Source organism: Lacticaseibacillus sp. YLM2-1 (assembly GCF_056583465.1).
Window position 1 is genome coordinate 288358 of sequence record NZ_CM152617.1, and the last position, 230686, is coordinate 519043.

General features: G+C 45.8%; 203 protein-coding genes, 5 pseudogenes and 1 riboswitch (1 of these 209 cut by a window edge). Of the genes and pseudogenes, 145 read left to right on the top strand and 63 right to left on the bottom strand.

The features are described 5' to 3' along the window. On the bottom strand, positions 1–164 hold the 5' end (the start) of the coding sequence (locus tag AC07KQ_RS01415) for a beta/alpha barrel domain-containing protein (protein WP_003563095.1). The gene continues 520 nt to the left of window position 1, outside the view; only the first 164 of its 684 coding nucleotides appear in the window; the start codon lies at positions 162–164; its stop codon lies beyond the left edge, outside the window. 350 nt (positions 165–514) lie between these two features. Here AC07KQ_RS01415 and deoC point away from each other — a divergent pair, with 350 nt between their 5' ends. From deoC to msp1, 4 genes are all read left to right on the top strand, one after another. Continuing rightward, positions 515–1180: a deoxyribose-phosphate aldolase gene (gene deoC / locus AC07KQ_RS01420; RefSeq protein ID WP_003563099.1), complete on the top strand. Its 666-nt coding sequence runs from the start codon at positions 515–517 to the stop codon at positions 1178–1180. A 1-nt stretch (position 1181) separates the two neighbouring features. Next, entirely contained in the window at positions 1182–2372 is a 1191-nt protein-coding gene (locus AC07KQ_RS01425) for a phosphopentomutase (protein WP_003563101.1), read from the top strand. Positions 2373–2400: 28 nt separating this feature from the next. Continuing rightward, entirely contained in the window at positions 2401–3117 is a 717-nt protein-coding gene (deoD, locus tag AC07KQ_RS01430) for a purine-nucleoside phosphorylase (protein WP_003563103.1), read from the top strand. 182 nt (positions 3118–3299) lie between these two features. Beyond that, positions 3300–4781 carry a cell wall hydrolase P75 gene (gene msp1, locus AC07KQ_RS01435; protein WP_274990990.1) on the top strand — a complete coding sequence of 494 codons (1482 nt, stop codon included), beginning with the start codon at positions 3300–3302 and terminating at the stop codon, positions 4779–4781. Positions 4782–5555: 774 nt separating this feature from the next. Here the strand turns inward: msp1 and AC07KQ_RS01440 are convergent. After that, entirely contained in the window at positions 5556–5720 is a 165-nt protein-coding gene (locus AC07KQ_RS01440) for a hypothetical protein (protein WP_003577430.1), read from the bottom strand. A gap of 202 nt (positions 5721–5922) precedes the next feature. Beyond that, the gene (locus tag AC07KQ_RS01445) at positions 5923–6111 is read right to left on the bottom strand and encodes a hypothetical protein (protein ID WP_003563110.1); all 189 of its coding nucleotides are present in this window, start codon (positions 6109–6111) and stop codon (positions 5923–5925) included. 527 nt (positions 6112–6638) lie between these two features. Here AC07KQ_RS01445 and AC07KQ_RS01450 point away from each other — a divergent pair. Further along, positions 6639–6821 (top strand): hypothetical protein, encoded by a 183-nt coding sequence (locus AC07KQ_RS01450; RefSeq protein WP_003568849.1) that lies wholly within the window; start codon positions 6639–6641, stop codon positions 6819–6821. Between the two features lie 191 nt (positions 6822–7012). Here AC07KQ_RS01450 and AC07KQ_RS01455 read toward each other — a convergent pair whose 3' ends face one another. The 4 genes from AC07KQ_RS01455 to AC07KQ_RS01470 all read right to left on the bottom strand — a co-directional run bounded on the left by AC07KQ_RS01455 (position 7013) and on the right by AC07KQ_RS01470 (position 12445). Then, a complete protein-coding gene (locus AC07KQ_RS01455; RefSeq protein ID WP_003563113.1) occupies positions 7013–8377 on the bottom strand; it encodes an FAD-dependent oxidoreductase in 1365 nt (454 codons plus the stop codon). 180 nt (positions 8378–8557) lie between these two features. After that, a complete protein-coding gene (locus AC07KQ_RS01460) occupies positions 8558–9406 on the bottom strand; it encodes a sce7725 family protein (RefSeq protein ID WP_003563115.1) in 849 nt (282 codons plus the stop codon). Beyond that, positions 9403–10083, bottom strand: a complete 681-nt coding sequence (locus tag AC07KQ_RS01465) for a hypothetical protein (RefSeq protein ID WP_003563117.1) — start codon at positions 10081–10083, stop codon at positions 9403–9405. The genes AC07KQ_RS01460 and AC07KQ_RS01465 overlap by 4 nt, the downstream gene beginning before the upstream one ends. After that, positions 10061–12445 (bottom strand): helicase C-terminal domain-containing protein, encoded by a 2385-nt coding sequence (locus tag AC07KQ_RS01470; RefSeq protein ID WP_480156578.1) that lies wholly within the window; start codon positions 12443–12445, stop codon positions 10061–10063. The genes AC07KQ_RS01465 and AC07KQ_RS01470 overlap by 23 nt, the downstream gene beginning before the upstream one ends. A 304-nt stretch (positions 12446–12749) precedes the next feature. Between AC07KQ_RS01470 and AC07KQ_RS01475 the strand changes: the two genes are divergently transcribed. The 12 genes from AC07KQ_RS01475 (at position 12750) to AC07KQ_RS01530 (ending at position 26312) form a co-directional block, all read left to right on the top strand. Continuing rightward, positions 12750–14039 carry an ABC transporter substrate-binding protein gene (locus tag AC07KQ_RS01475; RefSeq protein WP_003563119.1) on the top strand — a complete coding sequence of 430 codons (1290 nt, stop codon included), beginning with the start codon at positions 12750–12752 and terminating at the stop codon, positions 14037–14039. Positions 14040–14163: 124 nt separating this feature from the next. Continuing rightward, the gene (locus tag AC07KQ_RS01480; protein WP_003563121.1) at positions 14164–14859 is read left to right on the top strand and encodes a hypothetical protein; all 696 of its coding nucleotides are present in this window, start codon (positions 14164–14166) and stop codon (positions 14857–14859) included. 260 nt (positions 14860–15119) lie between these two features. After that, complete coding sequence (locus AC07KQ_RS01485; RefSeq protein ID WP_013245373.1) at positions 15120–16829, top strand: family 20 glycosylhydrolase; 1710 nt, start codon at positions 15120–15122, stop codon at positions 16827–16829. Between the two features lie 380 nt (positions 16830–17209). Then, a complete protein-coding gene (gene manA / locus AC07KQ_RS01490) occupies positions 17210–18229 on the top strand; it encodes a mannose-6-phosphate isomerase, class I (RefSeq protein WP_003563126.1) in 1020 nt (339 codons plus the stop codon). 361 nt (positions 18230–18590) lie between these two features. Then, positions 18591–19307: a GntR family transcriptional regulator gene (locus tag AC07KQ_RS01495; RefSeq protein ID WP_012490884.1), complete on the top strand. Its 717-nt coding sequence runs from the start codon at positions 18591–18593 to the stop codon at positions 19305–19307. Positions 19308–19375: 68 nt separating this feature from the next. Further along, positions 19376–20557: an SIS domain-containing protein gene (locus AC07KQ_RS01500; RefSeq protein WP_003563130.1), complete on the top strand. Its 1182-nt coding sequence runs from the start codon at positions 19376–19378 to the stop codon at positions 20555–20557. 58 nt (positions 20558–20615) lie between these two features. Further along, positions 20616–21776 carry an N-acetylglucosamine-6-phosphate deacetylase gene (nagA, locus tag AC07KQ_RS01505; RefSeq protein ID WP_013245376.1) on the top strand — a complete coding sequence of 387 codons (1161 nt, stop codon included), beginning with the start codon at positions 20616–20618 and terminating at the stop codon, positions 21774–21776. A gap of 99 nt (positions 21777–21875) precedes the next feature. Further along, positions 21876–23672, top strand: coding sequence for a glycoside hydrolase family 35 protein (locus tag AC07KQ_RS01510; protein WP_013245377.1), 1797 nt, complete (start codon positions 21876–21878; stop codon positions 23670–23672). 2 nt (positions 23673–23674) lie between these two features. Then, positions 23675–24157: a PTS sugar transporter subunit IIB gene (locus tag AC07KQ_RS01515; protein WP_003563136.1), complete on the top strand. Its 483-nt coding sequence runs from the start codon at positions 23675–23677 to the stop codon at positions 24155–24157. 12 nt (positions 24158–24169) lie between these two features. Beyond that, positions 24170–25087 carry a PTS mannose/fructose/sorbose/N-acetylgalactosamine transporter subunit IIC gene (locus AC07KQ_RS01520; RefSeq protein ID WP_003573365.1) on the top strand — a complete coding sequence of 306 codons (918 nt, stop codon included), beginning with the start codon at positions 24170–24172 and terminating at the stop codon, positions 25085–25087. Continuing rightward, on the top strand, positions 25074–25895 hold the full coding sequence (locus tag AC07KQ_RS01525; protein ID WP_003563140.1) for a PTS system mannose/fructose/sorbose family transporter subunit IID: 822 nt from the start codon (positions 25074–25076) through the stop codon (positions 25893–25895). The genes AC07KQ_RS01520 and AC07KQ_RS01525 overlap by 14 nt, the downstream gene beginning before the upstream one ends. A gap of 36 nt (positions 25896–25931) precedes the next feature. Beyond that, a complete protein-coding gene (locus AC07KQ_RS01530) occupies positions 25932–26312 on the top strand; it encodes a PTS sugar transporter subunit IIA (RefSeq protein WP_016386751.1) in 381 nt (126 codons plus the stop codon). Positions 26313–26415: 103 nt separating this feature from the next. Here AC07KQ_RS01530 and AC07KQ_RS01535 read toward each other — a convergent pair whose 3' ends face one another. The 3 genes from AC07KQ_RS01535 to AC07KQ_RS01545 all read right to left on the bottom strand — a co-directional run bounded on the left by AC07KQ_RS01535 (position 26416) and on the right by AC07KQ_RS01545 (position 29635). Further along, entirely contained in the window at positions 26416–27354 is a 939-nt protein-coding gene (locus tag AC07KQ_RS01535; protein WP_274990991.1) for a hexose kinase, read from the bottom strand. 75 nt (positions 27355–27429) lie between these two features. Further along, on the bottom strand, positions 27430–28233 hold the full coding sequence (locus AC07KQ_RS01540; protein WP_003563146.1) for an SDR family oxidoreductase: 804 nt from the start codon (positions 28231–28233) through the stop codon (positions 27430–27432). A 52-nt stretch (positions 28234–28285) separates the two neighbouring features. Next, the gene (locus tag AC07KQ_RS01545; protein ID WP_013245380.1) at positions 28286–29635 is read right to left on the bottom strand and encodes a PTS galactitol transporter subunit IIC; all 1350 of its coding nucleotides are present in this window, start codon (positions 29633–29635) and stop codon (positions 28286–28288) included. A 368-nt stretch (positions 29636–30003) separates the two neighbouring features. Here AC07KQ_RS01545 and AC07KQ_RS01550 point away from each other — a divergent pair, with 368 nt between their 5' ends. From AC07KQ_RS01550 to AC07KQ_RS01565, 4 genes are all read left to right on the top strand, one after another. Further along, complete coding sequence (locus AC07KQ_RS01550) at positions 30004–30498, top strand: PTS sugar transporter subunit IIA (protein ID WP_003563151.1); 495 nt, start codon at positions 30004–30006, stop codon at positions 30496–30498. Next, the gene (locus AC07KQ_RS01555; RefSeq protein WP_003563153.1) at positions 30495–30794 is read left to right on the top strand and encodes a PTS sugar transporter subunit IIB; all 300 of its coding nucleotides are present in this window, start codon (positions 30495–30497) and stop codon (positions 30792–30794) included. Before AC07KQ_RS01550 ends, AC07KQ_RS01555 begins: the two co-directional genes overlap by 4 nt. A gap of 192 nt (positions 30795–30986) precedes the next feature. After that, positions 30987–31844: a hypothetical protein gene (locus AC07KQ_RS01560; protein ID WP_003563155.1), complete on the top strand. Its 858-nt coding sequence runs from the start codon at positions 30987–30989 to the stop codon at positions 31842–31844. Positions 31845–32084: 240 nt separating this feature from the next. Then, positions 32085–33326, top strand: a complete 1242-nt coding sequence (locus AC07KQ_RS01565) for a DUF2325 domain-containing protein (protein WP_013245381.1) — start codon at positions 32085–32087, stop codon at positions 33324–33326. A gap of 119 nt (positions 33327–33445) precedes the next feature. On the opposite strand, the gene AC07KQ_RS01570 is transcribed toward AC07KQ_RS01565, so the two are convergent. From AC07KQ_RS01570 to pepT, 8 genes are all read right to left on the bottom strand, one after another. Beyond that, the gene (locus tag AC07KQ_RS01570; RefSeq protein ID WP_003563159.1) at positions 33446–34648 is read right to left on the bottom strand and encodes a MalY/PatB family protein; all 1203 of its coding nucleotides are present in this window, start codon (positions 34646–34648) and stop codon (positions 33446–33448) included. Further along, positions 34635–35714 (bottom strand): M24 family metallopeptidase, encoded by a 1080-nt coding sequence (locus AC07KQ_RS01575; protein WP_003568867.1) that lies wholly within the window; start codon positions 35712–35714, stop codon positions 34635–34637. Before AC07KQ_RS01575 ends, AC07KQ_RS01570 begins: the two co-directional genes overlap by 14 nt. A 168-nt stretch (positions 35715–35882) precedes the next feature. After that, on the bottom strand, positions 35883–37208 hold the full coding sequence (locus AC07KQ_RS01580; protein WP_003563162.1) for a PTS sugar transporter subunit IIC: 1326 nt from the start codon (positions 37206–37208) through the stop codon (positions 35883–35885). Between the two features lie 36 nt (positions 37209–37244). Further along, positions 37245–37583: a PTS sugar transporter subunit IIB gene (locus AC07KQ_RS01585; protein WP_003563165.1), complete on the bottom strand. Its 339-nt coding sequence runs from the start codon at positions 37581–37583 to the stop codon at positions 37245–37247. Between the two features lie 48 nt (positions 37584–37631). Next, positions 37632–37964 (bottom strand): PTS lactose/cellobiose transporter subunit IIA, encoded by a 333-nt coding sequence (locus tag AC07KQ_RS01590; RefSeq protein WP_003563167.1) that lies wholly within the window; start codon positions 37962–37964, stop codon positions 37632–37634. A 152-nt stretch (positions 37965–38116) separates the two neighbouring features. After that, a complete protein-coding gene (locus AC07KQ_RS01595) occupies positions 38117–39157 on the bottom strand; it encodes a M20/M25/M40 family metallo-hydrolase (RefSeq protein ID WP_013245383.1) in 1041 nt (346 codons plus the stop codon). Beyond that, positions 39142–40935, bottom strand: a complete 1794-nt coding sequence (locus tag AC07KQ_RS01600) for a BglG family transcription antiterminator (RefSeq protein ID WP_003563171.1) — start codon at positions 40933–40935, stop codon at positions 39142–39144. The genes AC07KQ_RS01595 and AC07KQ_RS01600 overlap by 16 nt, the downstream gene beginning before the upstream one ends. Before the next feature lie 428 nt (positions 40936–41363). Then, on the bottom strand, positions 41364–42611 hold the full coding sequence (gene pepT / locus AC07KQ_RS01605; protein WP_003563173.1) for a peptidase T: 1248 nt from the start codon (positions 42609–42611) through the stop codon (positions 41364–41366). A 115-nt stretch (positions 42612–42726) separates the two neighbouring features. Between pepT and AC07KQ_RS01610 the strand changes: the two genes are divergently transcribed. Next, on the top strand, positions 42727–44367 hold the full coding sequence (locus AC07KQ_RS01610; RefSeq protein WP_003563175.1) for a peptide ABC transporter substrate-binding protein: 1641 nt from the start codon (positions 42727–42729) through the stop codon (positions 44365–44367). A gap of 240 nt (positions 44368–44607) precedes the next feature. Here the strand turns inward: AC07KQ_RS01610 and AC07KQ_RS01615 are convergent, their stop codons facing one another. After that, a complete protein-coding gene (locus AC07KQ_RS01615; RefSeq protein WP_003563177.1) occupies positions 44608–45249 on the bottom strand; it encodes a GNAT family N-acetyltransferase in 642 nt (213 codons plus the stop codon). Between the two features lie 269 nt (positions 45250–45518). Between AC07KQ_RS01615 and AC07KQ_RS01620 the strand changes: the two genes are divergently transcribed. From AC07KQ_RS01620 to AC07KQ_RS01665, 10 genes are all read left to right on the top strand, one after another. After that, the gene (locus tag AC07KQ_RS01620; RefSeq protein WP_003577532.1) at positions 45519–45767 is read left to right on the top strand and encodes a hypothetical protein; all 249 of its coding nucleotides are present in this window, start codon (positions 45519–45521) and stop codon (positions 45765–45767) included. Positions 45768–46469: 702 nt separating this feature from the next. Then, a riboswitch (TPP riboswitch) is annotated at positions 46470–46559 on the top strand. 156 nt (positions 46560–46715) lie between these two features. Next, positions 46716–47282 carry an ECF transporter S component gene (locus AC07KQ_RS01625; RefSeq protein ID WP_003563181.1) on the top strand — a complete coding sequence of 189 codons (567 nt, stop codon included), beginning with the start codon at positions 46716–46718 and terminating at the stop codon, positions 47280–47282. 6 nt (positions 47283–47288) lie between these two features. Then, positions 47289–48632 carry an ABC transporter ATP-binding protein gene (locus AC07KQ_RS01630; protein ID WP_003563183.1) on the top strand — a complete coding sequence of 448 codons (1344 nt, stop codon included), beginning with the start codon at positions 47289–47291 and terminating at the stop codon, positions 48630–48632. Positions 48633–48636: 4 nt separating this feature from the next. Further along, on the top strand, positions 48637–49284 hold the full coding sequence (locus AC07KQ_RS01635) for an energy-coupling factor transporter transmembrane component T (RefSeq protein ID WP_013245388.1): 648 nt from the start codon (positions 48637–48639) through the stop codon (positions 49282–49284). Positions 49285–49371: 87 nt separating this feature from the next. Continuing rightward, positions 49372–50064 (top strand): thiaminase II, encoded by a 693-nt coding sequence (gene tenA, locus AC07KQ_RS01640; RefSeq protein WP_003563187.1) that lies wholly within the window; start codon positions 49372–49374, stop codon positions 50062–50064. After that, complete coding sequence (gene thiW, locus AC07KQ_RS01645; RefSeq protein ID WP_003563188.1) at positions 50045–50545, top strand: energy coupling factor transporter S component ThiW; 501 nt, start codon at positions 50045–50047, stop codon at positions 50543–50545. Before tenA ends, thiW begins: the two co-directional genes overlap by 20 nt. 12 nt (positions 50546–50557) lie before the next feature. Next, positions 50558–51400, top strand: a complete 843-nt coding sequence (gene thiM, locus AC07KQ_RS01650) for a hydroxyethylthiazole kinase (RefSeq protein ID WP_003563190.1) — start codon at positions 50558–50560, stop codon at positions 51398–51400. Continuing rightward, the gene (gene thiE, locus AC07KQ_RS01655) at positions 51397–52038 is read left to right on the top strand and encodes a thiamine phosphate synthase (protein WP_003568887.1); all 642 of its coding nucleotides are present in this window, start codon (positions 51397–51399) and stop codon (positions 52036–52038) included. The genes thiM and thiE overlap by 4 nt, the downstream gene beginning before the upstream one ends. Beyond that, positions 52028–52855, top strand: a complete 828-nt coding sequence (gene thiD / locus AC07KQ_RS01660) for a bifunctional hydroxymethylpyrimidine kinase/phosphomethylpyrimidine kinase (RefSeq protein WP_274990993.1) — start codon at positions 52028–52030, stop codon at positions 52853–52855. Before thiE ends, thiD begins: the two co-directional genes overlap by 11 nt. 384 nt (positions 52856–53239) lie before the next feature. Then, positions 53240–54688, top strand: a complete 1449-nt coding sequence (locus AC07KQ_RS01665) for an APC family permease (protein WP_480156579.1) — start codon at positions 53240–53242, stop codon at positions 54686–54688. A gap of 198 nt (positions 54689–54886) precedes the next feature. On the opposite strand, the gene AC07KQ_RS01670 is transcribed toward AC07KQ_RS01665, so the two are convergent. Further along, the gene (locus tag AC07KQ_RS01670; protein ID WP_003574021.1) at positions 54887–55807 is read right to left on the bottom strand and encodes an IS30 family transposase; all 921 of its coding nucleotides are present in this window, start codon (positions 55805–55807) and stop codon (positions 54887–54889) included. A 243-nt stretch (positions 55808–56050) separates the two neighbouring features. Here AC07KQ_RS01670 and AC07KQ_RS01675 point away from each other — a divergent pair, with 243 nt between their 5' ends. From AC07KQ_RS01675 to rbsK, 8 genes are all read left to right on the top strand, one after another. Then, positions 56051–56296: a hypothetical protein gene (locus tag AC07KQ_RS01675; RefSeq protein ID WP_003563198.1), complete on the top strand. Its 246-nt coding sequence runs from the start codon at positions 56051–56053 to the stop codon at positions 56294–56296. A 253-nt stretch (positions 56297–56549) separates the two neighbouring features. Next, positions 56550–56738 carry a hypothetical protein gene (locus AC07KQ_RS01680; RefSeq protein WP_003659718.1) on the top strand — a complete coding sequence of 63 codons (189 nt, stop codon included), beginning with the start codon at positions 56550–56552 and terminating at the stop codon, positions 56736–56738. Between the two features lie 1048 nt (positions 56739–57786). Beyond that, positions 57787–58794, top strand: coding sequence for a ribose utilization transcriptional repressor RbsR (rbsR, locus tag AC07KQ_RS01685; RefSeq protein ID WP_003568895.1), 1008 nt, complete (start codon positions 57787–57789; stop codon positions 58792–58794). Positions 58795–58854: 60 nt separating this feature from the next. Further along, positions 58855–59247, top strand: coding sequence for a D-ribose pyranase (gene rbsD / locus AC07KQ_RS01690; protein ID WP_013245391.1), 393 nt, complete (start codon positions 58855–58857; stop codon positions 59245–59247). Positions 59248–59418: 171 nt separating this feature from the next. Next, the gene (locus AC07KQ_RS01695) at positions 59419–60921 is read left to right on the top strand and encodes a sugar ABC transporter ATP-binding protein (protein WP_003563207.1); all 1503 of its coding nucleotides are present in this window, start codon (positions 59419–59421) and stop codon (positions 60919–60921) included. Beyond that, positions 60905–61885 (top strand): ABC transporter permease subunit, encoded by a 981-nt coding sequence (locus AC07KQ_RS01700; protein ID WP_003573417.1) that lies wholly within the window; start codon positions 60905–60907, stop codon positions 61883–61885. Before AC07KQ_RS01695 ends, AC07KQ_RS01700 begins: the two co-directional genes overlap by 17 nt. 56 nt (positions 61886–61941) lie before the next feature. After that, positions 61942–62901, top strand: a complete 960-nt coding sequence (locus AC07KQ_RS01705; protein WP_480156580.1) for a D-ribose ABC transporter substrate-binding protein — start codon at positions 61942–61944, stop codon at positions 62899–62901. Between the two features lie 139 nt (positions 62902–63040). Next, a complete protein-coding gene (gene rbsK, locus AC07KQ_RS01710) occupies positions 63041–63970 on the top strand; it encodes a ribokinase (RefSeq protein ID WP_003563212.1) in 930 nt (309 codons plus the stop codon). A gap of 132 nt (positions 63971–64102) precedes the next feature. On the opposite strand, the pseudogene AC07KQ_RS01715 reads toward rbsK, so the two are convergent. The 3 genes and pseudogenes from AC07KQ_RS01715 to AC07KQ_RS01725 all read right to left on the bottom strand — a co-directional run bounded on the left by AC07KQ_RS01715 (position 64103) and on the right by AC07KQ_RS01725 (position 67267). Next, positions 64103–64360: pseudogene (locus tag AC07KQ_RS01715) on the bottom strand (type II toxin-antitoxin system Phd/YefM family antitoxin). Between the two features lie 27 nt (positions 64361–64387). Further along, on the bottom strand, positions 64388–66379 hold the full coding sequence (pbp4, locus tag AC07KQ_RS01720) for a penicillin-binding protein PBP4(5) (RefSeq protein WP_003563215.1): 1992 nt from the start codon (positions 66377–66379) through the stop codon (positions 64388–64390). Positions 66380–66658: 279 nt separating this feature from the next. Continuing rightward, complete coding sequence (locus tag AC07KQ_RS01725; RefSeq protein ID WP_003563217.1) at positions 66659–67267, bottom strand: TetR/AcrR family transcriptional regulator; 609 nt, start codon at positions 67265–67267, stop codon at positions 66659–66661. A gap of 101 nt (positions 67268–67368) precedes the next feature. Between AC07KQ_RS01725 and AC07KQ_RS01730 the strand changes: the two are divergent. The 24 genes and pseudogenes from AC07KQ_RS01730 to AC07KQ_RS01845 all read left to right on the top strand — a co-directional run. After that, a pseudogene (locus AC07KQ_RS01730) lies at positions 67369–67905 on the top strand (ABC transporter permease); the annotation flags it as partial. A 111-nt stretch (positions 67906–68016) separates the two neighbouring features. Beyond that, on the top strand, positions 68017–68937 hold the full coding sequence (locus AC07KQ_RS01735; RefSeq protein ID WP_003574021.1) for an IS30 family transposase: 921 nt from the start codon (positions 68017–68019) through the stop codon (positions 68935–68937). Between the two features lie 85 nt (positions 68938–69022). Continuing rightward, the gene (locus AC07KQ_RS01740) at positions 69023–69952 is read left to right on the top strand and encodes a glycine betaine ABC transporter substrate-binding protein (protein WP_480156581.1); all 930 of its coding nucleotides are present in this window, start codon (positions 69023–69025) and stop codon (positions 69950–69952) included. Positions 69953–69955: 3 nt separating this feature from the next. Continuing rightward, entirely contained in the window at positions 69956–70921 is a 966-nt protein-coding gene (locus AC07KQ_RS01745; RefSeq protein WP_003563220.1) for an ATP-binding cassette domain-containing protein, read from the top strand. A gap of 72 nt (positions 70922–70993) precedes the next feature. Further along, positions 70994–71938: a zinc-binding dehydrogenase gene (locus AC07KQ_RS01750; protein WP_003563222.1), complete on the top strand. Its 945-nt coding sequence runs from the start codon at positions 70994–70996 to the stop codon at positions 71936–71938. Between the two features lie 202 nt (positions 71939–72140). After that, the gene (locus AC07KQ_RS01755) at positions 72141–73523 is read left to right on the top strand and encodes an MFS transporter (protein WP_003659730.1); all 1383 of its coding nucleotides are present in this window, start codon (positions 72141–72143) and stop codon (positions 73521–73523) included. Next, entirely contained in the window at positions 73504–73938 is a 435-nt protein-coding gene (locus AC07KQ_RS01760; protein WP_003563228.1) for a MarR family winged helix-turn-helix transcriptional regulator, read from the top strand. The genes AC07KQ_RS01755 and AC07KQ_RS01760 overlap by 20 nt, the downstream gene beginning before the upstream one ends. Beyond that, a complete protein-coding gene (locus AC07KQ_RS01765) occupies positions 73935–74498 on the top strand; it encodes a hypothetical protein (protein WP_003563229.1) in 564 nt (187 codons plus the stop codon). The genes AC07KQ_RS01760 and AC07KQ_RS01765 overlap by 4 nt, the downstream gene beginning before the upstream one ends. A gap of 12 nt (positions 74499–74510) precedes the next feature. Beyond that, a complete protein-coding gene (locus tag AC07KQ_RS01770; protein WP_003563232.1) occupies positions 74511–74726 on the top strand; it encodes a hypothetical protein in 216 nt (71 codons plus the stop codon). Positions 74727–75539: 813 nt separating this feature from the next. Next, positions 75540–76229: a rhomboid family intramembrane serine protease gene (locus tag AC07KQ_RS01775; protein WP_003661518.1), complete on the top strand. Its 690-nt coding sequence runs from the start codon at positions 75540–75542 to the stop codon at positions 76227–76229. A 63-nt stretch (positions 76230–76292) separates the two neighbouring features. Beyond that, positions 76293–76979 (top strand): rhomboid family intramembrane serine protease, encoded by a 687-nt coding sequence (locus AC07KQ_RS01780; protein ID WP_059219855.1) that lies wholly within the window; start codon positions 76293–76295, stop codon positions 76977–76979. Between the two features lie 512 nt (positions 76980–77491). Further along, on the top strand, positions 77492–79018 hold the full coding sequence (locus tag AC07KQ_RS01785) for a flavocytochrome c (RefSeq protein WP_003597330.1): 1527 nt from the start codon (positions 77492–77494) through the stop codon (positions 79016–79018). A 270-nt stretch (positions 79019–79288) separates the two neighbouring features. Then, entirely contained in the window at positions 79289–81385 is a 2097-nt protein-coding gene (locus tag AC07KQ_RS01790; protein WP_274990996.1) for a BglG family transcription antiterminator, read from the top strand. Next, on the top strand, positions 81386–81697 hold the full coding sequence (locus AC07KQ_RS01795; RefSeq protein WP_013245397.1) for a PTS sugar transporter subunit IIB: 312 nt from the start codon (positions 81386–81388) through the stop codon (positions 81695–81697). Between the two features lie 141 nt (positions 81698–81838). Then, complete coding sequence (locus AC07KQ_RS01800) at positions 81839–83125, top strand: PTS sugar transporter subunit IIC (RefSeq protein WP_003563247.1); 1287 nt, start codon at positions 81839–81841, stop codon at positions 83123–83125. Positions 83126–83141: 16 nt separating this feature from the next. Further along, positions 83142–83564: a hypothetical protein gene (locus AC07KQ_RS01805; RefSeq protein ID WP_013245398.1), complete on the top strand. Its 423-nt coding sequence runs from the start codon at positions 83142–83144 to the stop codon at positions 83562–83564. Between the two features lie 21 nt (positions 83565–83585). After that, a complete protein-coding gene (locus AC07KQ_RS01810; RefSeq protein ID WP_003563251.1) occupies positions 83586–84446 on the top strand; it encodes a class II fructose-bisphosphate aldolase in 861 nt (286 codons plus the stop codon). Between the two features lie 113 nt (positions 84447–84559). Further along, the gene (locus tag AC07KQ_RS01815) at positions 84560–85201 is read left to right on the top strand and encodes a P-loop nucleotide/nucleoside kinase family protein (RefSeq protein WP_013245399.1); all 642 of its coding nucleotides are present in this window, start codon (positions 84560–84562) and stop codon (positions 85199–85201) included. A 287-nt stretch (positions 85202–85488) separates the two neighbouring features. Next, a complete protein-coding gene (locus AC07KQ_RS01820; protein WP_003563255.1) occupies positions 85489–86319 on the top strand; it encodes a TrmB family transcriptional regulator in 831 nt (276 codons plus the stop codon). Further along, entirely contained in the window at positions 86312–87181 is an 870-nt protein-coding gene (locus tag AC07KQ_RS01825; protein WP_003563257.1) for a sulfite exporter TauE/SafE family protein, read from the top strand. Before AC07KQ_RS01820 ends, AC07KQ_RS01825 begins: the two co-directional genes overlap by 8 nt. A 39-nt stretch (positions 87182–87220) precedes the next feature. Continuing rightward, entirely contained in the window at positions 87221–88216 is a 996-nt protein-coding gene (locus tag AC07KQ_RS01830) for an ornithine cyclodeaminase family protein (protein WP_012490922.1), read from the top strand. A gap of 554 nt (positions 88217–88770) precedes the next feature. Then, on the top strand, positions 88771–89550 hold the full coding sequence (locus AC07KQ_RS01835; protein WP_013245401.1) for an alpha/beta fold hydrolase: 780 nt from the start codon (positions 88771–88773) through the stop codon (positions 89548–89550). A 270-nt stretch (positions 89551–89820) separates the two neighbouring features. Beyond that, entirely contained in the window at positions 89821–90075 is a 255-nt protein-coding gene (locus AC07KQ_RS01840) for a hypothetical protein (protein WP_014951581.1), read from the top strand. A 717-nt stretch (positions 90076–90792) separates the two neighbouring features. Beyond that, a complete protein-coding gene (locus AC07KQ_RS01845) occupies positions 90793–93843 on the top strand; it encodes a bacterial Ig-like domain-containing protein (protein WP_274990997.1) in 3051 nt (1016 codons plus the stop codon). Positions 93844–94721: 878 nt separating this feature from the next. On the opposite strand, the gene AC07KQ_RS01850 is transcribed toward AC07KQ_RS01845, so the two are convergent. After that, entirely contained in the window at positions 94722–94859 is a 138-nt protein-coding gene (locus AC07KQ_RS01850) for a hypothetical protein (protein ID WP_016386738.1), read from the bottom strand. Positions 94860–95171: 312 nt separating this feature from the next. Between AC07KQ_RS01850 and AC07KQ_RS01855 the strand changes: the two genes are divergently transcribed. Next, positions 95172–95243: a hypothetical protein gene (locus tag AC07KQ_RS01855; RefSeq protein ID WP_225437630.1), complete on the top strand. Its 72-nt coding sequence runs from the start codon at positions 95172–95174 to the stop codon at positions 95241–95243. 221 nt (positions 95244–95464) lie between these two features. Here the strand turns inward: AC07KQ_RS01855 and AC07KQ_RS01860 are convergent, their stop codons facing one another. Then, positions 95465–95863 (bottom strand): pyridoxamine 5'-phosphate oxidase family protein, encoded by a 399-nt coding sequence (locus AC07KQ_RS01860; protein WP_003563273.1) that lies wholly within the window; start codon positions 95861–95863, stop codon positions 95465–95467. Positions 95864–96101: 238 nt separating this feature from the next. On the opposite strand from AC07KQ_RS01860, the gene AC07KQ_RS01865 reads away from it, so the two are divergent. The 11 genes from AC07KQ_RS01865 (at position 96102) to AC07KQ_RS01915 (ending at position 106314) form a co-directional block, all read left to right on the top strand. Next, positions 96102–97264, top strand: a protein-coding gene (locus AC07KQ_RS01865; RefSeq protein ID WP_121496551.1) for an IS3-like element ISL1 family transposase whose coding sequence is annotated in 2 segments (ribosomal slippage) — positions 96102–96342 and positions 96342–97264 — 1164 coding nt in all. Because the reading frame shifts where the segments join, the coding sequence is not laid out codon by codon here. A 29-nt stretch (positions 97265–97293) separates the two neighbouring features. Further along, positions 97294–98085, top strand: a complete 792-nt coding sequence (locus AC07KQ_RS01870) for an osmoprotectant ABC transporter substrate-binding protein (RefSeq protein ID WP_274991000.1) — start codon at positions 97294–97296, stop codon at positions 98083–98085. Then, the gene (locus tag AC07KQ_RS01875; RefSeq protein WP_016370161.1) at positions 98082–98711 is read left to right on the top strand and encodes an ABC transporter permease; all 630 of its coding nucleotides are present in this window, start codon (positions 98082–98084) and stop codon (positions 98709–98711) included. Before AC07KQ_RS01870 ends, AC07KQ_RS01875 begins: the two co-directional genes overlap by 4 nt. 173 nt (positions 98712–98884) lie before the next feature. Next, positions 98885–99799: a GntR family transcriptional regulator YhfZ gene (gene yhfZ / locus AC07KQ_RS01880; protein WP_003597365.1), complete on the top strand. Its 915-nt coding sequence runs from the start codon at positions 98885–98887 to the stop codon at positions 99797–99799. Positions 99800–99835: 36 nt separating this feature from the next. Next, entirely contained in the window at positions 99836–100186 is a 351-nt protein-coding gene (locus AC07KQ_RS01885) for a PRD domain-containing protein (RefSeq protein ID WP_020751416.1), read from the top strand. Position 100187: 1 nt separating this feature from the next. Then, positions 100188–100550, top strand: a complete 363-nt coding sequence (locus tag AC07KQ_RS01890) for a DUF2620 domain-containing protein (protein WP_003573501.1) — start codon at positions 100188–100190, stop codon at positions 100548–100550. Positions 100551–100610: 60 nt separating this feature from the next. Continuing rightward, a complete protein-coding gene (locus AC07KQ_RS01895; RefSeq protein ID WP_003573503.1) occupies positions 100611–101906 on the top strand; it encodes a YhfT family protein in 1296 nt (431 codons plus the stop codon). A 30-nt stretch (positions 101907–101936) separates the two neighbouring features. Further along, entirely contained in the window at positions 101937–102821 is an 885-nt protein-coding gene (locus tag AC07KQ_RS01900) for a phosphotriesterase family protein (protein ID WP_020751417.1), read from the top strand. After that, on the top strand, positions 102814–103911 hold the full coding sequence (locus AC07KQ_RS01905) for a PLP-dependent transferase (protein ID WP_020751418.1): 1098 nt from the start codon (positions 102814–102816) through the stop codon (positions 103909–103911). Before AC07KQ_RS01900 ends, AC07KQ_RS01905 begins: the two co-directional genes overlap by 8 nt. After that, positions 103911–105083, top strand: coding sequence for a YhfX family PLP-dependent enzyme (locus AC07KQ_RS01910; RefSeq protein ID WP_020751419.1), 1173 nt, complete (start codon positions 103911–103913; stop codon positions 105081–105083). Before AC07KQ_RS01905 ends, AC07KQ_RS01910 begins: the two co-directional genes overlap by 1 nt. Before the next feature lies 1 nt (position 105084). Then, positions 105085–106314: a phosphopentomutase gene (locus AC07KQ_RS01915; RefSeq protein WP_020751420.1), complete on the top strand. Its 1230-nt coding sequence runs from the start codon at positions 105085–105087 to the stop codon at positions 106312–106314. A gap of 134 nt (positions 106315–106448) precedes the next feature. Here AC07KQ_RS01915 and AC07KQ_RS01920 read toward each other — a convergent pair whose 3' ends face one another. Next, entirely contained in the window at positions 106449–107210 is a 762-nt protein-coding gene (locus AC07KQ_RS01920; protein WP_016370166.1) for a MurR/RpiR family transcriptional regulator, read from the bottom strand. Between the two features lie 113 nt (positions 107211–107323). Here AC07KQ_RS01920 and AC07KQ_RS01925 point away from each other — a divergent pair, with 113 nt between their 5' ends. From AC07KQ_RS01925 to AC07KQ_RS01980, 12 genes are all read left to right on the top strand, one after another. Further along, positions 107324–109009 carry a sugar phosphorylase gene (locus AC07KQ_RS01925; protein WP_020751422.1) on the top strand — a complete coding sequence of 562 codons (1686 nt, stop codon included), beginning with the start codon at positions 107324–107326 and terminating at the stop codon, positions 109007–109009. Beyond that, complete coding sequence (locus tag AC07KQ_RS01930) at positions 109006–110151, top strand: glycerate kinase family protein (protein WP_013245406.1); 1146 nt, start codon at positions 109006–109008, stop codon at positions 110149–110151. Before AC07KQ_RS01925 ends, AC07KQ_RS01930 begins: the two co-directional genes overlap by 4 nt. A 5-nt stretch (positions 110152–110156) precedes the next feature. Beyond that, positions 110157–110639, top strand: a complete 483-nt coding sequence (locus tag AC07KQ_RS01935) for a PTS sugar transporter subunit IIA (RefSeq protein ID WP_480156582.1) — start codon at positions 110157–110159, stop codon at positions 110637–110639. Between the two features lie 52 nt (positions 110640–110691). Beyond that, a protein-coding gene (locus AC07KQ_RS01940; protein WP_121496551.1) for an IS3-like element ISL1 family transposase occupies positions 110692–111854 on the top strand; the annotation gives its coding sequence in 2 pieces (ribosomal slippage) (positions 110692–110932 and positions 110932–111854; 1164 coding nt in all). Positions 111855–111938: 84 nt separating this feature from the next. Continuing rightward, positions 111939–113405 carry a PTS fructose transporter subunit IIC gene (locus AC07KQ_RS01945; protein ID WP_480156638.1) on the top strand — a complete coding sequence of 489 codons (1467 nt, stop codon included), beginning with the start codon at positions 111939–111941 and terminating at the stop codon, positions 113403–113405. 15 nt (positions 113406–113420) lie between these two features. Continuing rightward, positions 113421–116078 carry a glycoside hydrolase family 38 N-terminal domain-containing protein gene (locus tag AC07KQ_RS01950; RefSeq protein ID WP_020751424.1) on the top strand — a complete coding sequence of 886 codons (2658 nt, stop codon included), beginning with the start codon at positions 113421–113423 and terminating at the stop codon, positions 116076–116078. Between the two features lie 23 nt (positions 116079–116101). Then, the gene (locus tag AC07KQ_RS01955) at positions 116102–117829 is read left to right on the top strand and encodes a class I mannose-6-phosphate isomerase (protein WP_013245409.1); all 1728 of its coding nucleotides are present in this window, start codon (positions 116102–116104) and stop codon (positions 117827–117829) included. Positions 117830–118271: 442 nt separating this feature from the next. Beyond that, positions 118272–119114, top strand: coding sequence for an SAM hydrolase/SAM-dependent halogenase family protein (locus AC07KQ_RS01960; protein ID WP_003583524.1), 843 nt, complete (start codon positions 118272–118274; stop codon positions 119112–119114). Between the two features lie 91 nt (positions 119115–119205). Then, entirely contained in the window at positions 119206–119766 is a 561-nt protein-coding gene (locus AC07KQ_RS01965; RefSeq protein ID WP_003563290.1) for an ECF-type riboflavin transporter substrate-binding protein, read from the top strand. Between the two features lies 1 nt (position 119767). Then, the gene (locus tag AC07KQ_RS01970) at positions 119768–121468 is read left to right on the top strand and encodes an ABC transporter ATP-binding protein (protein ID WP_003583525.1); all 1701 of its coding nucleotides are present in this window, start codon (positions 119768–119770) and stop codon (positions 121466–121468) included. After that, positions 121465–122292 (top strand): energy-coupling factor transporter transmembrane component T family protein, encoded by an 828-nt coding sequence (locus AC07KQ_RS01975; RefSeq protein WP_003563292.1) that lies wholly within the window; start codon positions 121465–121467, stop codon positions 122290–122292. Before AC07KQ_RS01970 ends, AC07KQ_RS01975 begins: the two co-directional genes overlap by 4 nt. 176 nt (positions 122293–122468) lie before the next feature. Further along, on the top strand, positions 122469–122684 hold the full coding sequence (locus tag AC07KQ_RS01980) for a helix-turn-helix domain-containing protein (protein WP_012490974.1): 216 nt from the start codon (positions 122469–122471) through the stop codon (positions 122682–122684). A gap of 84 nt (positions 122685–122768) precedes the next feature. On the opposite strand, the gene AC07KQ_RS01985 is transcribed toward AC07KQ_RS01980, so the two are convergent. Next, positions 122769–125303, bottom strand: a complete 2535-nt coding sequence (locus tag AC07KQ_RS01985) for a PRD domain-containing protein (protein WP_480156583.1) — start codon at positions 125301–125303, stop codon at positions 122769–122771. Positions 125304–125586: 283 nt separating this feature from the next. Between AC07KQ_RS01985 and AC07KQ_RS01990 the strand changes: the two genes are divergently transcribed. From AC07KQ_RS01990 to AC07KQ_RS02015, 6 genes are all read left to right on the top strand, one after another. Then, the gene (locus tag AC07KQ_RS01990; RefSeq protein ID WP_003573527.1) at positions 125587–126024 is read left to right on the top strand and encodes a fructose/mannose phosphotransferase system IIA component; all 438 of its coding nucleotides are present in this window, start codon (positions 125587–125589) and stop codon (positions 126022–126024) included. Positions 126025–126036: 12 nt separating this feature from the next. Further along, positions 126037–126531 (top strand): PTS sugar transporter subunit IIB, encoded by a 495-nt coding sequence (locus AC07KQ_RS01995; protein ID WP_013245411.1) that lies wholly within the window; start codon positions 126037–126039, stop codon positions 126529–126531. Positions 126532–126926: 395 nt separating this feature from the next. Continuing rightward, positions 126927–127790, top strand: a complete 864-nt coding sequence (locus AC07KQ_RS02000) for a PTS mannose/fructose/sorbose/N-acetylgalactosamine transporter subunit IIC (RefSeq protein ID WP_003563326.1) — start codon at positions 126927–126929, stop codon at positions 127788–127790. 2 nt (positions 127791–127792) lie between these two features. Further along, positions 127793–128638: a PTS system mannose/fructose/sorbose family transporter subunit IID gene (locus tag AC07KQ_RS02005; RefSeq protein WP_003563328.1), complete on the top strand. Its 846-nt coding sequence runs from the start codon at positions 127793–127795 to the stop codon at positions 128636–128638. A gap of 33 nt (positions 128639–128671) precedes the next feature. Then, positions 128672–129004, top strand: a complete 333-nt coding sequence (locus AC07KQ_RS02010; RefSeq protein WP_003563330.1) for a PTS sugar transporter — start codon at positions 128672–128674, stop codon at positions 129002–129004. Between the two features lie 205 nt (positions 129005–129209). Beyond that, positions 129210–133100, top strand: a complete 3891-nt coding sequence (locus AC07KQ_RS02015; protein WP_480156584.1) for a bacterial Ig-like domain-containing protein — start codon at positions 129210–129212, stop codon at positions 133098–133100. A gap of 1127 nt (positions 133101–134227) precedes the next feature. Here AC07KQ_RS02015 and AC07KQ_RS02020 read toward each other — a convergent pair. Continuing rightward, complete coding sequence (locus tag AC07KQ_RS02020; RefSeq protein WP_003563336.1) at positions 134228–134890, bottom strand: HAD family hydrolase; 663 nt, start codon at positions 134888–134890, stop codon at positions 134228–134230. A gap of 37 nt (positions 134891–134927) precedes the next feature. Then, positions 134928–135689, bottom strand: coding sequence for a DeoR/GlpR family DNA-binding transcription regulator (locus tag AC07KQ_RS02025; protein WP_003563338.1), 762 nt, complete (start codon positions 135687–135689; stop codon positions 134928–134930). 173 nt (positions 135690–135862) lie between these two features. Here AC07KQ_RS02025 and hxlA point away from each other — a divergent pair, with 173 nt between their 5' ends. The 4 genes from hxlA to AC07KQ_RS02045 are packed head-to-tail and all read left to right on the top strand — an operon-like array spanning position 135863 to position 140324. Further along, on the top strand, positions 135863–136510 hold the full coding sequence (hxlA, locus tag AC07KQ_RS02030) for a 3-hexulose-6-phosphate synthase (RefSeq protein ID WP_003563340.1): 648 nt from the start codon (positions 135863–135865) through the stop codon (positions 136508–136510). Between the two features lie 15 nt (positions 136511–136525). Next, positions 136526–137089, top strand: a complete 564-nt coding sequence (gene hxlB, locus AC07KQ_RS02035; RefSeq protein ID WP_003563342.1) for a 6-phospho-3-hexuloisomerase — start codon at positions 136526–136528, stop codon at positions 137087–137089. A 57-nt stretch (positions 137090–137146) separates the two neighbouring features. After that, on the top strand, positions 137147–139111 hold the full coding sequence (locus AC07KQ_RS02040) for a PTS mannitol transporter subunit IICBA (RefSeq protein ID WP_003563344.1): 1965 nt from the start codon (positions 137147–137149) through the stop codon (positions 139109–139111). Between the two features lie 28 nt (positions 139112–139139). Next, positions 139140–140324 (top strand): mannitol-1-phosphate 5-dehydrogenase, encoded by a 1185-nt coding sequence (locus tag AC07KQ_RS02045; protein WP_003563346.1) that lies wholly within the window; start codon positions 139140–139142, stop codon positions 140322–140324. 235 nt (positions 140325–140559) lie between these two features. On the opposite strand, the gene AC07KQ_RS02050 is transcribed toward AC07KQ_RS02045, so the two are convergent. From AC07KQ_RS02050 to AC07KQ_RS02075, 6 genes are all read right to left on the bottom strand, one after another. After that, on the bottom strand, positions 140560–141609 hold the full coding sequence (locus AC07KQ_RS02050) for an NAD/NADP octopine/nopaline dehydrogenase family protein (RefSeq protein WP_003563349.1): 1050 nt from the start codon (positions 141607–141609) through the stop codon (positions 140560–140562). Continuing rightward, positions 141606–142355, bottom strand: a complete 750-nt coding sequence (locus AC07KQ_RS02055; protein WP_003563351.1) for an amino acid ABC transporter ATP-binding protein — start codon at positions 142353–142355, stop codon at positions 141606–141608. The genes AC07KQ_RS02050 and AC07KQ_RS02055 overlap by 4 nt, the downstream gene beginning before the upstream one ends. 9 nt (positions 142356–142364) lie before the next feature. Beyond that, positions 142365–143243, bottom strand: a complete 879-nt coding sequence (locus AC07KQ_RS02060) for a transporter substrate-binding domain-containing protein (RefSeq protein ID WP_003563353.1) — start codon at positions 143241–143243, stop codon at positions 142365–142367. 14 nt (positions 143244–143257) lie between these two features. After that, a complete protein-coding gene (locus tag AC07KQ_RS02065) occupies positions 143258–143926 on the bottom strand; it encodes an amino acid ABC transporter permease (protein WP_003563355.1) in 669 nt (222 codons plus the stop codon). Further along, positions 143923–144609, bottom strand: a complete 687-nt coding sequence (locus tag AC07KQ_RS02070; RefSeq protein WP_003563357.1) for an amino acid ABC transporter permease — start codon at positions 144607–144609, stop codon at positions 143923–143925. The genes AC07KQ_RS02065 and AC07KQ_RS02070 overlap by 4 nt, the downstream gene beginning before the upstream one ends. A gap of 426 nt (positions 144610–145035) precedes the next feature. Continuing rightward, positions 145036–146304 carry an MFS transporter gene (locus tag AC07KQ_RS02075; protein WP_003563359.1) on the bottom strand — a complete coding sequence of 423 codons (1269 nt, stop codon included), beginning with the start codon at positions 146302–146304 and terminating at the stop codon, positions 145036–145038. Positions 146305–146705: 401 nt separating this feature from the next. On the opposite strand from AC07KQ_RS02075, the gene AC07KQ_RS02080 reads away from it, so the two are divergent. The 8 genes from AC07KQ_RS02080 to AC07KQ_RS02115 all read left to right on the top strand — a co-directional run bounded on the left by AC07KQ_RS02080 (position 146706) and on the right by AC07KQ_RS02115 (position 152866). After that, positions 146706–147236: a sigma-70 RNA polymerase sigma factor region 4 domain-containing protein gene (locus tag AC07KQ_RS02080; RefSeq protein WP_003563361.1), complete on the top strand. Its 531-nt coding sequence runs from the start codon at positions 146706–146708 to the stop codon at positions 147234–147236. A gap of 167 nt (positions 147237–147403) precedes the next feature. After that, the gene (locus tag AC07KQ_RS02085; protein ID WP_003563363.1) at positions 147404–147556 is read left to right on the top strand and encodes a YvrJ family protein; all 153 of its coding nucleotides are present in this window, start codon (positions 147404–147406) and stop codon (positions 147554–147556) included. 9 nt (positions 147557–147565) lie between these two features. Beyond that, on the top strand, positions 147566–148330 hold the full coding sequence (locus AC07KQ_RS02090) for a GH25 family lysozyme (RefSeq protein ID WP_003563366.1): 765 nt from the start codon (positions 147566–147568) through the stop codon (positions 148328–148330). A 538-nt stretch (positions 148331–148868) separates the two neighbouring features. Beyond that, positions 148869–149612, top strand: a complete 744-nt coding sequence (locus tag AC07KQ_RS02095; RefSeq protein ID WP_480156585.1) for an SDR family oxidoreductase — start codon at positions 148869–148871, stop codon at positions 149610–149612. 113 nt (positions 149613–149725) lie between these two features. Further along, positions 149726–150352, top strand: a complete 627-nt coding sequence (locus tag AC07KQ_RS02100) for a flavodoxin (RefSeq protein ID WP_003583257.1) — start codon at positions 149726–149728, stop codon at positions 150350–150352. 250 nt (positions 150353–150602) lie between these two features. Next, positions 150603–151106, top strand: a complete 504-nt coding sequence (locus tag AC07KQ_RS02105; protein ID WP_003563372.1) for a TetR/AcrR family transcriptional regulator — start codon at positions 150603–150605, stop codon at positions 151104–151106. Between the two features lie 4 nt (positions 151107–151110). After that, positions 151111–152172, top strand: coding sequence for an ABC transporter permease (locus tag AC07KQ_RS02110; RefSeq protein WP_003563374.1), 1062 nt, complete (start codon positions 151111–151113; stop codon positions 152170–152172). 4 nt (positions 152173–152176) lie between these two features. Then, complete coding sequence (locus AC07KQ_RS02115; RefSeq protein WP_003563376.1) at positions 152177–152866, top strand: ABC transporter ATP-binding protein; 690 nt, start codon at positions 152177–152179, stop codon at positions 152864–152866. 160 nt (positions 152867–153026) lie between these two features. Here AC07KQ_RS02115 and AC07KQ_RS02120 read toward each other — a convergent pair whose 3' ends face one another. From AC07KQ_RS02120 to AC07KQ_RS02130, 3 genes are all read right to left on the bottom strand, one after another. Then, complete coding sequence (locus AC07KQ_RS02120; RefSeq protein ID WP_003563378.1) at positions 153027–154397, bottom strand: FAD-dependent oxidoreductase; 1371 nt, start codon at positions 154395–154397, stop codon at positions 153027–153029. Positions 154398–154760: 363 nt separating this feature from the next. Beyond that, complete coding sequence (locus AC07KQ_RS02125; RefSeq protein WP_003659795.1) at positions 154761–155579, bottom strand: Cof-type HAD-IIB family hydrolase; 819 nt, start codon at positions 155577–155579, stop codon at positions 154761–154763. Between the two features lie 315 nt (positions 155580–155894). Beyond that, complete coding sequence (locus AC07KQ_RS02130) at positions 155895–156164, bottom strand: type II toxin-antitoxin system RelE/ParE family toxin (RefSeq protein WP_003563382.1); 270 nt, start codon at positions 156162–156164, stop codon at positions 155895–155897. Positions 156165–156404: 240 nt separating this feature from the next. On the opposite strand from AC07KQ_RS02130, the gene AC07KQ_RS02135 reads away from it, so the two are divergent. The 7 genes from AC07KQ_RS02135 to AC07KQ_RS02165 all read left to right on the top strand — a co-directional run bounded on the left by AC07KQ_RS02135 (position 156405) and on the right by AC07KQ_RS02165 (position 164108). After that, on the top strand, positions 156405–157412 hold the full coding sequence (locus AC07KQ_RS02135; RefSeq protein ID WP_003563383.1) for a LacI family DNA-binding transcriptional regulator: 1008 nt from the start codon (positions 156405–156407) through the stop codon (positions 157410–157412). 51 nt (positions 157413–157463) lie between these two features. Beyond that, the gene (locus AC07KQ_RS02140) at positions 157464–157955 is read left to right on the top strand and encodes a PTS sugar transporter subunit IIB (RefSeq protein ID WP_003563385.1); all 492 of its coding nucleotides are present in this window, start codon (positions 157464–157466) and stop codon (positions 157953–157955) included. Positions 157956–157997: 42 nt separating this feature from the next. After that, positions 157998–158807 carry a PTS mannose/fructose/sorbose/N-acetylgalactosamine transporter subunit IIC gene (locus tag AC07KQ_RS02145; RefSeq protein ID WP_003563386.1) on the top strand — a complete coding sequence of 270 codons (810 nt, stop codon included), beginning with the start codon at positions 157998–158000 and terminating at the stop codon, positions 158805–158807. After that, positions 158800–159651: a PTS system mannose/fructose/sorbose family transporter subunit IID gene (locus AC07KQ_RS02150; RefSeq protein WP_003568992.1), complete on the top strand. Its 852-nt coding sequence runs from the start codon at positions 158800–158802 to the stop codon at positions 159649–159651. The genes AC07KQ_RS02145 and AC07KQ_RS02150 overlap by 8 nt, the downstream gene beginning before the upstream one ends. A gap of 29 nt (positions 159652–159680) precedes the next feature. Further along, complete coding sequence (locus tag AC07KQ_RS02155) at positions 159681–161924, top strand: glycoside hydrolase family 31 protein (protein ID WP_003563390.1); 2244 nt, start codon at positions 159681–159683, stop codon at positions 161922–161924. An 89-nt stretch (positions 161925–162013) separates the two neighbouring features. Beyond that, a complete protein-coding gene (locus AC07KQ_RS02160; RefSeq protein ID WP_003563393.1) occupies positions 162014–162430 on the top strand; it encodes a PTS sugar transporter subunit IIA in 417 nt (138 codons plus the stop codon). Continuing rightward, positions 162423–164108, top strand: a complete 1686-nt coding sequence (locus AC07KQ_RS02165) for a glycoside hydrolase family 13 protein (RefSeq protein ID WP_013245419.1) — start codon at positions 162423–162425, stop codon at positions 164106–164108. The genes AC07KQ_RS02160 and AC07KQ_RS02165 overlap by 8 nt, the downstream gene beginning before the upstream one ends. Before the next feature lie 182 nt (positions 164109–164290). On the opposite strand, the gene AC07KQ_RS02170 is transcribed toward AC07KQ_RS02165, so the two are convergent. Both AC07KQ_RS02170 and AC07KQ_RS02175 read right to left on the bottom strand, forming a co-directional pair. Beyond that, positions 164291–166102, bottom strand: coding sequence for an ABC transporter ATP-binding protein (locus AC07KQ_RS02170; RefSeq protein ID WP_003563396.1), 1812 nt, complete (start codon positions 166100–166102; stop codon positions 164291–164293). After that, positions 166095–167804 carry an ABC transporter ATP-binding protein gene (locus tag AC07KQ_RS02175; protein WP_003563398.1) on the bottom strand — a complete coding sequence of 570 codons (1710 nt, stop codon included), beginning with the start codon at positions 167802–167804 and terminating at the stop codon, positions 166095–166097. The genes AC07KQ_RS02170 and AC07KQ_RS02175 overlap by 8 nt, the downstream gene beginning before the upstream one ends. A gap of 547 nt (positions 167805–168351) precedes the next feature. Between AC07KQ_RS02175 and AC07KQ_RS02180 the strand changes: the two genes are divergently transcribed. Continuing rightward, a complete protein-coding gene (locus AC07KQ_RS02180) occupies positions 168352–168444 on the top strand; it encodes a putative holin-like toxin (protein WP_011674107.1) in 93 nt (30 codons plus the stop codon). A gap of 326 nt (positions 168445–168770) precedes the next feature. Here the strand turns inward: AC07KQ_RS02180 and AC07KQ_RS02185 are convergent, their stop codons facing one another. Beyond that, on the bottom strand, positions 168771–171503 hold the full coding sequence (locus AC07KQ_RS02185; RefSeq protein WP_003563401.1) for a YhgE/Pip domain-containing protein: 2733 nt from the start codon (positions 171501–171503) through the stop codon (positions 168771–168773). 262 nt (positions 171504–171765) lie between these two features. Here AC07KQ_RS02185 and AC07KQ_RS02190 point away from each other — a divergent pair, with 262 nt between their 5' ends. The 3 genes from AC07KQ_RS02190 (at position 171766) to AC07KQ_RS02200 (ending at position 174100) form a co-directional block, all read left to right on the top strand. Then, positions 171766–171954, top strand: a complete 189-nt coding sequence (locus AC07KQ_RS02190; protein WP_003659803.1) for a hypothetical protein — start codon at positions 171766–171768, stop codon at positions 171952–171954. Positions 171955–172060: 106 nt separating this feature from the next. Continuing rightward, on the top strand, positions 172061–172927 hold the full coding sequence (locus AC07KQ_RS02195; RefSeq protein WP_013245421.1) for a MetQ/NlpA family ABC transporter substrate-binding protein: 867 nt from the start codon (positions 172061–172063) through the stop codon (positions 172925–172927). Positions 172928–173083: 156 nt separating this feature from the next. Continuing rightward, a complete protein-coding gene (locus AC07KQ_RS02200) occupies positions 173084–174100 on the top strand; it encodes a linear amide C-N hydrolase (RefSeq protein WP_003583296.1) in 1017 nt (338 codons plus the stop codon). A gap of 119 nt (positions 174101–174219) precedes the next feature. Here the strand turns inward: AC07KQ_RS02200 and AC07KQ_RS02205 are convergent, their stop codons facing one another. From AC07KQ_RS02205 to AC07KQ_RS02245, 9 genes are all read right to left on the bottom strand, one after another. Further along, positions 174220–175200, bottom strand: coding sequence for a hypothetical protein (locus AC07KQ_RS02205; protein ID WP_016386554.1), 981 nt, complete (start codon positions 175198–175200; stop codon positions 174220–174222). 146 nt (positions 175201–175346) lie between these two features. Then, positions 175347–177041, bottom strand: a complete 1695-nt coding sequence (locus tag AC07KQ_RS02210) for an oleate hydratase (protein WP_274991038.1) — start codon at positions 177039–177041, stop codon at positions 175347–175349. An 11-nt stretch (positions 177042–177052) separates the two neighbouring features. After that, positions 177053–177181 (bottom strand): hypothetical protein, encoded by a 129-nt coding sequence (locus AC07KQ_RS02215; RefSeq protein WP_003563412.1) that lies wholly within the window; start codon positions 177179–177181, stop codon positions 177053–177055. Positions 177182–177276: 95 nt separating this feature from the next. Then, positions 177277–177840, bottom strand: coding sequence for a TetR/AcrR family transcriptional regulator C-terminal domain-containing protein (locus tag AC07KQ_RS02220; RefSeq protein ID WP_013245423.1), 564 nt, complete (start codon positions 177838–177840; stop codon positions 177277–177279). 84 nt (positions 177841–177924) lie between these two features. Next, the gene (gene dhaM / locus AC07KQ_RS02225) at positions 177925–178293 is read right to left on the bottom strand and encodes a dihydroxyacetone kinase phosphoryl donor subunit DhaM (protein ID WP_003563416.1); all 369 of its coding nucleotides are present in this window, start codon (positions 178291–178293) and stop codon (positions 177925–177927) included. A 49-nt stretch (positions 178294–178342) separates the two neighbouring features. Next, positions 178343–178924, bottom strand: coding sequence for a dihydroxyacetone kinase subunit DhaL (gene dhaL, locus AC07KQ_RS02230; RefSeq protein ID WP_003583307.1), 582 nt, complete (start codon positions 178922–178924; stop codon positions 178343–178345). Then, positions 178911–179930, bottom strand: a complete 1020-nt coding sequence (dhaK, locus tag AC07KQ_RS02235) for a dihydroxyacetone kinase subunit DhaK (RefSeq protein ID WP_003563420.1) — start codon at positions 179928–179930, stop codon at positions 178911–178913. The genes dhaL and dhaK overlap by 14 nt, the downstream gene beginning before the upstream one ends. Positions 179931–180320: 390 nt before the next feature. Then, positions 180321–180749, bottom strand: a complete 429-nt coding sequence (locus AC07KQ_RS02240) for an OsmC family protein (RefSeq protein ID WP_003573613.1) — start codon at positions 180747–180749, stop codon at positions 180321–180323. A 185-nt stretch (positions 180750–180934) separates the two neighbouring features. After that, positions 180935–181114, bottom strand: a complete 180-nt coding sequence (locus AC07KQ_RS02245; protein WP_013245424.1) for a hypothetical protein — start codon at positions 181112–181114, stop codon at positions 180935–180937. A 207-nt stretch (positions 181115–181321) separates the two neighbouring features. Here AC07KQ_RS02245 and AC07KQ_RS02250 point away from each other — a divergent pair, with 207 nt between their 5' ends. Beyond that, positions 181322–182194 (top strand): Rgg family transcriptional regulator, encoded by an 873-nt coding sequence (locus tag AC07KQ_RS02250; protein ID WP_013245425.1) that lies wholly within the window; start codon positions 181322–181324, stop codon positions 182192–182194. A 336-nt stretch (positions 182195–182530) separates the two neighbouring features. Here AC07KQ_RS02250 and AC07KQ_RS02255 read toward each other — a convergent pair whose 3' ends face one another. Further along, complete coding sequence (locus tag AC07KQ_RS02255; protein ID WP_480156586.1) at positions 182531–183943, bottom strand: exonuclease domain-containing protein; 1413 nt, start codon at positions 183941–183943, stop codon at positions 182531–182533. Positions 183944–184175: 232 nt separating this feature from the next. Between AC07KQ_RS02255 and AC07KQ_RS02260 the strand changes: the two genes are divergently transcribed. The 4 genes and pseudogenes from AC07KQ_RS02260 to AC07KQ_RS02275 all read left to right on the top strand — a co-directional run bounded on the left by AC07KQ_RS02260 (position 184176) and on the right by AC07KQ_RS02275 (position 187068). Further along, the gene (locus AC07KQ_RS02260; protein ID WP_003583313.1) at positions 184176–184469 is read left to right on the top strand and encodes an ArsR/SmtB family transcription factor; all 294 of its coding nucleotides are present in this window, start codon (positions 184176–184178) and stop codon (positions 184467–184469) included. 78 nt (positions 184470–184547) lie between these two features. Beyond that, complete coding sequence (locus AC07KQ_RS02265) at positions 184548–185711, top strand: MFS transporter (protein ID WP_013245426.1); 1164 nt, start codon at positions 184548–184550, stop codon at positions 185709–185711. Positions 185712–185893: 182 nt separating this feature from the next. Beyond that, positions 185894–186505: a hypothetical protein gene (locus AC07KQ_RS02270; protein ID WP_016368684.1), complete on the top strand. Its 612-nt coding sequence runs from the start codon at positions 185894–185896 to the stop codon at positions 186503–186505. Continuing rightward, positions 186495–187068: pseudogene (locus AC07KQ_RS02275) on the top strand (DNA-3-methyladenine glycosylase I). Before AC07KQ_RS02270 ends, AC07KQ_RS02275 begins: the two are co-directional and overlap by 11 nt. 71 nt (positions 187069–187139) lie before the next feature. Here AC07KQ_RS02275 and fba read toward each other — a convergent pair. Continuing rightward, positions 187140–188021 carry a class II fructose-1,6-bisphosphate aldolase gene (gene fba / locus AC07KQ_RS02280; protein ID WP_003563442.1) on the bottom strand — a complete coding sequence of 294 codons (882 nt, stop codon included), beginning with the start codon at positions 188019–188021 and terminating at the stop codon, positions 187140–187142. A gap of 586 nt (positions 188022–188607) precedes the next feature. Here fba and AC07KQ_RS02285 point away from each other — a divergent pair. The 4 genes and pseudogenes from AC07KQ_RS02285 to AC07KQ_RS02300 all read left to right on the top strand — a co-directional run. Next, positions 188608–189969, top strand: a pseudogene (locus AC07KQ_RS02285) (thiamine pyrophosphate-binding protein); the annotation flags it as partial. 57 nt (positions 189970–190026) lie between these two features. Next, positions 190027–190302 (top strand): transposase, encoded by a 276-nt coding sequence (locus AC07KQ_RS02290; protein ID WP_003566536.1) that lies wholly within the window; start codon positions 190027–190029, stop codon positions 190300–190302. Continuing rightward, entirely contained in the window at positions 190299–191162 is an 864-nt protein-coding gene (locus AC07KQ_RS02295) for an IS3 family transposase (protein WP_003663214.1), read from the top strand. The genes AC07KQ_RS02290 and AC07KQ_RS02295 overlap by 4 nt, the downstream gene beginning before the upstream one ends. 185 nt (positions 191163–191347) lie before the next feature. Further along, positions 191348–191731 (top strand): annotated as a pseudogene (locus AC07KQ_RS02300) (thiamine pyrophosphate-dependent enzyme); the annotation flags it as partial. An 84-nt stretch (positions 191732–191815) separates the two neighbouring features. On the opposite strand, the gene AC07KQ_RS02305 reads toward AC07KQ_RS02300, so the two are convergent. Together AC07KQ_RS02305 and AC07KQ_RS02310 are read right to left on the bottom strand one after the other, a co-directional pair. After that, entirely contained in the window at positions 191816–192829 is a 1014-nt protein-coding gene (locus tag AC07KQ_RS02305) for a serine hydrolase domain-containing protein (RefSeq protein ID WP_013245429.1), read from the bottom strand. A 78-nt stretch (positions 192830–192907) separates the two neighbouring features. After that, positions 192908–193975: a mandelate racemase/muconate lactonizing enzyme family protein gene (locus AC07KQ_RS02310; RefSeq protein WP_003569022.1), complete on the bottom strand. Its 1068-nt coding sequence runs from the start codon at positions 193973–193975 to the stop codon at positions 192908–192910. Positions 193976–194188: 213 nt separating this feature from the next. Here AC07KQ_RS02310 and AC07KQ_RS02315 point away from each other — a divergent pair, with 213 nt between their 5' ends. From AC07KQ_RS02315 to AC07KQ_RS02335, 5 genes are all read left to right on the top strand, one after another. Beyond that, positions 194189–194938, top strand: coding sequence for a class I SAM-dependent methyltransferase (locus AC07KQ_RS02315; protein WP_013245430.1), 750 nt, complete (start codon positions 194189–194191; stop codon positions 194936–194938). A 29-nt stretch (positions 194939–194967) separates the two neighbouring features. Further along, complete coding sequence (locus tag AC07KQ_RS02320; protein WP_013245431.1) at positions 194968–195720, top strand: gamma-glutamyl-gamma-aminobutyrate hydrolase family protein; 753 nt, start codon at positions 194968–194970, stop codon at positions 195718–195720. A gap of 327 nt (positions 195721–196047) precedes the next feature. After that, the gene (locus tag AC07KQ_RS02325) at positions 196048–197391 is read left to right on the top strand and encodes a glutamine synthetase family protein (RefSeq protein ID WP_013245432.1); all 1344 of its coding nucleotides are present in this window, start codon (positions 196048–196050) and stop codon (positions 197389–197391) included. 129 nt (positions 197392–197520) lie between these two features. After that, complete coding sequence (locus AC07KQ_RS02330; RefSeq protein ID WP_013245433.1) at positions 197521–198648, top strand: amidohydrolase family protein; 1128 nt, start codon at positions 197521–197523, stop codon at positions 198646–198648. Positions 198649–198894: 246 nt separating this feature from the next. Then, a complete protein-coding gene (locus AC07KQ_RS02335; RefSeq protein ID WP_003589893.1) occupies positions 198895–200250 on the top strand; it encodes an APC family permease in 1356 nt (451 codons plus the stop codon). Between the two features lie 64 nt (positions 200251–200314). Here the strand turns inward: AC07KQ_RS02335 and AC07KQ_RS02340 are convergent, their stop codons facing one another. Then, a complete protein-coding gene (locus AC07KQ_RS02340) occupies positions 200315–200743 on the bottom strand; it encodes a MerR family transcriptional regulator (RefSeq protein WP_003563458.1) in 429 nt (142 codons plus the stop codon). Positions 200744–200914: 171 nt separating this feature from the next. Here AC07KQ_RS02340 and AC07KQ_RS02345 point away from each other — a divergent pair, with 171 nt between their 5' ends. Continuing rightward, complete coding sequence (locus AC07KQ_RS02345) at positions 200915–201781, top strand: aldo/keto reductase (protein WP_013245435.1); 867 nt, start codon at positions 200915–200917, stop codon at positions 201779–201781. Between the two features lie 121 nt (positions 201782–201902). On the opposite strand, the gene AC07KQ_RS02350 is transcribed toward AC07KQ_RS02345, so the two are convergent. Continuing rightward, positions 201903–202925 carry a zinc-binding alcohol dehydrogenase family protein gene (locus AC07KQ_RS02350; RefSeq protein WP_274991143.1) on the bottom strand — a complete coding sequence of 341 codons (1023 nt, stop codon included), beginning with the start codon at positions 202923–202925 and terminating at the stop codon, positions 201903–201905. Positions 202926–203070: 145 nt separating this feature from the next. Here AC07KQ_RS02350 and AC07KQ_RS02355 point away from each other — a divergent pair, with 145 nt between their 5' ends. Then, complete coding sequence (locus AC07KQ_RS02355; RefSeq protein WP_003563463.1) at positions 203071–203415, top strand: winged helix-turn-helix transcriptional regulator; 345 nt, start codon at positions 203071–203073, stop codon at positions 203413–203415. A gap of 63 nt (positions 203416–203478) precedes the next feature. On the opposite strand, the gene AC07KQ_RS02360 is transcribed toward AC07KQ_RS02355, so the two are convergent. The 5 genes from AC07KQ_RS02360 to AC07KQ_RS02380 are packed head-to-tail and all read right to left on the bottom strand — an operon-like array spanning position 203479 to position 207505. After that, positions 203479–204081 (bottom strand): DUF6198 family protein, encoded by a 603-nt coding sequence (locus AC07KQ_RS02360; protein ID WP_003563465.1) that lies wholly within the window; start codon positions 204079–204081, stop codon positions 203479–203481. Continuing rightward, positions 204081–205511, bottom strand: a complete 1431-nt coding sequence (locus AC07KQ_RS02365; RefSeq protein ID WP_013245436.1) for a glycoside hydrolase family 1 protein — start codon at positions 205509–205511, stop codon at positions 204081–204083. Before AC07KQ_RS02365 ends, AC07KQ_RS02360 begins: the two co-directional genes overlap by 1 nt. Before the next feature lie 18 nt (positions 205512–205529). Further along, entirely contained in the window at positions 205530–205895 is a 366-nt protein-coding gene (locus AC07KQ_RS02370; protein WP_013245437.1) for a PTS sugar transporter subunit IIA, read from the bottom strand. 36 nt (positions 205896–205931) lie between these two features. Continuing rightward, positions 205932–207170, bottom strand: a complete 1239-nt coding sequence (locus tag AC07KQ_RS02375; RefSeq protein ID WP_013245438.1) for a PTS sugar transporter subunit IIC — start codon at positions 207168–207170, stop codon at positions 205932–205934. Positions 207171–207193: 23 nt separating this feature from the next. Next, positions 207194–207505, bottom strand: coding sequence for a PTS sugar transporter subunit IIB (locus tag AC07KQ_RS02380; protein WP_013245439.1), 312 nt, complete (start codon positions 207503–207505; stop codon positions 207194–207196). Positions 207506–207679: 174 nt separating this feature from the next. On the opposite strand from AC07KQ_RS02380, the gene AC07KQ_RS02385 reads away from it, so the two are divergent. Beyond that, the gene (locus AC07KQ_RS02385) at positions 207680–209590 is read left to right on the top strand and encodes a BglG family transcription antiterminator (protein ID WP_013245440.1); all 1911 of its coding nucleotides are present in this window, start codon (positions 207680–207682) and stop codon (positions 209588–209590) included. Positions 209591–209715: 125 nt separating this feature from the next. Here the strand turns inward: AC07KQ_RS02385 and AC07KQ_RS02390 are convergent, their stop codons facing one another. Continuing rightward, entirely contained in the window at positions 209716–210300 is a 585-nt protein-coding gene (locus tag AC07KQ_RS02390; RefSeq protein ID WP_003573651.1) for a recombinase family protein, read from the bottom strand. 258 nt (positions 210301–210558) lie between these two features. Here AC07KQ_RS02390 and AC07KQ_RS02395 point away from each other — a divergent pair, with 258 nt between their 5' ends. The 11 genes from AC07KQ_RS02395 (at position 210559) to AC07KQ_RS02445 (ending at position 223492) form a co-directional block, all read left to right on the top strand. After that, a complete protein-coding gene (locus tag AC07KQ_RS02395) occupies positions 210559–213288 on the top strand; it encodes a SpaA isopeptide-forming pilin-related protein (RefSeq protein WP_013245441.1) in 2730 nt (909 codons plus the stop codon). After that, complete coding sequence (locus tag AC07KQ_RS02400; protein WP_013245442.1) at positions 213281–213997, top strand: pilin N-terminal domain-containing protein; 717 nt, start codon at positions 213281–213283, stop codon at positions 213995–213997. The genes AC07KQ_RS02395 and AC07KQ_RS02400 overlap by 8 nt, the downstream gene beginning before the upstream one ends. 10 nt (positions 213998–214007) lie before the next feature. Further along, the gene (locus AC07KQ_RS02405) at positions 214008–215012 is read left to right on the top strand and encodes a SpaA isopeptide-forming pilin-related protein (RefSeq protein WP_003573655.1); all 1005 of its coding nucleotides are present in this window, start codon (positions 214008–214010) and stop codon (positions 215010–215012) included. Between the two features lie 73 nt (positions 215013–215085). After that, the gene (locus tag AC07KQ_RS02410; RefSeq protein ID WP_013245443.1) at positions 215086–216162 is read left to right on the top strand and encodes a class C sortase; all 1077 of its coding nucleotides are present in this window, start codon (positions 215086–215088) and stop codon (positions 216160–216162) included. A gap of 190 nt (positions 216163–216352) precedes the next feature. Continuing rightward, on the top strand, positions 216353–217087 hold the full coding sequence (locus tag AC07KQ_RS02415) for an ABC transporter ATP-binding protein (RefSeq protein ID WP_480156587.1): 735 nt from the start codon (positions 216353–216355) through the stop codon (positions 217085–217087). After that, complete coding sequence (locus AC07KQ_RS02420; protein WP_013245445.1) at positions 217080–218696, top strand: hypothetical protein; 1617 nt, start codon at positions 217080–217082, stop codon at positions 218694–218696. The genes AC07KQ_RS02415 and AC07KQ_RS02420 overlap by 8 nt, the downstream gene beginning before the upstream one ends. A gap of 296 nt (positions 218697–218992) precedes the next feature. Continuing rightward, positions 218993–219691: a response regulator transcription factor gene (locus tag AC07KQ_RS02425; RefSeq protein WP_013245446.1), complete on the top strand. Its 699-nt coding sequence runs from the start codon at positions 218993–218995 to the stop codon at positions 219689–219691. Further along, positions 219679–220794 carry a HAMP domain-containing sensor histidine kinase gene (locus tag AC07KQ_RS02430; RefSeq protein ID WP_013245447.1) on the top strand — a complete coding sequence of 372 codons (1116 nt, stop codon included), beginning with the start codon at positions 219679–219681 and terminating at the stop codon, positions 220792–220794. Before AC07KQ_RS02425 ends, AC07KQ_RS02430 begins: the two co-directional genes overlap by 13 nt. Positions 220795–220897: 103 nt before the next feature. Further along, entirely contained in the window at positions 220898–221779 is an 882-nt protein-coding gene (locus AC07KQ_RS02435) for an ABC transporter ATP-binding protein (protein WP_013245448.1), read from the top strand. Then, on the top strand, positions 221776–222924 hold the full coding sequence (locus tag AC07KQ_RS02440) for an ABC transporter permease (protein ID WP_020751432.1): 1149 nt from the start codon (positions 221776–221778) through the stop codon (positions 222922–222924). The genes AC07KQ_RS02435 and AC07KQ_RS02440 overlap by 4 nt, the downstream gene beginning before the upstream one ends. A gap of 28 nt (positions 222925–222952) precedes the next feature. Further along, positions 222953–223492 (top strand): hypothetical protein, encoded by a 540-nt coding sequence (locus AC07KQ_RS02445; RefSeq protein ID WP_041168891.1) that lies wholly within the window; start codon positions 222953–222955, stop codon positions 223490–223492. Positions 223493–223687: 195 nt separating this feature from the next. Here the strand turns inward: AC07KQ_RS02445 and AC07KQ_RS02450 are convergent, their stop codons facing one another. After that, on the bottom strand, positions 223688–230209 hold the full coding sequence (locus AC07KQ_RS02450) for a S8 family serine peptidase (protein WP_020751434.1): 6522 nt from the start codon (positions 230207–230209) through the stop codon (positions 223688–223690). Positions 230210–230686: the final 477 nt, after the last annotated feature.

Sequence of the window (230686 nt, forward strand, 5' to 3'; positions counted from 1 at the left end):
GCATCAGCATCGCAATTCGCGATCACAGCGACGTCCATGGTATAGATGATACTGCGAATTTTTTTACCAAAAAGCGTAATGCCACTGGCCGCTTTAATCGCTGAAGGTGCTTGAACAATATCAGTGCGGAGCTTAGAAGTTAAATTCGGGGGCATGTTCGTCATGGAAGTACCTCACTTTCAAGAAACAACTTGATTAACTTTATTATAATGGATGAGATTAGGTGAAGGCGAGAAGGACACCTTTATGACTGTTTCGCCATAGGCCGGGTGTCCCGAAGCCTTCGAGTTTGCTTTAATCAACTGCCTTGCCAAAACGCATTTGCAAGCCACAACTTGGCTTAACGGTACGCGTACTCATGATCTATTCAACCCTTTCTATGCACGATTAACCATACCATGGTATTCTTAAGGCAATCTGATGAATGCGTCATTTGGTAACCGCATTCATCTTCTGCAGATAAGATAAGCTTTTTGGCTGCGATCAGAAGGCTATTTATGACGGAGGCGTAAAAATGGCAAAACCATTGGCAAAGTACATCGATCATACTTTATTGAAACCGGATGCAACACAGGATCAGATTGATGAAGTATTGGCACAAGCAAAACAGTACGGTTTTGCATCAGTTTGTATTAATCCCTATTGGGTTGTTCGGGCGGCGGCTAGTTTGCGCGACACGGATGTGAACGTCTGCACGGTTATTGGCTTTCCTCTCGGGGCAAACACCACCCAGACGAAGGTTTTCGAGACTGGACAGGCAATTGACGAAGGTGCTCAGGAAATCGATATGGTCCTGAATATTGGCGAATTGAAGGCAGGGCATGACGATCATGTTCGTGCTGACATTCAGGCAGTTGCTGATATGACCCATGCTAAAGGTGGTTTGCTAAAAGTGATCATCGAAGCGGTTTTGCTCACGGATGATGAAAAAGTCACGGCTTGCAAGTTAGCAGCTGCGGCGGGCGCTGATTATGTGAAAACATCTACTGGATTTGCAGCAGGCGGCGCGACGGTGCACGATGTCGCTTTGATGCGCAAAACAGTTGGCGATAAACTAGGGGTTAAGGCAGCGGGCGGCATTCACACTTATGCTGAAGCTAAGGCATTGATTGATGCTGGCGCTGATCGTCTTGGTGCCAGTGCAGGGATTCAAATTTTGAAGGAAGCAGGCGAAGCATAAGATGGCATTTGATCGCATTATCACGATTGTGTTGGATTCAATCGGTATTGGTGAAGCACCTGACGCCACTAAGTATGATGACACCGGCGCTGACACACTTGGTCATATTGGTACCTATTTTGATGGTAAACTGGCTTTGCCAAATTTGCAGGCCATTGGATTGGGTAATATTGCTCGACCAACACCAATTGCTGGCGTGACGGCGTTGGGTAGTCCCAGTGGCTATTTTGGCAAAATGGCCGAAATTTCTGCAGGTAAAGATAGTATGGATGGTCATTGGGAAATGATGGGTTTGCCTGTGACGGAACCTTTAGGCTATTTTCCCAAAGGTTTTCCGGCTGAGTTGATTAAACAAATTGAAGAGTTTTCCGGCCGTAAAGTTGTTTTGAACAAACCTTATTCTGGCACAGACGCGATCAAGGACTATGGTGAGCAACAGCTGAAAACTGGCGATCTGATCGTGTATACCTCAGGTGATTCGGTGCTTCAAATTGCGGCGCAAACGGATGTCATTCCACTTGAAGAACTTTATCGCATTTGCCGTTACGTTCGCAGCATCACAATTGACGCACCATATCGCATTGGTCGGGTGATTGCACGGCCATATGTCGGGACAGACCCCACTACGTTCACGCGGACCAGTGACCGTCATGATTACACACTTAAGCCGGATAAGCCGACAGATCTTGATCGCCTTCAAGGTGCTGGCATTGCGACTTATGGCATTGGGAAAATTAACGATATTTTCTCTGGCCAAGGGCTAGATGACGGTGTTCATACCACTAGTAATGTTGATGGCATGGAAAAAACAATTGAAGCAGTCAAATCGGACCGCCGCGGATTTATTTTCACCAATTTAGTGGATTTTGATGCGATGTATGGCCATCGCCGTAACGCGCAAGGCGACGGGGATGCTTTGATGACTTTCGATCGACAATTGGGCGACTTAATGACAGTGCTACGGCATCAGGATCTATTGATGATCACGGCGGACCACGGAAATGACCCAACTTTCCGCGGAACAGACCACACCCGCGAGTATGTTCCGTTGCTAGCCTACAGCAAGCAATTGCCGGGTAATGGCGATTTAGGTATTCGTTCGCCATTTTCAGATCTTGGTGCCACGATTTTAGATAATTTTGGTGTCACAGGTAATCAAGTTGGCCAGTCGTTCTTAAAGCTACTTAAATAAACCCACATTTTGAAGGAGAATCATTGTCATGAGCACACATATTGATGCCCCAAAAGGAGCCATTGCCGACGTCGTCTTATTGCCAGGTGATCCATTGCGAGCACAGTACATCGCGGAAAACTTTCTGGACAATGCCCAACGTTACAACACGGTGCGGAATGCATTTGGATTCACCGGCACGTTTGAAGGCCGGCGCGTGTCGGTTCAAGCGACCGGGATGGGCATTCCTTCGATCTCAATTTATGTTAATGAATTGATTCAAGACTATGGGGTTAAAACGCTCATTCGCGTTGGCACAGCTGGCGGCATGGGCGAAAATGTCAAAGTTCGCGATGTTGTGCTGGCCCAAGGATCTTCGACTGATAGCAGCATTATCTTGAATACGTTTGGCGCGGGGCTTTATTTTGCCCCACTAGCCGACTTCAACCTTCTTCGTGAGGCGGCAAACTTGGCAGATACTAGTGCAATTCGCTATCATGTTGGTAACGTGCTTGGCGAGGATCGCTTTTATAACGATGAGATGGATCGTCAAAAACTCATTGATTATGAAGTGCTGGCGACTGAGATGGAAACGCCGGCACTTTATCTACTTGCGGCTAAGTACCATGTGCACGCGTTATCGATCCTCACGGTTTCAAATCACTTGGTTACAGGTGAAGAAACCTCAGCCCAAGAGCGACAGACCAGCTTTAATGACATGATCGGTCTGGCACTCGGTGTTGCCAAAACAGTTCCTGATCGTTAGATAACGCATGAAATCTAGTTATACCAGGGCTTTGGCGCTTTGAATTTTACAGTTGAAATATTTTTTTAATGTGCGTACCAGTAGGAAACGTGTTATTCTGTATATGGTTTCTTAAGAAATGGTAAACGCAAGTAAAACGCAATTTTTGAAAAAATTCAGTTTTGGATTGGAGGAGTACATACATGGTAGATGCAAAGAAAGTATTGTCAGTTACGGCAGGATTCGTTGGTGCTGCCGGTTTGGCAACTTTAGCTACCGGCGCTAATACTGTTTCCGCTTCAACGGGGACAGTCAATTACAAATCGGGTGCGACCACCGTATGGAATAGTCCATCATGGCATCAAGTAAAACGCTATGTGACTTTTGGTGACAAAGTACAAGTTCTAGGTCAAAAAGTTGACCGAAACGGTGCTACTTGGTATAAAGTCGGCGACAATCAGTGGATCCCTGGCATTTATTTGAATTTTGACGGCAAGACTGTCACCGTTCAAGCACCAGAACAAACTGCCAGTCAGGCACCGGTTAGCCAAGCGCCAGCTAGCCAAGCACCTGCAAGTCAGGCACCTGCGAGTCAAGCAGCCGCACAGCCTGATACCCAGACAGCAACCATTCAGTTATATGTTAAAAACATTGGTTCTGCAGTCACCGTTTGGGCAACACCAGCGTACAGTCAGGCAACTGGCCAGTATCTGGAAGGCAACCAGACGTTGACGGCGGTTGCCCAGTTGCAAGCCAATGGCGAAACATGGTATCGGTTAGCAAATGGCGGTTACGTGCCAGAACGTTTTGCTAGCACAACACCTGCACCAGCACCGCAGTCATCTGCTGCAACGAGTGTTGCGGCACCGACTGCGCCTGTATCTGATGCAACGGCTTCGAACGCAGCTGCTTCGGATGCTGCTGCCTCCAGTGCCGCAGCGTCCAGTGCTGCAGCTTCATTGGCTGTCGCTTCAGAAGCTGCTGCTTCGGTTGCAAATGCCTCTAGCGCTGCTGCATCGTCTGCTGCTGTAGCGAGTGCTGCCGCAGAATCCAGTACGGCTGCAGAATCCAGTGCTGCTGCAGAATCCAGTGCTGCTGCATCTAAGGCTGCTGCTGATTCTAGCGCTGCAGCTGTGCAGACTACGACGCCTGAGTCCAGTGCTGCGCCTGCAACGACACAGGTTGATGCAACTCAGGAACAGCAACAGCAGGCAGAACCAAGCATTACGGTCAATGCCGAGGAAACGACAAATAACGCGACGCCGACTCCTGCACCAACGCCGACGCCTGCACCAACCCCAGCCCCTGTTACGCCGTCACGTCAGGCAAAAATTCAGGCGGTTATCTCAATTGCTGAACAGCAAATTGGGAAACCTTATGTATGGGGTGGCAAGGGTCCTAACAGCTTTGACTGCTCAGGCTTGATGTATTATGCCTTTTTGAACAGCGCCGGTGTTAACATCGGTGGTTGGACAGTGCCACAAGAATCTTCTGGTCAGCAAGTCTCACTGAGTGCACTTCAGCCTGGTGATTTGCTCTTCTGGGGCGGACATGGTAGCTCTTACCACGTAGCGCTCTACATTGGTGGCGGTACAATGATTCAGGCACCACAACCAGGTGAAAATGTGAAGTATACGGCATTAGCTTACTTCATGCCTGATTTTGCTGTTCGTCCTTCACTATAAGGATAACTAATGGCTAAAATTAAATTGGAACATTCTCGCGAGAGGGTGTTCCTTTTTTTGCTTTTTTTCATTCTGGGGCAAAAAATATCCTGCATTCACGGGATATCCAGTACGATTCAACGATTGATAGCTATCCTAATTATCATAGTCCGGACTTTTGATCAGTTCAGATGGAGCAGTCTTTGTAGGGGATTTAAAGATGTATTTTGCAATGGATGGCGAAATGTTCTTGGCTAAGGTCTGTCCCCAATTTTGTGAGATCTCCAGTAACGCAACATCATGTGGTTGAGTCGAGATCAATGACAGAAAATGTCCGGTTCACTAGCGATTTTGTCCAAGCTGTTGGTATGTAAAGCTATAAATTGTTGCCGAGCTTTTTCGGCACTTCCTTAGATTGATCTGCTGTTTGAATATTTGGTCCCTAGATAGACTTGCAGGGTTGGTAGCTATCCTATAGACAATATACGATGGGCGGCCGCTTTTTTGTTGCTTTAAATTTTAACGTTGATAATTGCTGCTTTTTCGTCGCTAGCAGTGTCAAAAAAGCCAAATAACGACGAAAAAAGCGGATTTTGCTACGTTTATTTTTAAACGGTATTGAACGACATCTCTCTAAGCAAGTGAGATACCTTTAGATGCGTCAGCTTTTTTGGAGTGGGGGGATAACTGAGGACAAATAGAAAGCTGAAAAGCACAAACAGTGCACTCAATAAGTGTGCACTGCGTTTTGGTCTGGTGAGCATCATGCAAGCTCTTGTAGCTTTAGCTCAATGATTACTTAACCCATTTTGCGATTGACTGACCTACTTGGTACCCAGCATCAAAGATACCGGTGAAGATACCTTTCATGATGACCTCGACTGACAAATCGCCGCCAACAACCGACACTTGTTCTGTGTAGGTAAGTTCAGGAAATTGATTCAAAGCTTTTTGATTCATTGTGGCTTCCTCCATTTATCGTGTCTATTTCAAATGACTAGCTATAGAGCTACCTTTTTGATAACCCACATGAAATTAAGTTTGCAAGACCCCCGTGCCAAACTGCCAAAGCATCAAGATCAAAAGACGGGCAATAGTGGCCAAAGGGAGCTTCTTTGCGAGAACGCGAAGTACGAATTGCTTTGGCACGTTCACCACTTATTTATACAGTTGCAGGTTTCTTTTCTTGCGTCATGCCATCCGTAAAGCCAGAGAAGACACCGGACAGAAATACAGTGAGGCTTCCAATGATGACGCCGGTAGCGACAACACCGATGCCGCCTTGACTTTCTGCTAATTCTGAATCATCGATGCACGAAAAGTTTTTAAGCACTAAGTTATTTTCCAACATAAGTTTCAGCTCCTAGTATTTTTTGAATGTTTCGGCTTACTACAACCACGGCGATTGTCCATAATGCCCAGCAGTGCGGAAACCATTGCTGAGGTAGCATCGGCAATTGCCATGTAGTGTCACCCCTTCGTTTGGGATAGTACAAGAACACATATGAAAAAGTGTGCTTAGTATGTCACGGTTGAAGGGGTCAAAAATGATTTCTCTTTCCTCTCCTTCCCGCTAATTGCCGTAGATCTGAGACAAAACTATCTAGGTGCTAGCGACCCTGTACATAATATACAAGTATTAGGCGATTTATAGGCAGCAGAGAAATTAACGTTGCGTTATTCGGGCTTTTCGTGGCTTATTTAGCCATAAGTTTCAAAATGCGACGAAAAAAGACGATTTTGCAACGTTTATTTTTTGCTGTTGATTAATATGTTTGAAAATAGACATTAACGGTAGGATTAAAAATTACTCAAGATTAAAAACAACTTTAGCCACATTCAGTGATTAAAATCGAAAAAATCACCAGTTTCTGAATCGTGATCGCGGCTCAGATAGCACTTGTTGGCCGGCAGTTTCAAGGCTATTTTGTTTGGCTGCTTCAAGCTCAATTTTCGTGGGCAAATAGTTTCATGCGCTTGATCAGACGCGAAAGTGACTGGGTAACCCGTGCATTGGAAAAGTCAGGGAAAAATTTTCAGACGTCAAGCAAAAACGAATGACCTCCTCTTCTTATACAGGGGAAATCATTCGCTTTTTGGTTTTTATCGGGTAATGACTGGGATTTATGAGTGGGCCACGGCAAAGAACTTTTTTGCCCGTGCGCTTTTTCCCGGGTTATTCGGAACCTAACAAATCATAAATTCCAAGAAGAAATTGTTGCTCTTAGATAATCGTTTGCAATTCAGCTGAATTAAGCCACCGGTGTTTTTTCCATTTCCTGAGCTTTGGCAACGGCTGCCATGGCGACGGCGTTGACCCAGTTGATTGGCTGGTCAAAGTTTGGCTGGAAGAGCATGTCGACCATGGCCAATGTTTCGATCGTCATGTGTGTTTGAATCGCTAAGGAGATGACATTGGCACTTTGGCTGATGTCATGCTTGGAAAAGAAGGCCCCGCCTTTGACTTCGTGCGTTTTAGGATCCCAAGTCAAGCTGCAAAGAACCGGCGTGGTGGTCAGCATAAAATCAGGTCGGTAATCCTGCTCAATGGTCACGCTGGCAACCTCAATGCCACGGGCTTTGGCTCCTTCAGTGGTCATGCCAGAGGCAGCAATGGCGTGTTCGAAAAGTTCAACCGCTGAGCTTGATTGGGTACCGAGATACTTTTCGGTTGGTTTTTCAATATTTTTGCCGACTAAAATACCTTGACGGACGGCATTGGTTGCTAACGGAATGTAGTCATTTTTGCCAGTCGGGTTGTAATGCACGGTAGCAGTGTCGCCGGCTGCAAAAATAGCAGGATCGCTAGTTTGCATATAGGCGTCGGTGATCACGGCACCATTTGGCAAGGTCTCCAAATGGTCTTTCAGCAGTTCCGTGTTTGGTCGGAAACCGGTACACAAAACAGCGATATCTGCTGTATAGCTGCCTTTGTCAGTTGTAACGGTCATCTCACCATCAGTGCCTTGGGTGAAACCGGTGACCATCTCACCCAGTGCTAAATTGACGCCATGATCCGTATAAAGTTTTTCTACTCGATCTGTAATGTTAGCGTCAAAGTTTTTCGCCAACACACGTGGTAAGCCATCGATCAAAGTAACTTGTTTGTCAGTTAGTGCATACTGTTCGGCAAGCTCGGCGCCAATATAGCCGGCACCGATCACGATCGCACTTTTAATGGTCGGAGCAAGCGCCTTTAAAGCCTTGGCATCATGCCAATTTTTGCAAAGATGAACATCCGTGTCGTGAATGCCCGGAATGTTTGGGACGATCGGCGTCGAACCAGTTGTGTAAACCAATTTGTCATATGTATCAGTGGTCACGTTGCCGGTTTTGAGATCCTTGACTTCAACAGTTTTTTCAGCAGGATCAATCGCCAAAACATCATGTTCCATTTGCATGTTGGCGCCAAGTGCAGCGAGTGCTTCAGGACTTGAATAGAACATTTTATCAGGATCACTGACATGATCACCAACCCACAAAGCGATGCCACATGATAGAAATGATAGATTGCTATTTCGTTCATAGACAGTCACGTCGTAATCGGGATGCTCTGTCAAAATTTGCTGTGTTGCGAATGTACCGGCATGAGTCGCACCAATAACAAGAACTTTCATTAGGTAAACACTCCTTCATATATTGATAAGGTTTTCACAAAAAGTGTAACATAATTAGTTGTTCGTGACTAGATTGCCCACGTTTAAAATTGTGAAATATTTATTAAGAAACGCTTTCAACAATATGAAAAATCCTTCAACAAAAAATCGATTACCAATTGATAGGCAATCGATTTTTCGTTAATGTCGCGGCGCGGGTTGCAACCAGCGCCCGATGAGTTCGAGATGATGCATGAGCTGATATTTACGAACAATGCCAAGGCCGGGAAAATGATGGCGGGTGGCCGCGGTCATGAACGCACTGGTTCCAGTTGTTTGCGCATCTGGGTGAAATGGCAGCCATGCCGTTAGTTGATCCAAGACTTCGAAAAACTTGGCTTGCGGATTGGCAAAGTCGTCGTTATTAACCGAAACGAAGTGATGCAACCGCAATGTGCCATCGGCCGCTGGATAAACCAGATGAATGGCGACAGCTCGTTGCGGATAACCATGCTCGAAATAGTCACTGGTGGCAAGGGGATAGTCCGCAAAGCCGATACCAGGCAGTGAAGTCGGAGCGTACTGATAAAACTCATCTTGCAAGATACCATAGTCATCCGTGTGTGGATAAACGGTGAAATGGTCATTTAAATAAATGGCGTGAGGCAAAGCCAGTCGGCGAACCCGCGCCTCATCAGGGACCAAGGCTAGCTGGTGCCGTGGCAGAACTTTTGCTTGCGCTGCTGTCGTTGCGATCACCAGTGCGGCTGGTCGGGCATCAAAAATTCGGGCGGGCTGCACAACGTCACTTAAAACAACAACATGGCGCGGCGCTGCCAGTAACTGATACGTGCCGACTTGCGGATTTTGAATTACATAGCCCGGATGTGCTGCTTGAACCAGAGCGCTAGTTACCTTCGTGACGCCGGGGATATCTTTGACCGGTTCAATGACAGGGATGACGGTTTTTGGTAATTGGTGATCGGCAACCAGCTGTGTCACCGCAGCCAGATCATATAATTTACCCCGGATAATCGGAAAATACTTCATCTGTTGGCGTCCATTTTGATAGTGGCTAGTTCAGCATTCAACGCGTCAATCTCTTCTTGTAAGGCATTGATCGTGGTATTGTCGAGCTCCGAAACAAACTGATCATAAAGATTCTTGTCAGGGTGATAAATATCGTAATCGGTTGAGCGTTTTTTCAGTTCAGTAAATAGATCGGCTGCTGAGAATTGGCCAAGGCCCTTGGCAACTTGTTTGGCCTTGACTACTTCGCGATTGAGGCTGGCGATGAAATGGTCGGTCAAAGTGGCTTCAGGGACTTGCAGTTCTTGACGGCGAGCTGGTTTGGCGATCGTCAAAGTACCGGGTGTTACCACAGGAACAGCGCTGGCGGCGATTGCGGCTTTAGAGAAGGGATGGTAGGTAAAAACACCGATCCCATGTGGAATTTCACTAGCCACCGCCGTGTACAGTCGTTGTGGCAAGACAAAGTAGTTGTAATGACCGATAAAGCTGAGTTTGGCGCTACTATGGAAGTCGGCTTTGGTGACTTTGAGCTCAAAACAACGCCAAATGGTCGCGTCTTGCTGTTTTTGGCGAACCAGGGTATCGACAATTCCGCGATCGTCTGGCATCGTCACTTCTTCAACCACGGTGGCCCCTTGTTCTTGCCAGTAGGCATAAAGCGTTTTTTCTAAATCAAGCGTGAGCTGTGTTTTCATGATGGGCCTCCCAGAAATGCGTCAAGAGTTGAGCTAATTGCGTTGGGTTGTAGCTGACTTGGGCGTGGGTCCAGTGATCTGGAAAAAGGCGGGCATAACGTGGAGTAATAAACCGTTCGTCAATCAGCAGAATGACCCCGATGTCCTTGGTACCGCGGATGACGCGGCCACCTGCTTGTAACACGTTATTGAAACCCGGCAGCTGATAGGCATATGCGAATCCTTGACCATTCGCCCGATCAAAATAGGCCCGCAGTTGATCGGTTTCAGCATTGATACCCGGCAACCCTACGGAGATAATTGCAACGCCAATCAGTCGATTTCCCTTGAGATCAATGCCTTCAGCAAAGATACCGCCAAGCACGGCAAACCCGATAATCGGTTCACTGCCAGTTTGAAAATGATCTAGAAATGTTTGCCGATCCGCTTCAGTCATGGCATTTTCTTGAGCGCAAACCTTTAGATCGGGATTCGCCGCAGTGAAGGCTTCATAGGCCGTTTTCAAGTAGGCATAGGATGGAAAAAAGAAGAGATAATTGCCGCTTTTGGTGCGAACTAATGTTGTCAGGCTCGCAATCAACTGCGGCAAATCCTGCGTGCGTCGTCGATAAGTCGTATTGACACTAGCGTCAACAATAACTGCTTGTTTGGCGGGATCAAATGGGGAGGGCAGCGTATAGGCGAGACTGTTGTCGATCCCGCCAAGCAACTTTTGAAAATATGCCATCGGTGATAAGGTCGCCGAAAATAAGACGGCACCACGCCCTTTTTTCAAGGCTTCGTCCACAAATTGCGATGGATCGAGACACAGTTCTTTAACCATAATCTGGCCGTTTTCTTTAGTGACTTCGGTTTTGAATGTCGCTTCATAGAAGTCGCCAATTCGCAGATATTGATTGGCTAGAAAAAATACCGGCAAAATGAGATCGACAGCAGGTTGCAACGCGGGGGTTGGCGGTTCGCTGAGCCAATCGTGAACGACTTCAGTGAAGCGAAAAAGAACTGCGGTGAGGTCATCAAGCGGATCATCTTGAAAGATGGTCGGTTGTGAGGTCAACAAGGTTGAAGTCGTTGCATCAAGGGTATTCAAAATACGTGTCATGGCGCGGCGAACTTTTGTCAAAGGGGCACCTTTATAAGGGGTTAGCGCTTTTTTTAACTGGACGAAATCTTGATCTGTGATGGCAGCGGTGTACATGTCCCGCGCGCGACTGACTAAGTTGTGCGCTTCATCGATCAGGAAGAAATTGCTGTCATCTTTTTCACTAAAAAAGCGTTGCAAAAAAACCAGCGGATCAAAGAGATAATTGTAATCACAGATGATGACGTCGCAAAATAGGCTGGCATCCAGTGAAAATTCAAATGGATCGAGCCTATGTTTGCGAGCATAAGTCTCGATGACGGGACGTGTCAGTTGATCCTCGTGTTCCAGTAGATCGTGTAAGGCTGGTTTTAGGCGATCATAGTAACCTAACATGTAAGGATTCTTGCTGGGGTCATCAGGTTCGTCAGCAAATGTGATGGTGTCTTTAGCCGTTAAAGTGATACTTTTGGCGGTTAAACCTGCTTGCGCCATCAAGGCCATCGCCTGTTCAGCCACGCGTCGAGTGCTTTGCTTGGCAGTTAGGTAAAAGGCTCGTTGGATCAAGCCCGTGCCCATCGCTTTTAAGGTTGGGAAAAGTGCAGAGATGGTTTTACCAGTGCCGGTGGGAGCTTGCACAAACAAACGTGCTTGGCTATAGATCGCCTTATAAACAGCGGCGGCTAGCTCATGTTGACCAGCTCGGAATTGCGGAAATGGAAAATCAAGCTGGTCGATGGAGGTGTTGCGTCGTTTGATGATATCACTACGTAGTTTGAGCCAGTCGCGAAATTCTTCAAGTAAATCAGTGAAATCATCAGCCAACTCGGCGGCACTTTTGACTTCACTGAAACGGCTGACTGTGTCGGTGCTGGTCTGGACATAAACCAGCGTGATTGTTGCTTGATCCAAATGCCGTTGTTCACAAAGTAGATGGCCATAAATACGTGCTTGCGCCCAATAGCGGTCTTTTGTATTTTGTGTGGCCTCTTCCCATGGGCGCGCACTGGTTTTGATTTCCTCAACTGTGAGGCCGGTGTCATCTGTCCAGACACCATCCGCTCGGCCTTCGAGCTGATAGTCTTCATCGTTCACGGTGACGGCGGTTTTGAGGTAAACCTCCCTTTCGTAATCGGACTCACGGTGAGCAGCTTGAAGTTTACGATGAATTTGGCTACCAATGATGGCGGTGTTATTTGAATTGCTGGTGATTGGATTGAGGTCGCCGGTGCGAACGGTTAACTCAACGAACTCACGAATACCAATGCGATTGTTTGCCATCACTGCGCCCCCTTGCTTGTCATGGTTAGTTATCAGTATAGAACATACATTCTCTATGGGGAAGACTGGTGAGCCAGGGTCATGCGCCGTCACGCTCTAGCTCCGCGTCGCAAGCCTCATCCGGCCGGAGATTGCGGAGTTTGGCACGGCAATTTTAGCGTAACTTTTGAAAAGTAAAAATACCGGGTGTTTCTTTGCTTTTATAAATATAAGAGGCATAATAAGGGTGTCAAGACATGACAAATACGGCGGCTTGCAAACACTGTCGATCGGTAAGCCGCGACACTGAATGAGGGACATAGAAATGAAAAAGACTAGTTTTTGGCGGCTATTAGGCTTAATGGGTGCTGTTTTGTTGATACTGACAGCCTGTGGCAAGCAGGGGACGGCTACGAAATCGTCTTCAAGTGCGCCAGTGAAAATCACCTACTGGCATCGGATGACGGGGACTTATGATAAATCGTTGAACAAGCTCATCACCAAGTTCAACCAGAGCCAAAAGAAGTATAAAGTTGTCGCAACTTCGCAGGGTTCATACAACGCGTTGCAACAGAAAATTATGGCAGCCGGCAAATCAAAAACGTTGCCGACCATGGCGCAGTCACCGTATACGAACATTGGCGACTACGTGAAGAACAAGTTGTTATTGCCTTTTGATCCAGAAATGTTAAATGGCGCGGATAAGTTGAGCAATACTGATTTAAAAGATATTTATCCAAGCTTTTTGTCTGCAGGTAAATATGAGGGCAAGTACTACGGATTGCCATTCTCAGTCTCGACTTCGGTGTTGTTTTATAACAAGAAGTTGATGTCCCAGTACAATATCAGCATACCGAAAACATGGGCTGATTTTGCAGCCGATCAGGAGAAACTCAAGGGAACTGATGTCAACGCGATTGAGCTAGATCAAAGTTATGATGTTGCGCTTGAGGGGATGGCATATGGTGCTGGCAGTCAACTAATTACACCGAAACTGAAGGCTAATTTGAATGCACCGAAGACATTGGCAGCTGTGAATCAAATTCTGGATCTGCGCAAGAGCGGTGCGTTGAAAACTGCTGGCGAAGATCAATACTTCAGTGTGCCATTTGCAAATGGAAAAGCGGTCTTTGGGATTGGTTCTTCGGCAACCGTGCCGGTTCTTATCCAACAGGCCCCAAAGGATCTTGACTGGGGTACTGCTGTGATTCCGACATACGAAGGCAAACGCAGCAATCCACTGAACGGAAATTACAATGTTTTGTTTAAAGGGGCCTCTAAAGCGCAACAAGCAGGCGCTTGGGCGTTCCAGAAATTCTTGCTGAAGTCTGAAAATGCATCACAGTGGGCGATGGATTCTGGCTATGTGCCGGTGACAAAAACGGCATCTAACAGCACGACATTTAAGAATTATCTACAAAAGAACGACAAGTATAAAGCCGCGGTCTCTGCAGTTTCACAGAGTTTTGCCTCAACTGTCTTTACCGGTTACACCGATTATCGTAACGATTTGATGAGCACTGTCGACAGCACGCTGACCAAGAATCTCAGCGGCGAAACAGCGTTTAACAATTTGCAAAAGCAGACTGAAACTATTTTAAAAGAAAATAAATAACTTTATTTAAAAAAAGACCATCAAGGCGAGCGTTGCTTGCCTTGATGGTCTTTTTTAGTTTGCGTCTGCTTGCTGTGGTGGGCTATGATGGTCTGAGCAGTTCTAAGCTTTTAAGGAGACTGATATGGAAATCAATGTACACAAGTTTCAGGAAGCCATTTTAGATGGCAGCTTCGAGCATACCGAGAATCATCTGACCGCTGCAGCGTTCAAAAAGGACGGCATCGAGGCGGGCTTGACGAAGGTGTTTGCAGACGTCCGCAAGGCCATCGACAAGCAGCAACTGATTCAGGCCGACCTCGTCATCGATTTTCCTGAGCCGACCACCATCACAGTTGAAACTGGCATCATCAATCTGCCGTTTGCGAATGTCAATAAAGTCACGAACTTTCTTGAGGCAGACGAGATTGTGCCGGTTCGGGTCTATTTAGTGGTGGCATCACCATTTGTGAATGTGTCGGGTTTGAGGATCGATGAAATTGCAACGGCAGCGGATTATCTCACAGGCTTTGAGACGCTCAATAAGCAAATGACCGCTTCCGTTCATGAGAAACTTGACCATATTCAAGAAGAAATGGCGAAGCCCAAAGAAACCGCAAAACCGGTGCCAGCTAATAAGCAAAAAACACCAGCCAAAAAGACCACGCGCCGGACGGCAACGAAGCGAACAACGACGCGCAAAACAACCAAGAAAACAACGACAGCGGCGAAAACATCAGCGACCAAGCCAGCGGCAGCTAAGAAGCCAGCAGCCAAGATAACGAAGCGGACGACCAAAAAAGCGGCGCCCAAAACCACTCGGCGAACAACTAAGAAATAAGCTGCTAGTCGCATGCTGAAAAGAGTCATTCCATTTGGGATGGCTCTTTTTACATACCAACAAGACCATCTAGATCCTTTAAAGCGAGGGGGTAACCATTTAAAAGCAAACATACGATGAATAATATTAACGAAATATGAGAATAACGTGTGAGATATGAAAATCATTTTGAATTGAAAGCGATTCCAGCATATTCTGAACTTGTTGGTGGAATAGGCCAATCTTGTTGCAGAAACCATCCACAAAAGGAGGTTGAAGTTTTGAAGAAGCACGGGTTTCGATTTTGGTTATTGGCAATTGTTGGACTGCTGGGTATGGTGTTGAGTCTGAGTCAGCCGCCCAAGCAGGTAGCTGCTGCTGATAACACCTTGAAAAGCGTTTTTTCGATTGATGCGGGACGAAAGTATTTTTCCGGGGATCAGTTGAAAACGATCATTGATCGGGCACATACAGATGGTTACACCGATGTGCAGGTTTTATTGGGCAACGATGCATTGCGATTGCTACTTGATGACATGAGCTTGACGATCAATGGCAAAACATATGGCAGTGATGTCGTGAAACAGGCCATACAGGCGGGTAACAAAGCGTACTACGATGATCCAAACGGGAATGCGTTGACGCAAACCGACATGGATGCGGTCTTGAAATATGCAGCGGCACGGGATATCAATATCATTCCGGTTATCAATAGTCCCGGCCATATGGATGCCATTTTGACGGCGATGGCGCAACTAGGCATTAAGAATCCTACCTTTAATGGGTCTAAACGGACTGTCGATCTTAACAATGACACTGCTATTGCCTTTACAAAAGCGCTATTGCAGAAGTATGTGATGTATTTCAAGGGGCATGCTACGATCTTCAACTTTGGCAGTGACGAGTATGCAAATGATGTCGATACTGGCGGCTGGGCCAAGTTGCAACAAAGTGGCACCTACAAAAAGTTTGTGGCATACGTCAACGACTTAGCGGCGATGGCCAAAAATGCCGGCCTGAAGCCGATGGTTTTCAATGACGGGATTTATTATGACAATAACACCAGTTTCGGGACTTTTGACAAGGATTTGATCGTCTCTTATTGGACAGCTGGCTGGGGCGGGTATGATGTCGCAAAGCCAGAATTTTTGACTGATAAGGGTTTGAAAATCATGAATACTAATGACGGTTGGTATTGGGTTTTAGGTCGCGTGGACGGCGATCTCTATAGTTACAAAACGGCGCTAGCTAGTTTAGCAAGTAAAAAATTCACTGATGTACCAGGCGCTTCGAGTGCCGTGTCGATTATTGGCAGTGTGCAGGCAGTTTGGGCGGATGATCCGAGTGCACAGTTAGACATGTCGGCGCTGTTGAAGTTGATGGATCAATTTTCGACAGCCTATGCACCTTACTTAGTTCGCCCAGCCGATTACAGTAAAGTTGATGCCGCCATCGCTGCCGTGCCGCGGCAACTTAATCAGTACACCGAAGCATCAGTTGCTAAACTTGATGCAGCGTTAAATGCTGTTGTCCGCGGTAAAAAGGCAACCGATCAGGCATTGGTTGACGGCTATGCCCAGACCATTACTGTCGCTATCAAGGCACTGCAACTGCGGCCAGCCGATTACACAAAGGTTGATGCCGCCATTGCAGCTGCAAAGAAACTTGACCGGTCACACTATCAAGATCTTAGTGGCGTTGATGCGGCGCTTGCTGCTGTTAATCGTAATCTCAACATCACCCAGCAAGCCCAAGCTGATACCATGGCTGCCAAGATCACAGCTGCCATCGCTGCGTTGGTTCTGAAGCCGGGGCCGCAACCCGATCCAAGGCAACAGCAAGTTCCAACAAAAACCATTGTGAATCCAGACCGGTACTTACCAAAAACGGCAGAAGCTTCCGGGTGGGGATTGATGCTAGCCGGGCTTGCCACGATTTTGGGTGTCATTAGCATTGTTTTCTTTTGGCGGCAACATCGCATGGCCGTCTAATTCCTGACAATAACCGAAAATACGGCCCGCTACGCATCTTTTGCGCAACGGGCCGTTATGGTGTTGTGCGCCAACACCATTTCATAGTGTCACGCAAGGATTTGATGAAATTGTGATGTCATTGAGATGATTGTGGTTGTTTTGACAACTACCTCGTCAGCATTTACCCGCAAAATAATCGGCTAGTAAGGTTCCGTCTTGTTATTTAGTTTAATTGAGCCGCAAGTTTACAAAATAAAGGTCAGCGGTCTAGATAGGTACTGTATAATGAACTTGAAAACGACGAAAAAGCAGCGCAAAGGCAAATTGGTTAGAAAACGGCGTATTAGCGGACATGAATGAGATGATGGGGTGTTCATCATGGGGTTCAGAGGTTTAACATGCGGATTTCTGATCTGAAGCGCTTGTTTAAAAAAGGAGTGGGCATTTTGACAGAACCATTATTTTTAAAACCATACTTCAATCCTAAGATATGGGGCGGCCGCAAACTCGAAACTGAGTACGGCTTTAACATTCCAGACGGTAAAATCGGTGAGGCTTGGATCATCTCAGGTCATCCGCATGGTCCGGCGACCATTGAAAACGGTCCATTGAAGGGTAAAACCCTTCGCGAGGCGTGGCATGAAGATCCCGCTTATTTTGGTCCACAACATAGTCAGGAGTTCCCATTGCTCGTGAAGATTCTCGATGCTGAAGCTAGTTTAAGTGTTCAGGTTCACCCTGACGATGCTTATGCTGCGGCCCACGAAGCAAAAGGCGAACTCGGTAAGACTGAATGCTGGTACATCCTGAAGGCAGATCCAGGGGCTTATTTGATCTATGGGCATCACGCCAAAACGCATGAACAGCTCAAAGAAATGATCGAAGCCGGCGATTGGGAGCACTTGTTGCGGAAATATCCAGTCAAGACTGGCGACTTTGTGTATGTTCCAAGCGGCACGATACATGCTTTAAACAAAGGCATCGTGGCATTGGAAACCCAACAAAGTTCCGATACGACTTATCGGCTTTACGACTACGATCGGAAAGATGATCAAGGTCACAAGCGTGAGTTGCATATTAAGCAAAGCCTTGATGTGACGACCGTTCCTTTCCATGACCCGAAGCTTGATATCACCAAAGAACAAGTGACAGGCGGGCAAATCACCACGTTTGTTAAACCGCCGCTGTCACCGCATTTTGCCGTTTATCACCTTGATGTTGATGGCACCATGACGTTCACCCAACAAGCACCTTATACCAATGTAACAGTACTTGACGGTGACGGGACCTTTTCTGCAGACGGGAAGAATTACCCGATCAAAACAGGCGATAGTTTCTTGATTCCCAACCAGATCAAGACTTGGGCATTCACGGGCAAATTGGCAATCGTCACTTCTACTCCAGGGGTAGACGCATAAAGTTGCGGATCATCAGGTGCCCAACATATTCATAAAGACAAAAGTTATCCCTCGGCAGGTTTTTAGACCATCGAGGGATTTTTTTGTTACTGGTGTGATTAAATGGCTGTTAAACAAAAAATTAGAACGTAATGAGAACGCTTTCTTATCGAAATAATTATTTTCTTGATTTGGTCTAATTATGGAAATGTCTGTTATCGCTTAATTCATGATTTCAATTTCTTTTTTTAACGAAAATTGGTACATGTTGTCATTTTGAGAACCTGTAAGTCGTTAAAAATAAAAATAAGTCGCATGTATTGACTTCACGAACTGGGAACGCATACACTACAAGTGGTTGGTACCACGTGGAGGTGAGATGATGGAAAAGGTTCCGTTGACGAAACAGCTGGTAGATCAGCTGGAAACGTTCATTAAGGAAAAACTTCAGCCCAACGATAAGCTGCCGTCCGAGCGGGATCTCAGCGAGTTGTATCAGGTCAGTCGCAACACAGTTCGTGCTGCCTTGAACGAATTGTTCTTGCGCGGTTTCATTTATCGAAGCACTGGTAAAGGTACATTTGTTGCAGAACGATTTGATGAGCGAACCGATGTCAGTGGGTCCTACAGTTTCACTAAACAGATGTTGGCAATGAACCGTAAACCAGTGACTAGGATCCAACGTTTAGAAAAAATTGCGGCACCCGCCAAAATTGCCAAGCGCATGCGCATCGAACCAGGCACGCCCGTTTACGTCCTTGATCGATTACGAATCGCTGACACGTTACCGATGATGATTGAGCGCAGTTACTTACCTGCTAACACTGTGCCAGGTCTTAATCAGGAAGCACTATCAAAAACGCCATTATACGATTGGCTGGAAGGCCATTATGGCATTCACATTGTTTCAGTCGATGAAGCGTTTTTTGCTGGATTAGTCACGCCGGAAGATGCTGAACAACTTCGAGTTGCACCAGCGTCAGCCTGTTTGAACATTCGGCGAACAACTTTTGCCGATACCGGCGAGATTGTTGAATACACCTTGAGTGTGGCTCGCGCGGATCAATTTGTTTATCACGTACATCACGTTAATCACTAGATAATAAAGCATAAGCCAGTCCGGCTTAGGGGCTGGCAAGCAGGTTTCCAATAGGAGGATGAAGAATATTGTTCGAAAAAACAACTGAAGAACTAACCAAGTTAGGTGCACAAATTACAACTGCTGAAATCAAACAGCAGCCAGAACTATGGCAAGAAGCATTTGATAACTATACCAACGCCAAGGAAAAGATCACGGCCTTTTTGGATCAGGTGACGGCCGCAGCTAATGGCAAAACCGTTCGCGTTATTTTCACAGGTGCCGGTAGTTCACAATATGTTGGTGACACGGTGACGCCATACCTACGCGCGCATGGTGATCGCAGCAAGTTCGAATTTGAATCAATTGGGTCAACTGATATTGTGTCCGCACCTTACGATTTTCTGGAAGCAGACACGCCGACCATTCTGGTTTCCTTTGCTCGTAGCGGCAACTCACCGGAAAGTTTGAAAACTGTTGAACTGGCTGAACAAGTTGTTCACAACCTCCATCAAATCAGCATTACCTGCGCACCGGAAGGCCAATTGGCCAAGAAGTCTGAAACGGAAGACAAGACTTTGTTGCTGTTACAGCCAGCTGGTTCAAATGATAAAGGCTTTGCCATGACAGGAAGTTTCTCTTGCATGACCTTGAGTGCCTTGCTGGTATTTGATACCGCCAGTGACACGGATAAGAGCAAGTGGGTGAAAGCCATTGCGGCAATGGGACAAGAAGTTGTGGCGCGTGAAGCGGAAGTTCAAAAAGTGCTTGACCTTGATTTTGATCGTATCGTCTATCTTGGCTCTGGCAGTCTTGGCGGCTTGACCCGCGAAACTCGCCTGAAGGTGCTTGAACTAACAGCCGGCAAGTATGCCACCATGTTTGACACTTCCATGGGCTTCCGTCATGGTCCAAAGAGTTTCCTAGATGACAAGACTTTGTTGTTCGACCTCGTTAGCAACAATGCCTACACCCGTCAATATGATATCGATGTCCTTGAGGAAGTTAAGGGTGACGGTATTGCTAAATCCGTGATGGCAGTGGGCACCAAGCAAGATCAGAACTTCTCAGGCGATGCCTTCTATTTTGAAAATGGCCTTAAAGATCTTCCAGAAGCTTATCAGGCTCTCCCAGATGTCATGTTCGCCCAGACTGTAGCATTGCTTGCTTCGATCAAAGTTGGCAACTTGCCTGACACACCATCACCAACCGGCACCGTTAACCGAGTTGTTAAAGGCGTGACCTTGCACGATTACGCTGGTAAAGAATAGAGCGTGAACTGGCACCAAGCAGCATCAACGAGCAAGTTTAGAGGAGGCAAAAGAGTTCATGAGTTACTACATTCACGCTGCAAAGTTTTTTCTCAAAAATGTGACTGAAATTGGTGGTTATCTAGAAGTCACCGATGATGGCAAGTTTGGCGAGTATCTGCCGGAAACAGCTAAGCCAGATGGCGATATTGTTGAACAATCCGGCAAATTGATTGCTCCAGGTTTAGTCGATACCCATATTCACGGGTTGTTAGGGCATGACGTAATGGACAACGATTGGGATGGCATTGAGACAATGAGCAAAAACTTGCTCAAAGCTGGTGTCACCAGTTGGCTGCCAACCACATTGACCGGTTCATTTGATCAACTCAATGAGGTTTGCAAAACGATTGCCGCACATGCTGGCGATGAAAGCGGTGCGAAGATTCAAGGCATTTATTTTGAAGGCCCATACTTTACGACCAAGCATAAAGGGGCACAGAATCCGAAGTACTTCAAAAATCCAAGTGAGCAAGAATACGATGCTTGGCAGACGTCCGCTGATGGCTTGTTGAAGAAAATTGCGATTGCCCCAGAACGTGAGGGTGCTGCTGACTTCACTCGGTATGCCACCGCAGACGGCACGGTGGTGGCTTTGGGCCATAGTGATGCCACCTTTGAACAGGCGAAAGCTTGCATCGAAGCCGGTGCAACCGTCTTTACACACACTTTCAATGGTATGAGTCCTTTGAGCCATCGCAAACCTGGTATGGTCGGAGCAGCGATGTATCTGCAAGGCGTTGATGATGAGCTTATCTGTGATGGTCATCACGTCCGTCCTGAAGTGGCCACCACCTTGATTCGACTGAAAGGCGCTGAACATATCGCATTGATTACCGATTGCATGCGCGCGGGGATGATGCCTGATGGCGATTACGTCCTTGGCGAATTCCCAGTTTATGTCAAAGACGGGATGGCGCGGATGAAAGATGGCGACAGTCTGGCGGGTTCAGTTCTTGAATTGAAAGATGCGCTGACCAATCTCCTTGCTTGGAACGCCGCAACACCAGAAGCAATTATTCGAATGGCTTCTCAAACACCGGCTGCTTCTTGCAATATCGACGATCAATGCGGCAGTATTTTACCTGGCCGATCCGCTGATTATCTAGTTTTGGACGCTGATCTCAAGCTCGAAGCCACCTATCTTGATGGGAAATTAGGCTATCAAGCTGAGGCATGAAAGCTTTCCTGACACAAAACCTTGTGAAATAAGGTGTCAGTGTGTGACACTTAAATATGGCAGCATAAGCTGTTATGAATGAAAGGAGGCCAGCGCTACATGACGACCTTTTCGATCGATCATGAGTTTATGTTGGACGGTCAGCCGTTCAAGATTCTGTCTGGCGCGATTCATTACTTCCGAGTCCATCCCAGTGATTGGTATCACAGCCTTTATAACTTGAAGGCACTGGGATTTAACACGGTAGAAACCTATGTCCCTTGGAATCTGCACGAGTACAACGAAGGTGACTTTGATTTCAGCGGGATTCTCGACATTGAACGCTTTCTAAACACCGCAAAGGATCTTGGCTTATACGCCATCGTTCGACCATCCCCTTACATCTGCGCAGAATGGGAGTTCGGCGGGTTTCCAGCATGGCTGTTAACGAAAAAGATGCGCTTGCGAACCGACGATTCTGCCTATCTGCAAGCGATTGACCGTTACTACACAGCTTTAATGCCTCATCTTGTGGGTCATCAAGTCACGCATGGTGGCAATGTCATCATGATGCAAGTGGAAAATGAGTACGGTTCATATGGCGAAGACAAGGACTATCTTGCCGCCGTGGCCGAACTTATGAAAAAGCATGGCGTTGATGTCCCCCTTTTTACCTCGGATGGTCCCTGGCCAGCAACCTTGAACGCTGGCAGCATGGCCGACGCTGGTATTTTGACTACCGGCAATTTTGGCTCACGTGCCGACATGAATTTCGATCGGTTGGCGGCCTTCAATCAAGCTCATGGGCATGATTGGCCGTTGATGTGTATGGAATTTTGGGACGGCTGGTTCAACCGCTGGGGCGAACCGATCATTCGCCGCGACCCAGAAGAAACTGCCGAGGACTTGCGAGCGGTGATCCAACGCGGCAGTGTCAATCTCTACATGTTCCACGGGGGAACTAATTTTGGTTTTATGAACGGTACCTCAGCTCGCAAAGATCATGATCTGCCGCAAGTGACTTCCTACGATTACGATGCACCATTGAATGAGCAAGGCAATCCAACGCCAAAGTACTTTGCCATTCAGAAAATGATCCACGAAGTCTTGCCATCGCAGGCCCAGACAACACCACTGGTCAAGCCAGCGATGACGCAGGCGGACAATCCGTTGACGGCGAAAGTGTCATTATTCTCAGTACTTGATCAGCTAGCTCAGCCAGTAGCCGCACCTTATCCGCAGACACAGGAGTTTCTTGGCCAATACACCGGTTATACGTTGTATCGGACAAACCCGCTGATCAGTGGTACCGATAAAGGCACGCCGGCTAAGTTGCGCGTGATTGATGCCCGTGATCGGGTTCAAGCCTTCTTTGATGGCAAGTCGCTAGCAACACAGTATCAAGAGGCCATCGGCGATGACATCCTGCTCCCAGAAGTTGAAGGCCGCCATCAACTAGATCTGTTGGTCGAAAACATGAGCCGCGTCAACTATGGCTCAAAAATCGAAGCGATTACCCAGTTTAAGGGGATTCGCACCGGTGTCATGGTAGACCTCCATTTCATTAAGGACTACCTGCAATACCCACTTGACTTGAACAAGGCGCCGCAACTTGATTTCACCGGCGATTGGCAAGCAGGGACACCCGCTTTTTATCAATATGGGTTTGATGTGGTGAAACCACAGGATACGTATCTTGATTGTCGTGGATTCGGTAAAGGAGTGATGCTGGTCAATGGTGTTAACATCGGCAGATTCTGGGAGAAGGGGCCAACGTTGTCACTATATGTGCCAGCCGGGTTGCTTCACACCGGGCACAATGAGGTCATTGTTTTTGAAACCGAAGGCCAATATGCCGAGGCGATAAACTTGGTTGACCACCCAATATTTAAGGAACTGAACACAGAGGAGGAATAAAAATGGCTATTATTGCAGCACGTATTGATGGTCGCTTGGTCCATGGCCAAGTTGCCAATCTCTGGACTACTAAGCTCGGCGCAACGCGGATTATGGTCGTGGACGAGGCCGCATCAAAGAGTGATATCGACAAGAGCGGATTACGGATGGCAACCCCAGATGGTATTCGCCTGTCTGTTCTCGATGTTGCCACAGCAGCAAACCACATTTTGAATCACAAATATGATTCACAAAAGGTTTTCATTGTGGCAAAGCGGCCGGAGACATTCCTCGCATTGGTGAATGCAGGTGTTCCGATCACCGACTTGAACGTTGGTAATATGTCTCAAACTGATGAAACCCGTTCAATCACGAAGTCCATCAACGTGGTGGACGCTGACGTTGACACATTTAAAGAACTTGATGCAAAAGGGGTTCATCTCACAGCGCAAATGGTTCCAGGCGACACAGCAGCGGACTTCATGTCCCTGCTCAAAAAAGGATAGGGGGAGTCAAACATGATTGCATGGTGGCAAATAGCACTTTTAACATTATATGCAGGCTATCAAATTCTTGATGAACTGCAAATTTATTCAGCCATGAGTTCACCAGTTTTCGCCGGCTTAATTTCCGGCTTGGTTATGGGCGATATGAAAGCCGGTCTGTTGATCGGTGCATCCACACAGTTGATGGTTCTTGGGGTCGGCACATTCGGTGGTGCATCTAAAATTGATGCCAACTCTGGTACCATTCTCGCAACGGCATTCTCCGTTAGCGCCGGCATGAAGCCAGAAGCAGCGGTTGCTGCGATTGCGGTTCCTGTTGCAAGTATCATGATTCAAACTGATATTCTTGCTCGATTCTCGAACACTTTCTTTGCTCATCGGATTGACAAGATGGTTGATCAAAATAACTACAAAGGTATCGAACGTTACTTCCTTGCTGGCGCGCTTCCGTGGGCACTGTCACGGATGATTCCAGTTGGCTTGGCTTTAGCATTTGGCGGCGGCTTCGTTACCGACCTTGCCCATGTTTTGAATACCAGTTGGAAATGGTTAGGCGATGGCTTGGCAACAGCTGGTGCCGTCTTGCCTGCTGTCGGGTTTGCCATTCTGTTGCATTACCTGCCACTTAAGAAACACTTCCCATACCTCATTATGGGCTTTGTTTTCACCGTGCTGTTCACGACACTGTTTGGCAGCGTTCAGACCTTGGGTACCGCAGTTGCTGGGGTAGCTAAAGGGTTCACTGCTTCCTTCAACGGTTTGTCCATGCTTGCTATGGCATTGATTGCGTTTGCCTTTGCTGCAATCAGCTATCAACAAACAACAAAGCTGCACGATATCGCAGTTGGCAATGGTAATACAGATGCAGCGTCAGGCACAGCTGCAAACAAGACTAATGAACAGGGGGAAATCACCGATGATGAACTCTAATAAACCTACGTACAAATTGACCGATAAAGATTTCCGGCAGATTAACCGGCGCAGCCTGTTCGGCTTCCAGTTGGGTTGGAACTACGAACGGATGCAAGGTTCGGGTTATCTTTACACCATTTTGCCGCAATTGCGCAAAATCTACGGTGATGGCACACCAGAGCTCAAGAAAGTCATGAAAACCCACACCCAGTTCTTCAACACGTCAAACTTCTTCAATACCATCATCACTGGGATTGATTTGGCTGTCGAAGAAAAAGAAGGGATTGCTGGCGAAGAAACTGTTGCCGGGATTAAAACCGGTTTGATGGGGTCCTTCGCTGCTATCGGTGATTCAATCTTTGCTGCCTTGATTCCAGCTATTTTCGGGGCGATTGCTGCACAAATGGCAACGCAAGGCAACCCAGTTGGGGTCTTCATCTGGATCGCTGCTCAAATTGCCGTCATGGTATTTCGTTGGAAGCAATTGCGAATTGCTTATAACGAAGGGGTTTCGTTGGTCACAACAATGGCGCATCGATTGGCTGCTTTGACTGACGCTGCTACCTTGATGGGTGTCTTCATGGTTGGTGCCTTGGTCGCAACCATGATCAATGTTAAGATTGGTTTTGCGCCGAAGATCGGCAGTGTACCATTGGATTTCCAGAAATACTTTGACTTGATCATTCCAAAACTGCTTCCAGCCTTGATTGTTGGCGCGGTTTACTGGTTGCTTGGTCGTAAGCATATGACCTCAACCCGGGCGATTTTCATCGTATTGATCGTTTCGGTGCTGCTGTCGGCACTCGGTGTCATTGCTAAGGGTTAATTTGGTATCAGAAACGTTTTAAAGGAGTCTTTCGATATGAGTAAATTAGTTTTGATTAGTCACGGGCAACTGTGTGAGGAGCTTAAGAAGAGCGCTGAAATGATCATGGGTCCCCAAGACGATATTACCACCGTTGCACTGTTGCCAAATGAAGGTCCGGAAGATTTTCAGGCCAAGTTTAAAGCTGCTGTAGAGGGGCAAGACGATGTTGTCGTCCTTGCCGACCTTAAAGGCGGCACGCCGAATAACGTCGCAGCCCGTGTCTTGGCTGAAGGCGGCAAGTTCGACCTGTATTCTGGCATGAACCTGCCGATGGTCATCAGTTTCCTGAATGCCCAGATGTTGGACATGAAGCCAGATCTGATCGGCGATGGTAAGGCTGGCATTGCTTATATCAATGACATTGTGAAGCATTAATCAGCCAAAAGGTTCTTGGAAAGCTCGTGTCGAGTTGTGACACGGGCTTTTTCTGTACGCCAATTGCTTGACTGAAAGTGTGATAATTTGCTGTTCTATTAAGTTAGTAAGGGTCAATTGTCACTAAATCAAAATACTTCTGAAATTGACTTTGGTCGACAAAACCAGTCTGAGCTTGCATCGTGTTTAGCATGCCAGTTGTCATGGCTGTCTTCAAGATTGTTTCATCTGAGTTTTGATCGTGGATACCCATCGCGAGTCCTGCTAAAGTTGCATCGCCTGATCCGACTGGATTGACGACATTGATCTTAGGAATGCCAGCGTGGTAGAACTTGCTATTGTGCTTGACGAAGGCACCATCTGCACCAAGTGAGACGACAATCCACGAAACACCGTTGAAGATTGGTTCTTGCAGATTTTGCTTGAGAGCTGCGTAATCTTTCTTATTAATCTGACGCTTAAGCAAATCACTTAATTCTTCGTCATTTGGTTTAATCAGAAGTGGTTTCAAGGGTGCACCAAGCGCGTTTTTTAGTGTTGCTCCGGACGTGTCTAATAATACTTGGACACTTTGTTTTTCAGCGTGAGCAATCATTGAGGTGTAATAGGTCGGTGGCAATCCTTGCGGCATAGAGCCTGAAATTGTCACCAGATCTGCATAGGCCAACAAAGTATCAAAATGGGTTAAAAAACGATTTGCGTCATCTTGTGAAAGCATTGGTCCAGCTTCGAGAATTTCAGTTTGATTGCCACTGTCATGCAAAATAGCAATAGAACTGCGAGTTTCGGCATCAATCGTCATAAAATCGTGTTTGATACCTTCTATATCGAGTTGGTGCTGTAGCCATTGTCCAAAATAACCGCCAATAAAACCAGTTGCGGTAATATCGTGATTGAGTTGATGAATAACTCGAGAAACATTTAGTCCTTTACCACCGGCAGTTTTTCGCACATCTGTAGTTCGATTAATAGTATCAATGGCTAGATGCTCAAGTGGGTAGGATACATCGATGGAAGGATTCAAAGTAACCGTTAAAATCATACGCTTGCCTCCATAGCACAAAAGTCGACTCAATTTGGAATCGACTTTTGTTTTGATTGGATGATTAGTCGGTGATCAGCCGCGTGACTTCCCGCCAGAAACATTGACCGTTTGGCCTGTCATGTAGCTTGAGCGATCGGACAAGAAGTAGGTAACTAGATCGGCCACTTCAGAAAGTTTGCCACTACGTCCTAATGGAATAGTTGATGTTTTGGCATATCCTGCGCGTAATTGTTCAACCGTTTGGTGGCGAGAGTATGCTAATCCTTCTTCATAAGAGAGTGTTCGTAATCCGGTTGCTTCAAGGACCCCAGGAGCCACACCAATCATGCGGACATTGTATTGGCCAAGTTCCTTAGCCCAAGCACGCGTAAAGCCATTAATAGCACCTTTAGTGCCTGAATAGATACCAGCACCTTGTGATCCTTCCAGTCCAGATTCAGAAGACATGTTGACGATAACGCCTTTATGCTGTTTCACCAGCTCTTTGACAATAATTGAGGAGCAAAGCCAAACACTTTTGACATTAATCGTAAACATTTTATCGAAATTAGCCTCATCAATGACATATTGGCCGTCCGGTTCATTGGGATCAGTTAAGATACGGGGAATATTGATGCCAGCATTATTAACCAAGCCGTCGATCGCACCAAACTTTTCTTTAGCGGCCGCGACCATATGCTCGACCTGATCTCGCTTGGTCACATCGGTTTCAACAAAGAGCAGGTTGTCATCTTTGAATTTACCTTCCTTAAGGTCTGCATTGACGACTTTTGCGTGATTATTAATGAGATCCTTAACAATAGCGTCGCCAATACCTGATGAGCCACCTGTTACAACGAAAACCCGATCATCAATATTCAACCAATCTTTAGCCATAATATAATTCCTCCTAAAATATAAATTGACTATTTACTCAGCAATTTAGTTTTTACTTTGTCTTGGTATCGGTGACATACAGACGCTGACGCTTATACGCGATGTATGTGTAAGCAAATGCACTGATAAACAGGATGCCGATGACCAAGAATCCGAGACTAACCTGGCCAGTAAAACCTTTTGTCAGCAGATAGGTGATTGGCGAACCTGCTTGGTCCAGCGATGAAACCTCTTTACCTTTGGCCAATAAATTCGTTGCATGACCTAAGGCAATTTCGAGTGGGTACATCTGATTTGAAATCCAAATCGTGATAAACATGATAACTGAACCCGAAATCAAAGTTCTAAAAATATTGCCTTTATGAACGCCGGTTGCAATCGCAATAAAGAAGCCAATTGTTGCCAAATCGCCAAAAGGTAATACTTTGTTTCCTGGCACAAGAATTGCGATCAACAGCGTGATGGGAACGAATAGTAAACCAGCGGCTATGACGTCTGAGTTGCCTAGTAGCAAAGCAGGGTCCATCCCAATGGTGAAGTTGCCACCTTTGAAATGTTTGTCCATAATCACTTTTGCGCCTTTTGATATTGGAATGAGACCTTCCATGATGAACTTGACAACGACTGGCATGAGAACCATAACAGCCGCCATTTGAATGCCTAATTGTAATGATTTGCCAACTGGGAACTTCGCAAGTAGTCCAATGATGACCCCGAGAATGGCACCAATAATGGAAGGTTGGCCTAAGACGCCGAACTTTTCCTCGACGGTTTTGGAGGTGATGGTAATTTTGTTCAATCCTGGAATGTGTTCGATTAAATCATCGATTGGTTTAGCAAAAATCCCCATATAGGCTGATGTACCATGTGGAATAGAGATGCCTTCCAAACCGAAAAAGTTATCCGTGACAGGCCTAAAGATATCGCCTAACTTGTACGCAATGGCGGCATGAATACAGATAGCGACGATGCCCCAAGTGAAACTACCAGTTGCGATTTGAACAATAGCGCCTGTGAAAGCCATATGCCAAATATTCCAAATATCGACGTTGACAACTTTTGTTAATCGGGTGAGTAGCATGACAACGTTTACTGCAATGGCAATTGGAATCGCAATGAGTCCCATTGCAGAAGCCCAAGCCATTGGGGAAGTACCTGGCCAGCCAATATCAACAACACTCAATCCTAAGTTGAAATTCTTTGCCATCGCTTCAGCAGCCTTACCCAAATTATCTGTCAAAAGCGAAATGACTAAGCTAATGCCGACAAACCCAATCCCAATTGAAATGCCGGCGCGCAGTGACTTGCCAACACCTTGCCGTAAACAGATGCCCAATATGAAAATAATAATGGGAATCATGACGCTTGGTCCCAAATCAACAATGTACTGTATGACTTGCATTTTCTTACCTCCTGAAAGAAGTTAAAACAAAACAGACAATGATGCTTCAAACAGCAATCTATGGCTTGAAGCTGATACGGGGTAGGAACTAACATGTTTGGAGAAGATGCAAGGACAATGAATTAATTGAAAGCGATTCAGATGATTTATGAAAGCCCTTACACGAATGATGATAAACACTTTTTTAGAAAATGCAAGTCTATATTTAAAAAATAGTTCCGGTATAGACCCATAAAACAAGCTTTTCTCGGAACATTAGGCTATTTAGCTGACGAATATATTTGATAATCAAGAAAGCGCTTGCACAAATTGAAATTAACGACTATGATGTCCTTTGAAAGCGATTTGGAACATGGAGCGTGATCTAAATGGCACTATTAGACAGAAATTTGATTCATCGGAATGTTACTTTTTCAGATTCGGATAACGCCTTGAAAATGATGGCAGAAGCTATGGTTGCTCAGCATTTTGTGAAGCCATCTTTTGTTGAGGCGGTTATTAATCGAGAACACCAATTTCCAACAGGACTTCCCACCGGTGGCATTACAGTGGCGATACCTCATGCAGATTGGACAAATGTTCATAAAGGCACCATCTCGGTCGCAACGCTTAAAAACCCGGTTGCGTTTAAGAATATGGGCGATCCAGATGAAACGCTCAATGTACGGTTAATCTTTATGCTTGCGGTCGATGAACCACATGCTGAGGTGAAGCTGTTGCAGGATCTAATGGGGATTGTGCAGAATCAAGCGACACTTCAAGGGCTACTGGATGCGAAAGATGATGACAGTTTATACAACCGATTAGAAAGCATGTTTCGCGATGTGACGGTTGGTACAGGGAAAAAGGAGTCTTCAAAATGAAAAAAATTATTGTCGCGTGTGGATCCGGTATTGCAACATCAACAGTTGCACGTAATGCACTTGAAGAAAAGCTGAAAGAAAAAGGCATTGATGCCACACAGGTATCAATGGATCAAACTTCGATTCCCCAGCTTCGATCTAAGGCTGATCAATTTGACTTGGCCATTACTACAGGCAAATTCACTGAAGATATTGGCGTGCCGATTCTGAATGGTCTGCCTTTCTTAACCGGCATTGGCGAAGATGCGCTGGTTGAAAAAGTTATTGATGTCCTTGATTTAAAGCCGAAAGCTTAATCATGTTGAATTGCCACACAAACATGGTATGATCGGATAGAAATGTTTGATTGTACTTTTTAATAAATCAGGTTAGTCGTTTAGTTTATGATGTGGTAGCGTCAAAAACTAAAAAGAGGGATAGCCCTCTTTTTTTTTATGATTGAAAATGTGAAACTGTGATCGTTTACTTAGAGTGGGAGGTGTTTATGTTTGAAATATTTTGGTGTGACGCTTGCATCCACTGAAGCTACGCATATCACCCGTGACAACTTTTACGAGCCCCTCGATTTAACGATTAGAAAGCGGCTGCTATTTAATTATGCTTTAAAAAATCGGCGCTGGATCAAAGTCAACGGCTTTTTGAGACGCCCCGGGGAGTGGCTAAACGAGAAGGAAGCTTTTGAGGTGACAAGCTTAACGTCACGCATGCCACTGGAACAACTTCAGCGACGGTATCCAGATTATTATCCAGTGATCAATAAATCTCGCTGGTTAAGTCATCGTGATGAGGCGCAGCGGCTTTTTGATGCGTTTATTCCGAAAGTGAAGCGACGCAAACGCGCACGCTATGATGATGAAATCGCAGAATTTTGTCATGATAACGGTTTTGTTCAAATCGAGTCACTCCGAACGCACGCAGCCAGAGGGGCTGGCGCTTATGTGATGGTCCTAGACGATTATCTGTCGGTTTATTTTAGTGTTGTCCCTAATGTTGCGAGCTCAATTATCGCTCACTGGGATGCATTGTTGGATTTAGATGCCATTCAATCACTAGATACGTTGCCTATCGATGCCTTCAAGGCACTGGATACCACACGGATCTTCGTAAAAACAACTGAGAAACGCAACCTTGAAAAACTCAGAAGCAAATTAGAGGATCTTGTGCCATATCGATATGCCCTCAATCAATCATCACCGGACATACCGGGAATGGGCGGTACTCAAGATACTAACTTAGCGCTATTTCCTAAGGGTGTTGAAGTACACGATGCCATGGGCGGGTATGAGTTGTTCGAGTATGACTTAGCCCGCGAACTGAATGTTCGACCGCGAACAGATGATCATTAGTTATTTGTCACGCAAAAACAAACCCCACTAGCTAATATTGTTGGTTTAACCACCAAAAATTAGCTGGTGGGGTTTTGTCATGTCGAAACACTTAGCTGGCCGTCATTGTCATCTCGGACCACCGAAAGTGAGTAGAAGCTAGACAATTTGAACGCATGTATCCAAGCTTAAATTCTTTTGAATTGATATCAATAACAGTACAATAAAGAAAATCAATCCTAAGTTGAAGGTGGGACCTATATGGGCGACAAGTCTGCAATAATTGAACTTATAAAAAATCAAATTACTGCTAAAACAACACAACTAACGACTGATAATATTCAAAAAATAACTAATGATATTCAAAGCTTACTTAAAATTCTCAATGACTTAGCAACAATTGAATTTGTTGCTACATCCTCAGTAACACAGGAAGATGAGACGGCAGCGTTCACAACTGGTCAAGATAGGACACAGGCTGAAGAAAGACCAATAGCGGTTGCTGAGGTCAAAGACGATGTTGAGCCAGTTACAAGTGAGCAGGTGCCAGCCGCCTCCACCGAGGCAACCTCTGAGAAAGAAGTGTCATTCTTTTCTGAACATTGGTTGGATCAGCGTCACGCATACATTGGCCGGTTTCACCTTGATTTAAATGGTGGGCATGTCGGTCCGATTAAGGTATCAGAGAGTAAGCTACATAAAATGGCAAATGCGCCGACAAATGGAGATTGGGTTAAGGCCGAGGAGATTAAGGACGACGAGCTGCTGCGCTACAAAATTACCACGCTGAAACGCGATCCCTTGCCGACCGAAATTGTTCGGCTGCAATTTTTACCGGCTGTCTATCGACAAGATGTCAAACGCTGGTATATTGAGTTTCAATCGCCTGAGCACGAAACTACCCAGCAATTGTTGCTCGGTGACTACGATGTGCTCTCATTCAAGCTGAAGCCAGGCGATTATATTGACTATGCTTACCGGCGGGGGCAAGAAATTGATGGCAAAATCGTTTGGAAGTACACGGCATCTGCTGTAGTCGCTACCCGAATGAAACGCCAATTTGCCAAATCGGCACTAGAAGCGTCGGCAGAAACAAAGCCTAGTCAGCCAGCGCCAGCCAAGAAGAAGGTCAGCGTGGCACCTGTGCGGCAACTACGCCAGGTTTTCGCCGATAAGTCACTGTTACTCGTTTGCATTGAAAACTCCGCCATGCCGCGCAAGGTGAAACGGCATGTTGAAGACCGTGGCGGCAAGCTCATTCTCTCGCCGCGATCAGATTCGAACGCCATGTTGAAGAAAAAGGTTCAAAAGGCCGACATGGTCATTGTGACCACCGATTTTGTTGATCATGGACAGATGTATGCTGCTAAAGACGAGGCTAAGCGAATTGGCAAACCGATTTGGATGGCAAAGAATACCAATGAGCGAAACATGTTGCAATGGTATAAACGTCATTTTGGCACGCAAACGGCGGATCAAGAGATTGAGCAGGCGGCTGAATAAGGGGTGCTGTATAACGGGACAAGAAAATGCCCATTTTCAGGTTGTGACGTGTGATCGTCGCCTGAAAACGGGCATTTTTCTTAGAAGAGTGTGGCTGTTGGTGATTTGGCCTTGCGGGACTATTTTGGAACAGGTGCTTCTTGCTGATGCCAAGTGGCGTAAATCGCGAGTATTCGATCTAAGGCCTCTTTGAGTAATGGCCGTGGCATGCCAATATTCAGCCGGACGAAACCTTCACCATCGGCCACAAAATAGCTGCCGACAACACAGGAAAGGTCGCAAGCGGTGAAGAAACGCTTCAACTCGGCTTCATCAGCAAACAGTCGTCGGACATCGATCCAAGCCAGAAAACCAGATTCAGCTGGCATCACCTGCATCTCCGGGATCTCAGCAAGCCGATCGCGTAGATAAACAAAATTATCAGCTACATAGGCGACCATTTCATCTAGCCAAGCGTCACACTTGGTATAGGCTGCGATCAGGGCAGGTATGGCGAAACTGTTCGGTGAAGTGATTGAATTGGCGGCGAATTGTTGCGCTAACCGACCGCGAATCCCAGCGTCAGGAATGACGACATAGGACGTTTTTAACCCGCCTAAGTTGAAGGCCTTATTAGGCGACAAGCACAAAATACTGTGATCGCGAATCGCTGGGCAAGCCTGCCAGATGCTAGTAAAGTGGACGCCGGGATAAACAATATCGCGGTGAATTTCATCGCTCACCAGCAAGACGTGGTGCTGAAGGCAAAGATCACCGACCTGTTCGAGTTCCTCAGCCGTCCAAACACGACCAGATGGATTTTGCGGACTGCAGAGGATGAATACTTTCACATCTGGCCGTGCCATTTTGTCGGCCAGATCTTCAAAGTCAAACACATAGCGGTCATTTTCTAGTTTTAACGGGCTGGTGATGAGCTGTCGCTGGTTGTGCTCAACGGCTTCGGCGAACGGATCATAGGCCGGTGTGTTAATCAGTACACTTTCGCCAACTGCCGTAAAGGCTTGAACAATATAATGCAAGGTTGGCACCGTGCCGTAACTCAATTTCAACCAATCTGCTTCAAGTTCAAGCCCAAAACGGCGCGCGTTCCAAGCAATAACGGTTTCGTTAAACGCATCTGGGATATAGGTGTAACTATAGTCAGAAACTGCGGCGCGGGCCATAACGGCATCGTGAATCGGTGGTGCAACAGGAAAGTCCAGATCAGCCAGATCCATTGGAATCGCGTTAGGCGTTAGGCCGAACTTCTTTGCCAACACACTATCGGCCCATTTGCGCGCGTTACCGGCTTTACGGTCAAAAAGGGTGTCAAACTGACTCATATTCTTGGTCCTCCAGTAACATCAAGTCTTTGCTTGTCTGATTCAGCACCTGTGCACCAGTATCCGTGATTAGAACATCGTCTTCGATACGGACACCGCCGATGCCGGGCAAGTAGGCGCCGGGTTCAATGGTGACTACCATCCCCGGTTGCAAAACCGTTTGACTCTGAGGGTTCAGAATCGGTTGATCGCCGCCTAGTCCGAGACCATGGCCCAATCCGTGGGTGAAACAATCGCCATAACCGGCAGCGGTTAACACGCCACGCGCAATCGCGTCAATCTCTCGCGCTTGCACACCGGGTTTTAAGGCATCAATAGCAGTGAGTTGAGCAGTAAGGACGGCATCATGAACGGCTGAGAGCTCGGGCTGCGGTTCGCCGATTGTGAGCGTGCGTGTCATGTCTGATTGATAATCGTTAAGGACAACGCCAAAATCAATCGTGATCAATTCACCGCTTTTCAGTTGCCGGTCAGTCGCCCGACCATGTGGCAAAGCGCCACGTGGGCCGCTAGCGACAATTGGATCGAAGGCCATGGCAGATGCGCCCGCCTGTAAAGCATAGAAGTGCAGCCATGCATTCAGTTCATATTCGCTGACCCCGGCCCGAATATGCGGTAGCAAATGGGCAAAGACCTGATCTGTGACCATACAGGCAGCCGTGATCGCTTGAATTTCCACGGCATCTTTGACCGCTCGACTTTCAGCCAGCAGGCTATCAGCTAAACTCAACGTCCAATTCTGTGCGGTCAGAGTCTGAAACTCAGGAATGGAGAACCCGGTACTGACAAGTGCGACCCGCCGACATAATTGAGCGCTTAAAAAGCTAACGAGTTCCGGTAAGTATTCGCCTTGCGGTACTTCAATATTGGTAAACCCACTGGTGTCAGCCGCTTCATTGTGATATCGGCCATCGTGAAATTGTAGCGCTTGGGTGGGGGTAACCACCACATACACGCCACTGCCAGGCAAGGCACCAACGTAGCGTTTGCTTTGACGATCGTGCAGCAGTAAGGCGTCAATTGCCTGCATCGTGAGTGCTTGTTGGATTTTTTTCAAATGTGTCATTTTGGCCTCCTATGGGTGCGTTAACTTCTAAGCGCGCTAGATCACGATCTCAAACGCGTTCACTGTCGCAGAAACCTGCACATGAGGACATCAAGCACAATGGGCAAAGTGCGCCCATCGCACTTGAGGCCACTTATGTTACGGTTTCTAAGCGCGCCAGTTCACGCTCTAGAAGTCTAAATCCAGTCCAGCGAGGGTGTCTTCGTCTTCTTTTGAGAAGATGGACTTTTTCGCGGCTTTTTTGGCTTCGAGTTTTAGTTCTGCGCGTTCCATGACCTTGAAAAATGGCCAGTAAAGGGCGACAGCCAGCACGAGTTGGAGGGCGTTGGCGAAGATGGTGCGGTAGTCGCCGTTGGTTAGAAACCCTTCAAGGAAAACGCCGACATATGGTGGATTGAAAATCGGTTTGGCGATCCAGCCCCAGTGCATGAAGAACATCGGTAGCGTGCCAATGATGGCACCACCGAATACATGGGGGATGAACATGATCGGATTGAGAATGATCGGTGCGCCAAACAGGATAGGTTCGTTGATGCCAAATAAGACCGGGAACAACGAAATTTTGCCGATTTTCCGATAGCGTTTGCTCTTCGAGAGCATGCAGGCAACGACGCAGCCGATGGAAATGCCGCAACCGGTGAAACCGAAGAAACTAGAAACAGCACCAGCTGTGTAAAAATGCGGAATGGCTTCGCCGGCGTTCATCGCAGCGATGTTTTCAGCGATAAACGTGACCATAATCGGGCTGGTGATCGGGGAGAAGACCGATGAGTGGATGCCAAAGAAAAACACGGTACAAATCGCAAAGTTGAGCAGTAAGACCGCCCATGGATTGTCCATGCTACCGACCAGCGGCGCCAAGAAGCGGGTTAGAATACTTGGTGGCAGCTCGCCAGCAAAATTCAGGAAGGCAAATCGGCCAGCGATAAATGCGCCACCGGTGATTAAGGTGACTGGAATCAGTTCGAATGAACGGGAGACAAAATCTGGTACCCCGTCAGGCATTTTCAATGTTAGGTGATGGGTTTTGCACCAGTGATAGAGCTCGACTGTCAGCAAGGCCACGATCATGCCGGTGAAAAGTCCTCGAGCACCTAGATTGGTGACGTCTAACTGACCGGTTTTAGTGAACGTTGCGACCATCATCAGGAAAGCAAAACCGGACAAGGTGACACAGCCTGGAATGTAGAGTTTGTAGTGATTGCCTAAGTTGTACGCGATGGATAAACAGGCATACAGACCAATCATGCCGATGGATAACTTCACTGGCAGATCGAACAAGTCAGCATTGCTAGTGATGAAAAGCGAGACAGCATTTTTAGGACCGAGCATGTTAGGCAACGCCGGAATAATCGTGAAAATACTGCCGAGGATGGTGAACGGTGTCATGGCGACCATCCCCGCCTTGATCGCGCTTAGATGACGCTGATTGTCGACCTTGTGTGCGATCGGCATGAAGAAGCGGTTCATGAAAGACTCGAATTGACTGAACATCGTGTAATCCCCTCTCAAAGTCCTACCGATGAAACGTTAGCCAGCGTGCCTTTTTTGATACTTCGCATGGGTCAGCAGTGCTAGTTTCATAACCGTGGCGCCATCCATTTGGCCATACACATCCTTATCAATGACAGCAAATGGAATGTGCCGTGGATCACAGATTTCCCCAATGTAGCCAGTTTTATGACCAATCTGTGGTCCTACCAACACGATGTCATAGTTATCGATTTCTTCTTCAAGACCGTCCACGGGAATCGCGTCGAATTTAAAATCATCTTCGTTTAATTTGTGGCTATCTTTGACCACCTTGGCCATATTTTGCATCAACATATTGGTAGAAAAGCCACCGGCACAGCACAAAAGAATTCGCATCATTATTTTCCTCCTTAGGTTTAGGTACGGCCATTGACCGATACCCTGTCACACATTGGTTTTCGTTGTTTGGGCTTCAAAAATGGTAATCAAAGTTTCAATCAAATCGCGTGCGAGTTGGCTGGTCATGTAGTGATCCTGCGCATGTACCATCAGAAGACTCACCGGTTCCGGCGTCTGATTAGGATCAAACTCGCGGCAAATCATTGCCGTCTGGGCGTTATGAGCGGCAACATCAATCGCCTTAGCCTCAGCCAATAAGCTGCGGGCTTTGGCAAAATCCTGTGTTTGCACCGCCTGCAAGGCCGCAAATGCCTTGGTTTTACTCTCACCGGCATTAGCAATCAACTGCATAATTTCTAATTCTTGGGTCGTTGCCATTGGGGTTAATCTCCTTTAGAGCGCGAGCCAGCCCGTTTAGAAACCGGAGTATAAGCGGGCACAACCGTAATGGTCGGTTTTTGACCATTGCGGTTGTGGTCCTTATACGCAGGTTTCTGGGCTGGAGAGCGCGTTTTATCGGTACCAGACAATCAAAATGAACGAGCTTTCTCCGCTGTTGCCACGGTCAGTCGTCGACACATTGCGGCATATAAAGCGACCATTTGATCCACATCCTGTGCCTGCGCTAACGATTGGGCACAGTGACCATAGCGGCATGGCAGAATTGTGACGACAGTCGGAATGCCAACACCGACTTTATGGGCTTCACCACCGTCAGTACCGCCACCGTTAAACATATCCAGCTGCAGCGGCAGGGAGGCGGTTGCGGCAGTTTCTTTCACAAATTGTTGCAACGTGCGATTAGGTGCCAAGGTGCGGTCAAAGTGCGTCAGGATCGGGCCGCTGCCGACTTGGCGTTGGTTCACTTCGCCGCGTTCACGCGGATTTTGAAAGGTGGCGACATCGACAATAAAAGCGAGGTCAGGTTGAATCAGTTGAGTTGCGGTTTTTGCCCCCCGAATCCCGACCTCCTCATTGCTGGTCGCGGCAAAACGTAAAGTGAACGGTAACTCATCTTCAGCCAATTCCTGCAGCAGGCGTGCGCCGACATAACAGCCCAGCCGGTCATCAAGCGCCTTACCGCCAAAAACGCCATCTGCAGCATACTCAGTGAAGTCAGTCGAAAAAGTGACCATGTCGCCAATGGTGATCCCAAGGGCTTCGACTTCTGCTGCGCTATTGGCACCAACGTCACATAGAATCTGATCAAATGCGGCCAAACTCTCATCCCGAATGACCATGCCCGGCAGTTTTTTGCCAGAAACCGTGGTCACGCGGACGCTTTGCCAATGACTTGCCAGTGGCTTAACGCCGCCAACCACCATCAACCGCAACAGACCTTCAGGCGTTATCGTGCGCACCATATAGCCGACTTCATCCATATGACCGTAAATCATGACCGAAAACGCTGGTTTAACCGTTCGTTTCGTGAAAATCAGTGAGCCGAGGCCATCAGTCTGAACTTTTAGGTCGACAGGCTTTAGATAATCGCGCAAAATGGTGCGAACCTCGCCTTCGTTGGACGCGATTGCATCTGCGTTACTTAGCGCAGCCATCAGTTGTAAATCCATGTTTGCTCTGCTCCTTCCAGTGCCGTGCGTAAAATGTTAATGAATCGGGTGAAATCAGTTTGGTGGACGAGTTGCTCGATGACATCTGGCTGTTGCATTAAGGCTGCTAATTGCGTTGTTAGTGTGCGATGCAACGGTAGCTGATCGCGTTTTAATGCGATTAACCAGACTAACTTAACCGGTCGAGAACTGCCGCCAGCACCATTTGGCAAGACCACCACCGCAACGGCGTTCTTTTCAGCGTTGAATGACAGGGGATGCGGAATCGCAATGCCGTTGTCATAGATGGTTGCTAAAAAGTTTTCCCGCTGCATCACTGATTCGGCATAATCTGACTGACCACAATAAGAAGTCATGGTGGCGGTCAGTGCGAGCAATAACGCGTGATAATCTGCCACCTGACTTGTCTGGAAAAATAACGCCGGTGTTAGTAAATCGACCAACGTGTCAGTATTATTGCTGCGTGCCGCCATTGATAGTTCGTGACGCAGGTTGGCAAAATCCAGATCAGATGCCAATTCATCAATCCGAACGACTGGACAGTCAAACGTCTCGGTTAACTCAGTCACCGTGAACAGTAAATCTGGTTCAAGCTCATGAATTGCAGTGAGTTCATTAAGACCGAATGTCTGGATCACAGCCTCAGGGAAAATGCGGCGCAATCGTAAACACAATAACGTCGCAATCCCGCCGCCAGTGCCACAAAGAACTGCGATCTTATACAGCCGCCGACTCCAAGCCTCGTGTGCCTGTTCGAGCGGGACTAACAGATGAGTAGTCAAATAACCAATCTCGGTTTTTGGTACCGCTATTTGATATTCGCGAGTCAGCCACTGGGCAAATTGGACCGCCCAGTTGAACGCAATCGGGTAGTCACGGGCCAATGGTTCCAGACTTAACCCTGCCAAACTTTGATGTTTCTGCAATCGTCCGATCAGTGCCAACACATGAAAATACATGAGCGACAAAAATTCGGGATGGGTGGCGAAATCAGTTTTGTGCCGCATATCTAAAGCGGTGAAATAAGCTTGCAGTTTTGTTTTCAACAGGTCGTGGTCCAGCCGTGTGGTGAGTTGTTTGTGTTTCGCAGCGAAACTGACGGTCAAAAATTGCCATGCTTCTTCACTAAGCCGACTATCGGCTAATAAGCCAGCAAAAGCCGCTGTCGTTGGCGCAGGCACGGTTGCCTGGCCTTTGACCGCCAGTGACCAACCAACCTCGCCAGCAAACTGCGCCGTGATTGCTGGATCCAACCCCAAGGGCATTAAACGCTGACACAAAGTCTGATGATGCGGCGGCAAACCCCGTTGTTGTAAGGCATGAATGCGACTTTGCCATTCGCCTTGAAGTCGGATACCGTAATGTGCCTTACGTTCTAATTGCAGTGGTGTGCCAATCAGCAACTTTTCCAGCTCGCGTAAATCGCGTTGCAACTGTTTTGAACTGATCAGCTCGTGCTCGGCTAACTGCGCCACCGTTAGATACTCGGTCGTGGTCAGCAAGACATGCATTAAGGCAGGCAATCGTTTCGCCGGCATGGCCGGTTGTGCTTGATCTTGCAAACTAGCTTGATAAGCAGCAAACTGCGCACTATCGGTGATGGTCAACTGATAACCCACATTGCGGGTAACCGTAATGATAAAACCGGTGTTGTCTTCATTTAATTGCCGCAAATCACTTTGCAGTGTTCGCCGCGAGACCCCCAACGTCGCTGCTAAAGCAGCTGCGGACATCGGCCCGTTGGTTTGTAAAGCGTTGATAATGGTTTGTTCACGCAATGACTCGCCCTCCAATCAGTAAGCGCTTCCATCAACATCGTCATTATGCCGGACAATACAACCAACAAAAAGTCCCACTTTTGCACCTGTTGTTGGCAAAAATGTCACCATTGCAAGTTTGTCCAGATGAAAGCTAAGAAACCCTGAGCATGATGTTTTATCTCGTTATCCGTCAGGTAGTTTAACAACAAAACAGATTACTGACGAGGTGAAAGCGACTATAATACGATGAGAATCATTACCCGCATAATAAATAGAATAATATTAACAGCGTTGTTTCGTTAATTTTCATCTCCAAAGAGTGTTGTCAAAATATTCTGCAGCAACCATTGGCGATGTTTTTATGCAAACAAAAAATCGTTTCTCAGATGATTTCTGAAAAACGATTTAGTGCGTAAATGATTGATCGTCATTGTATCAACTGTATGTTAGCCAACCGTTCCAGCTGCATTCAGTTCGGCCATATGAACCAAGGTCTCAGCAATTTTGCCCATCGCTTCAGTCGAAACTACTTCATAAGGGCCGTGAAAGTTGATACCGCCATTGAACAGGTTAGGCGTTGGAATGCCTTGATAAGTAATTTTTGAACCATCAGTGCCGCCACGGAATGGAATTGTCTTAGGTGTCATGCCAGCCGCTTGAATGCCAGCTTCAGCTAAGCGCAGCGGATAGGGATCTTTGTTGATGATGTCGGCCATGTTGTAATACTGGTCATGCATCTCAACTTTAAACCGCGGATGGTCAAATGGGGCGTTCAACTCATCAATGGTTTTCATAAAGTAGGCTTTGCGCGCATCAAACTTTTGGCGATCAAAATCCCGGATAATATAAACCAACTGAGCATCGCTGATTTCGCCATGGAATTTCAGTAACAGGAAGTAACCTTCATGGCCGTCACTGAATTCAGGTCGATCAAACAGTGGCAATGCTGCATCCAATTGCCGACCAAGTGTATTGGCGTTAATCATCAAATCCTTCGCCTCGCCGGGATGAACCGAAGTACCTTCGATGGTCACCGTTGCCTGCGCAGCGTTAAAGGTTTCATATTCAATTTGGCCAGGATCGCCATTGTCCAAAGTGTAGGCAAAATCAGTCGCAAATCCCTTGGCATCAAATTTATCCGCACCAGTCCCGATTTCTTCATCAGGGCCGAAGCCGAATTTGATCAAGCCATGCTTCACTTCCGGATGAGCCAACAGATAACGGGCGGTGGCTACCGCGCCAGCAATCCCGGCTTTATCATCTACCCCCAACAATGTGGTGCCATCACCGGTAATTAAAGTTTGGCCAAAATACCGTTTCAATGCTGGAAACTGCTCAACAGTCAGGCTCAGGCCGTTATCAAAATGAATCGGTTTGCCATCGTAATTAGGATGCACTTGCGGTTGCACATTTTCCGCATTGTAATCCGCGGTATCCAAATGCGCGATGATCCCAAAACTTTTTGTCGGCTTGTCAGTGTTGGCCGGCAGTGTGGCCGTCACAAAACCGTTAGCCGGATTAAGACCGACATCTTGGAGTCCCAAGTCCTTCAGTTGTGCGACTAAAAGCTTAGCCAATTCAGTCTGCCCTGGCGTTGATGGTGTGGTGTCACGCCCTGGATAGGAGCGTGTATTGACCTTAGCGTACCGAATAAAGTCAGCTTGTAACTGTGGCAAATCAATGTGTATTGTCAATGAAATCCCTGCCTTTCAATGAGAAAAATATTAATATTGCATTGCAATAAGTTTGGATCTGGCTTAGTATTTTGTCAATAGTTGATTGTTACCGCGATTTTTGGAGGGAATACATATGTTTAAGTTAAAAAAATGGACACTGATGTTGCCACTCGCTGCATTGGCGTTGGTAGCTGCTGGCTGTTCGTCAAACAGCAGTAGTAGTACAAGTCAATCGAAGAAGGCTCAGACGCTAAATTGGTCAGAAATTTCTTCCATTGTGACCAATGATCCATCTATGTCGACAGATACCGTGTCTTTTCAAATGATGACGAATACGCAGGAAGGGATTTATCGGCTAACAGACAAAGGACAAAAGACTCAATTGGCTTTGGCCAAAAAGGTGACCACTAGTAAGGACGGCATGACTTACAATGTGACCTTGCGTAATGCAAAATGGAGTAATGGCGATCCGATCACGGCACAGGATTTCGTTTATAGTTGGCAACGCACAGTGGATCCTAAAACGAAGGCAACAGATGCCTTTTACTTCGCGCCAGTTAAGAATGCCAGTGCTATTATTAAAGGCACTAAACCTGCAAGTGATTTAGGGATTAAGGCGACAGATAGCAAACATCTGACGATCACATTGGAGAATCCAACGGCTTACTTCAAGAAAATGTTAGCTTTCCCATTATATTATCCGCAAAACCAAAAAACTGTTGAAAAATATGGCAAATCATACGGGACAACATCATCTGCGCAGGTTTATAGCGGTCCATTTAAATTAACAAAATGGAACGGCGCCAGTGATAGCTGGACATTGGTTAAGAATCCAGAATATTGGGACAAAAAGAATGTTAAGTTGAGCAAAGTCAACGAGACTGTGATCAAGGATGTTCAAACAGGTATGAACCTTTATCAGACCAACAAACTTGATTCAATTGTTCTCACTGGTGAGCAGGCCGCGGCACATCTTAATGATAAGGATGCGATTAAGCGTCTGTCATCCAATATGACACGAGTTGACTTGAATCAAAAACAGGTACCGGCTTTTAAAAATCTCAAAATTCGGCAAGCCTTTTCAATGGTCGTTGATCGCAATGCGGTCACTAAGAACGTCTTAAAGGACGGTTCCAAACCAGCGTTGGGCTTCGTGCCAATTGGGTTACAGACCAACCAAAAAACAGGTGCTGATTTTGCCCAGACAACGCAGGTCAAGAGTGCTGTTGCTTATAACAAGGCAAAGGCCAAGAAGCTATTTGCAGAAGGTATGAAAGAATCTGGTCAGAGTGAGCTTAACCTGACGCTGTTGGCAGACGATGCTGACGTTTCTAAGCAAGTTGCTGAATACTTACAAGGGGCGTTCGAAAGTTTGCCGCATGTCAAAGTTACGATTAAGAGCATTCCTAAGGCGCAACGGCTACAAGCCATGATGTCTGGTAATTACGATATGGTTGTGACTGGTTGGCAATCAATCTTCGCCGATGCCTACAACTTCCTTGATGTTTGGATCAGCAATTCTGGCTACAACACTTCTGGTTATAAAAATACCAAACTTGATCAATTACTTAGCGAAACTGAGACTAAGTACGGCAATGAACCGCAGAAACGTTGGACAATGCTGCAAGATGCTGAAAAGATCTTGATGAACGATCAAGGCACGTTGCCACTGTATCAGGCGAATAACCTGCAACTACTGCGGCCAACGGTCAAGGGCGTATCGTTTAATCCAAACGGCACCCCGTATGACTTCAAGACGGCGTATATCAAGTAGTCACGAACAACATGCTTAATCAAAATAGCGCATCATGCTTATCTGGATATAGCCCAGACAGCATGACGCGCTATTTTTTGAAAACGAGCTCGCGCGGTTAGAAACCGGCGCGTAAAGCGGCCTTGGGAGTGTTAGCCGCGTTTTGGTTAATGCGACCAAGGTTCTGACACGCAGGTTTCTGGGTTGGGAAGCGCGGCGATGCATGTTTACTTCAGAAGCCATTCATGGGATGGCATCACATCACGACTTCAACACAGAGTGGCTCAAAATATAGAAGGCTTCTTGACTAGCTTGATAACCCTTTGCCTTGGCTGGGAAGGTGGTGTCAAAACGAGTCGCGTCTTCTTTGTCATAGCTCATGGCTGGACTCTCGTGATAAGTCCACTTTCTGCCATCCAGTGCATTTGGCTTGAGAACCTTCACGATCATGGCAGTAGGCTGCGTGTTATCTGCCGCCCAGACATTGAACTTCTGGCAACTCTTAAACCCGCGCTCGACATAGTTGTCCGGGTCACCCAAAATCACGATGGTGTCGTAACCAAGTTCAGCAGCTCGCTTCATGGACACTTCCATCAATTGCTTACCGAAACCCTGCCGCTGAAAGGCTGGATCAATGGCGACCGGACCAAACGTCAGAATCGTTTTCTCATTACCATTTTCATCAACTAACTTGGCCTTCGTGTACATAATATTGCCAATCACTTGTGCATTGCGTTCAAGCACAAGATCCAGTTCAGGAACGAAATCGGCATGATTTCGAATGATATGCGCTAAATAATGTTCATCAGCGCCGGGGACATAAAGATTCCAGAAAGCATTGCGATGAATAGTTTCAACTTGGCGATAATCTGACGGTTGTTCGGGGCGGATTGTGGTTTTCATGGGGATGGCCTCCTTAAAAGGGCATGATGATTAATAATAGCTTTGATCATTACTTCTAGAAAATAATAGATAAAAATATGTGGAACAAAAAGAGTGATATATGCGCCATTTTACCTAGAGATGAAGTGCTTGTAAATTTCGAACAAGCTTTTTTAAAAAGCAGTATAGCTGTCACGAAGGCATCACGGAATCGGTTATTCTGATAGACTGATTGCAACACAGAAAAGGATAATGAGCGGTGGTATCGGATCAGAGAGGTGGTGGTGCGTATGGGGAAACCTATCAGCCACACGTTGAAGAAAAAGGTACACAAGCTTGTCTGTGGTCGCTGCATTAACGACGATCACGGCCTGTGTGGTTTCGTGCGTGATACTGGTGGCTGCCTTAACAAGGCTAGTCAAAGCCAGTACCAGACTGCTACTAGCAGTGGCCGAATTCCGCAGGGCGCTCGGGCAACTCCGAGAAAAATAGGCAAACTAAAAGCCGCGCATCCTTCAGGGGAATCTCGCGGCTTTTAGTTGCTTGTTCCAACAGCCATCGTTCATTAGATGGTTCTGTGAGGGCATTTCTGCCCGGCCGTCGCGGTTGCACGCGGCGGCTTTTTCTCTGACCTCAGTATAGCATGACTTGTGAGCTTTTTTCTAGTGGATAAATCATTTTAAGCACGGCGAACACCAATACGTTGATATCAAATTCAGTATCAGGCTTCTGCGCCAGTGAGCGCATTTTAGCAGTGGCCGAATGCCAACAGGCGCTCGACAAAGTTCGAGAAAAATAGGCAAACTAAAAGCCGCAGTCCTTCAGCTGGGATTTCACGGCTTTCAGTTGCCTATTCTAGTAGCCATCGTTCATTGGATGGATCTGTGAGGGCATTTCTGCCCAGCCGTCGTGCGGGACGCGGCGGCTTTTAGGCACCGTGGATCAATGAACGATAGTACCAGATCAGAGAAAGGTGGTGTATGGAAGATGCCATTCACCACACATCGACGAGAAAGGTGTATCTGCCTGCGAAATGACTATAGCATACCTAGAAAGCGTTTTACAAGCAATTGAATTAATTGCATGCGTTATTAATTAACTGAGAGAAATAAACCTTTAAATTGTAAAATCTGATGATTTCAGATCATTTAGATCAATCAGCTTCGAACAAAACTGAGGAAGTTGGCGCTTGCCTGCTAGCGGTTCCAAATAAAACATGATATACTCCCTTTACAATCGAATAGAAACATTTGGGGTGCTGTAAAGCTGAGATGATACCCATGGAACCTGATGCAGTTAGGACTGCCGCAGGGAAATGTCGAAGAAGTGAATCGTTCTGTAACGATGCTTGTTTGTGTTTTCATGGGCCCCACCAAATTTTGGTGATGGGTCCTTTTTTGAACATGAATAGGTGTTGGCGTGATTGGTAATGATTCGCGTTTTTAGCCCCCGTCTGTCTTTATTTGAGGAAAACGGGGGTTATTTTGATGGATAAATGGTCTTTGCGCGATGTGGTTTTGCTGGCGTTTTTAGCCTTCCTCTTCGGCGGTGTTTTCATGGGTGCCGATGCGATTTATGCCGTTGTAGCAGCTGCTTTGACACCGCTGGGTTATGCACCGTTTGCCAATGAATTGTTGTTTGGCATGTGGGTGATGGCGGCGCCGATGACGACGATGCTGTTGCGAAAAAAAGGCAGTTCAATTTTAGGCGAATGTTTCGCTGCTTTAGCGGAGATGCTTTACGGGTCGTACTTTGGCCCAGCAGTCTTGCTTTCTGGATTTGTTCAAGGTTTGGGCAGCGAGGCCGGCTTTATGGTGACACGTTATCGGCGTTATGACGCCGTGAGTCTTTTGTACGCAGCGATTGGGACCACGGTGTTCAGTTTTACCTACGAGTATTTCAAACTTGGATACGGCGCTTACAGTCTTGGCATGATTTTGGCGCTTGTGGTGGTTCGCTTGTTGTCAGTGATCTTTTTCGGCGTTGTGCTGGTCCAACTCGTTCTGAAACTTTATGAACAGGCGGCTGGTGCCAAGCACTTGGCTAGCAGGTAGCGGCAAATGAGTATTGTGTTAAAAGCGATACGGTTTCATCGCGAGACGGATTTGTTTACGGACTTGAATTTTGAATTTCCAACAGGAGCACTAACCGTTTTAACCGGTGATAGCGGCAGCGGGAAGTCGACTTTGCTCAGTTTGATCGCGGGATTTGCAGCGATGCCATACGAAGGCACTATTTTGCTGGATGGTCATGATGATCGGAACGCCGCGATGCAAGTCAAAGCACAGCATGTTGGCATGATGTTTCAAAACCCTGACCAGCAGTTTACGATGCGAACCTTGAGCGGTGAGTTGTCTTTTGCCTTGGAAAATCTGAATTTGCCGGTTGCTGAAATTCAGCGGCGCTTTGCCCAGGCGGTTGCTCTTGGGGAGACTCAGGCATTGCTGAATCGTGACTTGAGTACCTTATCAGGCGGTGAAAAGCAGCGCGCGGCGTTAACGGTTTTGCTGGCGATGGATGCACCGATTTTGCTACTGGACGAGCCGTTTGCCAGCATTGATCCGGCAAGTCGCCATGTGCTAATTGGAAAATTAGGGACGTTACGTGATCATGGCAAAACAATTGTGATCGCAGAGCATGACCTGACAAATTATGCCGATGTGGCAGATCAACTGGTTGCCTTGAAAAATGGCGAGCTAAGTCGGCTACCACTCGCAACGCTGACCACGCTACCGACGCATTTTAACCTCACGCAACCACGGCAGGCGACCAATAAAATCTTCTATCTGGAAAACGTTGTCTGCCAGCAAAATCACCATATCTTGCTTCAAGCACCGAGTTGGGATTTTAACGATGGCATCACCACCTTGACTGGGGCCAATGGGAGTGGCAAGTCCACCTTATTGCGATCAATGGTGCAGCTGCATCCCTATCAAGGCCGTATGTTCCTTGGTCAACAACGCTTGCGTCGCCGGAAACGACTTTATCAAACTATGACGCTAGCCGTGCAAGACGCGGCAAAACAATTCGTGACGTTGACGCTGGCTGATGAGCTAGCGTTTGGGCCGGCGTTACCGGCTGCGGTGCGGGAAAAACAACAAGCCGCATTAGCTTATCTTGGACTAGCAGAAAAGCAGACCACTAGTCTTTACCAGTTGAGTGAAGGCCAGAAAAAGATGGTTCAGTTGATGACGATGCTGAGCTTAGATTTGTCATTTTTACTACTAGATGAACCATTTAGCGGTTTGGATGATCGCGCCTGTCAGTACTTTGCCGCATGGATTAAGGCTAAGTCGGCCACGCAAGCGTTTTTGATCGTGACGCACCGATTGGTACCGTTAGCCGGCATCAGCCAGCAACAGGTTTTGCTAGCCAATCAGCGGTTGCAGGTTGTGCAGGGGTAACGTGATGGCACAGAAGAAGACAGATGCACTTAACTTGAGCCTCTTGATTCTAGCCTTAACGCTAGAGATTTCGTTTAGTCACGCGGTGAAGCTAAATGTCGCGTTGATCGTGTTAACACTGGGTTTTCTTGGGTGGCGGCGAGCCTTTAGAAGCTTGATCGTGTTACTGCTGCTGCCGTTGATCCCAGCGGCGAGCAGTTATTGGGCCATCACGCTTCATGCAACAGACACATCTTATGCGCTGTTACTGTTTGTCCGAACATACGCGTTTACGGCTTTGGGCTTGGTGTTTCTCACTGGCGTTGATTTGGAAGCCTTATTGTTGTGGCTTGAGCAGCATAAACTATCGCCGAATTTTGTCTATGGATTATTAGTGGTCATCCATGCCCTGCCGCAAATCATGCGGGAAGTGGCTGATCTTCGGGAAGCGAGTCTGCTGCGCGGTCAGAAACTGCGTCCTTGGTCGCCGCTGATTTACGTCAAGGTCATCTTCGTTGCGATGGCTTGGCAGGATCAGTATGTGACCGTCATGTATGCGCATGGCTATACGGAAGGTGGTTCGCGAACGATTCAACGGCAACTGACCAGTTCCCGCCGCGGTTTGTTGATGGCAGGCGCAGTGTTCGTGATGGTGAATCTTATTGGCCATTAACGTCATAAAAAACTTGATTCTAGTAAAAATACGGTTTTTAGGCTTTGAATATGGTCAAGATAGACAGAATTAAAGGAGCAAACGATGATGAAATTTTCTGAAAAAGCTCGGCAGCAAGTTGTTCCGTACTGGGAAGGCAGCTTCACTCACCCATTTATTACGGAGCTACAAGCTGGCAACCTTGATCCGGCGATTTTCCGCTTTTATCTGATTCAGGATGCTTATTATCTGCAACATTTTACACATTTATATACGCTGATTGCCGCACAGACGCAGGAGCCGGAATTGAAAGCTTATGCGCTGCAGTCGGCTGAAGGTTTGGCCCAAGGTGAAATTACGATACGCCACGTTTTTTTCGCCGAATTGAACATCTCAACAACTGAGCTGGCGGCCACCACGATTGCGCCGACCACGTATCACTATGTTTCCCATATGTACCGACAATTGGTTGAAGGCACGCCGCATGTGGCGATTGCGGGGATGCTGCCATGTCCATGGTTGTATCAGGAGGTGGCACAGCAGTTGCAGCAACGAAAATCACCCGTGCCGATTTATCAGCGCTGGATTGACACTTATAGCGGTGCGGACAACGCGGACGATCAGCGAGCGGCGATTGCGTTGATTGATCGGTTGTACGACCAAAGCATGCCGACTGAGCAGCAACAAATGCTGGCTGCGTTTCGGATCAGCAGTCAAATGGAATACAGCTTTTGGGAGATGGCGTATCACTTAGAAGCGTGGCCGAAAGGAGCAAAGGTTGATGACACAAAGCAGCGTTAAGAAACTGGCGATATTAGCGATGATGATTGCCTTAGATGTGGTGCTTTCACCCTTATTTCGCGTTGAAGGGATGGCACCTATGTCCAGCGTGGTCAATGTCGTGGCAGCTGCCATGATGGGACCGCTATATGCCACCATCATGGCCTTTGGTTGTGCTCTGATTCGCATGGCATTATTGGGGATTCCACCGCTGGCATTGACCGGTGCAATATTCGGGGCGCTCTTAGCTGGCCTCGGCTATCGTTTTGGCAAACACAATTGGTGGGCCGCCGCTGGGGAGATTCTTGGCACTGGTTTGATCGGATCCATGCTGTCTTATCCCGTGATGGTTTGGTTCACCGGCAGCGCGCAATCGCTCTACTGGTTCGTTTACACCCCACGTTTTTTTGGTGGATCGATCTCAGGGTCGTTAATCGGCTTGTTTGTCCTATATGAACTTGATCACATTGGCATCACCAAGCGTATTCAAAAAATTTTCTAGGAGGCTTTTTCCATGTCAAAAGCAATCACTGACGTTTTTTACACCGCGTTCAAAACCGCCCTGCCATTAACATCATCCCCACTGGTGCAATGCATTACCAACGAAATCACCGTCGAATCCATGGCTAATGCATTGCTTTACATTGATGCGAAGCCGGTCATGGCTGATGATCAGCGCGAGTTCCCGGAATTCTTTGCTCAAAGTGATGCGTTGCTGTTGAATCTTGGACACATTTCCGAAGTGCGCCAGCAGAATCTATTAGCCGCTGGCAAGTTTGCGCAGGCCACCAACCAGCCAACGGTGATTGATTTGGTCGGCGTTTCTGCCACCCAGTTGCGCTATGATTTAGGCCATCAATTGTTAGTCAATCATCCGAACGTGGTCAAAGGTAACATTTCTGAAATGCGCCGATTCGCTGATCTAAAAAGCACAGGCCGCGGCGTTGATGGAAGCCAGTTAGATCAAAGTGCGACCGCCTTGGGAGAACTAGCCGCGAGCTTGCAGCAGCTGACCCAAGCGTTTCCCACCACTACCTTCTTGGCAACCGGCAAGATTGATCTCGTTGTGAGTGCTAAGGGAACTTGGTATTTGAAAAATGGGGTGCCGCAGCTGGATCGTTTCACCGGGACTGGTGACATTGTCGGTGCCTTGATTGCCGCGCTGTTGGGGACAGGTTTGGCCAACGACGCAGCAGTCGTCGTGGCTGTGAGTTACTTCAACTGCTGTGGCGAAGTAGCAGCTGCGCAGAATCGAACCGGCGGACTGGCGGCATTTCGCGAAGGTACCTTGAATCAACTTTCCTTACTGGCTGCCACCGCTGACTGGCTTCAAATGGTGAAAGGGGAAGCGTTATGAACGCAACAGATCTAAAACTGTACTTAGTCACCCATCGTTACGATGACAACGAAGCAACTTTTTTGGCTAAAATCGCGGCTGCTTGTGAAAATGGCGTCACGATGGTGCAATTACGCGAAAAGATGCTGAGCACTCGAGCCTATTTTGAATTGGCACAACGGGTTAAGCTCATCACTGACCGTTATCAGATCCCGCTGATTATTGATGATCGCGTCGACATTTGTTTAGCTGTAGATGCAGCTGGTGTGCATATCGGCGATGATGAGCTGCCTGTTGCGATGACCCGCCAGTTGATCGGTCCTGACAAGGTATTGGGCGTTTCCACAAAAACCGTCGAGACGGCGGTTGCAGCGGTTGCTGCTGGCGCTGATTACTTGGGGGTTGGCGCCATTTTCCCGACGCAGACGAAGGCAAACGCAGCGGTGACCCCGATTGCGACATTAAAGGCGATCACTGCACAAGTTGCCGTGCCGGTCGTGGCTATTGGCGGCGTCAAAGAAGCCAACTTGGCGACGTTTAAAGATACCGGGATCGCCGGGGTTGCGATTGTGAGCGAAATCATGCAGGCACCTGATATCGCTCACAAAGTGCAGGCTTTGCGCACAAAATTAAAGGCGGTGTTACCAAATGACCGTTAATCGCACACCGCAAGTCGTCACCATCGCTGGTTCCGATTCCGGTGGCGGGGCAGGGTTGCAAGCGGACTTGAAAACTTTTCAGGCCCGACACGTCTTTGGGATGAGTATTGTGGTAGCACTGACGGCGCAGAATACGTATGGGGTCCAGGCCAGTCTGCCGATTCCGGCGGGCTTCATTGACGCCCAGTTTCAATCGTTAGCTGCCGATTTTGACATTCGCGCAGCCAAAACGGGGATGTTAGCGGATCGTGAGCATGTCGAAGCCGTTGTCTGCAATTTGCAACAGGTTGATTTTGGCCCGCTGATTGTCGATCCAGTGATGGTAGCCAAGGGTGGCGCGACGTTGCTTGCCTCGGAAGCTGTCGTCACCATCAAAGAACAGATGCTCCCGTTGGCGGATGTGGTGACGCCGAATCTACCCGAAGCAGAAATTCTCGTGGGTAAAAAAATTGTGACCAATGCGGATATGGTTCGGGCGGCGCGTACGATTCAAACACTTGGCGTCAAGCATGTCATTATTAAAGGGGGCCATCGTCAGAATCACAAGGCCGAGGATCTGATTCTATTGGCCGACGGGACGTGTTATTGGCTCAGTGCACCACGAATTGCCACTGCGAACACGCATGGAACCGGTGATACTTTCTCAGCATGTATCGCTGCAGAGTTAGCAAAAGGGCAGCCATTGAAAGCAGCTATCATGACAGCCAAAGCCTTTCTGCAAGGCGCCATCAGCCAAGGCATTTCAGTTGGCCATGGTCATGGCCCGACAAATCACTGGGCAAAGTTGAGTGAAAAAGTGAGTTTGCGTCAAGGTTAAGAAGGGGTGCCGAAGATAGAAATGTCTTCGGCGTTTTTTGAAAAAGTCGATTTTTTCAATCACGTTGTTGTGAAACGTTGCCAATCCCTGCAAAATAGCCACGCAAAGCCTGATCACTACTGATAGTTGTGTTGTGAAACACTATTTTTCTAGACCAGTTTCCGCTATACTGACATCAAGGAGGGCGCGATGCCTTTGATGGCGGATGAACGTGACGCTTCAATGGATGGTACCAATTCATGACCTGCCAAGTTGGCGGCCATTTTGGGGAACACGCCTAATTACTAGCCAGTCATCAAGAGGCTATCAAACCAGCCTGCATCCCGATATGTGACCAGTACCGAGCTACAGGCGCTCTTAGTTTGTATTTGGAGGCTTTGAATTGTGCAAGAAGAAGAACTGACGCCCCGGCGGTATATGAGCTGGCCAGTCTTAAGCTTACTTGTTTTTATTACGGTCATTGGCTTTGAAAATATTTTTTATCCTTTTCAGAACCAAGGGCTTTCCGTTGTTGTTAACTGGGTCATCCTGTTAGTGATTTATATCGTGCCGTACGCCTTGATTTCGGCACAATTAGGGACGACTTTTACCCGGGTTGATGAAGGCGGTGGCTTGGCGACTTGGATGCGCCGCACGCTAGGGGACACTTGGGGGTACTGGACAAGCTGGATTTATTGGGCTCAGACACTGCCATATTTAGTCGATGTTTCCAACGCTGTCATCGTGGCGCTTTCCTGGATGATTCTGGGTGATAACAGTTTGGGTAAACGAATGTCGAATCTGACCTTTGGCCTGCTGACTTTTGCTATTATTCTTTTATTTATTGTGTTAGAGAACCTGTTCTCCCGATCACTTGAAGTCATGTCGCTAATTGGCGGTGCGGCGATGTTTTTGATGGCGGTTTTATTCGTTGACTTGACGGCGGCCGGTTTGGCCAAAGGCATGCATTCGGCAACAACCTTTAGTTGGGCCGCGTTCAAGCCACATTTTTCGCTGCATTACTTTGCCACGACCGGACTCTTGATTTTTGCGACATCAGGGGCGGAACTTGGCGCCACTTATGTTGCTCAGTTGCGCAACCCGAAAAAAGAGTTTCCTAAAGCCATGTGGGCTCTGGCGCTCATGACCGGTTTTTTGGTGATTTTTGGATCGCTGGCATTAGGCGTTTGGTTCAATGCCAACCATCTGCCAGATGATCTCAAAATGAATGGCGCTTATTATGCCTTTTCCATGCTTGGTCAGGCGTGGGGATGGGGCAAAGTGCTGATGTATCTGTTTGCCATCACGCAATTACTCTTCATGCTCGCCCAGCTAGCGGTGTTGATTGATGCTTCCAGCCGGGTATTGTCAGCCGACACTGCCATGCGGTTCATGCCTAAATGGTTGTTGCAGAAAAACAAGCAAGGTCGGCCAATCCATAGTTATATTTTTACCGCCTCACTTTGCCTGTTCTTGCTGTTGCTGTCAGGGACGCTGCCGAATATTAATGCCATCTTCAACTGGTTACTGAATTTGAATGGTATTGTATCGCCATACAAAACGGCGCTTGTCTTTGTGGCTTTCTTGGCGCTGCGGGCGCAAGCAGACAAGTTCACTTCCGGCTATACCTTCATCAAAAGTAAGGCCGGTGCTTATCTAGTTGGCGGTTGGTGCTTTGTCTTCACGTTCATCTGTGCGACGCTTGGTTTCTTACCACAGGAAGTTGTTTTCGGAACCAATGGCTGGACCCATCAACTGGTGATGAATATCATCTCTGTGATGGTACTTTTTGGTTTTGGCTTCATCATGCCGCTGTTAGCAAGGCGTGATGTTAAAAAAGAACGGCTCATGTAAGCCAATCTAAATGATGAGGCGTCACCACGATGTTGCGGGTGATGTTTCATCATTTTTGAATACGCATTCAAAATTTAACGACATTTTTGTAGTCAAAGGACAATAATGATGGTAATTTCGACGATTATCGGTCTATTGACGACGTTTAAAAAAGGAAGTGCCATCACTTTGATTTGTACCTAGATTGCAATAATAAAGTTACCACCTAGAAAGAGGCTTGCTCACTGCTTGAACTGGGGTTTGCCAACGGAGACATTTTCTAGGTTTGTTATTGATAAGCGCTGTGGCTTGTTGAATATCGGTCTCTGAAACCTGATCAAACTGTGTTCCCTTCGGGAAATAGTAGCGAAGTTCTCGATTGAACCGTTCATTTGTGCCCCGTTCATTCGGGTGATAGGCGTGGCAAAAGTAAACCGGTATCCGATAGCGCTTTGTAAGCGCCTGATCGCAGGAAAACTCTTTACCGTGATCAACCGTCACTGATCGAACCGGACCCGGAAAGTCCACCATCAGTCTTGCAAATCCCTTGAGAACAGCATTTTGTGATAAGTTTTCAAGCTTAGTTGTCGCCATTAAACGTGTCACCCGATCGACAATGGTCAAAACAGCAGCCTTTGACCCGCGACCACCGCGAACTGTATCCATCTCTAAATGTCCTTTTTCGGTTCGCCGATTAGCTGACTCACTGCGAATCTCAATTGAGGTGCCTACTGCTTGGTTATAGCGCGACCGAAGGTCTTGTCTTCTTTTATGACGTTTACCGTGATCAAAGAGTTGGCTTGGCTGAAAATCGACTTGTCTTTGATAAATCCAGTGGTAAATCGTGTGTGGCGCACAGTGAACGGCATAACCGACCATTTCAGGGGACCAACCTAGGTTTAGCTTCTCAGTTACCATCCGCTTCAACTTAGGCGTTAAAATCGAGTGCCGACCACAACGATGCCGACAAGTATCGGCATGATCCTGAGCTATAATGGCGCAGTAATCACCTTCAGGGCAACGGTGAAGCTCATGCCTAATAGAAATACGAGAGCGGCCTAAGGTCGCGGCGATGTATTGAATCGTGTGGTGTTGCATCAGTTCTATCTGAGATCGTTCAATTAAGGTTATAATGGCCATGGGACCTGTCCTTCTCTCTAGATGGTATGTTATGCAAACACCATTTTAGCAAGAACGGACAGGTCTTTTTTCACATTTTCTGGGTGGTAACTTTAATTATGCAATCTAGGTGTATTGTACATTCTTCTTGAACAGACTAGCACGCAATCTAAATGTCAAAGGGAGAATAATCCATGAACAAAGTGAATTGGCTTATGATAAATTTGCATATTGAAGGCATGAAGCAAGAACAGGGTCAGAATGATGTCTAATGAGTTGAGAAGTGATTGGAAAGATTTTGCAGCGACAGCAATAGCGTTTTTGGTATCAGGGGCGTTTATGGTTTTCCTAATCATGCCAATTCCCGGTTTTCAAGAGGATTTAGTGTTGTCGGGCATTTTGGCTGCTATCATCTACATCATTGTCCTCATAGTCACATTGCTAGCGTTGAAAAAAGATGAAATGAAGCGTTTTATCAGCTTCTTCAAAAGGCAGAAATCGGATATGTAATTAAGAAAAGTGACTCATTAAATTGATATTACATTATGGAGAATTAAAGATGACTTTTCTGTTAATACACATTAAAAATTGTGGTGATTTTAACGTTAATCGGCCAATTGGCAACGTTTAAAAGAAAGTTAACCATTTGTTTGTTTTTGACGGTATATTTTTTCTGGGAGGGCTAGCACCCAAATTTAACAAGAACTTTGTGTAAAAGTGCAATTAATATTTATCTTACAAATAAGCTTAGGAGGATAAAAATATGTCACGTGAAAAAGTGTTAGTTCTAAATGATGCTGCGCTGTCAAGCATCACTGGAGGCTCTGGATACTATGATTACGAAGCTGCTGGAAAACAGGCATACAAGATTGGACAATATATAGGGACTGCCGTGAGTATATTTTGGCCACTTCCATCCGCAGCAAAAATCTGGAAACGCTTGAAACCGTAACGGTCAATTAAAGGAATGGTGTTTGTATGTTAAAAAGTTTTAGACAACTTTCGCCGCACTGCTTAGCAGAGGTTTCTGGCGGCAGAAAAATTGTAGGGTACACCTATCAGTCTGGGTTAGGTCAAGTGCCAATTTATGATACCGACAGGGCTATAAGCCAAGTTTTATGGCCAAAATTGATCGAGGGAATTCTTAGTAAAATTTTGCCTTAAAAAATTGATAGCACTTTTAGCAGACTGAACGCATTTGTACGCTCAGGTTGCACATACGGAAGGTGATATTCGAATGTTGTTTTACTATATGTCTTGGTTGATTTTTTTGATTGGATTATTTCTATTTAAAAATAAGCCATTCGTGCAAAAGTTTTCAGATATGGTGTTCTCCGAAAGTCCACATGGTTTTGGCATTCGGATAGTGTTGTTACTGGGCAGTCTTTTAATTGCATTGCTGTCATCGCATCCAGATTTAGTAGAAACTATGATCATGACATTTGTGATTTTTATTCTGATATTACTCGATAGCTGCAATACTTTTGTAAGAAGCAGGTAATGTTGCTGCGTATTTGAATCAATATCGTATGCGATCAATTTGGGGTTCATTAAGTGAGTATCTACCCTTCAACTAATGGTATGGGGCACAAGAAATCTGAACGTTAAAAAAAGTCATTAGTAGCAAGTACCTTCTACGTCAAAAGGAAGGTGCTTGCTATTTTCTTTATAAAAAAGTTCCACGAGTTTATACACTGTTTCACGAGTAAAACACCGTGAATTTGTGGAGGTGTTGTACAACAGAAAGACAAAAACAAAATACAGATATGTCTTTCAGCCATCAGGTTATTGTTTTTTGCCAGCAATTAATAAACACACTTTTTAGTATTTGATGAGGCAGTCTTTATACAGGATATGCCCTCTTTATGCTCATATTAGCCTATTTTGTTTCATGAGAAATGAATCTTGGTAGTTGACAGCGCTTCCAAAATCAGGTTAAGCTGATCTTACAAGATTAAGTAAAACGTTTTACCTAGCAAATGATTTAGGTCGTGGACAGCATGAAAAAGAAGATTTCGATTACTGATGTGGCAAAGGAAACTGGTTTGTCAGTCACAACCGTTTCACAAATTTTAAATGGTAAAGGGGAACGGTTTAGCGAAAAATCGCGAAAACGGGTGCTTGCTGCCAAGAAGGCGTTGGGTTATGAACCGGATTTCTTTGCCCGTGGGCTGGTTGGTAAGCGTGGCAACTCAATTGGTGTTGTGATACCCGATATCATGAATCCCTTCTTCGCGAGTTTTGTGGTCAGTGTCGAAAAGGCAGCCATTCCACAGGGACTCTTTCCACAAATCTTTTCAATTAATGGTTTCCATGAGAATGTTGATTATTTTATTCGTCAGTTTTTAGGCGGTACTCAGCGTGGTTTGATTTTGGCGGCGCCAGAAGCGTCACAGGAGATCGTTCAAAAAGTGGAAGATCAGCTCCATCTGCCAATGGTCTTTATGGATCAGGCTACCACGCTGACATCTGGCGACAGCATTCGTATTGATGATTTTCATGCAGGTTTTCTTGTCGCTGATCATCTCATTAAACGTGGTCACCGCCGGATTGCGCTAGTATTGCCAGAGCCGCTGACCTTTAATCTGCGGGATCGTCTCGCTGGTTATCAACATGCGTTCGATTCACATAATGTTGCACTTGATCCGCAGTTAATCTTCCGCGCAACATTTGATCCGGAAGGCGGGCGCCAGGCTGTCGACCAGATAGTCAAAACTGATGCTACTGCTATTATTGCGATCAATGATGATGTCGCAAGCGGTGTTTACCGCGGGTTGTATGAGCATCATAAACGGATTCCAGAGGACTACGCGGTTGTTGGCTTCGATGATGTGTCACAGGCGCGATTCATGACCCCCGGGTTAACCACGATTGCGCAACCAATTGACGAACTTGGCCAACGCGCGATCGACATGTTGCTGGCCCAGATGGCTGGTGACCATCAAGATCGCAACGTGATTGAACTGCCAGTGAAGTTGATTGAGCGCGGATCGACAAAACGGATTTAAAGCATAACGTGCATCTTAAAAAAATAGGGTGCAGATGCCGAATAAGAGGAGGCGTTTTGATTGAAAAAAGGAACGGTTATTAACACACAACTGTCACAAGTCATTGCCGATATGGGGCACTTTGATCTACTGGGAATCGGGGACGCTGGGATGCCGGTGCCTGAGGATACTTGGAAAATTGATCTAGCTGTCTCGAAAAATCTGCCGAGTTTTATCGATGTTCTGAAGAATGTTTTATCAGAATTACAAGTCCAAAAGGTTTATCTGGCAGAAGAAATCAAAACTGAAAATCCGGAACAACTCAAGCAAATACAGCAACTCATCGATGTGCCGATCGCTTTTATGCCACATGATCAAATGAAACAAGACCTCAGCAAAACCAAAGCCTTCGTCCGCACTGGCGAAATGACACCTTATTCGAATATTTTATTGGAAAGCGGCGTTGTTTTTTAGAGCGTGAGCCAGACCGTTTAGAGAGCGTGAACTGGCGCGATTAGAAACCGGAGCATAAGTAGCCTCAAGCCTAAATGGCTTTTAGGCTTGAGGCTACTTATGAGCAGATTTCTGCGCAAGGCGAACGCGTTTAGAAAAAGCAAGCACCAGCATGTACTTGGGGGAATCACAATGAAGATCGAAATGAAGAAGATCACCAAGAGTTTTGGCGCCAATCGGGTCCTTGAAGGCGTTGATTTCACCGTTGAGTCAGGTGAAGTTCATGCGTTGATGGGCGAAAATGGGGCCGGAAAATCGACCTTGATGAATATTCTGACTGGTTTGTATCAAGCAAACAGTGGCGAGATTCTGGTGGATGGTCAGCCAACCACGTATTCAGGGCCGATGGAAGCCGAACAGCATGGCATCAGTTTTATTCATCAGGAAATGAATAATTTTCTAGAGATGTCCGTGGTCGACAACATGTTTTTGAATAAGGAACTGCGCACCAAGTTTGGCTTAATGGACAATAAGGCAATGCGCGAACAGGCGGCACATTATCTTAGTCTGCTCGGCGCCAAACTTGATGTTGAACAACCAATCGGCAACTTGAGTGTTGGCCGTCAGCAAATGGTTGAAATCGCCAAGTCACTCATGACCGATGCCAAAATTATCATCATGGATGAACCGACTGCAGCCTTGACCGAAACGGAAATTGACCAGCTTTTCGGGGTGGTGCGGCGGCTCAAGGAAAAAGGTGTGGGCTTTATCTATATCTCACACCGGATGGAAGAAATTTTTGAAATTGCTGACAAAGTTACCGTGATGCGTGATGGTCTGTCAATCACCGAATACGCCACCAAAGATGTCACCATGAAACAACTAGTCAAGGACATGGTTGGTCGCGAGATTGACGATTTTTATCCGGATCGTACGCCTGATCACGGGCCAGTGGCGATGGAAGTCAAAGGCTTGACCGAAAATGGCGTGTTCAAGGATGTCAGCTTTACGGTGCATCAAGGTGAAATTCTTGGTTTTTCAGGATTGATGGGCGCGGGTCGAACGGAGATCATGCGGGCAATTTTCGGCATTGATAAATACCAGTCTGGTGAAATTTTATTAGATGGCAAGCCGGTCAAAATTCGCGATCCGCAAGATGCTATTCGCCATAACATCGGCTTTTTAACCGAAAATCGGAAAGATGAAGGGCTTATTCTAGAAGATTCGTTGCATGACAATATCGTTTTGCCTTCAATTGATGGCTTCGTCAAACATGGCTTAGTGGATGATAAGGCAACAGATGAATTTGTTCGGATGTTAATGAAAAGGCTTACAGTCAAGGCGATGGGACCGGATGTCTCCGCAGGCAGTCTTAGCGGCGGCAATCAGCAAAAAGTCGTTTTGGCTAAATGGATCGGTTCTGGCTCAAAAGTGTTGATTCTCGATGAACCGACCCGCGGTGTGGACGTCGGGGCAAAGCGCGAAATTTATGACTTGATGAATGAACTAACCGATCGGCACGTGGCGATTATCATGATCTCCAGCGACTTGCCGGAAGTATTGGGCATGAGTGATCGCATTGCGGTTGTGTATGAAGGCAAAATCACTGGCATTTTAGATGGAAAAACCGCGACGCAAGAGTCGATCATGACACTGGCAACAGGGGGAGTGGAAGAGCATGCAGGAGCAATCTAAAGCAAAAACAAGTAGCAAAATTGATGTGAAGAAAATTTTTAGTCGGTTAGGACCGTTATTGGCACTGGTGGTACTGGTCATTCTTGTGACGATCATGAGTCCCACCTTTGTATCGCCGGCTAACCTTTTAAACCTGTTACGGCAAGTCTCGATTAACGCAGTGATTGCTTTCGGGATGACCTTCGTGATTTTGACCGGCGGCATTGACTTGTCTGTCGGTTCAATCTTGGCTTTATCAGGGGCAGTCACAGCGTCCATGCTTGCCAGCGGTTTTGCGGCCCCGCTTGCGTTACTGGCAGGCCTCGTTCTCGGCGCCATTTTCGGCTTGCTGAATGGTATCTTGATTGCTTATGGGAAAGCCGCGCCATTTATTGCGACCTTGGCGACCATGACCATTTTCCGTGGGGCCACGTATGTGTTCACCAACGGGAATCCCATCACTGGCGCGAAAATGAACAGCAGTTTCTTATTCCAGTTCATGGGCCGCGGGTATCTGTTTGGCATCCCATTTCCGATTATCATCATGCTCGTGGCTTACGGTGTGCTGTTTGTTCTGCTACACAAGACCTCTTTTGGTCGGAAAACCTATGCCTTGGGTGGCAATGAAACGGCTGCCCGGATCGCTGGGGTACGCACCAAAATGGTCACCATGCTGATTTACACGATTTCTGGGCTAATGGCTGCTATTGCCGGTATCATCCTGACATCACGGTTAAGCTCCGCGCAACCAGATGCCGGGACATCCTACGAAATGGATGCCATCGCCGCTGTCGTCCTTGGCGGCACATCGCTGGCTGGAGGCAAAGGCCGCATTTTCGGCACGCTGATTGGTGCGTTGATCATCGGCACACTGAACAACGGGATGAACTTACTGGGCATTTCTAGTTTCTACCAGCAGATTGTCAAAGGGATCGTGATCTTGATTGCGGTTCTGCTCGATCGCCGGTCTTCTAATAATGGGTAACAAAACGTGAGCGCGTGCTCGCGGCAAAAGACAAAACTCTAGGGGGAGAAATTGACATGAAACAATCACTCAAACGCTTTTTAATGGTCGCTGTTGTTGCGACGGCAGCTTTATTCACCTTAACCGCATGCGGCGGCACAGGCCTCAGCTCCAAATCGGACAGCAACACAAAAGTGACCAAGAAAGCGCCCAAAGATCTGAAAGTTGGCGTCTCACTTTCAACACTGTCCAATCCATTCTTCGTTTCTGTTCGTAATGGGATCCAAGATTTAGCCAAAAAGAACAAAACCAATGTTCAAGTTTCCGATGCTCAAAATGATACCGCTAAGCAAAACAGTAACATTGAAGATTTAATTCAAAAGAAGGTTGATGTGCTGATCATCAACCCAGTTGACTCAAGTGCCATTACACCAGCCGTTAAAGATGCCAATGATGCCGGCATCCCGGTGATCACCGTTGATCGGTCGAGTGACGGCGGTAAAGTTTTGACCTTAGTCGCTTCTAACTCCACAAAAGGTGGTCAAATGGCGGCTAAGTATATGATCGAAAAACTTGGTAAAGACGCTAAAATTGCTGAATTGCAAGGCATTCCAGGTGCATCCGCAACCCGTGAACGTGGTAAAGGGTTCGATGGCGCCGCTAAAGGCAAACTCGATATCGTGTCCAAGCAAACAGCCAGCTTCGACCGCGCTAAAGGGCTGACCGTTACCGAAAATATTTTGCAAGGTAATGGTGACATTGTCGGTATCTTTTCGCAAAATGATGAAATGGCATTAGGGGCGGTTCAAGCAGTCAAAGCCGCTGGTAAAAAGATCACCATTGTCGGGTTCGATGGCGAAGCGGACGGGATTAAAGCCGTTAAGGCCGGCGACATGGCTGCAACGATTGCCCAGAAGCCAGAAGAAATGGGCCGATTGGCTTTACAAGCAGCCTATGATCATTTCGACGGTAAAACGGTGAAGAAGAACGTTGAATCACCATTGTCACTTGTGACAACCGAGGATGCGAACAAGTAAGCTTCATGCTACGCTTAAAATTAACCGGCACTTTGGTAGTTAAGTTAGAAAAGGGGGCCGACTTATCGGCCCTTTTTAATTAGAGCGTGAGCAGGCCGTTTTCTGGACGAGCGAGCGCGTTTCAATTGGAGGAAATTTTATGCCTAATCATGTTGTTGTCATCGGCAGTATCAATGTGGATAGCATCTTGCACATTCAACGGTTGCCACAACCGGGAGAAACGATCAAAATGGACACCTTTTCGCAAGCGGCTGGCGGTAAAGGGGCGAATCAAGCAGTTGCGGCTGCGCGTTCGGGGGCCAAAACCAGTTTTATTGGCCGAGTTGGTGACGATGCCAACGCTGCCTTCATGCGCGGTGAACTTGTCAAGAACCAAATCGACACCCAATATGTGGCGACAACGGTTGGCACGCAAACCGGTCAGGCTTACATTTTGCTGCAAGCCTCTGGCCAAAATTCCATTATCATCCAGCATGGCGCTAATTTTGAGGTGACACCAGCAGATGTGCAACGAGCAGCCGACTTGATTCAGTCTGCCGACTTTGTGGTCGCGGAATTTGAAACGCCGGTGGATGCGACGGCAGAGGCCTTCAAAATTGCCAAAGCTGCTGGGAAGATGACCATCTTAAACCCAGCGCCGGCACAGAAGGATTTGCCAGCAGCTTTGCTGAAAAATGTGGATCTCATCGCACCGAACGAAACCGAAAGCGAGCTGATCACCGGCATTCCGGTGGTAGATGAAGACAGCATGCGGGCTTCGGCAGCTTATTATCATGAATTAGGCATTCGCGGGGTGATCATCACTTTAGGATCAAAAGGCTCCTTCATCTCGCTGGATGGCGAAGCAACCATCGTGCCAGCCTTTAAAGTCAAGGCTGTCGACACCACCGCGGCCGGCGACACTTTCATTGGCGCCTTGGCCAGCGTTTTACAGACAGATCTCAAAAACATCGTCACGGCTGCGACATACGCAAGCATGGCGAGCTCCTTCACAGTCCAAAAACTCGGCGCCTTCCCGTCCATTCCGATGGGGGATGAGGTGCGGGCGGCGTTAGCGAAAATCAAGTGAGGTTATAACGAGTAAATCACTGGATCAAAACCTACCTTAATCAAAACAAGAAAGCTGGCAGTCGTGCTTACCTCACACGATTGCCAGCTTTCTTGTTTTAGTTGAACTGAGAATTGATCTACCGCGCCCTGATTATACGTTTGGTAGATCGTGGCGCTTGGCTTTACCAGCCGTAATTTGCCCGTCCCCACGGCGAATTCGGGCCATCAGTTCTGGGTTATTAAGCAGATACATCGTTTCTTCGTTAGCGTCAAAATCGCGTTTGCTCATCACCACAACATTGTCGTCTGGATTCTTGAAAGTGACGACTAATGGGATGGCATCTTCATTGACTTATTTCAGGTGGTCTTTAAGATGCTGCTTGAAATGATGGTAGCTCATTGCATCCATGGGGATCATCCTTACTGTTATTCAAACCTAATAAAGACTAGCAACATAAGGCTTCATCGCTGTCACCACATCGTCGCTGCCGGTACCTTCAATCAAAGCTACCGTGAGATAGGTGTTCTTATCAGCATCCATGGCGACTAAAAAGCCATTTTCTTTGCCGTCAGTGTCTTGCTTTTGCTTGAGTTCGGCCGTGCCGGTTTTGGCAGCGATGGTGTGGCCGTCAATTGCGAGATTGTGGGCGGTTCCGGCTTGATCAGAAACCACGTGGGTTAGCGCCGTTTTAACCGTATTAGCTGCGTTGGCCTGCAAGACACTGCTGGTTCGTTTGCCTTTCGTGCCTTGAATGAGGGTCGGTTGCTGCATGGTGCCGCCATTGGCAATCGTGCTGTACATCGCGGCTTGTTCAATTGGCGACAAGAGGAGCTGCCCTTGACCATAGGCGGTATCGGCCAAAAGGGTTTCGGAAGCGAGCTTACCAGAGTTTGAAATCTGGGCTCTTTTCATGGTCAGCGGTAAGTCGGCCTGGGTTTTGAAAAGCGGTGCGAGGCCTTTGAGGTAAGCGGAGGCGCCCATTTTCAGTGCTACTTGGGCGAACCAGATGTTATCGGAATTGACCAAAGCCTGCGTCATGTTTTCAGAGGCGGCATCGACTGTGCGTGTTACCTTGTAGTCACCCCAGGAGCTGTCTTTTTGCCACTTGAGACCGGAGATGGACTTGGTGGTGTCCGGGGTGATCGTCTTATTCTGGAGGGCAATCGCTGCCGTCAGCATCTTAAATGTTGAACCGGGAGCATAGCGTTGCGCGAAACGGCTGAGGAATGGTAACGAGGTGTTGTTGGCATACTTATCATAGTCCGTCTGGCTGATCCCGTTGACAAAGGCGTTTGGATCATAACTTGGCGAGCTTGCTAAAGTCAGTAGTTCGCCATTGGTCGGATTCATCGTCACAACACTACCAGCCTTGCCAGCAAGTTGGGTGTAGGCCGTCTTTTGCTGGTTGGCATCAATGGTTAGCTTCAGGCTTTTGCCATTAACGGCCTTTTTAGTTAAAAGCGGGTGAATGTTGTCGCCGTTTTGAATTGAAATCTGACCACCGTCTGTGCCGCGCAGTTGTTTGTCGTAAATTTGTTCCAACCCAGTTTTGCCAATTTTGCTATTAGCTGTTAGCGTCGGATCTTTGCGAATGTCATCAGCCGTCGCGGTACCGACGTAGCCAATGAGCTGGGCCGCGGCTTCGCCAAGGGGATAGGTGCGCGAGCCGATCGTCTGATAGGCCGCGCCCGTCATGACTGGTGAATCAGTGACGATTTTGACAGGCACGAAGGTATCATCTGTGACCCAAGATTGCTTTAACAAGGTCTCAAGACTAGTAACCTTGACGTCCCACGCGGCAGCAATTTTCTCTAAGTTGGCTGTGCGATCAGAATCGGTTCCGAGCTTACCGGGAACCAGCCCAGCTTGGGTCACATCGCCATTTTTCGCCAGCAACTGGTTATTGCGGTCATAAATCTGGCCACGGGTGGCCGCAATCAGGTCAATCTGCACCGTGTCTTTGCCATTCATGGACGGGAAAAGCAGACGTGGTGACCACTGCACCCGCCAGTCATTGCCGACTTTAACAATTGGCGCTTCGTAGTGTTGCGCACTCAGCTTGCCGATTTTGGTGTTCATGTTAGCTGTAAAAGTCAGATCGTAGGTTTTGTTGTCATACTTCTTGGTTTTCAAATTAGTAATCTTGATATCACTGGCACCAACGCGATCAAAAACCGCCTGATTGCGCGCCGCCAAAGTTTTGGCCGTATAATGCCAACCAGGTCCAGTCAAGTGGCTGGTATCAACTTGTTTAACTGCTTTGTCATATTGGCGCTTAGCAAACGCCTGCGTATAAGTTTGCGCAGTGGCCTGAACCGCGTCAGCTTCGGATTTGCCTTGATACCACTGATAAAGGCCAAATCCACCAGCAATGATCACAATCGCCGCGGCCACACCGCCAATAATGGTGAGGGTCGATTTCTTCATGATAGTTTCCCCATTTCCTGATTTTACTCCGTGTATATGGTCATTCTACTCGTTCGAGTATTGTGAAGAAATGGTGGTGAGTTAAATTGGTTGAAAGGCTAGTACCCAAAACCATAGAGATGACAGCTATTATCCTTATGATCTGGTTAAAATCAAATGACAGCGACGTTCATGGCCACAGTAGGTTTTTGCACAAATGTAAAAGAGACGGTTATTGATGCCGGAAAAATTGCATAAATGTTTTGACCGATCTATAATGAACCTGTTCAGTGAACACGTTCACCGTAAGCTGATTAGGGCATTTATAATGTTCAGCAAATAAGCCTGACCTTCTTGGACGATGTCAAACTGGCCTCTGCTATATGCCCATGTCGCCATCATGCCTCTAACAGAGGTATAGAGTTGGCGAAATGAAGCTTGAGGATCTTGATTGATGAGAATATTGGCATCATTTGCTTGTACCATCAGATTTCTTAGGGTGTCCAGCATTTCCCAGTCACGCAAGTTATTACTAGGATTCAACGTTTCTTCAAAGAAGGCGGTGAACACAATGGTGACAAATTCCCAACCTTGTTCAGCTGACAAATGCAGTTGCAAGGTACTGAAATAAACAATCTTGTCACGTATCGATGCTTTGGGATGGTTCTTGAGGTATTCGCTGTAATGGACCTTGATATAGTCGGCCAATTCGTCGTAATAGTTTTCGCGAATGATGTCTTGTTTTGAGGCGTAATGTACGTAAAAGGTTCCCGAAGAAACATGGGCCTCTTGAGTGATTTGCCGAATAGAGGTTTCAGCATAGCCGTACCGCTTAATTAATTTGATCGCGGCTTGATATATTTTTTGCTTTGTCTGTTGTTTTTGAATATCTCGACTTGTTTGTTTCATGGTTGACCGCCCTTTTTAGTCATTGTCATTCTTGATTAACGTATTCACTGAACGTGATCAGTTTAACACCTTGGGTTGATCAAGTCTTGGAGGTAGCATTCATGGATGCATTGATTCAAACACTCTTCTCGAAACGGCAAGAACTACTAATCGCCATTTGGCAACATATTCAAATTTCCTTGATTTCGTTGCTGTTTGCCTTGATCATCGCGTTACCATTGGCACTTGCTGTTGTACATCACCAACGAACTGCCGGTATTTTTACGCAGATAGCGGGGATTTTTCAGACAATTCCATCGTTGGCAGTTTTAGGCCTGCTGATTCCTTTTGTCGGCATTGGTACGATTCCTGCCATTACTGCCTTAGTCATTTATGCTATCTTACCAATTTTTAGTAGTACCTTGGCGGGGATTGGTAGCATTGATGACGCTTTGGAGGAGGCGGCTGATGCGTTTGGCATGAACAGGAGGGAAAAGATTTTCAGAGTTGAACTCCCCTTGGCTATGCCAACTATTGTGACTGGTATTAGGCAGGCGATCGTCATGATAATCGGAACTGGTACGCTGGCTGCCTTAATCGGCGCAGGCGGCCTTGGCGATTTTATTCTATTAGGCATTGATCGGAATAATAATGCTATGACCTAGATTGCATAATTAAAGTTACCACCCAGAAAATGTGAAAAAAGACCTGTCCGTTCTTGCTAAAATGGTGTTTGCATAACATACCATCTAGAGAGAAGGACAGGTCCCATGGCCATTATAACCTTAATTGAACGATCTCAGATAGAACTGATGCAACACCACACGATTCAATACATCGCCGCGACCTTAGGCCGCTCTCGTATTTCTATTAGGCATGAGCTTCACCGTTGCCCTGAAGGTGATTACTGCGCCATTATAGCTCAGGATCATGCCGATACTTGTCGGCATCGTTGTGGTCGGCACTCGATTTTAACGCCTAAGTTGAAGCGGATGGTAACTGAGAAGCTAAACCTAGGTTGGTCCCCTGAAATGGTCGGTTATGCCGTTCACTGTGCGCCACACACGATTTACCACTGGATTTATCAAAGACAAGTCGATTTTCAGCCAAGCCAACTCTTTGATCACGGTAAACGTCATAAAAGAAGACAAGACCTTCGGTCGCGCTATAACCAAGCAGTAGGCACCTCAATTGAGATTCGCAGTGAGTCAGCTAATCGGCGAACCGAAAAAGGACATTTAGAGATGGATACAGTTCGCGGTGGTCGCGGGTCAAAGGCTGCTGTTTTGACCATTGTCGATCGGGTGACACGTTTAATGGCGACAACTAAGCTTGAAAACTTATCACAAAATGCTGTTCTCAAGGGATTTGCAAGACTGATGGTGGACTTTCCGGGTCCGGTTCGATCAGTGACGGTTGATCACGGTAAAGAGTTTTCCTGCGATCAGGCGCTTACAAAGCGCTATCGGATACCGGTTTACTTTTGCCACGCCTATCACCCGAATGAACGGGGCACAAATGAACGGTTCAATCGAGAACTTCGCTACTATTTCCCGAAGGGAACACAGTTTGATCAGGTTTCAGAGACCGATATTCAACAAGCCACAGCGCTTATCAATAACAAACCTAGAAAATGTCTCCGTTGGCAAACCCCAGTTCAAGCAGTGAGCAAGCCTCTTTCTAGGTGGTAACTTTATTATTGCAATCTAGGTGACATTAATTGGCGCCATTGCATCGGCGTTACTCGCTATCATTTTTAGTGGTGGTATTTACTGGTTGCAAAAACACCGATTGCGTTACGTTTTGGCAACACTTGGGGTGATCATCTGTCTGCCAGTTGTTGGGATGATTTATCAGAATGTCCATCCAGTATCGCGAACCGTCACCATTGCCGGGAAAATGGGCTCTGAACCAGATATTTTGATTAATATGTACAAGGATCTTATTGAGCAGGCGGCTCCGCAAACGAAAGTGGTTTTGAAGCCTAATTTTGGACAAACATCCTTTCTCTTCAATGCATTAAAAACGCAGAAAGTCGATATCTATCCTGAATTTACTGGGACCGTTCTTGAAAGTCTGGTTAAGCCATCAAAACAACAAAGACAACTTGGTGTGCCGGGAGCCAGATTATACAAATATGCGGCACAAGACCTCAAACACCAGTTCCAAATGACTTATTTGGCGCCGATGGCCTATAACAATACCTATGCAGTTGTGATCAAGCGATCGTATGCCCAAGCACATGGCATAACAACCATCTCGGATTTGCAGCGAGTACAATCCGAATTATTGGGAGGCTTTGACCTTGAGTTTTTGGATCGCACTGATGGCTATAAAGGACTTCAGGCGACTTATGGCTTAAACTTCAAGACGCAATCAATAGATCCGGGTTTACGCTATGAGGCACTTAAGAATGGCAAAATCAATTTAACAGACGGTTACTCAACAGATTCTCAAATTCGCCAGTTTGATCTGATCGCACTAACAGACAATCGCCATCAATTCCCTGTTTATCAAGGGGCACCGCTGATGAACACAAGTTTTGCTGCTAAAAATCCCGAAATCGTTCAAGCACTCAACAAACTTGCTAACAAGATTAGCGAAACAGACATGCAGGAAATGAATTATGAAGTGAATGTGAAACAACAATCGGCTGCTACGGTAGCGAAGCATTATTTAGTCACGCATCAATTGCTTAGGGGATGACTTATGATGACTGCGACGCTCATCAAATTTGAACAGATTGGGAAAAATTATGCGCAGCAAGCGGCAGTGACTGATTTTTCGCTTAACGTGAAGAGAGGCGAGATCTTCGTGCTTGTTGGCGCATCTGGTAGTGGTAAAACGACTATCATTCGCATGATTAATGGCTTAGTGAAGCCGACAACAGGAAGCATCTATTTTGATGGAAGGAAAATTGAAACTTACAACTTACGAACATTGAGATTTCAAATTGGCTACGTCTTGCAGCAGATTGCGCTTTTCCCAAACATGTCAGTCGCGCAAAATGTGGCATTGATTCCCAGCATGAAAAGAACGGACAAGTCAAAGATTAATAGGCTGGTTGATCAACTTTTGACGGATGTCAATCTAGAGCCACATGTTTACCGCAATCGCATGCCTGATGAACTGTCAGGTGGTGAAAAGCAACGCGTCGGTATTTTAAGAGCCTTTGCTGCTCAGCCCAAAGTTGTGTTAATGGACGAGCCTTTCAGTGCCTTAGACCCAATCTCGCGGACCCAACTGCAGAAACTTGTTTTGACGATTCACCGTAAACTCAGGAGTACCATTATTTTCGTAACACATGATATGGATGAGGCGCTCAAACTTGGTGACCGGATTGGCGTGATGCGTTCCGGATCGTTGCTGCAGGTGGGAACCCCGCAAGAGATCGTGCAGCATCCGAACGATCCGTTTGTTCGGCAGTTATTCGAGAAATCGATGTCTCATGATGTTTATGCTGTCTATTTGAATAAACTAGATGTCCTAGGGTACTTACAGCCGATGCCTGATCAGTATAAAGGCCCAGAATTAGCACAAGAGCAAACGGTTCGCGAAGCCTTCACGGCGTTTGTCAGTGCAGATCAATTGGCCATAAGAACAAAAGATCATCATCTGCAATTGCTGACACGGGAAAAGTTATACCAATTTGTGAGCGATTATCGCAATCATTAAAACACTGTAAAATTTGAAAGTATAACTCGGTGGCCGGTAACCGGGTTTATTAGTGAATATGGAGGCCATATTATGTTAGCAATGGTGTTGAATCATCCTGGAGATGCGAATGTATTTGATCCTGAAGACCGTCCAATTCCAAAAGCAACAGCAACCAAAAGTGTCTTGAAGATTATGGCATTTGGCATTAATCATGCTGAATTAATCACGCGCGCCGGAGGATCACCTGATGTTCATTTGCCACGGGTAATTGGCATTGAAGCGGTGGGAGTTATCTATGAAACAAGTGCCAACAGTGGGCTACAATCTAATCAAAAGGTCATGACCTTAATGGGTGGTTTCGGCCGAGCGTTCGATGGTAGTTATGAAGCATATGCTTTGGTACCGAATGATCAGTTATATCCGGTTGAAAGTGATCTGTCGTGGGAAGCTTTAGCGACTATTCCTGAGAGCTTCTACACAGCGTATGGATCGCTATGCAAACTGCATCTCAATCAAGGCGATCAACTATTAATTCGCGGTGGGAGCAGCAGTGTTGGCTTAGCGGCACTTTTAATGGCGAAAACATTGGGGTTACAAGTCACGGTGACAACGCGAGACAAAACAAAAGTAACGAAGCTACGACAATTCGGCGCTGACCATGTGCTTATAGATCAAGGAGAACTGGCGACAAGGACTCAATTTGCTGGTGTTATTGAGTTGGTGGGTGTCACGACACTTTTAGACTCAATGCGACATGTGAAACCAAATGGATACGTGGTGGTGACCGGTGGATTGGGTGGCCAGTGGGTCTTGCCTAATTTCAGTCCATTTAGTATTCAGGGCTATTTAACTAATTTTCAATCGACGCATGTCAACGCTGGTCTGTTCCAAGCGATGCTGGCCTTAGTTGCGAAGCATCATCTAAGTTTGCCGATCATCCAACAATTTGACTTGGCGCATGTGGGTGCTGCACATGCCGCTTTGGAAAAGCCGCATGACTTAGGAAAAATCATAGTGATTGCGAACACTAATTGAGTCAGATGAATGCGAAAGCGCCTGTATTTTCAAGAGGGAAGCGAAAACCTTTTATCTTGATCATGCAGGCTTTTTCTTGCAAGATAACTTTTTACATTGAACAGAACAACAATGAGTTAGTCTAAAAAGTTAGCATTCGGTATTAAATTTGCTTGCGCAAGCAAATAAAACAGCCTATAATACTTCACAGGGAGGTGAGTGATTGTTCAAACGCTGGCTCATACTCATCACACTTGGTTTATTCTTCTTTATGGTGATTATTGATGGCACCATTGTTGTCGTTGCGGTACCGACCATCACCTTGGCTTTGGCGGTGAGTCCGAGTCAGGTGAACTTGTTGCTGACGGTTTATCTCACCACGATCAGCGTTTGCCTGTTGTTCTTTGGTCAGTTGGCTGATCAATATGGCCGAACGCGGCTGTTCATCTGGGGCACCTATCTGTTTCTGATTGGCTCTGGGTTGGCTGGTTTTGGCGTTAACTTTCAGTTGATATTGGCCGCCCGAGTAGTGCAGGCAGTGGGTGCTAGTATGACCATGGCCACGAGTTATGCGATTGTTGCGGACGTTTTCCCACCCGCCATTTTGGGCCGTGCGCTGGGCATTGAATCGATCTTCATTTCAGCCGGCGCACTGGCCGGCCCTGGGATCGGTGGCCTGATCCTGAGTCAGTTGCCGTGGGGCTACATTTTCTGGGTGAACTTGCCGATTGGTATCGTGTGTTTGCTAGTCGAATGGGCGGTTTTTCCGCGAACACACGCACCCTCTGGGAAAAGGGGCGTCGATGGCCGCGGCTTCCTTCAATTGATTGTGATTGGCGGGTTGTTGTTGCTCATCCAGATCAACAAGCAACCGTTGTTCACCGGAATTCTGGTCATTTTGATTGGCAGCTGCGCCTATTGGTTTTGGCGTCACGAGCGGCAGACTGATCAAGCAATGCTTGATACTCGGTTGTTCAGCAACCAGCGCTTTTCACGGAATTTAGCGGCTTCGTTTTTGAACTATGTTGCGGCCTATTTTTTTACGCTGCTCGCACCGATTTATCTACAGTTGATGCTACGCTTGCCAGTGGCCTTGTCTGGGTATTTGTTGATGCTGACACCACTTGTTTCGTTGGCTGCCAATCCAGTGGCTGGGGTGCTTAGTGACCGCTTTGATCGCCAGCGACTCATGCGAATCGGCTTGCTGATGCTGGTTCTGACGAATGTGGCCTTTGCCTTGCTGCCTCATCAAACGACAACTTGGCCATTTGTTATCGTGTCAGTCGCGTTTGCGGTTGGCACAGCGCTGTTCACGAATCCTAATAGTGTCGTGTTGATGCAAAGTGTCGATGCGACCATGCGGGGGCAGGTTGGCGCGGCCACTTCACTTGCTAGACAGTTGGGGATGAGTATCGGTAGCGCGGTTGCCGGTTTAGTGTTCTATCAAACCCTCGGGATCGTCAGCCCGCACACCACCGCCGTCCACGCCGCTCCGCAAGCTTTATTTGTTGCGCAGGGTGTCAGCTTCATGCTCGCAGCTGCTCTGTTTTTCATCGCCGTCATGTTGTTACGAAAGAAGGTAGAAAATGCCAAAAGAACCGGATGAATTGCTTTCAAGAGTCAATATCCTAGCGCGCCACATTCAACACGACTTGGATGTTGCGTTAGCGCCAACCACGCTCAGTGCGAGTAACTATTACTTTATCTTGAAGCTTGGCAAAGTCGATGAAATGCGGCAGGAAACACTTTTTAAAACGATTCACCTTAATCCCAGCAACGTCACACGACGATTGGCCCAGCTGATTGCGTTGGGACTCGTCGCAAAACGCCGATCCGACGAGGACAAACGTGCTTGGATTATCAGCCTCACGCCAAAAGGCCGGCGCCTGATCCCAATGGTGACGCAAATTGTGGCCGATTATGAAGCCACTTTGACAGCAAAACTGTCTGAAGCTAACAAAATTGAATTTGCCAGAATGCTGGATGTGCTTAACGAAACTGAAAAGAGGTCGGAATTTTGAAAAACGATATGCTGGCTTTATTGCCAATTCCTGAAGATTATCACGTGGTTCAAACAGACGTCCGCAAGCGAAATAAAGTGCAGGTGACGGTGGACCGCTATCAAAACGTTGATGAAGTGACGCCGAACAACAAGCATCTGACACTTGTGACTGATAGAAACGGCAACTTGATCAGTTTTAATGCCAGCACCTTCAAAAATGGCGGGAAACTGCCGTCAGCTGATAAAGCATTACGGCAGGCAGTCACGTTATTCAATCAGTTAGACCCAAATTATGCAGATGATTTAAGCTACATGCGAACCGAGCAGCAAGAACGCCATTATGAAGATAACGGGATGCAGGTTAGCGCGCCAGTTTACTGGATCAAGTTTGCCCATCGCAACGGTTCCTATAACTGGGTCACCATCGGGCCCGACAACCAGATTATTGAAATTGAGCGCGAGTCGTTTTGGGATTACTTCAGAAATCGACGGGCAACCGAAATGTGGAACTATGACAATTGGGTTTTGGCGCGACAAGGCAAGATCCCACAATTAGCAGCACCTGATGCCTTAGCGTAAAGAGGTGACCGAATGGCAAAAGCAGATTTCGATACGCTTGTGACGCAACTGGGCGACTTGCGTGAACGTGCACGGCGCCTAGCAGACGAAGATTATATTAGTGCCAAGTACAAAGGCTATAGTTCTGAGGGCTTGACATTGGAAGAAGTCATGGGGGCGCTGGAAGAAACTGAAGGCGAAATTGAGAAACTGGAGCGTCAGTTAGAACGATTTGACGATGAATCATAGTGCTTTGAAATGAGAAGATGGTTTGAAAAGGTAACTTGAACATTCAGTTTTGCAGGAAAACATGCAGCGCACCAAGGTTTGGCATAGCAGCCAGACCTTGGTGCGTTTTTTGGCATCTGGGAGATCAATTTGAGAACCTCTTTTTGTCAATCAGTTTCCGGATCTTAGAATGTGTGTGGTGATTAAAGATTTGCAGCAACCTCTTCAGGCAAGAGAGCTAGTGTCACAAACCGTTTAGTCTTATTAGATATTTCGAGAAAATAAATCGGATTTGATTGAATGTCATTCTTTAAACAATATTCCTATATCATTTTTTAAATTTTACAGTTCGTTATAATAAATAATATCTTTTTTCTTGACTTTCCTCCATAGATAAAGTACATTAGCGCTAAGCTCATGACTATATTATCTGATTGCCACCGTTTTCACAAAAACGAGGAGGATGGACTATTGAAAAGATTAGCAGGAACAGCCTGCTAGACAGCGCCATTCTCATAAGCAATGAATTTTAGAACACATCTGGCGGGTTCTTATATCCCCAAGATGGTGGTGGTTCCTTCACATGAAGTGATCTTCTGGGACCACAAACAACTCCGTATGATGGTGATGCTTATCAATACCGGTTCGCCGGTCCGCATTGGGCACAAACTAGTTTTTGGATTGGACAGTTAAAGCAACAATCGAATGAAACCTAGGTCTATGAGTTGAAGAAAAGGCGGATCTGAGCAAATCCGCCTTTTTGAATACTTATCAATGAGCCAATATGTTTGCAACTTCGTAGGTTTGACTTGAAAGAGAAAATGGGTGACTTTTATGTTGCAAAAGCTGAGAAACTCGACTTTTGTCGCGATAGTTTTGGCTGCCAGAGGAACGCTTCTGATATGCTGTCTATTGCTCTTCTGCTATTTACTATTTTCAACTTTGACAAATACGTTTTTAATTCCCACGAACGACCTTTTAGGGGATGTGGCTTCAATTTTAAAAGGAGAACTCTGGCGCGTTATAACGAGTACTGTGTACTTTTCTGAATGGACGCCCTTAATTAAGACGGTTCTTATAGTTTTGGTCCTTTGCCCCTTTATAGAATGGAAAATTGGCAGTCCTGTGCTTGTTATGAGCTTTTTTGCTTCTAGTTGGATCGGCATTTTGTTATTTTGCTTTGGATTTGGCGGTATCATTCGGTCAACAGTTGGCATAAACACCTACGTTTATGCTTTTTATGGCGGCACACTGTCAGTCTATGCGTTATTTCCACTGGCAGTATTAGCGTTCTTGATAAAGAAACCTGCCTTTTCTTTGTTGGCAAAGTGCGTTTTAGTTGGCGGTCTTCTGTTGTACTTTACAGTGGGGTTTTGGCCGAATTCAGATACACCAGAGCCTGCAGTCATTGTACAGATTAGTCAATTATGCGGTGTTCTTTCCGGCCTTTTCTGTGCCCTTATAGTCGTGGCGCTAAGAAATTGGAAGAAAGTTCCCTTCTTTTCTGCCAAACCGAGCAACTGATCTTATAAGACTTAAGAAAATTTGGTGCTAATGATGCTAATGAAAAGAAAACGGGTGAATTTTATGTTGTTAAAGTTGAGAAGACCCAATCTTTTATCCGTATTTTTGAATGCTAGAGGAACATTCCTTATCTGCTGCATATTGATAGTTTGTTATCTTTTGTTTTCGTTTTTAACGAATGTTCTTTTAATACCATCAGCCAACTTTGTCGGGAGCATCCCTTCAATTTTAAGAGGGGAACTTTGGCGAATTGTAACGAGCACAGTTTACCACTATGAATGGCCGCACTTAATGAAGAATATGCTTGCAGTGATTGTGCTTGGGCCATTTATCGAGTGGAAAATTGGCAGTACACCATTCGTCATTAGTTTTTTTGTTTCTAGTTGGCTTGGTGTCTTGCTGTTTTGCTTCGGATTCGGCGGGTTCATTCAATCAGCGTTTGGAATAGGCACCTATATTGAATCGTTTTACGGTGTGTCATTGTCTGGATATGCCTTATTTCCACTAGCTATATTGGCATTTTTAATCGAAAAACCCACATTTTCCTTTATGACGAAGATTGTTGCGTTTACATCGACTCTTTATTACGTCACAGTGGGATATTGGCCGAATCTAGCCATGTCAGATATTGAAAAAAATGTTCAGGTGGCGCATTCATGCGGCCTTCTTGTAGGCCTTTTCTGTGTATTGGTCATCTTGATAATAAAGCATCGGGAGAAGATGTTCTCTTTTTCAAGTCGATCAAAATGATTGATCACGCTGATGTGTTTGAAATCAGGAGGGCACGAACGCCTTGTAAATTGTTTGAGTTGTGGAAATGTTAAATTTTGAATTGATGATGAAGACGAATATGTCCCTCTTTGAGTTGACAATTCGTCTTATAAGTTAAGATTAAGGCAAAGTTGTCAAACCGCCCTCAGCCAATAAGAAAACTCTGATACAGTCATAGCAATCAAGTTAGGTGAACGGGTGATCAAAATGAGCTTTTCGCTATTGATGCTGTTGTTTTTCCTAGTTGGTATCTCGGTGTTCCTGGTAGGCTTACAGCAAAAACATCGCGGCTGGACGTGGTTAGGCCTTGGTCTATCTGTCCTAGCAGCAATCATGTTTGTAGCGGTCGTCTTCCTTCGTTCCTGCTTCTAAGCTCGCTTTCTTGCAAAACGATTAACGTTTATATCATCAAACTCAAGGTAAAGTTGAGATGGTTTCGCTACTTTGTTAATCTATTCACGTAGACAACAACATAAGGGAGGGACTATGTTTTGAAAAAGTGGGTTAAAATCGCAGGGCTGTTGGCGCTGATGAGTGTCGTGCTGGTTGGTTGCAGTAGCGGGGCGAGTTCAAAGTCGAGTTCGTCAAGTTCAAAAGCAAACAAAGCAGCTAGCAGCAAGGTCACTAGCGGGGCTTCACAGCAGGCCTACACAGATCCGAAAACGATGAAGGGCAAGTATGACATCGTGATTGTCGGTGCTGGTGGTGCCGGGATGACAGCTGCCATCGAGGCGAAGCAGCAAGGGATGAATCCCGTCATTCTTGAAAAAATGCCCGTTGCTGGCGGGAATACGCTGAAAGCCTCTAGCGGTATGAATGCCAGTCAGACGAAAGTTGAAGCTGCCCAAGGGGTTAAGGACAGCAATGATCAGTTCTATGAAGAAACGCTAAAAGGTGGCGGCGGAACGAATGATAAAGCGCTGCTGCGCTATTTTGTCGACAACTCAGCCAGCGCCATTGATTGGCTCGACTCGATTGGGATTAAGCTGGACAAACTGACGATTTCCGGTGGGATGTCGGTCAAGCGCACGCATCGGCCACACGATGGTTCAGCGGTTGGCGGTTATCTCGTTGATGGGCTCGTGAAAGAAGTCAAAAAAGAAAAGATTCCGCTGTTTGTGAACTCGGATGTTACCAAGTTGAATGAAACAGATGGTAAAATCAGCGGGGTCACCGTCAAGATCAATCAAGACAAGACGAAAAAAATCGCAGCCAAGGCCGTGATTGTGACCACTGGCGGTTTCGGGGCAAGTAAGCAAATGATCAAGAAATATCGCCCTGATCTGGCTCATTACGTCACCACTAACCAAGCTGGCGCAACCGGTGATGGCATCAAGATGATCGAGAAAGTCGGCGGCTATGCGATCGACATGAATAAGATCCAAATTCACCCAACCGTTAACCAAAGCAAGCATATTCTCATTGGGGAAGCGACTCGCGGTGAAGGCGGCATTTTAGTTAACCAAAGCGGGAAGCGGTTCTATAACGAAATGAATACCCGTGACAAGGTTTCCGCTGCCATTAACAAGCAAAAAGGTAAGGATGCTTGGGTCGTGATTGATACAGGCGTCCGCCAACGGTCGAGTGCCATTGACTTTTATATCAAGGATAAGCTCGGTGTCGAAGGCAAAACCCTTGATGAACTCGCCAAGAAAATGAAGGTGCCAGCGGCCACGTTATCCAAGACGGTTTCAACTTGGAACGAAGCGGTCACCAACAAAAAGGATGCCGAGTTTGGTCGGACAACTGGGATGGACCATGGCCTCACCACCGGTCCTTACTATGCTTTCAAAATCGCCCCAGGCATCCATTACACCATGGGCGGCGTGAAGATCAACACCAAGACTGAGGTGCTGACAAAGAAGCAACAACCAATCCCAGCACTATACGCAGCCGGTGAAGTCACCGGCGGCCTACACGGCGACAACCGAATCGGTGGCAATTCCGTCGCCGACATTGTGATCTTTGGTCGCCAAGCAGGAACGCAGGCGGCGGCTTACGTGAAAGCACAACAGTAACCTGAATGACTTAAAGGCGGTTCTCGTCAGATGAGAATCGCTTTTTTGATGCGCTGAAAATGGCGGTGTCCGCTCAACCCCCAAAATTCATATGCTCCATAATTGTTAGGCAGGCAAGCCTAGCCGTTATGGGGCTTTTTGTCACTTACCGAGGCCGAAACTTGAAGAATGATGAGCAAGGTGTACTTCGTTTCCCAAGTTAAGGAAAAAGGTTCTACTTTTCGGTATGTAAGCGCTTGCTTAGTATAGAAGCTGTAAGGAGGCAAAGCAATGCGAGAAAGATTGACGAATCTTCTGCGAACATTGTTGGACAGTTCGGCAAGTTCTTTATCTGATTTAGGCAAGCAATTCAACGTCACGACAAAGACGATTCGAAATGAGATTCAGGTTTTAAATGAAGTTTTGGCGGAGAAAAACTTACCCTTATTCGATATCAAAAGAGGTGTCGCCTACAATCATATCTCAACGCAACAGCGGCATTCGCTGTCTGACGTCCTTGATTTTGACAGCATCAGTCAAGGCGCTTTAACCCCTGAGCAACGTGCTGTGTATCTCTTATTGGATTTGCTTCAAGCCACCCAACCGGTTTATCTCGTCGATGAACAAGAAAAGATGCAGATTAGTAAAAGCTCAATGGATTCTGATCTCCGCAACTTGCGGGCTGATCTAGCAAAATACAATCTAACACTCACGACCAGCCCAAAGTTAGGCGCACAGATTGAAGGCAACGAGCGATCAATTCGAACGATGTTTGGGGATATCCTAACACGGCAACATGCTTTGGTCACCTTGATTGCCCAGCAATTAATCGCCAGCGGGATGTATGTCGACAAGATGAAGGAAGTCTTTACCAAACAAGATGTGACCTATATCCGGGACTTACTACGCCGTTGTTTTCCAAAAGGGGCCTTGGCCGCCAACGACATGTACAGCCAGCAAGTGACCGTGTTACTCATTATCTGGTTACACCGTGTTCGCAGCGGGTACTATGTCAAAGATGATGAAACTGCCGTTGATCTCAATAAGGAAAATGCCAAGTTTCTCAATGAACTCATTCAGCATTATGCCTTACAAATTGATGTCGCCAGCGAGTTAGGTTATGTCGGTTTTCTGATCAACAGTTTTAATCGTCGCGGTGCGATTGATCTTGACGACTGGGTCAAGGCCCAGATTTTCAGCGTTGCGCTCATTGATCATATGGAAACTGAAATTGGCTTTCCATTTTCTAAAAACGAAAAGCTTTTCGAAGAGCTATATAACCATATGACCGCTTTGTTCAAGCGCTTGTCACAGCACGTCAAAGTGGTTAATCCGTTGAGAAAGACGATCCAGCAAGGCTATGGGCCGATCTATGACGCGATTGATCGTTTCTTCAAGACGGGACGCTATCAGCTGACCATGTCTGATGATGAGAAGGCATTTCTGGCGATGTATTTCTCAGCGACACAAGCTGAGGATCGCCAGCGCCAAGACTATCAGTATCAAGCCGCAGTTGTCTGCAACTTCGGCACGGCGACGGGCAGAGTGTTGGCAGCCAAACTGGAGGAACGGTTTAACATTGATGTTCTTGCCGTTTTGAGCACGTCTGAAGTTGGCATTCTCCGCAAATTACCGGTCAGCTTAGTTTTCAAAACAGTCGACATGCCAATCGATAAAATCCCGAGTTTGAAGGTTAATCCCATTCCTTCAGAAGTTGATTTGACCCGAGTTGCCGCGTTTTTGAAGAAACACACAACGTTAACTAAGTACGAAGGCCGTACGTTAGATCCAACAAGACTATTTCGCACAGTTCTGGATGTGCTGAAAACCCATCAGGTAACAGTTGATAAACGACTATTAGCTGATCTGCAAGCAGCATTCAAGGAGAACCATGTCGAAATTAATGAAAGGGAGGTTCAGCCTATGTTGAAAGATTTAATCAACGATCACCAGATCCAGCTTCAACAGAAAGCTGATGATTGGGAAGATGCGATCCGTATTTCAGCAAAACCATTGCTTGACGAGGATTACATTACCAAAAATTATATCCAAGCGATGATTGATTCAGTTAAGAAATTCGGTCCGTATATTGTCATTGGACCTGCCATCGCGCTAGCCCATGCACGGCCAGAGGATGGGACAAAGAAGCTTGGCGTGACGATCACAACGTTGGCGAAACCAATCAACTTTGGCAATCCAGACAATGATCCCGTGAAGATCATCTTCTGTCTGGCCGCGATCGATAATTATTCGCATCTCAATGTCATGAAAGCCATTGTCCAACTCATCAATGATCAGCAAAAAGTTGATCAGCTGGCGCAACAAACAGATATTCAAACCTTTAAAAACATTTTATTCAACGAAAAGACGTCAAAGGAGACGATTTAAATGACCAGGAAATTAACGATTTACTTCATCTGTGGTGCCGGACTAGGGTCTTCCTTAGCTTGCCAAATGACTGCAGAAGATGTTTTGAACCGTTTGGGGTTAGACGAAAACCTCGAACATGAGGCAATTTCGTCAACACCAGGTTTACGGACGGACATCATTGTCTCGGCAGAAAATTTTGCTTCGCAGTTCAATCAATATGATCTCGATCCAGCCATCAAGTTTGTCTTTCTGCACAACATTGTGGATCCAGCTGAAATCGAAGCCAAGCTCGTGCCAGTTATTAAAGAATTGTCGGAAAAATCAGCCTGAACAACAGAGCGTGAGCTGGCGTGGTTAGAGACCGGAGTATAAGCGGCCTTGAATGTGATGGTCGGGCTTTGGCCATTGCACCCAAGGTCCCTATGTGGCGGTTTCCGCGCCAGTGATCGCGTTTAAAAGGGGGAATCAATCATGGTTGTGGTTAACTTTATTATTCAAAATATTCTGACTCAGGCAGCCATCACCATTGCGTTAATCGCGATGCTGGGCTTGCTTCTACAACGCAAGTCCTTTGGCGCGGTCCTAACTGGAACCTTCAAGACACTGCTGGGATTTCAAGTATTATCAGCAGGGTCCGCCATTATTGTCACAGCACTGACGTATTTCGGAAAGATTTTTCAACATGGTTTTCACCTAAAAGGGGTTGTACCCAGCATTGAGGCGATCAATGGTCAAGCCATGAATACGCTGGGGTTGGGAAATGAAATTGCCTTAACCTTTTTGGGCATTTTCATTGTCAACATTATCATTGCGCGGTTCTCGCCATGGAAATATATTTTCCTAACCGGACAGGCGCTGTTGTGGATGTCGACCATGACGGTTGTCGGCGGCAAGATAGCTGGCTTCAATTCAGTCGTGACCATTCTTGTTGGTAGTGTTATCGGGGGAATTTTCGCGGTGGCCATGCCAGCCATTGCGCAGCCTTTTGTTCGTAAGATTACCAAGGGCGATGCCATTGCTTTAGGACACTTTTGTACGATCGGCTACATGGTAGAAGCAGGCGCCGCTTGGATCTTCGGTGAACGTGGCGAAAAGAAACACTCGATTGAAGACATCAAGTTACCAAAGTACATGGAATTCTTGCAAGACACGTATCTCTCTGTTGCTGTTGTGATGGTGCCATTGTTTATGATCACCGCGGCTTTTGCAGGTCCTAAGTACGCCGGTAACGGCACGAGTCTGAACTATATCATGAATGCTTTCATGATGGGCATTCAGTTTGTTGTCGGGGTCTATGTCCTACTTGCAGGTGTTCGGCTCTTACTTGGTGAAATCGTTCCGGCTTTCCGTGGTATTGCGATGAAACTGGTACCAAATGCGAAACCAGCACTTGACTGTCCAGTCTTGTTCCCATTCTCACCAAACGCGGTCATCTTAGGCTTCATTACGACAACCATTGGGACCGTCATTGGCATGTTCTTGATGCCTGTTTTCGGACTCGCGGTCATTCTGCCGGGGATGTTAACTAACTTCTTCGCTGGCGGGACTGCAGGGATCTTCGGAAACGTTGTCGGCGGCCGCCGCGGGGCCATCATTGGCGGCATTATCCACGGCCTGTTCATCACCTTGTTGCCAGCGCTGCTAGTAACGGCTTTGACCTCGTTTGGCTTCGTGAATGCTTCGGCAACTGACTCCGATACGATCGTGGCCATGCTGATGTATGCCTGGATCCTAACGCCGATTCTTAAAGCAGTTTAAAGAAAGGGGCACGACTATGTTTGGCAGTTTATTTAAAAAGAAAGACACGCAGAAACAACCATCCGCGGTGCCAAAAGAAGTCAATCAATCACTTTCGACAACCGAAGCTGCTGCTCTAACCGAAAAAGTGGCGGCATTGACGACTCAAATTGAACAGATAACCGATGATAAAGACAAACGCCACCTGCTATACAACCAATTAGGCGCTACTCAGGTTAAATTAGGCAACGACTTAGAGGCAATCGCAGCTTATGAAGCGAGTGTCAAAGATAAAGAAGAGTTTGGGGATGCATACAATGCCTTGCTGAACCTATACGAGACGCAGCGAAAACAAGCGGCAAAAGCGAAAAATGATGACGACATTCAAAAATGGGTCACAAAAACGGATGCATTGCTCGATATGTCCAAACGGGTCATGCGGTCAGGTTTTGGTTATTAATCTGCTGGGAGGCAATCTACTATGTACAAGAACTTAAAGCAATTGATGGATGAAGCGCAAGCACTTGATTATACAGTTGGCGCCTTTAATGCGCACAACTTGGAAATGGTGCCATCAATGATCACGGCTGCAAAGGATGCAGGATCGCCAATTATCATTCAAACAAGTGTTGCGACGGCTGAATACGTTGGCATGAAGAACTTTGTTGCGGTTTGCAAATCCATGGCGCAAGATCTGTTAGTCGATGTTGATCTGCATCTAGATCACGCTAAGTCATTTGATGCCATTAAAGAAGCCATTGATGCTGGCTATTCCTCTGTGATGTTTGACGGTTCAGCGCTGCCGAATAAGGAAAACATGGAACGGGCACGCCGGGTAGCCGACTATGCACATGAACATGGTGTTTCAGTCGAGTGCGAAATCGGCACAATCGGTGGGACTGAAGAAGGTGTGACCGTCAAGGAAGGCCGGTATACTGACCCGCAACAAGCCATTGCCTTCTTGAATAACGTAGATGTCGAAGCACTAGCTGTCGGCGTTGGTACTCACCACGGCCAATTCAAATCAAAGACCGAATTGAACTGGCCTTTGATTGAAGAATTGCACAAAGAAATCAGCAAACCAATGGTCATTCACGGCGGTACCGGCGTGAACGAAGCTGATTATCATCGTTTAACCGAAAACGGCTTCCGCAAGTTCAATGTTGGGACCGAATTATTAGTTGGTTGGACCCGGAAAGCCAAAGAAATGTTCGGTCAGACCGAGGTCAACAACTCGCTGCGGAACAACATCGAACCATGTAACCAAGTTGTCTACGATATCGTCAAGCACAAGAGTGGTTTGTTCTTAAATAAAGATGCCGAAGTGCCAATTAACGCGTAAGTGGGGAAGAGCGTAACCCGGCTAGAAGTCGATGTGTGACTGTGATGAATTGCGATCAAGGTCCTTAAACGAAGACTTCCGAGCTAGGGAGCCCGTCTAGAGGAGAGGATGACATGATGAGCGATCAAAAGCAGATCTTGGTCCTGCTAGCAGGTGCGCCAGGCACAGGGAAAACGTATACTGCAAATAAGATCATGCAAGCAATCAGCGGATTCGTCTCCCTGCCGCTCGATCTTTTTAAAGAACATCTTTACGATGAGTTAGGCTTTGATAATCTTGAGGAAAAGCAACTCCTCGATGCAGAAGCGAGAGCACGATACTACCGCGGCATTGGCATGCTGATGCAGGAACACAAAATGATTCTGGGCGACTATCCCTTCAGCCGATTGCAAAAACCAGCTCTCGAAAAATTGGCAGCCAAACATCACTATGCGGTTATCACCATCAGATTAGAAGCAGACATCAAGGTACTCTACGATCGCCAGCGAAAACGCGACCTATCCGATCCCCGTCATCTTGGTCATCTCATGAATCACTATCATCGCGGTGATACACTCGAAAACATCAGCGAAACGCCTGATGGCATGCCGACATTTGAAGTGTTTAGCAATCGCGTGCAAGATCGAGGCTACCAGACGTTTCAGCTTGGTCAGTTGATTCGAGTGGATGTGAATGATTATGGGGCAGTGGATTATCGGGGGTTGGTGGAGGCGTTGAGAGAAGCGATTAGAGGCGTTGAATTCTTAACCCGATAGTGAAATCAGTTATCAAGACTTGCGATTTTTAATAATAGCTTTCAAATAACCTTGTCCCGAGCTTTGGAAACAAGGTTATTTTTGTGGGGATTTTTGTAATTGTAACGAAGTGCACAAAAGAGAATGTTAGATTTGTTTAAATAGAAAGCTGTTTATCAAGAGTTTTGGAAAAAAAAGGTTCAACTTTATTTAAAAATAATCTTGACTAGTGAATAAATTCACTTATAGTAGTTACTGTTGGTAGCTACCATTTTGATACTTTCATTTCTGAGGGGAGATGATGAATTGTGGATCCTGAACTAACAGACTTGTTCAAGCAGTTTCATTTTTCTAAGTACGAGAGTCAGTGTTACGTCACGATGCTTCAATTACCAGCGAGTACCGGGTACGAAATCGCAAAACGATCAGGTATTCCGCGGTCAAAAATCTATGAAGTTCTGAATCGTATGACGGAACGTGGCATTGTTTTGGCAAGCAAGAGTGATCCAACGTATTACAACGTTATCTCTGCTGATGAATTAGTGACAACACTCGGACACCAAGCTTCTGCCCAGTTGGCACGAATAAAAACACGATTAGCGAATGTGGAGACTAAACAAGATGGTGAACTGATTTATTCAATTCCCAACAGAAAACAGACACAGGACAAACTGTCAGACTTATTAGCGCATTGCGAGAAGTCGCTTTACTTACAAATCTGGAAAGAAGATATCAGTTCGGACATTTTAGGAGAACTAACACGACTTTCTAAGATTCTTGATCATTTCGTCGTCATTCTGTTTAGTAATCGTCATGACTATCACATGCCTTTTACACGAGTATATCCGCACTGGTTTGAACGTGATAAACTACTGGACTTCGGCGGCCGGTGGGTTAATGCCGTCATTGATGGTGCTGAGGTTCTTTATGGCACTTTCGGGGATGAAGGTGATGATGTCATCTATACGAGAAATCATTCGTTTGTTTTCATTGCGCAAGAATATGTGATTCACGATGCGTATGATCTGAGAACGCTGGAAACTTTAGATGCAGCAGCAAAGAAGGCGTTTGGTCCGGATCTCGAAGGCGTCAGAGATATTTATATGATGGATAGAAAAGGGAAGAATGCTCATGATTAAGATCTTATTGGGATTAATCGTACTAATTAATTTAGGCTTTGTATTTTACTTTATCCGTGACTTGCTCCGGCATCGTTCAGAGGTTATGTCGGAACCTGCAACGACATGGGCATTGCCATTTAGCTCATTTATTATTTTCTTACTTTCAACTTTTGGCATTTCTGATTTTGCTATCAGTACGGCACTTTACCCTAAGGCTAAATGGGTTTCAATTAAGAAACTGCCAGGCACCTTAAACACGCAATGTGTTGTCCCCGTTGCTGCAATGGCACTTTCTTACATCACCGCCATTACTGTCGATATTAAAACGCTAGCCGTATGTATCATCGCGGCAGTCATTGGTGCTTACATCGGACCTAGGTTTGTTGTTAAACTGCCAGCTAACACAATTAAGAAGTTTGTGACAGCAGGTCTGATTATTGCCGCGTTAATGATTTTAGCGGGTAAGTTCAATTGGATTCCTGCTAACGGAACAGCAACGAGCTTATCTGGCTGGAAATTAATGCTAACTGCAATCCTGCTGTTCATTTACGGTGCTCTTAACAACATCGGTATTGGTTCCTATGCTTTGACGATGGCCACGGTTTATGCGATGGGGCTCAATCCATCAGCTGCTTTTCCAATCATGATGGGAGCCGCAACATTCTCAGTTTCAACGAGTTCGATTCAATTCGTTAAGTTGGCTGATTATAGTCGAAAAATCACATTATTCACTTCAACTTTTGGTGTGCTGGGTGTCTTAGTTGCCGTCTTTTTCGTTAAAAGCTTAGATACTAGTATGTTACAGTGGCTGGTTATCATTGTGCTACTTTATTCCGCAATCAGCATGGCATTGTCCTTGCGTCAAAAGGGAGAAGCATAGCATTGCTGTTTCAGGTTCAACAATTATAGGAGGATTATGATGCGCGTTTTAACGAAAAAGGATGTTCAAGCAGTTTACTCAATGAAAGATGCAATCGCTGATGATAAGATTGCACTGGCAGCATATTCAAAGGGTGATGCCACCGTTCCATTGAGAACGAATATTGATGTCAAACCTGATAATGGGCAAAGTCTTTACATGCCTGGTTATGCAGCCGGTAAAGAACCAGCATTGGGTGTGAAGATCGTATCCGTTTACCCTAATAACATTGATAAGGGTCTTCCTAGCGTTCCCGCAACAATGGTTAGTCTGAACCCAAAGACTGGTATTGTGTCAGCAATTATTGACGGTACTTACCTTACTCAGCTTCGAACAGGTGCGCTTCAAGGTGCAGCCACTGATTTGATGGCTAACCCTGATGCAAAAGTGGCAACGCTCATCGGTACTGGCGGTCAGGCACCAACACAACTAGAGGCCATGCTAAACGTTCGTCAATTGACGCGTGTTTACGTTTCAGATATTGATAAAGATCGTGCTGCAAAGTTTGCACAGGACATGACAAGACGCTTTGGTAAGCAATTTAAGGTTGAAATTCTCCCAGCAGTTGACTTACAAAAGGCTATTCGAGCATCTGATATTATCACATCGGTCACAACATCAAAACAGGCGACTTTTGATGCTGCCGATGTTAAATCGGGAGCACATATCAACGGTATCGGCGCATACACTCCGCAAATGCATGAGATCCCCGCAGAACTAGTTAAACAGGCAGATATTGTTATCTTTGATACGATGGATGGCGTATTAGCCGAAGCGGGAGATATGATCAGTCCACTGAAGAATGGGCTGGTTTCAAAAGATCAGTATTCAGGTGAGTTAGGACAACTTATTAATGGCGATATTAAAGGCCGAGATAGCCATGACCAAATCACATTGTTCAAGGCCGTTGGCACCGCCGTTTTAGATGTCGTTGTTGCTGAAAAAATTTTACAAGCGGCGGCGAAAGCAGACAAAGGGACTACGATTGATCTGTAGTAGATTGAAGGATTAAATGTTGGTCGGCATTATTTAAAACTGCAAGGCTGAATAGAGACTAAGCAAAAGGCGTCTTGATTGAGAGTGAAAATTCTTAATCAAGACGCCTTTCTTAAGTTGCAGGAGATTTATCACGTGAGACATAGGGTCTTCAAGGGTCACTTAAAGCTGTCCCGCAAAGCGCATTAGCAGCGTTAGTTATTTGATCCTTTCTTGGCATTAATCGTTGCACCTTAACCAGTCATAGTAGGTACTGCGGGGGATATGGAACACTTTGAGAACGACGTGCATGATACAGGTGATCCTGCCAGAGTTCAATTCCTACAGATAGCATTAATGTTAATAAATAGCTTTGATGTATATAAATAGAATTAATAGTATATTTGTTATTGAAATGACGAAAGTAAGATGGAAAGCCTACATCAAAAATTGCTGATGCTATGTTTATAATATAATTTTTGTTTAATATTTTTTGTTAATGACGGTTATTCGTGCATACTGTAAACCAAATGATATAATGACAATGTTTGGTCAATAACTAAGGAGGCAGTTTTATGTCTGAGTATATTACTGTAAAAGACGGAACTAGGATATCATATGATGTTCATGGAGAAGGAAGCCCAATACTTCTAATTCACGGTGTTACTGACTGTAAAGAGACTTATGATACGGATTTGCCGTTTCTAACTAAAAATCACCATGTTTATCGTTATGACCTTCGAGGCCATGGAGCTTCAGATCATCCAAAGCATCCATTTACCCTAGAGAACCATATCGAAGATGCATTAGCAGTCATCTCAAAACTGAATTTGCACAATTTTGTCTTGTACGGTGGCTCCTTGGGAAGCTACATAGCAGAAGCAGTTGCAACCAAAATTCCACAAGACTTAAGTGGCTTGATTTTGAATGTCTCGGCTGCGCATAATCCAGCATCAGCGCTTGCTGACACGGCAAAGAATGACAATATCCCCTTAGACAAAGTTGAAAGGAGAGATTATTGGATTCGCCACTTAACCATTGATAAGGGTAATATCAAGCAACTAACGGATTCAGGATTTCAAAAAAACAGCTTGTCTCCTGAGGATGAAGATAGAGCGCTAAGATCTATAACGGCATTTGATTTTAGAAATGAATTGCCAAAAATCACATGTCCGACCTTGATTACGAGTGGTTTGTATGATCCCGTCAATGGGCCATCAAAGGGAATTGAGATTCAGAAGTATATTCCGAATGCTTGCTTTGTGGTCTTTAAATCAGGACATCTTCAACGACTTGAGATGCCAACAGCCTACCACCATGTTGTTGATGATTTTATCGAAACAGTCGCTCGCTAAAATGGCAATAGCGTCAGGTATCATCAACTCAACAAGAACCAACACATTTGCTAGTTTTAAAAGTGAGTATGCGTCTGCTGACCAATAATGGAAAACGTAACACATGCTTGAGAGGATAACGTAAAAGCGGGTACCAAAGTCCTTTAGAAATTGGTCAACACGTTGTCACTTTTTTATCCCTTTATCTATGAGCTTTGACTACCTTGAAATCGAGGCTTTTGTGTTCCATCAAGGGTGTAGCGGATAGCATAGTGCAGAAGGGCGGGCAAAATGGCCTTAGCGATTTTTAACTTATTATCAATAATTTTGATATTCATCATCATTTGGCTAACACGCAAAGAAAAAGTCGCAACGCGAGCGGGACGATATAACCGAGCCTTCTTGATTATTATTGCGGTCATAGAGATTGTTTTAATTATTTCGGAAACATTTATTTTCAAGGATTCAATTTCACTTCAATCTGCATCATTTTCTTGTAGCTTGTTACTTCTGATAAACCTGTTACTTAGCTATAGAATGCATTAAGCAGCAAATAAGTGCCATCACTTTTCAATCTCATGGAAAGTGATGGCACTTTTTAAATGGCGCACAAATGATGGTAAAAAAAACAATCAACGCTATCCACTCGAACTAACGACGGAAGAAAAACGGCAGCTTAAAGCACTTTGTCGCATTGTCAAGGAATGACCTTCAATATGGTTGCAACAATTGATGGTTTCCAGAAGGATATTAGATCGGATAAAAGGCTAAAACATGCCGAATCTCCTTTTTAGCCAACTTAAAACAAAAATTGTTTCATGCCTTAGTGATGAAGATCGGTCAAGGACTGCTTAAGCTCCGCTATGTATCGAACGGCTGTATTTGTTTTAAATATCTCTAATCTGTTAATTATCGTACAAACTAATTATGTCAGAAACTACAGCGTAGGAGCCGACTTTCTACTGAATTTAAACAGGCTACGAATTTTTGAATTGATTTTGGTGAAATCCAAGTAATTAATTTTTTGATTTGCTTAAAGTTAAATTTTTCAGCAATCTGGGGGCTGCTTAATGCCTCAGCAACCGATTAAACCAAAATATCGAAAAAATTTTTCTATTTTTTGACATTTCAATTGTGGCTTTTGTGCTATTATCATGTTGCTTTATGTTGCCTGCTTATTTATTTATTAACATAAAGTGCCTATCACCAGACAAATAAGCAAGACAACCAAGTATATGAATTTAAATTTAAGGAGATTAACATATGATCTTTGATACTAAACAACACTACAAAATGTACAAAAAAGGCAAATATTGGGCTTTTGCGGCAATTACATTAGCTACAGTTAGCCTTTCTGGTCTTATAAGCAACGATACTTCGGTTCATGCTGATACTTTAAATAGCGAGGCAAACACTGCCAAAAACGCATCCAATGGATATCAAGACTCTCCTCAAAAAACAAATGAACAGCTTAATCAGGGGTCTACTGAAAGCTCGGCTCTAAGCAAGACAAGCATTAATCCGACAATTAATGCTAACACTGCAGCAAATAACTCTACTAATAGTGGTGACAACCAATTAACGAATAATGTTCCAACTAATAAAACCTCTAGCAATAATACTATTGCTTCAAGCAATTCTTCTAATGAAAGCACAAAGGTTAATGCGACTTTAAGCTCGGTTTCTGGAGCGAATGTTTCAATGACCTCAGACGGTCTTGGAACAAGCTCCTCACCAGTTAATGGCGATAATTCTGTCACATTTACTTTTTCACTTAGCACGATTATTGGGAAACAAGAGCTACATGCTGGTGATACGATTGTTCTAAATGTAGATAGCCAGGGCTTAAATTATAATACCGTTGGCTTATCTGGAGGAGCTCCTTATTTTAGTATGACAAAGAGTCCTTCAACAAACACAATTACTTTAACTGCGACGGAAGACATAAATTGGACCACCACTGATCCAATAGTGTTTTCAATTTATGGAAACCCCTTAGATATTTCAGGAAATAACAATATAAGAACTTATCCAATTACGTCGACTTATAATGATAATAAAAACAACCAAAGTGTTGTTTTGACACCATCCAACACAAATCTTTACGTCAAAACGAATGGCGGTGGAGGATGGAATGTCTTGGGGTCAGGCGTATATCCTAGCGATGTATGGGGCGCTCCTTTTAGCAAAGATTATTTCAATAATTATGTTGGTGGTACTGCAAACAATACTGGTACTTATATATATAGTCAGAATGCAATGAAATTCACGGCTGGCTATTTCAACACTTCATCTTCTGACTATACTGATGGCGTTCTTAAAGTTAATTCAGATTACGTCATTGATCAGAAGTCCATTGTTATATCTATTGGTCGGATTGGCTCATATACGGCCATGCTTAATCCAAATATTGTTTGGGATGCTGATGGTAAAGGCTTTACGCTTAATATCGGTTCACTGCCCAGAACTGGAAATAACAGTGTTGCAGTCACTTTTTTTGTGAAAACCGCAAGTATTAATGATAAGCCTACTTTAAATTCAGTTTTAACAGCGTTGGATCCTTCTGGGGCTGCAACTAGTGTAAATGGTACGGCTCATGGAAAATATGTTCCCACGAGCAATGGATCCTTCACGCCTAATATCACTGCAAGTGATAAAACGATATACAGTACTCAAAAGTTATCTGAATCTGATCTGTTAGCATTAGCCACGGCAAAAGATCAAACAGATGGAGATATTAGCAAAAATATAACTATTAAAGAAATAGGTGGGTTTAAACTTGACGATACGAATGCTGCAGGTACATATACTATCGCGTATGCAGTGACGAATAGTTCCGGAAATACAAGTACAACAACATCTACCATCACCGTAAAGGCAGATCAAACTAGTACCAAGGCAAAGGACAGCACTTTAGTGGCTGGCCCAGACACCAAGTGGAATGCGGCAGATAATTTCGTGAGCGCTACTGATGCCGACGGCAATGGGATTGATGCCAAGAGTGTAAATGTATCCGGAAGTGTTGATCCAACCAAGCCGGGCGATTATGAAGTGACCTATAGCTACACTGATGCAGGTGGGAATCAAGTCAGTGCGAAGGCAACGATTACGGTTGTTTCCACAAAGGCATCAATTAAAGCAAAGGACAGCACTTTAGTGGCTGGCCCAGACACCAAGTGGAATGCGGCGGATAATTTCGTGAGCGCTACTGATGCCGACGGCAATGGGATTGATTTCAAGAGTGTAAATGTATCCGGAAGTGTTGATCCAACCCAGCCAGGCAAATATGAAGTGACCTATAGCTACACTGATGCAGGTGGGAACCAAGTCAGTGCGAAGGCAACGATTACGGTTGTTTCCACAAAGGCATCAATTAAAGCAAAGGACAGCACTTTAGTGGCTGGCCCAGACACCAAGTGGAATGCGGCGGATAATTTCGTGAGCGCCACTGATGCCGACGGCAATGGGATTGATGCCAAGAGTGTAAATGTATCCGGAAGTGTTGATCCAACCAAGCCGGGCGATTATGAAGTGACCTATAGCTACACTGATGCAGGTGGGAACCAAGTCAGTGCCAAGGCAACGATTACGGTTGTTTCCACAAAGGCATCAATTAAAGCAAAGGACAGCACTTTAGTGGCTGGCCCAGACACCAAGTGGAATGCGGCGGATAATTTCGTGAGCGCTACTGATGCCGACGGCAATGGGATTGATTTCAAGAGTGTAAATGTATCCGGAAGTGTTGATCCAACCCAGCCAGGCAAGTATGAAGTGACCTATAGCTACACTGATGCAGGTGGGAACCAAGTCAGTGCTAAGGCAACGATTACGGTTGTTTCCTCAAAGGCAAATATTAATGGTCATGACTCCACAATTGATCAAGGTGATTCTTGGACGCCACAAAACAATTTTGATGGTGGCACGGATGCTGAAGGAAATGTAATTGACTTTAGAGAAATTGTGGTTGAAGGTACAGTTGATTCTAATGTTCCTGGAAAATATAAAGTTACGTATTCATATACTGATCAAGAAGGAAATGTTTTCCAGAAGACTGTAACAATTACTGTATTAGCAAAACACTCGAATCCAACTAATCCAACTAACCCGACTAACCCGACTAATCCAACCAACCCAACCAACCCAACTATTCCAACTGATTCCACGCAAACGGTAATTTCTGGCAATTCGGGAACACGTTTGCCGCGTACAGGAGAACGGGAAGGTATTGAAGCCAGTTTATGGGGCGGACTAATCGTTGCTATTAGTACCTTGCTAGGAATACTTGGCATAGATCGAAAACGTAAGCAAAACTAATTAGTGACTGACAAAGTCTGTTCGGCTGCTTTATTAGTGATATTGTTGTGACAAAGAACTTTAAGAAGAGTATGTCGCAAAACACCAATGACAATCACCGAATAACCAAAAGATACAAAATAAGAGAGATGCCAATAATAATAGCGTGAGACTGATTGGAATCCTTTCAGTTCTTGGCTTATTCATCTATAGTCTCTCTAAACCTTACAGACGCGAACGTCAATAAGAGCATGTGCCATAAGATTTGATATTAAATATTTTTGTAGCGAGAAGAAGCTGCAAGAATGCGTATTAGTAAAATAAGCTAATCGTTCGGGACGACTTTTCATAGTGAAAGTCGTCTTTTTTGATAATGCAAAAAAACACTTACTCAGTTTCTATGCTATGTTTGGTAGCATTGAAACAAAAAGTAAGCGAGGTGAGGAGTAAATGTTTCAATATGATCCTACACTGTCCGTTCTTTAAATATCGGATAAGTGCCTTTGTTCGTCATGAGTATCGAAACAATGGGCCGTATCGCTGCAAGTATCATTTGATAGATGCCAACTACCTATCGATTCACCTAGTGTTCACTTGAGGTTTTGAGGCACGATACGTTATTGGGGTTGACACAACCCATGCGCGTGTCTTCAACGAAGTCGAGGTACTACCAGTCGTGGTCCCGGTGACGCTATTGCGACTTTTGTCACATGGTCGGTGCCAAGACGCCGCTCTTGCAACCCGATCACACGCTTGCTAATTACATAAAGGCCCCGATCATGAAATTGGTTTTGAGCGACTACCAGTCAAAACAATTGTCCGCATTGTCGGGATCTCAGTTTCCTTGATTCAACTGTTTGTCGACCAAAATCTCAAATTTCGACCGGTCCGACGCCTACCTATGCGCCGCTGTTTTGACGAATTCCGTTCCACTCACGGCACCAGTCTTGTTTATCTCTCTTTGCTGGTTCACATATATTGGCGCCTTGCTTGGTGATCAAATCAACTGCATGATTAAGAATTTCTTCATCGCCCATTATTCTCTTGCTGAACGCACTCAGGTTCCGACTGTCCCTATGGATGTGAATGCAGCTTATCAGGCAAATATTCATGAGGGTTTCACCCAAGTTCAAGCAAACATATGAGACCTATTTAGCGCTTCATGATGCTCTGATGGTGAGGAAACATCCCACAAACCTGGCCAACCTGGCCAACCTGTTAGCTACTTGCGAGCCAAACGGTGCGGCAATAGACATGACGATCGCAACACTTAAGCGACACAAAGTCGCTGTTCTCAATGCCATCACCAGCCCTATTCCAACGGTCCGATCGAAGGGATTAACCGCCTCATCGAGTCACTCAAACGATCCTGTTTTGGCTTCAAAAATCAGCAGAACTTCTTCAAAAAAATCACAGTATAATACGACAAAGACGGCTCCCCAAATGGAGAACCGCCTCAAATGATAAATTTATTCTTCAACATCAGTCGACGTAGAGCCAAAGTTCGAAGTCTGCCCATTACTTATAAAAAGTATGACAAAGTTACTTGCAAACGAATGCTTAATGAGATGAAATGGCGCTTGTATCAAGTCGAACTTTTGAAGATCTTCCCGCTTAATTGGCTGAATTTGGTTTGAGACACTTATGCAATTTGAATGCCAGCTTCTAAGGTATTATCCAATTTATAGATTCGTTCAACATCAATGACCACCACGCCAGCGCGTGGGAAACGATCAAAGATGTTAGTTTTATCTAGAATCTGATTAGCAAAGTCATCTGCTTCATGAATATGAGCCGTTCCCTCAAAGCGAAATCCCTTTTGAGCGCCTCTATCAGCAACCGCAACCGCCGCCAAATGGTTGTTCGAGAGATTATTATAGGCCTGCCTAAAGGTGTGCTCAAAGTAGATTAAATGTGAGTCATCTAAGACATGTAGTGAACCCTTGGGACCAACTTGAGGCTTGCCATCTTTTCCTGTTGTAGCTAGAAAGGGGAGCTGATTCTTTAACATATTTTTCATTTCTTCTGTAAGATTTACCATTTGATTTTCTCCTATCAACGTAATACTGGCTATTTATTTACTTTTAGTAAATATATTGTTGAGATACTATTTTGTCAATCCTATGTCCCAAGATGAACATCGCAGACTAGGATCACGGAAGGTTTAAAAAGATTCCCTTGTTTTGTAAATTGGTTAAGCAAACATGTTTATATGGGTCTGTACTAGAATTTCGGACAGAAACATAAGAGAATTGATTTATCCGAAAGGAGTCCTCAAAATGACCTATTCACGCAATCGCTACGACCAAGATTTTAAGAAAAATGCGGTACATTTGAGTTTTAACTCTTCCAAACCAGTTAAAATCATTGCCTCCGAACTTGGTGTTCCTGAAAGTGCCCTGTATCGTTGGCGGAAGCTATATACCGAAGATGGAAAGCAAACACCGTTTGCTTCTTTAGAAGCTGAGAACCGTGCCTTAAAACGTGAAAATGCCGAATTAGCATTGGAGCGTGATATGTTAAAAAAAGCCGCCGCCTACTTTGCCAGTCTCCAGAAGTAACCCCCAGCGATAAGTATGCTTTTATGTTGAGGGAAACCTCTGTTTCTGTGGTAAGGTGGGCGCGTTTGTTAGACGTATCAACGAGTGGTTATTATGCTTGGCGGAGAGCTTTGCCAAAGCGAAACGCCAAAGAAAGGCAATATCGTCAACGAATCAAACACTTTTTTGATCAAGGACAGGGCACTTACGGGCCCAAACGCATCTGCGGTTTATTGCGTAAAAATGGTAATAAAGCTTCCTATCACCGAGTTGCCCGTCTGATGGCTGATGCCGGTCTGTATTCAACGCTACGTTGTCGTCATCCGAAGAGTTTGACCGATAGCCGCCTTGCTCGTCAAGGTGATTATCCCAATCTAGTGAAACACCAATCTTTTAAGCCGTTTGAAGCCTTATCAAGTGACATTACACAGACGACAACATCAGAAGGAAAAGCTTACATTTGCCAAATAAGGGATTTGAACAGCAACCTAGTGTTAGCTCATCAAATATCCAATCATATGGACACGGATTTAGTCTTAGCGACACTTAAACAAGCCCACCAAAGGTGGGCTTTGCCAGAAACGTGTATTTTTCATAGTGACCGTGGTAGCCAATACACGGCCAAAGCAGTGACAAAGTTGGTCAACCAATATCATTGGCAACGTAGCTTCTCAGCATTGGGAAAACCGGGTGATAACGCTTGGAGCGAAAGCTTCTTTGCCATCATGAAGAAAGAGCTCATTTATCAGATACAATTTAAAGATATCAATGAACTGAGAGCGCAAGTCTTCGCTTACATCGAGACCTTTTACAACCGCGTAAGGGTACAAGCACGCTTAGACTATCTTGCACCAGTAGCATGGCTTTCCTTGTATGACCAAGCTTCACAAAAAGTCGCTTAGCAAACTGTCCGAAAAAGTGTTGACTTCCCATTCTTGGGAGCTTAGTTTCAGAGATGATTGAACATTATACAGATAATAAAGTAGAGTTTCTGAACAACTTAGGAACAGCTACGATAGATCAGCAGGCAATGCAAAGAGGAGACTTAGATATATCAGCCACAAGGTATACGGGAACTGATTTAGTAACCACACTCGGAGAAAAGACAGAAAAAGATCCAACGAAGACGTTGAGAACAGTTCAGACTCAGTTCGAAAGAAGATTTGGATATTATTGGTCAGACGGATACGGCTTTTCAAACCAATTCACATTTTTAGTAACAAAAGAAACTGCAAAAAAATACCATCTAAAAACAGTCAGCGATCTAAGGAGAGTTGCTAGTAGACTATCTTTGGGGACTGATCAGGCATGGTACAAACGAGCAGGCGACGGATATCTGGCTTTCAGCAAATATTATGGCATGAAGTTTCGAGATGTTTATCCAATGCAGGTGGGAATTTTGTACGATGCTCTCGTTAATAAGGAACTTGATGTCATTTTGGGATATTCAACTGATGGTAGAATCGGAAGCTATGATCTAGTTATGCTGAAGGACGATAAAAAGTTCTTCCCGCCATACGCCGCGAGCTTTGTTCTTTCAAAAGACACACTGCAAAGATATCCTAAATTAAAGGGTATCTTAAATAAATTATCAGGAACTATTGATACAAAAACTATGCAAAAATTAAATTTTCAGGCTGATGATGAAATGCTTGAGCCGCAAAAGGTAGCTAAAGAGTTTTTAGAAAAGCATAAGTACTTTGAAGAGGGGGAGAAAAAATGATACAGGAATCTCTGGATTATTTATCTACCAATTTCTCATATATCTTGAATCAAATTGGCATCCATCTCTACATTTCAACGCTTGGGGTTGTGATAACTTTCTTTATCGGGTTTCCCCTTGGAATATTTCTTTCAAATCATCAGAAAAGTGAATTCTTTGTTACGAATTTGATCAATATTTTTCAAACAGTTCCTTCAATCGCGCTTCTAACAATTCTTTTGATGTTTATGGGATTAGGCCAACGGACAGTGTTAGCCGCTGTTGTCGTTTATTCATTGCTACCGATTGTGAAAAATACAACAGTTGGCTTAAAAAATGTTGATCCAATTTACATTGAAAACGCTCGAAGTATTGGTATGAGCAAGTTTCAAACTTTGTGGATAGTTATGATACCATTGGCTGCTCCAATAATTTTGGCAGGTGTCCGAACTGCCCTTGTGATGGCTGTGGGTGTTACCGCCATTGGATCTTTTGTCGGTGCCGGTGGATTGGGGGATATAATTCTCAGAGGAGTTAATATTACAAATGGTTCTCCAGTTATCATAATTGGTTCTGGACTTTGTGTGCTTATTGCAATCGGGGTAGATGTACTCTTTAAGTGGATTATTGGTACTAGTGAAGAATGAGCGCTGAGTTGTGCGACAGCTTGAAATCAAAAACCTAAACTTTAAGCAGGTCTATTAATCTGCTCTGGAAAAGAGAGTTAGATTACTTTATTGACTAAATTTCTGCAAAGGCTTACAATAACCGTGTAAATTAAATATACAGAAAACAGTATATTAAGCTAGGAGTGTCACAAATGCAGGCTTATCAATATCAAAAAAAAGGATTAGCACTCATCTTCTTAGCAAAGAAATTCTTTGTTCTGAAGGTTGGCGATCGTGTGCCCACAGTTACTGAAATGATCAACGAGTCCGAATTGTCGCGTGGCACTATTCAAGCGGGACTTGAATTGATGAAGGCTGATGGCGCTATTTCAACGATTTCTAAGGGTCATCTCGGGTCCTTTTTAGTAGCTCAGGACCAAGATAAGCTTCTGTCCTATTTGGATTATCGGAATGTTGTGTGTGCGATGCCACTTCCGTATACCAAACATTATGAAGGCTTAGGGACAGGCCTCTATAAGGCGTTCAAGAATCAGAAGCTAGGTCTAAATGTTGCGTACGTCAATGGATCTGTGAATCGTTTAGAAGGGTTGCAGCGCAATCGTTACGATTTCATTATCGTGTCAGCACTTACTGCTGATTACTTGGCTGAACACCATGACGTTGATGTCGTTGGGATTATGCCTGAAGGTTCCTACGTATCTCAACACGTCATTGTTTATAAGGGGGATCAGGATTTCAAAATGCGCGATGGCCTGCGTATCGGGATTGATTCGCATTCACTCGATTATAAGTTGATGACGAACAAAATCTTAGAGAAGCACAAAGTTGAGTTGGTCGAGTCTCCCTATAATCAAATTGTCCAGCGAATAGTTGCAGGTGAAATTGACGCAGCTATTTGGAATCTTGACGAGGTGAAGTCAAAAAATTATCCACTGAGTTATCAGATGATCAAAGACCCAATGGTTAAGCGTGCATCTCGAGCTGCCATTCTTTGTGCCAAGGGAAATGGATTTGTTAAAAGAGTAATTGGTGATTACGTGGACTTTAAGGAAGTGACAGCCATTCAAAAACAAGTGATTTCAGGAGAAGTTTTACCAGAATACTAATTGAGAGATATACCCCATTTTAGGAGGTGAGACAATGTGAGCGACGAAACCGCTAAAAAATTGCAGATCTTATATGATGTGGGCAAGTTGAGTGATGAGGATCTTGCATTCATTCGTTTAGTTGATCAATATTTGGTTCGAACAGTGGGCGAGCGAGACTCCGAGATGTTCTTGATTCATTTATCAGTTGCATTAGAACGCAGTCATAAGCAAGAACCTGTGGATGCGTTGCCAGATAATCTTTGGGAAGAAGTGACAGCCGATCCAGCATACCAGAAAGCTTTAAGTATCTGGCAACATGTCGCGGCATCTCGGCCAGTTGAATTTTCGGATTTTGAAACACGCTACATTATCATGCATTTGGTTAATATTTTGAGGAGGGGTTAATATGACAAGAATCGTCATTGGTGGTCAGATGGGTAAGGATGAGTTGAGGCAGTCACTTGAGAAACTGACCGCGGGGAAAGATGTTGAGATTAGTGTCAAGAGCGATCTTGATGCAGCCATGGCAGTCAAAGATAACAAGGCAGACTTTTATATTGGTGCTTGCGAGACCGGTGCTGGCGGCGCCTTAGCAATGGCGACCGCGTTATTAGGCTCAAGTAAGACACTGACAGTTGCATCACCCTCGAAAGTTTTATCTGAAGCGGACATCAAAGAGGGCATCGACAATGGGAAGATTGCATTTGGCTTTACGATTAACACGAAGGACACGATTTTACCAATTCTTGCAAAATATCTGACGAAGTAAACTTTTATGTCATAAGTCAATATACGGTATTTTGTATATTGAGAAGAGGAAGGTGTCAAAATGAATATTTCGGTCTTAGTAGACTACGTGTTAATCGCGTTAGTCGGAGGCGTGGGTTCGATTTTAGCCAATCGCGGCATTGCGGTCTTTAATGATGGCTTGCGACCAATTATGCCAGAGTATCTGGAAGGCAAGATTGATCGCAAAGAATTGGCTGCTACCAGTTTTGCCGTTAGTTTTGGCTTAATTATCGGCTTTGGAATTCCGGTATCTATTGGCTCAACAATCTTGGTAGCGCATAGTATTCTACTTGCTGCTGATATTATCGGCACATGGACCCCAGCCAACAAATGGGGCACTGCACTGGCTGGTGTTGTTGGTGCCGTGTATGGTGTTGGGCTTCTGTTTGGCCTTTCATTTATTGTTTCAGCGTTCAAAATGCTTCCCGTTAACTTCCTAGGAGCGTTGTCACTGCTAGGCGGGCCGATTTTGTTAGCTTTCTGTGCATTCCCAGCACTTGCAGTTGCCAGTCAGCATGGGGCAAAGAAAGGCATGATCACATTTGGGGCGACATTTGTTGCTTACCTTCTTGCCACAAAATTTGGGGTTTTCTCAGTTGGCAATGGGATAAAAATCACGTTAAACCCAATTGGAATGTCACTCTTAGTCGCAATGTTATTCATGCTTTACTTTGCCGCTCAAATTAAAGGCGAAGGCACATCAAATGCAAGTCTGGTAAACGTCTTTTCGGCCCGAGTTTCTCGGATTAAAAAGAATTGGATTTGGTTGTCCATCATGGGTGGCTTAATTACTGCCGCATCAAGTGTCTTGATTATTGCGGTTGATGTTTTGCCGCAACAGTTATTGGTTAAAGGCCAAGTCATGGAAGCCGCCATTGCAACATTGGCTCGTGCGATTGGATTTATTCCGCTTGTCTTCTCTACTGCCATTGTAACTGGTGTCTATGGCATGGCCGGCACCACGATCATCTTTGCAATTGGCCTTTTATTGAAAGGCAATCCGATTGTTGCGTTTATTGCCGGATTTGTTTGGATGTGGATTGAAGTCCAAGCACTTGCTGGTACTGCTAAAGGTTTGGATAAATTCCCTGGGTTGCGTGATATGGGTGAACATATTCGAACTTCTCTAACGGATACGATTGCGATCGCCTTGCTGATTGGTGCTGCGTTGGCCTGCAATAAGATGGCGCCAAACCTTGGTTACTTCTGGGTGATCGGAGTCTGGCTGCTGAACAAGAAGCTGAAAAAGCCTCTTGTTGATATGGCAGTGGGACCAATTGCTGCTATCGCGCTTGGAATTTTGCTGAATCTGTTACGAATCGTACATCTGTTTTAGTCGATGGCGAGCGCATTAAGGGGAGGAAACATGTTATTACCAGGTAAGGTTTATGCTCATGAACACATTCCAATTGATTTATCTGAAGTCAAGCAAAACGAGGATTGTCATCTTGATGCCATTGATCAAGTGATTGCAGAATTCAAGGATCTTTATCAAAAAGGTGTTCGTAATGTTATTAGCATGACGAACAAAGGTATGGGTCGAAATATTCCATATGCTAATAGAGTAGCAAAAGAATCTGGCATCAACATTGTGCAATGTACTGGGTTCTATCAAGACGCCTTTTTACCAATTGAAGTCTTTCGGTTGTCTGTTAGTCAGTTAGCTGAACAGATGATTAAAGATATTCAAGTCGGTATTAAAGGAACAGATATTAAGGCTGGTGTAATTGGCGAAATTGCAACATCGAAAGGTCAGTGGACGGCAGCTGAAGAAAAAGTTTTCCAGGCAGCGGTCATTGCCCAGCAGGAAACTGGTTGTCCGATAAGCACGCATACCTCAATTGGAACGCTGGGTCGTGAACAGGTTGATTTCTTTAAACGACAGCATGCGGATCTTAAACACATTGTTATCGGACATGTTGATCTGACAGGCAGTGCCGACTACGTCTTAGATATGTTGAAAACTGGTATTAATGTGGAGTTTGACACAATTGGCAAAAATAATTATATGCCTGATGCAACGCGCGTTGAGATGTTAAAAGCGATTGACGCCGCCGGTTTTACGGATCAAGTCGTTTTGTCCATGGATATTACGCGTAAATCACATCTGAAGGCTAATGGGGGGAATGGTTATGCTTATTTACTTGATTCATTTATTCCTCAGCTGCAGGATGCGGGCATTTCTGAGACTTTCATCAACAAAATGATAGAAGCAAATCCTCAAAGAATCTACGGTGATATCAATGCCTAGTTTTAAAACTTATCCATTAGAAAGCATCGGATATGACGAAGCGCTGCGGAAGCAATTTCGTTTAGTTGATGAGATTACCCAGCATTTTAAGGGGTCTGAATTTCTCAGTCGTGGTGATTTAGGCGTTGTGCCGGGGCTTAATCAACCGCGCTATACCAAAAAAGTAGAGGAAATTCTTGCCGCATATTTTCACGCTGAAGCTGCCATGTTAGTTCGAGGTGCAGGAACAGCGGCAATTCGGATGGCTTTGCACAGTTATCTGAGGGCTGGTCAGACTTTACTCGTTCACGATGCACCCATTTATCCGACCACACAAACATCAATTGAGATGATGTCATTACGAACGATTCGAGCTGACTTTAATGATCTGAATCATCAACAACTGCCTGAGTCGCCGGACGGTATTCTTGTTCAATATACGCGACAAAAGCCAGATGATTCGTATGATATGGCAAAGGTCCTGGCATTCTTTAAGCAACGATATCCGTCAGTTCCGATTGTGACGGATGATAATTATGCTGTCATGAAAGTTCACAAGATTGGCGTTGAACTTGGCGCTAATCTAAGTTGCTTTTCAACATTTAAATTGCTAGGGCCGGAAGGTATTGGTTGTATTGTTGGTGCCAAATCTGCCATCCAAAAATTGCGATCCGAGAATTATTCAGGCGGCTCACAAGTACAAGGACACGAAGCAATTGATGTTTTACGTGGACTGACTTATGCACCGGTTGCATTGGCTGCTCAAGCGAATGTTGTCACTGAATTAGTTGAGCGATTGAATGGGAACGAGATTCCTGGCATTTCCGAGGCGTATGTGGCAAATGCTCAGTCAAAAGTTTTGTTGGTTGAATTTAACCAACCGATTGCGGAAAAAGTTTTGAAATATACAAATGACCTTGGTGCAGCACCAAATCCTGTGGGTGCCGAGTCGAAGTATGAGATTGTGCCAATGTTCTACCGTGTATCGGGTACCTTTAAAAAGTTTGATCCAAATCTATTAAAAACAACGATTCGAATCAATCCATATCGTTGCGGTGCTGACACCATCATGAGGATCTTAGCGGAAAGTGTCGAGAAGGTGATGGCGTAATGTTCTTAAAACAATTGGAAAAACTAAATCCAGAATTAATTCAATATGCCTTTGAATTGCATCATTCGGGGAAAATTTTACCGGATACGTATGTGATTGATTTGGATATGATTCATCAAAACACAACTCATATGGTTGCTGAAGCTAAAAAAAACCATGTTGAGTTACTTTATATGACGAAACAAGTTGGTCGTAATCCTGTGATTGCGCAGGAAGTTGTTAACGCTGGCATCCCAGAGGCTGTGGTGGTTGATTTTCGTGAGGCTGAAACTTTTATGGAAAACGGACTGGCCTTAGGCAATGTCGGGCATTTGGTCCAACCGCCAAAGCATTTTCTCACTCGTCTTCTGAAGTATGGAACAAAATACGTCACGATGTATTCACTCGAAAACACCCAAGCGTTGAATGAAGCAGCAAAGGAAGTCGGTATCAAGCAAAAGGTGCTACTTAAAGTTATGGGCAATGGTGATGATATTTATCCAGGCCAAACTGGAGGTTTTACCTTAGCGGAACTAGACAAGCAGCTTGAGCAGCTTAAAACACTGTCGAATATCGCGCTTGTTGGCATAACGACATTTCCGGCGATTCTATATAACGAGTCACAAGAAGATTTTGCAGCGACAGCAAATGTCAAAACAATTGACGAAGCTAAAAGTATTTTTAGCAAACATGGTCTAAAGGCACAGGTCGTGAGCTTGCCGTCAGCGACCTCAACTACCTCATTGCCATTGATTAAGCAACTTGGCGGTAACGAAGGCGAACCTGGGCATGCGCTGACAGGGACGACACCGCTGCATGCGGTTAAGGAACAACCTGAGAAGCCTGCCTACTGTTACGTGAGCGAAGTTTCTCATACATTTGGCCCTCACAGTTACATTTTCGGAGGCGGCTGGTACCGGCGTGGTCACTTAAAGAATGCCTTAATTCAAGATGGTGATCAATACACACATGCACATGTGTTACCACTTGAAAATTCGAATATCGACTATTACTTGGAACTAGATCAGCAGTTTAAGTCAGGCTTGCCAGTGATCATGGCTTTTCGTACGCAAATTTTTGTCACCCGAAGCACAGTCGCTTTGGTTCGAGGATTACACACCGCTGACAAAACACCTGAATTAGTTGGTTTATATGATAGTCAAGGGAAAAAATTACCAGAAGGGATGCAATAGCATGGGCAAATACGGTGTCATTGTTTTAGATAGTTTTGGTGTTGGTGCCATGGATGATGTTCCTAAAGTTCGCCCAGATGACATCGGGGCAAACACAGCTTTAAATATCATTAAGGCAGTACCACAGATTAAAATTCCTAATTTGGAAAAGCTAGGTTTGATGAACGCTATTGGCCAAGAACGAGGTGATCACAAGTTTTCGCCGACAGCAAATTGGGGGACCTCCTTACTGATGCACCATGGCGCTGATTCTTATCTTGCGCATCAAGAAATCATGGGTACAAAGCCTAAGATGCCACTGCTTCAGCCGTTCAATGAAGTGATCGATACAGTTGAGGCACAGGTTAAGAAAGATGGATTCAATGTCGAACGTTACGGTGATCCCGGCTACCAATTATTACTCGTTAATCATTGTGCGACAATTGGTGACAATCTCGAAGCAGATCCTGGGCAGGTCTATAACGTAACTGCAGCACTTGATGAAATGCCATTTGATGAAATTACGCGTTTAGGAGAATCAGTTCGCAGCGTGGTCAAAGTCTCGCGGGTCATTGCTTTTGGTGGACGAGGCGTTGATTTGAAGAACATTTTGGCAGCTCGGAAAATTGAACACGAGAAGTATGTCGGTGTTTCAGCGCCGGAATCAGGCGTCTATAATACAGATTATCATGTCATTCATTTAGGTTATGGTATTAATCCTAAGGTGCAGCTGCCGTCAATTTTGCACGCAAATGGTATTGATGTTGCTTTGGTTGGTAAGACGGCAGATATCATTAATGTTGATACACCACGGAAGTTCCCAGGTGTTGATACGGACTATCTTTTTGATAAGTTTGTTGAACAGTCGAAGGATATGAAAGATGGCCTGCTGTTTATGAACATTCAAGAAACTGATTTAGCAGGTCACGCCGAAGATCCTGTTCGATACGCTGAAGTACTTGAAACAGCAGACAAGCAGTTAGCCGATGTCTTACCACTTTATACAGGCGACGATATTTTAATTGTCATGGCTGACCATGGCGATGATCCAACGATCGGATTTAGTCTGCACACGCGGGAACGGACACCTTTGTTGATTTACAAGGAAGGTACTCACAATAAGTATGTGGGCGAACGTTCGACACTTTCTGATGTCGGTGCGACGGGTTCGGATTTCTTTAAGGTACCATTCCCCGAGAATGGTAAGAGTTTCTTGCATCGAATTATCGATGGGACAGACTTAGACGCATGATGTCGCGATGAATGGTAGTGGCGGATGATGACAGTGAAGGGTCGTCATCCGTCACTATTTTTGTACAATCATACTCATCGCTTAAGCTGAATTCATCGATAAAATCGGTTTGTCAGCGGGCTGAGTGACTATTGTTAGTTTTCAGGCTGATCAAACATGTTCATATAAATCTCAATCAAAATATCTGCTTGCACCATCAAAGAAGCCCTTGAAGTGATGTCATAATTTTCAAAGTGGTTGGTGGGGACGGAGGAACTAAGGTTAGCGTCCATCATCTTAGCAAGCGAACTATCGCCATTGTTTGTGATTGAAAATAATAAGTTGTGATCAACATACCTGAATTTTTTGACGGCTTGAATAATTGACTGGGTTTCACCGCTCATAGAGAGGAAGAGGATGACATCTTGTGGGCGTGTGAGTTTGGGGATCAAGTCAATGATGTGTGATTCATAGCTGTAGATGGTAGGTTTATTCAGTTGGATGAAGCGCTTGGCAACATATTCCGCGATTGGTTTGGTCAGACCAACGCCTGCAATGTAAAGGGTTTTAGCTTCATGAATTTTAGTTGCCATGTAGCGTAAACGTTCAAAGTTAACGTTGTCGAGCAGGCTTGTGAACAGATGGCGGTATTGGCCGATTAAATCCTTTTGATCAGGTAGGGTATTCTCTTTAACTGCGGCCATCGCGCGATATTTGAACTCCGAATAGCCAGCTAGATCTAATTTTTTAGCCATACGAATAATCGTTGTGTTCGAGGTGGCGAGGCGTTCAGCAAGTTGCGTTAAGGTGAGTTGTCGAATGATATACGGGTGCGCATCAATAAAGTAAAACGCATACTTTTCGGTTTCAGATAAGTTGCTGAGATGTTCAGCGAATTCTTTTTCAATTAATCCCATATTGACCTCCAGTTGCGTATAATTATACGCTTTGAGAACGGTTTCGTCAGTTTACCTATGCTATAACCAAAGTGGAGTGGAAAAGGTGTTAGAAACTTTTGATGAGGTGAACTATGTTTGCAGATAAGATCGAGACACATTTGCGGCAGATTTATCAAGATGATAGGCAATATCGACAGGCAACTCAAATTTTTTCTGATCTGTTGAAGTCGGAGCAGCTGGCGGACTTCAGACCCGTTATGCCATTGTCTCAGAAAAGTGCTTATTTGATCACTTATGGCGATGCATTTACGGAACAGCATGAGCGTGGCCTGTCAGTTTTGAAGCAAGTCGTTGACCAGTATTTATCCGAGACAATTACGGATGTCCATCTGTTGCCAATGTTCCCATATACATCAGATGATGGGTTTTCCGTCACAGATTACATGGCCATTAATCCGGATCTTGGTGATTGGCAGGACGTCTATGCGCTGCGACAGTCAAAGCGGCTGATGTTCGATTTTGTTGCTAATCACATGTCTGCAAACAGTCTTTGGTTTAAGCGTTTTATGAACCATGATGCTGGTTTTGAAAAGGCGTATATCGAATTTGATCCAACTTTTGATACATCAAAGGTGATTCGGCCGAGAGTTTCGCCACTTTTTCATACTTATCAAAATGATCGTGGTGAAACTAAGACGGTTTGGACAACCTTCAGTGAAGATCAAGTTGATATTAATTTTGGCGATCCACTCATGTTAGCTCGTCAGACAAAGGTGTTGCTTGAATATGCAAAGCGGGGCGCGGCCTCGATTCGCTTGGACGCCATTGGTTTTATTTGGAAAGAAAGCGGCACTACTTGCATGCATCGCCCGGAGACCCATGAAATTGTCCGACTGTGGCGAACACTGCTTGACCATTTTGCGCCGAATACTCAGATCATTACTGAAACAAATGTGCCAAATAAGGAAAACATCAGCTATTTTGGCCAGGGTGATGACGAAGCGCACCAAGTCTATCAATTTCCGCTACCGCCATTGGTTCTTTATAGTTTTATTTCCGGGGATGCTGATCATCTTCAAGAGTGGGCTAAAACTGTGCAGGCACCATCTAGTAAAGCCACTTTCTTCAACTTTCTTGCTTCACATGATGGTATTGGGTTGCGACCAGTTGAAGGCATTTTAAGTGCGGACGAAAGGCAACGCATCATTGACCGGGTTTTAACCAACCATGGGCAAGTGTCGTACAAAGATAACCCAGACGGCACCAAGTCTGTTTATGAGTTGAATATAAACTATGGCGATGCTTTAAGAATAAGCACTGATACGGATGCAGAAGCGGCCAATAAGATGATCGCGGCACACAATATCCTAGTCTCAATGGTCGGCGTACCAGCGATCTACTACCACTCAATGTTTGGCTCTAAAGGTGACCTTAAGGCGGTTAAAGAAACTGGTATGAATCGCCGCATTAATCGCGAAAGAGTTGACTATGATCGGTTGAAGAATGAGCTACGGACAGATCAGTATCGTCAAAAAGTTTACGCAGGAATCAGTCATTTACTCAAAGTTCGTCAAAAGAACATCGCCTTTAATCCGTTTGGCAAACAAGAAGTATTAGAACTTGGAAAGCAGATTTTTGCCGTGAAGCGGTTTAGTGATGATGGCTCAGCGATTATTTCATTTACAAATGTTTCAAGTCAGCCAGCAACTATCCACAACATTGAGGGTCGAGAGCTGCTATCAGAGAAGCTTGTCAGGAATGATTTGCGACTGAAGCCATACGGTATTGCGTGGTTGAAGATGGAGGCATCAAAGTGAAGGTTGTTGTCGGAATAGATAGCTTTAAAGGAAGTGCTAGTTCAGCTGAATTGAATCAAGCTGTGGCAAGCTCAATTAAAGAGGTTGCTGGTGTAACCGCGGTATGGCCAGTGAGTGTTTCAGACGGCGGAGAAGGCGCTGTTGCTTCACTTCAACAGCGCCTTGATGGTCAAATGAAGACGGTCACGACAATTGATTTACTTGGTCGGAGAATTCAAGCCCCGTACTTTACTTTTGTTTTTGAGAATGAAAACTATGCCGCTATCGAATCAGCTAGTGTTGTTGGACTGGATAAGGTTGTACCCAGCCCAGAAACCATTCGTCAAGCCAGTTCATATGGTTTAGGAATTGCATTGAGGAAACTTGATCAACAACATTTTGACCATATTCTTATCTTCCTTGGTGGCACTGGGGTTTCGGATGGTGGCTTGGGCGTTCTGCGCGCCTTTGATGGCGCCATTAAAGACAACAAAGGGCAACTTCTTGAAGAAGGCAATCTGCTATTACAAGCAGCGTCAATCAATTTATCGAAGCTGAGCCGATTACACAGTGATTTGATGATCGCCACCGACGTGACAAATCCGTATTCAGGTGAGAGCGGCGCAGCGAAGGTTTATGCACGACAAAAAGGTGCCACTCTCGAGCAAGTCAACCAACTGGATACAAATGCACATCAGATCGCCAGTCATATCCATGAGTCAGGTGGTCCTGATTTAGACAAGTCTGCAGGAGCAGGAGCAGCCGGCGGTCTTGGCGGAGCTTTACAACTAATTGGTGGTCAAATATGTCAGGGATTTCCAACAATGGCAAAGTTTCTGCGGTTGGATGATCTGTTTGAAAAAACTGATCTTGTGATTACTGGAGAAGGCAAACTTGATCGACAGTCAACGTTTGGCAAGGTGCCTTTCGGTATGGCGAAATTGGCCGAAAAGTATGCGGTGCCAACCGTTGTCCTATGTGGTTCCAAACAAATCGCCACTTGTCCAAAAATCTTTGCTGGCATCTTTTCCATTCAACCTGGTCCTATCAGTCTCACTGATGCGATGAACAAAGAAAACACATTGGCTAATATCGGGAATACGGCTTACAACATTTTGTCGACTATTCAGCACGTATTCGCACAAAGACCTCAGGAGGGGTAATTATTATGGACATGACGCTCATTACGGATCCGTCGTTAATCTTTTTACATCAAGATTGGCAGAGTAAAGAAGAGGTATTAGATCACCTGATTAATGCATTCGCATCAGAAGGTGTTGTTAATGACAAAGCGGTTTACAAGCAGGCTGTTTTAGATCGTGAAAAGATTTCTGAAACCGGATTCGAGAACGGGTTCGCCATTCCTCACGGCAAATCCGAGGCGGTTACGAAGCCCGCAGTTGCTATCGTCACTTTGAAGAAGCCGCTGGCATCTGCTGCGTGGCCATCAACTGATCCAACGAATCAAGTTGAGTTGATTTTCTTACTAGCGATTCCTGAATCGCAAAAAGGCGATGCTTATCTCAAGATTCTTTCTGATTTAGCCGTTCGCTTAATGGATGAGAAGCTTGTCGATCAACTTAAACATGCCAATACCGCTGATCAAGTTATTCAGTTACTTGGCAAAAAGAATCAAGAGGGTCTGTACTAGAATTTCGGACAGAAACATAAGAGAATTGATTTATCCGAAAGGAGTCCTCAAAATGACCTATTCACGCAATCGCTACGACCAAGATTTTAAGAAAAATGCGGTACATTTGAGTTTTAACTCTTCCAAACCAGTTAAAATCATTGCCTCCGAACTTGGTGTTCCTGAAAGTGCCCTGTATCGTTGGCGGAAGCTATATACCGAAGATGGAAAGCAAACACCGTTTGCTTCTTTAGAAGCTGAGAACCGTGCCTTAAAACGTGAAAATGCCGAATTAGCATTGGAGCGTGATATGTTAAAAAAAGCCGCCGCCTACTTTGCCAGTCTCCAGAAGTAACCCCCAGCGATAAGTATGCTTTTATGTTGAGGGAAACCTCTGTTTCTGTGGTAAGGTGGGCGCGTTTGTTAGACGTATCAACGAGTGGTTATTATGCTTGGCGGAGAGCTTTGCCAAAGCGAAACGCCAAAGAAAGGCAATATCGTCAACGAATCAAACACTTTTTTGATCAAGGACAGGGCACTTACGGGCCCAAACGCATCTGCGGTTTATTGCGTAAAAATGGTAATAAAGCTTCCTATCACCGAGTTGCCCGTCTGATGGCTGATGCCGGTCTGTATTCAACGCTACGTTGTCGTCATCCGAAGAGTTTGACCGATAGCCGCCTTGCTCGTCAAGGTGATTATCCCAATCTAGTGAAACACCAATCTTTTAAGCCGTTTGAAGCCTTATCAAGTGACATTACACAGACGACAACATCAGAAGGAAAAGCTTACATTTGCCAAATAAGGGATTTGAACAGCAACCTAGTGTTAGCTCATCAAATATCCAATCATATGGACACGGATTTAGTCTTAGCGACACTTAAACAAGCCCACCAAAGGTGGGCTTTGCCAGAAACGTGTATTTTTCATAGTGACCGTGGTAGCCAATACACGGCCAAAGCAGTGACAAAGTTGGTCAACCAATATCATTGGCAACGTAGCTTCTCAGCATTGGGAAAACCGGGTGATAACGCTTGGAGCGAAAGCTTCTTTGCCATCATGAAGAAAGAGCTCATTTATCAGATACAATTTAAAGATATCAATGAACTGAGAGCGCAAGTCTTCGCTTACATCGAGACCTTTTACAACCGCGTAAGGGTACAAGCACGCTTAGACTATCTTGCACCAGTAGCATGGCTTTCCTTGTATGACCAAGCTTCACAAAAAGTCGCTTAGCAAACTGTCCGAAAAAGTGTTGACTTCCCAGAAGCCACAACAACGATTAAAGAAACCAAGCAGCGACCTAAACAAATTTTAGCGATTACTGCATGCGCAACGGGCATCGCCCATACCTATATGGCCGCAGAGGCTTTACAAAAAGCGGCCGCGGCTAAGGGCGTTCAGATTCACGTTGAAAAGCAAGGCGCTAACGGTATTGAAGATGGCATCACACCAGAAATGCTGAAGGATGCGGACGGTGTTATCTTCGCAACTGATATTGCAGCAAAAGGCAAGGAGCGTTTTAAGGGCATTCCATTTGTTCAAACAAAGGTAGCTGAGCCATTAAAACATGGTGAAGCCATGATTGACCAAGTCTTAAATCATCCTGATGGCGTGGTGCAAGGAGAAGCGGCTGCATCAGAAGTTGCGACAACCGGTAAGAAGCAGTCTTGGCAAAGTACGTTGATGCAATCTGTTATGACCGGGATTTCTTATATGATTCCGATTTTGGTTGCTGCCGGGGTGATGATCGGGCTTTCGCAAATAGGTGCGAGTTTCTTCGGCCTGAATAAGGTGATTGGTGATCCTAAGATGGCCACCAATGCGAACCAGATGATTGTCTTACTTTATTACATGGGTCAATGTGGCAACATGGCAATGAAGTTCATGTATCCAATCTTCACAGCTTTCATGGCTTATTCAATTGCTGATCGACCAGCGATTGCGCCCGGATTTGTCGGTGGTGCCTTTGCTGCTGGCTTCCAGTTCATTTTACTGGGAAATGCGAAAGGGATTCCATCAGGTTTCTTCGGTGCTCTGTTCCTTGGCGCATTAGTGGGCTTCCTTGTGAAATATATGAATGAACATATTCATTTAAATAAGAACTTCTCGGCAATGAAGCCGATGCTAATTTTACCTGGTGTTTCAATCTTGGTTGTCTTCCTGGCTAACTTCTTTATTGTCGATCCTGTGTTCGGCGGATTGAACGCTTGGTTGCAACAAATGGTTTTAACTTATAAGGACTCTAGTGAAGTTTTACTCTCTTCGATTATTGCTTGTTTAACTGCTTTTGACTTAGGCGGCCCGGTTAACAAGGCGGCAGGTGCCGTTGCAATTGGGATGGCAGCTGATAAAGTCTTTCCATTAACGCCGCGGGTTTTGTCTATCGTGATTCCCCCAATCGGGATTGGGCTTGCAACGCTGATTGACAAATATGTTGTTGGGCGCCATGTCTTTGATGAAGATCTGCGGGTTTCAGGCAAAACATCATTGTTATTAGGCTTCCTAGCCATTGGTGAAGGGGCGATTCCATTTGCCTTAGCCAATCCGCTCATCACGATCCCAATTAACATGCTTGGGGCAACACTAGGGTCTGTCACCGCTGTTTTGCTCGGCGCAGTTCAGTGGTATCCACTGCCGGCCGTATGGGGATGGCCATTGGTTCAAAACTTCCCGGCATACGCTGTTGGTATTCTTGTTGGGGTCTTGTTTATTGCTTTGACTAATATCTTTATTCGCTTTCATATAATTCGTAAGAAAGAAAAGACAACCACTGCTGTGAAATGATTGGAGCTTTTATAAATGACTAAATCTGTTTTTGCTGTTGCCCATTCACATTGGGACCATGAATGGTATTTTACTCAAGAAGATGCTGACATGATCCTGATTGAAAATTTGGATTACTTGATTGAGACATTAGAAGAGAATCCTGAATTTCCTTCCTATACTTTCGATGGGCAATCCTCTGTTATTGATAAGTATTTGAAAATCCGACCTGAAAACAAAAAGAGGATTGAAAAGTTAATCGCTGATCGACGTTTATTCGTGGGACCTTGGTATACACAAACCGATGCTCTGTTGGGCAAGACTGAGTCAGTCATTCGTAATTTGCTCTACGGTGTGAAGCAAACGCAAGCGCTTGGACACACCATGGCAATTGGCTATGCACCGGATATTTTCGGTATGCACGCCTACTTTCCGTCAATTTATAAACGCTTCGGCCTGAAATGGGCAATTTTCCAACGAGGGGTTTATAACGACCAGGTGTCTTCTAATTTGAATTTTAACTGGCAGGCACCAAACGGCGAAGTGATTCCTGCTAATAATATCTTTTTTGGCTATGGTCCTGGTAAATTTTTAAGTGCTGATGACGCCTATATTAAGACACGTTTGAAACCGATCTTAGATGAACTGAGTCGTCGTAATCAACATACGGACAATCTGTTATTGCCAGCGGGTGGCGATCAAGTGCTGATTAATCGCCACTTTCCAAAGACAATCGCTGAATTGAATCGTCTGTTGCCGGACTACGATATTAAACTCACCGACTATGAGACCTTTATGCAGGCCACATGGCAGCATCACCATTTTCCAAAAACGATTGAAGGGGAATTAGTTGCTGGGCAAAAATCGCGTATTCACAATACGTGTCGCTCAACGCGGTATGACATCAAGAACCTGAATTTTCAGGTAGAAGATTTGTTGTTAAACGAGCTGGAGCCGTTATGCACTATTGGCAGTCAATTTGGCATCAAGTTTCCGCAAAACTGGTTGGATCAAATCTGGCGCAAAGTCTTTGAGAGCCAGGCTCATAATGGCATCGGTGCCTCGAACTCAGATGACGCTAATCATGACATTGTGGTTCGTTTAACGAGTGCACTGCGGCAAATTAAAGATTTAATCAACATGGTTAAGCGGCAGCTGACAGCGGCAATTAGCAAACAAACACAGTTGGAAGATATTGTGGTGTTGTTCAACACTAACATTCGAGAAGAACACTATCAGCGCAGCATCGTTTTATTTACCCATCACAAAGACTTCACACTAAAGACGATGAATGATGAGCCACTGGCATACAGCATTTTGCATCAAGATGAGCTCGACGGTGGCAAGGTGATTGTTGTGACAGCAGGTGGTGAACAGGAAAAATCCGTGCCCCCGTATTATCGAACAGAAATTTTAGTTGAGGACATCAAGCTACCAGCGATGGGGTTCACAACTCTTCAGGTTCAGGATGGTGTGGCAGGACAGTGCGACCATCAGAGCGCAATAAAGGCCCAGGTCATTGAGAATGAGTTTTATAAAGTGAGCTTCGACGATGACCAGCACCTTCGTCTGCAAAACAAGCAAACTCGACAAGCCATTGACGATCCCTTTTACTTCGATGATCAGGCTGACGGCGGTGATTCGTTTGACTATTCACCAATTTCAGGAGATCAAGCAAAACTCATCAATGAACCGGTTCTGATTGATGTGACGAAGAGTGCTCGTCGACAAGTGATGCGACTCGAATTCAAAGCGCAACTGCCGGCTTCGTTAAATCAAACGGCTGATGCTCGCTCAGAGGCTGTTAAGGATTTTGTGATTAAGACGACCCTAGTGCTTGATCAAGGAGAGCGTCATTTAAAAGTTGAACACGATGTTGACAATCACATTAAAGATCATCGTGTACGCGTTCACTGGCACACAGGTGTTAAGAACATGAGCGAAAACTATGCGGATCAGGGATTCAGTTTGCTAACCCGCAAGAGTACCAATTCTCATGAGGCGACCTGGCAAACTGAGGGATTTGTCGAAAAACCTAAATCGATTTTCGTTTTTGAATCTATGATTGCTTTGTTCGATGATGAGTCTCACTTTAGTTTGCATAGTGGCATGCTTAAGGAATACCAACCATATCCTGATACACACACGTTGGCGTTGACCTTGTTCCGGAGTAATGGACTCTTAGGTCGAGATGATCTGGCTTGGCGGCCTGGCAGAGCCTCAGGAATCAACAACATGGTCGTGCCAACACCAGATGGACAAATGCTTCAGCAAATGCATTTTGCCTATACGGTTGAGTTTGGCTTGAAATCAATCGATTCTCAGCAGGCCTTTAAGCAGTCGGATGCAATTTATACAAAGACCGACTTTTATCAAAATCAGTCGTTGAACTCTTATCTTAATCGAATTGATCGCTTTCAAATCCCGAAATTGAAAGCCGACGTACCAGCTCACTTTTCACTATTGCATAGTCAAAATGAAAATCTGTTCTTCGCTGCTTTGAAGCAAGGATGGAATGGCGGGGTAGTTTTACGTCTCTTCAATCCAACGAATGATGCCCAACCGATTAACTTGAAAACCTCAGAGGCGATTCAAAGAACTCGAGTCGTTGACCTGAAGGAAGATCCGGTTGGTGAATTCAAAGAAGGGCAATTGTTAGCTGCAAAAGACTATATCACCTTGAAATTCAATTAACTTGTTGATGAAAGGAGTTCATCATGACGTATGAATTACGGCCAAAGATTGAGGCTAAAGACTATCAGATAGCGGCTCAGAACGATAAAATTGGCAACTTTATTCGGCAACAATTGAGTCAAGCTGATCCTGAAACTCAAACCGTTTTAGTCTTTGAAGCCTACCCGGGGGTTGATCAGGATAAACTGTTAGCTTTGGCAAAGTCGTTACAGCCGAAGCTCATCATAAATGCGCTCGATCAGACACTGCCGCAATCGGAAGTTAATGCAAAGTTAAAAACGACCTTAACGGATGATCGTGTCCTTGGGTTGATGACGCATGCCAACATGGCAGACTTCTTTGACTCAGAGAAGATGAACCGAGTCCGAGATCGAATTGCGCATGCCGAAGGGTTAGTTATTGTGTACGGTGTGGGAGCGTCTTTAGTTGCAGGAGAGTGGGATCATTTAGCCTACTTCGATTTAACGCGCTGGGAGATTCAACTGCGTTTTCGAAAGGGGATGAACAATTGGTTAGCTGCCCCTGAGCCTGATATACTCAAGCAATTCAAACGTGGGTATTTCTTTGAATGGCGGATTGCAGATCGTCGTAAGGAGGCGTTGTCCTCCATGATGGATTTTGTCGTTGATACCACGACAAACGATCATTGGACGATGATAACCGGCGATACTTTTCAGCATATCCAACAATTGGCTGTCCGGCGTCCCTTCCGACTGGTGCCTTACTTTGATGCAAGTGTTTGGGGTGGGCAGTGGATGAAAGAAACATTTCAGCTCAATCCGGGAAAAGAAAACTATGGCTGGGCATTTGATGGTGTTCCCGAAGAAAATAGCGTTTTGTTTCAACTCGGTAATGGTGAGTTCGAAATGCCAGCCATTAATTTGGTTCATAACTTTCCGCTTCAGTTACTTGGAGAGCGGGTAACAGCCTTATTTGGACCAGAGTTTCCGATTCGATTTGATTATTTAGATACGATGGGTGGAGGAAACCTCAGTCTTCAAGTTCACCCTAAAGTTGAGTATATCCAGCAACAGTTCGGCATGAATTACACGCAAAACGAGAGCTATTACATTCTGCAAGCAACTTCACGATCCACTATCTATTTAGGCGTGAAAAATGGTACGAATAAAAAAGAGCTTTTCGAGGCCTTGAAAGAGGCTCAGACTGGTCAGGCTAACTTTGATGATGACAGGTTCATTAACGTCTTTCCGGTAAATAAGCATGATCACTATTCTATACCAGCTGGAACCATTCACTGTGGAGGACCGGACACAGTTGTTCTGGAAATTAGTGCGACCCCCTATATCTTTACTTTTAAGCTCTGGGATTGGGGACGGATAGGATTAGATGGCAAACCAAGACCAATTCATCTTGATCATGGTGAACCTAGTGCCGACATGCGTTTCGACACTGATTATGTAAAGGACAATCTGTTCAGCAAAAATAAGGTCATTCAACAGACGGAGCAAGAATTGATTGAAGAGACTGGCTTGTGCGATCTGGAGTTTATTGCGACTTACCGCTATACCTTTACAGATACCATTGAAGTTCAGGATCACGATAGCGTGAATATGTTGAACTTAGTGGAAGGAGATGCAATTGAGCTAAGCAGCCAGACCGATGCATTCCCGCCAGTGACCATTCATTATGGTGAGACTTTTATCATTCCTGAAAGTTGTCATCATGTGCAGGTGACTAATTTGACGCCATCTAAGCCAGTGAAGCTTCTTCAGGCGTTTATCAAAGATTAACAAAAGTGTGTTGAAACCATTACTACGTTGCAAGGTTTTTTTGATGGTTAAGACAAAAGTGAGTAGCATGAATTAGTCTCATTAGAAGAAGTCATTCTGATTTTCGAGTAGGTATCGAAAACGGAATGGCTTTTTTAAATGATGAAAAAACGTGATCCATAATGGTATGGAATAGTTTAGATTTCATGCCTTATAGTAGTCTAAAATTGAAAGAAGAAAAGCGGTTAAACTTCTTCAGCAGCTATAGTAACCAGCACCTTTACCTTTACACCCGAACATTTCTCGGCTAAACTCAGAATACATTCAGTTATTTCGAATCTTGGTGGTTATGTTCACAACAAGCACATCGTCAATGATGCAATTGAAATACTGAAGAAAATAGGATCGCGTTCGACAAACCGATTGGGCGCCAATGGGACTGTCGACGCAAGGGGGACAGAAAATGGCAAAGTTAGTCTTACAAACAGATTTTGGGTTGGTTGATGGTGCGGTTGCTGCGATGTATGGCGTGGCTTATGGCGTTGATGGTGAGTTGTCGATTCATGATTTGACGCACGAGATTCCGCCGTATGATATTTTTGCAGCGTCTTATCGGTTGTATCAAACGACGAAGTATTGGCCTGAGGGGACGGTTTTTGTTTCGGTGGTTGATCCTGGTGTCGGTAGCGATCGGCGTAGCATTATTGCGGAGACGGTGGATCATCATTTCATCATCACGCCGGATAATGGGACGTTGACGCATTTAGCAAAATTTGTCGGATTGAAGCGGGTGAGTGTGATTGATGAGGCATCGCATGCCTTGCCTGGCAGTCAAGAGAGTCATACGTTCCATGGTCGTGACATTTACGCTTACAATGGCGCTAAATTAGCAAGTGGCCAGATCACCTTTGAGGATCTGGGCAAAGAAATCGAACCTGAGCAAGTGGTGATGTTGCCATTGGGTGAGGTTAAAGAAGGCGTTGATCAAATTGCCGGTACGATCGACATTTTGGATATTCGATTTGGCTCGTTGTGGACAAATATACCGTTGGCTACCTTTAAGAAACTTGGTGTTGCAGCTGGCGAGTTTGTTCAGGTATCGATTTATTATCACGATCAATTGCGTTATCAAAACCAGATGCCGTTTACCCGGACATTTGCCGCGGTGCGGGTTGGTGAGCCGCTGGTTTACGTGAATTCATTACTGAATCTTGGCGTTGCGATCAATCAGGACTCATTTTCAAAGCTGTATCATATTGGCACTGGGGTTGATTGGCATATCACGGTGAAGCGGCTTTCGGTATAATTGAATGCATGAGCAGTCTGCTGGCGGCGATGGCTTTGGCGGCTGCTCAACACGGGTAAGTAACGGTACGTTTGACAAGGAGGGCAATCATATGCGTGATCAAAAGGCTTTGAGCGTACGTACAGTGGTGGCAATCGGTATTGGTACGGCTATTTTATTTATTTTGAAACGATTTGCGGTGATTCCAACAGGGATTGCAAATACGAACATTGACATTTCTTATGGCTTTCTCGGCTTTATCGCAACGCTTTTCGGCCCGATTGCTGGCTTTTTCATCGGGTTTTTAGGGCATGCTTTGAATGATTTTACGCAATACGGGACACCATGGTGGACATGGGTGTTCACGACTGGTTTAGTCGGTATGGTGATCGGGTTGTTCTGGCGTCGCTTCAATGTCGAAGCGGGCAATTTTGGCATGAAGAAAATTGTAAGCTTCAATCTGTTGCAGATTATTACGAATGTGGTGAGCTGGAGTCTGATCGCACCAACACTGGATATTTGGATTTACAGTGAGCCGGCAAATAAAGTTTATGTCCAAGGGATCGTGTCAGCTATCTCAAATAGTATTGCGACCGGTGTTATTGGCACCATTTTATTGGTCACTTATGCAGCCACACGCACGCGGTCTGGCAGTTTGAAGAAAGAGTCTTAATATGGCAGCACCAGCAATTCAGCTTGATCATGTCACGTTTCAGTATGACAGTCAGGCGGAACCGACTTTGCATGATATTAATCTAACCATTCAACCAGGAGAGAAAGTACTGATTGTTGGCCCGTCTGGATCAGGCAAGTCAACGTTAGGTAACTTGATCAATGGGTTAATTCCGCACGCTTTTCCGGGCAAATTGAGCGGCACCGTAACCGTCAACGGGACGGTGGTTCAGGATGCCAGCTTGGCGACACTTTCACTGCAAGTCGGAACGGTTTTGCAGGATCCGGATGCTCAGTTTGTTGCTTTGACAGCAGGCGAGGATATTGCCTTTGCTTTGGAGAACAGCGCTGTCGCACCTAGTGAGATGCATACACGCGTCAAAAAATGGGCCGATCGTTTGAAAATTGGCGATTTACTGGCGCAAGCACCGCAATCACTTTCAGGCGGCCAAAAGCAGCGGGTGGCGATGGCCGGTGTTTTGATTGATGAAGGGGATATTTTACTGTTTGATGAACCGTTGGCCAGTCTTGATCCGGCCACTGGTGAAGCATCGGTAGACTTGATTGATGAGTTGCATCAGACTTATCACGTCACCGAAGTCATCATTGAACATCGTTTGGAAGATGTGTTGCGGCGGCCAGTGGATCGATTAGTCGTGATGAAGGACGGTCGAATTATTGCCGATGATGCCCCAGAAACTTTATTGCATGGACAGTTGCTGCAACAGATCGGCTTGCGAGAACCGCTGTACTTGGAAGCGGCTGAGTTTGCGGGGGTTGATTTGGATCAGGCGGATCATTTGGCTGACCTTTCGCGTTTTGAGGCCCCACAACTCAGACCTAAGTTGGCTGCTTTCACAGCGGAGGCTGCGACTGTTAAGCCGGAGCAGCTTCAGGCACCGTTATTGTCGATTGACGGGTTGCAGTTTGGCTATCCTAATGGCCGTCAAATTTTTACCGACCTCAGTTTCACCTTGCATCATGGTGAGATGGTGGCCTTGGTTGGACGCAATGGGGTTGGTAAGTCAACCTTGAGTCATTTGATCGCTGGGTTTTTGAAGCCGGGTGCTGGCAGGATGACGCTTGATGGTGAGGATTTGGCTGATTGGTCGGTGAAGGAACGCGCCGATAAAATTGGGTATATTTTACAAGATCCAAATCAGATGATCAGTAAACATCTGATTTTTGATGAAGTCGCTCTTGGGCCGCGTTTACGTGGTTGGGACGAGACGCGTGTCAAAACAGCGGTCATTGAGGCGCTGAAGGTTTGCGGCTTGTATCCATTTCGATCGTGGCCGATCAACGCCTTGAGTTATGGGCAAAAAAAGCGTGTCACGATCGCCGCAATTTTGGTGCTAGAACCGGCATTAATGATCTTAGATGAACCCACGGCTGGCCAAGATTGGCGTCATTTTACCGACATGATGCGTTTCTTGACGACCTTGAATGAACGTGGGATTACGATGATGCTGATCACGCACGACATGCATTTGATGTTGGAGTATGCGCAGCGGGCTATTGTATTAGGCGACGGTGGCATCTTGATGGACGACTCGCCAGCAGCAGTGTTGACCAATCCGGCTATCATTGAGCATGCTTCCTTAGCACAACCAAGTTTGTATCGCCTCGCTAAGCGTGAAGGCCTTGACCCATTAGCCTTCACGCAGGCTGTGATTGACCAAGAACGGAGGGTGCGCCAATGAACTCACTTTTTGGTTATGATCCGCAAGATACATGGCTGCATCGATTAACGGGTGCGACGAAAATGCTCGCGTTCATTGGTATCTCGGTCATTGTGATGGCGAGTTATGACACACGCTTTGTCTGTGCAGTGATGCTCGCATCGATCATTCTGTTTGCCCAAGCTAAAATTCATTGGCGGCAAATTAGTTTAGTGGTCAAAATTATTACGATTTTTGCAGTGGTCAATTTATTGCTCGTGTTTGTTTTTTCGCCACAGTATGGCGTTGGCTTGTATGGCAGCAAGCACGTTTTGCTCAATGCTGGTTACTTCACGATCACACAAGAGCAATTATTCTATGAAATGAATCTAGCGCTGAAGTATATTGTGACCGTGCCACTGGCGCTGATTTTCTTAATCACGACCAACCCCAGCGAGTTTGCAGCGAGTCTTAATAAGCTGCATGTCTCATACCGAATCAGTTATTCTGTTGCGTTAGCGTTGCGGTATATCCCTGACGTTCAAACGAATTTCCGCCAAATCAGCCTAGCGCAGCAAGCTCGTGGTTATGAGCTGTCACGCAAGGCAAAGCTGTTTCAGCGACTGAAAGGTATGGGGCAAATCTTGCTGCCGCTGATCTTTACCAGTCTCGATCGTATTGATCAGATCAGTCAAGCAATGGAACTGCGACGTTTTGGTACAGGCAAGCGGCGGACGTGGTACATGGATCAGCCGTTGCGCACGCCTGACTGGATCGTGCTGGCCGGTGTTGCCGTGATTATCGTCATTGGGCTGTTTCTGTTTCATGTTAATGGCGGACGGTTTTATAATCCGTTCCGAGGATGATGTAAAAAAATATGAATATTGCTTCATCAAAAAAGTTCGATGGTCGTTTAACGGATCACCGAACTTTTTTATGTGCTGATGTTGCCTTGACCAACTGAAGACAGATGAAGTAGCTGCTAACGAACAATCCCTCATTGCCTTCGATGGCGCTGATTCAGTGTTGAAGGTGTATCTCAATGGCGATTTCATCGGGCATAGCAAGGGTGCCCGTTAACCAAGCCATTGAATTGCTACGAAACACTAATGATGCCATCGGTGATATTGCCATCAAAGTCGGTTTTTCAAGCTACGTGCAGTTTGCCAAAGCTTTCCAAAAAGCTAGACAAATGTCACCGTCTGCTTTTAGAAAGGCTATTTCAAATGGTGAGTTGAGTCCACGGAAAATTGATTAAGGCCAGATGATCCTACTGAGCAAGCACGAAAACACCCCTCGTTATGGTTTCTCAATAGCGAGGGGTGTTTGTTTTGTCATGTGATCACGCCACAAAAATAAAGTCCTTGAGCAGTTGATAAAGCAAAGCAATTTCGTAGTCCTGTACCTTGATATTGAATTTTTGCTCAACTGGCTGAAAAATGCCGCTGGAAAGGGAGAAGAATTCTTGCTCAGGGGGGGTTAAGGTTGCGCGATCAATTGAAGTAGTGCTGCGTTTGCTGGTCATCATGCGTTCAATCATTAAGGACAAGTGCATGAAGAGATTGAGCTTTAGTCTGGATCCGAATTTGACGTTGTAGAAATCTTCGTAGTGGGAGACAATGCGTTGACTTTCTTGAATGACAATATCGGGATTCAGGATCTGCAAGCGGCCGCGGATACCTTCTATCGACAAGAAGCGAACCAATCGATCAATGAGTTCATTAATGGACTGGGGGCTTTCACCACAATTGCGTAGGACAGTTTGCATTTTTTGTGAGGAAGCCTTATCGAAAACATTATAGACATTCACGATATCAATGCCGATATCGGCCCCGATATCGCCAGCAACATCGGTGGTGGTTAAGATTAACTGGGTATTCGAGAAAAATTTTCGATCATGATTGGTGAGCAGGGTATGGAGTTCTTTGTAGTCAACGGCAATGACTTCAAGTGCTGGCGAAAGGGTCGCATCAATTAGCTTTTTGACTTCTTCAGACAGACCGACGCCAGACATGCAAGAGACGATAATGTTTTTCTTGTTTGATAAGCCTTCGTAATATTGGGCTTCAGTTGTTGCACCATATTGCTCGCTGGCTTCAGCGATGGACTGGAAGGCATCATTACGCTGAACGCGCAGGCCAATATCGAGCGCCATAGCAGTGGTTACGTTGTTGACCACAATCAGCTCTTGATCAGATACCTTTTTAATTTCTCTGAACATCTGGCGCAAAGAACCCATATCGAATAAGACAATATTACCCTTAGCAGATGGACTTTGATCGGTTAGGTATTCCTGAACGTAACCGTTGATTTGATCAAGTGTCACATCAATGGGCATATCAAAAGCCTCAAAAAAGTAATTACCGCAAAGCGAATTCACCACTTGCTGGATGCTCGATGCGGTGTGTTCGCCGTGAGCAAGCAGGATGGCATTGTATTGCGCTGATTCGATTTTACTTTCGCAATGAATCATCATCATGAAGAATGGCAAATAATAGTAAGGGCTTTGAACATACTGCGCTTTTAACTTAGTCAAAAAGTGCTTGAAAAGGTAGTAACTTCGAGGATAACGGTGCTTGATTGCTTTCTGAATTTTCAGTGCTGATTGTGTGTCTGGCAAGTTGTCGCGACAAAGACCCGCGAATGCGAAGGCAAGTGCCACATTTTGCCAGAAAATATTGTCGCTTGGAAACGTTACACCATATACATGCGTGATATACGTTTTAGCGTCTTTTTGAATGGCTTGCGCAAATACAGACAGAAGTTTTTCACTAGCAATGGTATCGACTTGATTGAGCACTTTCGCCAGAAGAAAATTCTGTTCAGTGATGGACTCGCCATTGTTTAGCGAGTCAGAAAGTTTCTTAAAAAGCGCATCAGTTGTTGGGCCAAGCTGCAACGCGCTGGTGATCAAAGATGTGATTCTTGCTTGCAAGGTCTGTTGTTTAGGCGTTACCAGAATCGCACTTGTATCGGTTTGACCAAGCCGTAGCTGCGTGTGGTCAGGCGCTTTGGCATAGGCGCCAGCGCAAAGCAACTGAACACGGTTATTCAATGCCGTGATGTTATTGACGTGATCAAAATTTGCCAGTTTGATCAACTCGTTTGGTGCGATCAAGATCTCTTTATTGATTTGATCAGCCTGTTGTTGAAGGTACATCGCCGCAAACGTAATGCGCTCGTTTAAAGGTCGATCGCTAAAAGCACTTAGTTTAATCTGAACCGCTGCACTTTTGAACCAGACACGCGCTGCTTTGAAAATTTCAGTTGTTCCTGAATAGATGTAACGAAAAGCAGTGGTTTGTTGCTGGTTGGTGTGCGTGAAAAGATAGTGTTGATCTGATGAGCCTAGCATCTGCACATTTTTAATATACAAGTAGCCACTTTCGGCGGTGCCATCTGCCGTCGTTGCATTGTTCTCACTTTGCAACTTCTTTTTGAGTGTCCCTGGATGATCCTTATAGTTGGCACAATCAATGATTTTAAACACAGCTGTTTTCTTAAGCACTTCACGACGAATGGCTTCGTGATAAATTGCCTGAGCAAATGGCAACTTGCCACTACCGGCTGGACCAGTGATGAAGATCGGCAATCCATGTGTTGGATAGACGATTGCTTCGATTGCCAGCTGAATGTTAGTGCTTAAACTACCGTGGACACCGATTAAGTCGTCAAAAGCGGAATGGTCCCGCTTGACTTGCCAGTAAACTGGTCTACTGCCGGTCTTGAGCAGTTTGCCTTGCTTTTCGAGCTTAGATAAATAACTACTGGTCACGCCGCGTGTTAGCCCCACTGCATCGGCAGCCTGATTAGTTGTGATTCGTTCAGTTGGAAAGTGTTGCACAATTGTCGCATAAAGTTTTTCTACTGCGTTCAAAGAAACCACCCCTTAAGCACTATTCCCGCAAATTAAGCACAACGTCTTCGTGACTTTTATTAGTAATGTGCTTAACATAATCATTGTAAGCGTTAACCTTGTTGACGTCCAGATATAGAGAGAAAACGACTTACATAACGATTGCAGAAGGGAGGGCGTTCCTCGCGGGGACAACCGCAATACTGTCCGAACAATAATGGATCACTTTCAGTTGTACTTCGGTTGATTGTCGCCTTTTGCGGTAAATCCATATTTTCATAGTCTTGATAAAGGGATGATTTAGATGAAATATTTGCTTCTTGTCAGTCACGGTGATTTCTCCAGTGGCTTAAAGCAAACCTTGGGTATGTTTGCGGGCGATGATGCGATTGGTTCTGTCATTGCGGTTGGTTTAAAACCCGATGAAGCAGCTTCAACATTTGGAACACGGTTTGAGGCATTGCTAAAGACCCTGCCAGAGGATGCAAGCTTTGTTGTTCTGGCAGATATTGTCGGCGGTAGTCCACTCACAACGGTTTGCAACATTTTGAACGATCATGGCAAGCTGCAAGATACGCTTGTTCTTGGCGGGATGAACTTCCCAATGGCGTTAACCACATTGATGTCGAAAGACAGTTTAGATAACTCAGCGTTAAAAGAAAAAGCATTTTCAGAAGCAACCGCGGCCATCAAAGAATTTCAGACGACCTCATCAGAAGCTTCTGACGATGACGATATTTAAGGAGTGAGCAAAATGGCAATTTCGTTTGTACGTATTGATGATCGCATGATTCATGGCTTGATCACGGTTCGTTGGGGCAAGGAATACCCGATGGATGGGATTATTGCGGTAAACGACAAAGCGGCAAACAATCCGATTTTGAAGGAAGCCTATATGGCAGCGTCTGACAAGAAGACCTTCGTTTGGACGTTAGATCATTTTGACAAGGTTAAGGATAAGGTGTTGAACTCAGCAACCAAGTATTTTCTCATCACCAAGAGTCCTCAAGATATGAAAAAGATCTTGGTCGATATGAACTTCAAGCCGGGCGACATTAAAACAATTGTTGTCGGTCCAGGTAATGATCGCGACAACGCGGTCAAACTCGGAGACAATCAGTCCTTTACCCAAGAGGAAGGCGATGCCTTTGAAGCGATTGAGAAGGCTGGTTATAAAGTTGAGTTTGCGCTGTTGCCAGATCAGCGGATTGGTAGTTGGGACAAATTCAAGTCACGCTTTGGGTATTAATGGTTGAACAATAACGCGCTCGCAGTCGCAGAAACCTGCACATAAGGACCTTGGCCGCAATGACCAAAGAGCAGTCATCACGTCCAAGGCTGCTTATGTTCCGGTTTCTAAACGCTTCTGCTCGCGCTCACAATAACGCGCTCGCCAGCGCTGAAGCCTACGTGTAAGGACCTTGGTCGGCAATGACCAAAGAACGGTCATCACGCCCAAGGCCGCTTACACTCCGGTTTCACCCGCGCTGGCTCGCGCTCACGATAACGCGCTCGCAGTCGCAGAAACCTGCACATAAGGACCTTGGCCGCAATGGTCAAAGTGCGACCATCACGTCCAAGGCCACTTATGCTCCGGTTTCTAAGCGCTCCTGCTCACGCTCACAAAAAAGGAAGGTAAGAAAAATGACAATTAGTTGGTTTCAAGCAGCTATTTTAGGTGTTTTCGCTTGCTTATGTTCCAACTCATGTATGGCTGGTCAAGCGGTTGGTAATTATACCATTGGCCGTCCATTGGTTGGGGGTCTTGTCTGTGGCATTATTCTAGGTAATCTTCAGTTAGGGATTGCCTGCGGGGTTGCGATGCAGTTGGTTTATATCGCATTGGTTACCCCAGGTGGTACTGTTTCTGCCGATGTTCGTGCTATTTCTTATATTGGGATCCCTCTAGCAATGGTTGCGATTTCTTCGCAAGGATTGAATCCGCTGGGTGGCGGTGCTGCTAACTTGGCTAAGTCAGTTGGGACATTAGTCGGAACTGTCGGGACGGTTTTGTACTACGCTGTTGCAACAATGAACCTGGTTTGGCAGTCCTTTGGTTGGAAAGACGTTCATAATGGCAAGCTTGATAAATTAACAGCTGTTAACTTTGGCTGGCCTTGGATCTCACATGCATTGTTCTCATTTTTACCAACAATGTTACTCACATACTACGGTGCTACGGCGGTTACAGCTTTGCGTAGTGCCTTACCAATGGACGGCATTGCCATGAAGACACTGTTCACGGTCGGCGGCATGCTGCCATGTGTCGGGATTGCGATTCTGCTTCGGCAAATTGTTGGTAAAGCGGCTGATTTCATTCCGTTCTTAGTTGGGTTCACACTTGCTGCTTCACTACACTTGAACTTAGTCTCAGTCACAGTTGTATCGTTACTGTTTGCGGTTATTATTTATGAAATTGAGATGTCTGGTTCTAACAACACACCTTCAAAGGGTAGTGCAGCACCAGCAGATGGACCAAGTGACGATGATGATGAGGAGGATATTTGATCATGGAAACGACAAATGACATGAAAAAGCTTGATCACAAAACACTGACAAAATCTTTTCATCGTTGGTTCTGGGGTGCGTTGACCTGCTTCTCACAAGAACATATGCAGACTTTTGGGTATATGGCATCAATGCTGCCAATTCTCAGAAAACTGTATCCGAAACATGATGACCAGGTCAAAGCCATTCACGCATACACCGCGTTCTTCAACACCAATCCAATGCTTGGGACGGTGATTGTCGGAATTACGGCCAGCATGGAACAGGCGCGTGCGAACGGTAAAGAAATTGACGGCGAGACCATTAACGATATGCGTGCTGGCCTGATGGGCCCAATCGCTGGTATTGGTGATTCATTGATTGATGGGACATTGATTCCCATTCTCTTAGGGATTTCCCTTGGTATGTCGACTGGCGGTTCACCAGTCGGGGCGATTTTCTACATTGTTGCTTGGGTACTGATGGCATACTTTGGCCAACGTTTCCTTTACTTCCGTGGTTATCGCTTCGGTGATCAAGCGGTTAGTTTCTTAGTTGGTAAACAAGGCGCGGCTGTTCGTCACGCTATCGGGATTGTCGGCAGTATGGTTGTTGGTGGGGTTCTGGCATCATGGGTTAACGTCACAACATCACTCAAATTACGCGGTGCTGATGGCAAAGTCTTCCTGAATCTGCAAGACAAGCTGAACAGCATCTATCCTGGTTTGCTGACAGTACTTGTAACATTATTCTGCTGGTGGTTGATGGCGAAGAAGCATGTTTCAGCTATCTGGACCATGCTGCTACTCGTTGTTGTTTCGCTCGTCGGTGTTCTAGTTGGTTTCTTCAACCCTGGCCTGTCTTACTAAACTACGAACGTGTATGGAAGAAGGAAAATCAAAATGACAATTGACGAAATGACTAAGGGATACGAAAAAGAAGTTGCTTATCAGAAGCATATGTTGAAAAACCTAGGCTACTGGTTTCAACTTTGCACCATTCTCAGTGGCGTTGGCATTGTTCTGATCTACTTCTTCCATGGCAAGACCTTGTGGTTAAACATCGTTGGCATTGTGCTCTTAGTCCTGGGTGCACTGGGGATGTTGATGTTCGGGTATTCCGGTTGGAAAGGGCAGCAAAACGTTCGCGCGGTTGTTGACGACTATGACAAGAAAATCAAATATTTTCAGAAGAAGGTTCGTCAGCAGACGGGCATTACGCCCAAAGCCAAATAGCTCCTGTTGTAGGTGACTTTAATTGTAGATACTTCATTTATCAGTGATAAGTGCAACTATGGCAGGACTGAGAAGTCGGTGAGATTCAGTTCTCATCGACTTTTTTTGTCGTAAGGCTACTTAGCAAAATGTGGTAAATGGACAGCGGCAACCAGAAGATTTCATGTATATGAAATGCGTCAAACAAATAGGAGGATGAATAAAGTTGGAAATGGATGAAAAGAAACATTACAAGATGTATAAAAGCAAGAGTGTATGGGTATTTGCCTGCTTATCAACATGTCTTATCGTTTCATTTTTTAATGACGGGCAAAATGTAAGCGCTGCGACAAGTGCTTCGTCTACCCAAATTAGTCAAACAAACACTGGTAGTCAGCCTAATAATGAAACGACAGGTGAGACGGCTCAGTCTTCAGTCAATAGTACGGCAACTGCATCATCATCAAGTGTGGCTGATTTGCCTAGTTCGAGCGACAGCAAGACATCAATTGGTAGTACAATCAGTCAACCAGCTGTTGATAAAAAAGAGACTTCCAAAAGCGATACTGCCGACAATGATTTGACAAAATCTGTAACAACGAGTGATTCAGACAAAGCGCTCCCCACTTCGAAAACCACGTTGCCGACAAGTAATGAACAAGTACAAAGTAGTGTGGGACAATCTCAAACTGACCAACCAGCATCGTCCGCAACAATTGCAACCAATGCAGTCACCTCTGACGTCAGTCAAAACGATCAGTATAATGAACCATACCGAAACCAGTATCACTACTCAAGTAGCCAGAATTGGATCAATGATCCTAATGGTCTTTTTTATGATAGCAAGACGGGGCTTTACAATCTGTATTATCAGTACAATCCGGAAGGTAATCAGTGGGGCAATATGTCTTGGGGCCACGCCGTCAGCAAGGACTTAATTAATTGGACACAAGAGGACGTTGCCATTCCAATGCTACAGAATCAGGGGTGGGAAGACTTTACGTATACCAACACAACTGGTTCGCTAAAAGATAAAGGCGAAGTTAGATATGTTGGTGTACCAACAACAAATTGGGGTGACGCTGACGGCAAAAAGGCTATTTTCAGTGGCTCGATTGTTGTTGACACTAACAATGTCAGTGGCTTAGGAAAAGACGCCATTCTGGCTTTCTACACTGCTGATTATCAGATCGCGACTAGAAAAAATGATGGTGCTGAAGACGGATGGGGGACGTGGATTGGTTTAACAGAAATTCAGGAGCAACATTTGGCTTACAGCCTCGATGGTGGCAAAACGTTTATTCAATATTCGAAGGATGGTAATGCAGCTAATCCCCAGGCAATCATTCCAACCAGTATGAACCAAGGAGGAGATGCCGCCAACTTCCGCGATCCAAGCGTGGTCTACGATGCGGTTAACAAACAATACTATTTGACAGTTGTGTCTGGTCAGCAAGCCCTCATTTATAAATCTAGCAATCTGTTGGACTGGACATATGCTTCTAAGATTGAACGTGAAAATGATGTTGGTAATGGCGTATGGGAATGCCCATCACTGGTACCGATGAAGGTAGCTGGAACAAATGAAACAAAGTGGGTCTTTTGCATCAGTGTCCAACAAGGCGCACATGCCACAGGATCTGGGATGCAATATTATGTTGGTAATATGACAGCCGACGGAACTTGGGTACCTGAGAGTTCAAAAACGTTGCAAAATCCAATGACGATGGATTCAGGAGAGGATTTTTATGCGGGTATTCCTTTCTCCAACATGCCTGATGGTCGAACGGTTATGTTGGCTTGGCAGTCGAATTGGAGTTATGTGGACGAGGCCAAAACTTCACCTTGGTCTGGCAATATGACACTTCCTCGTGAGCTGAGCCTCAAAAAGAATGCTGATACAACAGACGGGTACTTGCTGACGAATACTGTGGTCAAAGAAATTGCTAATAACGAAGAGGCCAATGTTATTAACAAGGCTGAAAGTAACTTTACGGTTACGCGTTCCGATGAGCAAGTCCAGTACGAAGGCAAACAATATAAGATAAGTGCAACTTTTTCTTGGGACGAAGCTGACAAACCGAAATCAGTTGGCTTTAAGTTGCGAGTATCTGATGATCAAAAATATGACATGATCGTTGGGTATGATTTAACTACGGGATTATTGTACGTTCAGAGACTCAATACCGGTGAACCCAACATGGGAGCACCACGAGACAAAATGAACGCAACAGTGAATGCGGATGGATCAATTACAATTACGGTTTATGTTGACGAAACAAGTATCGAAGCCTTTGCGAATGATGGGGAAAAGTCAATTACCCAAAATTTCTTTATGCGGCCAGAAAATATTGGGGACCAAGCCACAACAGGCGTCTATGTGTACTCGAACGATGGCACGACAAAGATCAGCGACTTAACTATCAATCCAATTACTTCAATTTGGAACAGTACTGGTCAACTAACTGAAAAATTTGTAGATGAAAATGGAAACACTATAGCCAGTGATAAAATTCAGACCGGTCGTGTAGGACAAAGCTACACTTCTGAGTCAGCAACGATTCCGGGCTATGTTTTTGTAAAAGAAAATACTGACCATATTAATAGCAACCAGTTGTATACGACCCAGAATCAAACGATTACTTATACCTATCGTGCGTCTCAAGCGTCTGTTGTAACCAAGGATACAACGTTAGTAGCAGGCCCATCAGCCGCTTGGAACGCGGCCGATAATTTAGTAGGCGCTACAGACGCAGACGGCAATGCTTTGGCTGTGTCTGATTTAACTGTCACCGGTGCAGTAGATCCAAAGACGCCGGGAACTTATACGGTAACGTATAGTTACACCGATGCGACAGGCAGCAAAATTAGTAAGGAAGCCACCGTGACAGTCATCGCGTCAAAGGCTGATATTGTAACCAAAGATACGGCAATGGTCGCGGGTCCATCAGCAACATGGAACGCGGTCGATAACTTTGTTGAGGCTACAGGCGCAGATGGCAATGCTTTGACCCTTTCTGATTTAACCGTCAACGGTGCAGCAGATCCAAAGACACCGGGAACTTATACGGTAACGTATAGTTACACCGATGCGACAGGCAACAAAATTAGTAAAAAAGCCACAGTGACAGTCATCGCGTCCAAGGCTGATATTGTGACTAAAGATACAACAATGGTCGCAGGAGCATCGACTATTTGGACCGCGGCTGATAATTTTGTTGAGGCTAAGAACGCAGATGGCAATGCTTTGACTGTTTCCGATTTAATGATCAATGGAACAGTAGATTCAAAGACGCCGGGAACTTATACGGTAACGTATAGCTACACCGATCCAGCAGGCAACAAAATTAGTAAGGAAGCCATCGTGACAGTCATCGCGTCCAAGGCTGATATTGTGACTAAAGATACAACAATGGTTGCAGGCCCATCAGCAACATGGAACGCGGCTGATAATTTAGTTATCGCTACAGATGCAAAGGACAATGCTCTGGCCCTTTCTAATTTAACCGTCACCGGATCAGTAGATTCAAAGACACCGGGAACTTATACGGTAACGTATAGTTACACCGATGCAGCAGGCAACAAAATTAGTAAGGAAGCCACCGTGACAGTCATCGCGTCCAAGGCTGATATTGTGACTAAAGATACAACAATGGTTGCAGGTCCATCAGCCGCTTGGAACGCGGCCAATAATTTAGTTAGCGCAACAGACGCAGATGGCAATGCTTTGGCCATGTCTAATTTAACCGTTACCGGTACAGTAGATCTAAAGACGCAGGGAACTTATACCGTTACGTACACTTATACGGATGTTGCTGGTAACAAGATCAGCAAAGAAGCCACAGTGACGGTTTTAACAGAAAAAGAGACAAACATTGAAGACAATACCGGATCCAGCATTTCTAACGATCGCGAGAATCCCCCTGCTTCGATTACTGGCAAAGGCGGAGACGACATACATCAAAACGCAAAGACAACAATGACCAAAAAGAAAACCGAGACATTGCCACAAGCTGGGAATCACGTCAATGAGTTAGCGATTGTTCTTGGACAAATGATCTTAGCAATTTGCGTAGGAGGTATTTTATGGTTAAAGAGGCGGGTGAAGCGAGTCTAAAATAATCAAGTGATTATCTGATACGGTCAGATCGCTTGTAGATCTAAAAACTCAAGGATTTATCTGGCACTGACAGGATAAACTAAGAGACATAGCTGGCCATTTTGCAAAAGCGAATGCTATACTAAAGACAGCAAAAAGCCGTTGTGCGCTAACACAACGGCCGGACAAATGCCCTTGCAGAGCCAGCTAACAAGCAGTGGCAAACAGGATTAGGCAACTAACAGCCGCGAAACCCGTGTGAAGGAAGCGCGGCTTTTAGTTTGCCTATTTTTCTCGAAATGCTTCGAGCGCCTGTATGAGTTCGTGAACTGCTAGAAGCAGCTTGGTCGTTGCTGACAATTCAGAGGTTTATCCGTCATTAGGTAGGATAAAAACTGAAAGATACAACTAGCCATTTTCCAGAAGAGCATGCTATACTAAAGACAGCAAAAGCCGTTGTGCTCGAACACAACGGCCGGGCAAATGCCCTTGCAGAGCCATCAAACAAACGGTGGCACACAGAATTAGGCAACCAAAAGTCGCGACATTCCGGTGAAGGTTGGCGCGGCTTTTAGTTTGCCTATTTTTCTCGAAATGCTTCGAGCGCCTGCATAAGTTCGTGAACTGCTAGAAGCAGCATGGTCGTTGCTTTGATCAATCGTGTGAACACGATGATCAGCACTACCAATGAACCTACACAGGCTGTGATCGTTGTGATGATAGCGATCACCGGCAAAACATGACACCTTTCTTTTAAAAGTGTGGGTTATAGGAACTAGTCCCATAGGCACCACCTACTTTCCGAATCAGGCACCACCGCTCATTATCCTTCTCTGCTGGCTTCAGTTTATCAGAGTCGCCTGCAGCGTGACGACCTCACATAGGACAACGGGTGTTATATATTGATTTTCAATTTTATTGAGAAACGCTCAGTTACTGTGCATATACGTTTTAATATTGATAACCTTTTGGCGGATTATTTTTCTCTATGAAATTTGATAAACGTTAATACAAGCAGCCAAAATAAATTTTGCAAGCCCAAAACGACGACCTTTGCGGATCGTCGTTTTTGATTGCGCCTGACAGAGGAAGCAGCTAGGCGGCGTGGGAGCGGCAACCTGATTGAAAGGGCTACCATTACCCGATTATTGCAACTGTTCTTGATTTAAGTGAAAAAATTCAAGGGCTTCATCATAGTTGCTAAAAGATACCGTGACCAAGTCGAGAATATCAGCATCTATCGGGACTGGATTTTCAATGCGATAAACCGCTAAGCCTGCGTTTTTAGCGGATAAAATGCCGTTCTTAGAATCTTCAAAAGCGACAACTTCATCCGGTGGGAAACCGGATTTGGCGATGGCATGCAGATAGATTTCGGGATCAGGTTTGCCATGTTGCGTCTCGTCGCCGAACAAGGCGAATTGAAAATAGCTAGCTAAATCGAGCTTTTCTAAAATCGCCTGGGTTTCGTTTCGATAAGAGGAAGTGACCAAGCCACAACTGATTTGGTGGTGGCCGCAAGCTTCGAGGAAGGTACGCGTACCTGGGATGAGTTCAAAATTGCCGTGCTGAACCAGCGCTGTTCGCTGTTTCAAAAAGGCCGAAAAGAGTGTATCAAACGGAAATCCTGTCCCATAGTGGTGCGTGAAAGTTTGCTGAATACCGCTCATGGGCATGCCAAGAATGTGACGATAAAAATCAACCGTAAGATGATAGCCATTATCGGCTAGTAACTGGTCCCAGATGGCATAGTATTTGGCTTCAGAGTTAATCAGTGTCCCATCCATGTCAAAGAGAATACATCGCACAGACCAACGACCTCCTTTTTAGCTGAACTTAACCTGATCAGACCGTGACAACTTCTGTTTGCGCCGTCAGCTGATCTTTAATTTTGGCAGGTAAGCTGTTGTCAGTGATTAAGTAATCAATATCATGCCAATTTGCATACTGGGAAAGTGATGAGGAACTAGCTTTTGAACTGTCCGCTAAGACGAAGTTCAGTCGACTGTTTTGAATGATCTTGTGTTTAATTTCGACATCGTCAAGACTGTTTGAACTTGGACCATTGTGCTCAGCGAAGCCGGATGTGCCTAAGAATGCCATGTCCATCCTGATTTTTTCGATGAAGCCGAGTGTTTGTGTGCCCATTGTCGCAAACGTCAAAGGATCGACCGAGCCGCCAACACTGATGAGATGATTTTGACTGGTCACGAGTTCATTCACAACAGGCATGGAGTTTGTGATGATCGTATGGCCAGCCGTTTCTTTTAACAGACTTGCAAAGGTCAGCGCCGTGCTGCCGGCATCAATAAAAATAGTTGAGCGCTGGGAAACATAGGACAGCGCTTTTTTGCAGATGGCCAGTTTTTGTTCGTGAAAACTGGCCATTCTTTGTTCAACTGGCGGAATATTGAAATCCTGAACGGGCATCACTGCACCGTACCATTTCTTGACGGCACCAGAATCGTCGAGTTCCTGCAGATCGCGCCGAATTGTTTCGCGAGATACGTTGAAATAAGTGGCTAACTCGGTGATCTTCATGGTTCCTTGATGTGAGATCAGATCAACGAGCTGTTTTTGTCTGTCAATGGCACTTAATTTTGCCATGGCTAATCACCTTCTCGCTTTCGATTGTAGCAAATACAACGCAACAACGCCACGATTTGTTGATTATTAAACATAAAATGTGGCAATTTAAACATTTTATGTTGCAAGATACACATTAGCCGGCTATACTGAACTTGTCAAAAGGAATATCAGCCTTGAGGAGGAGAATTCTTATGAAGTTGCAACTTGCATTAGACGATATCTCGCTTGTAGATGCGTTGGTTCTGGCCGAAAAAGTTCGAGACTATGTCGACATTTTTGAAATTGGCTCCCCGTTTATCATCCAAGAAGGGATGCGCGCCGTTCGCGAATTTCGGCGTTATTTTCCGGAAAAAAAGATCCTGGCCGATACCAAGATTATGGATGCAGGCGAGTATGAAGCTGAGCTTACCTTTAAAGCTGGTGCGGACTACTGCACAGTTCTCGGTGTGACGGACATCTTGACGATCAAAGCTTGTCTTGCTGCGGCAAAGAAATATGGCAAGCAAGTCTTTGTTGATACGATCTGTGTGCCTGACTTGAACACCCGCATCAAGGAACTTGAGGATGTTGGGGTTGATAGCATCAGTGTTCATGTTGGCGTTGATGAGCAAGCGGTGGGGCAAACACCTTTGAATGCATTGAAGCAAGTTAAACAACTGAGTAAGCACTCACAGCTGTCAGTCGCAGGCGGCATTAAAGTCAGCACGGTTGACCAGTATCAGGCCCTTGGCGCAGATATCATTATTGTTGGCGGCGGGGTGAATCATGCCGACGATCCTGTCGCAACAGCGAAGGCTTTGGCCGACAAAATTCATTCGCATGAAAATGTAAGCGCTTAATAAGGAGGAATAATCATGGAAGCAAAAAGTTTGAAGACAATTATCAGCGAACTGGATCAATATGCGCCAATGATTGATGACACCCAAGTCGAAACTGTTGCCAAGATGGCTTTTCAAGCAAATCGGATTTTTGTCGGCGGTGCAGGCCGCTCTGGTTTTGCAGGTCGCGGTTTTGCTATGCGGCTCATGCATTTGGGATTGCACGCCTATTTTGTCGGGGAAACCACGACCCCATCAATTGGGGAAGGCGACCTACTTGTGATCGGCTCTGGTTCCGGATCGACGGGTAGCCTGGTGGTTGATGCTAAGAAGGCAAAAGCGGTGGGCGCTAAATTGGCAACGGTGACGATTTATCCAACAGCCGAAATCGGCAGTCTGGCCGATGCGATCATTGCGATTCCTGGCGAAACGCCTAAAAACGAAACAGGGGCAGCCGACACTGCTCATTCGGTGCAACCAATGGGGACCTTGTTTGAACAGCTCAGTTGGTTAACTTATGACGCCATTATTTTGGGATTAATGAAATTGACCGGCGAGACGACTGACACGATGTTTCCTCGTCATGCTAATTTGGAATAGGCCACCATCATCATGATGATAAAAGCGCAAACGGAGCGTTAAGAAAGAGGGATCATTATGGACCTAAAGGTAGCGCAAGCGAAAGTCCAGAAATTTGGGGCAACACTTAGCGCAATGGTTATGCCAAATATTGGTGTTTTCATTGGCTGGGGATTATTAACTGCACTATTTATTCCAACAGGTTGGGCGCCGAATAAGCAGTTGAATGAATTGGTCGGCCCCATTCTGACTTACTTGCTTCCTGCACTGATTGGTTACACGGCGGGGGCCAACATTTATGGACGTCGAGGCGGGGTCATTGGAGCTTTTGCAACCCTTGGCGTCATTGTTGGCTCGAGTGTCACGATGCTGGTTGGCGGCATGATTATGGGCCCAATCGGTGCAATCTTATTGAAAAAGTTTGATAAGCTGGTTAAAGGCAAAGTTAAACCTGGCATGGAAATGTTGGTGGATAACTTCTCGCTAGGTATTCTTGGCTTTATTCTGGTCATTTTAGGTTTCTTGGCAATTGCCCCTATTATTACGGGTATTCAGAACTTCTTGTCTGCTGGCGTTAATTTCATGACCAAACGTGATTTGATTCCTTTAACCAGTTTGTTTGTGCAGCCAGCGCAGATTTTATTCTTAAATAATGCGATTAATCATGGCATCATGGTGCCACTTGGACTGCAACAAGCAGCCGAAGCGGGTAAGTCAATCTTGTTCCTAGTTGAAGCTAATGGCGCAATTTGGGTTGGGACAGCCTTAGCGTTTGCAAAGTTTGGGACAGGTATTGCGAAGAAAACGGCTCCTGGGGCAGCGGTTATCATGTTCTTTGGTGGTATTGCTGAAGTCGTTTTCCCTTATTGCTTAATGATGCCGCTGACTATTCTTGGCCCGATGGCTGGTAATATCTTTTCACTAACCGTCCTTTCACTCTTTGGTGGTGGCACAGTTGGGCCACCATCTCCGGGATCGGTATTCGCCTTTTACATGATGACACCTAAGAGCAGCCTTCTAGTTAATTCCATTGCTTACTTTGGCGCATTGGCGGTTTCGTTTGCAGTGACGGGACTAATCCTCAAGTTTGTTCGGCAGCCAAATGCTAGTAAGATGCTTTCAAGCTTTGACACGGCTGCTGTAGCTACTGCAGGCCCTGCCGCGCCAGCTGTTTCTGAGGAACTTCAAACAGCTGAAAAAGATGATGGCATTGCGGTAGCACCCAAGAATCAGTTGCGCCACCTAAATCGGATTATTTTTGCTTGTGATGCTGGTATGGGTTCATCAGCAATGGGGGCCTCAATATTAAGTGCCGAACTCAAGAAAGTCGGCCTGTCAACAGAAGTGGACCATATGGCGGTTGCAGATATTGGCGATGAAACCAGTAGAGCAGATCTGATTGTTACTAATGAAAGTTTAGAGCCGCGGGCAGAAATGATGAGTAAAGGCAGTCTGCCAATTTTAACGGTTAAAAATTTTATGGATCGAACAGAATATCAACGCATCATTGATCAGATAAGAACGATGGTGGGTGACACTGACGATCATGTAACGCAAAAACAAGCAGCCGAAGAAACGGCAATAACGCCACAAGTTGCCGAGCAAGTGCTTGAAAAACCACTGTTTCCAGTTGAAAACATTGTTTTAGGGGCAAGTTTCCAAGATAAGAATGCGGCCATTTCAGCGTGTGCTGATATCCTGATCGAAGGTGGCTATGTGAAGCCGTTTTACAAGCAGGAGATGTTTGCTCGTGAGGAAGATTTATCAGTTTATCTTGGCGATGGAGTTGCTATGCCACATGGGTTAACCCAGTCGGATTCCATTTTGCATTCAGGAATCTGTTTTGTGCAGGTTCCAGATGGTGTTGACTTCGATGGCAACACGGCATACCTTCTAGTTGGCGTCGCCGGCAAGGGAGAGGAACATGTTCAGCTCCTTGGTCAAATCGCGCAGGCATTGACGGAGGATAACAATATCCAAAAACTTCGAGAGGCCAAGGACAAGCAAACGGTCCTCAGCATTTTGAAACTTAGTGAGCACTAACAAGTTATCTTTTGAGAGGATGGAGATTATGGCAACCGCAGTCCATTTTGGCGCAGGAAAAATAGGGTTAGGGTTCATTGGAGATTTGCTTCATCAAAGCGGCTATCACATTGTCTTTGCAGATGTTGTTGAGAAGACAGTGGCACAGTTGAGGAAAGAGAAACAGTATCGACTTTTTCTAATTGATCACGATTATCAAGAACGGATAATCGACAATGTGGATGCTGTTTCTTCCATTCAAGATCCTGATGGTGTCGTTGAGGCAATGACACATGCCGACATAGTGACCACATCAGTCATGGCCAGTAACTTACCCAAAGTTGCGCCACTTATCGCGAAAGGCTTGAAGGCGCGGTTAGAAAAACATCTGCCTAAAATGACGGTTATGGCTTGTGAGAATGCCATTATGGGAACAGATATCCTAAAAAAGGCAATGCTCGATACAGGCGAGATGACCAGTGAGCAGCTTGAACAAGCGGCAGTTTATCCAAATACGGCTGTTGATCGCGTTGTATTTGATGGTCATCATCATGGGCAAGAGGGTATTGAAGTGGGCGACGCGTATGAACTTGCGATCGAAAGAGGAAAGCTTTTAGATCCTAATAGCGAACCAATTAAAGGCGCAGAATACGTTGATAATTTGGAAATGTACCTGCAACGTAAGATTTATATCATTAACTGTGGTCATGCGATCAGTGCTTATCTGGGTCAAGTTCACGGCTATCACACGGTTCAAGAAGTCTTACACAACGAGAGACTATTGCACCAAGTGAAGGCGGCTATGGCAGAATCGGCAGCAGCCCTTGAGGCGAAGTATCATTTTTCGAAACAGTCACTGCAAGATTATATTGAGACGATGTTCGTTAAGCGGATGACGACACCTGGCTTATCTGATCCGGTGACGCGTGTTGGCCGAGAACCGATCCGCAAGCTTTCTCCCAATGACCGGATCATTGGCCCTGCGAATGAATGCGAGTCTTTTGGCTTAGATAATCAATATTTATTACGCGGTGCTGCGTGTGCCTTGCTTTTCCATAATCCTGATGATAAGCAAGCGGTCAAAATGCAGCAGTTTATCCAAACGCATGGAATTGAAAAGGCCATTGCTCAATATACGAAGATTCAACCGAATAGTGCAATGTTTGAGAAGTTGCTGAAGGCGTATTGGGAAGCGAAGGCGAAGTTGCCTGCCAATGTTGGCAATGCCAAATAGGATTTCTTTGATTCACAACTTGTTAATGAAGACCGACAACTTAAAAATGCCTGCAATAGAGGATTCTCTGTTGGAGGCATTTTTATATGGTGTCTGGATTTGATCCCAAGATATTAGGATTGAATTTCGAACATATACTTAATACTGTTTGTAAAGACTAAGGATATGCACAGCAACAATACATCAAACAACAACGAATTAGGCGAAAACTTTTTTGTGAAACTTGAAACTTTATTTATGCTGACCCAGTTCCCTGAACTGCAGCAATTGTCTCAGCATTAATAAATCCGAGATCCGGTTCCGGCACCTGATCAAAAACAGCATGTGCAAATGCTGCTAGTTTCTCGCTGTATGGCAGTGAAACACCGAGAACTTCGCCTAGCTTAACCAGTGGATCGATGCCAAATGGTAAATCCTCGACGATGAACCGTGATTGCAAGCTGTCTGGGGCGGGCAGGTTGCGGTAGGTAGGTAGTCCATGAAACACCTCTCGTAGCGTGTCAAAGTCTGTTCCCCATTGTGTGGCAAGTTGATGCACAATGCTGCTGTATGGTATGTGCAAGGCACTTGCTAGGTGTTTGCGTTCGTCGTCAATGTGCATGATGTAAGCTCTTGCGGCGGGACTTAATCCGTCTGTCAGGATATGAAAAGGCGCGGTGTGTTCGATGCGAGAAAGATTGAAGAGGGAGACGGGTACGTGAATGATTGGGTTAAGCGCACTTAGACTTGCCTGCAGGATATTAGGCGCCTCAATCACTTGAGCATATAACTGTTTGAGCAAATTAATGCCTTTGATGCTGGCTTCTTTGGCGCCATAAGTCGAAACCGTTACTTTATCCTTGATTTCGCTGATGTGCAATGAATGATCCTGCCATTGAGCAACGTAAGGCATGCCTGATGTTTCCAAAATACTGACGCTTTTTTTGGCGAGCCATGCTGGTGTGAAGGCGGCAACAGCTTGAAGCAGACCCCAATTACCATTGAGAAAAATAATGGCTTGACCTCGATGAATGAGCGGTCGCAAGGCATCAATAACGGTGGTGTGTACGTTGGCCCAAGTGGCAACGATGATGACGTCGGCTGATTGAATGCTGGCGGCTAGGTCAGAGCTGACGTTTAAAGGCTGGGTAGTTGTGAAGCGGCCTGTGATGGCGAAGGGGTTTTCAGTTAGCTTGGCGGCTTTGGCAGGATCGCGTGAGTAAACCGTTGTCGTGATATGATGGCGAGCAAGATCTGCTGCACAAGCAAAACCGGTATTGCCGGCACCAATAATCGTTGCGTTCATGCCTCCGCCTCCTTTGCAGCATTCAGGAACGCAACTGTTTCCGGTTGGGCTGGGTGTGTAAAGAATTGGTCGGCAGGCGCGACTTCGACCAGATGGCCTTCATTTAGAAAAGCGCATTGCGTTGCGATCCGTTGGGCAAAATCCAGTTGATGCGTTACAACAATCATCGTCTGGCCTTTTTCGCGCAACGAAAGAATGTCACGACTGATCGTACCGACCAAGGCCGGATCTAGTGAACTAGTGGGTTCATCGAAAAGGATGATTGATGGTCGTAAGGCCTCTGCTCGGGCAATGCCAATGCGTTGCTGTTGACCACCAGATAATTCTGCAGGATATAAGTTTGCTTTGTCAGTTAGTTCTAATTGCTCAAGCAAGGTTTGAGCGGTCTTTTGCGCTTCGGCTTTTGTTTGATGCTGGCCGTAGATTAAAGGCTCGGTGATATTTTCCAAAGCGGTTTTGTTGTTGAATAAGGCGTAGTTTTGAAAAACCATAGCGAGTTGATCACGGATTGTCCGGATATCGCCTGCTGTGAGCCGACTGTAATCGTAAGTGTTGTTTCCCAGTGTGAGATTGCCGCTGGTCGGCCGTTCTAGCAGGTTCAGGCATCGTAGAAGGGTTGTTTTGCCCGCGCCACTTTTGCCTATAATGACTAAGGTTTCACCGGCATTAACGGTCAGATTAAGGTTGGCGAGAATTGTCTTCCCTTTGAATGTTTTGGTGAGATTTTTAACTTCTAACAAGCCCATCAAAATCACCTACTTTTCTTGAGCGTAAGACTTGGTCACGTCAGTCACACGATCATTTTTTGCAGTAAAGGGATCACTACCAAGCCACTTTTGGGACAATTTGGCCAAGGTGCCATTTTTCCGCAATTTGAGGAGTTCTTTGTCAATATCCTTACGTAGTTGTGTGCTGGTTGAACTCTTGTGATAGTAATAGACCACTGGGAAGACTGCGATTGACTTAGAAAGCTTGAGCGGTTCGTTGAGCTTCTTCTGGGCAGTATCAAAGTTTGTCCGTGGGTAAAGAATGGCATCATATTGTTTGTTCACAATATCTTTGAACTGGTTAGCTGTATCAACGAAACCGGATGATTTGAGTGTTACTTTCTGTTCGGGATGCTGCTTATTCCAGTTTTCAACGATACCATACCGCGGATCAGCAACATCAATCGGTTCCAACTTACCATTTGTTTTCGCCAGCGATGCAAGGTCAGTGATTTTGTTATCATCTTTTCGTACAACCAAGCGCAAGTCACTCAGTAGGGTAGGGTTGCGTGAGTAGTCGTAGGTTTTAGCACGTTCAGTCGAGTAGTAGTAATTGCCCACTGCCAGATCGTATTTACCAGATTGTAAGCCCACAAAGACGGAGTTTGCTTCAGTGACTTGATACTGGAACTTATATTTGTTTTTGAGGTCTTTTTGAATAGCGGCAAGAATATCGCCATTATAGCCGGACAGTTTATCTTTACTCTTATAAATTTGGTAGGGTTGAGATGCTGACGGGCCAACGATTTGAACTGTCTTAACTTTTGAACTGCTGGTCGAACTGGCGGTGCCGGATTTGCCACAGGAGGCGAGGAATAATGCGAGAACGGCGGTGCCAGCAATGAGTGCAAGACGAGATTTTTTCATGATAAGAACTCCTTTTAGTGTAAGTATGTGACTTGACGCTTGATGAGATGAAAGATAGCGCTGACGAGCCAATAAAGAACTAGGTAAATTGTCCAAGCTGCTAGGTAGGCTGGAATGAATTGGTACGTTTTGGAGCCAACAAGGATGCTAGTGCCAGTGATCTCCAGCAGGCCGATGTTGTAAATAATGGCCGTGCCTTTGACAATGTCCATGACACTATTGAAAACATTTGGCAGGGCAAGCGCGGCCGCTTGTGGTAGGACAATGCGTTTCATCGCCGTGCGCTTACTCAGTCCTGAGGCGAGTGCTGCTTCCAGTTGCGCCGGGTCGAGTGCTTGATAGGCCGCGCGGAAAGTTTCACCAAAGTAGGCGCTGGAGAATAGTGCGAGAGCAGCGACAGCAACCACAGTGGCGGGAATATGCAGTCCCTTACCGCCATTTAGCACAGTCGTAAGGTTCGGTAATGCAAAGTACAGAATATAAAGGACAACGATCATCGGCACACTGCGAGCAAACGAGAGATAGATGCCGACCAATTGATTGAGGATTGGCGGACGTTTGACACGGATCCAAGCGATGAGGCAACCAATCGGGATCCCAAAAAGAATTGCCAACAGTGCGATGTAAATGCTTGTCCAAACACTTGGGATGATTTGTTGCCAATCTTGCCAGAAAATCGTCATTTTGCACCTCCTGACCAAGACCGGCGGCGTTCAAGTTGGGTGAAAAATGCTTGGATAGCTGCACATATTGCCCAGTAGATGAGTGACAAGGCAATGAAAACGACCACTTGCTGTTTGCCAAATGATGCTTGGGCGATAATTTGGGCTTGCTCATATAGGTCGGTGATGCCGATGACATAGACGTAGGCTGAGTTTTTGACAATTGTGATAAGCGTATTCCCGATATTTGGCAGTGCGGCCGCAAAAACCTGCGGACCTAAAATTCTGCGAATGGCTGCGATGCGACTGAAATGCAACGATGTACAGGCATCATATTGTGACTGTGGAAGCGAGGCATAAGCACTACGCAGGTTTTCAGAGAAGTACGCACTGTTTTCCAATCCGATAGCAAGAATGGCGAAACTGGTTTTGGCCCACCACGAAATGTCAATGCCGACTAACTGGAATAGAAGTGGCATGCCGTAGAATACTAGCATTAATAGCAATAAAACTGGTGTTGCCCGCATGAGACTGACGAACCCGTTATAAAGCAATTCCAGAACGCGCGAATGGCTGAAATGCACCAACGAGATTAATGAGCCGAATACAAGTACGAAAAGTGCTGATGCGCCAATGATCCAAAATGTGATGCCTAAGTATGGTGCTAAATGCTGCAAAACTTCGAACAATGTTGCAAACCCCACCGCTACCAACTCCTTTGCCTGTTTAATCAAAAAAGATCTTCGCCCCTGTATGTTTAATACAGGGACGAAGACCTTCGTGGTACCACCCTAATTCTTGGCTGGGATTGCTCCCGCCAACTCAACAACACCGTCAAAACGATGTCTGGGACGGTATCGAGTCCTGACGCGGCGCCCGCTTTCACGGTTGCCGATGCTCAGAGCTCATCTTCAGTGCTTCACCGTTCCACCCTCACACCACCGGGCAGTCTCTTTAAACGGATTCACGCTTACTCTTCTCTTCAACGCATAAGTCAATATGATGTTTTGATTAGTTGACAATGAGTATATGGTGTGTCGATTAGAAAGTCAATGGATTAGTATGAGCAATATTTATTTTTGATTGCTGAAGATCTTATTTTCATTGAAAAAGTCGTCCTTTTTTGGCGGTTAATCCCACTCAGCATGCATCGTCTCAGTCATTCGCCAATAAACAATCAGACTAATAAGCGCACATAGCGAAACATAAATGAAGAAGTAATTTTCGTGATGTGCTTGCTTGAACCATAGTGCGATGTACTCAGTTGTTCCGCCAAACAAGGCGACGGTCAGGCCGTACGGAAAACCAACACCGAGTGCACGAATTTCGGTTGGAAATAACTCCGCTTTCACAATCGCATTGATGGATGTATAGCCAGTGACAAGAATGAGGCCGACTAACATTAGCAGGAATGCCATCAGTGGGGTTTTGGTGGTTTGCATCAGCCAAAATAGTGGGACCGTCAAGACCGTGCTGCCGATCCCGAAAAAGAAGAGCAAGGGGCGTCGGCCGATGTGATCGGATATGTAACCCGCCAAAGGTTGAAGGCACATGAAGATGAAGAGGGCAGCGAAGTTGATTAACGCCACGGTTCCTTTGGGCAAGCCAACCGAATTGATCATGAATTTTTGCATGTAAGTTGTGTAAGTATAGAAGCAGATAGTGCCGCCGAGCGTCAGGCCAACCACGGTCAGGATTTGCTTGGGATACTTAAGTAAGGCGCGTATCGTGCCAGCTGATTGGCGTTGACTGGTGGACATGTGCTGAAACTGGTTTGACTCGTCCATCGATAGTCGCAGCCAGAGAACGAGTAGAGCACCAGCTGCACCGATGGCAAATGGGATGCGCCAACCCCAGGAGCTGAGTTCTGTTTCAGTCAGGTACATCTGCAGGATAATCTGAACCCCAAGTGCGATCAATTGGCCGCTGACTAAGGTGACGTATTGAAAACTTGAATAAAAGCCGCGGCGTGAAGGCTCGGCCATTTCTGACAGGTAAGTAGCGCTTGTCCCGTATTCACCGCCAAGCGACAGGCCTTGAAACAGCCGAATGACCACTAACAAAACAGGTGCCCAAATACCAACTGTCTGATAATTTGGCAATAAGGCAATTAACAGCGACCCGCTGGCCATGATCAGGATGGATAAGGTCAACCCGGCCCGGCGCCCGTGGCGATCAGCATACCGGCCCATCACAAGGCTACCAATCGGCCGCATCAGAAATCCAAGTGCGAATACTGCCGCAGCATCCAACAGTTCACTCGTTGGATCATGACTTGGAAAAAACGAGGGGCTGAAGTAGACAGCAAACGCGGCGTAAACGTACCAGTCGTACCATTCAATCATATTGCCGAGCGATCCTTTAAAAATATTGGATGCGATCTTGCGCGAAGGCTGCATGGTCAATCCCCCTATGATGTGAAGTTGCCGGACAAGCTATTTTTACTAATGGAAAAAATGTACGCTTTTTTCAAATGTTTATCTATCTCTTATGTAACATTAATTAACAACTGTGAAATTTCGTGGTTTTCAGGCTGACTTGACGATCAATACGATACTGGTGGATGCGCGATAGGACGATTTTGGCCGATCGCGTTTTTTGATGTTTTTTTCCTCCGCAATTATCGTGTCGCGCGCTAATGGTTAAGCGATCTTTTGGGGATTCTGCGCTAGTGCAGACATATCGCTTTGATTGGTCAGCGTTTTGGTTACTTGATTGCGATCACGACAACTAACTCGCTGCCCGCATAAACTAAACCCATCGATATCGAAAGACACTAGGCGCCGGATTGGATTAGGAGATGGCACAGGAGGAGGCAGGATTTGCATTGTATCTCGCACATCAAGGAGTGGTGTATGCAGTTTTGGCGCAGTTGGGGATTCGGCGTGATCGAAGTGATTTTCAGGATTGGCGTGATGATGGGATGTTGGTGTACCTCAACTACTTCAACCGATATCGCGATCCATTGACGGATGAGGCTGCCATTCGCAAGTTTAATAAGCTGGCATGGCATTTTGTTTATCTGACGTTGATGCAGCGAATGCATAAAAACCGGCAGCGAAGCGTGATTGAGCGGTTGCCAAGTAATATCACTTTATTGCAGAAAACGACTTTTGCCAGCACTGTTTTGAATGTGCAGACATCGCTGGAATGGGATGGTCAGCTGCAACGACTCGCGGCTATTTTGACGCCTATGGAGCGAACAGTTTTGGGCTTGCGATTGGCTGACTTGTCAGATGCTGGCATCGCAGGTCGATTACAGATTAGTCGGCAACGAGTTTTGAAGATACGTAAGCAGTTGCAGGCCAAGTATCGGCAGGTGGTCGGATAATGATCGTGCGTATTTGGGGAGCAGTGACTAACGCGCTCTCAGTTGCAAAAAACTGAACATAAGGACCTCGGCCACAATGACCAAAGAGTGGTCATGACGCCAAAGGCCGCTTATAAGCCGACTGCTAAGCGCGTTGAAGACCGCTCACTTTTTAGGAGGAACAAAAAATGGATAAGGAATTATTGACGTATGTCTTAGATCAGGCGGTTGGCGTTGTGATTGCCGTATTTTTACTGACGCGGATCGAGCGGCGGTTGGATGTCCTGATTACGAGTATTGAGAAATTCATGACAAAGTTGGATGCAAAGGACAAGTTGTAGGAGGCCGAGATGGTGATATTAATGGCAGATGTGAGTAGCTGGCAGCCGGAATCGGACAGTTGGTTTCATCAACTGGCGGATGTTGGTGTAAAGGCAGTGGTGGTGAAGTTGACAGAAGGCACCACCTACCGCAATCCCAAAGCTGCGGCACAATTGGCGGCCGGCCGGCGAATGGGGATGCAGGTGCATGGTTATCATTATGCGCATTATCACAACAGTGCTGATGCCGTGGCGGAAGGACGGTTTTTCGGAACCACGGCCAAGGCTTTAAGGCTACCCACGGAATCGGTCATGGCGGCGGATGTGGAGGATCCGGGTTTATCTGGTGAGTTGACGGGGTTGACGAATGTTTTTCTCCAAACGGTCAAAGCGATCGGATATCCGCACACGGATCTGTATACCATGGCCAGTTGGCTGACCACGCGGCGCTTTGAGCGGGTCGCCTTGATCCCGAAAAACCTGTGGCTTGCCAGTTATGGTGTGAATCAACCGGGCGTCGATAATGTTGGCACATGGCAGTTCACGAATAACTTTCAAGGGCTAGGTGTTGATATGAGTTACGACTTTTTTGGCCACTATACAACGCGTCTCACTGGCACACTCAACGATGGTGTCGCGCGCGTGCCAACGATTCGGTTTCATACCGTGCAACCAGGGGAGAGCTGGTGGGCGATTGCGCACCAGTACGGACATGACATGGACAAGCTGGCTGCATTGAATGGCAAGACGATTTTGAGTGTGATTCACCCTGGGGATCAGCTGCGGGTGGAATAAGGTTTGAAGTGAAAACGAGAGTTGTCTTTCGGCTACTTGCAGAAGGACAACTCTTTTTGTGGTATGAATGTCCCATAAAGACTTCTGTTAACATATCTAAAGTCTAATGACGAATACAATTACGGAGAGCAAAGTCGGGTATAAGAAATGCCAAAAAAATAACAAATTTTTATAACGATCTTTAATGCTTATTAAAACGTTCAGTCAGTTGAAATTTACTCATGAATTTAACGAGAAACTTTTAATTTAGACGATGAGTGGTAGTGGCTAACTGTGAGTATAAATGAACGATGTTTTTTAATGCGATTTCCTCTCATGTTAATTTGTTATAGTTCGATATTAAATAAAAGCGTTAGACAGTAGGAGATAGAGTACTTATGCTGAAGATAACATCCAGCGAGCTAGGACCTCATAGTCATGTGCTTGAGAAATAATACCGCGGTTGTTTCCTTGATGTTGATTCAACGGAAGCTGAGTGTTTTTGGTCAAATCTTTAGTAGACGAAACAAAACTAGGCGGATAGCAAAGGAGAACGCTTATGATAAAAGACAAAGTTGTTGTGATTACAGGTGCATCTAGTGGTATCGGTGCTGAAACTGCTAAATTGCTCGCGAGTCGAGGAGCCAAGGTTGTTCTTGGTGCTCGCCGTAAAGAGAAGTTAGAAAAACTGACTGATGAAATTAGAAATCAAGGGGGCCAATCAATTTATCAAGTAACCGATGTTGTCAAACCAGAGGACAGTAAAAATCTTGTTCAGCTTGCTAAAAAAACATTCGGTGGTATTGATGTGATGTTTCTTAATGCTGGCTTAATGCCCAGTTCACCACTTTCCGCTCTAAAAACAAATGAGTGGAATCAAATTGTCGATGTTAACTTAAAGGGCGTTTTGAACGGGATTGCAGCAGCCCTACCATTTTTTAAAGCGCAACGATCGGGAAACTTTATTGCAACGAGTTCAGTAGCCGGTCTTAAAGCCTACCCAGATAATGCGGTTTACGGGGCAACAAAGTGGGCAGTGCGTGAGCTTATGGAAGTGTTACGAATGGAATCGGCACAAGAAGGCAGTCATATCCGGACTGCCACTATCTATCCAGCGGCCATTAAAACTGAGTTGTTAAATACGATTACTGACGAAGCTAGTGCCCAAGAGCTGAAGAAAACTTACGATACTTACGAAATTACGCCTGATCGAATTGCTAAGGTTGTTGAATTTGCAATTGATATGCCCGAAGACACAAACGTTAGTGAGCTTACAGTGGGACCTACAATTCAACCTTGGTAGTATCATAGATGACTTTCCCCCCTTAAAAACGGCTTTGAGTATTTTTAACAGCAGATCCGTATTTGTCTTGCTTGGTAGGGTTGGCAGAAGTGCAAAATGGAGTGTCGATTTTCATGAAGAAAATATTATTTGTGATTTTATTGCTAGTTGCGGTCGAATTGACGGGTTGTGGTAATCAAAGGGGAAAGATTTCTAATGGCAAGTCTTCCGAGATACCTTCAACAAAAGCAGTGAAGAAAATGACGAGTAACAATAATTTTGGTCGATCATTAGTCGTGTATTATTCGTTAACATCGCACACAAAACAGGTTGCAGAGTCGATTCATCACCGCGTTGGTGGTGATATTGTGGCAATTCAGACAGAAAAATCATATCCAACGACCTATTCAGCAACAACCGCTGAGGTGAAAAAGGAGATTAGGCAAAACCAATTACCCCAATTGAAGACAGCTGACATTGATTGGCATCAATATAAAACCATTTTCGTTGGGTCACCAGTGTGGTACGGAAACTTGTCTTTGCCCATGCAACAGCTTTTCCGCCAACACCAGTTTCAATCAGGGATACACATAGCGCCATTTTTTACAAGCGGGAGCAGCTCGCCGAAAGAGGCATTCACCACAATGAAGCGATTGCAGGCACAGCCAAGTTATCATCAGCCATTGGGAATCACAAATGATGAACAATCTGATCGCAACAGATTAGTGGATCAATGGCTAAAAGGTATTAAGTTCGATTAAAGAGGGAACGAGCAAGCATATACTATTGGTGTACAAAGTTCCTTTGCATCGGACACAGAAAAATAAAGCAGAAACCGCCTATTGGTTCAAAGAGGCGGTTTTTTTGCTGGCTATTTGATTTAGAAGTTAAAAATGACCATTTCAATAAAAATTCACAAAAAGATTGTGCAAAACGTGTTGACACGGTGTCACTTTCCGTATAAACTACGAATTATCAATTAGTGACACCGTGTCACCACAGGGGGCAATCATGGCATCTACTACTTTTCAACATTTAGATGCAGCTAAACAACAACGGGTCTTAGCTGCACTCATCACAGAATTTTCTCAATATCCGTTAGCGCAGGCGCAGGTGGCGCGCATCGTGAAGCAGGCTGATATTGCCCGCGGTGCTTTTTATAAGTACTTCACGGATCTAGATGACGCCTATCGCTATGCCTTTGGACAGGTGATCGGGCGGTTGCACGCGGGTATCACGGGTCCGACCATGCGGCAAGATCCATATACGGCAACAGCTGACTTTCTGCATGAGGCTAGTGAGAGTCGTGACCGGGATTTCATCCGCTTGCATTTCACTAAAAATAGCGGGCTGGTGAATGTGGCCCAGCCACAAGTTCCCGCAGATGCAACCGACTGGGCTGTCGCGTCGTTATGCCACAGTGCGATTTCCGAGGTACTGGCTGATCCGGCTGACGCGACCTTGATTTTGGCACATTTGAAGGCAGCACTTTCTCAGCTGCAAGTTAAGGAGTGAAACAATGTATCTTTCATTAAAAGAAATCTGGCATGAAAAATTACGCTATGGCTTGATCATCGGTATGATTTTGCTGGTGACTTACCTTGTCTTTATTCTCAGTGCGTTGGCTAATGGGCTTGCCCAGCAGAATACGCAAGCAATCGAGTCCTGGGACACATCGAAGGTGGTGTTGGCAAAGGACTCGGATATCAATTTGAGCCAGTCGCTGCTGACGTCGGAGCAGACAAAAGCGATTAAGCTAGGCAAATCGCAAGCCTATGTCGGTACAATCGGCGCGGTTGCGACCAGCAGCAAGCACTCGGAAATTCGTTCGACGATGGTCGGGCTTGATTGGAATCAGTACATCGGCAAGGACATGCAGCTGGTGAGCGGTCATCGCGTGCAAAGTGACAATCAAATTGTCGTGGATACACAATTTAAAAATGAAGGCTACAAGCTTGGCGACAAGGTGCGGCTAACCACAAACGGCCAGCAATATACCATCGTCGGTTTCACGGAAAATGCCAAAATGAGTGTCGCCCCGGTTGTCTACGGCACCATGGCGACATGGCGAAAACTGCACAACTTGCCGGATACTTTTACGGCTAGCGGCATTATTTCCAAGTCGGCTGATTTTAAAGTTAACAACAGCGATTTGAAAACCTATACAGCGGATACATTTATCCAGAAGCTGCCGGGTTATTCAGCCCAAAATAGCACGTTTGCGTTCATGATTGGTTTTCTATTTGTGATTTCGTTGATTGTCATCGCGGTCTTCCTGTACATTTTGACCATGCAGAAGATTCCTAACTACGCCGTTTTACGGGCACAAGGTGTACCGGCGCGGACCCTCGTTAAAACGACCATTGCGCAAGCACTCATGCTTGTGTCATTCGGTCTGATACTCGGTGGGGTGCTGACGGCAGTTACAGCGCGGTTCATGCCTCTGGGTGTGCCGATGATTTTCTCCGCCGGTTTAAGCATCGCAGTTGTTATTGGCATTTTGCTCACCGGCTTACTCGGTGCAATTGTCCCAGTCCGGACGATTCTTAAAGTTGATCCTGTCACAGCCATTGGAGGTTGATTGTATGTCAGCTATCGAATTACAACACATCATTAAAAATTTTAAAACGCCAACCAGCGATGTCGAAGTCCTCAAAGATGTTAGCTTCAGTGCCGAACCCGGCAGTCTTTCACTGGTGCTTGGGCCGTCTGGTTCAGGAAAAAGTACGTTTTTGACCATTGCAGGTGGCATTCAAACCCCAACATCAGGGGTCGTGACAACCGCTGGACAGGAGCTTGATAAGTTATCCGGCAAGGCACGTGATGCTTTGCGGTTGGATAAGATCGGGTTTGTCCTTCAGTCATATAACCTCGTCCCATATTTGACGGTTGGCGAGCAGTTTACTTTAGTTGACAAAATTAAGCCAAAAAACAACCTCAGTCATGAGGAACTTGATCAATTGCTGGATGATCTCGGTATTGGTGACCTAGTTAATCAATATCCGGCTTCCTTATCCGGCGGCCAAACACAACGGGTGGCAATTGCACGAGCCTTGTATCCCGATCCAGCCATCGTGTTGGCCGACGAACCAACCGCCGCATTGGATAGTCCGCGTGTGGCAGTTGTCGGACAGCTGCTAGCTGATCTGGCACATAAGCGTGATAAGGCAATTGTTGTTGTCACCCATGATGTTCGCTTAGAAAAGTTTGCGGATCGCACGTTTACTTTGTTGGATGGTCAGTTAAGCGAAGGTGACACTTCCAACGCAGCATAGTGAAAAACAACTGGTTGCTACAGTATGATTAATGCGGTAGATGCTTAAAGAGCCCTCTTGTGTCAGAATTCTGACACAAGAGGGCTCTTTTTGAAGCTTAATCGTTTATCTGGCTGATTGAAATGAAGACATCATTTGCCTAATGTCTTTTTAAAAGTGGTTAGAACCGCGGTTCGCCTAAAGCGTGTTGCGCAGCCAAGTTCAGCAAGCTCCATTGACGATCAAAACCTGGCTGGAAGAAGAAGTCGGCTTCAGCCAAGTCTTCAAGGCTTAATTGTTGTTGAACGGCGAGTGCCAAGACGTTGCCTTGTGCAGTCACGTCGTAAGTGGACAATACTGCACCGCCTAACAGTCGATGAGTTTGCGGGTCAAAGACTAAGTTGACGCAAACTTGTGGATTGCCGTTAGCTTCTGGCACATAGTCTGGCCGCAGTGAATCGGTATAGAAAGCGGTATGCACGTTAACGTCAGCCCGTTTAGCTGTGAAGGTGTTCAGGCCGCTAGCTGCAAAATGGTAGTCGAAAACGCTCAACGCACTGGAACCAACGACGCCCTTGAATGGCCGTGCTGGATTTTCTGCAAAAATGTTTTCGGCAAGGTAACGGGCTTCACGCCGCGCAACGGTTGCCAAGGCAATCGGCACCTTTTGTTGTGCTGGAATTGAGTAAACCAAAGTGGCATCACCGATAGCATAAACGTCTGGCAAATTGGTCCGCAGATAAGGATCGGTGTTGATGAAGCCGCGTTTATCAAGGTTAACGGTGCCCTTGAGCCATTCCGTTGCTGGATTGATACCCGCTGCTTGAATCACGAGATCGGTTTTAACGTCACCGGCATCCGTTTTGACGGCGCTAACAGCTTCATCGCCTGTGAAGGCTTCGATCTTGACACCAAGCTTGAGCTCAACACCTTTATCAGTGAGTTCCTTGGCCAGAATGTCGGTCATTTCTGGATCCAGATAGGTACCCAGTGGGCGATCAATCATATCCAACAACGTTACTTGTTTACCAGCTTTACGACTGGCTTCAGCCGCTTCAATCCCGATATAACCGGCACCGATGATGGTGACGTGCTTAACCGCCGGATCTTCTAACTTGGCCTTGATGTTGGTGGCCCAATCGTAGCCACGCATCAAGAAGACATTCTTCAAATCGTTGCCTGGCACTGGTAAGGAATTCGGGCGAACGCCTGAGCTCAGAATTAATTTGTCATAAGGATAATCCTGCGTCGTGCCGTTCTTCGTGTCGCGAACGGTGACGGATTTCACATCAGCATTGATTGCCGTCACTTCATGGTTGTTTAACACATGTGCGCCGCGCTTGATCAAATCGTCTGGACGAAAATTCCGAACATCATTCACATCGGTTACTTGATTTTCTAAGAATAGTTCCATCCCGCAGGACATGAACGAAACAAAATCACCTGCTTCAAACATCGTAATGTCTGCATCTGGATAACGATGCAACAGTTCTAAGACGCTTTGGTGACCGCCGTGTGATGCCCCTACAACAATGATCTTTGGCTTGTCCACAAAAATTCCTCCTAATTATGTAGTAACCGCGACTTTTCGTCATCGGCTCTATCTCTATATTAGAATAGTTCCAATCTATAGTCAATGATAGACGACAATTAATTATTGAACAATTTATTTTTAGAGACGACTAACTTTATGCAGATGAGCTTTGGCCACGACGCTGCCTAACAGGGATCGTGGCAACTATCATGTTCAAAAAGGTGGCATCGTGCACGTTTTTTTGTAGAACATTTTTACCCAGTCAAAAGCAATCTCGTTGATGGTTCACAAAGACATGAAAAAAGCCGCTGCACTAAGATTCAATATCTCAGTTGCAGCGACAATTCATTTGCTTATTGAAATCTCATGGCATCCTGACGGTTAGATAATCGCGAAGTGCTTAAGTGCCTTCACCACGCCATCTTCATCATTGCTTGCTGTAATAAAATCAGCACGTTTTTTGACAATGTCCTGGCCGTTAGCCATAGCAACACTTGTCCCGGCGAAATCGAACATATCGAGATCGTTATGTTCATCGCCAAAAGCAATGACATCATCTGCTGAAAATCCGAGGTGTTGCGTGAGTTGCGCTAGGCCCCAGCCCTTATCGACGCCATGGGGCATGATTTCCAGCATAAATGGCATACTGCGAATGACGGTAAAACGATTGCCAAATTCAGTTTCGGCTTGGGGTTGAATCGCGGCAAGCTTATCTGGTTCGCCCAGTAGCATGCCCTTTGCAATCACGAAGTCTTCTGGCATTTCTTGCGGTTCACGGACCTTAATACCGGCCGTATTTTCCCATGCTTGTAAAACGGTGTAACGACTGATATTGCGATCTGCCGTATAAACCTCTCCGGCTGGCGTCAAGACGTTGCTGTCAATGCCGTTGCTAGCGACCGAAGCCGCAAAAGTCGAAAAGTCTTGATAATCCTGATGATTCAGAAACTTTTCAGCAATGATTTTGCCGCTAGCACTTTGCACTACGCCGCCACCTTGAACAATGACATATTGATCGTCGCCTTCTAGCCCCAAAGCCTTTAATGTGGCATGAACGCCGGGCAAAGGTCGTCCGGTACATGGCACAACCTTGATGCCGGCAGCAATCGCCGTCTTTAAACCGCTAATTGTAGCGGGTGACAGCTGCTTATGTGAATTTAATAATGTGTCATCCAAATCAACCGCAATCAAACGGTACATGGCAGTCACACCCCTTCCTCATGCCAGCTTAGCACAGCGGGGTGGGAGGGGACAATGTGGGAAATAAACGGTGAGAAATGGCCAATAAACGCTGCTGGTAATGGCCGGACATAAAAACGACTTCCTGAACAAAGGAAGTCGCTTCCGTTCGAATGACCTTCAATAACGCGGATGACCACTCCGCAGTGATCATCGAATGATATTTTGTGCTTTACTCCAAGCACATAGTAACATGAAAGATTGTCGTCTTGCCAATTGTTGTTGGTTGTCAAAAGAAGGCGCCTTAACTTTGGTCGACAGTAGACCAAAATAACGTCAAATGTCACCATGACGCCCCACATCCAGCAACCGTACCGTCAAATCTTCTACCCGATAGATCAGCAACCAGCTGCCTTTAATGAACAAAGCGCGATCAGGTTTGCGACTTTTGATGACATGATCGTCGTATTTTTCCGGCAGCGGGTCGCCGGTTTTCAGGTAGTTGGTGACTTGTTCAAAGTCGTTCTGAGTAAAGCGGCCAGCTTGGAGGAGTTGCTTGAGGTGCTTTTTGAAGCGTGATTGTTGTGTGAGTTGGTAGTGGGGCATGATGGACCTGCCTTTCTTGTTTTCTTAAGCGTACCGCAACGAACAACAATGGAAAAATATTTTTATCAAAGACAGTGGTGACTTGTGAAGGATTGGTTAACGTCATGTCACACTTTTAAAAAGAAATTCACAAAATTGATTTGGCTTGTTTTTGAAATCGATACCAAAAAAGCGTTGACAAGAAATCTGAAAGCGCTATATTATTCATGTAATCAAGGAGATGCGGAGGAGCGGCGAAAAATGGCAACGATTTCAGAAGTGGCAAAGTTAGCCGGGGTTTCGGTTTCAACGGTATCACGGATCATTAACCACAAACCACATGTTTCACCGCGCAAAGCGGCCCTGGTTGCCGATGCCATGGCGAAGTTGGGTTACACACCGCTTCAAGCTGCTCGACAAATGCGTGGTTCTGGCTCGCAGACGATTGCCGTGACGGTTCCTTACATTACGAACCCGTTTTTTTCAGAACTCGTTGCAGCGATTGAACGCACTGCCGATGAGCGATCCTATAAGACAGTCATTGTGCAAACATTCGGTCAGAAAAGTCACGAACTGAATGCCTTGGAATTTCTCAAGACGAACCAGGTTGATGCTGTGATTATGTGCGCAATTGAGAATGACTGGGATTTGATTAAGCAGTATCGGCAATACGGTTTGATTGGTATTTGTAATGAATACGTTGCCGATCCTGAGGTTTTGATGGTGCGTGCCGATCAGGAAGGCGGTATGTATGCGGGTACTAAATATCTCTTGAATCGTGGTTATCGCAAGCTAGCATTTTGCACCGGGCAGCAAGCTATTCGATACAATGACAAACTTGAAGATTTGAATAGTGATCGTTATCGTGGCTATCTTCGGGCATTGCGTGAATTCGACTTGGAGCCAGCGGTGGAATGGCAGTTTACAGATGTTGGAACCATTGCTGATGGTCAAGATGTTCTTCAGCGCATCATGGTCATGAAGCATCGTCCTGATGCTGTGATCGCCGGCTCGGATCAAGCAGCCGCTGGCATGATTGCTGAAGCGCAGACCATGCAATTGAAGGTGCCTGAAGAACTTGCTGTTCTTGGCTTTGATGATCAACCGCTGAGTCAGGTGGTTGCGCGGCCGTTAACAACCATTCATCAACCAGTACATGAGATCGGTGATCGTATTGCTAATATGGTCGCTGATGACTTGGAAGAAAAAACGGTTGAAGCCAGACAAGTCGTTTTACCGCTTTCTGTTGTTGTTCGTCAGTCGGTTTAATCTTTTTTGAGCAAAATTGGTATCAATACCAAAAATATGGAGGAAATTAATATGACAGTCGTATTAGCACGAGTAGATCAACGTTTAGTTCATGGCATCGTTGTCAATCAATGGGCTGCTGAGGTGCAGCCGAAGCGCTATATGGTCATTGATGATGCTGTTAGTCAGGATGAAGACGTGAAAGCTAGCATGCGGTTGAGCAAACCAGCCGGCACAGGAATGTCCATCATCGACACTGAAAAAGCTTTGACGAATTTTAAAGCTGGTAAGTATGACGCCCAACGGGTATTCGTTATCGCAAAGGAGCCCAGCACCATGTTGAAATTGTTGGACGCTGGCATCGAAATTCCGCGTGTCGATATCGGTATCATTTTTGCAGAAGACGGACGGACACAGATCAGCAAATTTGTTTCCGTTAATCAACAAGAAGTTGCTGATTTTAAAGAACTCGAAAAGCGCGGCGTCCCTGTGAACATTCGCTATGTACCCGCTGATTCACCCGAACCATTTGATAAGGCCATTGCAGGCAAAGACATTAAATAATCAGCGAGTTCTTGGCTGAAGAACGCGCGAGGAGGAAACATCATGCCACATATTTTGCAAGATATCCTGATCATTTTCTTGGCATCATACGCAACGCTTGATAATCAAGGTATCACGATTATGAACTACTGGCCGGTGACGGTCGGACTTTTTGCCGGATTGATTATGGGTGATTTACCGACAGCCATGACCATTGCCGGGACTTTCCAATTAATGAGTTTAGGGGTTGCCGGCCTAGGTGGCGCATCTGTGCCTGACTACGGCTTAGCTACCATCGTTGGGATCTATTTGTCAGCCCGGACAGGTGCAGGATTGGGAGCCGCGGTTGCCGTTGGACTGCCAGTCGGGCTGTTGACGATTCAACTGGATGTTTTAATTAAAATCGTCAACAACTTCATTGCTCACAAGGCACAAGCATATGCGCATGCCAAAGAATTTAATAAAATGCGGATGATTAACTGGCTTGGACCGTTGTTCTTCGCCCTCAAGAACTTTATTCCCATGATCTTGATTGTCACAGTTGGACCTTCTGCCATCAGTGCCTTGCTCAAGATCATTCCTAAGTGGCTTACAAATGGTTTGACAATCGCAGGTAGCATGTTGCCAGTTGTTGGTATTGGGATGCTGATGCATTACATGCCTTTGAAGAAGTATATCTGGGTTCTTATGATCGGTTTCGTTATGTCAGCTTATCTGAAAGTGCCGATTCTTGGCGTTGCGATCATTGGTTTGGCACTAGCAATTTACACCTATCAGAACCTGATCAGTGCTTCTAAGAAGAAGGAAGCGGCGACAGCTAATGGTGCTGATGCTTCAGATGATGATGACGAAGGAGACGATTACGATGAGTGATGTACAGCAAACAACCAACCAGCCGAGTGCGACACAACCTAAGCTGACTAAAAAAGAACGACACAGTGCCATCCTTCGTTACATGGCCATGGGCGTCAACAATTTTAACTACGAAACGCAGCAGGGGCCATCCGTTGTTTGGGCATTTTCAAAGGTTCTGCGGAAAATTTATCCCGATGATGATGAGTATGTCGCTGCTTTGGACAATCATTTTAAATACTTCAATACGACCACTGCAATGGCTGGCATGATCTTAGGGGCAACGCTGGCCATGGAAGAACGTGATGGCATTAAGTCCAAAGATGCGGTTCAGGCGTTGAAGACATCGCTGATGGGCCCATTTGCCGGCGTTGGTGACACGATCATCTGGATTCTGTTACCGACGATCATGGGTTCTATTGCCGGTTATATGGCCCTCCAAGGCAATCCACTAGGTGCAATTATCTGGATTCTCGTTGATATTTTGCTGTTCTGGGTTCGAATTAAGCTGTTTGACATCGGTTATGATTCTGGGGTTAAGCTGGTTACGACCATGGCTAACCAATTGAGTGCTTTCACAGAAGCTGCTTCCGTGATGGGGATTACCGTTGTCGGTACATTGATTGCAACGGTTGTTAAAGTTTACACACCACTACAATTCCAGTTTGGCAAAGTTAAGTTAGCGATGCAGACAGGTATTCTTGACAAAATCATGCCTGCCTTGCTGCCTGCCTTGGTTGCCTGGATGGTTTACAAGTTGCTCGGTTCGAAAAAATGGACGCCTAATCGTGTCATTGTCCTAATTTTAGCCATTGCACTCGTAGGTTCCTTCTTTGGTATTCTCGGGATTGAACCAACAAAGTAATCATGATGAAAGATTGAGGGGTTGATATTTTGAATCAGAAGAATCAAGTCAGCGGGGATCATTACCGGTTTACCGTCATTACAAATAAGATGATCCGCATGGAATATCAATCTGCCGGTCAGTTTGAAGATGCAACGACGCAAACAGTGGTTAATCGCGATTTTGGCAAGCCGGATTTTCAGGTGACTCGTGATCAAGAAGGTTTTGCTGTCCAAATCGAGACAGATTCATTTCACCTCTATTATCGCGGTGGTGAATTCAACGGTGCCAACTTGTTCATTGATACAAAATACAATTTTCAGACGCACTATCCGCGTTGGCATTACGGTGATCCCGATGTCAAGAACTTGCTTGGAACGGCCCGAACGTTAGATGGCGCAGATGGTGCTGTATCGCTGGATTCAGGGATTATGTCCAAAGACGGTTTTACTATTTTGGATGACTCAACCAGTATGCTGCAAGCTGGCACATCGATCAGGAATCGGCCTGTTGAGGAAATTGATCTTTATGGCTTTGCATACGGTCACGACTATCGCAAGGCTTTGTATGATTATTATCAGCTCACTGGATTTCCGCCGATGGTACCACGGTTTGCGTTAGGTAATTGGTGGAGTCGCTTCTATCCTTATACGCAAGAAAGTTACCTTGCGCTCATGGATCGTTTCCAAAAAGCTGGTATTCCAATAGCGGTCGCTGTCTTGGATATGAACTGGCATGTCACAGATATTCCGACGAAGTATGGCAGCGGTTGGACTGGATATACTTGGAATAAAAAGCTGTTCCCGGAACCAGAAAAATTATTGGCAACCTTACACGCACAAGGCAAACATATCACGCTCAATGTGCACCCGGCTGCTGGTATCCGCCCTTCTGAAGTGCAGTATCCAGAAGTTGCTGAGGCTGTCGGTATTGATCCAGCCTCTAAGCAGCCGGTGTTGTTTGATTTAAACAATCGAAAATTTATTCAAGCTTACTTTAACTTAGTTCATCATCCGCTTGAAAAACAGGGGATTGATTTCTGGTGGCTTGATTGGCAACAGGGTGCTGCACGATCACGTGCGCAGATTGATCCATTATGGTCGCTTAACGTGCTGCATTTTCTGGATCAGGTGAAAGAAAAGAAGGATCAAGCGCTGATCTTGTCACGCTATGCTGGACCTGGCAGTCACCGGTATCCAATTGGGTTTTCTGGTGATTCCATTGCCAGTTGGCGATCATTAACTTTCCAACCGTACTTCACAGCAACGGCCACGAATATTGGCTACACCTGGTGGAGTCATGATATCGGCGGGCATATGCACGGCAGCTATGATCCTGAATTGTCACTACGCTGGCTGCAGTTCGGTGTTTTCAGTCCGATTATGCGGTTGCACAGTTCGGACAATCCGTTTATGGGCAAGGAACCATGGCAATATGATCTGGAAACGGATAAGAGCATGACACGTTTCATGCGATTGCGCGCTCAGCTTGTCCCTTATCTGGCGACGGCGGATGTGTTGACACATCAGCAAGGCATGCCATTGATTGAACCTGTTTATTATCGATATCCAGAAGTAAAAGAAGCTTATCAGTTCAAAAATGAGTACTTCTTCGGGTCAGAAATGCTGGTCGTACCGATCACAACGCCTAGTGATGACACAACGGGCTTAGCCAGTGCAGAAGGTTATGTGCCAGCCGGTACCTGGACCGATTTATTTACCCACCAGCAATATACTGGTCCGGCAGTTGTTAAGTTCTATCGCAACAAGTTTCAGTATCCGGTTCTTGTGCGCTCAGGTGGCATCGTGCCATTAGCTGATGACGCTATGGCGGCCATTGATGATCTGCCTGAAGCTATGACCGTTACGCTTTTCCCTGGCAAGCAACATGCCTATGTATTACATGAACAGACAGCGGCTGGGAAAGCGCAAACCAAATTTTCTTGGGATCCCGTGGCCGGTACATTTGGGATGACCGTTACTGATCCTAATCACATCATTCCCGAGAAGCGGACCTATCAATTACAAATTGTGGGCGTTAAAACCACAATGAAACCATTCTCAGGACGATTTGATCAGCGACTGACACTTGATTTAGAAGCCGAAGATCAACAGGCAATTAAACTGCAGCATATCTTTGCAATTCTGCAACATGCTAAAGTTGCGTTTGATCTGAAAAAGCAGTTGTGGCAAAGCGTTAACGATATGCCAGCAAGTAGAGCAGCATTAACTGTTGCCAGTCTCGCACCGGCAACACTGAGCGATGCACTTTTGGAGATACTTTTGAATGATTAGGCCTGAAATGACCGTCCTTTGGTCATTGCGGATAAGGTCCTTAGGTGCAGGTTTCTGGTCTGGTAAACGTGGTTAGAGGAGGAAGATTCATGAAACGCACAATCGTATTGGCGTCACATCATCGGCTCGCTGAAGGGTTGAAAGACACATTGAATTTCATTAGTGGCGGCGGTCAAGACATCGTGACGCTGGCAGCGTATTTGGACAATCAGCCGGTTGAAAAGCAAGTCGATGAGGTTATGACTGCTTTCCCAGCTGATCGTGATGTTGTGGTATTGACGGATATGACGGCAGGGAGCGTTAATCAAAAGTTCTTCAAATATCGCACACGTCCGCATACACATATCATCAGCGGCATGAATCTGCCACTTGCACTTGGCGTTGCGATGGAACCGGCTGATCAGTATATTAGCGATGCTCGAATTGATGCGCTGATTCAAGAGGCCAAAGATGCAATCGTCAATGTCAACGAGATTCAAGTTGAGGAAGATGACGATGATGAATGAAATACCATGGTGGAAAAAAAGCGTTGTCTATCAGGTTTATCCGAAAAGCTTCAATGATAGTAACGGTGATGGCGTTGGAGACTTAAATGGTATCACTGAAAAATTGGATTATTTAGCCGATTTGGGCGTAGATGTGCTCTGGCTGAATCCGATTTACCGATCACCACAGGTTGATAACGGCTACGATATTTCGAATTATCGCGATGTTGAACCACAATTAGGGACAATGGCCGATTTTGAACACTTGTTGCAGGCAGCACATGATCGACATCTAAAGATTATCTTGGACTTGGTTGTGAATCACACGTCTGATCAACATCCGTGGTTCAAAGCCGCCAAATCATCAGTGAGCGATCCGCATCACGATTACTACATCTGGAAGAAGCCAGTTGACGATCATGAGCCTAATAATTGGGGCTCAAGCTTTGGCGGTTCAGCTTGGGAATACAAAAAAGATCTGGGCGAGTATTACCTGCATCTTTTTGCCAAGCAACAACCGGATCTCAACTGGGAAAATCCTAAGGTACGCCAAGAAGTTTATGATCTCATGCGCTTTTGGCTAGATAAGGGAGTTTATGGCTTCCGGATGGATGTCATATCACTGATTTCTAAAGATCCGGCTTATCCAGATGGCCCGCTCATTCAAGGCAAGGCATACGGTAGTTATTATGCCGGAGCGGCAAATGGCCCAAAGGTTCATGATTACCTGCAGGAAATGCACGAGCAAGTGTTGTCGCACTACAATATCATGACGGTTGGCGAGACGCCCCATACAACGGCACAGCAGGCGCAATTATACACGGCGGCAGATCGTCACGAGTTGGATATGGTTTTTCATTTTGACCATATGCATCTTGACTATGGCCAATATGGCAAGTTCTCGACAAATCGATTTAAATTAGTTGATCTCAAAGAAGTCTTGGCACGTTGGGAGAACACATTAGCGCAAGTCGATGGCTGGAACAGCCTTTACTGGAGCAACCACGATCAGCCGCGGCCTGTGACACGATTTGGAGATGAAGGCCAGTATCGAATTCGATCAGCCAAAATGCTGGGTACGGTGTTGCACATGTTGCAAGGAACCCCCTATATTTTTGAAGGCGAAGAACTCGGTCTGAAGAATGTTCATTTTGATCAATTAAGCGATTATAACGATCTTGAGACCAAGAACATTTTCAAAGAACTCACCCAACAGCATCATGAAAGTCCTGAGGCGGCCATGAAGGCCATTTATCTGCATTCGCGCGATAATGCTCGTACGCCGATGCCTTGGGATGGCAGTGAAAAAGGTGGTTTCACCACCGGACAACCATGGCTGGGACTAAATCCAGATCACAAGCAGATTAACGCGGCTAAGGATCTGGCAGATAGTGACGGTGTTTACCACTATTATCAACACCTGATTAAATTACGACATGAAGAGCCATTGATTACCACTGGTGTATTTGAACTACTTGCCCCTGATGATCCGAACTTGTTTATTTACCTGCGCAAAGGGGAACATGAGATTTTGCTGGTGGCAGGTAACTTCTCAAGTGAGGAACGCACATGGTCAGTGCCAGATGACTTGCAAGCTAAGGATGTGGATGTGTTGATTCGGAATAGTGAAATTTCCGATTCACTAAAGAAAACACTGACATTACCACCATTTGGCGCAGTGGTGTACAAGCTTCAATAGCAATACGAGTGAGTTCGAATTCACGAAAAATGCTCATCTTCTAGTTTGGCTTAGAAGATGAGCATTTTTGTGTTATATCGTGTCTTTGCCAGAAAAATTCCATCAATAGATTTTGTTACTGGAGTGTTTTTGACTTAAGCTGTTTTATTGAAGCAGCATTAAGTTCTAGAACGCAAGCTTGTTTATCGTTTCATCTTATCCATATCCGCCAACGGGCTATTGTACAACTTAGCATAGAACCCACCAGCCGCTAGCAGTTGCTCATGGGTACCAGATTCGATGAGTTTGCCTTGGTCAATAACGAGGATTTTGCTTGCATTGCGAATCGTGGATAGGCGGTGCGCGATCACGAAGCTGGTGCGCTGTTGCATGAGGCGGTTCATGGCATGCTGGACATCAGTTTCGGTGTTGGAGTCGATGGAGGCGGTCGCTTCATCAAGAACGAGAACGGGTGCTTGGGCTGCGAAGGCGCGGGCAATGCTGAGGAGCTGCCGCTGGCCTTGCGAGAGGCGGCTAGCGTTTTCGCTAAGCATAGTGTCGTAACCGTCTGGCAGTTGGTTAATGAAGCCGTCAGCATTTGCGGCTTTGGCGGCAGTTTCGACTTCGGCGTCAGTGGCGTCTGGCCGACCCATGCGAATATTTTCGCGAATGGTTGCGGTAAAAAGGAACGATTCTTGCTGAACAACTGTGACGAGCCGCCGCAAACTAGCAAAGGTAATTTGGGTGACATCGTGATCATCAAGGGTAATGCTGCCGCTGGTGAGTGGGTATAGATCGGTGAGCAGGTTCATAATGGTTGTTTTCCCTGCACCAGTCGGACCGACAATGGCGACGACTTCCCCTTGATGAGCAGTGAAACTAATATCGTGTAGCACCTCGGTTTTACCGTCATAGGCGAAGGAGACGTGATCGAACTTAACATTGCCCGCTGTGTGATCTAACTCGACGGCATTCGCGGCATCTTTTTCAGGCTCAGCATCGACGACTTGGAAAACGCGTTCGGCCGAGGCTAAGGAAAGTTGCAAGGTGTTGATGAGGTTCAGAATGTTGTTGATCGGCCCAGTAAAGTTGCGCAGATAGATCAGGAAGGTGAAAATGACACCGACTGTGATACTGGTCCCACCGCGAAGAATGGCAAGCGCACCGGCAAATGTGATCAGCAAGTAGGCAAAATTATTGGTCATATTGTTGAAGGGACCGATGACCCCAGAGAAAAGTTGTGCGCGATAGGCTGCGGCAGTGTAGCGGGCATTGGTTTCATTGAAACGGTCAATGGTATCCTGTTGATGATCGAAAAGCTGGACCAACTGTTTACCAGAAACATTTTCTTCAATTTGGGTGTTCAAGCTGCCCAATTCTTGTTGCTGAATCGTGAAGGCTTTTTGGGTGATGCGTGCTGCGGTTCGCGAGTAAAAGAAAGTCGCGACAGACGCCAGAACGACAATGCCGGTTAGTAGCGGGCTGAGTAGTAACATGGCAATACCCATACCGACAACACTGATAATGCCGGTATAAAGCTGTACAAAAGTTTGCATCAGTGCGGTGTTGATGTTGTCGACATCGTTGGTCAATCGGCTCATGATATCGCCGTTATCATGCGTATCAAAATACCGCATCGGTAAACGTTGCATTTTGGCAAACAGGTCGTGCCTAATCGCAGCACTAGTGCGTTGTGCGACTTTGGTGGTGATACTTGTTTGAAAATACGTGAAGATACTGCTCAAAAAATACATTCCAGCCAACAAACCGCTGACAATGAACAATTCGCGCAGACGGCCTTTGGTGATAAACTGGTCGACCACGATCCCATTGACCCGGTTGCCAACAATGGTGGCCAACGTTGTGAATAATGTGAGGCCAAAAACGATCAGCAGCTTGCGGCGATCCGTATCGAGATAGCCCCAAATCCTTCGCACGGTTTGTTTCCAATCAACTAAGGTGACTTTTTCGGGGTGCAAATTACGTGGCCCGCGTCTGCCGTTGAGATTAATCAATGTAGTCACCTCCCAGTTGGGTTTGAACCAGTTGCGCGTAAAATGGCGAACTTTTGACCAACTCGGTATGCGTTCCGCGAGCCGTAATTTGCCCGTTTTGCATGACGATGATTTGATCACAGTCCATGATGTTCGGGACGCGTTGCGAAATGATGATGGTTGTACGGTTGCGGCGAGCCTTAACCAAGGCATCTTGAATCTCAGTGTTGGTTTCCTGATCCACAGCACTGGTAGCGTCATCCATGACCAGAATATCAGGATCGGGGATGATGGCGCGGGCAAGATTCAGACGTTGCCGTTGACCGCCAGAAAAGTTTTTCCCAGCTTCTTCGACGGGGGCATCATAATTAGTCCCGACAAACTCAGTTGCCCTAGCGATAGCAACGCCGCTGGCTAATTGTGTCGGCGTGGCTTGCGGCGCGCCATAACTCAGATTATGCGCGACAGTGCCAGAAAAAAGCAGTGAGTCCTGTAAGGCGACCGTGATTTTTTTGTGTAAAGCCGGTAAGGTGATTTGTTGGATATCGGTGCCACCGACCGTGATATTGCCTTGATAATGCTCATAAAGTCGGGTTAATAAGGCGATCAGCGTGGTTTTGCCAGAACCAGTGGAGCCGATAATGCCCAGCCACTGACCGCTTGGAACGGTGAGATTGATGTCATCAAGGATCGGTCGACTTTGCGAAAAACCAAAGTTCACGTGCTCAAACTGGATGGTGCTACCAGCTGGGGCAGGTAATGTCCCACTGGCCTCAGTACCTGCTTCTTCGGCCAAAACGGCGTTGACGCGTGCACTAGAAGTAATTGCCCGTGAAAAGGTCGTGATGAGGTTAACGGTATTGGTCATCGCCGTCGTAATTTGAATCATGTAATTGACGAACGCCATGATTTCGCCAGTGGTGATGGTGCGGCTGATGGCTAGATTGCCGCCATAAGCCAGTGCAGCAACGACTGCCAGATTAAGTACCAGCATGATCAGTGGCGCCAAAGTGACCGTTGCCAAAACGGCGCGTTGACTAATCGTCTGCAGGTTGCGATTTTCAGTGTTGAATTGAGTCAGTTGGTGGTCTTCCAGTACGTACGCCTTGATCGTTTTGGCGCCAGTCAAGTTTTCACTCATAATCCGGTTCATGACGTCAACTTGTCCTTGCATAGCCGTGTAAAGTGGCAGCGAACGTCGAACGATGACGTAGATATAGATGGCAAGAATGGGTAAGGCAATCAAAATGATCCATGACAGCCGTGGTGATACGATAATCGACATGACAATGCCGCCGAACAGCAGCATAGGCGAGCGAACGAGTCCGCGCGTCAGCATGCTTACCAGCGTCTGCATTTGCGTAACATCGTTTGTGATGCGGGTGATGAGTGTTTCGGGTTTGAGTGCTTGGGGATCGCGATCGGCCAGTGAAATAGCCAGCAGATGAGTCCGCAGGTTTTGGCCCATTTTCAAGGCTGCATAGGAGGAGAAGGCGTTACAGATAGCACCTAAAGCGAACGCAGCAATAGCAATCACTGCCATGAGAATAGCGGTATGCCAAACATAAGTCATATCTTTCTTAGCCAATCCCACGTCCACGATGCTAGCCATCAAGGTCGGTTGTTGCAGGTCAAGCAATGCTTCGCCCATGATCGCTAACGGCGCGAGAAAAAAACTTACCCGTGCCCAGCCGTGCATATGGTCGAACAAAATTTTCAGCATGTCAGTTGCCTCCGTTTTGGTTATTGAGCTCATTCTACGGCTGGATTGAAAAAGATGCATGTGATCAGCTTGTTGAATGGGTAGACAAACGATGCTTCGGTGCTTTTTGAAGATGAAGAAGTTTCCAGAGAAGTTGGAGGTTGAAGTAGGTAGATAGACATAAATAAGCCGCCACGGAAAGCTTGTACAGCTCCGTGACGGCTTATCTTTAAACTGGGTTGCTGCTTGCTCGGCTCGTGACGACTTAGTTCAATAAACGAGCTGCCGTTAAGTAGCATTGTTGAACCATAGCGCTTGCTCCCACCAGCAACGCTTTTGGTACGCTCAAATGCTATCATGTCTTGCTGATATGAATCAACGGATTAGTATGTTTCATATGAGTGTCTCTTTTTAATATATAACAAATGGTATATATGGCGTGAGCTAATAGCGACTGATAGACTGGAAACGACAATGCTACGCGACGGTGGCTCTTTCTTAAGAAGGAGGTGGTGGCTATGGTTTTAGAACTGTAGAGATCACAAAATTCTTTGAAAGGAGGAGCACGATGTCGATCTATGAAGCTTTGAGCCTTATGATCATGTTCGGGTTGTTTATTCTCGGACTGATTACCTTGGTTCTGAAGCTGAATGATCGGTGATACCAAAAAGCCGTCACGAGCTAGCTGGGTAGGCTTATCGTGACGGCTTAATTTTACTATAGGCCACCGGTTAAGCAGCATTGTTGAATCATGGAGTCGCTGGTTCCCGCCAGCGGCTCTTTTTCGTTACATATATATTAAACCATGACAAGGCCTTTGTAACAATCTGTCAACACCATGTTTTGCAAAAAGATTTTCTTACACTTGATTGATAAAGGCGTGGTGGCTTGAAAACAGTCCCTAATCATGGATAAAAGATTATCAACAGTTGCCCAAATACAAGGTGTAAGCAGATTGTTACAGCTCAACTGACGCAGCTTTCTACGTTATTCAATAATCTTAGACTTCCGCGTGATATGGTGCATTTTCTCGATCCACGGGCGAATTGGTTCTTTTAGGAAAAGCCCCAGAAGGAAGAAGGCAACGCCGAATGCCACGAGGATGAAGAGATCTTGCCACAGATTTGGCCAGTAGATCCCGCCAACGGTTTCGCGCAGCAAGTTGACGGCATAGGTGAATGGCAGCCATGGGTTAATGGCTTGGAAGAACTTACCTGAGAGTACAACGGGGAAGTTGCCACCTGCGCCGGAGATGGATAGGACTAAAATAATGATTCCCAGGCCCTTACCGATATTGCCGAACAGGGAAATTAACATGTATAGAATTGAGACAAAGACTAGGCTTAGCAACATCGCAAACAGCAAATACAGCGGCTTGTCGACAACGTACGTCCCGATTAGGAAGAGATTACCGAGTGCGGCGATGAGGCCTTGCAGCATTCCCAGTCCTGCAAACGTTAACCAGCGAGCGGTGTACATCTGTTTGACGGTCGCATGAGCCAACGATTCCGGCAGCTGATATTCGGTAATGAGAATGGCGCCGAGCAGCAAGGCACCGACCCAAATACATAAGGCCAAATAAAATGGGGCACTTTGCGAGCCATAGGTTGGGATATGATAGAAACTCGTTTGCTTGAGCTCTACCGGTTTAGCTAAAAAGCCGGCTTCTTTCGTGGCATCACGTCTCAGCAGTTTGATCAACTGCGACAGATCAACGGATTTCTCGCCTTTTTTGATTGCGGTTGCGCCTTTTTGAATGGCATCTTTCAATGTTGGCCAGTCATCTTTGATTAAGGTTTGTGCATCATCCAGCCCGCTTTGTAGTTGCGGCATTTTTTCGTTGGCTAAAGCGAGCGTTGATGTCAGGTCGCTTTCCACACCGGGTAGATCTTGATTGATAAAATTTGTTGCCTTGGTCAATTTCGTTTTAAGACTTGGGAAGTCATTTTGATATAAGTCAGCGACTGTCGTGATACCACTGGTGATCAAGTTCATATGACCGTTCAGCAGCGTATTGGCATCAGTGAGTTCCTGCTTCAAGGCTGGTAACTGTTTTTGGGTTTTAACCAAAAAAGTGTTGGCTTGTGTCAGTAAGTCCTTTGTTCCGCTGAGTAAACTCGGTAGTTCCGGCAATACTTGATCGTTGATTTTAGTCAGCGTTGTGGCAGCATCAGCAAGCGCAGCCTTGAAAGCGTTCAGTACTTGCTTCACACTCGTGCCGAGATCCAGATCCTTGAGTGTATTGGCATCACTTGCAAATTTCTGAGCGACATCATTGAGTGTCGCCAAACGACTTTGTAACTCATTGGTACTTAAATTTGGCACGTCTTTGGCGAGATCGCTGGCGGCCGTCTGAACAGCAGTAGCGGTAGTCGCAACATCACGCAGTCGCGTAATGGCACCGGCCAACGGTTGATCGTCCTTACCGGTCAGCTTGTTAAGACTGGTTTGCAGGCGGGTTAATGTATCGACCAGACTGGTGGCATTGGCTGCCACTTTGCCTTGGCGATCAGATAAAGCGGTTAATCGGGCCACCATTGCCTGTTTGATAGCGGCGGTATCACTGCTAGTGTCCAACTGCTGCAACTGATTTTGCAAGGTAGTTAAGTCAGCACTTAAACTAGTATTCGCGGCGGCTATCAATGTCAGACCAGCATCGACCGCATTTTGAACCACATCAAGTGCTATGCTGACTTTGGGCAAGACTTCATCTTTGGTCGTGCCAATCGCTGCCTGGGCGTTTTTGCCAAAGTCGGTCAGAGCAGGCAAAGTGCCGTCAACTTGATTGACGACGGTAATGCCCTGACTGGTGACCGCCACGGCCTTCGTAACCGCTGATTCTAGTTGGCCAAAGTTGGTGGTCACTGTATTAAGCTGCGCACCGGCTTGTTGCACTTCAGGCAACTTGCTGCGAACATCGACCGCCAACTGACCGGCATCGGCTACCATTGGTAAATACCCGTTGGCTGCCGTTAATTTTTGGGCCATTTGATTGACTTCAGGCAAGTAGGTGGCCATTTCGTTGGCGGCCGCCAGTTTTTCTCGGATGGCCGGCATTTTACTCTGCAAAACCCCGACTTCCGCGATGTATTTTTCAATTGTCGGTAATTGATCGTTTGTATTGGTTACCAGACTTGCAAAGCGCCGAATCATCGGCAGATTGTCATCCAGCTTAATGCCTGCCTGATTGAAGACAGTCACCAAGGTTTTGGCAACGGTTGACACAAATTCGTCTGAAATGGTGTTTTGCAGCGTGGACGCCCCGCTTGCAGTAATTTTAGGGGCGATGGCATTAATTTTTTCATTCACGTAATAATCTAGCTTTGGTTTGTGAATCTTACCATCGACAAAACTAAGCAAGTCCGTTGAGAAATCTTTGGGAACAACGACACCTGCGTAATATTTGCCGCTTTTGACCCCTTCCTGAACCGCCTTTTTGGAGTCCACAAAACGCCAGCCGAGTTGCTTGTTATGCTTTAGTTGGGTGACCAGCTCATCGCCAATGGCAATTTTTTTGTCACGGAATTCGGTTGATTTATCCGCTGAATACACGGCAACAGTAAGATCTTGGGTATTGCTGTAAGGATCCCATAGCGCCCAGACATTGAACCAACAGTAGAGACTGGGGATCACAACCAGCGCCAAAATGAGTAAGAAAGCGAATGGGCTTTTAACAATTCGCTTCCAGTCCAGTGCAACTAATTTTCCTATGTTTCGCATTGTGCTCCTCCAGTGATTTTCAAATTTGTATTTGTAGATTATAACATGCGAATATTGAAAAGTTTTTTAATGCCTAAGTTGTTCCCCAATCATCTTTTCAAACCTTTGTCTTGACATTCACAAGCGCGGGCCGTATAGTCCTTCCAACAAGACTTTAGGTGTTACTCAGCACAACTTTCAAAGCGAGCTGAATGACATTTATAAAAACAACACTTTGAGAAGAAGAGTAACTTTGGCGCAGACGCTGTAGAAAGCCCGGTTGATGGAAAAGGGTCATCTGCAAGAAGGTGAAGATGAGCTTCGAATAGTTATTCGTGCGGTTAACGCTCACGAGTCGGTTACGGCCGTTATGCTGTCAGGTATCAACAGGTACTGGAGACGATGTATCAACATCGTGAATAAGGGTGGTAACGCGACACTGTCGCCCCTTGACTACAACAAAAGTAGTTAAGGGGCGTTTTTTTGTGGCAGCGCAAGGTTATCTAAAATAAATCAAAGTTGTTTAACGAGATAGTCTTGATAGTTTGCTAGTGGAAATGTTTGGAGGAGGATCTCTTATGAGTCGTTGGAAAAAAGCTATCTTCACAGGGATTGCATTGGTTTCATTATTAACACTAACAGCGTGTGGCAAAGCAACTAGTAGCAATAGCAGTCATACTAGTTCAAAAAGTGAGTCAATCATCATCGGCAGTAGTGGCTCGGATTATCAAATTTGGCAACATATTGCTAAATCACCGCAGGCCAAGAAGGCTGGTCTGAGGATTAAAGTCAAGCAAGTTTCAGATGGCAACGTCACTAACTCAGCTACTGCCGAGGGACAATTGGATGTTAATGCATTCCAGTCATATGCTTACTTTCAGCAATATAACAAATTAAATCCGAGCGAAAAGTTAGCAGCATTAGGCACAACCTACCTGGAACCAATGGGACTGTATTCTAAAAAATATAAACAGCTGCGAGAGATTCCAGATGGTGCAACGATTGGCATCTCAAACGATCCTGCTAATGCGACACGAGGGTTACTTTTGCTAGCAACGGCCAAGCTTGTCACCCTTAAGTCTGACTTCAATGCTTTAAGTACCGTGAAGGACATTCAAGCCAATCCGAAGCACTTAAAGTTTAAAGAGGTCGACCCATCGGTGCAAATGCTGCCCGATTTGGACGCAGAACTGATTTCGAATACGCGGGCACTTGATGGTGGGCTGAATGTTTTGAAAGATTCATTGGTGCATGAGAAGTTGAACCAAACGACACGCGCCAACGTCAATATATTAGTGACCGCATTGAAAAATGAAAAAAAGGAAGAATTTAAAAAGTTAGTGCCGCTTTACCATGACCCAACGATTCAGAGTTGGATTAAAAAGACTTTTTCTGGCACGAAACTTGATGTGAATAAACCGATCAGTTATCTCCAACAAAAATAATAATAACGAGATCGCTGTGAAACCAGTACTTATGGGGCTGTAGAGCAGCTTTTTATTGAAGGGGATCGAGCCATTAAGCAATTCGGGTTATAATGACAGTAATCGTAAAAATTAAGCTTTAAACACTGACATTTATTTTCGAAAGGGGTCGTTGCTATGTGTTCTTCAATGACAATTAAATCGCTACAAGGTGATATTTTCTGGGGCCGGACCATGGATTACAACACCAGTTTCTTTCATGAATCACCAGTCGGCGGGGTTCCTGGTAAAATTGTCAGTTTGCCAGCAAACAAGGCATTACCAACACAAAGTGCCAAATGGACCACAAAGTATGCAGCGGTTGGCGTCGGTATTGATCAAAGTACGGCACTTTTCGACGGCGTCAATAGCGAAGGCTTGGCTGGCGACTTGCAGGTTTTGGTAGAGTGCAGCTGGGCGAGTGCGGATTCTTTGAAACAGCGTGGGCTGAAAGCTATTAAAGGCGAGGAGTTTGTGACCTTGGCCTTGACGACATGCAAAAATGTTGACGAAGTACGCGCTTTGGCGGGTGAGTATGGCCTGCTGGATGAACCTTATGAGTTTGGCGGCCAAGGGGTGAAAATCCCATTACATTACACATTTGTTGATCCATCAGGTAAGGGGATTGTTGTCGAACCAACCGATCACGGCGCCTTTAAGCTGTATGATAGCATCGGCGCCATGACGAATAGTCCTGAATACGGGTGGCATGAAACCAATTTGCGCAATTATGTCAGTCTGAATGACAATAACTATCCTAAGGGGTCCGAATTAGGCGACTACCATATTGAGCCGATTGAGTTAGGCACAGGCTACGGGATGTTCGGTTTGCCAGGCGATTACACATCACCATCGCGGTTTCTGCGGGCAATGTTTGTTTCGCGTAATCTTGATCCCTTCAATAGCAAAGACGGCATTCGCGTATTATACAATGCTTTCAAGACTGTCTTGATTCCGCAGGGGCTAGGTCGCGACCCACAACATCAGGTTTTAACGGATTACACGCAGTACTGGTCTGGCTATGATCTGACGAAAAAGACAATTTTCGTGCAAGATTCAGACACATTGACAATGACAACGAAAACACTTGATCCGACTATTACTGACGTCACTTATGAAGATTTGGCTAAAACTGAACAGTTCAATCAACTGTAGACTGACATCATTGACATGAAAAAAGGCAACACTGAACGAGAGACCAATCATTGATTTTGGGGTTCAGTGTTGTCTTTTTGATTTGTCATCTAACGAGCCGGAGTGGTGACTTGGTATCGTTATTTGTCGTGTTTGTGCTTTTGCCACCCAGCGATCGGAACAACTCGATTATTCGTTGTCGTTTCTGTTGGGTTACTAGTAGGTTGTTGGGGTGCTGGTTTGGCGGCAACAAGTTCTTGAACGCGACTTTCGGCAGCTGTAGCAAGTGCCTGTCGCTGGGTTGGTGTCCACAGGTGGGAGGTTGTTGTAGATCGAATGAAAATAGCGACCATTTGTCCAATGACTGCGCGCTGATCAGGACCAATGGTTTTTTTGTCATATAGTAGCATGGACATGGCAGCCTTAATGTCCTGAGCGGTCCAATTCTTTGGATCGTGGCCGAACAAACTCTGAATCGTGTGGGCAAGGAACAACGTGGTGGCACCAAAGAGTTCCTGATTTTGAACTGGCTTAGGAACCTGCAGCCACGTTTTGGATTCTAAAAAGGTCATCGTCAATTGAAATAATTCAGCCATATTTTCGGAATCAAAGTCAACGTCATTATCGGGGTCACTGAAGGCATCATCAACACCAGGAAGATCAAAATCATCATTGCCGAATGGTGATGTGAGGGCCCCCTCTTCCGTCAAACCGAGCAGATAGGTGGCAGTGACGAACACGTTCATCAAGGCATCAACAAATTCAAGGATAGTCAATTTAATCTCATTTGTTGCAATCAACCAGAGCATAAATGTTTTTAACAGTTCCGCCGCGATCGCTAACGACTCGCTGCGATCCAATGCATCATCATGATAAGTCTGTAAGGTCTCCTGTAAACCAGCTGCAACGTGTTCAGTATCAAGTGCTTGAATGGTTGAACGAAGGTTATCAAAGGCATGCACGAAAAAGGTGACGAGGATTAATCGAATTTCATCTGGTGGCACCTGGCTAAAGCCGGGAACTGTCAGCAGGTGTTGATAACTTGTGCTTTCCTGGAAATTTTCCCAGTATTTATCGATTTCGCGACTGGCATGGCGTCGCAGTTTTAATTCGTAGTCCATGATCTGCCTCCATTAAAATTGGTTGGATTCACTAAGAACAGTTTAACAGTAACAAGCTTGAGCTGATAGCTGTTAGCATTATTTTTAGTGCACAAAAAGGAAAAGCGTTGCCCATGCACGGACAACGCTTTTGATATTGAACGTTATTATTCAAACATTTTTTTCGTGGCACGCATCAATGTCTTGATGTCTTTATCATACCGCGGTGTTTTAACTAAATGACTCATTGGAATGCCGGTGAAATGATAAGCGGCAATCTCACCTGAACGAACAGCACTTTGCTCAGTGAAGACCATTTGGAATGGTTGTTCAGCGAATTCACCGGTAAAGGCAAGGTTTGTTGAATGTGCTGGAATCACGTCTGGCCGATCAACCTTGGCGCGATTGTTGAAGAGTGCCGAAGCATATGGCATATAAACAGGGATGTTGTTGATGATGCTTGCCATAATCTCATCTTGATGATCACGAATATTACCAGGACCGGGATCAACTTTAGCAAGCTGACCAATCAATTCAAGGGCCATCTCTTTACCCGTCATTTCGATATACGGCTTGTTGACAAATTCACCGTAGCGCCGTGGATAAAGGAAGTAGCCCCACAAGACGGTCTCGTTTGGTTTCTGGGTGGTAAAGTGTGGCTGATGATGTACCACGATTGACATCATGACATCTTTTTGCCCAAGTGCCGTGATTGGTTGGGTTGACATGAACGAATTCAGGGCGTTACCAGGGACTTGCGTTGTAATACGTTCGATTTCGTTAAGCAACAAATGATCTTTGGTCGTCAAGGTGAAGCTGACCCACTCGCTGGCTGACCGATCCGCAAAGAACTTATCAGGATTACCAAGGTTATAAAAATGCTCAGTCGCTTGTTTCCACAGACTTGCGGCAGCACCGTAGTCCATGTTTTCGACTGCTGCATGATCAAAGTCACCTTGAGTTGCGGAGTCGGTGATCGATCCATTCGTGAAGAAAACGGCGGTATCATCATCAACGGTAACATGTTCTTCGTCATCAGTCTCTGTGTTCAGAATGGTGAGGCCCGTAACTGTAATTTCATCGGTCATGGCCGTGTCTTTAAATTCAAACGCTGTGACACGCCGGTTCAAAATGATCTTGCAGCCTTGCTCCTTCAGGTAATTAATCAGTGGCAGCATAATGCTTTCAAATTGATTATAGCGGGTCCGGTTAACCCCGACTAAATGCTCAATTTGAGTAAATTCATAAATCATCATGTGCATGTACCGCCGCAATTCCTGCGCAGAACTTTGTGTGCGGAAGGCAAAGGTGGTTTCCCATATATACCAGAAATTGGTTTGGAACATGTGCGGATCATCCTTGAAGTAGTCGGCGATGCTAACATTGTCGAGCTTTTCTTCTTCGGAATCAGGCATCATGATTAACTTCGTCAGCAAAAGGCGATCCGTGTTATTCAGGCCCAAGTGTCCTGCTTGGATGATGCCAATACCGCCTTCCATCAACCGAGCTTTATCAAACGTCCGATGTTGGGCATCGAATTGGCGCGTGTCTTCTTCAGCTGTGAGTCCCGGTTCCGTTGCCGATGGAATCCGACTAAGCAAATCCATCAAATCGACATACGTCCGGTAATTCAACATCCGACCGCCCCGAGCAACATAGCCCTTCGTGTTTTCCATGGGATGATTTTTGTTCCAATATTCATCCACAGTATCGACTGTTGGGGCACCATCATTTGAACCATGGTCATCCAGTGAATAGAAGGTGATTTGATCACCTTGCCAATGAGCTTCCTGAATGAGATAAACAGCTGCAGCCATATTGGCCAGCCCTGCACCGATCATGATCGCCTTATGCTTGATCATTTTCCCGCCTCCTAGCGACTTTCGAACTTATTGTATGCGTCAGCGTCATCTTTAAACAGCTCCATTTTGTTTGCGAAGTAGCATGCGGTGCCGCCAGCAACCAGCGCAACGCCTAGCGCTGTCAATAAGAATTTCTTCATCTAAAAACGCTTCCTTTCTGATGTCACCTATATTATAGGCACAAGTAAAAGAAGCGTCTTTAGTCAAATTGTGATGTTTGTTCGAAAATTAACTTTTATTGTGGGCCAAGTGACCGCTTGCGGACAATGAAAGCAATCGACCCGTTTAACATCAAATCAGCCCGCTTGATCAGATTGCGTTCCGGTTCTTTCAAGGACTGCGCTAACCACAGCAGCACTTGCCCGACGATGGCTGCACCATAAAAGTTGCAGATATCGGCAACGGTTTGGGCTGGTGTTGCTGGGTCAATGTCCAAAACGACTGGTTTCACCATGTCGGTGGCTGACTGAAATAAGAATTCTTCCAGCATGTCACGGCCAACTGAATGAAACGCATTCAGACAAAAGACCTGATTAGCCATGATATAGTCAAGCACCAGCTGATACTTTGTTACCCATGTGGCTGCGCCTAAGTCCTGCATCACTTTACGGCCAATGTCAGCCTCTAAGGTCCATTTCAGTAAGGCATAGATGTCATCAAAATGGTAATAAAACGTGTTGCGGTTGACATGTGCAGCTGTGCTTAACTCGGCAATCGTGATGCGATCTAATGGTTTGTGCTGCATTTGTACTTTGAGAACCTTGGCAAGATGCGCCTTAGTTTGATCAGATGTGGACATATGCAATCTCTCCTGTAGCCATGGTCAACATTTTTGGCATGAAAAACCGCTTGTCAGTTGTTCAAGCCGACAAGCGGCGATGACTTACTTTACTTTGAGTGGTTTCAATTGCGCTTCGATTTTGTCGAGGGTGACATTGGCTTCTAGCAATGCTGCGGCTGCATAAGCCCCTTCAACAAACGCGACATCATAAACATGCATCTGTTTATCACTGACTTCTTCGGCAATGTCCAAATTCATTTTCGCACTGCCGAGGTCGTAGAAAACAAGCAGTTCAGAAGCTGGATTATCGCCAATTGCTTTTTGAATATGGTCGAGATCCGTGCCGATTTTGCCGTCGCTAGTACCGCCAGCTGTGGTGATAGGAACATCTTTAGCGACTTGTTTGATTAAAGTTTCAACACCATTGGCGATCGCCGGAACGTGTGAAACAAGTAAAATGCCTAGTGCCATAGGATCACTCCTTTACAAGTGTTTGCCTTCATAGTTTGTCGGTTGTCGATCAAGCGGTCGCATCTAAATAGGCTTTCAACAATTCGCCAGTTGAAGCGGCGCCGGGATCAATGTGGCCGACACTCTTTTCACCAAGATAAGACGCCCGGCCGCGTTTAGCGATCATTGGCTCGGTGGAAGCAACCAACTTGTCAATGGCGGCGTCATCGAGCTTGCCTTGTTTGATCAAATCAGCTGCTGGTGCCCAGACATCAAGCATTGTCTTATCACCGGTTTTTGCTTGGCCGCGCTTAGCAATACCCTTTGCGGCAGCATCGACGAGGTCGCCAAAATCGGTGTCGGTTTTGGCAAGCTTAGCCATTTCGAGAAAGGCTGTACCATATAAAGGACCGCTGGCACCGCCGACTTTGCTCAGCATGGCCATTGCAATTGTCTTGAAGTCTTGAGCCAGATCGGTAGTCGGTGGGGTTTTTTCGAAGGCTGCTTTGATCGCTTCGACGCCGCGCTCCATGTTGTTGCCGTGGTCAGAATCGCCAATCACGCGATCAAGTTCGGTGAGATGGTCTTTTTCCTTGGTAATGCGAGTTTCAAAATTCGTCATCCATTTGGTTAATGTATCAGCGTTTAACATCGGTATCCCCCCAACCAACAGTGTGGGCTGACGCATTCAAGTAGGTCAGCCATTGCGGATCGTCTAAAGCCAACATGGTCAATGAGATGCCAGCCATGTCGAGTGATGTGACATAGTTGCCAGCTTTGGTGAAGCTGACAGGTAACTTTTCAGTCTTCAGTTCATTCAGCACATCGCCCATGAAAATGTATTGTTCAGACAACGGGGTAGCACCCATGCCGTTAACCAAGACGGCATACTTGTGGGCTTGTGGATCTTTGAACTCCGCCGTCAACTTGCTAATCAGTTGCTTAGCCAATTGTTTAGAGGTCGGCAGTTTTTCCTGACCGGTGCCAGGTTCGTTATGAATGCCAACACCGAATTCAATTTCATCAGGTTTTAAATCAAACCCGGGTTTGCCGACTTCAGGAACCGTTGCAGCGTGCAATGCTACGGCAAAGGACTTGGTGTTCTTAACGACGGCATCGCCTAACTTCTTCAGGTCATCTAGACTTAAACCAGCTTCAGCAGCCGCGCCGATAATTTTTTCGGCAAAAATAGTACCAGCGACACCGCGCCGACCTTGCGTGTACAGTGAATCTTTGACGGCAACATCGTCATCAACGACTACGGATTCGACGGTGATATCGTCAACACTGGCAAGGTCTTTGGCCATGTCGAAGTTCATCACATCGCCTGAATAGTTCTTGACGATCATCAAAACGCCTGCACCTTGGTCAACTTCTTTAATAGCAGCGTAAATTTGATCTGGGGTCGGGGATGTGAAGACTTGGCCCGCCACCGCAGCATCAAGCATGCCTTGACCGACATAGCCGGCATGCAGCGGTTCATGACCGGAACCGCCGCCAGAGATGACGCCGACCTTCTTATGTTGTTTGAACGCGGCATCATTTCTGACGACCGCCGTTGTATCAGGAATCTGTTTCAAATATTGCGGATAGCTGGCAGCGAGTCCAGCAATCATTTCCGGGACAATATCGCCCGGTGCATTGATGATTTTCTTCATATTTGCAACTCCCTTCTAGTTATCAGTGTAACCCTAACAATGCTAAAATACAGTGATTTTCTAGCAGATATTGATGTTCAGATTGCCTTAAAAACGGTGATGGTGCATGTCATGCTGAGGTGGGTGGGTATCCAGCAAAATCAAATAGATGGCAATGCTTTGCTGCAGAAGGACGCATAAGAAAACCCGTTTTGCTGATAGCAGTCGGCAAGCGGGTGGGAAAAACTTTTAAGGGTGCATGGTTGATCAACTTATGTTAATCATAAAGTAAGTCTAAAGTCTTTGCAATCGCTTACACAAAAAGACACAACAAATCTGACTTTGTTGCGTACGCGCCTGGCAGAAGACACATCTAAAGGAATCAGGCTTCGATCATTGGCCTCGGGCAGTTTAGTCTTTAAAATCAGTCACTGTTTCGATCGTATAATTGCCACTATTTTTGAGCAACTTCGAAACGGGACAGCGATTTTCGATTTCGTTGGTGAAAGCCTTAGCAGTATCGAAATCAACGCCTTTGACCATGACCTGGGCGTGCACCAAAAATTGATATTCAGCGCGGGCGCCGATGAAAGCGACCTTCACCCGCACCGCTCCTGTATGCGGCAAACCGTGCTCCTTTTCAACCGCTTCCAGCGTGGCTTCTAGACATGTGCTTAATGATAGCCCCAAAAGTTGCTCTGGGTTGGTTCCGGGATGATCATTCATCGGACTGCTGGTTTGCACTTTAAGTCCACCGGGAATATAAGCGTGGCCCTCCAGCCCTTCGTCATTAATAGCCGTCGCTGTATACAGCGGGTGGTTCCAGCGTTCATCTTGCATGGTGACGCCTCCTCATATAGGTCATTGCGGTAATTCAAGTTTTGGTGCGTGGATGTTAAACCGAGTTTTTCTTGAAGTTATTGAAATTGAACAGACTTTTGTCTAAGTTGATAACTCTATTCAGTATAAGCGCTTACATGATCTTCGCAAACAGTTAATTTTTCATGGCACGAATTTTTCGATGTTCATGATTTAAAAATATTAGAAATCATTTTATAAGCGATCACGATCAGAATGAAAAAGCTGCTCAACCCAGAAGCTATTGAGGTCAGCAAAAGCATTTCTGCGCCGATACGCTCATAGAGGATTCCTACGATTAAGGCGATAATGAACGTTGCCAGATCAAGAAGCCACAATTTTTGCATGTAGTTTATACCTCACTATTAGATTTACACGATTTTTATTGGTCAATGATTGAGTGCGAAAAATGACACGACAACCATGCTGTGGCAGATGCCAAACTATATGAGGCAACTTCAGATGCTGCTTTTTTAGCTTACCCTTCTATTCTTGGCGTTCATGTTAATATGAAATCATTCATATTTTGGTAAAAAATCAAACGAGGTGTTCATGTGTTGGATTATTCGGCAGGGGCTATTTACCACGAGGTACGTCGGCGACGGGACTTGCGAATCAAGGAAGTTAAGGGTGATTTACATCAATCCACGATTTCTCACCTTGAGCATGATCAAAGTGATATGACGCTACGCACTATGGTAAAGATACTTCGCCCGACTTTTATGTCTGCTGAAGAGTTTTGCCGTCTGATAGACAACGGAAGTGAAACATCAACTGCAATTTTTAAACAGATTGCTCATTATTATGATTCGACTGACTTGGCGGGTTTATACGACTTGCTAGCGTCTTATAAAGAGCAAAACATTCTGGCAACGCCAAATAAAATGGTTATTTTGATGATTCAAAGTTGTATTGATGAACTATCTCAACATGAAACTTTATTTTCGAAAGAGGATTGTGATTTCGTGCAAGACTATCTTCTTAGACCGGGACGGTGGTTTAGTTTTGAATACATCGTTTTTGCCAATCTTGCATTCTCAATGCCAGCCAAGATCAATTTGAGAATTTCCAAGAAGATGTTTCATGCTTACCAGCAATTTCATTTACCTAGTTACGATGAATTGATAGTGAATGCTCTATACAATTTATCAATTTCTTTTCTTGAGCAAGATGATCCTTCTTCGGCCATTCAATTTTTAAGTTTTCTTGATTTGAAAAAATTGGATCATCATGTTCTCTATATGCGGCATCACGTGACTTTTTTGAAACTCATCATTCAATTTAAGTTGAATCCCTTAGACGTAAAAAACGCAAACGAATTGAGAACATTTTTAGAGGCAACGAAGCTGATTGATGATGTACTTTTTGAGAAAAATATTGATTGGATCAGATCTTTGAAAATTAACCCAAAAACTATTTTGAAATGAGATTTGACCATCATTCACAGTCACCAAGAAAAGGCAAACAGTTTCCGCTATAAAGACGGAAACTGTTTGCCTTTTCATATGGGTGATTTATTGCAATTTTAAAGATCTCAGTGCCAAGGCGGAGCAATCGTTGGCCAGATGGGGCTCGAAGCGCCGTCTCCGCTCTAGCTTCGCATTTCCATCCCATCTGGCCGGAGATTGCGGAGTTTGGCATGGCAAGGAATTCTTAAGCCTAGATCCTTCTCTGACTATTCGGAACCTAATGAATCACCAGTTCACTGCGAGAATTATGACCCATCCTCTAGATAATGGCTCGATAATTGAATGGTGGAACAGTTAACTGGTACTTGGATCAGGTTTCTGATAAGGTTCTGGGTCATTGGCGTGCTCAGGTGGCCGTTGTTCAAAGCCAATGTCTTTAGTGATGAGTGGGCTGCCTTCCCAGATGAGATGTTCCAACAACGCCATTGTGGTTTGCGCATCGCTCAAGGCGGTGTGGGAAGGCAAGTCAACCCCAAGCGACTCTTTGTAATGTTGCAACGACGGGGTGTGCTTTTTGCCGATGCCGAATGTTTTACGTGCCAAAGCAGCCACATCGAAGGCTTGCACTGGGGTGATATCGACATTCAGTCCCGCTCGTAGCGCACGCAGGTCGTTACTTAAGGCAAAACCCACAACGAGTTCATGCTTCAACAATTGTTCAACGGCAGCTTTGGCAAGTGGCAACGGCTGACCATATTGGGACAACAGATCATCGGTGATGCCTGTGATTTTGACTGAAAATGGCATGACGTGGTGGTCCTCAGGTAATTGGGTAAAAATATCGAAGGCGCCATCAACTTGGTGATGGCGTACCCGGAGTAAACTGATTTCTGTCAGATCAAGTTGGTTGCGATCGGCGACGAACTCAGTGTCGATGACGATGTAGTCGCCGCGTGCCAGCCGATCAACAACGTCCTTTTGCGAGCGCAGTGGGGCTTGATCTGAAGCTAATGTGGCCATGGTAGCTGCATCAAGTTGAATTGACTTAGCAGCGCGATCATTAGCTGCTTGGACCAACGGCGCTTCTTCAATGGCAAACTTGGCCGCAAGTCGCGTTGTCAAACGGTCGGCCTGCTCTTGCCGTTGACGACGCAGATCAGCTAAAGACTGGTCTGGATTGCCTAACGAAATGCCGAAGAGTCTGGCCAGCCAAGTCGCAGGAGCAGTTGGCATGCTGGTCAAAACATAGGCGCCGTTAAGATCGGCTAAAGAGAAAACGACCTGACCATTTTCAAGCCAATTTTGTAAGCCAATTGCAAGGAGGTGCACCCAGTCGCTAAAAGGTTGCATGATCAACGGCAATTTGTTGGCGGCTTTCATTTGATCTAACTGGTGAGCCGCCCCAGCGACAGCTAGAGCGAGGCCGCGCGTCAGACTTTTGCGATGATTACCAAAGTCTTGAACAGTGAATGCGATTGGGAGTAAGGCGCCACGCGGTCGTAAGGTATAGCGTAGGCGACCGCCTTCAGGATACCAGCGCGCGAGGTCAAACTGAACCTGCCCATGTGTATTGACTTGATTGGTTGAACTTGGCTGCTCTGGACGGTACTCGCGATGTTGGAGAATCGCCATCATCTCATCTAAGCGAATGCGAACTGCGGCGGCATTGTGGGGTTTTACGATGGGGTCACGCAACAATTTATTCAATTGTCGGCGAGCCTGCCGCGGTGAGCGTGTATTTCTTTGCCGATCAGTTGTACGAGCCATGGTGACACCTCCTTTGAGTGAAATTTTGAACACAGGAATAGTATACCAAGTGGACACGAGATTTCACATTTTTGCCATGATTATTCGAGACTAGCAGGTAAAAGGGGCCTTTACCCATGAATGTGGGTTAAAAACTTATTTACCCAAAACATGAACCGTCTATGGAGAATTGAAAAGCTTATTTTTTCAAAGAAAGTTTGCTTACAGATTAAGTTTGTGGCATAACTGTTGTATGGATATCAAACAATCAACAGACGAAACTGCCTTCAAACAACGAATTTTCTTTGCTTTGTCTGAACCTGGTCGCTATACGATTGTCCGCATGCTTTACCACGTCGGTCATGAGATGGGCTGCAACGAGCTGAACCAGCACGTGGAGATTGACAAATCAACGATGTCATATCATTTGCGAACGCTTCGGGAAATTGGCATGATTACCACGCGTACCCAAGGACGACAAAAATTTGTTACGCTGAATACAGGGAAAATTGAATCGGTTTTCCCGGGTTTACTTGAGAAGCTATAAATAAGCACATGGTTGCTTATTTTTTAGCACTGATTGTTTGATAATTTTAAAACCGTAAAACTGATTGGAGACTTTCTGATGAAAGAACGTAGACTTTCGTTTCTATTCTTCTTAGTGATGTTTGTGATTGGCACCGATACCTTTTTGGTTTCACCGTTGTTACCGACATTGACGCAATACTATGGCATTTCGACTAGTCTATCTGGTTTTATTGTCAGCGCTTATGCAGTGGGCTACATGATATCGGCATTATTGATTGGTCCGATTTCTGACCGGCACGACCGCAAACGTATTTTGATCATCGGGTTAATGGTTTTCACGTTGGCGACTGCCGGGTGCGGGCTGGCGAATACGTTTGCGATGATGCTTGTCGCCAGATTCGTCGCTGGTGTCGCGGCGGCCACGGCCGGACCGCAAATCTGGGCGGCTATCCCGGTATTGTTTCCAAAGACGCAAGTTGTCAAAGTAATGGGATATGCCACGGCCGGTCTGGCGGTTGCTCAAATCGTTGGGGTACCATTGGGGAGTTACTTAGCGGTATGGTCATGGCGATTTCCGTTCTTCTTCGTTGGCGTCATTGCCTTGATGTTGACGATGTTGGTCGTGCGTTTCATGCCCAGTCTTAACGAGGCGATAACTTCACGTCTTGCAACTGGTATCTATCGCAAACTTTTTCAGAACAAAACCGTGCTTAAACTGCTAGGGGCATACTTATTGTTTCAAACTGCAAATTTTTGCGGTTTCGCCTTTATCGGCACTTGGTTTGCGAAAAGCTTCCATTTATCAGTTGGTGCCATTGGCAGCTTCATTCTTTTAATCGGCGTTGGTCAGTTTGTTGGCAGCTTGCTGGGCAGCCGATTAGTCACTTGGTTGGGTCAGCCGCATGCGTTTCTGCTTGAGTTCTTACTTTTCATTGCTGGGTATCTGGTTTTGCCTTTCACCAATTCGCCACTGACGGCAACGGTCATCCTGGCATTTATCTATACAATCGGTGGCGCACTGCTGCCATTGTTTATGAGTACCTTGCAAGAACACGCGGGATCAGCCCGCAGCACGATTTCCGCGTTGGCCAATGCCGCCATGTACCTAGGTGAGGCCATCGGTGGTGTGATCGGCGGTATCTTGATTAAACAGTTTACTGGCTTCTCGGGGATTGCCGTTTTTACAGCGATTGGCGCAAGCTTGGCGATGTTGTTATATGCCCAGCAGGGATATTTTAAGCAATTGCAGACGAGTCGTTAAACACATACAGTACGGCTCAATAAAGCTAGTACTAGAAGGCTGAATTTTTTTGCTAATTCAGTTATGTGGCCGCCCCACAGCATCCAAGCCATTTACAACGAAGACACTATTGTTCTTGAAGAATGAGAAAGGTATACTCGAGATAAGAACGTATGTTTGCTATTTGGGAAGAAGGTACCAGCATGCAAGAAAATTTATCTCAGAAGATCTTAGACTTGTTAGACAGTGGCCGGTTTTTGACACTTAAGGAAATAGCTAAGTTATTGAAGATGCCAGAGAAGCCGGTTGAGGAAACTTTATTACACTTAGTAGGATTACAGAAAATGAACCGACGTCACTTTGCAGGGCGCGATTATTTTCAGACCACTCAGCCGCAACAGGCGACCAGCAAATTAAGTGCAGTTGCAGATGATTACTTAGATCAACGACAGGCAGCCCATGCGCTTGGAGTAGCGCGAACTTGCTACCACCATTTGGCTGGGAAAGCTGGTGTTGCCTTATTTGACCAGCTGTTAGCCAAAAAGATGGTTGTGCTGACGGCACCAAATGTGTATCAGCTTACTGAAAAAGGCCGCCACGCATTTGCACAATTCCTCGGGCGTCCAGTGCATCAGCTGAACATTCAGACTTGCATTGATTTTTCGGAACGCCGGGTTCATTTGGCTGGCAAGCTAGGCAATGATGTCATGGCTAAACTTGTCGCTGAGCATCAACTTGCTTTGACGCAGAATCGATGCGTGCAAGTGACCCAGCCGATTAAGATACAACCGCTGGAGGTACGATATGCTGGCTGAAAAACACCGTTGCGCATGGGGACAAACCAGTAATGACTTGATGCGTGAATATCATGATGAAGAGTGGGGGCGGCCCAGCCATGACAGTCGCCACTTATTTGAGCTTTTGTCGCTTGAAATCATGCAAGCAGGTTTGAGCTGGCAGACCGTTTTGAATAAACGTGCTGCTTTCAAACAGGCTTTTGCTAACTTTGACTATCGGCAGGTGCAGCGGATGGCACCGGAGATTCCTGTGCTCTTAGAAAATACGCAAATTATTCGGAATCGGCTGAAAGTGACGGCGATCATTAACAATGCGCGTGATCGCACAGTTAGCTGCCAAAGGCGAGGACTTTGATCATTACGTGTGGGCCTTTGTCAACAATCAGCCGATTCGGCATCATATTACCAGTCATGATCAGGTGCCTAACACAACCGACTTGGCCAAGCACATGAGCAAGCAAATGAAGGCAGATGGCTTTGCATTTACTGGTCCCGTCGTTATCTACTCATTTATGCAGGCTGCAGGGTTGGTCAATGATCATGAAGCCGACTGTTTTGTTAATCAAATACTTGATGAGTAACGAAATATGTATGAAAAAGCCCACTCGCTGAAATTTGCGAGTGGGCTTTTGAATGGCACTTAATGAAAAAATTAAAGTGCTTCTGGAACCATCTTAACTGGTTTGTTGCCAATCCAGCCGGTGATTTCTTTGAAGGTATCGGTGATAGCATCGGTGCCTGGCTTGAGCAGCTTACGAGGGTCGAAGCCCTTGCCTTGCTGATCCTTACCAGCTTCGATGTATTCACGGGTTGCCTTAGCAAAGGCAAGCTGGCATTCGGTGTTGATGTTCAACTTGGAAATACCCATGGTGATTGCCTTTTGAACTTGTTCTTGAGGGATACCAGAACCGCCGTGAAGAACGAGCGGCATCTTAACAGCATCGTTCAATTCTTGCAGACGATCGAAGTGCAGGCCCTTCCAGTTGTCTGGATATTGACCGTGGATGTTGCCGATACCAGCAGCCAGGAAGTCGATCCCGGTAGCGGCTAATGTCTTGGCTTCTTCAACGTCAGCTAATTCGCCTTCGCCGACAACACCGTCTTCTTCACCGCCGATAGAACCAACTTCGGCTTCAACAGAAATGCCCTTGGCGTGAGCCAACTTAACGATTTCCTTGGTTTTTTCCAAGTTATCTTCAAAGTCGAGGTCGTGGCCGTCGAACATAACGGAGTTGTAGCCGGCAGCAATAGCTTCCTTGGCAGCTTCGTAGTTACCGTGATCCAAATGAATCACAACAGGAACGGTGATGCCCATGGCTTTAACCGTTGCTTCGATCATGGTCTGGCAGAATTCATAGCCGCCCATGTACTTAGCAGCACCCATGGATGTCTGGATGATAACCGGAACGTTCAATTCTTGCGCACCGGCAAGGATGGCGCGTGTCCATTCCAAGTTATTGGTGTTGAAGGCACCGATACAGTAGTGACCTTTATGTGCAGCTTTTACAAGCTCTGCAGCGTTAACTAATGGCATGTAGATATCCTCCTAGGAAATAAACAATTCACAACCGTTGTATTTTATCATATGTTGCGGGAGAAAAGGGCGAGAAAATGATGAGAGCTACTCGACCGGCGTGACGGCTTTTTATAACACCCGTCATACATATGTCTGTGTGTACGCAAAGTCACTTTGAATGTACCCCGTAATCAGGGAAAATGCTACTGATTTGCTCACTTTTTGCCGACAAAATAAAAAATGACCATCAAATTGAAATTTGTTTGAAACTGGTAGTTGTGTGACCGCAATCGGATATTTAGTCAAGATTAAATGAGATTACTCTCATAAAAAGAAGGCGGAAATTTGTTTATAAGTGGCACGTTTCACAATTTAAAATGCTAACTAATAGAAAAGCAAATCGCAATAAGTGGGTATTTCTTAAATTGGGTTAGTTGTTGTATGGTTTGAAAAAATCTGAATTCACAAAGTCTGATCTCTTTGATAAATGAGATCACACTAAGAGCAGTTGACCGTGCCGTTGAAAGAACTAAGGTGGAGTTGTCAATAAATTGATAACAATTGAGTTGTTTGCATGACGAAATGCGATAAAGGAGATTTTGATATGGCAACAAAAGCAGCAGATCAGTTAGTCAGTGTTTTGATGGATTGGCAAGTTAAACACGTTTTTGGATTGCCTGGTGATTCAATCGATACCACAGTTGATGCTTTACGACGACATCAGGATAAGATCAAGTTTGTGCAGGTGCGGCATGAGGAAGTCGCCGCTTTGTCCGCAGCGGCAACTGCTAAGTTAACAGGCGGTTTGGGTGTTTGTCTCTCCATTGGCGGCCCTGGCGCCATTCATCTATTAAATGGTTTGTATGATGCCAAAATGGATCATGTCCCGGTTCTGGCCCTTCTCGGTCAGGTGACGACGAGCAACATGAATGAAGGCTTTTTCCAAGAAGTGAATACACCGAAGCTTTTTGACGATGTGGCGGTTTATAACAAAACTGTCATGGCATCGGATAACTTAGGACAAATTGTCGATACGGCGATTCGCACAGCCTTTACAGAAAAAGGTGTGGCAGTTTTAACCATTCCAGATGATTTGCCAGCTCAAAAAGAAACTGCTAGTTATCAGGACAGCGCTGCTGCTTTTGCCTTGAATGTGCCGAAAGTTGATCCTAAACAGTTAGAGGACGTTGCTTCGATGCTGCAACAGGCACAAAAACCACTTGCGTTGATCGGTCGCGGTGCTGAGCATGGAGGTGCGTTGGTTCAAAAGTTTGTCGAGGCCAATCACATACCGTTTATTCAAACGATGCCAGCAAAAGGCACTATCGCCGATGATCATCCCAATAGTTTGGGTAATGTCGGTAAACTAGGTACGAAGCCGGCATATGAGGCGATGAAAGCGACTGATCTCCTCTTCATGATCGGGACGAATTATCCATATACGCCTTATTTGCCAGCCGAAGGTCAAGCTAAGTGCGTTCAAATCGACACGCGCCCAGAAAACTTGGGCAAACGTTATTCAGTTGATGTTGCTGTTGACGGCGACGTTGGCACCTTTTTCACCGAACTGAATGCGAAGGGCTCCTTGCGTGATGATGATCGTTTTCTGAAAGCTTGCCAGAAGAATATGAAGAGCTGGAATAAGTGGATGAGCGAAAAGCGCTTGCTGGCTACTAATCCGGCATCGCCTGAAGCAGTCTTCGCGACGATTGATCAAACCGCGCCAAAAGATGCGATTTACTCGATTGATGTCGGTACGTCCACATCATGGGGTGCCCGTTTCTTGAACGTTCAGCCAACGCAAAAGTATACAATTTCCGCATGGCTGGGAACCATGGGCTGTGGCTTGCCAGGCGCGATTGCGGGTGCTGAGGCTTTTCCAAAGCGGCAAAATATCAGTGTCGCAGGGGATGGTGCCTTCGCGATGGTCATGCAAGACTTTGTCACAGCAGTCAAGTGGCTCCTATGCTGTAATTACGGACAAAAATAGTTTGTGCGATAATTGACAGATGAGGAATATTTTATGACCAATACAGCTATTCGCTACACCCCCGAATTTAAGCAAACCTTGATTGATCTTCATGAAAAAGGACACTCATTCAAAGAACTACATGAAGAATACGGTCCTTCCTTAGACACTATTCGCAAATGGGTTCAGGCGGCCACTGTCATTGCCATTGATCATCAAGGTACTGCTGTGACCAACGAACAGTTCAAGCAACTTCAAAAAGAAAATCGCCGTTTGAGGGAAGAACTCGATATTTTAAAACGAGCGGCGGTGTTGCTGGCAAAGCGTTGATTCATAGCGGCCGAAAGGCCGCTCTTTTTATGATTCAAGATCAATTGAGCCGGGGGCACCGCATCACAGTTATTCTCCGAGCGTTACGGATCCCTTCGAGTACCTACTATGACTGGTTAAGGTGGCATCCTAAGTCACGAAATCGCCGCCGAATTAAGCTTAAAGAGCTGGTTCAGGTTCTTTGGCAACGTCGAAAGTTTTACGGATACGTGCGGATTGCTAAACGTATTCGTAAATTACTTAAATGCCGCTTAAGTGACCGCACGATTTGGAAAGTCATGCGTGAATTGGGGATTCAATCGACAATGTATCGTAAACGCTCTAAAAAGCCTACCACAACCACTGACATGCCACAAAAACCTAATTTAATGCGACACCTAGCTGACTTGTCTGAGGTCGTGACCACCGATATCACCTATATTCAACTGATCAACCAAAACTGGGTTTACCTTGCAACAGCGTATGATCCAAAAGCGAGAAAAGTCTTAGCTTGGCAAGTGGGTCAACAGATGACACAAGACCTCGCGGTCGCACCGATTCAAGCGTTAATTCACCAAGGTTATACTTTTAAGATGGTTCATAGCGATATGGGTAGTCAATATACCAGTCGTTTGTTTGAGACAACCTTGACAGATGCGCACCTGCGTCACTCATATTCTCGCAAAGGCAAACCGGCTGATAACGGGCGGATTGAGGCCTACCATTCGCTATTGAAACGAGAATGGGTCCGGTTGGAGCAGATCAACTATGAATCAATTTTAGACGTCACTGAATCCATTGCTCGTTACAACACCTTCTACAATCATGATCGCGAGACCAACGGTCGCGGTGCTTGCAAAAGAAAGTCAGCAGCTGCATAAGTAACCGTTCAATAGGCGCACAGCCCTGGGGAAAGCACCAGATGTCAGGGCTTGTTTGTCGTACCTATGGCACGTTAAACAAGATTAAACGCTGATAAAAGATCTGATAATGCGTGAATTTAAGTGACAACCATACGCATTCGGCAGAACCGTACAATTTTTGTCCGGGCCATTGACATTCTTGCCAGTACAAGTTGCCGATCATCATGGTTGTCATGAATAATCAGAAGTTGGCATTTATTGAATATGAGCAGCAAAGTGCCGGCCAGTTGAACTATGAAATTGATTTGGCTGATATGGACTATGCCAAAATTGCTGAAGCAGCGGGCGGCATTGGCTACACCGCTCGCAGCAATGACGAATTCAAAAATGCATTAGCCAAGGCATACAAAGAGACCGATAAACCGGTTCTGATCAATACCTACGTCCAAGACGATGCACCGCTTCCAGGCAAAATCGTTGGTGATGAAGCAAAGGGTTACATGAAGTACGGTTCCGAATATCTTGAGAATTATTGGAAGATTCCGTCCATGCCGCCATTGAAGGATATTATGCGGCAATTCTTCTAATTTTCGATTAGCTTGTATCAAAAATAAATGGCTTCAATAAAAAATCCCCACTCCGAGTCACGTCCGAAGTGAGGATTTTTTTACTTAGAGGGTCTCCCGCCAAGCCGCCATCTCTGTTTGCCATGTCTTGCGAGCCTCATCGCCAGGGGACATGTTGTTAAGTGTCACTTGCGCCAGCTGCTTGTCGAACGAAACATCGAAATAGGTCCAATAGCCGAAAACGTGACCGGCATGGCTGAACCAATTTGGCGTTTTCGAATGCATCCACCCCATACCGTAGAAGTCGTGGGTGAGGGTCAGTGCCTCGTGCCAATCTTTTTCAGACAGAATATCGTGGCGCAACACGGCCTGCGCCCATTTGGCAAGATCGGTTAAGGAGCTGACAACGGCCCCGTCCCCACCTTGGTAGGCACCTCGGCCAAGCACGACAGGTTTACCAGCCGTAACGTCTAGGTCATCATAACTGTTGGCCTCAGCATATTGTGTCCCAAGTCGTGTCTGAGTCATCGCCAGCGGTTCAAAGAAATGTTCCTCAAAAAAGCGTGCTAACGAATCGCCAGTAATTTTTGAGATGATGAAACCAAGCAATAAGTAATTACTGTTGGAGTAAACGCCTTTTTCACCCGGTGTAAAATCCAGTGGATGTTGATTTAGCAACGAAATGACCTCGGTAATCTCATCGCCATGACCAAGATCTTCCAAAATAGGGTAGCTAAGATGAGATTCACTGGCACCAGGCATGCGTTTGGCATAATCAGTTAGTAAAAGCTCGGTGTAATCAGGAATGCCACTGGCCATATTCAACATCTGACGCAAGGTGACTTGATCGGCATAGCGATAGTTCGGCACATAATCTACTAAGGACGCCTCTATGTCGAGCTTGTCAGCCGCGTTCAGGAGCAACACGCTATCAGCGGTGAATTGTTTACTTAGCGAACCTAAGCCACTAGTTGTTTGAAGGGTAAACGGCCGTTTCATTGAAAAATCGGCGGCACCATTTTGCCAACTTGAAAGTATTTCAGTCGAATTCACGATGATGGTCGCCCCATTGAGATGGTACTTTTCATTAATCTTTTGATAGCCTTGCCAATCAGTCAATTGATTTCCTCCTAACCGCGCCAGCTCAGGCTCTTAAACGCGTTCACCAGCCCAGAAACCGGGCTGGTGAACGCTCTCTTAAAGTCGGACGTCAACGCCGAGGCCTGGTCGATCTGATAAGGTTAAGGTCGGACCGTCTGCGGTGAAGCCGCCGCTAAGCCAGTCAGTTTCTGCCAGCAACATGAAACTGTCGATATCGCCGTAGTGCACATTCTCGTGTGCGGCGATGAAGTGAGCGGATGCGGCTGTTCCTAGGCGAGTTTCGGCATTGCAACCGACCATGCAAGGTACGCCGGCAGCTGCGGCAGTCGCGTCAATCGCCGCGGCGCCGAACAGCCCGCCCGATTTAGCCAGCTTGATGTTGATCAAATCGGCGGCGTTCAGGCGAATAGCATCGGCGGCATCATGGGCGTTGTGGATACTTTCATCAAGCATCAAGGCAACGGGTGACTGCGCGCGTAACAAAGGTAGAGACAGCAACTGCCAATCAGGCACCGGCTGTTCTATGGCAATTAAATTGGGGGCCCTGAGTTGGGCTGCAATTCTTAACGTTTGCGATACAGTCCAAGCTTGATTAGCATCCACTTTTACCGAGATGGTGGGGCCGACTGCAGCACACACCGCGTTAATGGCGGCGATATCGGCGGCTTCGTTGTCCCCAGCTTTTAACTTTAATGCCGTGAAACCAGCGGCCACATATGTCCGCGCTGAAGCCACCATTTGAGCCGGAGTGCCAATCGGAATCGTGATATCCGTGGTGACGATATGGCTATGACCACCAAGCAGTTGCCATAGTGGCAAGCTGGCTGCTTTACCTAAAATGTCGCTACAGGCGGTGTCAATCCCACATTTTAATGCTGTATGACCAGCCATCACGACATCCATGCGTGCATGCACCTGTTCAAGATTGCGCGGATCGCAGCCAGTTAAAGCATTGACGAAAACTGGCAGAGCAGCTTGTTCGGTTTCATTGGTTTCGCCATTTACCGGTGCGTAAGGCGAGGCTTCACCATAGCCGGTGACGCCATCATCAGTCTCGATTTTGATGATCAGTGTGGTGATGTCCCGCAACTCGCCCAAGGCTAACTTAAAAGGCGTTTTAAGTTTTACCTGCCGAGGGAACGCCGTGATTGCTGTGATTTCCATCGCTTACTCCTTCATTTTAGACGTGGTGTCTGTACCTGAACCTGACAGACAAACATTCAAAAAGTATGAAGCAACTGTAGCATCGCTTGCCACCGAATTCAAATCAAAATCTCATTTTGCCAATCTGTTTGTTTTGCGTCATATGCATAATGGTTGCACATGCTAGCGGTGACTGCGATGATGGACTTATATTCTTAGAAGGAGCGTTATGTCATGTCAGATATATACGATGATCCCGCATTTTTTAAAGCATACAGCGAGATGGATCGGTCCAAAAAGGGACTAGCAGGTGCCGGTGAGTGGCATGAATTAAAAACAGTTCTGCCAGATTTTTCTGGTAAACGGATATTGGATTTAGGCTGTGGCTATGGTTGGCATTGCCGCTATGCTGCTGAGCATGGCGCCAAAAGTGTCCTCGGCATTGATACCTCCGCTAAAATGTTGGCTGAGGCAGCAGCAAAGACGACCGACCAGCGGATCACTTATCGCCGGATGGACATGCAGGCGATTGATCAATTGCCGGATCAGTTTGACATTATCTTGAGCTCGCTGGCCATTCACTACATTGAGGATTACGCCCAGCTTGTGAAAAAAATCAGTGATAAGCTGCCAGTTGGCGGTCATTTTGTCATGTCGGTTGAACATCCAATTTTTACAGCCCAAGGCAAAGAAGAGTGGGTCACGGATGATCAAGGGCACAACCTTTACTGGCCCGTTGATCGCTATTTCGATGAAAGCCAGCGGAAGACTGATTTTCTGGGGCACCAGATTAAAAAATACCATCGCACTTTGACGACTTATCTCAATACCTTGCTCGATCATCAGTTACGGTTGAATCGCGTGATTGAGCCGACACCGACAGATGAAATGGTTAAAACCATTCCGGGGATGGCAGATGAATTGCGACGGCCGATGATGCTCATTGTGGCGACTACCAAAACGGCGTATACTCATGAAAAATAAATCCTAAGTAGAATAGAAGGAAATAAATCGTGAAGCCAAAAATTGGGATTCCCACAGATGAATTGATCGAAGTTAACCCAGTGATGCCAAACAACCATCCTGCCTATGCGCCGCATGATGTAAAAGAGGCTTTTATTAAACTTGATGCTTTGCCGCTGATCATTGCGTTTCCTGATGATGTCAGCCAGACTGAGCAGCTTGCGCAAGATTATGTGCAGCTGATTGATGGTCTCATGTTGCCTGGTGGTCCGGATGTTGATCCCACATTCTATGGGGAAGAACCGCATCCCAAGATTGGCATGACGCTTTATCAGAAAGATCTTTTCGAAATTGCATTGATCAAAGCGGCACTGGCGGCAAATAAACCGATTTTTGGTATCTGCCGTGGCATTCAGATCATGAATGTGGCGATGGGCGGTACGTTGTATCAGGATTTGGAAAGTCAATACCCTGATTTGAAAATTCAGCATCCCCAAGCCACACTGGGCCAATTTGCGACCCACCATGTTGATTTGACACCTGATAGCCGATTGGCTGCCTTGTATGGGAAGGCCACGATTAAAGTGAACTCGCGGCATCATCAGGCAGTTAAAACTGTCGGCAAGGGCATGCGGGTGACAGCGGTGGCTCCTGATGGCGTTGTTGAGGGGATGGAGTCAATCGACAATGATCTTTTTCTCGGGGTGCAATGGCATCCAGAAAACATGTGGCAACAAGAAGATCCGCAACAATTAGTGGTTTTTCAAGACTTTTTGGATCGGATTGCTACACATCAAAAATAAGGATGTTACGATTAGCTCGAATAACAGAACAAGCACCTGATCAGCTCAAAAATTCTTTGAGATTGGTCGGGTGCTTGTTTTATTTCGATGAAGGCCTTGGTGCTTCATGATTGTCGATAGTTTTTCGGGACAAGGATATGGTAGCTGCTGTAAAACCTGCCAAATTAGTGACGCTATTTGCAAATTCCCCCGCGATAATTTTTAGACAATCTTTCCTTTTATTTAAAATCATGTAACATTAGGGCCGAACGATACATATGTAACGGTGTTTTTTAACCGGGTGTATCTGAATAATTGGCGAGGGCATTCTAAGAGGAGGAAATCAACATGGGCGATGAAGCCGTCATCGAGCAGCTGACAGAGAAGCAAACTGAGCTGATCGAGTTTCTGTATGTGGATTATAACGGGTTAACGCGTGGTAAGGTGATTCCGCTTGCCAGCTTGAAGGCCAAGCTGGCTGATGGGATTGGGTTGACCAAAGCAACCTTGAATGTCAGTGAACGTGATACGATTTTGCCGGTGGCGGACATGACGCCTATTGGCGAACTGCGCCTTGTTGGTGATCCGGCGTCGGCACATGTCCTACCCTATATGCCGCAAGTCGCCACCTTAATGGGGGATATTTACAATCTTGATAAAACCCCGTACGCATCTGATCCGCGGTCCATTTTGAAAAAAGTCGTCAAGCAGCTTGCTGATGCTGGCTTCACGGTCAAAATGGCCTATGAAAATGAATTCGAGTTATTTACTGGAGATAAAGATCATCGCGAACCGGCAATGCCACATGTCGCCTTTTCCACCGAGTCCATGGATTTTGCGTATCCATTCATTCTGAAGGCGATCGATCAACTGCAAAAAGTCGGCATTATGCCGAACGCTTATTACCCAGAAGGTGGCATTGGTCAGCATGAGCTGAGCATGTTGCCGAGTGATCCGGTGACCGCTGCGGACAATGAGGTGATTTACAAACGGATCATCAAAAATACCGCGAAGGCTTTTGACCTATATGCCTCATTCGCGCCAAAGCCGCTAGTTGATTCGGCCGGGTCAGGGGCACACATTCACTTGTCACTTTGGCAAGATAAAGAAGATGCTTTCTTTGATGACAAGGCAGCGAGGCAACTATCCACGATTGGGCAGTATTTTGTCGGCGGTGTTTTGAAACATATTCAAGGTTTGCTGGCATTGACCTGTCCATCGGCTAATTCATATCAGCGCTTGGCACCTGGTCATTGGAGCAGTGCATATGCCACATATGGTCAAGACAATCGTGAGGCGGCAATTCGCATTCCGTCAACCAGTTGGGGTGATCCGGCCAGCTCGATGAACATCGAACTCAAGGCAAGTGATGCGACTGCTAATCCTTATTTGGCTTTTGCTGGTTTGCTGGCGGCAGGACTTGACGGCATCACAAATCACATGCAACCGGATGGCTATTGCGATGTTGATCCAGCCAGCCTCAGTCAAGCTGAGCGCGATGCCAAAGGGATTCAGCTTCTGCCACGCACACTGAGCCAAGCGGTTGACGCTTTTGAGGCAGATTCGCTATTCCAGCAAGTATTTGGCAAGCAATTGGTCGATGCCTACGCGAAAATCAAGCGCGAGGACGATCAGTATTATGCCAAATTGGCATTGGAAAAAATTGCTGCCTTGCATCGCGAATTGTATTAAACTATTTTGACATGATCGTTGTCATGAAGGCTGGCAGCGATCACGTTGTATGAAGGCACTTCGCTTTAAAACTTCTAGGAAAGCGTGAGCTGGTCATTGCACCAGCAAACGTGTGAAGGAGGAAGTATTTTGGACGACTTATCTGAATTTGTCGACCAAGTCCCATTGTTGGATCATCATTGCCATTTTTTGATTGACGGCAAGGTACCGAATCGTGACGACCGGCTCACACAGGTATCAACGGAAGCAGACAAAGATTATCCGCTTGCCGATACCAAAAATCGACTGGCTTATCACGGCTTTTTAGCCTTGGCTAAGGAGTTTGCGCTTGACGCAAACAATCCATTAGCGGCCATGAATGATCCCGGCTATGCGCCCTACAACCATCGGATTTTCGGCCATTTTCACTTCAAGGAGCTACTTATTGACACTGGGTTTGTGCCGGATGATCCGATTCTTAATCTTGATCAGACGGCAGAGCTCGTTGGTATACCAGTGAAGGCGATCTATCGGCTTGAAACGCACGCCGAAGACTTCATGCTGGAACATGATAGTTTTGCGGCTTGGTGGCAGGCGTTCAGTAACGATGTGAAGCAGGCCAAGGTCCACGGGTTCGTTGGGTTCAAATCCATTGCTGCTTATCGGGTTGGACTGCACCTTGAACCGGTCAACGTGATTGAGGCGGCGGCTGGATTCGATACGTGGAAGCATTCAGGCGAAAAGAGACTGACTTCCAAGCCGTTGATTGATTACATGTTGTATCACGTTGCGCCGCTCATAATCGCGCAAGATATGCCGTTGCAATTTCATGTTGGTTACGGTGATGCTGATACCGATATGTATCTTGGCAATCCGCTGCTCATGCGCGACTACTTGAACGCTTTTACCAAAAAAGGCTTGAAAGTGGTGCTGTTACATTGTTATCCATACCATCGCGAAGCCGGATATCTTGCCAGCGTGTTTCCGAATCTGTACTTTGATATTTCACTGTTGGATAACTTAGGGCCAAGTGGGGCCAGTCGGGTTTTCAATGAAGCTGTCGAATTGGCACCATATACGCGCATCCTATTTGCCTCCGACGCCAGCACCTACCCAGAAATGTACGGGTTGGCAGCACGGCAGTTCAAGCAAGCCTTGGTGGCACATTTTAACCAATTGCCATTCGTTGACCTCGCCCAGAAAAAGGCATGGATCAACGCCATTTGCTGGCAAACCAGTGCCAAGCTCTATCATCAAGAGCGTGAACTGAGCGTCTAGAAACCAGAGCATAAGTGGCCTTAAGCCTAAATGGCCGGGTTTTGGCCATTTAGGCTTAAGGCCGCTTATGTGGAGGTTTCTGCGCAAGTGAACGCGTTTAAAAGAGAGCGTGATTCAGCCCGGTTAGAAACCGGAGCATAAGTGGGCACAAGTGCGATGGCCGTTCTTTGGCCATTGTGCTTGTGGTCCTTATGTGGAGGTTTCTGGGCTGGAGAACGCGTTTAAAGAGGAGTTCCTTCACTAATCATGCAAAAACGTAAAAAATTAACCTTACTCGAGGTATTCGGTCTCTCGATAGCCATGGTTGCCCCAACTGGCGCCATGTCCTTCAACACGGCAAGTGCCGCCGCCAATGCGGGCATCAATATGCCCATTGCTTTCTTGCTTGGTGGGATCGGCGTGTTATTCGTTGCGATTTCTTTTGTCGAACTTGGCAAGCGCATTCCCGGTGATGGGTCAGCCTATGCTTATAATGCCAAGGCGCTTGGCGAAAAGGCGGGCTTCATTTCCGGCTGGCTGCTCGTGTTGACGTATGTGACCTTTGTTTTCAGTTCGGGCGCCATTGTCGGCAATTTTGCTGACGTATTTTTAAGTCATTTTGGTATTCATTTACCAGTCAACTTGTACAACATCATTGTGCTGCTGCTTGGCGGCTGGCTTAGCCATAAAGGCATCGAATTCTCGACAAGGCTAACGCTGGTGCTTGAGCTGTTGGCGGTTTTGGTGCTAAGTGTCCTGACTGTCGTGATCATTTTCTCAGGTGGTCGCAGCGGCAATTCAGTTCAGCCGTTTATTCCACAACCGCATATGGCGACCGGCCTTGGTATGGGCATGGTATTTGCTTTGATGTCTTTTGCCGGCTTTGAAGGCTCGGCGACGATTGCGCCACGGGCCACCCATCCGCGCAAGGCAATTAGTATTGCTTTGCTGGGTGCCGTTAGCTTTGCAGCAATTTTCTATTTTCTTGTCAGTTACGCCGAAGTCATCGGTTTTGGTTCCGCCCACATCGGCGATCTTGCGAAAAGTACCGCGCCAATGAACTTTCTTGCGACCCACTATCTAGGCACGAACGCCGCAATTTTCATGGACTTTGCGGCGATGGTTAGTTATTTTGCCTGCTACTTCGGTGCGCTCAATGCCGGCGCTTTCATGCTGGAAGCTTTAGGCAAAAGTGGCTATCTGCATCCTTGGCTGGCAGAACTATCAGGTGACAAGCAGACCCCGACGCACGCGCTGGATGGCATCACTGGCTTAGCGTTAATCGTTTATGCGATTTTTGCAATCGGCTTAGGTGTGAGCGCGAGCGACATGTACAACTGGTTCGGAACGATTGGCATGCTCGGCTTGCTAACGGTTTACGTGCTGGTCAACATTGGCGCCATTGTTTACTTCCGCAAAGACAAGGGGCGATCAATGTTTAAACATGTGTTGGCACCAGTCATCGGCATTCTCGTGCTCATTTACCCAATTTACACCAGTCTTTGGCCGATTCCAGCATTCCCGATGAACACCTTCCCATACATCGCGATCATCTGGTTCCTGATCGGTCTATGGGTCGCAACCAAGCGGCGCAATGTTGAAACGAGTTTAGAAGATTTTTAAAGTTATGACCCAAAAAAGCTCACCATTTTTGATGGTGGGCTTTTTGATTGAACGTAGGTTGCGACTATCGGTCGGTCGCTACAACTTGCGAATGTCTAATGCCGGCCTTGACATACTTCTCCGTACCATCAGCCACGGCTTGGCGATAGTAACCTTGCTTGTACTCGATTTTATCGAGGGTTCGTTGTAGGTCAGCCATTTGGGCGAGCACCGTGACGTGTAACTGGTCAAAAAAGTCACGGCGTTTCTTTAAGGTTGTATCGCCTTCAAGATTCCACTGCATGAACGTTTTGATATCCTTGATCGACATACCTGCTGTTTTCAGACACTCGATCATTTCGAGAGCGCCAAGATTCTGGTCATCAAAACAACGGGCACCAGAAGCGTCTTTTTTGAGTTCAGGGATGAGTCCTTCCTTGTCGTAGTAACGAATGGTGGGGATCGATAGCTTTGTCATCGTGGCAACTTCACCAATTGAATAAGATTTGGACATATGATGACCTCCAATTTTTTAAATAATCGCTTGACCTAAAGCTAACTTTAGGGGTTAGGGTGAGTGTAGCACTTGATCAAGCGTAAGGAAAATCCACTCGGTCACGAACGTTTGGTAGTGATGAGTGGGATGAAAGATCAAGGCAGTATTATTTGTCGAGGAGGGACTATTATGTTAGAAGCAACTTATACATTAGCAAATGGCGTACAGATTCCTAAAATCGGGTTTGGCACTTGGATGATTGATGTCGATGCTGATGCTGCGAAAGCTGTTCATGAAGCCATTGACGCCGGTTATCGCCATATTGATACCGCGGAGGCATACGGTAATGAAGTCGGTGTTGGTGAAGGTGTGCGTGCGTCTGGGATCGATCGCAAAGACATTTTTGTGAATACAAAACTGGCTGCCGAAATCAAAAACCATGATGAAGCGGTAAAAGCGATTGATGACTCATTGCAGAAGCTGAACTTGGACTACATTGACATGATGATTATTCATGCACCGAAACCCTGGGCTAAGTACGATGAACCCAATCGTTATTTTGAGGGCAATTTAGAAGCGTGGCGCGCCTTGGAGGAGGCATACAAAGCAGGCAAACTCCGCGCAATCGGCGTTTCTAACTTTGACCCGACTGATTTGGAAAATATCATCAAGCATGCCAAAATCGCGCCAATGGTGGATCAAGTTTTGGCCCACATCACGCAGACGCCATTCAAAACGATTGATTATGCTAAGGCGCACAACATTTTGGTTGAAGCTTACTCACCATTTGGTCATGGCGAAATGTTCAAAAACACCGCAATTCAAGCCATGGCTGCTAAGCACCACGTTTCGGTTGCTCAGCTTGGTATGCGGTATCTATTGCAACTGGGCCTGCTACCATTGCCAAAAACGGTCAACCCAGAACATATGAAGGCGAATGCTGATGTCGATTTTTCAATTGACGATGCTGACATGACCACACTCAAGCAGATGAAGCCGTTGACGGATTATGGCCAGTTTCAGAACTTTCCAGTGTATAGTGATCGTTTGAGTTAGTGCCGACACACTGCTGGTAATATCAGAAAATTGATACGACAAAATGAGGTGCTGATAAAAAGCGCCTCATTTTTGCTATCCTTGTGGGGATTTATCAAAACTGCTCAGTTGATTGCCGATATTAAGCCCAAGGCCCATTAACCACGACTTTACCAATCATATGCCCTGACTCAACCAAGGCATGGTCTTGACGCAGATTTTCGGCATTCAATGGCTGCAGGGTTTTGGTTAGCGTGCATTTAATAGTACCGTCATCAAGCAGCTTAGACACCTGGTCGAGAATGTGACCTTGTGAGGCAAGGTCATAACCATACCAAGACTTAGAAAACATCCATTCCCAGGCGAACGTCGCTCGTTTTTTAGTGAGTTTCTGCAAGTCAATGCCGCGCCGATTTTCGGTAATCGCTGCAACCCAGCCATCAGGACGAATCATCTCCGCGATCTCGTTCCAATGGTCATCAAGATGGGAGAGATTTAAAATATAATCGACGTTCTTGAAACCAGCCGTTTTTAACTGTGGTGGCAATGGCTGCCGATGATTGAGAACGAAATCGGCACCGTGGTCCTTGATCCATTTTTGCGAATCAGGCCGTGAAGCAGTGGCGAGTACCTGCAGGCCGGCCCAATGTGCAAGCTGCGTCGCGACTGAACCGACCCCACCGGAGCCATTGATGATTAGAATGGTGTGCTCAGCGTTCGTGGCTCGATCATGCAGTGGTATGTGCAACTTTTCGAATAAAGCTTCCCAAGCGGTTAAACTGGTTAATGGCATTGCGGCGGCTTGCGGATCACTTAAAGATGCCGGGGCATGCCCGACAATGCGTTCATCAACTAGCTGATATTCAGCATCACTGCCAGACCGCTTGTAACTGCCAGCGTAAAAGACGCGATCACCAATCTTAAAGCGGGTGACATCGCGACCAATACCGGCAACGGTTCCGACTGCGTCCCAGCCGATCACTTTTGGATGAGCTAAGCGACCATGACCAGCGCCGCGCGTACCGGTATCGACAGGATTGACTGAGACAGCATGAACGTTAATCAAAAGATCATGGCCCTCAGGTGTTGGTGTCGGTAACGTTATATTTTCAAGACTATGTTCATCAGTAATCGGCAAATGCTGGGTGAATCCAATTGCTTTCATGACGAGACTTCCTTTCAATGACTTAAGCTTCACCTTGTATGTTAACTGGAAGGCACTATCATAGTAAGTGAACAAATTGTAAGTGAAAACGATGTGGAAGTCAGCTTCTGCATCAGCAAATGTGTTTTTAAGGGAAGTCTTATTGATGTCACGAGAAATTTACGATTGTGCTGCAGGCTGTCCCGTCCAAAATACGGTTGACGTGATTGCCGGTAAATGGAAGAGCGTCATTCTCTATCATCTTTTTCAAGGCGATGCGACTCGGTTCAGTACACTCAACAAAGCCATTCCATCTATTACCGAGCGCATGCTGGCATTACAGTTGGCGCAACTCGAGGCCGATAATATTATTGTCAAGAAAGCTGGTTATGCAGACGGACGGGCTACAGAATACCAATTAACCGCACTAGGCCAGACCCTAGCACCTGTCATTCAGGCTATGGCAGCTTGGGGTGAAGCATATAAAGTGCGGCGAAAAGCATTAGTTTAATTAAGAATAGTCTTTATGACGGCAAAAAACTCGCAGCCAGACACTGCGAGTTTTTTTGTTTAGTCATTCATTAAGTACCCGTGAAAATTTAAGTTCACAGAATGCCAGCGTTCTTTTGAAGACTGTGCCAATCAAGAGAATACCGATGATCGGTCCGATCATGATTTTGCCGCCAAGCAACATGCCACTCAAAAAACAGACAAGATCCATCCCCATACGTGTCTTAGCAACATCAATGGCACATTTTTCCGCTAGGGCCAAGCTTAAAGCAATATACCCTTCTTTACCGGTACTGGCTGCTGCGGCGATGCCGGAGCCGATGGCGATTAAGACAACCCCCAAGACTAGCATGCTGACACGTATGCCCATTTGGCTATCGACTAAAAGATAACGAATAACAAGATCGGTGACAAGACTGGTAACGATTGGATTGATAACCGTTCCTAATCCTAAGTGGCGACGATTGATCCCAGCCACCAAACCGATGCATGCGACGGTTACCACGAGTGAGGCTTGGCCGACTGTAATGGCTAATCTGGTTGCGATGCCTTCCCAAAGAACGCCTAACGCATCCGCGCCAAGTCCAGTCGTGACACACGTGCCCACACCAAGACCGACGATGGCGGCACCAATGGCAGCAATGATTTGTCGTTTGATTGCTGTCATCAACTGAGATCAGTACCATTTGAGGCGATTACTTTTTTGTACCAGTTGAAGGAATCTTTCTTAATGCGCTGGCATGTCTTAGGATCGTCATCGGTTCGATCAACATAAATCAAGCCGTAACGTTTGTTGTAGCCATTGCTTGTAGAAAGCAAATCTAAAGCCGACCATGGCATGTAGCCTAAAACCTGCACACCGAGACCCATGGCGCGTTGCGTGGCGGCAATATGCTCGCGTAAGTAAGCAATCCGATAGTCATCATGCACTTTGCCATCACTTGTGAGCTCATCGCGTGCACCTAGCCCGTTTTCGGTAATCATGAACGGGATGCGGTAGCGAGTATGAAGATCGCGATAGACAATCTCCAACCCAATGGGATCAATGGCCCAGTCCCAATCAGTTGTCCGCAGTTCGGGATTAGGACACATTTGGTAAAAACCAGGATGCGTTTCAAATCCTGACATGTCACCTTTTTTGCCAGTTAAGTTATACCCTGACCAAGCATGATCAGCACCTTCAGGACAAGCGTGAGCGCACTGACTGTCATAATAGTTGACAGCAAGAAAATCGGAGATATTTTGTGAAAAGAGGGTTTCATCGTCGTCAAAGATTTCGGGTGCCAACTGATGTTGCTTCAAATAATTGAAGGCAGCATCGGTGTAATAACCTTTAAAATACACGTCAAGATAATAGAAATTTCGGAGGTCGTTGGCATTCAAGGCCGCCAGCTGATCCTCAGGCTTGCAGGTGCGAGCGTAAACTGGCGCGTAGCCTAATGCTGGGCCTGCCAAACCACCGACCTCGTGGATATATTTCACGGCTAATGCCTGGGCGAGGTTCATATGATGATTGATCTGATAACGCAATTGGTTTTGACTTTGATATTTTTCCGGCACATAACACTTCTGGGTCCAATATTGGACAATGATGCTCTGTTCATTGATTGTGATCCAGTACTTCACATCATTTTTGAACTCATTGACCACAAACTTGGCAAAATAGCCGAAGTCTTCGACAACCTCGCGAGATAACCAGCCTTCATATTTTTCAACCAAAGCCCAAGGCAGGTCGTAATGATACAAAGTAGGGATGGGCTCGATATCGTTTGCTTTGAGTTCAGCAATCAAATCGCGATAAAATTGTAAACCTTCTTCGTTAACCTGATGATCGCCTTTTGGAAAAATCCGCGACCAAGCAATCGAAAAACGATAGCTAGTAAAACCCATTTCTTTAAATAAACGGATATCTTCTTTGAAGTGGTGATAGTGGTCACTAGCGATGCTTGTATCGGCAAAGCCAAACTTTTCAGATCGGTTATTGTTAATAAAATCTTGTTGCGAAAGGCCCTTGCCGTGGGTGATCGCGGCACCTTCGACTTGGTAGGCACTTGTTGAAGCACCCCAAAGGAAATTCTCTGGAAAACGCTGTTTCATGTGGTCACACTCCTTTAATCAGATAGATGATGGCTGGTTCGACGAAACGGCATCGGTCAACACAACTTCAAAAAGTTCAATCATATTCTGCGTCATGCTGATTTCACTGGCAATGGTCATAAGATGATCTTGCGCATGCGTAAATAGCAGCGATGGCTCATAGTGCTGTCCTGCAGCTTCGTTTTGAATAATCTCTGTTTGTGCTTGATGGGCCAGGGTTATTTCTTTCTTTGCAGAAGCCAGTGCTTGGCGAGCTGCTGTTAATTGCTTATTTTTGGCAAGTTGAACCGCTTCGAGTGCTTTGTTGCGACCGTTGCCTGCATAAATGATAATTTGCATGGCAACGGGAATGAGAGGACTCTCGTTGGTGTCTTTTTGCGTCATCACTTTTCTCCTTGTCATAGTCCGATATGCGAATGATTAAACTGCCGGTTGTAACTGATTTTCTTCTTGGAGGACTTCCCGTTCGTAAACTTTGAAAAATGGATACCATGTTGCTAGATAAACGACAAAAAGCAGTACGTACCAGATGATGGCGCGAAAATCTTGCAAAATAATAACACTAGAAATTGGTGCGGGAATCTGCGCAACTTGCATCAAACTAGCCGGAATATTCAGTAAGCCGCCTCGCATGACCGCCCAAATGACACAACTGCCGATAATTGAATTGAGCCACATTGGGATCATCAGTATAGGATTCATGACAACGGGGGTACTGAAGACAATTGGCTCGTTAATATTGAATAGCGATGGGCCAAGGCAGATTCTGCCGATGGTTTTCAATTTGGTGCTTCTTGAGAAACACATCAGGAGATTCAAGGTTAAAGTTGCACCAGTCCCACCCATCATAATGAGCCCAAGGCTATAAACGGTTTCGTTGGTGACAATGTTGACGGGGTTGCCACCATTTTTAACCGCCAAAGCGTTTGCCGCGATGCCTGCAATGAAGATAGGGTTCTGCAAAGCTGTCCATAACCAAGTTGAGATACCCATAGAGTAGAAAAAGGCAGGAATCAAAACCAACAGAATCAAGCCGGGAAGTGATTGGCCAAAATTTTGAATTGGCTCAAAAAGATTCAAAATAACTTGGAAGACGTCAATCTTGAAGGCGAAGATGAAGGTCGCAAACAAAGCGAGACTGATAAAAATGGGGATGATGTTGTTAATCCAATTAGCCACGAAATCTGGCAACGAGCTATTTTTTAGAAAATTCAGCTTGCTGTAGAAGTGGAAGATGACGCCAATGGCAACGCCGAATAGAACGCCAATCAGGATGCCTGTCGGGCCAACCCTACCTAAATCGTAGACACCTTGTTTCTCGCCGATTGGATGAAGTGTCATCATCAAAACGCAGATTGACACGATTCCTGCTGTGGTGGCGTATTGTGGATGTCGAAACTTTTCCATGAATTGATGACCAACCATGAAAGCCGCAACCAAACCAATCATGCCGAATGAATAATTGGAGATATTCGTTAAGTCAGGCAACTGCGGAATATAGGAACGAAAAACGTTGTAGAAGAAGACCACTGATCCAGTTAAAATAAAAGGAATGAGATTCTGCATCGCACTTGAAAGTGCAGCGATAGCAGGCATTTGGGTGAACTTTTTGGCTTTAGGGGCAAAAACGTTAGCCAACCAATCCATGAATATTTTCATTATTTTCCTCCCGGCAGCCTTCTTTACTCTGCCAGCCGATTTGCAAAAGCAATGAGGCCAGCGCCATCGAGACTGCCGTAGATGTCTTGCGGAATGACGTCGACGACAACATTGAAAGGTTCGGCCTGTTTCGCGAGTTCATCTTTTAACGAGGCGTAATGCGGGCCAAGTAATAAAATGTCGATATCTTGAAAATACTGACCAATTTCACTTTCACTTTTCGCTTCAATGGAGACAACCTGCCCTTTCTTTTGTGCTGCCTTGCGAGCACGCTGAGCAAGAAATCCGCTTGACATGCCAGCACCGCAGCATAACATGATATTAACTGCTTTCATTTTGAACACTCCTTTCTTGTGACTTTATTATCGCGAATGAGGAGAAATCGGCTCAACTAAAAAAATGCACCGTGACAGTGCAAATGGTTGACGAATTGTTAGCGGTTGCGTGCAAGCAATAGGCTTTTTTGAATTTTGGGAAAACTGGTTATAAAAAGACCGGAAGGGAGCAAGATGCTAAATAACAACCAGCAACGGCTATTGCAACTGTTATTCGAATCCAATCAACCACTGACGGCTAATCAGTTATCAGAGAAGCTCGGTTGTTCAGTGCGAACTGCCAAAACTTATGTTGCGCAGATTAATCGATTAGCGGCGGAGCCACTGATTCTATCGTCACGACAAGGTTACGTGGCTTTAAAAACTAAGGCTAAACAATTATTAATTTCAACAAACAATGCAAGTGATATCCCACAAACCTTTCGTGATCGTGCTTTTTACATCATCAAACAAAGCATGATTCATAAGGCGCAATTGGATGTCTTTGACTTGGAGGAAAGCTTATTTGTTAGCTATGGAACTTTAAAAAATGACATTCAAAAGATCAATCAGATGTTTTCGAAATCTGGCGTTAGGGTAGTCATTCGCGATAATAAAATTCAGGTTATCGGAAATGAAAAAGCCAAACGCCGACTGATTTCGCATTTCATTATGGAGGAAGCACCTCATCATTTCGTTGATCGATCCTTGCTCACACAAAACTTTAATCGTACCGATGTTGAACAGATCGAGCAAATTATCAAAGAAGAATTAGCGTCATCAACATTAAAACTCAATGATTATGCATTGATAAATCTCATGATGCATTTATTGATTATGATTCAATCCTTGCATCACGACGATACATTGCTATCCCGCGATGCCTATAGTTCATGGCTAAACACGTATGATGCGGCTATTGTCACGAAAATTATTAAACGTATTGAGAACGTTTTTAACCTTATTTTTAATAAACATGAGCGTGAAGAGATCCACATGTTGTTTCATGCTAATGTTGACCATTTACCGCTAAGTGATCGTGACAAGTTAACCACAACTGTTGGTGACAACATTGTGCGAGCGATGAGCTCATTATTTGCAGAAGTCCAACACATATTTGGGATTGATCTAGATAACGATTATTTCGTCTTTCCGTTTAGCTTGCATCTCAACAAATTATTTTCTCGTGCCATGCAGGGATCCAGTCTGAACAGTCCGCTAACCGAATCTTTAAAGCAGGATTTTCCGGTAGTTTTTGAGCTGGCAGTTTTTGTTTCTTTTCGGCTTAGTCAATTGCTGCACATTCCAATCACGGAAGGCGAACGAGCATATATTGCACTGCATATTGGTGCTGAATTAGATCGCCAAAAGCAACACTCAAAAAAAATCAGAACAGCTATTTTTTCACCGAACTATATGAATTTGAACACGCAACTGTATCAGCATGTTTCTAAGCAATTTGAGCATGATTTGAATGTTGTTGCCTTGGTGAATGACCCTTCTGAGCTTGATAAGCTCGATGTTTCGCTGCTTATCACGACAGTACCTCAGGCTTCATCGATGGCTTATCGAGTCGTGACAATTTCGCCTTTCATGACGAGTAAAGAGAAAAGCACCATCATGGCGACAATTGAGGAACATCGTCGTAACGTACAAAGGGATTTTTTAAGACGCTATTTTGATATCTACTTCGGTGAGCAATTCTTCTTTACATTGCAGCCAATCATGCAACGGGATCAAGTTGTGACCTTGATGTGTGATCAACTGGAGCGCCGCCATATTGTGTCTCCAAGTTTTCGGCAGCATGTTTTTGAACGTGAAGAAGCGGCTGGTACTGCTTTTGGGACAGTCGCTTTGCCACATTCTGTGTACATGGAAGCAAGGCAGACAACTTTTAGTGTCGGCATAGCGAAAAACTCAATTCGTTGGGGAGAGCGACGTGTCAATATTGTCGTTCTTGCAGCTATTAGTCAAAATGATCAACAGCGCTTTATGCGTTTGTATGAAGCCTTAATCACGATGTTCAGTGAGCCGCAAGTGGCGACTGCGCTTGCACGCGTTAGGAATTTTGAACAATTTAAAAATGTCGTCAAAACAAACATGTGAGGTGGCTTATTGTCCTAGTTTTTATAACATGATGTGTCAGCATACTGAGCCTAAATTAAAAAGTGGTTGACCACATTAGCAACAAGCTAATGTGGTCAACCACTTTTTAATTTTAGCGCTAAGAATCACATTTCGGCCACAGAACAATGCTCCGTACTTAAATCTCGAATTCTGCGTTTAAGAGTAGCCGTGCTAATGCCGGTTTCTTTGGAAATTTGTTGATACGTCTTACCGTGCATATGTGCATCGAAAGCTTTCCTAATTTGTTGGTCACTATAAAGCTTTTTGCGACCTTCATGGTAATTGGGATTATGTGCTCGAGCGTATTTTTTCCCTTCTTGTGTCCGACTAATAATCAGGTCTCGTTCAAATTGGGCGAAAGCCGAGAAAACGGTGAATATCAGTTTGCCGGTCGGTGTCTCGTCAATGAGACCAACATTCAGGATGTGTATCCCAACATGATGATCAAACAATGTCTGCATGACATCCAATGCTTCACGCGTATTCCGCGCAAAGCGATCTAACTTTGTCACGACCAAGATATCACCAAACTGTAACTTAGATAATAACTGTTTAAAAACCGGCCGACCCGTGGTCGTGCCGGTGTATTTTTCCTGATAAATTTCATCGACACCTGCTCTACGCAGTTCTTCTATTTGTGACTCAAGACGCTGGCCTTCAGTGCTGACGCGTGCATAGCCGTATCTCATCAAAACACTCCTATCATCAAGGCCGAATTGTATCACAACTTGAAAGATTAGAGCCGAAAGCAAGAACTCCCAAAATTATAGCATAAAAATGTTTTATGGAAACAATTAGAATTAAATAACTATCGGTATTTATCGTTGAGGTTGTTTCTTATTTGTTATTAAGTGGACAAAAAGACTGGCTCTTAAGTGTCGAGTTGTAAGCGCAAGAACAATTGCAATGTCAGTGGCTAAAAGTTCACCTGAGAGGAGGGTAAAAATGTGACGAAGATGACAGCTAAAGTGGCGATAACTGGGCATTTGTTCGCGGTCTTATTGATTTTGATGAGCATGTTAACAGGCTTAGTGACAAGTGGCAGTTCAGTTGTGACAGCCGCTGCTAACATTCGCCCAACCTATCAAACCGATGCTAATGGTACCTATCCGACAAATTCGTGGCAGGTCACGGGACAACAAAATGTAATCAATCAACGTGGCGGGGATCAAGTTTCAGGGTGGGATAACAATACAATATGGAATGGTGATGCGACTGATACCACGAATTCTTACCTGAAATTTGGTGACCCCAATAATCCGGATTATCAGATTCGAAAATATGCTAAAGAGACGAATACCCCCGGATTGTACGACGTTTATTTGAACGTCAAAGGCAATACACAGCAAAATGTGAAGCCTGTAGATATTGTCTTAGTTGTTGATATGTCTGGGTCAATGGAGTCAAAAAATAATGGCGGCACAGATCGAGCTGGTGCCGTTCGTACTGGCGTTAAGAATTTCTTGACTTCTATTCAAAACGCCGGTCTGGGTGATTACGTCAATGTTGGCTTAATTGGTTTTTCTAGTCCCGGCTATATCGGTGGCGGCAATAAAACCACTGGACCGGGTTATATTCGCGTTGGATTAGGCAAAGCAGGGAATATCAGTCAGCAACAAGCGATTAATAGCGCATTGAGCCCAACTTTTAATGGTGGTACGTATACGCAGATTGGTTTGCGGCAAGGATCGGCCATGCTGAATACGGACACCAGTGGCAATAAAAAGATGATGATTTTATTAACAGATGGTGTGCCGACTTTTTCTGATAAGGTAAAAAATTCAGTGGTGGAAAACGGCACATTGTATGGCACTAACTTTGGAACTACCAGAGATGAACCCGGCTATACCGCAGAACTTAAAAATCCGTACATCGATAGTTCAGGTGATTATATATATGATACTTGGCCAGCAACATTAGGTGAGGCTAAGAAGGCAAAAGATAGCGGTAATGAGGTGCACGCTTTAGGCATTCAACTGGCTGGCGACGATGGCTACCGGTCCGAAGGCTACATGTCAGACGAAGATGTGCGTCAAAATATGGAACTTATTCCCACTTCACCAGATCTATACGAAGATGCCGATAGTGCCGATGCCGTTGAGGCTTATTTGAATAATCAGGCAAAGGACATTGTCAAAAACTTTAATACTATCATTGACGGCACGATCACAGACCCGATTGGTACGCAATTTCAATATGCGAACAATCAGGCGACCGTTACGAGTGTCGGCAAGCAAACTGTGCCAGCAAGTGAGTTGCCAAGTGCGGCGATCCAAGATGGTCAATTGACGGTGAATCACATGAACTTGGGTCAGGATCAGGAAGTTCAAATCCATTATCAAGTACGGATCAAAACAGAGGATGCTGGCTTCAAGCCTGATTTTTGGTACCAAATGAATGGTGAAACATTGTTGACACCAAAAGCGGGCGCTGCCGCTGTTGACTTTGGGATTCCTTCAGGCAGGGCACCAGCAACTACAGTTTATGTGCAGAAGCAATGGCGTCAGTTAAGCAATCAATCGTTACCGGATACGCTCAACGTCACGGTGCAGCGAAAAGTGGCTGGCGGTTCGCTTGATCCAAATTGGCAACAGACCTTAGTCCTTAAAAAAGCTGATAACTGGAAAGCTAGCTTTACGGCACCTGCGTATAACAATCAGGGTCAAAGTTTTTCATATGTCGTTAAGAGTGAAGATGCCTCGGGAATTGATTTGAGTTCGTTTATCAGTTCCCAAAATATGGATCAGCAAACAGCAACGTTGACTTTGACAAATCAGCAGTATGGTTTTCAATTTCAGAAAAAAACAACCGATGGTACTGATTTATCAGCAGATCAGTTGAAGGCCATGCAGTTTAACTTAACCCAGTACAGCGATAACAGTTTTCAGCAGGCATCCAAAACCAACGCCATCACGTCAACGGATCTGCAGGCACTAGCGCCGGGGTATTACGGTATTCAGGAAGCTGCAGCACCTACAGGTTATCAACTTGATGGGACAACGTATCTTTTTCAGCTAACGTCTGATGGGCAATGGCAATACCATGGCACAAAGGACAATGTGACATCAGGGAGTGTTATTAATGGCCAGCAGACTTTGAATCCTGTTGGTGATAAGTCAGATGATTTTACGGTGACCGGGGATCACCAGCAAATTCTGACGCTAACGAAATATGATGAACCAAAGCCATCCATGACTTTGCGGGTCATCAAACAGGATAATCAAAGCCAATATCTTGCAGGTGCAGCGTTCACCCTGCAACCAAGTGCTGGCGAAGCTGAGACGATAACATCATCGGCGACATCTGAGGGACAAGCGTTTGCGACAAAATTAATTGCAGATGGTACCTATACGATGTCAGAAACAAAAGCACCAGATGGCTATCAAAGCAATCCTGCAAAGATTGCCATTCAGGTAGCTACGACTGGTAAAGAGGCAACCGTCACGATTGACGGTGAGGCATTGAAGCCGGGCGAAAGTAAGAACGGATACACATTAGCGATTGATGGCAGCACGATCACTTTGCAGGCGATTAATCAGCCACTTGCAATTTTGCCGCATACAGGTGGTCAGGGCTATCAGCGATTGCTTGGTATCGCACTGGGATTGATCAGCGTAGCGTTCCTTTTATTACTGGTTGTTTTGATAAAGCGACGGGTGGTGAAGCAACATGACTAAATCCTTCCGTCCGTTAGTGATTTTGACCTTTTGCTTGGCACTACTAGTCAGTTTGGCAACGACAACGTTGCAGCAGACACAGGCGGTAACTGTGCCGACCACTGTTGATGTTGTGTTGCATAAGCTGTTGTTTAAAGATACCTTGCCAACTCAACAAGCAAATAACGGGACAACAAAACCCGACTTTTCGCAGGCAGATGTACCGTTAAACGGTGTGACGTTCACAGTTTATGACGTGACCGCTGACTTTTGGCAGCTTGTCTCCAAAAATGGCGGTGCGATTGAAGCAGCACAAACGACGTTGAGTCAAGATAGCTATCAGCCTGCTAGCTCCAGCCTTATCGCACAGGTTGTGACGGCTGGTCAGGGAGAAGCGTACTTTGGCGATTTACCACTCCGACAGGGGCAGCATGCTGCGGTTTATCTTTTTAAAGAAACGGCGGCACCTAAGAATATTGAAGCCAGTCAGAATCTTGTGGTTGTCATGTCAAGCAACCTTCAACATGGGAATCAATCACGCATTGATTTATTTCCTAAGAACAAAATGGTAAGTCGTCACACCGACGCCCCAAAAAAGGTTCCAAAGAAAACACGTCAATTGTTGCCACAAACGGGTGATACAGTTGCAGCTTGGCTTTCAACGCTCGGGTTGATAATTTTCGCGACAGTACTTGCTTTTAACATGAAAAAACAAAAAATTGATAATTAGGGAGAAAAGAATGAAAAAGACAATTGCCAAGAAAGTGCTGACATTAACCAGCACGATCCTAATGACATTACTGATGGTTCTCGGGTTTAATGGCACTCGGGTTCAAGCGGATACGAATGATACGACAACACAAAACGTTGTCCTTACTAAATACGGGTTTGAAAAAGATGTTACTGCCATTGATCGTGCGACTGATCAAATTTGGACTGGCGATGGTGCTAAGCCTTTACAAGGCGTTGATTTCACCATTTACAACGTGACAGCCAATTATTGGGCATCGCCTAAGGATTATAAAGGCAGTTTTGATAGTGCTTCGGTTGCCGCAACCGGTACGACTAATGACGAGGGGCAACTAACCCAAGCATTGCCAACCCAATCAACAGATGCCAGCGGTAAGACTCGTGCTGCTGTCTATCTTTTCCATGAAACCAATCCGCGAGCTGGTTATAACACGTCTGCCGATTTCTGGTTAACCTTACCAGCCAAGGCAGCAGCCGACGGGAATGTCTATGTCTACCCAAAGAATGTTCAAAAGACCACCTATGAGCGCACTTTTGTTAAGAAAGATGCTGAGACTAAAGAAGTGCTTGAAGGAGCCGGCTTTAAGATTAGCAATAGTGATGGCAAGTTTTTGAAGTTGACAGATAAAGATGGTCAAAGCGTCAGCATCGGCGAAGGATTTATCGATGTATTGGCCAATAACTATCGATTGACGTGGGTTGCTGAAAGCGATGCTACTGTTTTCACGTCTGATAAGAGCGGTAAGTTTGGCTTAAATGGATTTGCTGATAACACCACAACTTACACGGCAGTTGAAACAAACGTGCCGGATGGTTATGATGCTGCTGCCAATACAGACTTTAAAGCTGATAATTCGTCTAGCGACATTCTAGATGCACCAAGCGGTATTCTGCCACATACTGGTGGCACTGGCACAGTCATTTTTGCGATTTTGGGCGTTGCCTTAATTGCATTTGGAGCAGTTGCCTATCGCAAGCGCCGCAATGGTTTCTAAAAAGTTAATAAGATAAATGAGTCAAGCAAGAGCGTCGATGGCGCTCTTGTTTTGATATGGCGAGGTAATCAGAGTGACAAAACGAACACGTCGACCTTTAGGCTTGATTGATATTGTGATTGGATGCCTTCTTTTAGCGGGTTTTGGTGTTTTATGCTATCCATTTGCAAGTGATGCTTACGTTTCTTACCAAAATCAGCAAGTCATCGACAGGTATCGACAACAAGAAGCGCGGAAGAATCAGATGGTGTTGCGGCGGGAATATAACGACTATCAGCAAAAAAATAAACAGTTGGCAGCAAGTCAGCAAGTGCCCGGCGTTGCCAGTTTTAATCATGCTGTTAATGATCAAGGAACCGCAAAAACAGCAGCCAAACGCAATCAACAAATCTTGACTCGTCAGACAGTTGCTCAGTTGACGATTCCCAAAATTGGCCTTAGTCTGCCGGTTTTTGATCATACAAGCGATTGGCTTCTACAATTTGGCGCCTGTTTATTGGATGGTACAAGTTATCCAACTGGTGGTAAAAATACCCATGCTGTCATTTCAGCGCATCGTGGTGTGCCAAACGCTGAACTTTTTACCCGAGTACCAGCGTTAAAAAAAGGCGACAAGTTTTTTATTAGCATAGGCAATCATAAATTGGCTTACCAAGTCTTTAAGCGTCAGGTTATTGAGCCAAGTGATACCCGGCAGCTAAGAATTGTGCCGGGACAGGATCTTGTGACCTTAATGACCTGCACGCCTTATATGATCAATTCTCATCGATTGTTGATAACGGGTCGCCGAATTCCTTACGTTAAGGCAGATGACGAGGCTTCAAGTTGGGCGGTTTGGTGGAACAAATTAAAGCTAATAGTCGCACTTTTAGGCGCGGTGGTCATTTTAGGCCTGATCGGTTTCGTAATGCGCGGTTTGATGCTTGGCCGAAAGCATTATTTGCTGGAAGTACCGGCTGAAGCCACACAAGTCGTGGTGAAACGAGGTCGACATATACATTCTTTTAAATCAGATCAAACTGGGGTGACTGACATCAGCCTGCCCGGTAATCATTATCGAGTCGCAATTGTCACGCCACTTGGCCGGACTAAGTACAAGGCTTATGTCAAAAAAATTCGGGATAAAAAATTCACACTTAAACGATCTTGAGCGTACCTGTGTCATTAGATGACTCAGCAACTAGTCTATTTTTGGTATGGTCGGCTTTGACAGTGAGAGCATTCGCTACAGCAACTTGTGAATGATTTGGTATACTAAAGAAAACTTTAGTGATGCCAGATAGCAGCATATGAACGAGATCGGGTTCTGATCTGGGGAACGCGTTAAGGGGGCGAATGCTATGAAACAACTTGAGATCGCGCATTTGGACAAAGCTTTTGATCAGCAAGTTTTGTTTAAAGATGCCAGTTTCATGTTTAATCAAGGTAAAATATATGGCTTGTTAGGCCGTAACGGCTCCGGAAAGTCGACTTTATTCAACATGATTGTCCGCAACTTGCTACATGATCACGGGACGATTGCCGTTGATGCCGATGATGGTCGTGGGTTAATTACTGACTACGCAGATACAAGTGTGGGGATGGTATACACGCAACCGCACTTACCGGCGTTTATGACGGGGCTTGAATTTGTTAACTACTTTATGAGCATTAACCGAACGCGTCTTGAACAAGCACATTCGTCTGTGCAGGCGACCGATTTTTTCGAAATGGCTGGGTTGAGTCAGGCTGATGCGAATAAGCTTTTACGCGACTATTCTGAGGGAATGCGGAACAGGTTGCAGATTGTGGTATCGCTCATGCTAAGACCGCCAGTATTGTTGTTAGATGAACCATTGACAACAGTTGACGTGGTGGCGGCCCATGAGATGCAACAGTTGATTGTGGCGATGAAGGCGGAATCTGTGGTCATCTTTTCAACCCACATTATGCAGTTAGCCCAAGCTATTTGTGACGCTGTGGTGCTGTTGCATAACCAACAGTTGATAGAGCTTTCAGGCTTGGACATCCATAGTCAGGCGTTTGAGGATGCCGTGATTGCTCGGCTAAGTGACGAGGTGCGGGCCGATGGTTGAAGCGTGGCGTTATTACTGGTTTCAAGCGCAAGTTGATGCAACGACTATGGTGAATGGCCTGATTTATTTTATCCGGCGGCTCCCAATATTAGGTAAAAAGATACCGACTAAGTTATATCGTATGGGTGCCGTAAAAAGTCTGATTGCGATTATCATGAGCTGCTTAATGTTCATGATGAAGCCACTGATCGCAGTGCTTTTACTAGCGATGGATTTCTTAGTAGCCAATGCCTACAACGATTTTATCCATCCGTTACCGACAACGTTCACATTTCGTGCGATGGTGGCAGTGACGATCTATACGCTGGGTGGCCTACTGTTTCGGGGACTGGTCTTTCGTTATATTCCAGTTGATTTAAAAGCAATTAAATTAGCCGACTATTTTGTGCTCGATCGGCTTGCGTTGGCTCGTGGGCTGACGCGCATACAGCAAGTGATTGGCATCGTCCTTGGACCATTCTTACCGTTTTTTGGACTAACGATGATCACCCAAAATTATTGGATTTTATTCGTTGGTTTGGGCGTATCCGTTTTTAGTTGGTTCTGGCGCGGGTTTATCCCACGCTTGACTTGGTCGAACCACCGGCTGGGGATGATCGTACAAATTCTGTATTGGTGCGGGTTAGTGGGCGTGCCAATCACGCTCGTGTTGACCGGCAAGCTTACACCATTCGTGACTGGGTTGTTTTCGCCAATAGGCTTGATCATTTGCTGGATTGGGGTTTTCGGGTTGTGGTGGTATCAGCGCCGCTTCTCGAAGGATATACCATTGTTGATGGCATCGATTCAACAATCTGTCATCACTTTGAACAAGGTGGCAGCAATACAGAAACAACAATTTTTGGCGACTGGTACCGCGATGCAGAAAAAATTGACCCTTGATACGACGGCTGCGGTCAAAGTGAACAAGCGACTTGGCAACAACTATCTCAACGCGTTGCTATTTGCACGCTACCGCAGTCAGTTATGGAAAAAATTGCGTACCCGTGTGTTATGGATTAGCGGCATTGGCATCAGCGGCTTGATTCTATTAAAATTATTCGCGATTCACTCCGTGGGGGATTTGACCCCAATTTACGGCGCCTTGTTCTTCGTGATGTATCTGGCCTCGCTGGGCGGCCCGATTGTTCAGCTACTATTCGTTAACTGTGATTCGGCGATGCTCTTTTACCCATTTTATCGACAACCTAAAGCCATTTTGAGCGGGTTCTTCTATCGATTTTGGCGGATCATTCAGTACAACGCCGTGACAGGAGCGTTGATCTATGGCTTGTTGCTTGCTCTTCAGTTGGTGGCACCAGTGCCGGATCACTTGAATTTCTATCTGGTTTTATTGTTAGAAGTTTGTGGCATGGTGTTGTTCTTTTCCTTTCATGATCTGTTTATCTACTATCTGATGCAGCCGTTTACGGAAGATATGGAAGTGGTGTCGCCGTTATATCGTATTTTATATTGGGCGATGTATTGGGTCGCGTGGGTGTTCACTCAGATCCATCTTTCCGGGTACACTTATGCACTGGCCATTGGGGTGGTCACGTGCATCTATGTGATGGTGGGCACCATCGTGATTTATCGCGTGGCGCCTAAAACATTCCGTATTCGCTACTAAACGTCTCCGGCAGATTGATGCGATCATCGATGTCAATCTGAGTTGATGTGACAAAGCTAAGCGGGTACTTTCAATGCCGATGAGTCGAGAAAAGTCGATTTATCGGTCTTTTTAGTGTGGCTTTTTGAATAGTTGGCACGGGCTACTTTTGATTAGCCTGACGCCGACAGCTGGTTGAACGTGTTGCAAGCGATTCCGCCAGCAGGTACAGTAGGCATAACAAAGAAAAATATTCTTTGAAAAGAAAGCTAATCAATTTTCATGAGAAAAGTTGTTGCCAGTGGGAGGCAAAGCGGATGTTAAGGGATGAAAGCCTGCGCGCGACAGTGCTTGCAGTAGACGATGATGTTGATATTTTAAGGATGTTGAAGCGTTATTTTTCTCTCCGCCTTCCGACGTTTCACTTAATCACAGCTGAATCAGGTGCGAGCGCATTACAACAGCTGACCAGCAATCCTGATTTGATTTTGCTTGATGTCAACCTGCCTGATACTGACGGGTTTTCGCTAACCGGGCGGATTCGGGCGATAACATCGGTACCCATTATTTTTCTGACCGCGCGGGTGACCGATGAGGATAAAGTCCGTGGACTCGGGGCAGGCGGCGATGATTATGTGACGAAACCGTTCAGTCTTGCTGAACTTGGTGCCCGCATTAAGGCACACTTTAGACGGGAAAGCCAACCGCAAAAACGTGCACGGATGGCGATTTTTGATCAGATTCTCATCGACTACCGCGCTAAACAAGTGTCAATTGACGATCAAGTTTTAAGCCTTGAAAAGAAGCAATATCAACTAGTTGAGCTGTTAAGCCTGAATCCGGGGCAAGTCTTTAGTCGTGAACAGCTTTATGAAAAAATATGGGGTTATGACGCTCTTGGAGATGATCGAGTCATTACGGAACATATCCGCCGCATTCGACTTCTTTTTGATCGGTATCAAGTAACCTCACCAATCGAAACCGTTTGGGGGGTGGGCTATAAATGGACAAGCTGAAGCGACGCCTAGCGCGGTTGCCAGTAAAAAAAGCTTTGCAGCATTTGATTCTGATCGGAACAATTGGCGCTGCATTGGCGGTGTTGGTGTATTTGCTAATTTGGCATGTGGTGATGATGCCAATTGCAACTGCCTTGGCCAAGCGCTGGTTCATTGGCGGGATGAGCTTATACTTTGGTGGGGCAATTATTGGTAGTTTTGCCATGCTATACGCAGTCATGAATGTCACAGCCAGACTTTTTTATCGTGTGAAATTGGGGCCGCCGTTGGATCAACTACAATATGGTGTTACTCATATTCAGGCGCAGGATCTGGACTTCACACTACAGCCGACATCTGATGATGAACTCGGTCAATTAGTAGCCGCGTTTGAGGAAATGCGCCAAGCATTACGCAAGGCGCTCGAAACCGCATGGCAATTGGCTGATGATCAAAAACAAGTCAATGCCGCGTTTGCTCATGATTTGCGGACGCCGCTAACTGTCTTGCAGGGAAATCTGGAATTGTTAACGCTCACTGAAGAAGGCCAGCCACCAGATCAACATTTACTAGACGAGATGCAGCGACAGCTTGATCGGATGAACAACTTTATCAAAACGATGAGTCATGTGACCTCTATTCAAAATATTCGGTTGAATCATCATGCAATCACAGAAGCACAGGTTGAACAACAGCTTCGTTCAGAAGTGGATAAATTACCAACAGCTAAGACGATTGACTGGCAAGTTGATAGCACACGGTCGACAGACAACAAGTTATCGGTTTCGCCAGACGCTATCCTTGAGGTGTTTGATAACCAGATCAATAATGCCCTCCGGTTCGCTAAGGCAAAGGTGGGGATTCATCTCACCTTCGATGACCAGCAAATCACCTTGCAGGTTTGCAACGATGGCCAGCCATTAACGGCAACTGAGCAACGCAAGGTCAAATTGCCTTATTTTTCAAATGATAAAGCAGCGCATCACCTTGGCGTGGGCATGTATATCTGCAATCAACTATGTGCAGCACATCGCGGTTATTTTAAAATTCAAAACCGTGAACATGCGGCGGGTGTCTGTACGACAGCGGTTTTCGGCTATTTTGACGGCAGCGCCAAAAGCTAATGTTACCAACGACGTCAGAAAAATGCTGAAAAAAAAGTATTGTTGTCAGAATCTTGTGAATTGCTTGTTAAGGTCTCCTTGTAAGCTAAAGGAGGCTTTTTTCATGGAAAAGATTAATATCGAAGGGCTCACCAAACGCTATCGCGGCAAGGCGGCGCCGGCGCTTGATCAAGTATCGCTGGAAATTGAGACGGGGATGTACGGGCTGTTAGGCAAAAATGGTGCCGGTAAATCGACCTTGATGAAAATCCTGACCACGCTGGAGCAGCCGACAGCAGGTGCGGTTGAAGTCTGCGGGATTCCGATCAAAGCGGCAAAAGCGGTTCGTCAGCAAATCGGCTATTTGCCGCAAAGATTTGGCTTTTACCCCAACATGCGAGTTGTCGATGCCATGACTTATCTTGCGGTATTAGCCAATGTCCCAGCACGGGAGCAATCTCAGCGGATTCAACACCTGCTCGAAGAGGTTCATTTAGCAGACAAGGCCCGCACTAAAATAAAAGCTTTGTCTGGCGGCATGTTGCAACGTTTGGGGATTGCCCAGGCGCTCGTCAATCGTCCAAAAGTTTTAATCGTCGATGAGCCAACTGCTGGTTTAGATCCAGAAGAACGTATTCGCTTCCGAAACTTGCTGACAGATTTTGCAAATGAGCGCATCGTTCTTCTATCAACGCATATCGTGTCAGACATTGAGGCAACGACCAATACGATCGGTATTCTTGATCAAGGTCGACTTTTATTCAATGGCACAACCGATCAACTCATGCTGGCGGCAAATGGCCACGTGTTTGAAAAAGAAGTGCCAGTAGCAAAGTTAAACGATTTTAAACGGTATCGTCGGATTACTGAGCAAGTGACGAATGGGGCAACGGTCAAATTGAGATTTTTGGCTACCAACCAGATCAAGACCGGTACCCAAGTCCTGCCGACGTTGGAAGAGGCGTATCTGTATTTGCAGATGAAACACGAGGAGGCCTTCTCATGAAACTATTTTGGATGGAGGTCAAACGGCAAACAACCAGCCTGACTTTTACGATTTATACCGTATTAGTGCTGGCGTTTGTACTGTTAAATATGTGGCCAATGCTTGCACGAAACGTGGCGGAGTTACCGACATCAACCATCGGCTACGACGATATCACAGCAACCGATTTCCAGACGCTCAAAACAAACGGCGTTGCCCAGTTACAATACGACTATCAGCACAATACTTACATCACGTATCCCTTGGGGTTTGCAAAAACGGTGACGCTACAAAAAGCCGATCAAGCCAGCGTTGGCAGTTTGCTGGCACAAGCCAACCAAGCAGAGACGCAAGCCACATTTGTGAAAGCACTGGGACAGGTGGACAGGCTAATTGGCGGACAATCGGCTTACAGTTCGCAGAACATTCAGGGATTTGCGTCACGACCGATGACAAAAGCTGAGGCACAGCAAGATCACAATCTGATTCTCAAAAAAGACCGGATCAGCGGCACCTTTGCACGACTTTTTGCCGATTATGCCGGCATTGTCATGGGAATTCTGCCCACTATTGTCGTCATCGCTTATTGTTACGCTGATCGGCGAAGTCGAGCATTGACAAGTCTGCAATCGAAAACAACCAGTACTTGGCGACTATTAGGCAGTCGATACTTAGCAAGTCTCGTGACACTGTTGATTCCGATTTTTTTGATGGGAATCGTCTTAACCATTCAAATCGCTCTGCATTATCAAGGTTATCAAATCGATTATCTGGCGTTCTTCAAAATGACGGGACTGTGGTTGTTGCCAACATTGATGGTTAGCAGCGCAGTGGGTTTCTTAAGTTATGCGCTTTTTGGCAATTTTCTTGGATTCGTAGTGCAAATTTGCTGGTGGCTGAGCACGATGATGATTGGTGCGCGGCAAGTTGCTGGTAATTATGGCTGGTTGCTGATACCGCGACATAATTCACTGCATAACGTTGCCTATTATGAGGCTCATCTATCAGAGCTGATGTTCAATCGAGTGAGCTATGCTGCGCTTGCCATTGGCTTTATTTGCTTAGCTGCGGTGCTGTTAAATCTTCAACGAGGAGGGAAATTTCATGCCATCAACTTTGAAACGATTGGTCGGTTTAGAAGTCAAAGCCAACGAGTGCAGCACTAGTTTGATTGTGCTTGGTTGCGGCCTGCTCGTGCCGGTTGTTTTTACGATGACGCCAAGCAATCTGGCGCAGGCGGCGATGCCAGGCGAGTTGTTCCTACCATTGCTGGCCATTTTTGCTTTTGGGAACCTATTTTCACCAGAACAAACGGCCGAGATTGGCGCCGTCATTAATAGCAAGCAAACGCAACTTTGGTGGCTTTATCTGCTGCGATTCATTTGGTATGCGATGGTACTGACGGTGCTTGCAACAGGGCTGATAAGCGTTTATGGTTCTTTAAATGCAGGGCTTGATCTGCTATTGCTTTGGATCGACTTTATGGTCAAGATTTTGTTGATTGGGAGTGTCACGGTTTTGAGTTACAGTTTATCGCGATCGCTCGCAGTCGCGTATCTCTTGCCAACCGCCTATTTTGCATTGTGTGTCGGGTATCGCCACTTAGGCGCGGTGAATGTCATGACGTTCATGCGCCATCGACCAATGGCTGACAACTGGATTCAACTGCTGCTGGCTGGCCTATTTTTAACGATCAGCTTTCTGAATTTGAAAAGTCGACCAGTTCGAGGGTGAGAGGAGAAAACCTTGCTGACAATGGTTTCATGATCGAGACTGATGGTGGTCGCTAGACGATAAGGCAGCAGTTGGTACTTGGGTGATAAACAGGCAAAGAGGTTCATGCCGGTTGCTGCTGGCATGAACCTCTTTGTTAATGCTTTTTGATTCAGTGATTTGTCATGATTCTGCGAACATGATGATTGGTTGCGATTAGTTCTTTTCGTGTTTCTTTTTGCTCGTCAGGCCGATGCTTAGCGCAAAGACCATACCAAGGAGGGCGATGCCTAGAGCTTGCAACCAATGACTGTTCTGCATCCCCATTGGCGGCAGGGTTTTTGCAGCTGGTTTAGTTGCATGGACTGATTTTTCAGGTGCTATTTCTTTTGACTCTTTTTGTTTGAGAGCCGACCTTTTTTGATCCAAAGGCGAGGTGATTTGCTCTCCTTTAGCAGTTTTTGTTTTAGGATCTTTTTGATCCGTTTGGCTGATGTTTTCCTCGTTTTCAGTCACTTTGGATTTCAGGTTTTTCTTGATGGCAGTCGGGTTAGCCTGGTCATCTTTGTCCGCCTTTTGGTCGGTTACTTTTTGATCAGCGGTCTTCCGGACGGGCTTGTCTTCGGTTGAAGGTGCAGTTGTTGCTGGTTCAGTTGTTTCAATTGAGGTAGTGGGTTCGTCAGATTGCGATGTTGTTTCGGTTGACGAATCCGTGGTGCTTGGGTGATTGCTTGCAACGTTTGAACTCCCTACCTCAGTTTTAGTCGGTTTGCTTTGCTCATCTGTTGTCGTTACAGTGCGGGCTTCTGCTGCATCGCCTTTTGTTTTGTCTGGTGCGATGGTCGCAAGCAAAACATTCTTGTCATTAGGTGTTGTTGTCATGGCTTTTTTCGGGGTGTCGACTTGGCTGTTTTGCTCACCTCCTGTTGCGAGTGTTTCTGTTTCACTGGTTGTGTCGTCACTTGACGAGGTTGCTGTTGGATTGGTTTTTGACTCAGCAACAGGATCTTTGCTAGTCTGCGAGTCACTGCCAGACGTTTCAACGACATCGGATGGATGGCTCTTGACGTTTTCAATTTTGCTGCTTTCTGTTGTAACTTCCAGCGCATTGTCATCATTTGGTGCGGTTGTCGTTGGATTGACTTCGGACTTAACGGCAGGATCTTTGTCAACTGCTGGGTCAATGACAGGCGACGGGGTGTCAGTGGACTTCTGATCTTTTCCGTTCTCGACTGCGGCGTTTTCCGTGACTGTTTCAGTGGATTTGCCAGTGTTTGGTGCGGTTGGCGTTGCGTCAATGTCCGATTCAACGGGATTATTTTTGTCTGCCTTCGAGTCTGCGGCAACGGTACTAGCTGCAACCTCTCGATCGTCTTTAACCTTATCGTCTTCCGCGGTTGTTTTACTGATGCTGTCTTCACTTGGCGTGGGTGCTGCTTCGGTAGGTTCCGGCTTAACGGTACGATCTTTGTCCGTAGCCGCGGTTGCGACTGGTTCAATCTCTGACTTATCGGCACTATCTTTGGTCGTTTTCGGGTCCGTGACAGCATTGACGTGATTGTCTTTTTCATCTTCAGCAGGCGTATTTTCCTTTGTCATCTCAGTGGCTGTGACTGTGGTGTTGCTTGGCGTGGTTGCCACTGGTTCAATCTCTGATTTAACGGTACCCTCCTTGTTAGTCGCTGGGTCAGTAACAACTGTTTCAACCGTATTGGTTTCATTACCTTTATCATTTTCGATATTGGAGTTTTCCGCGGTCGTCTCAATAGCTGGTGCCGGGTTATCGCTAGGTGCGGTGGCTGTTGGATCTGCCTCGGACTTAACGCCACTATTGTTGCCCATAGCCGGGGTAGCGACGCCCGTTTCAACGGAAGCTGTTTTATTGCCTTTATCATCTTCGACTTTGGTGTCTTTCGCGGCTGCTTCAACAGCCTTGGTGGCACCTTGCGAGCTTGCGGTTGGATTGACCTCTGATTGAACAGCTTTATCTTTGTCAGTCGTCGGGTCAGTGATAGCTGGCTTGGCGTTGTCGGATTTATGACCTTCCTTCTCTACCATTTCATCGGCTTCCACGGCTGTTGCAACAGCTTTGTCGTCACTTTGCAATCCTGAAGCCGGATCGACTTCTGGTTGAACAGCACTATCTTTGCTCGTTGCTAGGCTAGTGACAGTTGGTTCGCCGTCATCAGCTTGATTGCCTTTGTCATCATTGACTGCGGCTTCTTTTGTTACGGCCTCAACTACTTTACTGTCATTTGATGAGGTCGCTGTTGGATCAATTTCTGACTTAGTGGTGCTTTCTTTGTCCGTCGCCGGATCAGTGCTGGTTGGGGCGGTGGTTCCTTGTGTGTTGTCTTTGGTGTTTGTTACTTCAGTGGCTTCGGCGTCAGTATTAGCGTTCTTAACATGATTCGGCATCGGTGTGGCTGCATTAGCACTGCTATCAACTGGATTTTCATCAACGCCTGTTGTGACTGATGCTGTTGTGTTTGTTTCCGTGGCGCTGTTTCCGTCACTTTGAGCCTCCTTTGATGGGGCTATCTCGAGGTCACTTGTTTCAACCTTGTTGTCTTCAGGATTGAGCATCGTTGACTCGGGGCTTGGCGTCACTAGCGTTTCTTCAGTGGCTGGTGTTGTGACCGGTACTTCATCTGTATCACGCTTAGATTTTTGATCTTCTTGTTCAGAAATGATTTCTAGTTCATCCAAAGATTCTTCCTTGAGAAGTTTTGGCGTCTTAGTGACGTTGAATGTCTTCGTTACCGTGTTGCCAACTTGATCTACTGCCTGTAGGGTAATGATATTGAGGCCATCGTTTAACTGGTAGGCTTCGTCAAACGATGCTGCGCCATACGGGTTGTAGCCGTTTGTGAGTGGATTCGGCACGGTTGAAGATTGATGTGCATTGAAACCCGCCAGATTTTGCTGTGTGAAGATGTTGTTGCCGTTGCTGTACAAACGATAGCCGCCGATATTGTCAGTCACGCTACCCTTAATTGAAAAAGTGTCAGAATCCGTGGTGACAAGGTAGGTCCCATCATCGTCAATCTTCATTGAATCAGCATCTGAAAGCTCCAGGGTTGGTAAGGTTGTGTCTAGATAAAGCAACAGGAAGCCGCCATTGGTCTTCTCTTTACCGTCTTTATCGAGAGTTGTGAGGATATAGCCAATGTTCCGTTCCTCAGTTGGGTTGCATGGCATGGTCATACTGAAAGAACCATCCGCTGCAAAGGTCACTTCATTTTGGGGGTCATTTTGTCTTGGGGTGACAAAAATGCGTAACTTACTGTTTTTCGGATCAGCTACCTTGCCACGGAGCGTAAGGGTCTTAAGCTTGGCGTCATAGAAAGTGCTGGCGCTGTCAATGCCTACCAATGTTCGTTTGTTGTTGTTCAGGTCAAGGAATGCAATGCCGTTGATGAACTTTCCCTTTGTGGTGGTGATTGGCGCTGAATAGTCGGCACCAGAAATCATCTTGGTACGACTCATCACGGTGGCTTCGTCATCAAATGGTTCGGTTTTAGTCTTTTCGTTAGAGTACGCAGGGTATCCTTTGTAATTGAAGATGGCGAACTCAGCAATACTAGGTGATTGAATGAAATTACCAAACCCATCTCGAGCTAATGCCTTGATACTAAGGCGGACATAAGGTTGCCCAGTTGCATCAACCTTGAAAGTGACAATGCCGGTCGTTTTATCAAGACTTCCTAAATACGCTCGTCCGCTTCTACTGTCAGTCGCGGTGACAATAAAATCTTGTCCCGCGGGCACCATCGCCTGAACCGTATAGATGCTGTCTTTGGTTGCCGCTTGGTAGAGCCCATCTGGTCGGATGATGTTGTCGGTGCCGATTGGAAGCGACCAGCGTACTTGCGGCAAAATGAGCGGCGCATCAACATCCTTATTTTCACCATTGACTGCCTGAATGGTTGCTTCGCCACTATTACCTGCGAGATCTGTGATGGTCAGCATGAGCTTGCCATCTCCTTTTTTCAGAAGGACAAGCTGTTCATCGTTTAGCTGATAATTTACCGTTCCTGAGGTTGATTGATTGTCATGATTCAAAGGGATCCCATAGGTCGCGGAACCGATGGTGAGTTTGGCTTGACTATACATGGTGAAACCGACGCCTTGGTCGCTATAGTCAGCCGTTAACTTGCCGTCTGAGTAAGCCAAATTAGATAAGGTTGGTTTAATCGTATCGACAGCTACTGGTAAGTTCATGGTTTGTACGCTATTTTCGCCTGGTGTATAGGTCGTGCCGATCAGACGATAGGTGTAGATGCCATCTTTTGCAGGTGCCATTTTGCCGATGGTTTGATCATAGACCTGACCATCCCACTTGAGCTTACCAGGATTTAGAAACATCGAGATTGATTTGGCAAGATCAGTGTTGGTAGTGCTGCCGGTCTCAAGGAAAGACTTGGTGGTGTCAGTTTCTTGATCAATGACCCGCATCACTTTGTCATCTTGATCTAAAATCTGTGCAATCACTTGCTTAAGATTTTGCTTGGTGAAGACATAGGGCGTGATAGTGTCAGAAATACCATCGCCGTTTGGTGAAAAAGCGACTTTGTTGTTCTGAATTTTGGCCCCAATCGTTTGCCAAGTGAAACCATTCGTCGGGTTATTCACTAGTTCACTCAGCGATGTTGGATCGGTAATGCCTAATGGATTGTGATCGTTATCAACAAGGTAGCCACCTTTAAAAATACTGCCTTCTTCGTTTGCAGGTTTGTCGAAGACGGCCTCATCGTTGGTGGAACCATAATAACCCATGTAAGGAACCGAAACGGATTGACGGTCATCGGCTGCTTTGAATTTGATAAAACCTTCTACCACTTGATTTAATTTAACCGTGTCATCAAGTGAAAGGGTAAAGGTGATTCTTTTGGATTCACCCGCGTTGAGTGTGAAAGTTGGCGTAGCAGTTGTGAGGGTGGCACCAGGCAATACGCGATCATGAACCGTTTTGTTGTTGGCGGTGTCAATCACTTCGGTAGCAGGTTGGCCAAGATCAAGCGTGTACGTTTGCTGATCGGTACCGCGATTTTCCAACGTAATGACGAATGATTTGCTACCGGTGAATTGTTGTAATGAAACAGAACCGGCATCATCGGTGCCTTCTGCACTGACCGTCAAATTTGCAGCTTTCGCAACATCGATTTGGCCTGCACCTTGACGTCGAGGAGAAATGATTTGTCCAGGGTAATTGAGATCGAATATTGGGTTAGCGGCATTCATCAAGGCAAGTTTCACTGCCTTCACGAGTTGCGCACCGGTTAAGTTTGTACTGCGTTTCAGATTTTGCATCACCAGTAGGCTGGCGCCGGTAACATACGCATTTGCTTGCGAAGTACCGCTCACTTTTGCAAGTCCATCATTCAGTAAGGTCGAAGCAACTTTTTCACCAGGTGCTGTGATGTCGGGCTTTAATTTGTAAGATGCCGTTGGTCCCCATGAAGAAGCAGATATCATGGCGGCCTTAGCATCAAGCACATCGTCTCCGGCAGCAACCGCCATAGCTGATGGCGTTGCGCTAGGTGTCGTCAAAGTTGAAGCATTGGCAGGCTGATAACTGGTTGTGATCCCATTTGAAGCGGACTTGTCGTAAATACCACCGGCGTGACCATTATTGCCGGTAGCTACTGTCACAAAAACACCATGATCGGTTGCAAATTTAATGGCTGCCTGTCCTTCAGCGGTAGGATCATCAATATCAACGCCCATTCCAAATGAAATATTAATGGCATTCGCACCTAAGTCCACTGCATCATAGATGGCCCGCGCGGCATTATTGAGTGAATCAGCACTGGATTTCCCTAGTATTTTCATACTGAGAAGTTGGGCTTCCGGTGCAATTCCAGTCACGTATTTCTTTGAATCGCTAGGTTGACCATTGGCAGCGATGATACCAGCGAGATGTTGACCGTGATTACTCGTGTCAAATTTTAGATTTTCGTTGACGTTATTGGTGTAATCGTAAAAGAATGGGATCTTTTCATTGACATATTCGCCATAGCCATGACTTGCAGTGAATGCTTTGATTTGGTCCTCTGAAAGTGCAGCCGTTTTGCCATCGCTGAGTCGGAAGTCTTGATGCGGCTCAACACCTTGATCAATGACGGCTGCCACCATGCCTTGTCCCTTAATATTTTGATCCCAGAGCGGTTGAACATTGCCTTTAGTTAGACTGGCTTTGTTTTCTGGATTGGATGTTGGGGCCGGTTTAGCAATTGGAGCTGGTTTTGCAGGTGCTGCGGGTGCCTTTTTTACGGGCTGGCTAACTGTTTTTTGAGCAGTTTTGGTGTCGGTTGTTTTCGGGGAAGAGGTCGTGACCGCTGACGGTTGAGTAGGTTGTTTTGCCTTAGCCGATGCTTCTGCTTTAGCCTGTGAGACTACTGGTGCTGGTGTAGCAGGCTTTGCTGTGGCTGTCGGCGTTGCACTTACAGTTGCTGTTGCTGGGGCGTCGGCTGAAAGCGTTTCTTGTCCAGTGGTCGTGGATGCTGGCTTGCTGGCAGATGAGTCAGCAGCTGTAGCGGTCGGTGCTGCCTGTTTTGATTCTGTTTGCGTTGTCGGTGGTGGGGTAGTGGCATCAGCAGAAACACCTTGAGCAGGTTGCATCATCAGAAAACCTGCCGCGCTAAAAGCCACGATGGCACTGTAGACCCAATGTCGGCCCGACTTATACATTTTGTAGCGGCGTTTTTCCTGTGAAAACGGCTTGAATCTGTTCATTTTTATTTCCTCCAATGGTATTTAATGAAATCAAGAGTAACCTGTGCTATCAGCGGTACGTGTGTCATTAAGTGATCCAGTGAATCCTTGTTTGTAATTTAACCCGTTATAAAACTAATGTCAATCATAAGGTGGACAAAATTAACCCAGTTTAACGTTTTATTTAGTTATTACTGTAGACGCTAAATAAATAAACAATTATAAAAATATATAAATGGTGGTTTCGTGAAGCAAACAAATTTAGAAAGTTGTTTAAATACATAAAATAAGCGAATCAGACTAAATTATTTTCATGATATAGATGCATTCCATATGCGTGTATCAACGAACAGACGCGTGTCTTATTGCTGAAGTGACTATCCCTTTGAATGCTGCTAATCACACAGAATACGAATCGTCTTTCAGTCAAAAATCGGGTTAAATACCATGTTCGTAGCTATGAAAAAATGCTAAGTACTGTTGCCAGCAAATAGCATT

Coding starts and splice junctions, on each gene's coding strand:
- AC07KQ_RS02150 (WP_003568992.1), top strand. CDS start 158,800: ATGAGTGATGTACAGCAAACAACCAACCAGCCGAGTGCGACACAACCT.
- AC07KQ_RS01425 (WP_003563101.1), top strand. CDS start 1,182: ATGGCATTTGATCGCATTATCACGATTGTGTTGGATTCAATCGGTATT.
- AC07KQ_RS02145 (WP_003563386.1), top strand. CDS start 157,998: ATGCCACATATTTTGCAAGATATCCTGATCATTTTCTTGGCATCATAC.
- AC07KQ_RS02195 (WP_013245421.1), top strand. CDS start 172,061: ATGAGTCGTTGGAAAAAAGCTATCTTCACAGGGATTGCATTGGTTTCA.
- thiW (WP_003563188.1), top strand. CDS start 50,045: ATGACACAAAGCAGCGTTAAGAAACTGGCGATATTAGCGATGATGATT.
- AC07KQ_RS01480 (WP_003563121.1), top strand. CDS start 14,164: ATGGAAATCAATGTACACAAGTTTCAGGAAGCCATTTTAGATGGCAGC.
- yhfZ (WP_003597365.1), top strand. CDS start 98,885: ATGCAGGCTTATCAATATCAAAAAAAAGGATTAGCACTCATCTTCTTA.
- fba (WP_003563442.1), bottom strand. CDS start 188,021: ATGCCATTAGTTAACGCTGCAGAGCTTGTAAAAGCTGCACATAAAGGT.
- AC07KQ_RS01975 (WP_003563292.1), top strand. CDS start 121,465: ATGAACTCACTTTTTGGTTATGATCCGCAAGATACATGGCTGCATCGA.
- thiD (WP_274990993.1), top strand. CDS start 52,028: ATGACCGTTAATCGCACACCGCAAGTCGTCACCATCGCTGGTTCCGAT.
- AC07KQ_RS01625 (WP_003563181.1), top strand. CDS start 46,716: ATGGATAAATGGTCTTTGCGCGATGTGGTTTTGCTGGCGTTTTTAGCC.
- AC07KQ_RS01630 (WP_003563183.1), top strand. CDS start 47,289: ATGAGTATTGTGTTAAAAGCGATACGGTTTCATCGCGAGACGGATTTG.
- AC07KQ_RS01670 (WP_003574021.1), bottom strand. CDS start 55,807: ATGGCCATTATAACCTTAATTGAACGATCTCAGATAGAACTGATGCAA.
- AC07KQ_RS01895 (WP_003573503.1), top strand. CDS start 100,611: ATGAATATTTCGGTCTTAGTAGACTACGTGTTAATCGCGTTAGTCGGA.
- AC07KQ_RS01525 (WP_003563140.1), top strand. CDS start 25,074: ATGATGAACTCTAATAAACCTACGTACAAATTGACCGATAAAGATTTC.
- AC07KQ_RS01445 (WP_003563110.1), bottom strand. CDS start 6,111: ATGTTGGAAAATAACTTAGTGCTTAAAAACTTTTCGTGCATCGATGAT.
- AC07KQ_RS01465 (WP_003563117.1), bottom strand. CDS start 10,083: ATGAAAACACAGCTCACGCTTGATTTAGAAAAAACGCTTTATGCCTAC.
- AC07KQ_RS01800 (WP_003563247.1), top strand. CDS start 81,839: ATGGTTGTGGTTAACTTTATTATTCAAAATATTCTGACTCAGGCAGCC.
- AC07KQ_RS01980 (WP_012490974.1), top strand. CDS start 122,469: ATGGCGATTTCATCGGGCATAGCAAGGGTGCCCGTTAACCAAGCCATT.
- AC07KQ_RS02325 (WP_013245432.1), top strand. CDS start 196,048: ATGGGCGATGAAGCCGTCATCGAGCAGCTGACAGAGAAGCAAACTGAG.
- dhaM (WP_003563416.1), bottom strand. CDS start 178,293: ATGGCACTAGGCATTTTACTTGTTTCACACGTTCCGGCGATCGCCAAT.
- AC07KQ_RS02040 (WP_003563344.1), top strand. CDS start 137,147: ATGGACCTAAAGGTAGCGCAAGCGAAAGTCCAGAAATTTGGGGCAACA.
- AC07KQ_RS01860 (WP_003563273.1), bottom strand. CDS start 95,863: ATGGTAAATCTTACAGAAGAAATGAAAAATATGTTAAAGAATCAGCTC.
- AC07KQ_RS02365 (WP_013245436.1), bottom strand. CDS start 205,511: ATGAAACAGCGTTTTCCAGAGAATTTCCTTTGGGGTGCTTCAACAAGT.
- AC07KQ_RS02415 (WP_480156587.1), top strand. CDS start 216,353: ATGAAACAACTTGAGATCGCGCATTTGGACAAAGCTTTTGATCAGCAA.
- hxlB (WP_003563342.1), top strand. CDS start 136,526: ATGGAAGCAAAAAGTTTGAAGACAATTATCAGCGAACTGGATCAATAT.
- AC07KQ_RS02205 (WP_016386554.1), bottom strand. CDS start 175,200: ATGGACTACGAATTAAAACTGCGACGCCATGCCAGTCGCGAAATCGAT.
- AC07KQ_RS01545 (WP_013245380.1), bottom strand. CDS start 29,635: ATGCAAGTCATACAGTACATTGTTGATTTGGGACCAAGCGTCATGATT.
- AC07KQ_RS02360 (WP_003563465.1), bottom strand. CDS start 204,081: ATGACAGCAATCAAACGACAAATCATTGCTGCCATTGGTGCCGCCATC.
- AC07KQ_RS01530 (WP_016386751.1), top strand. CDS start 25,932: ATGAGTAAATTAGTTTTGATTAGTCACGGGCAACTGTGTGAGGAGCTT.
- AC07KQ_RS01700 (WP_003573417.1), top strand. CDS start 60,905: ATGCAGGAGCAATCTAAAGCAAAAACAAGTAGCAAAATTGATGTGAAG.
- AC07KQ_RS01795 (WP_013245397.1), top strand. CDS start 81,386: ATGACCAGGAAATTAACGATTTACTTCATCTGTGGTGCCGGACTAGGG.
- AC07KQ_RS01960 (WP_003583524.1), top strand. CDS start 118,272: ATGGCAAAGTTAGTCTTACAAACAGATTTTGGGTTGGTTGATGGTGCG.
- AC07KQ_RS02010 (WP_003563330.1), top strand. CDS start 128,672: ATGACAATTGACGAAATGACTAAGGGATACGAAAAAGAAGTTGCTTAT.
- AC07KQ_RS02215 (WP_003563412.1), bottom strand. CDS start 177,181: ATGAAGAAATTCTTATTGACAGCGCTAGGCGTTGCGCTGGTTGCTGGC.
- AC07KQ_RS01550 (WP_003563151.1), top strand. CDS start 30,004: ATGGCACTATTAGACAGAAATTTGATTCATCGGAATGTTACTTTTTCA.
- AC07KQ_RS01900 (WP_020751417.1), top strand. CDS start 101,937: ATGTTATTACCAGGTAAGGTTTATGCTCATGAACACATTCCAATTGAT.
- AC07KQ_RS01875 (WP_016370161.1), top strand. CDS start 98,082: ATGATACAGGAATCTCTGGATTATTTATCTACCAATTTCTCATATATC.
- AC07KQ_RS01790 (WP_274990996.1), top strand. CDS start 79,289: ATGCGAGAAAGATTGACGAATCTTCTGCGAACATTGTTGGACAGTTCG.
- AC07KQ_RS02430 (WP_013245447.1), top strand. CDS start 219,679: ATGGACAAGCTGAAGCGACGCCTAGCGCGGTTGCCAGTAAAAAAAGCT.
- AC07KQ_RS02105 (WP_003563372.1), top strand. CDS start 150,603: ATGGCATCTACTACTTTTCAACATTTAGATGCAGCTAAACAACAACGG.
- dhaK (WP_003563420.1), bottom strand. CDS start 179,930: ATGAAGAAAATCATCAATGCACCGGGCGATATTGTCCCGGAAATGATT.
- AC07KQ_RS01905 (WP_020751418.1), top strand. CDS start 102,814: ATGCCTAGTTTTAAAACTTATCCATTAGAAAGCATCGGATATGACGAA.
- AC07KQ_RS02270 (WP_016368684.1), top strand. CDS start 185,894: ATGCAAGAAAATTTATCTCAGAAGATCTTAGACTTGTTAGACAGTGGC.
- AC07KQ_RS01515 (WP_003563136.1), top strand. CDS start 23,675: ATGGCTATTATTGCAGCACGTATTGATGGTCGCTTGGTCCATGGCCAA.
- AC07KQ_RS02025 (WP_003563338.1), bottom strand. CDS start 135,689: ATGGCAAAATTAAGTGCCATTGACAGACAAAAACAGCTCGTTGATCTG.
- AC07KQ_RS02130 (WP_003563382.1), bottom strand. CDS start 156,164: ATGCCCCACTACCAACTCACACAACAATCACGCTTCAAAAAGCACCTC.
- AC07KQ_RS01850 (WP_016386738.1), bottom strand. CDS start 94,859: ATGGGCGATGAAGAAATTCTTAATCATGCAGTTGATTTGATCACCAAG.
- AC07KQ_RS02390 (WP_003573651.1), bottom strand. CDS start 210,300: ATGAGATACGGCTATGCACGCGTCAGCACTGAAGGCCAGCGTCTTGAG.
- AC07KQ_RS02100 (WP_003583257.1), top strand. CDS start 149,726: ATGAAGAAAATATTATTTGTGATTTTATTGCTAGTTGCGGTCGAATTG.
- AC07KQ_RS02175 (WP_003563398.1), bottom strand. CDS start 167,804: ATGCTGAAAATTTTGTTCGACCATATGCACGGCTGGGCACGGGTAAGT.
- AC07KQ_RS01970 (WP_003583525.1), top strand. CDS start 119,768: ATGGCAGCACCAGCAATTCAGCTTGATCATGTCACGTTTCAGTATGAC.
- AC07KQ_RS02245 (WP_013245424.1), bottom strand. CDS start 181,114: ATGCAAAAATTGTGGCTTCTTGATCTGGCAACGTTCATTATCGCCTTA.
- AC07KQ_RS02310 (WP_003569022.1), bottom strand. CDS start 193,975: ATGGAAATCACAGCAATCACGGCGTTCCCTCGGCAGGTAAAACTTAAA.
- AC07KQ_RS02370 (WP_013245437.1), bottom strand. CDS start 205,895: ATGACGCAAAAAGACACCAACGAGAGTCCTCTCATTCCCGTTGCCATG.
- AC07KQ_RS02140 (WP_003563385.1), top strand. CDS start 157,464: ATGACAGTCGTATTAGCACGAGTAGATCAACGTTTAGTTCATGGCATC.
- AC07KQ_RS01915 (WP_020751420.1), top strand. CDS start 105,085: ATGGGCAAATACGGTGTCATTGTTTTAGATAGTTTTGGTGTTGGTGCC.
- AC07KQ_RS01510 (WP_013245377.1), top strand. CDS start 21,876: ATGACGACCTTTTCGATCGATCATGAGTTTATGTTGGACGGTCAGCCG.
- AC07KQ_RS01535 (WP_274990991.1), bottom strand. CDS start 27,354: ATGATTTTAACGGTTACTTTGAATCCTTCCATCGATGTATCCTACCCA.
- AC07KQ_RS01580 (WP_003563162.1), bottom strand. CDS start 37,208: ATGTTCAGTCAATTCGAGTCTTTCATGAACCGCTTCTTCATGCCGATC.
- AC07KQ_RS01695 (WP_003563207.1), top strand. CDS start 59,419: ATGAAGATCGAAATGAAGAAGATCACCAAGAGTTTTGGCGCCAATCGG.
- AC07KQ_RS01675 (WP_003563198.1), top strand. CDS start 56,051: ATGTCTAATGAGTTGAGAAGTGATTGGAAAGATTTTGCAGCGACAGCA.
- AC07KQ_RS02400 (WP_013245442.1), top strand. CDS start 213,281: ATGACTAAATCCTTCCGTCCGTTAGTGATTTTGACCTTTTGCTTGGCA.
- AC07KQ_RS02135 (WP_003563383.1), top strand. CDS start 156,405: ATGGCAACGATTTCAGAAGTGGCAAAGTTAGCCGGGGTTTCGGTTTCA.
- AC07KQ_RS02185 (WP_003563401.1), bottom strand. CDS start 171,503: ATGCGAAACATAGGAAAATTAGTTGCACTGGACTGGAAGCGAATTGTT.
- pbp4 (WP_003563215.1), bottom strand. CDS start 66,379: ATGAAGAAATCGACCCTCACCATTATTGGCGGTGTGGCCGCGGCGATT.
- AC07KQ_RS02065 (WP_003563355.1), bottom strand. CDS start 143,926: ATGACGATTTTCTGGCAAGATTGGCAACAAATCATCCCAAGTGTTTGG.
- AC07KQ_RS02260 (WP_003583313.1), top strand. CDS start 184,176: ATGGATATCAAACAATCAACAGACGAAACTGCCTTCAAACAACGAATT.
- AC07KQ_RS02355 (WP_003563463.1), top strand. CDS start 203,071: ATGTCACGAGAAATTTACGATTGTGCTGCAGGCTGTCCCGTCCAAAAT.
- AC07KQ_RS01540 (WP_003563146.1), bottom strand. CDS start 28,233: ATGGCTAAAGATTGGTTGAATATTGATGATCGGGTTTTCGTTGTAACA.
- manA (WP_003563126.1), top strand. CDS start 17,210: ATGCGGATTTCTGATCTGAAGCGCTTGTTTAAAAAAGGAGTGGGCATT.
- AC07KQ_RS01735 (WP_003574021.1), top strand. CDS start 68,017: ATGGCCATTATAACCTTAATTGAACGATCTCAGATAGAACTGATGCAA.
- AC07KQ_RS01925 (WP_020751422.1), top strand. CDS start 107,324: ATGTTTGCAGATAAGATCGAGACACATTTGCGGCAGATTTATCAAGAT.
- AC07KQ_RS01810 (WP_003563251.1), top strand. CDS start 83,586: ATGTACAAGAACTTAAAGCAATTGATGGATGAAGCGCAAGCACTTGAT.
- AC07KQ_RS02190 (WP_003659803.1), top strand. CDS start 171,766: ATGGAAAAGGGTCATCTGCAAGAAGGTGAAGATGAGCTTCGAATAGTT.
- AC07KQ_RS02090 (WP_003563366.1), top strand. CDS start 147,566: ATGGTGATATTAATGGCAGATGTGAGTAGCTGGCAGCCGGAATCGGAC.
- deoD (WP_003563103.1), top strand. CDS start 2,401: ATGAGCACACATATTGATGCCCCAAAAGGAGCCATTGCCGACGTCGTC.
- AC07KQ_RS01570 (WP_003563159.1), bottom strand. CDS start 34,648: ATGAGTCAGTTTGACACCCTTTTTGACCGTAAAGCCGGTAACGCGCGC.
- AC07KQ_RS02180 (WP_011674107.1), top strand. CDS start 168,352: ATGTCGATCTATGAAGCTTTGAGCCTTATGATCATGTTCGGGTTGTTT.
- AC07KQ_RS02165 (WP_013245419.1), top strand. CDS start 162,423: ATGAATGAAATACCATGGTGGAAAAAAAGCGTTGTCTATCAGGTTTAT.
- AC07KQ_RS01610 (WP_003563175.1), top strand. CDS start 42,727: ATGTTTAAGTTAAAAAAATGGACACTGATGTTGCCACTCGCTGCATTG.
- AC07KQ_RS02050 (WP_003563349.1), bottom strand. CDS start 141,609: ATGAACGCAACGATTATTGGTGCCGGCAATACCGGTTTTGCTTGTGCA.
- AC07KQ_RS01460 (WP_003563115.1), bottom strand. CDS start 9,406: ATGAAGTATTTTCCGATTATCCGGGGTAAATTATATGATCTGGCTGCG.
- AC07KQ_RS01995 (WP_013245411.1), top strand. CDS start 126,037: ATGGCAATTTCGTTTGTACGTATTGATGATCGCATGATTCATGGCTTG.
- AC07KQ_RS02210 (WP_274991038.1), bottom strand. CDS start 177,041: ATGATCAAGCATAAGGCGATCATGATCGGTGCAGGGCTGGCCAATATG.
- AC07KQ_RS02405 (WP_003573655.1), top strand. CDS start 214,008: ATGAAAAAGACAATTGCCAAGAAAGTGCTGACATTAACCAGCACGATC.
- AC07KQ_RS02115 (WP_003563376.1), top strand. CDS start 152,177: ATGTCAGCTATCGAATTACAACACATCATTAAAAATTTTAAAACGCCA.
- AC07KQ_RS01750 (WP_003563222.1), top strand. CDS start 70,994: ATGTTAGCAATGGTGTTGAATCATCCTGGAGATGCGAATGTATTTGAT.
- AC07KQ_RS02045 (WP_003563346.1), top strand. CDS start 139,140: ATGGCAACCGCAGTCCATTTTGGCGCAGGAAAAATAGGGTTAGGGTTC.
- AC07KQ_RS01440 (WP_003577430.1), bottom strand. CDS start 5,720: ATGAATCAAAAAGCTTTGAATCAATTTCCTGAACTTACCTACACAGAA.
- deoC (WP_003563099.1), top strand. CDS start 515: ATGGCAAAACCATTGGCAAAGTACATCGATCATACTTTATTGAAACCG.
- AC07KQ_RS02075 (WP_003563359.1), bottom strand. CDS start 146,304: ATGCAGCCTTCGCGCAAGATCGCATCCAATATTTTTAAAGGATCGCTC.
- AC07KQ_RS01615 (WP_003563177.1), bottom strand. CDS start 45,249: ATGAAAACCACAATCCGCCCCGAACAACCGTCAGATTATCGCCAAGTT.
- AC07KQ_RS01955 (WP_013245409.1), top strand. CDS start 116,102: ATGACGTATGAATTACGGCCAAAGATTGAGGCTAAAGACTATCAGATA.
- AC07KQ_RS01725 (WP_003563217.1), bottom strand. CDS start 67,267: ATGAAACAAACAAGTCGAGATATTCAAAAACAACAGACAAAGCAAAAA.
- AC07KQ_RS02435 (WP_013245448.1), top strand. CDS start 220,898: ATGGAAAAGATTAATATCGAAGGGCTCACCAAACGCTATCGCGGCAAG.
- AC07KQ_RS02440 (WP_020751432.1), top strand. CDS start 221,776: ATGAAACTATTTTGGATGGAGGTCAAACGGCAAACAACCAGCCTGACT.
- AC07KQ_RS02255 (WP_480156586.1), bottom strand. CDS start 183,943: ATGGCTCGTACAACTGATCGGCAAAGAAATACACGCTCACCGCGGCAG.
- AC07KQ_RS02110 (WP_003563374.1), top strand. CDS start 151,111: ATGTATCTTTCATTAAAAGAAATCTGGCATGAAAAATTACGCTATGGC.
- AC07KQ_RS02265 (WP_013245426.1), top strand. CDS start 184,548: ATGAAAGAACGTAGACTTTCGTTTCTATTCTTCTTAGTGATGTTTGTG.
- AC07KQ_RS01760 (WP_003563228.1), top strand. CDS start 73,504: ATGCCAAAAGAACCGGATGAATTGCTTTCAAGAGTCAATATCCTAGCG.
- AC07KQ_RS01620 (WP_003577532.1), top strand. CDS start 45,519: ATGGGGAAACCTATCAGCCACACGTTGAAGAAAAAGGTACACAAGCTT.
- AC07KQ_RS01770 (WP_003563232.1), top strand. CDS start 74,511: ATGGCAAAAGCAGATTTCGATACGCTTGTGACGCAACTGGGCGACTTG.
- AC07KQ_RS02055 (WP_003563351.1), bottom strand. CDS start 142,355: ATGGGCTTGTTAGAAGTTAAAAATCTCACCAAAACATTCAAAGGGAAG.
- dhaL (WP_003583307.1), bottom strand. CDS start 178,924: ATGTTAAACGCTGATACATTAACCAAATGGATGACGAATTTTGAAACT.
- thiM (WP_003563190.1), top strand. CDS start 50,558: ATGTCAAAAGCAATCACTGACGTTTTTTACACCGCGTTCAAAACCGCC.
- AC07KQ_RS01745 (WP_003563220.1), top strand. CDS start 69,956: ATGATGACTGCGACGCTCATCAAATTTGAACAGATTGGGAAAAATTAT.
- AC07KQ_RS01470 (WP_480156578.1), bottom strand. CDS start 12,445: ATGGCAAACAATCGCATTGGTATTCGTGAGTTCGTTGAGTTAACCGTT.
- AC07KQ_RS01590 (WP_003563167.1), bottom strand. CDS start 37,964: ATGGCAACGACCCAAGAATTAGAAATTATGCAGTTGATTGCTAATGCC.
- AC07KQ_RS02315 (WP_013245430.1), top strand. CDS start 194,189: ATGTCAGATATATACGATGATCCCGCATTTTTTAAAGCATACAGCGAG.
- AC07KQ_RS01815 (WP_013245399.1), top strand. CDS start 84,560: ATGATGAGCGATCAAAAGCAGATCTTGGTCCTGCTAGCAGGTGCGCCA.
- AC07KQ_RS02350 (WP_274991143.1), bottom strand. CDS start 202,925: ATGAAAGCAATTGGATTCACCCAGCATTTGCCGATTACTGATGAACAT.
- AC07KQ_RS01585 (WP_003563165.1), bottom strand. CDS start 37,583: ATGCGAATTCTTTTGTGCTGTGCCGGTGGCTTTTCTACCAATATGTTG.
- AC07KQ_RS02380 (WP_013245439.1), bottom strand. CDS start 207,505: ATGAAAGCAGTTAATATCATGTTATGCTGCGGTGCTGGCATGTCAAGC.
- AC07KQ_RS01565 (WP_013245381.1), top strand. CDS start 32,085: ATGGGCGACAAGTCTGCAATAATTGAACTTATAAAAAATCAAATTACT.
- AC07KQ_RS02290 (WP_003566536.1), top strand. CDS start 190,027: ATGACCAATACAGCTATTCGCTACACCCCCGAATTTAAGCAAACCTTG.
- AC07KQ_RS02085 (WP_003563363.1), top strand. CDS start 147,404: ATGGATAAGGAATTATTGACGTATGTCTTAGATCAGGCGGTTGGCGTT.
- AC07KQ_RS01920 (WP_016370166.1), bottom strand. CDS start 107,210: ATGGGATTAATTGAAAAAGAATTCGCTGAACATCTCAGCAACTTATCT.
- rbsR (WP_003568895.1), top strand. CDS start 57,787: ATGAAAAAGAAGATTTCGATTACTGATGTGGCAAAGGAAACTGGTTTG.
- AC07KQ_RS01910 (WP_020751419.1), top strand. CDS start 103,911: ATGTTCTTAAAACAATTGGAAAAACTAAATCCAGAATTAATTCAATAT.
- AC07KQ_RS01950 (WP_020751424.1), top strand. CDS start 113,421: ATGACTAAATCTGTTTTTGCTGTTGCCCATTCACATTGGGACCATGAA.
- AC07KQ_RS02240 (WP_003573613.1), bottom strand. CDS start 180,749: ATGCAAGATGAACGCTGGAACCACCCGCTGTATACAGCGACGGCTATT.
- AC07KQ_RS01705 (WP_480156580.1), top strand. CDS start 61,942: ATGAAACAATCACTCAAACGCTTTTTAATGGTCGCTGTTGTTGCGACG.
- AC07KQ_RS02005 (WP_003563328.1), top strand. CDS start 127,793: ATGGAAACGACAAATGACATGAAAAAGCTTGATCACAAAACACTGACA.
- nagA (WP_013245376.1), top strand. CDS start 20,616: ATGAGTTACTACATTCACGCTGCAAAGTTTTTTCTCAAAAATGTGACT.
- thiE (WP_003568887.1), top strand. CDS start 51,397: ATGAACGCAACAGATCTAAAACTGTACTTAGTCACCCATCGTTACGAT.
- AC07KQ_RS01990 (WP_003573527.1), top strand. CDS start 125,587: ATGAAATATTTGCTTCTTGTCAGTCACGGTGATTTCTCCAGTGGCTTA.
- AC07KQ_RS01475 (WP_003563119.1), top strand. CDS start 12,750: ATGAAAAAGACTAGTTTTTGGCGGCTATTAGGCTTAATGGGTGCTGTT.
- AC07KQ_RS02425 (WP_013245446.1), top strand. CDS start 218,993: ATGTTAAGGGATGAAAGCCTGCGCGCGACAGTGCTTGCAGTAGACGAT.
- AC07KQ_RS01890 (WP_003573501.1), top strand. CDS start 100,188: ATGACAAGAATCGTCATTGGTGGTCAGATGGGTAAGGATGAGTTGAGG.
- AC07KQ_RS02220 (WP_013245423.1), bottom strand. CDS start 177,840: ATGTCCACATCTGATCAAACTAAGGCGCATCTTGCCAAGGTTCTCAAA.
- AC07KQ_RS02080 (WP_003563361.1), top strand. CDS start 146,706: ATGGCACAGGAGGAGGCAGGATTTGCATTGTATCTCGCACATCAAGGA.
- AC07KQ_RS02420 (WP_013245445.1), top strand. CDS start 217,080: ATGGTTGAAGCGTGGCGTTATTACTGGTTTCAAGCGCAAGTTGATGCA.
- AC07KQ_RS02000 (WP_003563326.1), top strand. CDS start 126,927: ATGACAATTAGTTGGTTTCAAGCAGCTATTTTAGGTGTTTTCGCTTGC.
- AC07KQ_RS01680 (WP_003659718.1), top strand. CDS start 56,550: ATGTCACGTGAAAAAGTGTTAGTTCTAAATGATGCTGCGCTGTCAAGC.
- AC07KQ_RS02095 (WP_480156585.1), top strand. CDS start 148,869: ATGATAAAAGACAAAGTTGTTGTGATTACAGGTGCATCTAGTGGTATC.
- AC07KQ_RS01555 (WP_003563153.1), top strand. CDS start 30,495: ATGAAAAAAATTATTGTCGCGTGTGGATCCGGTATTGCAACATCAACA.
- AC07KQ_RS02340 (WP_003563458.1), bottom strand. CDS start 200,743: ATGTCCAAATCTTATTCAATTGGTGAAGTTGCCACGATGACAAAGCTA.
- AC07KQ_RS01780 (WP_059219855.1), top strand. CDS start 76,293: ATGTTGTTAAAGTTGAGAAGACCCAATCTTTTATCCGTATTTTTGAAT.
- AC07KQ_RS01635 (WP_013245388.1), top strand. CDS start 48,637: ATGGCACAGAAGAAGACAGATGCACTTAACTTGAGCCTCTTGATTCTA.
- AC07KQ_RS01520 (WP_003573365.1), top strand. CDS start 24,170: ATGATTGCATGGTGGCAAATAGCACTTTTAACATTATATGCAGGCTAT.
- AC07KQ_RS01830 (WP_012490922.1), top strand. CDS start 87,221: ATGCGCGTTTTAACGAAAAAGGATGTTCAAGCAGTTTACTCAATGAAA.
- AC07KQ_RS01935 (WP_480156582.1), top strand. CDS start 110,157: ATGGACATGACGCTCATTACGGATCCGTCGTTAATCTTTTTACATCAA.
- AC07KQ_RS02125 (WP_003659795.1), bottom strand. CDS start 155,579: ATGTACCGTTTGATTGCGGTTGATTTGGATGACACATTATTAAATTCA.
- AC07KQ_RS02160 (WP_003563393.1), top strand. CDS start 162,014: ATGAAACGCACAATCGTATTGGCGTCACATCATCGGCTCGCTGAAGGG.
- AC07KQ_RS02060 (WP_003563353.1), bottom strand. CDS start 143,243: ATGAAAAAATCTCGTCTTGCACTCATTGCTGGCACCGCCGTTCTCGCA.
- AC07KQ_RS01575 (WP_003568867.1), bottom strand. CDS start 35,714: ATGACACATTTGAAAAAAATCCAACAAGCACTCACGATGCAGGCAATT.
- AC07KQ_RS02450 (WP_020751434.1), bottom strand. CDS start 230,209: ATGAACAGATTCAAGCCGTTTTCACAGGAAAAACGCCGCTACAAAATG.
- AC07KQ_RS01845 (WP_274990997.1), top strand. CDS start 90,793: ATGATCTTTGATACTAAACAACACTACAAAATGTACAAAAAAGGCAAA.
- AC07KQ_RS01595 (WP_013245383.1), bottom strand. CDS start 39,157: ATGGATTTACAACTGATGGCTGCGCTAAGTAACGCAGATGCAATCGCG.
- AC07KQ_RS01495 (WP_012490884.1), top strand. CDS start 18,591: ATGGAAAAGGTTCCGTTGACGAAACAGCTGGTAGATCAGCTGGAAACG.
- AC07KQ_RS01840 (WP_014951581.1), top strand. CDS start 89,821: ATGGCCTTAGCGATTTTTAACTTATTATCAATAATTTTGATATTCATC.
- AC07KQ_RS02335 (WP_003589893.1), top strand. CDS start 198,895: ATGCAAAAACGTAAAAAATTAACCTTACTCGAGGTATTCGGTCTCTCG.
- hxlA (WP_003563340.1), top strand. CDS start 135,863: ATGAAGTTGCAACTTGCATTAGACGATATCTCGCTTGTAGATGCGTTG.
- AC07KQ_RS01835 (WP_013245401.1), top strand. CDS start 88,771: ATGTCTGAGTATATTACTGTAAAAGACGGAACTAGGATATCATATGAT.
- AC07KQ_RS01825 (WP_003563257.1), top strand. CDS start 86,312: ATGATTAAGATCTTATTGGGATTAATCGTACTAATTAATTTAGGCTTT.
- AC07KQ_RS02375 (WP_013245438.1), bottom strand. CDS start 207,170: ATGAAAATATTCATGGATTGGTTGGCTAACGTTTTTGCCCCTAAAGCC.
- AC07KQ_RS01775 (WP_003661518.1), top strand. CDS start 75,540: ATGTTGCAAAAGCTGAGAAACTCGACTTTTGTCGCGATAGTTTTGGCT.
- msp1 (WP_274990990.1), top strand. CDS start 3,300: ATGGTAGATGCAAAGAAAGTATTGTCAGTTACGGCAGGATTCGTTGGT.
- AC07KQ_RS01455 (WP_003563113.1), bottom strand. CDS start 8,377: ATGAAAGTTCTTGTTATTGGTGCGACTCATGCCGGTACATTCGCAACA.
- AC07KQ_RS02200 (WP_003583296.1), top strand. CDS start 173,084: ATGTGTTCTTCAATGACAATTAAATCGCTACAAGGTGATATTTTCTGG.
- rbsK (WP_003563212.1), top strand. CDS start 63,041: ATGCCTAATCATGTTGTTGTCATCGGCAGTATCAATGTGGATAGCATC.
- AC07KQ_RS01805 (WP_013245398.1), top strand. CDS start 83,142: ATGTTTGGCAGTTTATTTAAAAAGAAAGACACGCAGAAACAACCATCC.
- AC07KQ_RS01965 (WP_003563290.1), top strand. CDS start 119,206: ATGCGTGATCAAAAGGCTTTGAGCGTACGTACAGTGGTGGCAATCGGT.
- AC07KQ_RS02345 (WP_013245435.1), top strand. CDS start 200,915: ATGTTAGAAGCAACTTATACATTAGCAAATGGCGTACAGATTCCTAAA.
- tenA (WP_003563187.1), top strand. CDS start 49,372: ATGAAATTTTCTGAAAAAGCTCGGCAGCAAGTTGTTCCGTACTGGGAA.
- AC07KQ_RS02385 (WP_013245440.1), top strand. CDS start 207,680: ATGCTAAATAACAACCAGCAACGGCTATTGCAACTGTTATTCGAATCC.